We start from the raw sequence: 230,686 nt of genomic DNA, 5'->3' as shown, positions 1-230,686 counted from the left end.
TGACCAACGTGCTTGGTACATAACCAATCATGGCGGCAACTTTGCGAAGGCTAAGCTCGTGATGCGGGTGCTCACTTAAAAATAGCTTCACTTGCTCCAGTGTCATGCTTACCAACTCTTCACGAGTATGGTCATTTCTTCTTGCCATTAAGTTGTCTCTTTCGAATATAAAAATTTCACTCAGCTACATTTCATTGGTAAACCCTCACCTAGAAAACTGAACCATAGCTGTACAATATAGAACGATGTTCGATATTTTAATCCTTCCATACACCTTGGGTCAAGATGAATTGAGGCTCCATTTTTCATTACAAAACATGTTGTGAAGCCTCTCTCACTCTAGGCTGGCGGATTATTTAGCCTGTCAAATTAATGACGCTTACGCGCGATTTTTCTGACTGTTTTCAATCGATACTTGATCGTTCAACGTCCAAAAATCGACCAAAATCCCAATAAGGAAAAAACCAAAGGTACATAGGTATAAAATACCGGTGAGCCATTTGCCCATGTACATACGGTGCACACCTAAAAAGCCGAGGAATGTTAGCAATAACCAAGCAACATTGTAGTCCACTTCACCGGCTTGAAAGCGCATATCTGCTTCGCGATCCATTGATGGGATCAAAAATAAGTCAATTAACCAGCCAATGCCGAAAAGTCCAAGGGTTAAGAACCAAATCGTACCTGTTACAGGTTTACCGTAGTAGAAGCGGTGTGCGCCCGTAAAACCAAATATCCATAAAAGGTAACCAATAACTTTGCTATGTGTATCTTGCATCTTGTGTTCACCAAGTATGTGGTCGTTCATTATGACGACCCTTATACGTTAAGTATTAGCATTACCGTGAAAGTGAAGAAAGTCTAAATTGCTTAAAAAGTGTTGAAATAAGGGAAATAAACCAAATGGTAACATTTTGAGATACCTGTGTGATTGACATTCTAACGCTTACCGCTACGATGCTGGGAGCTTATTTTGGCAAAGGTATTTTTGATGAAACGCTTTTTCACGCTATTTGCTCTGATCGTGGCGGTAACATTTGTTGCACCTCATGCAGATGCAAAGAAATTTGGTGGCGGTAAATCTTTCGGTAAGAGCTTTAAAACAGCACCAGCGAAAAAACAACAGCCACAACAAACGGATTCGATTGGTAAACAAAATGCGAATCCAGCTGCTCAGTCTAGTAAAAAAGGCTTAATGGGTGGTTTATTGGGTGGTTTGCTTGCTGGTGGCTTATTGGCGGCATTCTTCGGTGGTGCTTTTGATGGTATCCAGTTTATGGATATCCTTATCATTGGATTGATTGCGTTTGTTATTTTCAAGCTATTCAAAACAATGCGTGGTACTAAATCGACGCCAATGGGCCACAGAGAGGCTTATGCCGGGAACTCCCCACAGCAGCCAAAAACTCAGCAACGTCAAGCAGCACAAGCGAACAACGCATCAAGTGCACAACCTAATCATGGTTATGCATCAACAGATAGCGATGTCCCATTCAATTTACCGCCAAACTTCAATATGAATGCGTTTTTAAGTGGTTCACGTGATCACTACCGCGTAATTCAAGGTGCGTGGAATCACAACGAGTTGGAAAAAATTCGTGAGTATGTTTCACCAGCATTATTTGCGGACCTTTCAGGCGAGCGTGCGAAGCTAGAAGGTGAACAACATACTGAGGTGATGTATGTTGATGCAGAGCTAGTACGTGCTGATTACGACGCAAATATGGCGCAGCTAAGTATTCAATTCTCTGGCCGTTATAAAGACAGTCATGAAGGGGTTGAAGAAGATATTACTGATGTATGGCATTTAGAGCGTGATTTAGTCACCCCAAATGCTCCATGGTTGATTGTGGGTATTCAAGCATAAACTGCTGAAAAAACATTCAATATTAAGACCGCTCTTTTAGAGCGGTTTTTTTCATTTTGCGATCTTTGAACTATGTCGCTTTATTCGCGATATAGAGTGGCAGAGATATGATCTCATCACCTATTTTTATTATGGCTAGCCGCTAGTATTAATGCAGCACTAAAAATAGAGAATGAGGTACCTATGCCATACAACAATGAACTTGTCGCTGAACTAAACCTATTAGTTAAATTCCCAATGCACAGTGATTTAGAAGGGATAAAAGTCCGTACAGATGCAGCGCCAGAGCTCGTTGATGCAGCGAAGCGTCTTTACGCGAAAGGTCTAGTAACCCAAGAAGATGGTGGCTACTTAACGTTCTCTGGCCATCAGGCTGTAGAACATGCTAAATCAGCATTACGCATTTTAACGGGAAAAGTGACACCTTAGCGGCAGCGACAGATCAGGTAAGCAGTATTACCCAGAGTAATAAGGTTAGCTTGAGTTGACGACGTAAACTTAGGTTAAGCTTTCTAACTCAGTAATATTATCCAATGCTTGCTGGTTTGTTTTACCACAAAGATCAGGACACGCTTTAAAGTGATGACACACTTTAGGGCGTTCTGGTTTCCCAAAGAGCTTACACAAATTCTCTTCATTCAGTTGGACACACCGAGTCCCTGCCGGTTTACCATTTGGCATGCCCGGAATTGGGGATGAAATGCTCGGGGCAATACAACATGCTCCACAACCTAAACGACATTCCATAACGCTTCCTATACTCTTACATGTGGTTCGTATGAGCACTATGCTCAAAGTGGACGCGAACGTTATCACTCTTGCTATAAACGGTCAAAAAAAGCCGTAAAGTTAGCATATAGATAAGAGTGATTATTATTACATGGCTAATTATTATCTTGCTGGTGGCTAATGCTTGCACTTTGTGCTTTGGCTCGTTATAACACCGCCTTCTTTGCTTGATCGAGTGAGGAGTAACAAGATAAAGGTGGTGAGTATGACGCAGTTTTGGCAGCAAAAAGATTTACGCGAAATGACAGACGAAGAGTGGGAATCGCTGTGCGACGGCTGCGGGAAATGCTGTTTACATAAGCTTATTGATGATGATACCGATGAGATTTATTACACCAACGTTGCTTGTAGCTTGCTCGACGATAAAACCTGCTCATGTAAAGACTACCCAAACCGTTTTGAGTCCGGTGAAGAATGCTTGAAGTTAACTCGTGATCGCATTGACGAATTCGTTTGGCTACCTGAAACCTGTGCTTACCGTATGTTGGCAGAAGGTAAGGACTTACCTGAATGGCACCCATTACTTACTGGCTCTAAAGATGCCATGCACAAAGCGAATGAATCTGTACGTGGTCAGGTTGTGTATGAGATTGACGTGATTGATTGGGAGGACCACATTCTGAATCACCCAAATCGATAGTCTCAGCCTTCTTGAGCATACTAAAAAACCAGCTTAATGCTGGTTTTTTTGATCTGCGTGTTGGCGTGATATTTATATAACCAATTTTGGTCTATAAATAATATAAGCAACGTCATCTTCATTACAGGCAGGTATGATTATGAACGAGACTGAAACAAGAACTGAATGTCGCCCGCAAAGTTTAAGCTCTCCTGGAACTGAGAGCCTAGATCATATCTTGTGGGACGATTACAGCTATCGCTACAATTGTGAACAAGCTTCTTTGCATCAAGCAAAATCACACCAAGATGCACATCATATTGATTGGTTAGACGATTAGTTTGGTTGCTTAAGCTGCTCGCTATCTTGTGCTCGCTGTAATACTTCAATAATCGGCGCAGCTTTCTTGTGGCTACGAATATCAACAAACAGCGCTTTGGCTTGTGGGTATTCGTGGCGTAGGTAGGCAAACCACTGCTTCACACGATTTGGGTAGTAGAGCCCTTTATCGCCTTTTATTTCATATTCAGAATATTTAAGTAGCAGAGTTAGAACCTCTGTCCATGTCATATGTCTGTCGTTGTGCTTTACTACATTGCAGAGGTTAGGTAGATTCAGTGCGCCACGGCATACCATTAATGCATCCGTTTGCGTTGTTGCCATACAGCGCTGACCATCTTGATAATTCCATACTTCACCATTAGCAATAATGGGCATCCGTAAACGTTGACGCAGCTGGCCAAGGTAGTCCCATTTAATGGTGTCAGCTTTATAACCATCAACTTTGGTACGAGCATGGATCGCAATCTCATCTGCGCCAGCTTGTTGTACTGCATCGGCAATCTCAAAACAATGGGTTGGGTCATCCCAGCCTAAGCGAACTTTGGCCGTTACGGGTTTAGTTGGGTGAACGGCATCGCGCACAGATTTAACGATTTGATATATTTGCTCAGGATCTTTCAGTAATACAGCACCGCCACGGCTCTTATTCACTGACTTAGCAGGACAACCGAAGTTAATATCCACGCCAGCAGAACCTAACTGGTGGGCTCTATAGGCGTTTTCTGCCATCCAGTGAGGGTCTTGGCCGAGCAGTTGAACACGAACAGGTGTACCAGCTTTCGTTTTGCCACCTTGTTGTAGCTCTGGACATAAGCGGTGGAAAACACTTTTGGGGAGTAACTGGTCAACAATGCGGACAAACTCTGTCACGCAGAGATCATAATCGTTGATATCGGTTAGCATCTCGCGCATCAAATGATCCAAGACGCCTTCCATCGGCCCTAATATTACTCGCATGACTGTTCTTTTATCCCACCTATTGAAGGAGCGTGATTGTAGTGTGGAATGCGAGTGATGTCATCTAAGCGAACAAATCTTTTCCTGCAATCACAGTCGATGCAGATTTATCCTCTGATGGATGCAGGGCGTGACTTAGCATTATTTTCGCAACGCGATCGGCCGGTATAGGGGTTAGGTTAGCGAAAGGACCGATGAGTAAAGGGTGTAAGGTCTCCAGTAGACCTTGAGTAATCGTTTCGTCTTTACGCGGTTTAGATCGCTCTCCCTTTAGTGGCCCAGGACGAACAAAAGTGCAGTGCTCAAATCCCATGCTATTAATGGCTTGTTCCATTTTCCCTTTACAGCGCAAGTAATGGGAGGGGGAGAATGGGTGAGCGAATAAGCTGGAAACAACGATGATACGGCTAACACCTAGCATTTTCATGGTTGCAGCAACGTCTTTAACAAGTTGGTAGTCAACGGCTTTTAATGCGGAATTAGAACCTGCTTGTTTGCGGGTTGTCCCTAAGCAAATAAAGCCGAGTTGCGGTGTCGGATCGGCTTCATTCCATTCGGTGACTCGTAACTCAGGATGAATAATTTGTTTTAACTTTTTGCTTCGAAAAGGCAGTTCTCGACGAGCAATAGAGTAAACGGTTGCAATATCATCATGGGCGAGGAGTTGATGGAGCAATTCATCACCCACTAAACCACTGGCGCCAGCAATGACTGCGTGCATATTTCCTTGCATTATCTGTATCCCTTGCCCTTGATGATCGTTACGACTACAGGGTAGTTTCGCCTCTAATTGTGTTGAGTTTCAACACTTTTACACAAAAAACTTTGATTTTATTGACCTATCTTAAAAGTTGTTTCGCCACTAGGTAACTGGCAGCCACGGGGGAGTGCTGTATAATCTTCGCCAAATAACAATTTGATAAATTGGATCAATCCATGATGACATTAATGACACTTCCTAATGATTGGGAAGGTATGCCAGCAGCGTTTATTGAAGGCGCGTTATTAGCGGCGAACGCAAACCCAAAGCCACTAGAGCCTGAAATTTGGTTGCCAGTGTTACTTGAAGACAACATGGAAGGATCCAATGTTGAGTTGTCTGATGAGCACAAATTAGCCGTCTTGAATCATTTTGAGCTGCAATATCGTCATATTAAAGCAGGTGAGTATGACTTACCTGCGGAAGTGAGTTGGACGGCAGAGCAAGGCATCAGCGAGAGCATGATGCATTTTGCGGAAGGTTTTTTGTCTGTGTGGCCGCACATTGAACCCGCATGGGCTGAGCAAACACTCTCTGACGGTACCATGAATATGCTGTCAGCTTTAATCACGACCTTGATGTTAGTGATGAATGAAGAAGAAACACTGGCGCAAATGCAAGCGGCAGGTATTGATAATATGCCTGCGCCTGCCTCTCTGTACCCGCAACTTGAAATCATGCTTACGGAAGTGGTTATGGCGGCTGATGAGCTGCAAATTGGTGCGGGCGCCGTTGCGGTTAACCCGTATAAAAACATTGGCCGTAACGACCCGTGTCCGTGTGAAAGTGGTAAGAAATTTAAGCAGTGTTGCGGTAAGTAATTTGTTATGAGTTACAAAGAGAAGCCAAGGATCACCGTGGTTGCGGGTGTTATAGAAAAAGATGGGCTGTATTTGCTAGCTCAACGTTTTGATAATGCCAGCCAAGGTGGTTTATGGGAGTTTCCTGGTGGCAAAGTAGAGCCTAATGAAACACCAGAACAAGCACTTGAGCGAGAGTTAGTCGAAGAGCTAGCAATTGAAACTCAAACAGGTGCGTGGTTGGCTGATAGCGTGTTTGACTATGGTGATAAAGTCATCGAGTTAAAGGGGTATATTAGCCATTGGCAATCTGGCATCTGCGAATTACATAGTCACCAAGCCATGGCATGGGTCACTAAGTCGCACATTAAAGATTACACCTTGTGCCCTGCGGATTATCCGATTGTTGATGCTTTGATTGCAAAAGGGTGATGACTTTAGTGATTAAAAAGGCGTTCGTAATGAACGCCTTTTTGCTTTTTTAATAGCGAATCACATAACCCAACTTTGTTATGCTTCTTTCTTTGCTTTGATCCCGACTAACTGCGCGATGACAATGATCGCCAGCGCGACTAAGTTTGCACCAAAAATGATGACCAACCACTGTGGCATGGTTTGCCCCATGAACATCCACACGACTTTTCCACAATCACCGTACGCTTCAAAGACACCAGGAAGCCATTGATTCAATGGTGCCCAGCTAGGGAACTGAACAAAGAGATCACAGGTGTTAAATGGCGAGGGGTTGAGTTGATAATCTACGTGCTTGATTGAAAGCATGAGACCTTCATAGGCGCTATATCCCCAACCAGCTAAGCCAAGCCAACGGATCACCGGGTTATGAGGGGCACTTAAGCCCACTAACGCGGCAATAGCGATACCAAACATGGCAACGCGTTCGTAGATACACATGACACATGGTGGTAATTTCATTCCGTGCTGGAAGAAAAGCGCACTAGCTTCAAAAAAGAGTATAAATGCCAGCAGTAACAGCCACGATGAGCGACGTTTAGAGAATGAATATAAAAATTGCATTGAATCGTCTCTTCAATTAGTTCATATGCCAGCGTGATTATGGCGTTGGCGTATATATCAGTTTGATGGATATAATATAACAAAGCCCTGACAAATCAGGGCTTTGTTGATAGTCAGACCATTAAATTGACTGAAAATTCAATTAATGTCCAGCGACGGGTGCAATAGTTGATACGGCTTCAGCTGTGTTGTGAACTAGCCAGCCCATGTCGTAGAACCATTCTGTCATCGGAACCAGCATAAATTCGATACCCGCTAAGCCAACCAGCGTTAATACGATAGTGTATGGCAGTGCCATGTACACCATACGGCCATAAGATAGGCGAATGAGTGGTGCAAGTGCCGATGTTAGTGCGAATAGGAATGCTGCTTGACCATTTGGTGTCGCAACAGAAGGTAGGTTAGTACCTGTATTAATCGCAACCGCTAACATATCGAATTGGTCACGTGAAATTACACCATGAACCAGCGCAGACTTCACTTCGTTGATGTAAACCGTACCGACGAATACATTATCAGAGACCATCGATAGCAGACCATTTGCGACATAGAACATGGTGAGCTGTGCGCTACCTTCAAGGCTCAGTACCCAAGTGATAATCGGTGTGAAGAGCTGTTGATCGATGATCACTGCAACGACAGAGAAGAACACGGCGAGTAGTGCTGTAAACGGTAGTGCTTCTTCAAATGCTTTGCCAAGGGCGTGTTCTTCAGTAATGCCTGTGAACGAGGTCGCGAAAATGATGACGGTCAAGCCAATTAAACCAACGGCCGCTAAGTGCATTGCTAGGCCAACAATTAGCCAAACAGCGATAAGCGCTTGGATAATCAGTTTTGCATAGTCTAGATTTGTACGGCTTTTACGTTCTTCATTATCAAAGTCTTTAAGGATTTTTCGAACATTTTCTGGCAAGGCTGCGCCGTATCCGCATAGGTGGAATTTCTCGACCAGTACACAAGTCATAATACCGCAGAAAAACACAGGAATAGTCACAGGTGACATGCGAAGAATAAATTCGCCAAACAACCAGCCTGCTTGGTCGGCAATGATCAAGTTTTGTGGCTCACCTACCATGGTCATTACGCCACCTAGTGCTGTACCCACACCAGCATGCATGAGCAAGCTGCGAAGGAATGCACGGTAGTTTTCTAAATCATCACGGCTTACTTCGCGGATGTTGCTATCCGTGGTGTGATCGTGCGCAGCATGAGGTTCTTGCCCTGACGCGACCTTGTGATAAATGCTATAGAAGCCCACAGTAACACTGATAACAACAGCAATAACGGTCAAGGCATCAAGGAAGGCCGATAGAAAAGCCGCCATGATACAAAAAGACAGAGAAAGCAGAATTTTTGAACGAATACCGATCAGTATTTTGGTGAAAATGAAAAGCAGCAATTGCTTCATGAAGTAGATACCTGCGACCATAAAGATCAGCAGTAATAACACTTCAATATTTGCTACAAGTTCATGCTTAACTTGTTCTGGGCTTGTCATGCCAATAGCGACAGCCTCAATAGCTAATAAGCCACCAGGCTGAAGGGGGTAACACTTTAACGCCATAGCCAGAGTGAAAATAAATTCAACAACCAGCAGCCAGCCAGCGGTAAAAGGGTCGATTACAAAAAATACGATTGGGTTGATAATCAGAAACGAAATGATCGCCACTTTGTACCAATCAGGTGCTTTGCCTAAAAAATTCTTTACGAAGGCGTTTCCCAGCGAAATAGCCATGTATCAAGTCTCTTGTTATAAATGCATACGAATAAAAAATACCCCAGAGGCGGAAGAACCACATAAGTGGCGCCTAAAAGGTATACATGAGCTGGCAGCTGTCATGCCTTTATAGTCAAGAGAGAAGGGTTAACCACAGAACTGTGATTAAATATTCTAATGAGACCCTCTAAGCTAAACATCATTACATATGGTGTTTAACTTAAAGCAGGCAGCAGCTTCCATTCAGCTCCCAGTTCATTGCGGTGCTAACTGTACAGTTTGATCTGGATCAGTCAAGTTGTGGCTGATGAACAATTTTATTTTACTTAAATTTCATTCCAAAACGGGAGTTCTGAAGCATCAGAACTTCGCCCATGCAATTTACATTTATTGCTTTCAATAAAACTTGCGTTGCGTCAAATTTTTGCTTGTGTGGAAAGTAAAATAAGATTGTGCTTTCTGGCAAATTTCGTCATATCCTTTTCTGGTGGTATGATGAGTTTATAAGTATAAGCAAGAAGCGATTGGAAAAAGAATTACATGGTTATAAAGGCTGATAGCCCAGCAACATTTGCTGAGAAATACATCATTGAAAGTATCTGGAATAATCACTTTCCTCAAGGTTCAATCCTGCCTGCTGAACGTGAACTTTCAGAACTTATCGGTGTAACACGCACCACGCTGCGCGAAGTTTTACAACGACTAGCACGCGATGGCTGGCTAACAATCCAACATGGTAAACCAACCCGTGTGAATAATTTCATGGATACCTCGGGTTTAAGTATTCTTGATACGCTAGTCACACTGGATGGCCAAGATGTGCAACGTGTCCTGACTGACTTGCTTTCTGCACGTACTGATATCAGTAGCGTTTTCATGCGCTATGCCGTGAAAGGCAACAGCGAAGAATCAAGTAAATTGATTGATTCAATCATTCGTTCGTGTGAATCACTGCTTGCTGCAGAGTCTTTTGCTGACTATATCGAAGATAACGAAGCAAAACTTGAGTTATTGAGTGAAGTAAAGAAAATCACAGACAAATATGGCAAAGATCAGCCAGAACTGTGTGAAGCAATTTGCCGTGCTCGTGCTTTTAATTACTATGATTACCGCCTATTCCAAGGTATGGCGTCTAAATCAGGTAATACGCTTTACGTGTTAACAATCAATGGCTTACGTAAGATTTACACGCGAGTTGGTGGTTACTACTTTATGAGCCAAGAAGCCTGTGAACTTGCCCTTGAGTTCTACCGTGATTTGAAGGCAATCTGTGATAACCATCAGCATGAATTAGTGGCTGAGAGAATCAAAAAATACGGTCGAGATAGCGGTGTGATTTGGTATAACAATCGCGAAGCGATTGGCCGTTACATGCATGAAGAAGAGCAGTAATAGCCATTGCTAAAAGATATTTTTAGTCGGTTTTAATGCTATCTAAAGCAAGAAAGCGTGATAAATCAGAGGTAATCTGACGTATCACGCTTTTATTTTATTGATCTGATTTTACCGCTCTTTCAACGATTAAATATCAGAACCAAATTGGGTATTACGTACAGGACATGTCCCTAAAATTTGGGTTCGTCCATCACTCAACTCTTCTTCTAGCGTAATATCAAACCCCCATAAGCGGTACATATGTTTTAATACTTCAGGGTGGCTGTCTGCTAATGGAATCCTGTTGTGTGGTATATAACGTAGTGTTAGTGAACGGTCACCTTTCAATGCGACATTCCAGACTTGAAGGTTAGGTTCATTATTGCTTAAGTTATATTGCGACGAGAGCTTCTCTCGGATCATCCGATAGCCTTCCTCGTTATGAATCGCGCTGACTTCCACATAGTTATGGCGATCATCGTCATTTACAGCAAAGAGCTTGAAGTCACGCATCACTTTTGGCGATAAAAACTGACTGATGAAGCTTTCATCTTTAAAGTTTTCCATCGCAAAGTGCAGCGTATCCAGCCAATCTTTACCAGCAATATCTGGGAACCAGTATTTATCTTCCTCGGTTGGGTTTTCACAGATCCGACGAATATCCTGGAACATCGCAAAACCTAAGGCGTATGGGTTGATACCACTGTAATAGGGACTGTTATATTCAGGCTGCGCAACCACATTGGTATGGCTATGCAAGAATTCCATAATAAAGCGATCTGTCACTAATCCCTCATCATAAAGATGATTCAAAATAGTGTAGTGCCAGAATGTTGCCCAGCCTTCGTTCATGACTTGTGTTTGTTTTTGTGGGTAGAAGTATTGGCTTACCTTACGCACAATTCGCACAATTTCACGCTGCCAAGGTTCGAGTAGTGGCGCGTGCTTCTCAATGAAATAAAGGATGTTTTCTTGCGGTTCAGCAGGAAAACGGTGCTCTTCCGATACATCCGATTTATCTTCTTGAACCGGAATGGTGCGCCATAGCGCGTTGACCTGTGTTTGCAGGTAATCTTCTCGCGCTTTTTGGCGCGCAGTTTCTTCAACCAAAGAAATTTTTTGGGGGCGTTTATAGCGATCGACCCCAAAATTCATCAAGGCATGGCAGGAGTCGAGCAAGCGTTCGACATCCTCAACCCCATACTTTTCTTCACAATCGGTAATGTACTTCCGCGCAAATAATAAGTAATCAATGATTGAGCTGGCGTCTGTCCATGTTTGAAATAAGTAATTCCCTTTAAAGAAAGAGTTATGACCATAGCAGGCATGCGCCATTACCAAGGCTTGCATGGTAATAGTGTTCTCTTCCATTAAATAAGAGATACAGGGATCAGAGTTAATCACGATCTCATACGCTAATCCCATTTGACCGTGTTTATAGCCACGTTCTGTTTCGATAAAGCGTTTGCCGAATGACCAGTGGTGGTAATTGATTGGCATCCCAATACTTGAATAGGCATCCATCATCTGCTCAGCAGTGATGATCTCAATTTGATTAGGATACGCATCAAGCCGATAGTGGTCAGCGACACGCTTTATCTCTTTATGATATTGGTCAAGCAGATCGAACGTCCAATCTGGTCCATCACTGAGTGGCTTTGTCTTTGTTGTTGTCACCATAACTCACTCCCCTAAGCGCGTTGACATCCTACTATTAGCTAACTTGCTTCTTAAATAGCTCCCTGAATACAGGGAATATGTCATCCACCGTCCGTATGTTCTGCATAGCAAAGTTATCATGGCTGCCTTGCAGTGTTTCGTATTCACGCCAGAGCGTTTGATGCGCACGGCGAGTGATTTCGATATAAGAGTAGTAGCGTGTTACTGGCAAAATACTCTCTTTCAATAATTGACGACAACCTGGCGAATCATCGGCCCAGTTATCACCATCCGAGGCTTGAGCGGCATAGATATTCCATTCGCCAGCAGGGTAGCGCTTCTTAATGATGTCATCCATCATACGTAAGGCGCTCGACACGATAGTGCCCCCAGTTTCTTGCGAGTAGAAGAACTCATGCTCATCTACTTCTTTCGCTTGTGTATGGTGGCGTATAAAAACCACATCTACATTTTTGTATGTTCGGTTTAAGAACAAATACAGCAAGATATAGAAGCGTTTAGCCATGTCTTTGGTTGCTTGATCCATTGATCCTGATACATCCATTAGACAGAACATAACCGCTTGGCTGGTAGGCAGTGGGCGACGTTCATAATTTTTGTATCGTAAATCAAAGGTATCAATAAAAGGCACACTGCCAATTTTTTCACGCAGCGCTTGGATTTCTTGTTTTACGCGTTCTTCTTCAAAAGGTTGAGCGGGTTCGGTAGATTTTAACTGCTCAAACTCAGCTTCGAGTTCACGTAAGTGACGGCGTTTCGCTGCTGTCATGGCTGTGCGTCGTGCCAACGAATTCTGTAGCGATTTTACAATCGCGATATTTGATGGCACACCCGATGATTTGTAGCCTGAACGGAATGTTTTCCATTCGACCACTTTGTTCATCTGGTTTTTTTCTAGGTTAGGTAGCTCCAAATCTTCAAACAGTAAGTCGAGGTATTCGTCTTTGGAAATTTGGAATACAAATTCATCTTGGCCTTCACCATCTTGGCTCGCTTGACCTTCGCCTGCGCCGCCTTGTCCCGCCCCTCCTTGGGGGCGTTCAATGCGGTCACCTGGAGAGAATTGGTCGTTGCCCGGATGGACAACTTCACGTTGTCCACCACGGCCTTGGTGAAAGCTTGGCTCTTTGATATCACGAGAGGGGATAGTAATATTTTCCCCGCTCTCAACATCAGTGATCGAGCGCTTATTTACCGCATCAGCAATCGATTCTTTAATCTGCTGTTTGTGGCGGCGTAAAAAGCGCTGGCGATTCACCGTGCTTTTATTCTTACCATTGAGCCTGCGATCTATAAAATGCGCCATAAGCTCCCCCTCATACTTCCATTCAACCGGCTACGATGATTTACGTACGCGTAAGTACCATTCAGATAGCAAACGCACTTGTTTACGGGTATAGCCTTTCTCCATCATACGAGCGACGAAATCATCGTGTTTTTTCTGCTCGTCGGTAGAGGTTTTCGCGTTGAATGAAATAACTGGGAGCAACTCTTCGGTATTGGAGAACATTTTCTTCTCAATAACGGTGCGAAGTTTTTCGTAGCTGGTCCAGTTAGGATTTTTACCTGCGTTACTTGCACGAGCACGAAGGACAAAATTGACGATTTCATTACGGAAATCTTTAGGGTTACTGATACCCGCTGGTTTTTCGATTTTCTCTAGCTCATTGTTAAGCGCTGAGCGGTCGAAGAGTTGGCCGGTTTCAGGATCACGGTATTCTTGGTCTTGAATCCAGAAATCAGCGTAGCTGACATAACGGTCAAAGATGTTCTGACCATACTCAGAGTAAGACTCTAGGTACGCGGTTTGAATTTCTTTACCAATGAATTCAACATACTTAGGAATCAAGTAGCCTTTCAAGAATTCAAGGTATTTCTCTGCCACTTCCTGTGGGAACTGCTCACGTTCGATTTGCTGTTCAAGCACGTAGAACAGGTGAACCGGGTTAGCTGCCACTTCGGAATGATCGAAGTTGAACACGCGAGATAGGATCTTAAAGGCGAAACGGGTTGATAGGCCGTTCATCCCTTCATCGACACCTGCGTAATCACGGTATTCTTGGTACGACTTGGCTTTAGGATCTGTATCTTTGAGGGTTTCACCATCGTAGACACGCATCTTCGAGAATAAACTTGAGTTTTCAGGCTCTTTCAGACGAGAGAGTACTGAGAATCGCGCAAGAATATCGAGCGTACTAGGTGAGCATGGTGCACTCGCTAGCTCACTGCTTTGCAGTAGTTTTTCGTAGATACGGGTTTCTTCCGAAATACGTAAACAATAAGGCACTTTCACGATGTAAACACGGTCAAGGAAGGCCTCGTTACTCTTATTATTACGGAAGGTTTGCCATTCTGACTCATTGGAGTGAGCAAGAATAATTCCCTCGTACGGTAAGGCTGATAACCCTTCAGTACCGTTGTAGTTGCCTTCCTGCGTCGCAGTTAGTAGAGGGTGAAGTACTTTTAGCGGTGCTTTGAACATCTCCACAAACTCCATTAAGCCTTGGTTGGCTTTACAGAGTGCCCCCGAATAGCTGTAAGCATCTGGGTCATCTTGTGAGAAGTGCTCAAGTTGGCGGATATCCACTTTACCGACAAGAGATGAAATATCTTGGTTATTTTCATCACCAGGTTCGGTTTTCGCGATACCGACTTGATCTAAGATAGATGGACGAACTTTGACCACTTTAAAACGAGTGATATCACCACCAAATTCATGCAGACGTTTTGCTGCCCATGGTGACATGATGGTATTGAGGTAGCGATCTGGAATGCCGTATTCTTTGTTAAGTAGATCGCCATCTTCATTTTTGTCGAATAGGCTAAATGGGTGATCATTAACAGGGCTTCGAACGCCATCGGCAGTTAGTACGTAAATTGGTACTTTTTGCATTAAGCTTTTTAGCTTTTCAGCTAGCGAAGATTTACCGCCCCCAACAGGGCCAAGTAAGTATAGGATTTGTTTACGTTCTTCTAAACCTTGTGCGGCATGTTTTAGGTAAGAAACGATTTGTTCAATGGCATCTTCCATGCCATAAAAATCTTCAAACGTTTTATAACGAGAGATCACGCGATTGGAGAATAGTCGGCTCAAGCGTGGATCTTGTGCGGTGTCGATCATTTCTGGCTCACCAATCGCCATAAGTAGGCGTTCGGCGGCATTTACATATGCGCTTCGGTCGTTTCGACAAATTTCAAGGAATTCCTGCAATGAAAGCTCTTCATCCTTGGACTCTTCATAGCGTTGACGATAATGGTCAAAAATACTCATGGTATGCCCCCTGAATCGTTCTCTTATCAATTAGAAAGGACGAAAACAAATAACTTTCACATCCCTCATATCTTTAAGACTAGACCTAACTGATCAAATTGCGTCACTGAGTTGTTGGTTTTTAAATAAATTTCCTAAGCTAGGTGACAATGAAAAAGTGTGTAAACTTTGTACACATTCTTACTATCCTCTTTAAAAATCGGTTTCGCAAGAAGGTTTAGATGGAAAATCTTTACATTTATTTAACGATTTTGTGATGTGAGGGCTTGATTTGATGCTTAGTCGTATAGTTTGAAATTACTTTCTTATGTGAGATCTATAACTGCAAATGAATGCATGCATGTGGTTTGGTAGGGAAAGCTTGACGTAGAGCGGTTTATTCCGCTTTTTTTAGTTGTGAAGCAATATTGAGACAACTATGACCTTGATGATAAAGCATTATCACGCTTTGCTTCTATTCATAGAATATTTCTCAGTTAAGATGCTTTTTTTGTGAGCTAAATCAACAACTCTGACTTAAGCTAGATAAGTGGTTTTATTTTGGGGAGCTGCATTTATGGGTATTTCACGCGTTGATACTGTTTCTATTCCAGTGTCAGATCAAGCGCAGGCATTGGTATTTTATCGGGACGCCTTGGGGTTTGAGTTGATTCGCGATCACAGCGCAAACGATGATAAACGCTGGGTTCAGCTAGCCCCAAAAGGGGCGGAAACGACCATTAGTTTAGTTAGACCATTTGCGGGAATGAAGGCCGGATCGGTTCAAGGCTTAGTGGTACAAACCGACGATATTACCTCAACCTATAATGAGTTGAGTGGCCGAGGGGTCGGTTTGTCGGAAATCGTGACTTTAATTAGTGGTCGTTTTGCGACTTTTGCTGACCCAGATGGTAACGGTTGGGTGCTGATTGAAGCAAATAGCACCATGCAGGCGTAATTACCCGTTTCATCAATTACTAATCAAGGAAACGGGCATCAGGTACGATTGCCACCATACTTCGGCATGGTGCTTTATCTTGATGTTATGCGTCAGTCAGGCGGATAACAGTCGTCAGCGTGTGTGACTCTTGAGGCGCTAAGGTTACCCCTTCGCCATGAATTGTTGACTCGACACACACCATAGTTTCAAAACTATTGTTTGCCATATCAGCCATGCTTTCGCACAGATCTTGCCAAGGATTCCAAATGACTGCCGCATTATGGCCTTGGTTTTCTACTAAGATTTGGCGCTGGCGAGGGGTGTCGTGGATTGCAATAGTCGCTTCAGGTGCAGTGTAAACACGGTCAACTTCTTGGGCGATTGTGAGTGTGTCATCTCCTTCTGCTTTAACCCCACCCAGTACACCATCGATGTAAGGCTGACCCATGCCAGTTAAGTGTGTTTGATGAATATCAGCAATATCAAAGTAAGTGTGAAGAGCACCGCCGAAAGACCAAGCATGTTCATCTGTATTGGTTGATGTTAGGTTCACTTTTAGCATTTCACCCAGTTCAAAGGTGATAGTTAAATCGAACTTATGTGGCCAGATAGCGTGAGTTGTTTCTGAGTCTTGTAGATTCAGTGCCAGGATAACGCCATTGTCGTTTTCGCGGTGTTCTTTGATTGACCATTGGCTATTTCGTGCAAAGCCATGCGATGGATTGCCCGCTTTACCAAACCATGGCCAGCAAACAGGAATACCGCCTCGGATTGCTTTTGCAGGATCGATAATTGCTTCTTCGCTTAACCAGATAACATCATCTTGGTTGGCAGGTTTGAACCAAATTAAGTGACCACCGTGCAGTGAGATCCCTGCTTCAGCAGTTTGGTGAAGCACTCGAATGATTTTTACGCCATTGTATTCACACACCGTAATAGCATCTGAAAGGGCATTGATAGTTGGGAGATTACGTAAATCCATGATCATTTCCTTACTAATAGCATCTGGTATCGCTGTTTAATGGAGTAGATATGTACAAAAAACGATATAAGATGTCACTTATTTTTCTTTAAAAATTATCAATAGAAATTAAAACTTATTTGTTAAATTTGTTACTCGATTTTATTTTTTATCAGAATTTTTGAATGGCGATACGTGCGAAATAGCCGTGAATGCAGGGATATGCTGGTAGTGAAGGGAAGAAGAGTAGCAGATCCAATATCATTTGGGTATGGCTAACATGCAGGTACAAAAAAGGCGACTCAAGAGCCGCCTTTTGTCATCGCTTACTAAGTATTAATTACTTAGAGATGTGAGCGATTAGGTCTAGAACTTTGTTTGAGTAACCGATTTCGTTATCGTACCAAGATACAACTTTAACGAATTTGTCAGTTAGCGCAACACCAGCTTTAGCATCGAATACTGAAGTTTGAACTTCACCGATGAAGTCTTGAGAAACAACAGCGTCTTCAGTGTAACCAAGAACACCTTTAAGCTCGCCTTCAGATGCTTCTTTCATAGCAGCACAGATTGCTTCGTAAGATGCAGCAGTTTTTAGGTTAACTGTAAGGTCAACAACAGAAACGTTTGCAGTTGGTACGCGGAAAGCCATACCAGTTAGAAGGCCGTTTAGTTCAGGAAGAACAACGCCTACAGCTTTAGCAGCACCAGTTGATGATGGGATGATGTTTTGAGAAGCACCACGACCACCACGCCAGTCTTTAGCAGAAGGACCATCTACAGTTTTTTGAGTCGCTGTAGTTGCGTGAACTGTAGTCATAAGACCAGATTCGATACCGAACTTGTCGTTAAGAACTTTAGCAACAGGTGCTAGACAGTTAGTAGTACAAGAAGCGTTAGAAACGATATCTTGACCAGCGTAAGTTGCATCGTTTACGCCCATAACGAACATTGGAGTTGCGTCTTTAGAAGGACCAGTAAGAACAACTTTCTTAGCACCAGCAGTGATGTGCTTACGTGCAGTTTCGTCAGTTAGGAAAAGACCAGTTGCTTCAGCTACAACGTCAACGTTGATTGCATCCCACTTAAGATCTTCTGGGTTGCGCTCAGCTGTAACACGTACAGTTTTACCGTTAACGATTAGGTTACCGCCTTCAACTTCAACAGTACCGTTGAAACGGCCGTGAGTTGAATCGTACTTCAGCATGTAAGCCATGTAATCAACGTCGATAAGGTCGTTGATACCAACAACTTCGATGTCGTTGCGCTCTTGCGCTGCACGGAAAACAAAACGACCGATACGGCCAAAACCATTAATACCTACTTTGATAGTCATTGTAGTTGCTCCACAACTTAATTTCTAATGAAAGATAACTGGTAGTAAAATTACAGAATACTGGGTGACGCTGCAAGCAAAAAAGGCGGTTAAATTGCTTGAGGTCAAAAAAAAGTTCGGAATTTTTTTACATTCCCTCTACATTGCCGACATTTCATACGAAACTTGTTCAATTAGCCACCATGGGCGTTGTTAACTTTTAATATTGAGCAAATCCATTTTGATGCTGACATTCAGATTGATTCGGTAACTAAACATCCATAGCGCAAAAAGTATGTGCCACATAAGTGATAATTGGCAACTTTTTGAGCAAAATCGAGTGAGCAGTTTTTGTTGTTGTGAGTTGAGTTGTGTGAGTCATAGACGTCTTGTTGATGAGAATGCGTCGTCCTCTAACCATGGGTAGCGAATTTATTGTGGCGTAGTATGATTAGAAAAGAGCCGTGAAAATGTTGCTCAGTGTTAAAAGGAAGGGACAGGAAAAACAATGACAAATAAAAACGATGCGTACTGGCGAGAGAAATTATCCCCTGAACAGTATCAAGTCTGTCGTGAACAAGGTACTGAGGCGCCTTTTAGTGGCACATTGCTGCATAATCGTGAAACGGGTGTTTACCATTGCACCTGCTGTGAATCGCCGTTATTCCAATCGGATAATAAATATGATTCAGGTTGTGGGTGGCCGAGCTTTGATGCGCCGATAGAAAAAAATGCGATTCGATATCTTGAAGATCATTCACATGGGATGAGTCGCACAGAAATTCGTTGTGCAGAATGTGATAGCCACTTGGGTCATGTATTCCCTGATGGCCCTCAAACTACGGGTGAGCGTTATTGTGTCAATTCAATCTCGCTACAATTTAAAGCGTGATATGACACTCACTATAGCCTGAAATATTATTACAAAACAAAGGCATCCAAGGATGCCTTTTTTGATCTGAGTCACTCATGCTTGAGTGCGGTTACGGCGTTTAGAGCTGAGAGCCGATTTGCATTGAGGCCTGATGGCTAACAGGTCTACTGACCAAGTGATGCAGTAAATCGACCTTGTTTGAGCGCTTTGATAATTGTTTCCGCTTGTTGCTCTATGTGTTCGCGTTTGTTGTCTGTCATTGGGTAAAAGCTTGCTAACTTCTCTTTGCTAGCAACGGGCATATCAAACTCTGCACCGACGATTGACCATAAATAAGCATGGGTATTATTTTTCTGCTGGTGATAAATGGTTGCTAAGGATTGGATTATCTCTGGTTTCACTGTATCCCCTTTTTCGTATAGGGATAAGGCGTGCAGTAAAATCGTTAAGGTTTTCGTTTGATCTTTACCACTGTAATACGTTGCTAATGCCAGTTGTAGATCTGGCGTTTCTAACGCTGGCTTCCCTTCAAGTTTTAAAAATTGGCGCATTGCACGTTTATCACCTTGTGACCATCGGTAATAAATGATCTCAGGGTCGATCGATTCAGCCAGCTCCTTATTTAGACGATCAATCGAGTCGTAACTGTGAATCAGTGCTTTCATCCGATTTGTTTTTCGTTCTTTTAATTCGGTTGGTTCAATACGTGCCGCATACTCTAAACACATTTGGTAGTTATGCGTGAACTTGAGTTCTTTAAATTTCTCGCTATCTATGGGGTTTTTTAGCACGTCATAACGTTTCCAAATTAAATTGGCACGCTGTAGGCGGCACTGTCCATCGTTAACATTCAAATTTGCGCAGATTTCAGGGTAGGACTCACACAAGCTATCGGTTGAGCGGTGGCGTTCAAAGCAGCCACTTAGGAGCAGTGCGCAACTCAACACAGTAAGCAGTTTAAATCTTGCTGTTACTTTTACTTTGAAGGTGGAATTCATCGTATTTGAATTGGTGTGTGCACGCATCTTGGGTGAAGCTCGTATCGTTAAATTCTATGAGGTTTCATTCTATATGAAAGTGGCTAAAAGGTGATGAAAACATAGCAAATTGTGAATGCTATTCAGGAAAGCCGTGATATTGACGGAATTTCGGTGAAATACTCACCGAGTGAATCGCTTGGTTGTGCTCTTTTGTGTTGTAAGAGTCAGCAACTCGCCATGGAAGCTGTGATCAGAAAAACACTTTTTATATTACAGCTTGACTGTTATGTACGACTCATTAAAGGTAATGCAACATGAGAGTAACTAAGTTGGCTGCTGCTGAAACTGTGCTGGATAACCCATAGTAGTAGCCTTGTAGATGTGGAGTGTTGGAATGGATCTTGAGAAGGTATTGCACGCGATGACCCCAGAGGTATATCAGCGGTTAATGACGGCGGTAGAAATTGGAAAGTGGCCTGATGGGACGGTGTTAACCCAAGAACAACGTGATGCCACTATGCAGGCTGTTATGCTATACCAATCGCGTCATAATCAAGATGCAGAGCATATGAGTGTTGAAGTGGGCGGTGAAATTAAGTTTAAGTCAAAAGCTGAACTCAAGCGTGATTTTGGCGCGAATGAAGAGGAAGCTCGCGCAATAGAGGATATCGCTCGCTTTAATCATAACGAGCTGTAATCACAAGGTGTGAGAAGATGGCGTTTTAAGTCATCATTCGGATCATCCGTTGATTTCGTTTGGGAATTAGATGCTTTTTAGCCTGATTGCTGCGCAATAGAAACCACGTAATTCATGATCTTCTTCACTTATCATATTGGCTACTATGGGCTCTTGCTCTATCGCCATGAGATAAGTGTGTAATTTAGGGTAATCTGACTCGACTCGTAGCCCTGCCATCCAACCATTACGCAAGATACTCCAGACACTGATCTCTGCCATTGAGAAGTGCTCACCAATAAACCCATCTTTAGGTATTTGTTCTTCGAGATATTGCAATGCAAGTGGTAGGTGGTGCTGGATGCATTGTTCAATGGCTTCTTCGTCGATGTCTTTATTGAGCATCTTGCCGCGCATTATTTTCTGATAAAAGAGTACACCACTGACCAGTGAGGTTAGCCGTGTATCAGCATATTCTTCTAGCCATCTAATTTTCGCTCGAACTTTAGCGTCTCCAGAGTAGAGAGGAGGAATGGGGTAGAGGTCATCAAGATAATGGGCGATCACAGTCGAATCCATAATACTTTGCCCATCGTGCTCAAGTACCGGTACTTTCCCCATGGGATGGCGTTTATGAGCGAGCTCTTTTTCTAAAAATGGGTTTAAAGGTTCAAGTTGGTAGCTAATGCCTTTGTAGGCGAGTGCGAGCATGATTTTTCTAACGAAAGGGGAAATTGATGCACCATGTAGAATCATAATAATCGTCCGACGTATCGAGATTAAAAGTATTACTTTAGTTGTGATTACGAGAAGTATTGCCGTGTTGATATTCTTGTGTGTTTTCAGTGCTAGTAAGTGTAGTTGAGATATGGCAAAGGGGGGGATAAACAAAGAGCCGCATACGCAGCTCTTAGAAGGGGGGTAACACGAGAAATTCGGTTAGTGAGTCAGTTCACCACGAAGGTTTTGCTGCATCATGCTACGCACGGTTTCGGTTGGTAAGTCCTTTGACAGTAGGTAGTGCAGTTTTGCCAATGCCGCTTCTGGTGTCATGTCATAGCCACTTAACACACCCGCATCTGCTAATGCACAGCCTGTTGCGTAACCACCCATGTTTACCTTGCCTGATAGACATTGTGTGAGGTTAATAACAATCACACCACGATCAGTGGCTTCTTTTAGCTGGGCTAAAAGGTCGGCATTTTGAGGGGCATTACCCACACCAAATGTTAGCAGGATCATTGCATTAACAGGCTGGCGAAGCGTGTTGCGAATGACTTCTGGTGAAATGCCTGGGTACATAGTAATCACGCCAATCGGTTGAGGTGTAATGTTATGTACGGTAAATGGCGCATCCGGTTTTTTATCAATCTCAACGTTGTTAAGTTGAATATTGATACCCGCTTCAAGCAATGGCGGTAGGTTTGGAGAAATAAAGGCACCAAAACCATCCGCGTGTGCTTTTGTACTACGGTTACCACGAATTAGCTGGTTGTTGAAAAACACAGTGACTTCATTGATAGGGTAGTTTGCAGCAACGTGCAAAGAGTTCAGCAGGTTGCTTTGACCATCTGAGCGGATCTCTGCAATTGGAATTTGCGAACCAGTCACGATCACGGGCTTATCTAGGTTATCAAACATAAACGACAAAGCTGACGCTGTGTACGCCATGGTATCCGTACCATGAAGAATGATGAAACCATCGTACTTGTCGTAGTTTGCTTTAATATCATCAGCAATGCGCTGCCAATCCGCTGGCGTCATATCCGAAGAATCGATCAGCGGATCGTATTCATGGATGGTAAATTTTGGCATTTCTGAACGATGGAATTCAGGCATGCTTGCTAATTGCTTCTCCATGAACCCTGCAACAGGGACGTAACCATGGTCTGACTTCTGCATGCCAATTGTGCCGCCAGTATAAGCAATGTAAATGTGTTTTCTTTCCATAATTCAGTACAGCTTTTTATCGGTTTGGTGGGCGCATTATACGGCTAACGCTCGGTAAAAAAAGCCCAGCAACGCTGGGCTGATCTCACTTTTCACTATTGGTGCAATTTAGGCAGAAAGCATATTGCCCTTTTGGATCATTAAAGTTATTTAATGTCGTTAGGTCTGTTACAACTTGGTGTGCTACAGGTTGTAATGCTGAAGGAACTTGTCCCCACAAGATATTATGTAAATGAACATTGATCTTAGCGGTAAAGTTCTGCAAGAAAAGTTCAGCTGGGGTCAGCTCTTCTGTTACCCATTGCAGTTCGTAGCTATCGAGCTTAGCTAAACTTGCTGCTTCGGCAATCGCATCATCGAAATCACCCAATTGATCAACCAGACCGAGTTCTAGTGCATCTTTACCTGTCCATACACGCCCTTGCGCAATATGATCGGCTTGCTCTAATGACATGTTGCGGTATTGGCTAACCAAACCAATAAAGCGCTGATAGCCATGTTCAACACCAAGCTGGAAGACTTGTGCCACACCTTCTGGTAATTCACGGGTTACACCTACACCAGCGAATGGTGTCGTACCTACACCATCGTTATAAACGCCCATTTTTTCCAGCCCTTTTTCAAAGGTGGTTAAAATCGCGAAAATACCAATAGAGCCAGTGATCGTTGTCGGCTGTGCAATAATTTTATCGGCACTGGATGAAATCCAGTAACCACCTGATGCCGCTAAGCTCGACATTGATACGATGACAGGCTTACCTGCTTGTTTTAGAGCATCAACTTGATTGCGGATGACTTCAGAGGCAAAGGCACTGCCGCCCGGGCTATCAACACGAAGGATCACTGCTTTTACATCGTCATTTAAACGCGCTTCACGTAGCATCGCAGCAGTACTATCGCCCGCGACTGTACCTTGTTGACGACCGTCACCATCGACAATGGCACCGCTTGCGACGACTACGGCAATTTTATTGCTGCTTGGAAGATCAGTCGGCACCACGGTTGGCATGTAATCGTAATAGCTGATGTGTTTAAAGCTGTCGTTGTCATCACTGCCAAAAGCATCGACTAAGTTCTGTAGAAGCTGAGGGCGGCTTACTAGCTCATCAACTAAGCCCATGTTTAATGTCAGTTTCGCGAAGTCACCATTAACGGCTTTTAATTGAGTAATAAAATCATCAAGTTTTGGTGATAGTGCTTTGGCATCAATCTGACGGTTAGTCGCAACATCTTGAGTATAAGCGCCCCACAATTGGTTTAACCAAGCGGTGTTGGCTTCACGTGCAGGATCCGACATGCTGTCGCGAGTGTAAGGTTCAACAAACGATTTATAGGTACCAACACGGAATACATGCGTATTTACGTCTAACTTGTCGAGTAGGCTTTTGTAGTACAGGGTGTAGCTGCCGTAGCCTGTTAACAACACACCGCCATCTGGTGACATGAAGACTTTGTCTGCGTAGCTGGCAAGGTAGTATTGGCTTTGATTGAAGTTATCACCAAATGCATAAACAGGTTTGCCAGCTTCTTTAAACTCGTTAATCGCTTTGGCGATGTAGCGCAGTTTAGTAAGGTTAGTTCCCGCCATGTCTTTCAGGTTTAGCACTAAGCCGGTGATGTTGTTATCAGTCGATGCATGTCGAATGGTATCAACAATATCAAATAAGACATTTTCTTGAACTTGCTGGCGACCAAGGGCATTGCTGGTCAGTTGATCAACAGGGCTAATAATACTGCGCTGTTCAACGATAGGACCAGCTAAGTCCAGTACAAGTGCTGATTTCGTTGCTTGTACGGGCTCTTCTGTTCCTTGGGTAAAGGCAAAAATGATGATGCCAATAAAAGCCAAGAAAAACAGATTAAGAACAAGCTGACGAGTGAAGCTGAGTAGTTTCCATAGAGCGCGGAAAATCTTTCCGATCCCTTTAAATAACATTTTCATGAAACGTCCTGATAATGATTCCTGCTCTTATCCTAACGCAGGAAAGCGCTATGTCACAATTTTTCACCAATATCCGTATGTTAGGTTAAGACCCACTTAGTGTTAATACGTTCGATTTTTCATTACTGATCATTCCTTCTGGTCACGATTCGTTATCAAAACCCTTGCACAGATCATGCTTTGTTGCGTTAATGTAAACGGATGTTTGAAATTTGTTGTTTGTTGACCATATACTGGTCTGACCATAATTAAAAAAGAATGGAAGCCATGAACGATAAATCTTACCCACATTTACTTGCGCCCTTGGATCTTGGTTTCACACAATTAAAAAATCGTGTGTTGATGGGATCAATGCATACAGGGCTTGAAGAATCTCGTGACGGTTTTAAAAAGCTGTCTGCATTTTATGCTGCCCGTGCCCGCGGTGGTGTGGGTTTGATTGTAACAGGTGGTTTCTCGCCTAATTTCCGAGGGCGACTGCATCCGCTAAGTGCTGAGTTTAGCTCTGCTCGTCAAGCAAGAGCACATCGTACTATTACAGATGCTGTACACGAAGAAGGTGGTAAAATTGCTTTACAGCTACTTCATGCTGGTCGTTATGCTTTGCACCCATTCGCGGTGAGTGCTTCTGCCATTCGCGCCCCTATCGCCAAATTTACCCCGAGCAAAATGAGCGTACGCCAAATTAATAAAACCATTGATGCTTTTGCTAAAAGTGCAGAACTAGCACGTGAAGCGGGCTACGACGGCGTAGAGCTAATGGGATCTGAGGGGTATTTGATTAATCAGTTTATCTGTCAGCGTTCGAATCACAGATATGACGAGTGGGGCGGTAGCTATGAAAACCGCATGCGTTTTCCTATTGAATTGGTTAAGGCCGTAAGAAAACGCACAGGGAATGATTTTATTATTATTTTCCGTTTGTCGATGCTTGATTTGGTCGAGCAGGGTAGTACTCATGAAGAAGTGGTGATGCTGGCAAAAGCGTTGGAATCGGCTGGTGTGACAATATTAAATACGGGTATAGGTTGGCATGAAGCGCGGGTTCCAACCATAGCAACGCAAGTGCCACGCGCGGCGTTTGCTTGGGTGACTGAAAAACTAAAAAGTGAAGTGAACATTCCTTTAGTGACTTGTAACCGTATTAATACCCCTGATGTCGCAGAAGGTATTTTAGCGGGTGGGCAAGCGGATATGGTATCGATGGCTCGGCCATTCTTAGCGGATGCTGAATTCGTCAATAAAGCCGAACAAGACAGAGCTGATGATATCAATACTTGTATTGGTTGTAACCAAGCCTGTTTGGATCATGTGTTTGTCGGTAAACGTGCCAGCTGCTTAGTTAATCCGCAAGCTTGTTACGAAACAGAACTGATATTAACGCCAGCGGTTAATCACCGAAAAGTGGCGGTTGTAGGGGCGGGTCCTGCGGGCCTTGCTTGTGCAAGTGCAGCCGCAGAACGCGGTTTTAGCGTTGATCTATTTGAAAAGAATGACTACATCGGCGGTCAGTTTAATTTGGCCATGCAAATTCCAGGTAAAGAAGAGTTTAAAGAAACCATTCGTTACTTTAGTCGCCGTTTAGAGCAAACCGGTGTGAATGTGAAGTTGGGCCATGCCGCTACTTTGGATGAGCTCAAAGGCTATGACGAAGTCATCGTGGCGACAGGTGTGCAGCCTCGGATACCACCTATCCCAGGTCTGAAAGAGAGCGATAAAACAATCGATTACCAAACCTTGATCCGTGACAAAGTGGAAGTCGGCCAGAAAGTTGCTGTGATTGGTGCAGGGGGGATCGGTGTGGATGTGTCCACTATGCTGACAGAGCCTGAGCATCAAGCCCTTGAAGATTGGTTACAAGATTGGGGGATTGATACTGATATTAGCCATGCGGGGGGGTTATACCCACATGAAGAGTACGTCAGTCAGCGTCAAGTATGGTTAATGCAACGTAAGCCAGGGCGTGTCGGTAAGGGACCGGGTAAAACGACAGGCTGGATCCATAAGAAAGTATTGGAAAAGCGTGGTGTTGAGTTACTTGGCGGTGTTAGCTACGACAAAGTTGATGAGCAAGGGCTGCATATTACTGTAGAGGGCCAAGCGCGAGTATTGCCAGTCGATCATATTATTGTTTGTGCTGGGCAAACATCCGTGAATGTTTTAACGGAACAGCTTGAAGCTGCGAATGTGAAAGTCAGTGTGATAGGTGGTGCTGATGTTGCGGGCGAAGTGGATGCTAAACGAGTGATCCGCCAAGGCGTAGAACTGGCGGCTAAGCTCTAATCGATTCGTGTAATTCAATGCGTTGGCTTGCTTCGTGTATGTGCTGAATAAAGCCGCTTAGGAAAAAGCACCGATACTTCTCGGTGCTTTATGGTTATGATATTGTTAATCAATAATTATTATCATTAAAGGTTGTTGTTATGGATGCGCTCACATTATTACTAAACCGTCGCTCGTTACCTAAGCTGATGGAGCCTGCGCCGCAAGGTGAAGTGCTCGACAATATTTTCCGTGCAGGCCTACGTGCGCCTGATCATGCTGGACTTACACCATGGCGTTTTATTGTGTCGAAAGGTGAGGGGTTAAATAAACTGGCTGACATTTTGGTGGAAGCGGCAAAAGCAGATGGTGCAGACGAAGCCACACTCGAAAAAGCCAGTAAAGCACCGTTTCGTGCCCCTATGGTGATCACTGTTGTCGCTAAAGTTACAGAGAATGACAAAGTCCCAGTGATTGAGCAGCATCTATCGGCGGGCTGTGCGACTCAAGCCATGCAAATGGCCGCAGTAGCACAGGGATTTTCTGGTTTTTGGCGTACAGGTAAATGGGCTTATCACCCCGTTGTTCGTGAATCATTGGGTGTACAAGGCGATGATATGATTGTAGGTTTTCTATACCTTGGTACATCGGGCTGTCGAGAAGCCAAAGTTCACGAGCGTGATCTGAGCCAATTTGTAGAGTATCTATAGCTGCTACTTGCTTTATCCGTCGAAGCGTTGACATTCACCGAAAAGAGAAAGGAAAGCTAAGGCTTTCCTTTACTGTTTTTTTATCCAGTATTTCTTGTTCTTGCCTTCCGCTTTGGTTAAAGTCTCCAGCTCATTGAAGTTTGCTGAATAATTGTTATGTCTCGTTTATTTATTGCTGAAAAACCTAGCCTTGGCCGTGCGATAGCAGCGGTACTCCCTCGTCCACATAAAAATAATAACGGCTATATTGAAACGGGTAATGGCGATATCGTCACTTGGTGTATTGGTCACTTGTTAGAGCAAGTTGAGCCTGATGCCTACGATGAGAAATACAAAAAGTGGAATATGGTCGATTTACCTATTTTGCCCGAGCAATGGCAATTAACCCCACGAAAGTCAGCCAAACAACAATTGAGTGTAGTGCGTAAACTCGCCAAACAAGCGACTGATATTGTCCACGCGGGTGACCCTGATAGAGAAGGGCAGCTGCTGGTGGACGAAGTGATAGATTACGTCAAAGTGTCAGCGACTAAAAAAGCCAAGATCCAGCGCTTATTAATTTCAGATCTTAACCCAAGTGCCGTTAAGCGCGCTTTGTCTGCGATGCGCAGTAATCGAGATTTTATTCCGCTATCAGTTTCAGCATTGGCCCGCTCTCGTGCTGACTGGCTGTATGGTATGAATATGACGCGAGCCTATACCTTGCTGGGTCAAAAGGGGGGATACAAAGGCGTATTGTCAGTTGGACGAGTACAGACGCCAGTGCTCGGCTTGGTGACACGCCGCGATGATGAGATTGCCAATTTTGTGCCTAAGCCCTTCTACGAAGTATTTGCCTTGATCCCTTATCAAGATAATGACATTCGAGCGCGTTGGAAGCCGAGTCCAGCTTGTGAGCCTCATCAAGATGAAGATGGCCGTATTCTTAACCGCAAGCTGTGTGAAAACGTCGTCGCGCGAATCAAAGGCCAACCAGCTGAAGTAACGGAATCAGAGCGCAAAGAAACACGTCAATCAGCCCCGTTGCCCTACTCTCTGTCTGCATTACAAATTGATGCTGCAAAACGTTTTAACATGAGTGCAGCCGATGTGCTGGCAACATGTCAGGCTTTGTATGAAAAACACAAAGTGATCACTTACCCGCGTTCAGATAGCCGCTACTTGCCTGTAGAGCACTTTAAGCAAGCGAATGATGTGTGTAAAGCCATTAAGACGACTAGCACAGAGTTAAGCCAAGCGTGTGAAGGGGCAAATACTAGCCTGAAATCAAAAGCCTGGAATGATAAAAAAGTGGATGCTCACCATGCCATTATTCCCACTCCCAAAGGTGTTAACCCTGCCTCTTTAAGTGGGGGGGAAGCGAAAATTTACCAATTAATCGCACGTCAGTATTTGATGCAGTTTTACCCTGCGGCTATCTATAGTGAAGCGAAGTTAGTCTTTACTATTACTGGTGGCACCTTCATTGCCAAAGGACGCCAGCTAATGAATGCGGGTTGGCGAGAGCTACTAGGCCGTGATGATAAAAATAAAGATGATGATCTTGCTGATAAAGTGCCTCCGTTAGAGAAAGGGACGGTGTTAACCTGTCGTGAAGGTGAAATTAAAGACAAAATGACAGAGCCGCCAAAAGCTTTTACTGAGGCCACCTTGCTACAAGCTATGACAGGGATTGGCCGCTTTGTGTCAGATGCATCATTGAAAAAAATTCTACGCGACACTGATGGTTTAGGCACAGAAGCTACGCGTGCAGGTATCATCGAAATTCTATTTAAGCGCCAGCTGTTGAAGCGTGAAGGGAAAAATATTCATGCAACGGATGCTGGCCGTGGTTTGATTTATGCGTTGCCAACAGAATCAACTTACCCAGATATGACGGCGCATTGGGAACATCAATTGCAAGATATGGCTGATAAGAAATGTGCTTATAAGCCTTTTATGGATGCCCTTCAACTGCAGGTCAGCACTTTGATGGATAAAGTGAAAACCAGTGATGTTCCGCCTAGTTTACGAGCGTTAAAATCGCCCGAGTTCAAAAAAGGTGGCACTAAAAAGCGTAAGTACACCAAGCGTAAAACCACTAAACGCTAGTCAATCTTGAGTGGAAAGAGCCTGTAGTTACTTTTCACTGGTATGGAAGTAATATCCATTTTTGCCGACGGCTTTCGCTTTGTAGAGCGCATCATCCGTTAGTTTGAACAAATCACTGGTAGAGTATTGCAGTGAAGGGATCATCGACGCCACACCAATACTGATGGTGACATGGTTCGCATCATTGGGTTGTTTGTGCTTCAACTTGAGCCTTCTTACGGCGTGAAGTGCTTGTTTGGCGGCGTAAACGGCCGCTTTATGGTTTTGTCCCGGTAAGAGCAAGACGAACTCCTCACCACCGTAACGAGCAAAGAGAGCACCAGCACGGCGCTCTATAGCGTTGAGTGCGTGAGCAATGACTTGTAGACACTGATCGCCAGCAGCGTGGCCATATTGGTCGTTGTAGGATTTGAAATTGTCGATATCGATAATTAATAGCGACAGGGGTAATTGGTGACGCTCGGCACGTCGCCATTCATCTTTAAATTGATTATCGAATGCACGCCGATTCGCAACCCCAGTGAGAGGATCGCATTTTGCCAGTTGCTCTAATTGTTGGTTTGCATTTTGTAGGGCTTGCGTACGCTCAGTGACTCTTTGCTCCAACTCTTTATTCAAGCGGATCAATTTTTCTTCTGCTTGGCGCCGAACGAGGTGCTGAGACACAATAAAACCAAACTGTTTCAGTAATTGTCGGTGATAGTCTTGCAATGGTCGCCCTGAGATCAAGTTGTCGCAAGCGATCCAGCCCACGGCCTTGTCTTCATCCCATAGTGCCACATAGGCATTCCATCCTGATCCCACAGGCTCTAAATCATGATAGAGCTCAGTGTTATTGTTGATCACTATATATTCTTGACCTTTTAACGCATGTGATGAAAACCAGTGATCAGGAATTGCTGATTCAAAATAGTGCTCATCGACTGTCGCACCGCTCATATCTGTGCCATAAGTCCCGTGCATTCGCAATTTTTCATCGAAAAGAAAGATGGCCATTCTGTCGATATCTAGCTGTTTTTTGGCTTCATCGACTGCAGTAAAAAGCATTTGATTGATGGAGTCAGTACGCCACAACATGAAGGAGATGTTGTGAAGTGCTTGTAATTGCTCAAGCAATGCCTGTTGATGGAATGACTTAATAGGGGGAAGCACTTCGCAACTCTCCTTGTTATTTTTACTTGTGTAATAAGGTATTGTTAGCGAAATATTGAGTCTAAAGGTGGGGGCAGTTCTCAAATATGGGTTACCTTAGTTGCATATAAGGTGAAGTGTGTAGACTGTCACATTTTTAAACCAATTGTTGGGCGTCTTACAAAGGCAAATGCGCTGGATTGACTCAAGTGCTAGGCGAGCACTTGAGACGAAGTGTGATTTGGCTTACCAAGGGATACTTGTGCCATCGAAGTTGTAGAATTGTCCACTTTGAGAAGGGGTGAGATTGTCTAATACTTTTTTCAAGCCTAGCGCTGAGGTTTGGGTGTCAATCAAGGCATTTGGTCCGCCCATCTCTGTTTGAACCCAACCCGGGTGAAGGGCAACAGACAAAATCCCCTGCGGTAATAAGTCATTGGATAGACTTTTGACGACAGAGTTGAGTGCAGCCTTAGATGAGCGATAAATGTAGCCTCCGCCGCTAGTATTCTCGGTCATGCTGCCAACTTTCGATGAAATAGAGGCAATGATCCCTTGTTGGGCCTGTTTTAGTTGAGGGTAAAATGCTTCTGCAATTTTTAAGGGGGCAATCGTATTGACCTCAAACACTTTGCGCCATTCATCGATATCGGTATGACCAAATCCATAGCCTTTAGGGCCATAATATCCCGCATTGTTAATGAGCAGATCTAGCGGCGTATCGGCTAATGTGTGGCTCAGTGCCATGATAGCTGCATGATCAGTGACATCTAACGGGTGGATCTGTAGCTGTTGAGGAGAGGTGTTTACAAGAGCCAAAAGTTCGTGTGCTTGCGATATGTCTCGACAGCATGCATCGACATGCCACCCATCATCCAGATAGTGCTTTACCAACGCCAGGCCTATGCCTCGGTTCGCCCCTGTGATCAGTAGCCTAGGTTGCATGATATTCCCCTGTTTATTTAATTTATCGCTCGTTTATTGAGTTAGCCTATTCGGTTAAGTCTATAAACTCAATATTGAGACACTGAGGTTGTGAGATGTTTCGCTAGGGTTAATTACAGAGTGAATGTTATTTGGGTGCTAGCGTATGACGTCGTTATGGGGCTCTGTAGTGCTGAAAATAAGCGTGGTGATAAAAATAGGGGCGGGGTTTAAAAGTGCGATGCTCAAGCGTGGAGTTTTACTCGTACTATTTATATTAATGGGTGGGTGTGAAAGCGCTCGCCATGACCAGTTAGCTGATTTGGGCTTTACTCGGCCTTATCTCGATGGGTATCAAGATGGTTGCCATAGCCGAAAAGAGCAGGCAGTGACTTATCATGATGGTTTTCGCCAAGACCCAGAGCGCATGCTAGGGGATCGAAAGTATGCAAATGGTTGGCAAGATGGGTATGAGCAATGCTATACCAATCACAGAGACTACCATTAGCGAAGCGTTGTAAAAAATATAAAGGTAAAAAAACAGCAGCTTCTCGGCTGCTGTTTTTTTCGATTTAATATGAACTACTTTTGAGGGTGATAGAAGCGTTTTAGCTCGTTCATTACCTGCATTAGCGTAGACAGTTTTGGTCGGCGTTCGTCTTTGACTCTATAGTCCTTATCGTAGACTTGATAGTTACCATAGCGGTCAACCACAGTCGTTGAATTCTTCTGAATAACGACAATATCTTTACTATCACCTGCAATTACCCAACGACGATCGGGATCGATATCGAATAAGTTGTGGCCACTGCTGTACTTGTCGCTGGTTGTGGAAACATTGAGTAGGGTTTCCATCAAAGTAGGGACAACATCTAAATGGCTGGTCATTGTTGCTACAACTTCAGGTTCACGTTCTGGCCAGTGTATGACTAAAGGCACTTTGAGTTGATACTGGCTGTAGTTACTGTTCGAACCCCAGCTGTTGGTACCCGTTTCATTAAACTCTGTACCGTGATTCGATGTAATAATGACAATCGTGTTATTTAGAGCTTGCTGCTGCTCTAATGTATCTAAAATCTGGCTGACTAAGCTATCAGCGTAGTAAGCGGCATTACGGTAGCTATTTTTAAGTAACACATCAGGATCTGTGATTTTAGTATTTTTCGCTGTCGTACTGAGCGATGGTGTAAAGGTTGGAGTGTAATCACCACCTTCTTCAAATTCTTGCACTGACAACAGCTCGATATAACTGAACCAAGGGCTGTCATCTTCCTGCGCTGTGCCTAACCATTGTTGCCAGTTACTAACAGCAAGTTGATCATTAGGAGCTACGTCATCGGTGGTGTGAGCTGCTAATTTTTGCTGTTCAAATAGCGTTTGATAATAAATAGGGGCTGTGAAGTTATCACTGCTAAATAAACCAAATTGATAGTTACGCTTATTCAGTGTTGAAACGAGCACAGGGTTCGTTGCTTCGGTACGAATGCTTTCAAGGTAACTACCGGGTAAACCATAAAACAAGCCAAAAACACCAACAGTATTGTCATTACTGGTACTGTAGTGATTGGTGAAATTCAGGTTCTGCTCGGCAAATTTTGTTAAATTCGGCATGGTGGTGCTTTCGATCATGTCGCTACGTAGGCCATCAACCATGACGATCAGTACATTTTGATTGGTCCCTTGATCTGAAAAGCTGAGTTTTTCAATTGGGTAGCGAATGAGTGGCGTTTCAGCATCACCTTTTTGTTCTTTGCGTTTAGCGTACTCATTACGATCGATAAGACCGTGCTTTTCCATGAAATTTTTTGCTGTCATTGGGTATGACAATGGAAAATTAGAGCGTTGCATTGTCACTGGGCGATACAAAAATGCATCAGCCCAGATATAGACTAAATGGCTGCCTAAGAAACATAAACCAAAGATCAGTGCGATAGGGCCACCCACATGTTTGCGGGTTAACTTTCGTAATTTACGCCATAACCATTCGGATAGAACTAGCTGCAACAAAAAGAGAATAGGCACGGCAATAAACAGGTATTGCCAGCGTGCATTCAGTTCACTTTTCTCACCACTAAGCAAAAGATCCCAAACTAATGGGCTTAAATGGAGATCCAGTGTGGTGTAGGCATAAGTGTCTAAAATTAATGTGGTTAAGCCTAAAGTGGCAATAAGCACTGCGAATAAACGCATTAACCGCTGAGAAGGGATCAGAAAACTAGCGGGAAAAATAATGAGTATATAAAACCCAAATACAAGGAAGCCAAAGTGGCCTACCCAGCTTAGCAATAGATACAGTTGACCTAATAGGGTTACTGGCCATTCTGAATGCACAATATATCGCGTGCCAAAAAGCATGGCAGCGATGATATTGAAAAAGCTAAACCAGTGCCCCCAGCTGATCAGCTGAGATACTTTGTCTTTGTAATTGTTTCCGCTAGCGACCATATCTGTTTTTTCTTCTCTGTCTCTCGGGCAAAGTGTCTCTGTTAGTCTTTGATTGTGGTCTGCAGTGCTTGGGCAAATTTCTCAGCAATGGCTTTACGTTGGCCCGCTGGAAGATCAGCATTGATGATGTTGGTAGCGATATTGCCTACAACCATCAGAGCAAGTTCTGCTGATGCATCGTGTTTTTCTAGTACGTCAAACATGTCACTGATGATTTGTTCAACTTTGTCGTTACTGTATTTTGATGTAATTGGCATAGGAAGTCTTGTTTAAAGTTTACTAAAGCGGCTTATAATAACCTACACTTTTGGTTAACTGAAAAACTTTTCAATTATGAGTCTGAACCTTTCGAACGTTATTCTGCACCAACTCACCAAGAATGATAAAGATGAATTTGAAGTTCATCTTAGAAAACAAACACTTGATCACAGTGAGTCGACCGAAAACCTTGTTGCCGAGCTGCATCGAGTATACAGCAGTAAAGGCGCAAAAGGATTCGCCCATTTCTCAGAAGAGAGCGAATTTAGTCATTGGTTGAAGCAATGTCGCGCAGGTGAGCTTGATTTCTTGTCATTTTCTGACCAATCAGCCAAACGCTTACAAGAAGAATTAGCAAAATATCCTTTTGCTGAAGCCGGTACCTTGGTACTTGCTGAGTATCAATCATTGGCAACGGATTACCTATTTATTGGTTTAATGCCGACTTGTCACAGTATGAAAGTGACTGAGCAGTTAGATATTAGTGCGACCGATTATTTAGATGTTGCCAAGATGGATATCGTTGCGCGTATTGATTTGTCTGCATGGGAAACGGATGCGGAATCTAAGCGTTACCTGACTTTCATTAAAGGTCGTGTTGGCCGTAAAATTGCTGATTTTTTCTTAGATTTCTTACAAGCAGAAGTGGGTTTAGACGTTAAAGTTCAAAACCAAGTCTTAATGCAAGCCGTAGAAGATTTTTGTGCAGATTCTCGCCTTGATAAAGAAGAAAAGCAGCAATATCGTAAGCAAGTGTACGATTACTGCAATGAGCAGCTTCAAGCGGGTGACGAAGTCACGGTTAAAGAGCTGGCCGGTGAGCTACCGCCTTCAGAAGATGGCACTGACTTTTATCAGTTTACCTCTCAACAAGGTTATGAGTTAGAGGAAAGTTTCCCTGCGGATCGTACTGCAATGCGTAAGTTGACTAAATTTGTTGGCTCTGGTGGTGGCGTGTCTATTAACTTTGACAGCATGCTACTGGGTGAGCGTATTTTTTATGATGCCGATACCGATACGTTAACCATTAAGGGGACACCACCGAATCTAAAGGATCAACTGCAGCGTCGTCTGAACTCAGATAACTAAAGTAGTGATATTAACCTAATATTCAATGTGATGAATAAGCGGCTGGAGTGATTGACTTCTGTCGCTTGATCTTATTTTGGCTCTAGTGCAGCGACGTTCTTCAAGTATTACATGGATGTTTGTTGGCTTAACTAGGCATCATTGTCTAATATTATGCTTGCAATATTAACTACTTGCGCTTTTAGGAGCAGACATGGATGACGACCACGACAATACTGCATTCTCATCATTAACCGTACCTCTGGCACAATTACTTTCTGCAAAAGTTGTTTGGCTCTTTCGTGCATTCTTTGCGATCAATTTGTTGATTAGTATTGCCTTTGCCTATTTATACGTACAGTCTAGTCGATTAGCGACACTTGAAACGGATGTTGAGCAACTGCAGGCGGAAGCATTACGTTTGCACAAACAAGCTGTTGTGAACAGATTTGAATCTATTGAAAACCCCAGCAAAATCTCAATTGTCTTTCGACAGCGGCTATTACAGCTGAGTAATCATGGCGTTAGTGGGGAGCTGCAAGTTGAGCTAAATAGATTGATGCTTCAAGGAAGCCAATATGCAGAGCAGCTAGATGTCGCTTTAATGAGCCATGATGCATTCAGCAATATAGCATCCACTCTGATCAACGCTCAGCAAGAAAATACCCACCCTAAGCTTGAAGTTTTATATCAGCAACTGACGCTAGATTTATTGAGCCTACTAAGCCAAGAAAAGATAAACGCAGACACCACGCTAGAGTCATTGAATCGATCGTTACTGACGATTGATACGCAACAACAGCAATTACGTCCTGAACTACAAGCGCAAGCACAATTTGTCATTAAGTCTATATTGCCAATGTTGTCGCGTTATGTGCAGTATTTACAGGCTGTCCAAAATATCCATTTAACACCGTTCGATGATACTTATAACAATGTATTGCTACATGTGAAAACGGTCAGGGGTCAGTACGAGAAAGGGCAACTAGTGCTCTTTTCGATTTTAGTTGTTCTGATTACATTAACGACCTTATTGCCTTCTTTTTTTCGTTACCTACCGCATAAGGTGGGAGCCATCAGCCCTTCTGAGCCATTAAAAGAATCCAACACCACGGATAATGAAATAACAAAGCCGACTCATCATTTGCAACAAGCCGAAGAGGCTTCGAATAGGGGCTCTGATCAGGCGACTCATACGACAACAACACGGCCGATTGGCAATATGAGCCATCAACAAGATGGCTCAAGCCTGCAAGAGCAAGACAAAACGCCAGTCGATTCGCAACCTAGTGCCACTCGCCCTACAGTGTCTAATCACGATGCAGCTTCTGTTGAGATAGCAGTTAACCCCTCTGCACCATCCCGCTTCACCTCATTAGAATTATTTGATTTTAAACACATTTTCCATTGCATGGATGAAGATCTTGATTCCGTTATCATGCTGCTGGAAATTTTTGTGCAAGAACATAGTCATGATGATGTGCTTTTTAAGAATGCGTTAGAACAAGGTCGAATTGAAGATGCCGCTCGTATTATTCATAGCTTGAAAGGGGTGGCGGGAAGTATTGGTTCTAATGCTTTGAAATCTATATCTGAACGCTTAGAGCTAGCAATTAAGCAAGAAGATATGATTGTTGAGAGTGACAGCCTTGAATTAGGCACTATTCTTAATGATGTGGTTAAAACAGTACAGGACTACCTAGGAACTCAGGGTGTGACGGTCGAAATAAAAAAGTATGAGGCTGGTACTAGCACGCAGGCTGAGGGTGGCGAAACGTTAATGCCTGATGATGCGATTAAAGAAGAGCTCCAATCAGCGCTACAACCTGAGTCAGTATTATCATCAGAGAGTGAGCAATCATCTAAAAGTTCGAATAGCCAAACGAACATACATGCGCTAATCGATATTAAATATATGATGACGAGCATGGACGATGATATTGAATCAGTAAAAATGCTGCTTGAGATTTTTGTCGAGGAGCACGCCAATGATGGAAAGAAACTCTTGCAGCAAGTACATGGTGCTGCGGAGATCTCGGAAGATGCTATTCGTATTGTTCATAGTATAAAAGGGGTGTCTTCCAGTTTAGGGGCGCATTCGTTGAAGATTTTAGCGGGTGATATTGAAGCCAAATTCAAACAAGGTCACCCCGTGAGTGATGCCGATTACCGTGCATTTGATCTGCGATTGACAGAGACTATTTCTGCTGCGACTTATTATTTAGAGGCAGAGAATTTAGCGGTTTACGAAGAGGGAGTTGCGTAAGAGTGTGGTTGCACCAATGAAGCCGAAAGTCATCGCTTGGTATCAGTCTATCAGTTTTAAGGGCCTCTCTTTGTTACTGGCGCTTTTGCTTATGGTTGTGCTGAGTATCGTTTATGTGATGGAAACTGTTGGCTTTCGGCTTTCGATTCAATCTGCGGAGCAAAGGGTTGCTGCGGAATCAGAAGCTGTCGGACAATCCATTGTGCAGCTTGGTGCGAAAATAGAGAGTGCAGCATTGAGTCTCTCTAATGCTGTCGAAACCGTTCAATCGCCTGATGTTCTTGATCTTTTCTTTCAAAACCTGCTGACGAGCCCTGCTATTGGTAAATTTATTGCTGGTGGCGGGATCTGGCCCGATGCTTATGACGGCGACAGTAAGCTACTTAACAGCTTATTTTATACCAAAAACAGTACAGGCTCAGTCGAGCGTATTGATAGTTATAACAGTCACCTTTCTGCACCGTATTATGCGGCCGAATGGTTTGCACCTGCACGTTGGCTGACAGCAGGTGATGCCTATTGGTCACAATCCTACACTGATCCATATACCGCAGAGCCCATGGTGACCTGCACCGTGCCTTATTTTTCTGATGGAAAATTTGCAGGGGTTGTGACACTCGATATTCGGGTGAAAGCGCTAAATACATACTTGATTGAGCAGGGGCAGCAGCATGGTGTTTACTTTTTTTTGTTGGATCGCTCTGGGCGTTTCTTAGCTTACCCTGAAGCTGACAAAGTCATGGATACCTCCACAGCGGTACCCAGCTATATATTAAGTCACGAATATTCTGAAAGCGAAGCCAGCTTTACCCCAATTGCGGTAGCGATTAATGACATTATGGCGAATCGCCGTCATCAATATCAAACCGATCAAAAGGTGGATGCTTTAGCGAAAAAAATCGTCGAAAACTCTTTAAGCATTTCGATAAGTTATGCAATTTCAGTTGCGGCAGAGTTACTTTACCCAGATGAAAATATGAGTCGAGCTCAACCTTTATTCAGCTTGAATGTTGATAGCGACCCTATACTGAATCAAGCGGCATTTATCTCAGCAATCCGCATTCCTCGAATGCAGTGGATGTTGTTGCAAGGTGTGCCTCAGCGTGACATGTATGCCCAAGCTATTCAGTTAGAAAGGCAGCTGCTGTTATTTATGTTGCCTGTTGTGGTGATATTTATCGCTGTCACATTTATCTTTTTCTATCGTCGTATTTTCAAGCCTCTCAAGTCGGTACGTGAAGCATTAACAGAGCAAAAAAATGATGAAGAATTTACGCCTTTGCCTGTTCATTCGCGAGATGAATTAGGGGCATTGGTTCACCGATTTAACCAGCGAAGTGAAAATCTGATAGCGGCAAAGCAGCAAGCGTTAAAAGCGGCAGAGGCGAAACAGCAGTTTTTAGCCAACATGAGCCATGAAATTCGTACCCCAATGAATGGCATTATTGGTGCGGCAGGTTTAATGCAGAGTGAATCCTTATCGGGGCAGCAACGAGAATATTTGTCGATCATCAGCCACTCAGCGAAAAGTTTGATGACCTTGATTAACGATATTTTGGACTTTAGTAAAATTGAATCGAGTAAGGTTGAACTTGAAGCTGTGCCGTTTAACCTTCATGAGTTAGCACAATATGCGCATGAACTCCTTCGTCCTACCATTGAAAAGCCGACTTTGGTGGATTATCGCTTGCATTATGATGATGCGATCCCTGCTGAGTTGCTAGGAGACCCGACTCGGATCCAGCAAGTGCTGATTAACTTACTGGGAAATGCGACTAAATTTACTGATCAGGGCTTTATACATGTAGACATAGCGTTAGCTCAGCGCGATAAGCATAGTGTAATAGTGGAAATAAAAGTATCTGACAGTGGTATTGGTATTCCCAGTGAAAAAATAAGCCATATTTTTGATAAATTTTCGCAAGCGGATGAAACTACGACCCGCCGCTTTGGTGGCTCAGGGTTAGGGTTAACGATCACTCGTCAGCTAATTGAATTAATGGACGGGCACATCCATGTGATGAGCCAAGAAGGGCAAGGGTCTGAATTTGTTGTTACGCTGCCATTCCCGCTGGTTAAACACAGCGAAACCTCGTCAATTTCACAACTCTCGACAGTGAGCCATTTACCATCTGAACAGCCTTTTATAGGGCAGCGTTGTTTATTGGTTGAAGATAACAAAGTGAATCGATTGATTGCGAGCCAGTTGCTAAGCCGTATGGGCTTTTCGATTGATATTGCGTGTGATGGTATTGAAGCGGTCGAAAAAGCGCAGTGTGAGTCGTTTGATGTGATTTATATGGATATGCAGATGCCTCGTTTAGATGGTGTGGGGGCGACAAAAGCGATCCGAAGTACCAAGGGGATCAATGTGGATACCGCGATCATTGCGATGACAGCGAACGTCATGGCGGCTGATGTCGCGCGGTGTCGAGAAGCAGGAATGCAAGGTCATATTGGCAAACCTATCTCTGAATCCGACCTTTATACTGTGACTATACAGGCGATAGAGGATAATAATGTGATCACTATGCAAAGTTGATCTTTATCAAATCTTCTTTGTGCGCGCGGTGGATAATAAGCCGCACTATGATAGTTCAAAACCAACATTCAGTTCGTTCGCAGCGTGAACTGGACACAGTGAAGGCGATGATTCGCTTGTATTGTAAAACGCTGCATCGTGGGGCAATTATGTGCCCTGAATGCGAAGGTCTTATCGCTTACGTTGAAAATCGAATGACAAGCTGTCGGTTAGGCAATGAAAAACCCACATGCCAAAGCTGTTCTGCCTCTTGTTATCCGCCCGCGAAACGCCTTCATTTGACACATGTTTTACGCTGGTCATTGCCTCGTTTTTTTTGGCGCCACCCGATGAAAGCATTCCATTTTAAAATGGATAGTTTACGGGCTGAGCATCGTCATACTGAGCAGGCGGCTACAGGGGCAAGTCATAAAGGGTAATTACACTATCTTATCTTTGAGAACCATCTATCGAAGCCTTGGCTTCAGGTAAACAAAAAGGCTGCCACGGCAGCCTTCTTTGTTTTTATTTTTTAACGTTTTTTGTGAGAGCGACAGGTTATAGGTTGAAACCTAATGTTGTTAACCAAGTGGCAATTCGATCGTCAGTTAATTCAGGTTGACGGTCTTCATCAAGTGCCAAGCCAACAAATTTACCACTCTCTTTTTCAGCGCGAGAATCATTAAACTCATAGCCGTCAGTTGACCAGGCTCCAACTAGCTCACCGCCAGCATCTACCACTAAATCAGCAAGATCGCCCATAGCATCTAGGAAGCTATCTGGGTAATCCACTTGATCGCCAAGGCCAAATAGTGCCACTTTTTTACCGCTTAAATCGGCATCTTCTAACTCTGGAACAAAGTAGTCCCAGTCAGGTTGCATCTCGCCATAGTTTGCTGTTGGCGTGCCTAAGATAAGTAGTTCATAGTCATCAAAGATCTCGCTAGTGCACCCTGCAATGTCTTGGGCTTTAAGGTTGAGCTTTTCTGCGATTTTTTGTGCTGCGGCTTCGGTATTTCCTGTGTCACTACCAAAGAAAATGGCAGTATTAAGTTGAGCTGTCATGGTGTCTCCTTTGCTGCCCGTAGGCAGCTTCTCTGTAATTTAGTGATAAAAATGTAAAGCGTGAGTGGCGTCAGTTACGCGTTTATTTCCACTCTAATAATTGGTTTAAGAGTTGATGCTTATGGCTAACTTGTTGACGTAAACGTTCAAGGTTCGCTGCATAGCGCTCTGGGTCTTTACGCTGAACCTGTGTAAAGCGTGCTTCTTTGCTAATAAGCTCTTCGACGTCTTTTTTCGGTGGCTTCGAGTCCAGTTGCAGTGCGGCGCGGCCTTTCTCGGTACGGCGAGGATCAAAGCGGAATAGTGGCCATAGGCCAGTTTCAACCAATAATTGCTGATGTTCGACACCTTCAGCCATATCAAAACCATGGGTAATACACGGTGAGTAGGCAATAACCAGTGAAGGACCAGGGTAAGCTTCGGCTTCCTGTAGAGCTTTAACGGCATGATTCATATTGGCACCAAGGGCGATTTTGGCGACATAGACATTGCCGTGCATCATGATATTAACGGCTAGATCTTTACCGTTGCTCGCTTTACCTTGAGTGGCAAACTTTGCTACGGCGCCTGTTGGGGTTGCTTTTGATTGCTGGCCGCCTGTGTTGGAGTAACCCTGGGTATCCATCACTAAGACATTAACGTTATCACTGCCAGACAGCACATGGTCGAGGCCACCAAAGTCGATGTCATATGCCCAGCCGTCACCACCGACAATCCAGTTACTTTTGGCGACTAAATCATCTGCGCTGTTGATGAGTGCTTGATGCGAGAAATCAAGTTGAGCTCGGAGTTTGTTGACGTTGTCGCGCTGACGGCACACGGCCGCTTCGCTACTGTCGAAAGCGTCATTGATGAGTTGTTCACGTAATTCGGTTGGGATCACATCGGCAACTTGTTCCAATAAATGCAATACACGATCGCGTTTACTGTTGAGTGCAAGACGCATACCCAAACCAAATTCAGCGTTGTCTTCAAATAGAGAGTTTGCCCACGCAGGACCACGGCCGTTTTTGTCTACCGCATACGGCGTTGTTGGTAAGTTACCACCGTAGATAGAAGAGCAGCCTGTTGCATTGGCGATTAACATACGATCACCAAATAGCTGAGTCAGCAGTTTGATATATGAGGTTTCACCACAGCCTGAACAGGCGCCAGAGAACTCAAACAAAGGTTGTAACAGTTGGCTGCTACGTGCATCGATGCGTTTAATATCGATGCGAGCAAGTTCAGGCAGTTCAGTGAAGAACTGGTAGTTTTCTGTTTGGCTTTCAATGTGTTCAACTTTTGGCTGCAAGTTGATGGCCTTAAGGCTTGGATCGTCTTTATCACTTGCAGGACAAGCCATGGTACAGAGATTACAACCAGTACAGTCTTGCGGTGAAACCTGCAGAGTGTATTGCTGCCCTTTGAAGTCACGTTGTTTGTATTCTGTGACTTTAAAGCCTTCAGGTGCATCGGTTAAGTCATCAGCGTTGACGGCTTTTGCTCTGATTGCGGCGTGTGGGCAGACCAAAGTACAGATATTACATTGGGTACAAAGGTCTTCTTCCCATACTGGGATTTCTTGCGCTATGTTACGTTTTTCCCATTGGCTGGTGGCGGTTGGCCATGTGCCATCAACAGGGAAAGCGCTGACTGGGAGTAAATCACCTTTGTCTGCCATCATCATGGCACTGACATGTTTGACGAGATCGGGGGCGCGCTCGCTAACAACCGCAGGGCGAGAGAAAGTGCTGGTGACTGTGCTTGGAATCGTCACTTGCTCAATACGGGCAACGGTGGCCGCCACGGCTTTTTGGTTCGCTTCGACAATGGCAGGGCCACGCTTGCTGTACGATTGTTCAATTGCTTGATTGAGTTTTCCGAGCGCTTGTTCGGTTGGCATCATCTCGCTTAATGCAAAGAAACCCGCTTGCATGATGGTATTAATGCGATTTTTTAACCCGAGCTCGCGCGCTAGCGAGACAGCATCAATCACATACAGAGATAGCTGTTTATCAATGATTTGCTGCTGTACTTCGCGGGGCAGGTATTGCCATACGTTTTCAGCCGAGTGAGGGCTGTTAAGCAGTAATGTTGCTTGCGGTGCTGCACGTTCGACCATTTCCAATTTATTGATGAATTGGAATTGGTGGCAGGCAATGAACTCTGCTTGCTCGATTAAATAGGGAGCTTCGACGGGATGTTGATCGATTCGTAAGTGCGAGACAGTCGTACCGCCTGATTTTTTCGAGTCGTAGACGAAGTAACCTTGGGCGTGTAAATCTGTATTTTCACCAATGATCTTGATGGTGTTTTTGTTGGCACTGACGGTGCCATCTGCGCCTAAACCATAAAATAGTGCACGAAGGCGAGAGCTTGGCTCGGCATCAATTTGCGTTTTAACAGGCAAAGAGAGGTGCGTGATGTCATCGGTAATACCAACAGTAAAATTATGATGTAAACGATCTTCTGCCATTGCAGTAAAGATCGCATTGGCATGGCTTGGGTTGAACTCTTTTGATGATAAGCCGTAACGTCCACCCATAATTCGAGGAAGTTGGCTAAGCGTCTGTGCCGCAACGGCTTGAGTGAGGCTTGCTACTACATCAAGGTAAAGCGGCTCGCCCATTGCACCTGGTTCTTTGGTGCGATCGAGCACCGCAATGTTTTTTACACTGGCAGGCAGCACTTGTAGGAAGTGCTTTAATGAAAATGGGCGGTACAGGTGAACGTTGAGCACGCCCACTTTTTGGCCTGCTTGTAATTGATGATCAACGGCTTGTTGAACAGTCGAGGTAGCAGAGCCCATCACAATGATGATGTTAGTGGCTTCTGGATGACCGTAGTAATCAAACAGTTTGTATTCACGGCCAGTGAGCTTGGCAAACTTCGCCATGTTATCTGCGACGGTATCTGGACACGCCGTATAGAATGAGTTGGCAGCTTCTCGAGACTGGAAGAAGGTATCAGGATTTTGTGCGGTACCACGGATACTCGGTGCATCAGGCGTAAGACCGCGCTGATGAAATGCATCAACCGCATCTTGATCGATCATCTCAGTGATGGTGTCATCGTTGATCATGGCGATCTTGTTGATCTCGTGAGAGGTACGGAAACCATCAAAAAAGTGCACGAAAGGAATACGGCTATCAAGCGTTGATGCTTGTGCGATCAGCGAGAAGTCATGGGCTTGCTGGACAGAGTTGGCTGCTAGCATGGCAAAACCAGTTTGGCGCACTGCCATCACATCGGAATGATCGCCAAAAATAGACAGAGCATGGGTGGCGAGAGTACGGGCAGCAACATGCATAACGAAGGGGGTTAATTCGCCAGCAATCTTGTACATGTTAGGGATTTTTAGAAGCAATCCCTGAGATGAAGTAAAGGTTGTGGCCAATGAGCCAGCCATTAATGCACCGTGAACAGCACCTGCTGCGCCGCCCTCAGATTGCATTTCAATCACTCGAGGAACTTGTCCCCAAAGGTTTTTCTTTGATTGGCTTTCCCATGTCTCACAAGCTTCAGACATCGGAGAAGAAGGAGTGATGGGGTAGATACCAATCACTTCATTACAACGGTAAGCGATGGATGCGGCGGCTTCATTACCGTCTAGTGTTTTATAGATATAGTTTTGTTCAGACATAACAAGCTCCAGCGAACGAGCACTGTAATAATTTCTTATTAATGAAGGAGTGAGCCGCTTCCTGAGTGGGTAGGGTGGAAGCGACTCATGAGGTCTATCCCGATACTGGCGTAGCACCAAGTAGCGTAGACGGGATAGAGGTAAAAGCGATTACGCTTCTACTACCTCAATTTTTGGTTGTGGATTTAGCATTTTTTCTAAATCGTCTTTAGCATCGCCTGTAAGCTGCAAGTTGAATTGCTGCTGTAGGAAAGCAAAGATATCTTCGTTTACAAATTCCGGAGGATTTGGACCTAGGTAGATGTTTTGGATACCTAGGTTGAATAGTGCTAATAGGATCAGAACGGCTTTTTGTTCCATCCAAGAAAGCACGATATTCACAGGTAGCTCGTTCACAGGCACACCCATAGCATCACTTAACGCCAGTGCAATCATTACTGCACCGTAGCTGTCGTTACACTGACCAAGGTCGAGGTAGCGAGGGATCTCAGTACCAGGGATGTTACCGAAGTCATGGTCATTAAAGCGGAATTTACCGCAAGAAGACGTCAAGATGATGCAATCATCTGGGATAGAAAGCGCAAGATCGCGGAAGTAATCGTTTGGTTTACCTGGCTTATCACAACCAGCCACTACGAAGAATTGCTTGATCTTACCTGCGTTAACCGCATCAAGAATTTGTGGAGCGAGGCCCAAAATTGTTTTGTAGTTATGACCCGTCATTAGGGTTTCTTCACTATCAAAACCTTCGATATCTGGCAGTGCAAGTGTTTGTTCGATAAGTGGTGCGAAGTCATCTTCAAGTTGACGGCAGTTATCAATACCGACAATGCCGTAGCTGTAGAGACGATCAGCGTAATCTGCACGGCCTGTTGGTGGCACGATACAGTTAGTGGTTACTATGATAGTACCATTCCATTCTTGGAACAGTTTTTTCTGATCGAACCAAGCTTTACCCACATTTCCTTTTAGGTGTGCGTATTTACGTAGTTCAGGGTAACCGTGTGCAGGTAACATCTCTGAGTGAGTGTAAATATTGATGCCTTTACCTTCGGTTGCAATCAATAGGCGTTCAAGTAGCTCAAGATCGTGACCTGTTACAAGAATACCTTTACCTTCAGCTTTATTCTGCGGTACGCATACAGGAGTAGGGATCCCTAAGCGACCGTGGTGAGCTTCACCCAGAATTGACATCATTTCGCTACCCGCACCACCGATTTTCATCAGTTGGGCGATATGTTGGTCGAAACTGAAGTTAACGTTAGTCAGGGTGAAGTACAGTGTTTCTGCAATAACATCATCAACTGATTTTGTTGCAGCACCAAGATCATCAGCGTGAGTTCGGTATGCTGATAGGCCTTTTAAGCCAAAAATCATAATATCTTGTAGGCGTGATAGATTTTCATCTTTACCACATGTGCCTTGTGTTTTACCTGTGCTACCACAGCCGCCACTTTGTGCCATAGAACACTGGTGACAGAACATTGCTAGGTTCGACATTGCTAGATCCCTTTTTAAGGTGTATTTGTTTTGCAACTTTATAAGGTAAGAATAACGAGTGGTGATTAATATCGTCATTGATCAGGATCATTAAGTTGCAAATATAATGCACGTTAATGCGGGAAATGTCTGATAGGATTCGATATCTAACCATAAGTGAGTAGAAGTCAGCTTCTAACATTATGCAACTATGTCTTTCTTGTTTCAGTTTATTCGTGATTAGGGTAATATTCTGCTCTCGAAAGTAATGCTAAGCAGTTATATGCTTGCTTACTGAGATACGGATAGAAAATAAAGGGCTGATCACAATGACTTACGCCAGGATGACACGAAGCATTCAACGAAAAGCGAATACCGAGTCGCGTCAGCACTTGTCAAAAGTGAAAGAGAAGTTTCTTCGACAGTTATGCGAAGAGAGAGGGTTGCTTCCCCGTGAAGAAGTAAAATACTCAGAAAAGGTCGAATTGGTTAACTAATATTCTGGCCTTTAATTGAAAGCTAAAGATAAAAAGGGCGCCTAGTATCAATACTAAGCGCTCTTTTTTGATCGTGTTAACTCGTGTAGTCGTTATTACGCCGCTAATTTTTCAAGTACACGGATAAGAAGCTTAATACGAGGTTCAATCGTGTTAAGTTCTAAGTACTCATCGGCACTGTGGAAGCCGGCGCCTGCAGGGCCAAGGCCATCCAGTGTTGGAATACCCAGAACCGCAGTGAGGTTGGCGTCAGAACCGCCGCCTACTTCTTGCCATTTAATATCGATACCTAGCTCTTCACCTGATTTTTCAACTAATGCCATCAGAGCTTCAGTTTTTTCAGATGGCACCATCGAAGGTTTATGTGCTTCACGTTCGACAGTAATGGTCACGCCATTAACGAAAGGTGTTTCTGTTAGTGCACGAATTTTCGCATCGGCTTCTGCGTATTCATCGTTGTCCCAGAAACGTACATCAACGACAGCTTCAGCTTGATCCGGCACTATGTTTGCGCCAGCGCCACCGTTCACGACACCCACGTTAAGTGTGGTACCTGTTTCAAAGTTAGTGAGCGCATTAATGGCTAGGATCCAGTTTGCCATTTCAGTGATTGCACTGCGGCCACTTTGTGGATCGTTACCTGCGTGAGCAGCTTTACCTGCAAAGCCTAAGCGGTAACGCGCCATGCCTTTACGGGCTTTTACGAGTGAACCATCAGCACGTGCAGCTTCTGCTACAAGAACATTTTTCGCATTAACCGCAACGCTTTTTAGCCATTCTTCAGAATGTAGCGAACCGATTTCTTCGTCTGGGTTCATGCAAATGCAAATAGACAGTTTATCTGTCACTGCCTTGTCGATGTTACGCAGCGCGTAAACAACGTTTAACAAGCCAGATTTCATGTCTGAAACGCCAGGGCCGTAAGCACGGTTTTCGTCGGTTGTCATTGGACGAGCGCCAACAGTACCAACAGGGAATACGGTATCCATGTGGCCAATCATCATCACATCAATTTGGTCTGTATCGGGTTTGTTACGAACTTCAAGGCCAGTGCCTGCGATACCGCAATCAACACGTTTTACGAACCAACCCATATCGAGGTATTTTTTTTCCATTTGGTTGGCAATAACTTCGATGCCTTCTTTGGTTAACGTACCGCAATCAACATCAATTAATGGACGTAGTTCTTCTAGGTAGTTCTCTAGCGAAAAATCTTGTAGGGAGATATTCATAATGACTCCAAAGCGTCCTTAGTTGAGATAAATAAGGGGAATAAAACGAATAGAATAAAAAAGGGCCTCGTAAGGCCCTAAAACGGTTTACACCAGAATGTTCATTACAAACATTGCAGCGAAAGCATTCAGTACAGACAAGGCAATCATCACTGGAATGTAGCGACCTTCAGTACCAATTGGACCCATGATGCGGCCCATGTACTGCACCTGAGAACCCATTAGGTAAATAGCAGGGGCAAGAATAGCGATGTGTTGACCGTTAAGAATACCTTGGTCAAATAGGGTGATAACCACACCAACTGCACCACCCATCGACATCCATGCACCGATAAGAACCGCTGCAGCTTCACCTGGTAGGCCAAAGATAGCCATAACAGGTGAGAACAATGAACCCATTAGATCCAGTGCACCTGTGATTTGTAATGCCTTGATGATAACAAAAGCCATCAATACGTTAGGAACGGTAGAGGTTGTTGCAATAACCCAGCCTTTCTTAGCACCTTCAACGAAGATGTCAGTCACCATTGGTTTTTTAGCGGCAGTCATTATGCTGTCTCCTCAGTCATTTCTGGTTTCTTGTCTGATTTGTCTTCTTTACCTTCTGTGATGTTTAGGTAAAGACGGAACATGTTTGCACCTACAAATTTGAAGATGAACATGATAGCGACAGCTAAGCCGATTGATGAAGTAACCGCAGGCGTACCATCCATGTTTGTTAGTGTGAATAGCACCGCGCCAGATGAGAAGAAGTTTACAATCGCAGCACCCGCTGAGAATTGGAACATAGTGAAAACATCGGTTTCGCGCTTGGTGAGGTGGCCTTCATCTTTTAATTGGCGGGTCATTGCTGCACCAGCATCGGTACTCTGAAGTGATGCGATAAGTGCAAGACCTGAGTTACCAGGAATGCCCATTAATGGACGAAGAAGTGGGGTTAACAGCTTACGAGCAGCATCCAGCGCACCGTAATGCTCAAGTACGTTAATCATACCTAGTGCAAACATTACTGTTGGGATCAGTGTTAACGCAAATAGGAAACCATCACGAGCACCGCTACCGCCTTTACCGCGCATAGAGGTTGCTGCTGTTTGGATACCATCAGCTGTTTCATTAACAGAATAAACAACGTTACCAAATGAACCGTTTAGCGTAGTGAAATCAAAAACACCATACCATTCATTTGACTGTAAAAGACCTGAAAAGAAGACAACAGCAAAGGCGAGGGCAATGTAACTGCCGATCGTGACTTTGCGGCCTTGTTCCGCTGGATTGCTCATAGTGTTACCTCATAGGAATCAACATCGCACTGCGATAAAACCACAAATACATTCATGACCTGTTAATAATGTGAAATAACACATTGGGGTCAAAATGGACGTGGGAAATAAAAAACAGGGGTATTTTCGCTAAATAGGGCGCTAAGTAATTGACCGGGGTCAAGTTGGCTACCGAAATGTAACACTATAGGATTAGTTGATTGTAAATGTGATCTTGATCGGCATTCATTATCTATTAATAAATTTTCATCAAGCTAAGAATTGACGATAAAAAATCCATTAAATCAGTAAGATAAATAAAACTAATGGTATTGATTAGTCTTGCTTATTTATGATTTTAAGCAAAAAAAAGAGCACCGAAGTGCTCTTTTTTGTTGAAAGAAATTGTAACTATTTATTACGCTGTTTGCGCTTTTAGCTCAGCTTCTTCTGCTTTTGCATCAATTTCAGCTTGTGACGTTGGTGGACAACGGTCAACGAACCAACCCATGTAAGAGGTTACAATCGTTACGATAATACATACGAAGCTTAACCACATGAATGGTGCGTAAGAGAAGGTTGCCACGCCAAGGATACTGGCCATGTAGATACCGTTATCACTCCACGGCACCATACCTGATGTTAACGTACCACCAAATTCGGCGTTACGAGATAGGTTCTTACGCTTGTAACCTAGACGATCGTAGTTCTTCGCACAGATCTTAGGGGTTAGGATTAGCGATACGTACATCGCAGAGCCAAATACGTTACCTAAGAATGCGGTTGCGATAGTCGATACAGATAGGCTACCTGCAGAATTCACGCGTTTTTCGAATAGTTTCGCGATAGTTTGTAGTACGCCTACTTTATCCAGTAAGCCACCGAAACCAAGACCAAATACGATAACCGCTACCGAACCTAGCATAGATGACATGCCGCCACGGTTTAGGATGGCATCGATGAAGTCAACACCAGAGCTGATTGAGAACGGAGCCCATGCTGTGTTGAAGGCAACAAGCGGGTCCATATCTTGAATCATAACCGCCCACACAATACCCAGTAGAGAGCCTAGTGAGATTACAGGGAAAGAAGGCATACGCATTGCTAGTAGGCCAAGGACGATAATCACAGGGATAAATGACATTGGCGTAATAACGAACTGCTGCTCCATTGCAAGAATAACAGAGTCAACCTGCGCCATATCAACATTGCCCGCGTAGTGCAGACCCGCACCTGTGAATAGGATACCTGTGATGATGTAGCTGATTAGCGCGATAGGTAGCATACCTTTGATGTGTTCCATCACTTCTACGTTAGACATAGAAGAGGCAAGGATCACTGAATCAGATAGTGGTGACAGTTTATCACCAAAGTAACAGCCCGAAAGAACCGCACCTGCTGTCATTGGCGCTGGAATACCCAAGCCTTGACCAATACCCATCATTGCAATACCAGCAGTACCTGCCGCACCCCAAGAGGTACCTGTTGCAAGCGCAGTTAGTGAACAGATGATCATGGTCGCTAAAAGGAAGATAGAAGGGTGAATAGCTTTAAGACCATAGTAGATAATGGTTGGAACAATACCGCCCGCAATCCATGTACCTACAAGAGCACCTACTGCCAGTAGGATGAGCACTGCACCTAAACCGTTAGCAATACCTTTTGTTGCCGCTTTTTCTAATGATTTGTAGTCGTGACCTAGTTTAATACCTAGAGCCATGATAACGAACCAACCAATGTAAAGTGCTAGTTGGATGGGTAAATCAAGTTTCGCGGTGAAAGAAAATGCCAGAGCAAGGAAAATGCCTAGAGCTAGGACTACCTGCATTAGCGAAGGTAGTCTTACATTCTGTTTGTCCATACTTCTTAACCTTGTGTATTCGAGCTGTGTAAGAGGGTAAACCCTAAAATTAGCTTCATCATGAAGTTAATAAATGTAATTGTGATGGTTAACGTGTTAGCACGTCAGCCTCGTTTTTAATCGGCGCTACTCTATCGGAATGGTTTTAGTATCGCGATAGATAATGTGCCTTTCTGTGACTCTTATCCTTCCTATCAATTAAGAATGATAAAAATGCCGCTTATATATTTAATTACTGTTAAATATTGGTTGCTTTGTTGTGCTTTGCTTGTTTTTTAACTGATGTAACATTGTTTGTTTAATCGCGATATATAGATTTAATAACTGTATCTGGCGAGATGCCTCGGAATATTAATCTCAAATATTGCGGTCGCGTAGGTTATCAGGGTGTGAGCGTTAATTCAAAAAAAGTAAATATCCATGATTTTTGCTGTTACCAGTTTTAGATGCATCTTGGTTGTTAAAATCATCGCAAAGTAAAAAGGTAGGTGGCAATTTAAACAGGAGTTGTTTGTTTAGTAGCCCAGTTTAACTGTTGCTTTAATCTAGGAGGAATTGTAAGAAGCCATGTCGACATCTTTCGTCTACTTTATTATTGCTATCACTTGCTCTTGTTTTGAATAACTGCGTTATGCATGTTTAATTACAAAATTTGCTTGTTTTTCGTGCCTTAAAACTCTATAGATGGGACTGCGAATGAATAACAGGGAGCGTAGTAAGTAATGATGAAAGTAGGATTAGTCGGTTGGCGTGGCATGGTGGGCTCTGTGCTCATGCAGCGAATGGTAGAAGAGCGAGATTTTGATCACATCGAGCCAACCTTTTACACAACCTCACAAGTAGGTATTCCTGCACCAAACTATGGGAAGGATGCAGGCTTACTGCAAGATGCGTTTGACATTGATAGCTTGAAACAGCTTGATGCTATCGTGACTTGTCAGGGGGGCAGCTACACCGAGAAAGTATACCCAGCATTACGCCAAGCTGGTTGGAAAGGGTATTGGATTGATGCGGCTTCTACATTGCGCATGAAAGACGATGCCATTATTACGCTAGATCCTGTTAACTTTGATCAGATTCAGCAGGGTATTCACTCCGGAACAAAAACTTTTGTTGGTGGTAACTGTACGGTTAGCTTGATGTTGATGGCCGTTGGTGGCTTATATAAAGCAGGCCTCGTTGAGTGGATGACGTCACAAACCTATCAAGCGGCTTCTGGTGCTGGCGCGAAGAATATGCGTGAGTTAATCAGTCAGATGGGTGTGATCAACGATACCGTGACGAGCGAGTTGGCTGATCCATCAACCTCTATTTTAGACATAGATCGTAAAGTGGCTGAAACGCTGCGATCTTCTAGCTTCCCTGCTCAAGAGTTTGGTGTGCCACTTGCGGGTTCATTGATCCCTTGGATTGATGTGAAGCGCGACAACGGTCAGTCAAAAGAAGAGTGGAAAGCTTCGGTTGAAACCAACAAGATTTTAGGGCTAGACGCCAAGCCTATCCCGATTGACGGGACATGTGTACGTATTGGTGCTATGCGTTGTCATAGCCAGGCATTAACCATCAAACTGAAGCAAGGTGTGCCGTTAGATGAAATCGAAGGCATGATCGCCTCACATAATGACTGGGTTAAAGTGATCCCTAATGATCGTGATGTGACAGTTCAAGAACTAAGCCCTGCGAAAGTAACAGGGACACTATCTGTGCCTGTTGGTCGTTTACGCAAATTAGCAATGGGTGATGACTACCTGAATGCCTTTACGGTTGGTGACCAGTTGTTATGGGGGGCGGCAGAGCCACTTCGTCGTACGCTTCGTATCATATTGTCTGAAAAAGCTTAGCGATGGCATGCTGACGATTGCTTAGTTAACGATGAGCGATCGTTATCGTGACGGTATTGAAAATAGCTAGATACAAATGGATACATACAAAAAGACCTCGCATGCGAGGTCTTTTTCATTGGGGGAAATATTTATCACCGAAGTGATAACTAGGGCTAAATTAAGCCGCTAGGTTTTTCGCTACGAATTCCCAGTTTACAAGTGCCCAGAAAGCAGCCATGTAATCAGGACGAACGTTACGGAAATCGATGTAGTAAGCGTGTTCCCACAGGTCAACAGTTAGAAGTGGTGTAACACCTTCTTCTGTTAGTGGTGTTGCAGCGTTAGACGTGTTTACGATGTCTAGAGAGCCGTCTGCTTTTTTCACTAACCAAGTCCAAGATGAACCGAAGTTGTTGATTGCAGAATCTGTGAATTTTGCTTTGAATTCTTCGAAAGAACCAAATGATTTAGCAATTGCGTCTGCAACGTCACCTGTTGGTTCACCGCCAGCGTTAGGGCTTAGACAGTGCCAGTAGAAAGTGTGGTTCCAGATTTGTGCAGCATTGTTGAATACGCCACCAGTAGAAGTCTTGATGATTTCTTCTAGTGATTTTTCAGCAAGCTCAGTACCTTCAACTAGACCATTTAGCTTAACCACGTAAGTGTTGTGGTGTTTGCCGTGGTGAAATTCTAGTGTTTCTTGAGAGATATGTGGTTCAAGTGCGTTGATAGCGTACGGTAGAGCTGGTAATTCAAATGCCATTGCTCGGATCTCCATTTTGGTATTTGAGAGGGCAAGCCCTCGACATTGCTTCCTGTAGTACCTCTTCATGGGAGTTACTACCAATTATTTTATTTTTTAAAACTGACACAGCTATTTTAGCAAGTTTTTACTTTATTAAAAGGGTTGGCCTTAAAAAATTAACCTTAAAATTTTTAGGCGTTTTTTTCCTACGCCTGAACGAGTAGAATGACGCGTTAAAAGATTTATTTGGTAGGCTTGTTTTATAACGGCAAAGCCCCCATCAAGTAGATATACTTAAAGATAAGCAATTGGTCGTAAGAGGAAGTTATGGAAACCATCGATAAAATTAAGCAGCAGATCTCTGAAAACGCAATCTTGTTGTACATGAAAGGCTCGCCAAAACTACCTAGCTGTGGTTTTTCTTCACAAGCCTCTCAAGCACTGATGGGTTGTGGCGAGAAGTTTGCTTACGTTGATATCCTACAAAACCCTGATATCCGTGCTGAGCTTCCTGCATACGCACAATGGCCAACTTTCCCACAACTATGGGTTGAAGGTGAGCTAATTGGTGGTTGTGACATCATCATCGAAATGTTCCAAAAAGGTGAGCTTCAGCCGCTTGTTAAAGAAGCTGCTGCTCGTCGTGACGGTGAAGCAGCAGAATAATTGCTGATATAACTGCACTAAGCATTTAGAAGCCCTGCATTTTTGCGGGGCTTTTTGTAGCTGTTTGCTTAATTGCGCTCGTGTGATCGATTTTGTTCTTCCCACTTCTGGCTAGCTAATAAATCGCTGGTCTCTACCTCTAGCTGCTTGATGAATTCATTAAGTTCTCTATCTATACTGGCTGTCTCATTTTGATTCAGGCCAAGTTCCTGCTGTGCAACGCACTGGTTAAACCTAGCTAACGCCAAGGTTTCAATATGCCCTAGAGGGACGGCTATCTCATCACAAGCGATCATTTTGGCTGAGCCTTTCATGCGGTGAGCGATTTCTGATGCTTGTTGGTAATAATCTTGGCTCAGGGCTTCTGTCAGCTGCGTCATATCTTTTAGATGGCTATCGATAAACTCAGCTATTAAGTTATCGACTGTGCTTTCATCGCCAAAGAGCGCTAATAGCAAGGGCTTATTAATTTGTACTTGTGGTGAAAGGCATGCCGTTTGGTTAGCTTGCTGAGCATTATTATTTATTGCGAGGCTTGGTCCTGTATTTGAGCTGTCACTTGAACGGTCACTAGAGTCTTGACGTGACTCGCTATTGGCTTGATGAAATGCACTATCAATTGTCCCGAATAAACTGGAAAAGTCATCGGTCATGTCTTGGCTGATAGTTTCGCTGAGATCTGCGCTGTCAGTTTCACTGTACTTGCCTTCGCGTGCTGCATCTTCAGCTTCAACAGTAGAATTTTCGATGTCAACTGTCTGATCAATGCTTGGTTCATTATAAGGGGGCAGCCATTTTTCTATGGTTATGCGTAGCTGCTCTATCGAAACTGGTTTAACAAGAAAGTCATTCATACCGTGTTCAAAACAATGGGCATCTTCGCCTTGCACCGCATTGGCGGTCAGTGCCACTATCGGCAGCTGCCATCTGTTTTTTGGATCGAAGTGCGCAAGCTTGTGTTTCTCGGCTTGCAAGAGCGCTTCATATTGAGCTGAAAAACTGCGGCCCATTTCAATCAGTTCACTTGGCGTTATAGCACTAGAAAAGCGCTCTTCACAGCGAGTTTCTTGCGAACGAATAGACGCAGCTAAGGTATAGCCATCCATTTCAGGCATGTGGCAATCGGTAAGTAGTAGTCCGTAGCGGTGAGTGTTTAGCGATTCAAGCGCCTGTACGCCATTTTCAACAATATCTGCCTGCACTCCTATGCGTTCAAGCTGTTTTCTGATCACTTGCTGATTGATCGGGTGATCTTCAGCGACCAAAATGAGACGACCTGCATCTTCTGCCTGTTCTCGACTTTCTGCGGGTAAATGATTCGAGTGATGATTGTCAGCCTGGGTAATGATTGGCTCGTGGCTCACAGGTTTAGTCAGTACATGGATAAGGTTATCAGGCAAAAGTGGGTTGACCGATAAGCACCATGACATACCAAGTGGTTCTGGCGATAACATGGGGTTTTGATTTATGACGATGATGTTGCTACTAACGGTGAGTTGCTGTACCCAAGCATCTGTGATGGCTAGCTGCTGCCAGAGTGACATGGCAATGATCACCTGTTGAGGTTGGTATGCTTCAATCTGGGATTGCAATAAATCGAGGTGCTCAGCTTTAATGAACTGAAGGGAGTAACCCAGATGTTTAAGATAACGGCACAGTTCTTCCTGCTGAATAAAGTAGCCCAGAATTAAGCAGTGATTACTCTTGCATGTTTGGGGTGGTCGTGTGGCATGACACCTAGCTATAGGGGGCAAGGCTAACGCCTTGGGCGTTTCCGGTTGTTGCTGGCTAAGTGGTATCTCAAAGGTGACGCTAAATTGGCTACCTTTTCCTTCTTCACTCTCTAGCTGTAGCGTTCCTTGCATCTGCTCGATCAGTTTTCGCGCGATAGCGAGGCCAAGCCCTGTACCGCCAAAGCGACGGCTGGTGGTACTGTCTGCCTGTTCAAAGGGTTGAAACAGTGCGTGTTGCTTGTCTTTGGGGATGCCAATACCCGTATCGCTGACGGTTAATTTTATCTGTTGGCTTGATGGTTGGCCCTCTGTATGCCCTTCTACTGGACTATCTAGTACATCAACCGATAACGAAACAACACCATGCTCGGTGAACTTAATCGCGTTGTTTAGAAAATTATTTAAAATTTGATGAATGCGAATATCATCTGCAAACAGCCACTGCGCAAGACGAGGATCTTGCCAATAATGGAACGCGAGTCCTTTTTGTTGTGCATGGATTGATTGCGGTTGCACAATGCGGGTCAGCACTTTTCCCAGTTCAATATCGGTCGGGTTTATGTCCAGTTTTCCTGCTTCAATTTTAGAATAATCTAATACATCGTTAACGATGTGAAGTAGATTTCGTGCTGATTGGTTTAAGCCGCCATGTAGGCTTTGCAGTTCATCGTTTAAGGTGTGTTCCTGCATCAGTTCCAATAAACCAAGAATACCACTAATAGGCGTACGCACTTCATGGCTAATGGTGGCAAGAAACTGTGACTTTGCCGCGGTAGCGATTTCGGCCTTATGGCGAGCATTTTCTAACGCAAGCTGCTGTTGTTTTAGCAGTGATATATCGGTAATCACTGTATTCCAATCATAACTATGTGCATCTCGCGCAGTAATTTGGCTTTTGAATTGGACCCATTTATTTTTGCCATCATCCCCCTTTATTTTCCGCTCACTTTCCCAGTGCCCCAGCTGTAAGGCTAACAGCATGCTGCTTTCAAGTTCGTCATAATCTAAGGCGATAATTTGTTCAAATAAACAATGCGGGTTTGCTTCGACGGTGGCGACATCAAAGCCAAACATATCTTGTACTCCTGCACTGACAAAGCTGTAGTGAAAATGCAAAGGACGATCGACGAGTGTTTGGACATGCTGGAGCACCACACCATCGATGTTATCTGCTAATTTGTGCAGATGTAATTCAGCGGCTTTGGCCCGTAATTCTGCTTGTTTTCGTTGTTGGATCTCCTCTGCCATTTTACGGTTCCAAAGGACGATGCAGGTGATCACTACAGTGATGAGCAGTGTGAGTAATCCTGCCCATTTCGCCACTTCACGCGGTGATAAGCCCTCTTGGTATTCGTATGTCAGCCATTTTTTTTCTAGACGGGATAACTCTGAAGCAGGAATTGCCCCGATAGCCTTATTGATGATGCTGAGTAGCATGGGGTGACGAAAATTGATCGCAAAACTGAGTGGTACTTGATTCTGTTCGCTGATTTTTCCACTGATCTTAAATTGCCCGACATAATCGGTATGCAGTAACTCTGATGCGAAGTGTAGTGAGGCGAGAGCGTTGTCGACCTCACTTTTTTGTAGTGCTTGGAAAGCGGATACATGGTTAATAAAGGGGACAGGTACACAGCTCAGGCATAGTGTGGGTAAAAGGGCCTCTCCACCTGAACCTGTAATTATGGCGACTCGCTCTGTGCTGCTTGGCATAAAATTAGTGAGCTGATCAGCACGACTCAAGATCACCCAAGGTTCATAGGTGTAAGGAAGGGAAAAATCCATGACTCGCAGCGTCTCTTTAGTTGGCGTGGTGGCGGCGAGCATCATTAACTCGCCGTCAGCGAACGCTTCTTGGGTCGAAGAAAATTCAGGTTGTGCTGTTGGTGTAAATTGTACGCTAAGCATGTTACCGAGTAAGTTGAGTACATCGGCGCTTAAACCGTCGTGTTGATTTTTCCTATTAATAAAATCGAAAGGTGCCCAACGGCGATGTACTCCAACGCTGATCTGCGGGTGTTGCTCTAACCAGTTTTGTTCATCTTGTGTGAGGCCAATTTGTCCGTAATTGACCATCATAGTGTGTTGAGAAGGGGTAAGCCATTGGTTATAAATTGCTTGTAGTGCGTTATCTTTTATATCTTCCAGTGCAAAGTTGATGCGAGTCAGTAGCTTATGCTTGCCTTTTTGAACCGCGATATGCAGATGATCAGCGGGAAGATCGGGCAGGACTGAAAGGGTGAGGTCATTGAAATTTTGATCGCGTAGCATGGTTGATAGGGCAAGAGCATCACCAATATAGCCATCAGAACGGTTCGCTCTGACGGCACTCAGTGCGTCTTGGCTGCTGTTTTCAGTCAGAATTTTGCTCTGTGGGAGTATGCTAGGTAAAAGCTCATTGAGTGCAAAACCTTTTTCAATCGCCAGTGTACTTCCGGTTAAATCTTGCAATGAGGAAATGGTTTTTTGCTGGGTGATCACTGCGCGACGGATAGAGAACATGGGGTCGCTGAATGCCATATAGTGTTGGCGTTCTAACGTGGCGGATACACCTATCAGCATGTCGAGTTCATTGGCTTTAAACGCACTGATGACATCGCTATAAGTGGGGTATAGGCGGATTTCAAATTCAAATTCAGCCTGTATGGCAATTAGCTCCAACATAGTAATCAACAAGCCTTCGGTAACAAGACCACCATTGCTTATTTCTCGTTGATAACTATATGGCACTAAATCATAAGCGGGCAAACCAACTCTGAGTACAGGGGGCTGATCTTTGAGTGCTAGGGTCGTGGTGGAATTGGCTAAGCTCATTGAGGGTAGTAATGTCATCAATAAGATGAGAGTAATGGCTCGGCTGTGTTGAATGAGCTTTCTACAAATAATGTAAAATTGTAGCCTGGAGTGCATGGCGACATCCTGTCTATTTTATGCTGTGTACTCTGTTAAGGTTCTGCGTTGGCTAACTCAATCTTTTCCGTCAGAGATTGATAATCGATTTTCTGTAATGCCTGCTGTTGTAATCGAGATAGCCCAGTATTTTGTTGGCAGAGAGAGGTATCGAGAGTCTGGCGTAACTGAGTAAGTCGCTCATTATCACCAACGGCTTGATAGCATAAGCAGAGTAATAAATATGCTTCAATATCAGATGGTTGATACTCGTCTTCTCGGATGCTTCCCAGCAGTGTACGTGCTGCCTCAATCTCATTGAGTTGCAGTAATTGCAGACAGCGACATAGCTTCAAAATGGACTTTGGTAGTGATGTTGGCTTCTCTGAGCGTGAAAGCCGTTGCCATGCGGATTCTGCTCGCCAGAGTGCTAATTTATCATTGGGTAAGCCAAAGAAATCAGCCCACAACGTAAGTGCACGTTTACCAGCACTATCCCAAATAGAGTGAGGGATTAGGCTGGCCAAACTGAGCATGTAAGGCTTGGCTAGATGCATGTCATGGTTAATTATGTGTAGCCATACCATTTTGAGCGTTAGGGCAATATTACTGGTATTTATCGTGAGCACTTGCTGAATGAGCGCTTGTGCATCTTCATATTTTTGCGCACAGAGGCAAATTTGAATTTTAAGTTGTAATAGTTTGATATTTCTAGGGTTAGTGTCCAGTAGTGTATCAACCTGAGCGAGTGCCTCTTGATAGTGTTGCTGAGCATGGCTGATCTCGACCAATTTTATCCGTGCAGGCAGATAGTCATGTAGTGTGAGTAGACCGTTCAGCATAGCGGTCGCTTCTGTGAACTGGGTGTTTTTTATCAATATGTTCGACATATAGATAATTGAGTCTTTGAGTGTCGCAGGATCCGGCGATTGAGCGAAGAGTGGTTTTACAGCATTTAAACCACTTTTTGTAAAAGCTTGCTCTAGCGTTGAAAAAAATTGTTGGCGAGTTAAGCCGTTAGTCACGCGTTTGATGATGTCATCTGCTCTGATGGGCTTAATTAAATAACCGTCAGGCTCAAACTGTGAGTAGCCAAAGAAGATATCTTGGCTGTCATTCCCTGTTACGACAAAGACTAAAGTCTGTAGCTTGATGAGTTCTTTTAGCCTTAAGTATTCCAGCAGTTGTAAGCCTGTGCTTCCAGCGCCTAGATGATGATCGATCAATAGAATATCGAAACGATGGCTACGACATGCTCTGATCGCGCCTTGCGCGTTGGCGGTGCTGACAATATTGTTGGTGGGAACGCCGAGTTTGATCAGCAAAGCACGAGTGGCGCTTTGAATCATATTACTGTCATCTATGATCAAGTATCTCGATTGGGCGAGCATATCCATATAGTAGCCTTATGACGAAGTCCTTTCGTTACCATTTATGTGTCATCAACGTGATGTTTCATAAAATTCAATGGCTTAATTTATTTAGTTAAGTCTAGCAGTTGATTTATTTATGAATAAAAAAATATGCATTAAATATAATAAGTTTGACTGATGTCTCTCATCGAAAGGCAGGAGCTGGGAGCCTAATAACGGATGTGGTAACTGATGTCGTAAAGTACAAAAAAGAAAAAGATCGCCGAAGCGATCTTTTATTTAAAGTAGGGGGAATTTAAGTATTGAACCTAAAGTACCATTGAAGCGATCCAGCCAAATGCAATCAAGGATAAGTTGTAGTGCAAGAAGGTTGGAACAACGGTTTCCCAAATATGTTCGTGCTGCCCATCTGCATTTAAGCCCGCTGTTGGACCTAATGTTGAGTCTGACGCAGGAGAGCCTGCATCACCCAACGCGGCAGCAGTACCGACTAACGCAATTGTTGCCATTGGTGAGAAACCAAAGGTTAAACACAGAGGGACATAAATGGTTGCTAGAATTGGAATGGTCGAGAACGATGAGCCAATACCCATAGTCACCAGTAAACCCACAACCAGCATGAGTAAGGCAGCAAGCGGTTTGTTATCACCAATAACATCAGCCAGAGATGCAACCAGTGTTTCAACGCCACCAGTTGCTTTCATCACAGCAGCAAAACCCGCAGCAGCAATCATGATGAAGCCGATCATTGCCATCATGTGAACGCCTTTTGTGAAAACATCGTGGGTTTCTTTCCACTTAATCACACCACCAAAGGTAAACATCATGAAGCCAACGAGACCGCCAATGATCATTGAACCGCTGAATAGCTGTGCGCCTAGCGCTGCAACAATAGCGGCAACAGCAATGTAGACATGCTGCATATTAATTTGTGCTTGCTCTGGTTCGTTCGCAAGGATTTTCTCTTCAGAATACTCGCGTGGTTTGCGGTAGCTGAAAAAGACAGCGGTGAGCAAGCCGAAGACCATACCTGCAGCAGGTAATAGCATAGCAACCGGCACTTGGCTTGCAACCACATCTAATCCGTTATCATGCAGGTTTTTCAGCAGGATGTTATTCAGGAATATGCCACCAAAACCCACAGGTAGTACCATGTAAGGCGTTACTAGACCAAACGTGAGTACACAAGCAATGAGACGGCGGTCTAATTTGAGTTTTGCGAATACATGCAAAAGCGGTGGAATAACAATAGGGATAAACGCAATATGCACTGGAATAGCATTCTGAGAAGAGACGGCTAATAGCAGTAAAATGGTGAGAACGCTGTATTTCACGCCAGTTGCTGCAGCGGCGTTATGATGGCCACTGATACGTTTAATGACTTTTTGTGCAAGTACGTCAGTAATGCCTGAACGTGAAATTGCGACAGCAAAGGTACCTAGCATAGCGTAACTTAATGCAGTAGTAGCACCACCGCCTAAGCCGCCTTCAAAAGCTGCGACAGTGTCTGCGAGAGGCATCCCGCCCACAAGGCCACCTAAAATGGCACTAAAGGTCAGTGCTACGACAACGTTGACTCGCATTAGCGCGAGAATCAACATTACGCACACTGAAATTATTACTGGGTTCATAAAAACTAAAGTCCGTCAGTTTGTTTGTTATTTAGTATGAATGTTGTTTTCTTAGGGCTGTTTTGCTCAGATTATTCAGTTTGCTGAAATTTTTGCACATGTCGAGTCTTTATTCATGTTTGTAGCGAATTAATCCGAAACGTATGCTTATTGTGTCGCATGTCTTAGTCTTGTCATGATCTCCTGTCTATACTGGTTGCCAGCTGCATTGTCAGAATAATACTGGTAATTGGCAGCACTTATTTACTACATCACATGGAGTTACTTATGAGTGTTTTAGTTGGACGTTTAGCGCCTGATTTTACTGCTGCTGCGGTGCTGGGTAATGGTGAGATTGTTGATCAATTTAATTTAAAACAGCATATTCAAGGGAAAGCGGCTGTTATCTTTTTCTATCCACTGGACTTCACTTTTGTGTGCCCGTCTGAGCTGATAGCTTTTGATAAGCGTTTTGCGGATTTCCAAGCAAAAGGCGTTGAAGTGATAGGTGTGTCGATCGATTCTCAGTTCTCACACAATGCGTGGCGTAACACAGCTGTAGAAGATGGTGGTATTGGTCAGGTGCAATACCCGCTGATTGCTGATACCAAACATGAAATTTGTCAGGCATATGATGTAGAGCACCCAGAAGCAGGTGTCGCATTCCGCGGCTCGTTCCTGATTGATAAAGAAGGCCTAGTGCGTCACCAAGTCGTGAATGACTTACCGCTTGGCCGTAATATCGATGAAATGTTACGTATGGTCGATGCCTTACAATTCCACGAAGAGCATGGCGAAGTGTGCCCAGCCCAATGGGAAAAAGGCAAAGACGGTATGGATGCTTCACCAGAAGGCGTGGCGAAGTACTTATCGGCACATACTGACGATTTGTAATACCATGCGATAAATCGCGTTATGTAAAAGAAAGGCGAGCCATTGGCTCGCCTTTGTTGTTTTAGCTCTATCAACTACGGTGTAGTGAACAATACTGTGTCATCAGTGACAGTAGCTTTACCTGTCGTAATGAATGACGCTGTTTGTTTTTGCATTTCTGCTGTTACTGCTACAGAACCACCGGCAGGTGTGAGTAATGAACTATGTGTACCTGCATTGAACAGGGTCGCAGCACGAGGGCTAGTTGAAGTTTGGCCTGCTGTGCTTAGTTGTTCAAACCCTGCGATAAGTGGCATTGTGCCACCGAATGGTGAGTAAGGTTTGCTTGATGCTAGTGATAAGGCATTTGGGATCACTTCGTCATCTTTCACAACATTAATCAAGACAGGAATAGAAGTATCGATATTACCAATATGGTTAATTGGATCGACACTGTCTAATACTGTCTGAGCGGCATACGCAAACTGAGTGAACAAACCATCAATTTCCGCTTTTTTAGCGGCTGAGAGTGAGTCATAAAAGTCACTCACACACTTAGCTGACGTACTTGATCCACATTTCGCCTCTTTGTAGGTTTTGTAATCAGGAATGGTTGTTAACACTCCGTCTTTCACTGTGCCACCAAATGCCGTTGAGTTAAGCAGTAGGTAAGGGATACCTGCGCCTGGGTTAGCATATTGAGCGCGAGAGATCTTAAACATTCCATCTTCAACGGCAGGGTCCGGACTTAGTTTTCGGTTAGTTACTGCGGTAAAGTCGATCCCTGTGATAGCGCCTAGCGAGTGTCCCAGGAAGCCGACACCTGACGTTCCGAAAGTGAGCTTGTCGAATGGGGCAGGAACAGGATTCCCTGCTAATTTCGTTGCAATCACGGAACCTAGTGCAGCTCGTAAACTTATTTGATCTGCCACGGATTGACGTAAATTATCTCGGCCAACAGGTAAGTAGCTTAGGTTCATGTATACGTCAGCATTTGCGCCATCAGTCACCGTGCCGTCAGATAGGTTTCGCGAACCGTGCAGCGGTAAGTCGATCGCCATTAATGCTGTACATTGAGTTGTGCTTAAAGTTGGAGCCAGTCCGTAAATATTTTCTTTTACAGAAGTAATACCGTGCTGGTAGATAGTTACTGGAACATTAGTGTCGTCTGCACACACCCCAGCTTTTGGTAGAATTAATAAATAATCAATCGTTTGTACTGATTTTAATTGAGGGATAGGGCTGTAACGTGTGATCTCACGATTAGCATCTAGTTGTTTACCGCCAACTTCGATTTTTTCACCCATAAGTTTTGTCATTAGGGTGACTTGGGTTGTTAAGTCACCTTCAGCCGCTTTTTTCAGATCGTCTTCAGTGATCTTCAAATCTGCCATTTTAGCAGCAACCGCAGCTTTCTCTGCATCACTGCCTGATGCTAAAGTCGACTTCAGTATTGCAAGGCTTGGCATGGCACTTTGCCATGGCGTAGATTGCCACTTTTTACCGTTGACTTCAGTTTCGAGGAAGTATGGAACATTTAACTTTCCTTGATAAGCAGTAAAGCCAAGTGTGTTAAGTGGGGCTGGCAGAGCAGAGGTGATGTTTTGAGTTGCAGTAAAATCAAATTTTAATAGGGAGTTGAGTTTTTCCTCTGAAATATTATTCGGATTTGCGGTTCCTTTCCAAACGGTACTTGCTGGTTGTTGGGCTTTGAATGCACTTAAAGTTGATGCAATAGCGGCTTTAGTTGCGAACATCACATCACCCGCAGAAGCGGTTGAGAACCAGCTAGAATAGATGATGCTATCAGCTGATGTGCCTGTTGCTGCCATCAAACCTTCAGTGAGATGAATGATCTTCTGCGCGTCTTTTAGCTTTTCAACGGGCTCTGACTTTTTGGTTTTTAATGACGCATAAGAACCTGAAAGGCCCACTTTATTGCCTTTAACGTCTTTCAAGTCATCAGTTAATGCAAACATGTAGTGGCTTGAAGCATCCAGCGGTTTAATTGGCTGGGCGATAACTGATTTCCCTTGTACAAAGACAAGATAATCGGCAGTAAGATCTGGTGCTGCTGGGTTGAATGTAGCCTTCAGTACGACAGGTTGTTGTGCTGCTGGATCGGTTGTTGTTGGATCGGACACTTTGATTAACTTAAAGGCCGTTGTAATAGAAGTAGGATCTAGGTCGTTTCCTTCAAATGAGAGCATGATTGGTTGGGTGGTGCTCCAGCCGTCAGTGCTGTTCATTGCAACAACTGGATCGGCAATGGACTTATTATCAGTAGGTAAGCCAAGGGTACCGTCACTGGAGTCCATAAGCAGGAAGCTCGGACGAGGCATATCAGCTTTTGCACCTTGCAACTGGAATTTCACCTTAGTCGGTGCTTTTAGACTTTGTTGAATGCCTTGCTCGTAAGAAATCGTGCTATCGCCTTCAACCGATGATTCATTACCACAGCCAGTTAAGCCAAGGGTAGAAGCGATCATCAGCGCTAATAATTGTTTTTTCATGTGTTGCTCCATAGGGCATGTTTTAGGTGAGTGGCTTATTGCCAAAACACACCCTTAGAATGAATAGTTCACTTGTGCTGCACCTACTACGGCGCCGCCAGTTGAAGTAAAGGTCAGCTCACCTGCGCTACTTTCTTCAGTAAATGTGGTTTCTGTTGCGTGAATGTATGTCACGCCCACATCAACGCTAAGCTGTGAACTATATGCCCATGTCGCACCAGCGGAGTACCAGTAACGATCGGAGTCTGGAATACTTAATGTTGGCTTACCTGCTTGTTCATCAAACGCGAAACCAGTGCGTACTGTCCATTCTGGGTTGATGCGGTAAGTACCACCAATCGCCCAGCGGAAATTGTCTTCGTATTGCTCATCTTTCATGAAACACACGCCAGACATGCCGTTGTAGTTACATTTGTCGTTGGTGGCTTTGAGCTCTTCGAATTTACTCCACTGCGTCCATTGCACACTGTAGTGAACTGCAAACTCTTTAGTGAGAGAGTGATAGCCAGAGAATTCCGCAATAGCGGGAAGCACAACAGGAAGGTTACCAACAGCGGTTGAACCTTTTTGCTTTGGTTCAATGATGGTGCCTTCGTAATCGGTGAAGTCACCTTCAAAATCAAGATTAACCTGTGAGCGGTAGCTTACGCCAAAGCGATGGTCTTCATTGACTTCGTAAAGTGCGCCGACGTTCCAACTCCAATCCCATGTGTCACCTTCCATGCTGATCAGCTTGTCTTCTGGTGAGCCACTAAATAGAGGAGCCAAACGGCCTAAATGGCGATTTAATTCAGCATCGGCATACACCAAGCTCACACCGCCACCAATACTGAACTGGTCATTAATGCGGTAAGCAATACTTGGGTTTAAATTGATAGTGATTAATGAGGTTTTACCGGCGAGATCACCGCTAGCAAAATCGGTTGGGTAATCTGTGGTGACGCCATAGTTAGTGAATAGCGCTAAGCCAAAAGCGAATTTGTCATTGATAGGCTGTACGTAATAACCCGCAGGCACAAAACTTAAAGGTGCTACATCTTTGGCTGTTTGGTTTGCGGCATGATCTTTCACATCGATACTCGGATCGACAATACTGCCTGCTGCTGAAATTTGTGCGGAATCAAACATCGTCATAGCTGCAGGGTTGCGTGCGATAACAGATGCGTTATCAGCAATGGCGGCTTCACCAGCGAAAGCGCGGCCTAATCCTGATGCAGAGTGTTCTGATACTTGGAAACCCGCACTGTGTGCGTGGAGTGAGGTTAATGCGATGGTTACTGCTATCGCTGTGCGATTTATTTTAATGGACATTTATGCTGCCTCTCTATAATGCTTCTTGTTCTTCATTCCATGAAAGAAAAAATGAACGCTATGCGTTCAATAGCAGTATAAATATGCTCAACCAGTTTGTTAACCCCTTGTTATGTTTTGAGTTCTTACTATTTGTTAAATATATGAGCAATGTTCAGTTATTATGTTTAAAACTGACGTTTAAATCGACGGTTTGCGTTTAGATGGCATAGAAAAGCCCAGAGTTTCTGGGCTTTGGTAGGAGGTCTGATGAGGGCTTGTTGTTTTAATTATTGGGCGTTTTCTGACTCATCTGTTTGAGGGGCAACTAAAGGCCAGCCGCCTAATCTTTTCCATTTGTTAACAATCTCACAAAATAACTCTGCGGTTCGTTCTGTATCGTACAGTGCAGAGTGCGCTTCTTTGTTATCAAAAGGAATGCCCGCTGTCTCACAGGCTTTTGCTAATACAGTTTGACCAAAGGTTAAACCACTCAACGCGGCCGTATCAAATGTTGCAAAAGGGTGGAAGGGGTTACGCTTTAACTTAGCTCGCTCAGAAGCTTGCATCATGAAGCTATGATCAAAGTTAGCATTATGAGCAACCATGATAGCGCGCGAGCAACCTGCCGCTTTTAGTTCTTTGCGAATTTGCTTATAAATGGTTTTAAGCGCGGTTTCTTCTGAAACAGCACCACGTAGTGGGCTAAATGGGTCACGGATACCGTTGAAATCAAGGGCGGCCTGATGGATCACTGCACCTTCGAACGGCGTAACATGGAAGTGGACTGTAGTTGCTGGTTTTAACCAACCGTCCTCATCCATCTCTAATGTCACTGCACAAACTTCTAGCAAAGCATCGGTTTTAGCATCGAAGCCTGCTGTTTCAACATCAATAACAACAGGGAAGTAGCCGCGAAAGCGACTTTTCAGTGTGTTTAGTTCGTTATCTTGGCTCATAGCACTATAGTCGCAAAAAATTCAGCGGGCATTATGTCAGATTCAGCACTTGTCTTGCAGTGTCCTAAAGATTTTTTTTCTCGATTCGATACAATAGGGGAGCGCGCATAAATAAGTGGAAGGGTATGACGATTTTTTCGAAAACAGTGTTAACAGCATCGGTATTGGTGGCTTGTGCTTTAAGCGCTAATGTCAGTGCGGCCAAACAGTATGTTGCTACCCCTGCTAGCTCAGAGTGGAAGGTTGCGGTTGATACACCATTAGAGTGTCGACTCATCCACCAAATCCCCAATTATGGTGAAGCGCAGTTTACCTCGAGAGCAGGGAAAAAGATTAATCTCGACTTTGAGTTGAAGATGCGGCGCCCTATGGGGGAGACTCGCAGCGTGAATTTGGTATCAATGCCACCGCGTTGGATGCCAGGCGATGCCGCAGAGCCGATGACGCGTATTCAATTCTTTAAACAGTTTGATGGCTATGTGGGTGGGCAAAGTGCCTGGGCAATGCTGACTGAGCTGGAAAGCGGTCGCTACCCGACTTTCAGTTACCAAGACTGGCAGCATAATAATAAGTTAATTGAGGTTGGGCTTTCTGCGGTTTCTTTCCAATCGCCTTATCAGCAGTTTAGCTCGTGTATCGGTAATTTGTTGCCCTACAGTTTTGATGATATTGCCTTCACCGTACTGCATTACGATCGCGACAGTGATGAACTGAATAAAGCATCGCAAAAACGCTTATCTCAAATTACAGACTTTGTGCGTTATAGCGATGACATTGACCTTATATTGATTGCGACCTACACAGATTCGATTGGTGGCAAGAATGTGAATCAAAACTTGTCAGAACGACGAGCGAAGAAGTTGGAAGAGTACTTTATGACCTTGGGGCTGCCAAAAGATAGAATCCAAGTCGAAGCCTTTGGTAAGCGCCGCCCGATTGCAGATAATGAGTCGCCAATCGGTCGTAATAAAAACCGACGTGTGGTGATTTCATTGGGGCGCAGTTTGATTTAGTGAGAAAGTTTGAGCGACTGAATTTCATTACACTAATGACTTGGTTATTCACTGGTTCGTGAACGAGGTCGAAATCATAAAGAAAAACGCGCTGCCTAGCCTCAGCGCGTTTTTTATTAGTTGTGGTGTCAATTAAAAAGCGTAGTTGAACTAATGCAGCTTAAAACGAGCAATGAGTTCACACTGACTGCTAACAGTAATATTCTCGACCTGCTGTGCCACGATTGGATTGGGGTGACGCTTTAAAAATTCGATTAAGGCCGATTTACAACAACCGATTGATTCGACGAACGTATCACATTCTTTGCGTGGGCATTGTGGAATAAGCGCCATCACTTGCTCTGATGCAAGCTGCAAATATTTCAGTTCATACTCACTATCACCTGCGTTGCGCCAAAAAGCCGCGAGGTTATGGCATGAAACAACCTTAATGGTCAGTAGCTCTTCAAACTCATCACGGGTACCTTGTAATGGTTCAAGTTGCTGCGCTGCTGCCAGTGCAAGTTGATAGTGAATAATGGACATCATTGGCTTCTGCTCTCGTTCAGATTCGTTTGCCAATAAGGTATGAGTTTCCCAGCGTGATACGTCCATGATTGTCCCTTTATTATGCTGAGTGCAAAGCATCAAGGTAGTGTTGTTGTACTTGATCCCAGTCCACCACATGCCACCAAGCATCGATATATTCTGGGCGTTTATTTTGATAACTGATGTAGTACGCATGTTCCCATACATCGAGCGCTAACACAGGAATGCCTTGTACACTTTCTACATCCATCAGTGGATTATCTTGATTGCTGGTGGTCGATATTTCTAGTCGGCCTTCAACGACGGATAACCAGATAAAACCAGAACCAAAATGATTGGCTGCAGCGGTAGAAAAGGCTGCTTTGAAATCGTTAAAGCTGCCAAAGTGGCAGTTAATCGCTTCAGCTAATAAGCCTGAAGGCATTCCGCCACCTTGTGGTGACATGCATGCCCAATACAAGTTGTGGTTGTAATAGCCACCGCCGTGGTTTCGAACAGCTGGTGAGTGTAGCGATACTTTGGCAAAGATCTCGGGTAATGATTGTGTTTCAAGTTCAGTGCCGCTTATTGCAGCCATAAACTTGTCAAAATAGGTGCGATGATGACGCGCGTGGTGAATTTCCATTGTGCGCGCATCGATGTACGGTTCTAGTGCGTCATAGGCATAAGGAAGTGCCGGAAAAGTGAATGACATATCGTATCTCTCTTGGTTTTTTATTATCGTATTGATAATCATTATCAATATCAACCATGGATTTTGTACGATAATTAATTTGCTTAGTGGTTCACACTTCAATGAAAAAAGCCAAAGCGAGGCTTTGGCTTATGAGGATAGGGATTATAAAGGGGGCACGCTAGGTTAATCGCGCTGAATAAGCTCGATTTGATAACCATCAGGATCACGCACAAAAGCGATGTGAGTCGAACCGCCTTTTACAGGACCTGGCTCACGAGTCACGTTTCCACCTGCGGCTTTTATCGCATCACAAGTGGCGTAAACATCAGACACACCGATAGCAATATGGCCAAATGCAGAACCCATGTCGTACTCAGTGGTATCCCAGTTATAGGTTAGCTCGATAACTGCACCTTGAGATTCATCCCCATAGCCAACAAAAGCGAGGGTATATTTATAGGCCTCGTTTTCACGCTTGCGCAGTAAATCCATGCCCATAACATCGGTGTAAAAAGCGATAGAGCGATCTAAATCCCCTACGCGCAGCATGGTATGTAAAATACGTCCGTTTGCCATGTTTACTTCTCCTTACTCGTCAGGATAAATCTTTTCTTTGTACTCGCATAGATCTTCGATGATGCAGCTGCCACAGCGTGGTTTGCGGGCAACGCAGGTGTAGCGTCCATGTAAGATCAGCCAGTGGTGGACATCGACTTTGAATTCTTTAGGTACAACTTTTAGTAATTTTTCTTCTACTTGGTCGACGTTTTTCCCCATGGCGAACTTGGTACGGTTCGATACACGATAAATATGGGTATCAACAGCGATGGTTGGCCAACCAAAGGCGGTGTTTAAAACCACATTAGCAGTCTTACGACCAACACCTGGTAGGGCTTCAAGTGCTTCGCGATTTTCAGGAATTTCGCCGCCGTGTTTTTCTAGCAAGATGCGGCAGGTTTTGATGACGTTTTCAGCTTTAGAGTTAAATAAGCCGATCGTTTTGATGTATTCCTTCACACCGTCGACACCTAAATCCAAAATAGCTTGGGGCGTGTTGGCGATAGGGTAGAGCTTGTCGGTGGCTTTGTTGACGCTGACGTCCGTTGCTTGTGCTGACAGTAAAACGGCGATCAGTAGTTCAAACGGTGAGCTCCATTTTAGCTCGGTTTCTGGGTGAGGATTTTCGGCACGAAGTCGCTCAAGGATCTGAACGCGTTTTTCATTATTCATAGTATCGTTGCTTCCAAGCTGATTAAGCCTTGCGGTGTATCAGTAGGGAGGATAGGTGGTTGAGTCACCTATCAACACCGCAAAGCCTGTGATTATTTATATTTGTTTTGTCTGTTTACTTGTCGGTATAGTGCAGTGCTTGAGTTAGTTTGGAGAAGTTACTCGCACACGTTCAATTGTTGGTTTAGGTTTTGCTGTTGCATGTTTTTGTTCACGCTTTTTATCAATAACGTTTTTCAGCGCAATCATAAAGCCAACCCCAATAAAGGCACCCGGTGGTAACATTGCGAGCAGGAAACTGCTGTCGAAGTGAAAAACCTCAATACGCAAGATTGATGCCCAATCACCCAGCAGGCGATCTGCGCCATCAAACAGCGTGCCATTACCTAAGATCTCACGCATTGCACCTAACACGACGAGTGCAGCTGTCATGCCTAATCCCATCCATAAACCATCTAAGGTTGCAGGAATCGGGTCATTTTTAGAGGCAAAAGACTCAGCGCGACCAATGATGATGCAGTTGGTAACTATCAGTGGAATGAAAATACCGAGTGATTGATATAAACCATAGGTGAATGCATTCATTAATAGCTGAACACAAGTCACGAGTGATGCAATGATCATGACGAAAACAGGGATTCGCACTTCAGATGGTACCCACTGACGAACCAGTGAAACAATCAGGTTTGAGCCAACCAGCACCATAGTGGTCGCTATGCCAAGGCCGAGGGCGTTAGTCACTGTTGCCGAAACTGCCAGCAGTGGACATAAACCGAGAAGTTGAACGATGGCTGGGTTGTTATTCCACAGACCGTTTTTCATCAATTCTTTATTTGTCGTACTCATAATTATGATTCACCCTGACAGTTCAGTGGTTGATTCAACAATGCTTGCTGGTGGCGAGTATAGTAAAGCGAGACATTCTTCACAGCTTTTACTACAGCACGGGGTGTGATCGTTGCACCGGTGAATTGGTCGAATTCACCGCCATCTTTACGTACCGCCCATGCAGGATCATTTTCGCCCGCAAGTTTTTTGCCAGTGAAAGATTCAATCCAGTGACTAATACGCATCTCTATCTTATCGCCAAGCCCTGGGGTTTCTTGGTGGCTCAGAATACGTACACCTGTTACGACACCCGTAGGATCTAGGCCCACAATCAGTTTGATAGCACCGTTATACCCATCAGGTGCAATTGCCTCGATAGCCACGCCACTTGGTTCCCCACCTTTGCTTGCTAAATAAGCTGGCATGGGCGCTTGAGTACCTAGGTACTGCTCATTGGTGATCAAGGTACAGCTTTTATAAAGTTCATTATCATGACTTTCTGCTGGGATGACCTGATTCAATACTTTCAACAGCTCTTTTTGCTGTTGTTCTAATATGCGGTCTTGCGTCAATAGGTTCGTGACAGCGACCAAGGCAGTTGCTAGCAACGCAAAGATTGCCAGCACACCACCATTTTTTTTCATAGCATGGATCATGGTGGTTCCTTATTTATGACCAAATGTACGAGGTCGGGTGTAGTAGTCAATCAGTGGTACACACATATTGGCTAGTAATACACTGAATGCGATGCCATCAGGGAAACCGCCCCAAGTACGAATGAGATACACCAAAATACCGATGAGTGCACCAAACACAAGGCGACCTTTTGGGGTAGTAGCTGCTGATACTGGGTCGGTGGCAATGAAAAATGCGCCAAGCATGGTTGCCCCTGAAAATAAGTGGATCAGCGGAGAAGCTGTGCCATCAGGGTTAAATAGAAAACCTAAGCTACTGATAACAAATAGGGCTCCTAGCATTCCTACAGGGATATGCCATTGGATTACACGCATTTTTAGCATGACTAAGCCGCCTATCAGGAAACCAAGGTTGATCCATTCCCAACCAATACCCGCAATGGTGCCGAATATAGGTTTGGCTAGTGTTTCTGTGGTGGTTAGCCCAGTAGTTAGCGATGTTTTCAGCGTATCAAGCGGGGTTGCCATGGTAACACCATCAACCGACGCACGTAGTTGATGAGCGCTAAAACCATCTTGAGTGAACCCTGTGAAAATAGTAAGCACACTATCGATGAACGACACAGGCTCGGCCGCTAAAGATTGTGGTGGTAACCAGGTTGTCATTTGCACTGGGAATGAAATCAGCAGCACGACATAAGCCACCATGGCGGGATTGAACAGATTTTGTCCCAAGCCACCATAGAGGTGTTTAGCGATGACAATGGCGAAAACTACACCAATGACAGTGATCCACCAAGGTGCTAGTGGTGGAATCGAGATACCAATTAACACACCAGTGAGTAGCGCACTGTTATCTCTCAAATACGGCAATACAGGGCGTTGACGTAATTTAAGAATGATTGCTTCTGCGCTGACGGCCACTGTCGACGCTAACAGGATATTTATTAATGTACCCCAGCCAAAGAAATACCATTGAGCTGCAACACCAAACGCACAGCATAGAATGACGGTGCGCATTAAGTCGCGCGTACTACGGCGACTGTGTGCATGGGGGGAACTGGCAATATTGAACGCCACGGCTTAGTTATCCTCGTTATTCTGTTGAGTTGCTTTTTCAGCTTGTTCTTTTGCTTGCTGCGCAGCCTTACGTGCTTTTGCTCGGGCTACAGCAGCAGCAACAGCGGCTTTTTTCGGATCGACTTCAGCTTGCTGAGCTTCTACTGTTTCAGTCTGGCTTTCAGGTAGAGACTCAGCGTTATCAGCCTGTTCTTTTGCTTGTTGCGCGGCTTTTCGTGCTTTAGCGCGGGCTACGGCAGCAGCGACAGCGGCTTTTTTCGGATCGACTTCAGCTTGCTGAGCTTCTACTGTTTCAGTCTGGCTTTCAGGTAGAGACTCAGCGTTATCAGCCTGTTCTTTTGCTTGTTGCGCGGCTTTGCGTGCTTTAGCACGGGCTACGGCAGCAGCGACAGCGGCTTTTTTCGGATCGGCCTCGGCTTGCTGACTTTCTACAGGTTCAGTCTGAAATTCGTTCTGTTGGGCAGCTTTGCGTGCTTTGGCACGGGCTACGGCAGCAGCAACAGCGGCTTTTTTCGGATCGGCCTCGGCTTGCTGATTTTCTGCTGGTTCAGTCTGAGGTTCGTTCTGTTGGGCAGCCTTGCGTGCTTTGGCACGGGCTACGGCAGCAGCGACAGCGGCTTTTTTCGGATCGACTTCAGCTTGCTGATTTTCTGCTGGTTCAGTCTGAGGTTCGTTCTGTTGGGCAGCTTTGCGTGCTTTGGCACGGGCTACGGCAGCAGCAACAGCTGCTTTTTTCGGATCGGCCTCGGCTTGCTGACTTTCTACAGGTTCAGTCTGAGATTCGTTCTGTTGGGCAGCTTTGCGTGCTTTGGCACGGGCTACGGCAGCAGCAACAGCTGCTTTTTTCGGATCGGCCTCAGCTTGCTGACTTTCTACAGGTTCAGTCTGAGATTTGTTCTGTTGGGCAGCCTTGCGTGCTTTGGCACGGGCTACGGCAGCAGCAACAGCAGCTTTTTTCGGATCGGCTTCGGCTTGCTGACTTTCTACAGGTTCAGTCTGAGGTTTGTTCTGTTGGGCAGCCTTGCGTGCTTTGGCACGAGCAATTGCAGCGGCGACGGCATCTTTCTTAGAATCGCCTGATACTTGCGCTTCTGGCGGTGTTTCAGTTGAGCCCCCGTTTTGTTCAGCTTGTAGCGCAGCTTTTCGTTCACGAGCTTGGCGCTTACGTTCTTCACGCAATTTGGCCATTTCTGTGTTGTCAGGTACATCATTACCTGCTTGCTGAGCTGCAGCTTGTTTTGCTTTAGCGCGTGCAATGGCAGCGGCGACTGCTGGTTTTTTCTTATCAGTAGTTGCTGTAGCCGATTCTGCTTGCTTGGCTTTTACGCGTGCAATGGCGGCAGCGACGGCATCATCACCGCCACTTGAAGACATTTCTTTACGACGATCATCAGCCGCTTTTTTAAAGCGATTTTCTCGTTCTGCTTTATCACGTTCCATACGTGCTGTTTTTGCTTCAAAGCGTAAACGAGCGCGCTCGGCATTGGCGGCATCTTGCTGACGTTCGGTAATTTCAGCTTTTGCCTGACGGTAGTATTGCACCAAAGGTATTTCACTTGGGCAGACATAAGCACAGGCGCCACATTCGATACAATCGAATAAGTTGTATTCTTCGCACTTGTCATAATCTTGATCTTTGGCGTACCACTGAAGTTGCTGTGGCAGTAAAGAAGAAGGACAAGCTTCAGCACATGCACTACAACGAATACAGGCCATTTCGTGCGTATTTAAAGGCAGCTCTTTGCGCTTTGGTGCCAGTACGCAGTTGGTCATTTTGGTGATAGGTACATTCGAATGAGGCAGAGTAAAGCCCATCAATGAACCGCCAATGATCACGCGAGGGTATTTCTTATCAGGTTGGTAGCTAAAACTGTCTAATAAGTAAGAAATAGGTGTGCCTAAGCGAGCAAAGACATTACCGCGTTGCTTGAATGCTTCACCAGTTAAGGTTACAACACGTTCAATTAATGGCTCACCATTGATGATTGCGCGTTTTACCGCAAACGCTGTTCCCACGTTTTGTACGATAACCCCGACGGAAGTCGAACGTGCTTGGCTTGGTACTTCGCGGCCTGTTAGTACTTTTACGAGTTGTTTTGAGCTACCAGACGGATATTTGGTCGGAATAACACGAATCAGGATCTGATCATCTTCTGAAACATGCTGTTCTAAAATACGAATTGCATCGGGCTTGTTATCTTCAATCCCAATGATAGTTAACTTGGGTTTGACGATATGCTGAAGAATGCGAATGCCTTCGATAACTTCTTCAGCGTAATCTTGCATCAGACGGTCATCGGCTGTGATGTAAGGTTCACATTCGGCCGCGTTGATGATTAAAATATCAACGTTACCAATACCACCCTGGAGCTTACGGCTGGTTGGGAAACCTGCACCACCAAGGCCGGCAATACCGCTCAGGCGAATTTGCTCGATGAGATCGGAAGGCGCTTTTGTTGTGTAATCAGCAATAGAGGTTTGCTCGCCCCATAGATCGTCACCATCACTGTCGATAACGATACATAAGTCGGATAAACCCGATGGGTGAGCGATGGTACGTTCTTCAATCGCAGTAATAGTGCCAGATGTTGGTGCGTGAACAGGTACGCACATCGCAATGTCACCTTTAGTTAAAGGCTGGCCTTTTAGTACGCGATCGCCAACAGCAACAATGATGTCGCCTTTTGCACCGATATGTTGTTTTAACGGCAGGACCAATTGTTGTGGTACACCTGCGTGTTGAATTGGCGCATTGCTTGAAATGGTTTTATTTTCTGGTGGATGAATACCACCATGAAAGTCCCATAGCTGGCCTTGTTTGATTTGTTCGATAATTGACAGCATGGTTACTCTACCTTGTCGCTCGGTTCTGCAGGAAGGTTAACAACAGGTATCTGATTGAGATTCCACTTCCAGCTTTCTGGCGTCGTTTCGACTGGGATCATTTCGATACAGTCGGTAGGACAAGGTGCAACACACAAGTCACAGCCAGTACATTCGTCTTTAATAACAGTGTGTAATGCTTTAGTGCCGCCTACGATGGCGTCGACAGGACAGGCTTGGATACACTTGGTGCAGCCAATACACATATCTTCGTGAATAAAGGCAACTTTCTTGATTGACAGTTCTTCATCATGGGCGGCATCTGGTACGTCCACCCCCATAAGATCGGCCAGTTTTTCTATGGTTGCTTGACCGCCTGGGGGACATTTGTTGATGTCATCACCATTTGCGATTGCCTCTGCATAAGGTCGACAACCAGGGTAGCCACATTGGCCACATTGTGTTTGCGGTAAGATCGCATCGACTTGCTCAACAATGGGATCAGCCTCGACTTTGAATCGAATAGAGGCAAAACCCAAAATCAAACCAAAAATAGCGGCAAGTACGGCGATTGCAATTACTGCAATTAAAATTCCGCTCATATTACAGTTTCACCAATCCAGTAAAGCCCATGAAAGCTAACGACATTAATCCAGCTGTGATCATTGCAATAGATGCACCTTTAAATGGCTCTGGTACATCGGCAGCGGCAATTCGTTCACGCATTGACGCGAATAGAATCAGCACTAACGAGAAACCAACAGCAGCACCAAAACCGTAAATAACAGATTCGGTGAAATTGTGACGTTCATTGATGTTCAGTAGGGCAACACCTAATACGGCACAGTTAGTGGTGATCAGTGGCAAGAAAATACCTAATAAACGGTATAGGGTAGGGCTGGTTTTGTGTACGACCATTTCTGTGAATTGCACTACAACGGCAATCACAAGGATAAAACTAAGCGTACGCAAGTATTGAATGCCAAGGGGAACCAAGATGTAGGTTTCAACCAAATACGCACACACAGACGCGAGCGTTAGCACGAAGGTCGTGGCTAAGCCCATACCAATGGCAGTTTCTAGTTTTTTAGATACACCCATGAAAGGGCATAAGCCTAAAAATTTGACCAGCACGAAGTTGTTAACCAGTACTGTGCCGACAAGTAATAGCAGGTATTCAGTCATACCATCTTAATTATTTTTTGAAAGAGATCTGCATATTATCTGACTTTGAGCAAGCGATAACAACACCTCTCTTGCAGGGTTTTTCAAGAGTGCTGATTCTTTAAGCATTAAACGCCCGCCATGTATTGATAAATGAATAGCTTGTTATGATTCTTTTACGTGGAAAGTCAGTAGATGGCGCATTTATTCACATCTGTTAGCAGAGCATATTTCTGGCTATCTTCATCATGTTGCGCACTTGTATATGTGAGATGTTGTCTAATGTAACTTGGCTGTATTTAAAATTTTGCTTTACGAGTGAAAATTAGTGATACATATAGCAATAAGCGGTTAGTGGTAGTGGTTGGTGTTGTTTATGTGCCATAGGTCAAAATTTTACAGTGCATTGTTAGGCAGTATTGCCGAGCAATTAACTGGAGAGTTTTAATTTTATGGAATATTTATTCACCCTTGCTATCGTCGGCCTTGTGGCGTATTCGATGCTTAAAAAGTTTAACCCACAAGCAACGCTGATCACGGCAGGCTTATTACTATTAGCTTTTGCACAAATTATGGATATATCGCCTGTGCTGGCTGATGGTAAAACGCAAGGTGCCTTGTTTTTCGATCTTTGGCAGCGCTTTACAGAAATTACCAATAGCCGTTTAGGTAAAGTTGGTTTAACACTGGTATCTATTGCGGGTGTGTCAACATATTTGAACCATATCGGGGCATCTCAAGCCTTGGTTAAGTCAACTTCGCGCCCAGTGATGGCAGTGAAAAGCCCGTATGTACTGCTTGCGTTAGTACTGGTTTTTGTTTCCATCATGTATGTGTTCATTACTGGTGCGACATCGTTATCACTACTATTAATGGGTACTTTATACCCAGTACTGCGTAACGCCGGTGTGAGTGCGAAAACTGCGGTAGCAACCATTGTTATTCCGACTGCATGGGAATATGGCCCAGGTCAGATTAATGCGGTTATCGGCGCCAACGCCATTAATGTTGAAATTATGGATTTTGTGGTTAATCACCAAACCATTTTCCAACTACTGCTGCTTATTTCTATTCCATTGGTTAATATTGCGTGGCAGCGTTACTGTGATAGACGTGAAGGGTACGATCCTGCACAAGATCGTGGAAAATACCTCGAAACATTAGAAAAGCAACACGACGATAACGATGAAGTACCGGGCTTTTACGCGCTACTTCCAGTTTTGCCTTTTGTGTTTTTGTTCGGCTTTTCAAGCATGGTGATGGAATCTATTACCATGACGATCCCTATTGCAATGATGTCGACCATCACGATTTGTATCGTTATTGAAGCCGTTCGTTTCCGTTCTATTCATCGTGCATTCAACAACTTTGAAGCATGGTTGAAAGGTACAGGGATGATCTTTGCTAGCGTGTTAACGTTAATGATTGCAGCTGAATTCTTCTCTGCAGGTTTAAAAAACATTGGCGCGATCACTGCACTTATCGATACCGCAAAATCATTTGATTTAGGTCCAAGCGGTATTGTTATCGTATTCTCTGGTTTTATTTTGTTAACTGCATTTATTACAGGGTCAGGTAATGCGCCAGTAATGGCTTTCATTCCGATTGTGCCGCAAATTGCAACTAACTTTGGTGTGAATCCACTATTACCATTAGTGCCAATTCTATTTGCTGCAGGCATTGGACGTACTATGTCTCCTGTAGCGGGCGTCATCATCACGGTTTCTGGTATGGCAAACATTACCCCGATAGATGTTATTAAACGCACGTCAGTACCAATGATCAGCAGTATGCTGGTGGTATTAGTGCTGGCGGTAATCAAGTACTCGTAAGGAAAAGAAGATGGATATTTTGATGTTAAGTAATGGCAAGATTGCCGGCAACGACCACGTAATGGGCTTTGCGGCAGATGCGATTATTGAACAAGTAAAACGTACAGGTGCAAAAAACTGGGTGTTGATCCCTTACGCGGTAATTCGTTCGAGCCATGATGATCGTGTTGCTATGGTGCAGCAAACATTCGACGCGTTAGGCTTAGATTGTGTTGTGACAGGTCTTCATCAAGCAAAAGATCCTGTTGCGACATTAAAAGCAGCAGACGGTATTTTGGTCAGTGGTGGTAACACTTGGGTACTCAACAAAACATTGCATGACTTAGGTTTAGTCGGCCCTATTCGCAAAGCGGTATTAGACCAAGGTATCCCATACATTGGTTGGAGTGCGGGGACAAACATTACATGCCCAACGATTCGTACGACTAACGATATGCCAATTATTACAGGTGCTATCTTACCATCACTTAACCTGGTGCCATTCCAAATTAACCCGCACTACTTGGAAGCGAAGGTGGAAGGTCATAATGGCGAAACGCGTGATGAGCGTATTCAAGAGTTCCTTGAAATCAACCAGCATGAGCCTGTGATTGGCATTCCGGAAGGGACATGGCTGCACTTGCGTGATGGTGAATTAAGCTACCACAGCGCGAATGGTAAAGATTTGAAGCTATTTAGCTACGGTAATGAGCCTGTTTATTACACGGAAGGTCAAGACATTCAGTTCTTAATGGACCATAGCTGTTAATCACATAAGTTAAGCTGTTCAAGGCAGGCTTTTGAGCCTGCCTTTTTTATACCTGAAAGAAAATAATGACGTGTAACGGAATAAGAGGTGCTCACCAACAATGAAGAAAGGTTCAGATGAATTTGTGTATTGAATTGATAAAAAAATCGAATGGTTAAAAGTTAAAAAAATCACATATACAGGCTTAATTTCATAAGGAGACTTAAAAAGAACGATTTTAGGGCTTATTAAGTGATGAAGTGGTTCATAAAAACAAACTGTGATCTTGGTATTTATCATCATTATTATTTAAATTCATCATGTTATGTACAAAAACTAATGTTTCAATACTGTTAATTAGAATAAATGAATCATTTGATTGGATTAAATATTCAATGAGCCAAAAAACACACTTAACATGATCAAAATAGTCAGTATTGTGCCACTTAACCATTGAAAATGGCCCTTACATTTACCTTGTGGCACGTGACTGGTGCACTCTTGGCGTTTTCTTCCAAAAAGATTTATAAATTCAGCACTAAATACAGTTTTTAATTTGAACTTTAGTGCCATATTTTGGTTAAAAGCTGTTCCAATACGCAAATAAACTGCCTTGTTTTATTTATCTGGTTTATCTAACCATTATCATTAATTTATCTGGTTTTTATCACTGCTTGATGCAGTTATGGAAGGGCGCGTGTCAGTTAAAAATTCATTCAATATCCGAAATGCAGCAGCCGATACATTCGCAATGGTTATCTTTAGCTTTATCGCTGGTATGTTAATTGAAGTGTTTATTTCTGGTATGACGCTAGAGCAGTCGCTGGCATCGCGAACTTTGTCGATACCGATTAACATTGCGATTGCATGGCCATACGGTGTATTTCGTGATGCCATGTTGCGTGCAGGCAAACGTCTATCAGCTTCAGGCTGGATGCGCAGCGTCGCTGATATGTTGGCGTATGTACTGTTCCAATCACCAGTCTATGCGATGATTCTGGTTGTTGTTGGTGCAGACGCAGATCAAATCATGAAAGCGGTTGCAAGTAATGCGGTTGTTTCTGGTGCGCTTGGTGTGGTTTACGGTCACTTTTTAGATGCTTGCCGCAAAATGTTTAAAGTACCGGGTTACTACCAGGCGCAGTAATAAGATGTGTTTTACATGAGTAGATCTTAACTGATTAAAGTGTGAGATATGTGTCAGATATAAAAAAGGTGCCATGCGGCACCTTTTTTGATTCTGTTGATCACTATTTATTGCTGCGTTTATGCCTTGGTGAAGCGTCTACGCGCAAAAGGGTGTGACTTTTGATTTTTGATAGCGATTTCCAATTGTGGATGCGCAATATCAATGTTGTGCTGAATGAATTTACGCTTGATACGGCAGTGTAAATCATGGGTTAAACTTAGTCGGTGACCTGTTTCAGCAGCATAAGCACGTACTTCGAAGTTCTGACAATCGGCAGATAGACCCAGGAAGAAGACTTCTGGTGCAGGGTTATCTATCACCAGTTCACACTCGTGGGCGGCATCAAACAATAATTGTGTGACTAATTCACTGTCGGCCATGTATTTCACATTGATAGTGAGGGTGACACGTGTAATGGCATCAGACAGTGACCAGTTAACGAATTGCTCGGTGACAAATGCTTTGTTCGGTACAATTACTTCTTTACGATCCCAATCGACAATGGTGGTTGCACGGGTTTGGATTTTGGCAATAACGCCAGTAAGGTCGCGAATTGTGACTGTGTCTCCAATTCGGATTGGGCGTTCAAACAAGATGATGATACCCGAAATAAAGTTGGCAAAAATCTCCTGCAAACCAAACCCAAGTCCGACACCTAGTGCCGCGACAAGCCATTGCATTTTAGACCAATCGAAACCGATTAAACCTGATCCCACAATAATACCAACAAAAATAGTGATATAGCGGGTTAGTGACGTTAACGCATAACCTGTCCCTGGGCTTAGTTCGATATGTTGTAAGATCAACAGCTCCATCGCCGCAGGCAAATCTCGCGCAAATACAGCGGTTAAGCCAAAGGCTAATAAGGCGAGGAAGGCACTCTTAACGGTTATTGCGCTCAGTTCATCAATACCATTGATGGTATTGGTTACATCCCACAGGGTGACATCTTCCAGTAGCGTTGTTGCTTGGTAGAGGTCAGCCCAGAGAACGGCAAGTAGTGATAAATAAATAAGAAATAGCAGTGATCGTAATAAACGCAATGATTGCGCACTGATTTTATCGAGATCGATCTCTGGCTCTTCAATTTCAATTTGCATTTCACTGCTGGTATGAAACTCTTCGCGTTCTTCATTCATCTCGGCTAAACGCTGTGCCAAGATCTCTTGGCGCTTGGTTTTCGCACGTTCAAATGCCAATCGGCGTTTTTGAATCAACATCAAGCGCTTGGTCAGGAAGTAAACCAGTAGGGTGACAACACCTAAGAATGCTGACACTTCTAGCTTCTCCATCACAGATTGTGCGGAACTTAAATACCCCAGTAGCGCGGTATAATTGAGCCCTTGAGGGATGAGAATAAAGGTGCCAAATATTAAATGATGACGTAGGTGGGCTTTCCCTTCAGGGACCTCTCCATAAGTCATCGGCATTTTGTCTCGCCATAATTTGTAGAGAAAGTAGCTGACAGCGACATTACTGATAATAAAGGCGAGACGGCCTATGGTCGCTCGAACATCAACGTCACTATAAAGCAGTGTGAACTCTTGGATCACCATCATTGGGAAGTAGACCCACATGAAGGTGCGGTAATGGCTGAAGGCATCTTTAACGACTTTCTCATTCCAACCGAAGTGGCTGATGAACAAGCCGTTATCGCGGACTAACTCACGAATAAAGCAGTATACAACCAAGGACAATGGCAGGGAGAGAGCTTGCCCGAGGTGATGGAAAAAAGGATATTGCCATGCTTCTGTTAGCAAGTTGCCAAGTAAAAATACACACAAAGGAATAGGTAGCGCAAGTGCAAGCGCAATCATGACATTGATGTAACTAAAGCGGAATTTATCGAGGGTGACTTTACCGATTTGTTTCTCGATACGCTCTAATCGAATCTTCCAGCGCTTACGGCTCCAGCGACTTAATGCAATTAATAGCCCAATCAGTACCGAGGTGACAATAAAGCTAGAAAGGGTAAGGGCTGCAGGTAGTTTAACTATGTTGACCCACTGAAACGGTGAAAAGAACCAACGGGTTTTTTCAACAGTATCAACAATTAAGTTCCAGCTGAGGCTATTGGTATCGGGTGCCCAGAATAGCTCCTTTTGTGATTCTGAGGCGAGTTCAGTTAGTGCATTGTTAAGCTTGTCATAGGCGACTTTTAGCGTTGCTTCTTGGTAGATAACTTTATCTGAGCTATTAACGACTTGTTTGAGCAAATCGATATTAGCCTCGATCAATTCTTTTTCCGTGCGCTGCTGATCTGGGGTTAAGTTTTTAGACGCGGGTTGCTTTGCCTGATTAGTGAGGCGATCAAGTTGCTGTTGGTACTCATATTTTTTAATTTGATGCTGCGCAATTTGCTGATCGAGAACTTCTATCGGTGGATTATCAGGTAGGTCTTTAATTCGGGTACGTAATGTTTCACTAAATGCAGGGCTTAGACGTAGCCATTCAGATACACGTTCAAGCTCCTCGGCGGCACGGTTGACCTGAGCGATATGTGAGGTGGTTTGTTGCTGCAGCTGTTGAACTTGTTCTGTCTTCGTTGTCATTGCTGTAAGGGCGTTTGACAGCTGTTTGTTGGTGAGTACTAACCGACGGATTTCGGTTGGTTGGTTCATCAATTCGCTTTGTAGTTCATCACTTTGTTCAGCGGCTTCATCAACAGATGCTCGTTCAACGCGGTTAAGCGTATTCTGAAGGTTGTTGCGATACGCTTGACTTGCTTCTATATCTAAATTGATGCGTTGGATAGCCAGTTTTGCTAATTGACGACGATTCCCCGCACTGAGTTGCTCAGCTTCAAGCATGTAAACTTGGCTGATATAGTATTGGTGCGCGATATCGAGTACGAGTAATTTGTCTTCATTATTACTGGTGTTGGTTTCGATTCGAATTTTGTTTTCTGTAGCTTTAATTTTTGCGCGTAATTGTTCCGTTTGAATCGAAAAGAGATCAATGCCTTGTTCGATGTCGGAGAATATATTTTTTTGTGTTTTACGATTTTGTTCGAACTGCTGTAGCTTTTGATCTTGAGTCGCCATTTCTAGCGTTAATTGATCGGCGTTCCAGTCGGTAAAGTCTGGAAATTCAGTCACTGAAAACGCACTGATTTCTTGCTTTAAATCTTCCGCTAGCTGGGGGTAATCAGCCATTAATTGCTGATAGTCTTTTGTTTGTCGGTTGAAGTCTTTGATTTGTTCGAGTTGGCGTTGCGCTTTTTGGAAAGTGTCTAGCGTTTTCAGAGTGTCAGGGGTCTTGGGCTCTTGCTCAAGAAGCTCAATTTTTTGACTCAAGGTTTCTTGAGTATTAGTGAGATCATCGGCATGGCAAGGGAATACTGAGAAACAAAGCAGCATCGTTGAAATCAGCAGATGCTTGAAAATCGCCATACATTTTCCTTTTGGAGCGCAGACTTTTGTGTGAGCGCAAGTTTGTGTAAATAGAGTAGTTTTGGCTAATTCTAAAGTGTAGCAATGAATAAATACAAGTAGCTGCCGTAAGATACAACGATTTGACCTATTACTCACCAAACAGTGATTATCTTCACAAAAACACTTGACCCTATACCCTCAACTGATTACATTAGCCGCCGTCGTTACGCAGAGCGTCAGCGACAATGTGGTGAGGTGTCCGAGTGGCTGAAGGAGCACGCCTGGAAAGTGTGTATACGGCAACGTATCGAGGGTTCGAATCCCTCCCTCACCGCCATCATCTTTTTAGATGATTACAATTAGGAGAGATGGCTGAGTGGTTGAAAGCACCGGTCTTGAAAACCGGCATACGTTTGTAGCGTATCTAGGGTTCAAATCCCTATCTCTCCGCCACATTTAAGAAAGGCGCTGATTTATCAGCGCCTTTTTTGCATTTGGCTATAGTGGAATTGGATTTGAATCAAATCCGCGCACCCAGAACGCTCCGTCACATTCAAAAGAGCCAGCTTAATTGCTGGCTTTTTTACGTTTGAGCTAACGTGAAAAGGATTTGTACCAAATCCGCCATACTCACAGCGTTCCGCCACATTTAGAAAAAGCCCAGCAGAAATGAAGTGACCCCATTAAGTTGGGCTTTTTTGTATGCGTTGAAAGTGAATAAAGGAATTTGCGGTAAATTATTTCAAGCCAGCTGCTATAACTTCATTTTGGTTCTAAACAGTTTAAGGTTACTTCGACTGACAGGAATATCAGCGTGGCTGTGTTGTACATTGACGACATAAGTGCTGTTCATTCCAGGGGTGATCTGAGTGATTTTACTGAGGTTGATGCAATAGGAACGATGAGACCGAAAAAAAGTGTCTTCAGGTAATCGTAACACCAACTCACTGATAGTGTAGGGGGCGATATACTGGCTATCTTGCGTATATACTTCGGTGATCTTCTCTTTTGCGACAGCATAATGAATATCTTTGATATCAACGATGCAAATGCGGTTCTGTTGTTGAAGCGGTAGTGTTGTTGTTGGTATATCGGCTGGTATGGAAAAAGGTTGGCTGCTCGCGACTGATTGCAGTTCGAGCTTTTCCAGAACGCGCTGTACACGTTCTACATTGAGCGGTTTCAGCAAATAGTCGACGGCTTCAATATCAAAGGCATCTAAAGCGTGCTCTTTATACGCAGTGGTGAATACCACCTTGGGCGCCTTCTGCGTGTTGTGCAGGTTTTTAGCTAACATCATGCCATCAATCGAGGGGACATTAATGTCCAAGAACAGTACGTCAATGGTATGCCCTTGAAGGTATTTAAAGGCCTGAAGACCATCGTCAAATACCGCAATGACGTCGATATTACTGTATTGAGAAATAAGGTACTTCAGCTCTTCTTGTGCTAAATACTCATCCTCAACAATGACCGCTTTCAACATATACTGCCTCTGTTTGACGATCCATAACCTTAAAAGAGACTTCAACGCCATCTTTTAAGTTGTGGATTTGTAGCCCTTGACCATAAATGAGTTTAACGCGCTGGTGCACATTGATTAAACCGATTTTGTTCTTTTCCATTGCGCCACTATGAAGTTTATCAATAACAGTTTGTGGGATCCCTGCGCCTGTATCCTTAACGCTGATCAAAACATGATCGCTTTGCTGTTTTACTTTGATGAAGACATGTCCAGGGCGACTGAAAGGTTGAATACCATGCTGGATAGCATTTTCAACCAAAGGTTGGATGAGTAAGCAAGGGATCTGAATATGGACAGGATCAATATCAAAATCAACGGTGAGCTTGTTGCCAAAACGTGCTAATTCAATTGCCGTATAATCTCGCACTTGCTGCAGTTCTGAGTGCACATCAATAAAATCTTCGTCTCGCTCCAAGTTATAGCGAAGGAAATCGGCTAAGTTAGCGATCAATGAGCGTGCTTTATCTGGCTGAATTCGAATCAGGGTTGAGATGGCATTCAGAGCATTGAATAAGAAGTGTGGATTAATCTTACTCTGTAATGCCGAGAATTCTGCTTTCTGCAGCATTGTTTTGGTTTGCTCTGCACTTGAAGCTTCAATTTGAGTAGAAATTAGTACAGATAATCCCTGCGCCATTTCGATAAGCGGTTGCGAGATTTGATTCTTCTTCCGAAAGCAGATTTTCAACGTGCCTGTAATATGGTCACTTTCTTGAAGTGGGATAATCAATGCCGAGCGGTAATCCTCATACTCGTAGTTATTCGCTACCACAGACGTCTTCTGGGCTAATACTTTTTGTACCAGTGGGCCACAAGCGGTTTGGTGGTCGTTATAGTGGCCAAGTGTCACGCCATTGGCATAGGCCGAGATGAATTCACGGTCAGTGATGAAGACGGCATCTGCTTGGGTTTCACGGCGAATAATGTCACATATCTGTGCCAAGCTATCTGAGTGGTTTTGTTTGAATAAAGGCAGTGTTTGGTTAGCAATATCTAGCGATCGTTTTGCTTGTTGGGCCGCAAAACGGTCTCGCTCGTTATGAACATCTTGGATTCGCTTAATGATCAAACCGATGCTTGCGGAGCCGAGCACCATAGGTAATCCAATGTTTTGGACAATACTGGCTGCGAGGGCTTTGTCATCGGCTAGCAAGTATATCAGCGCCATTGTCAGCACTTCACAAAACATCCCAGCCGCAATACCCCAGCAGATATAATGTTTTTTGTTACCAAAACGGTATATCAGAGTGCCACAGACGCCAGCGAAGGTACTGGTAATTAAACAAGGAATAGATGTTGGACCATCTATATCGATTAAAAAGCGGTGAATACCTGAAATTATCCCCGCAGGTAGGCCGACCCAAGGGCCAAAAATGATACCGCCAGAGATAATGGAGATAATACGTACATTAACCAGTGAGCCTTCTACATTTACTCCGGTATAAGTGCTGAAAATCGCGAAAAAGATGAAAAGGATCGAGACAAAAATGAGTTCAGTTGGTTTTCGCTCTGATTCATCTTTGTGCATGATATCTTTAAATACACGCGCTTGTGTGAGCAAGAATAGCGCAGACAACATGAATGCTGCGCGCTCTAACACGTTGAATAACATCTGTAAATGTTCAAGGAACAAGTTAGAACTCCTTTAACGAAAAAAGCCCTTATCGTGAACATAAGGGCTTAATAACGCACTTAACAGCCAGTGTTAACACATCACAGGCTGAAGAGGTTGCGTCTTTTGAGGTAATTTAACGGTGAGCGAGAACACGATAGAAATAACAACCAGTGCCAGCATCACAGAGAAGGTTGCAGTAAAGCCACCGAACAGTGCAGCAATCACGGAACCCACAAAGCTACCAATACCAAAACCTAAATAAATGAAACCGTAATTTTTAGTTAGGTTGTTTAAGCCAAAAAAGTCACTAACCAAAGATGGGTAAACGGTAATAGTGCCACCAAAGCTAAAGGCAATACAGGCAATTGCTAAGTAAAAGCTGTACTGCTCAAGTGCAACTACGCGTAAGCACACAACACCAATTAAGCAAATGAACAGTGCAATGCTGATAACACGAATACGCGCTATTTTATCTGACAATACGCCCAGTACCAAACGACCCGATAGATTACAAACAGCGATAATAGCGACAGAGGTTGCAGCGGCTGCTGAATTAAGGTGAACAAAGTTTTCACCAATGTCTTTTGCTACACCAATAACGTAAAGCCCAGACATACAAACTGTTAAGAAGATAAGAGATAGGATCCAGAATTGTGGTGTTCTAAATGCCTCTGCAAGCGTAAAGTCTTCTGAGAGTGGTGCCGCAGTATGTGATTGTGTGTTAGCTTTATTCGATTCACTTTGGTTTGCTTCTTTATGACTCTCTTTGTTATGGATCGGCGCGTCACGCATCATCATCCCACCAATCACCACACAGCACATCGCAATGATGCCCCAGACGCTAAATGTCATTTCGACACCAGAATGGGTTAGGAAGTACATGTTAATGTATTTAAAACCTAGGCTGCCTAAGCCATAAGCGCCGATTGCACATGCTGAAGCTACACCTTTTCGCTCTGGGAAAAACTTCACACAGTTTGATAGCGTCATCAAATAACCTGTACCATCAGCAAACCCGACTAAGAATCCCGCGACAACATAGAGCACCAGAAGATTAGGTGCGTAAGAGGTAATAATCAGGCTCAGCCCTAGCATAATACCTGCACTGATTGTTACTTTACGAACACCGAAACGCTCTTGAAGTTTACCTGAAAGCGAAGATGCCACGGCTAAAGAAAGGCTTAAAATACCAAATGAGAAAGCCACTTGGCTGACGGGGGTATCTAGCTTACTCGCAAGAGGCGCATTAAATAGGCTCCATGTATAGACTGAGCCCAGTGCAAATTGGGTAAGAATAGTACCCAACAGTGTCCACAGACGGTTAGGCTGCGTGGTTGATGATTGCATGCCGCATTCTCCAAAAATCATTCATAGTCAAAATCGCTTTGGCCCTAGTAATACGCTTAACGGTTAACGACGCCAATAGCTGGTGAAAACTATAAAATGAGCTGCAATTTATGAGCATGAACGGCATTATTTCGGCATGAGCAGCAGCGGTTAGAGTCAATAAATGAGAGAGGAGCAGTAAAAATAAGCAGTACTAAACGCACGTGCTCTTTATCCTCTAGTATTTGTTATGAGATAGCCCTTCCACATCTAGCACATCCTTTTTGCCTAATTATCAAGGCTGATATTTCATAGTTATAGTCAGTTAAAAAGCAAATAAATAAAGGCGAGGGTGTCAGTGCGGGTACCATAAAGTCCTGTTTATACAGTTGGTCTTCGTTTTACTTTCAACTCTAGCTATTTGCTTAGTGTGTATGCTGTGTCTAGTACTGGTTACATGCGACTTACTGGCTTCTTTTATAATAATGAATATGGAAGCTATTACATGAACAGTCAGTTTTCTTTTTCTGTTGGCGTTGTGACTGCCGCGATTGCGGTTATTCCTTCGTTAGCACAAGCACATGGTTACGCGACATACCCCAAAGCGCGTCAGGTTATTTGTAGTGAACAAGGCGGCCATTGGGGATCGCAAGATGGTTCAACGATTGCGAATGAAGCCTGTCGGGCTGCATTTCAAGAATCAGGTACATACCCTTTTGTACAAATTAATGAATTTGCCACTTTAGTATCTGATTACAACAATATGAATGCAGTGAAAGCAGCTGTTAAAGATGGTTTGATCTGCTCTGGCGGTGACGTTAAAAAAAGTGGCATGAGTGTTCCTTCACTGCAATGGCAACGCACACCGATGAAAGCAGGGGAAACATTTACCCTCAAATACTTGGCGACAGCGCCACATAACCCAAGTCATTGGCAAATATATCTGACTAATGCGAATTACAACGCAGCACATAGCCGTGTTGCATGGCGTGATTTAGATCTTATCCAAGAGTTTGGCAATATCGCGAAAGTGAACATTGATGGAACGAATTACTATCAAATGCAAGTTACTTTACCGACAGATCGCGTAGGAGATGCAACCTTAGTTACTCGTTGGCAGCGTGATGATCCTGCAGGTGAAGGCTTTTATAACTGTAGTGATATTAAGTTTGATGGTGATGCACCAGCGCCAACTTGGTCTAGTAAAGGTACGTACGTAAAACCAGGCGTTGTTGCAAATGATGGTGACTCTGTTTGGTTCCGTATTTTCTCAGAACAAGGTAACGAATTGGTATTTGAGAAATTACCGATTACAGCAGCGAATGCCGATTTGAACGTTTGGTCATACGAACTTGCTCAGCAGATCAATGCGAAATATCCAACCATTGCTCAGGTTGGGATTAAAAATGCCAATGATGAGATCGTTTATGAATCTTCAGATTTACACTTAAACCAAGTGTATGTGGCCAACGGAAATTATAACTACGCGTTAGACGTACGTGAGGGGGGGATTTTACCGCCACCATCCATTACTGTTGAAGGTTTGTCTACCGAATATCAGCTGGATGCAAATAGCAGTGGGGATATTTCTGCTGTGGTACGTTCGGAAGGTGATTACAGCGTTTCAATGCAGCTGCTGAACCAAAGTAACCAAGAGATTGGAAAAGCAGACGGGGTGCTTAGTGCCCAAGCATCAAGCTTGAACCTGACTATTCCTATTACAATAGCCGGGACTTTCCAGCTAAAAATTACAGCAACGGACGCTAAAGGTGCCGTTCAGACTGTTGAAGAACGTACCGTGATGGTTAAACCCGCATCAACAGGTGGTGACTACGACTATGAGTATCCGTCGAATATTGGGAGTTACGATGCTGGAACCAAGGTACTCGCTAAAGATGGCAATATTTATGAATGTAAGCCATTCCCTGCAAGTGGCTGGTGCCGTATTTATTCAGCATCGGCTAATCATTATGAGCCTGGTGTTGGTACACATTGGAGCGATGCGTGGATTAAGCGCTGATCTTTAAATCATTTCCGGTTCTCATTAACCCCTGTGGATAGCAATATCCATGGGGGTTTCTTTTTATTCGTACTGATGACTATTGGTAGTTGAATATTCTGTACGCCTTGGTTTTAACTGAAAACGTTAACGTCAATATTATCGATAAATTATAAAGAATAACTACGAAGCTATTCTTATGCTTGATTCTTACATCTAATTTTATTGGCTAGTTTGATGTGTCGTTATTGTTGTTTTTGTAAGTTAAAGAAATTCACAAAATACAGCTTTTTGGTTTCTTGTGTTTTATTTTGATGTTTGTGCGATATTTTGTTTGTTTTTTTTGTCTTTTATTGATGTTTTTGGCTGTATTTCCCCGTTTGGTGTGGTTCTCATTTGTGTCTTTTTGGGTTTTTATTTCCCTAAAGGTTTGACGTCAATTTTCTGGCGTGTAAGATGGCGACAAAATTATGACGCATAAGAAGTTGGTTTCTTACACCGTTGTGATTTGTATGTTTATTTGGCAGCTCTGCAGTTTATTCATCTAAATATCGCTGATGATTTTGAGAAAGCCACTAATCACGCATCCTTTAAAATATAGGAAAAAGTAATGTCTCAACTAAAACGTAACGTCATCGCAGCATCGCTTGCTGCGGCTGGTATGTTCGCTGTTGCTGCGCCTTCAATGGCTGCGAAATCTGCACCGCAAGAAATCAAAGTTAAAGCAACTGTTGGTTCTTACATGGACTGGAAACGTGTAGATGGCGTTGCATGGACAGAATCAATGCAACTTACGCACGTTGCAAAAATGACTACTGGTCAACCAAATGGTCACTTCCAAGACTTTGAAGTAGATACTATCGTTAAGCCAGCGTCGGCTGGTAAGAAAGTATCTTTCACTCTTAAAGATGAGTTAACTCTTGTTAACAACGGTCAGGAAATCAAAGATTTCACAATTTCTGTTGGCGGTGTTCCTCTAGTTAAAAATTCTGCAAAAGTAATCGTTGCTGAAAATGAATCTGGCGTTGTTGGCGTAGGTAAAACGTTAAAAGTTACTCAGACGGCAAGCACCATCCCAGCCCTTAAAAAAGGCAAATATGTCGGTTACGCATCAATTGTTCTGGAAGGTGAAGCATAATGAAAAAGACTACTTTAGCTCTAGCAGCACTAATCGCGCTTACTTCTGGCGCGGCAATGGCAAATGTTAAAAAAGATTACCAGCTTAATTTCTTCGCTCAAATCGAAGATGGTTTTTCTTTCGAACGTCTTGATGGCAAATCATGGTCAGAAGCTATCGATATCAAGCACAGCGCACTTCGTGATGAGTTTGAGTCAACGACAGTTAAAACAATGGTGTCTTTATCTAGCACTCACACTCAGAAAGCCTTAGAAGCGAAGCTATCAAAGCCTTTCCCTGTACTTTCTAAAAAAGGTGATTACACGCAAGCTGTTGCGCTTAACATCCACCTTGGCGGCCAAGATCTTACTTTAGGCGGCAAGAAAATTGTTAAAGCCCTATCGACTGAGCGCAATGCGTTAGACCTTGTGATTGAGCCTGCAAACAAAAAGAATCTTGCTTCTGGTGATTACGAAGGAACATTCGCTATTGAGTTTGAATACGGCGTTTAATCGTATCTAACCACAAATAACAATCAGGGATAGGTTAGTAAGGCACGGATGCCTTGAGATAAAACAATGAAAAAACTAGCCCCGACATTACTTGCGTTAGCAATTTCTCACCAAGCATCAGCAACCGTACAGCCAATAAATCTTGTTGAATATATAAACCCTGATCAAGATTTTATAGTAACAGAAGTTTTCAATGGTCACGATAAAACGGCTTTTGTGCGCGTTGAAGCTGAGGAAGTTATCGACTTCACTGGTGAGAATATTGATCGTCGAAAAATCAATGAGGTTGATGGCGATAATATTGCGATTGTTCCACCTAAATTTATAACCCCTGCTGACAGCTCATCGAGCGTCAAACTTTATTTCACTGACGGTCGTGAGAAAGATCGCCTGTATCGAGTGAAATATGTTCCTGTTCGCGGTAAAGAACGCGCGGAATTCGCGGGCTCTGATGAGCACAAAGAAGAAACGGCTGCAGCTATTGGTATTGACTTAGTTTTCTCTCAGGGCGTTCTAGTGCCTAAGAAAAAACCGTCTTACTCATACACCATCAACAACAATAATGGCGAGATCATTGCGGCTAATACTGGTGACAGTTATTTCCGTCTTCGCAACATGAATAAATGCACATCTAAGGGAAAATGCGTATCCCTTGGCGATATAACTGTGTTCGCTAACAGTGAAAAAGAGATTGTCGAATTAGATAAGAATGAATACTTAGAAGCTGAAATCGATGTAGGCGGCGACGTTACAGAAATCAATGCGAAATACAGCGATAAAGTGATTGCCAAAAAATAAGAATAAATAAGGTGTAATGTGAAGTATCCGACAGCTATCAAGCCTACAGTGCTAGGCTCTATCCTGCTTATAGTTCCAATGACGGGCAACGCCACCAGCGTTGAAGGCATTAACCTTGCCAAGGATATTAAAACCGCTGTCGTGAGAGACAATCAACTTGCCAACGTTGATCAAATAGCTCGTGTTGATGACCAATCGTTAGTGAATAGAAAATTAGCCAAAAACAAGCTGGCTAAAGCTGTAACCGATGAAATTGCGAAAAACAGTAAAACAGCTCGACGGAATGAGCTTTTTGTATCCCTTTATGGTGAAGACTTTGCCGAGGAATTAGATCTTATTCCTGATGAGTTCCTGCAAATTGTCCACAACCAAACCTACTCAGTGCAAATCATACTTGGCGGTGAGGATATTGGTTCGGCGGTCTTAAGTGTTACCCCTGCTGAATCAAAGCTATCGACTGTACGCCTTAACAAAAAGCACAAAGACTACATCTTAGATGATTTTGATGATGGCAAATTAGTATCGCTACTTGAATCACCCAATCTTTTTGGTGGTATCAACTGCGGTGAGTTTGATGACATTACGTGTAAAACCGATGATGTCATTATCAAAGCTATTTTTGATAAAGATACGCTTAACCTTTACCTCTACATGACATCAGACCTCCTTAGGCAAGAAGGTGTGAGTCTTGTTAACTCTTACTATCTTCCACCCCCGACGTTTGATGCAACCACGGGCGTGCTGGGCTACCAGTTAAACACGTCAATGTCTGATTACTCAGATAACTACAATTTACGTTTAAAGGGCGTTATCAGTAAGGGCGAGCACAACATTATAGGTAATACTCGTTTTGCTTCTGAAAACAGCGAGCTAGATGATCTTTATTACCGCTATGACATGAGCGGTACCAGCTTTAACGCTGGCCTGATTAGTACCGAGAAACTTGGTAACAATGCGGGCTTTAGTCAGTCGCTACTCGATCAACGTCAAGACCTTATCGGGGTTGAATACGGCTCATCTAACCGAACGCTGCGCAAGAATGAGGGTGAAAGCCTGATTCCTGTAGAGGTGATCATGGCGCGTGCTGGTCGTGTTGAAATATTTAAAGATGGCAACCTTATTGAGACACAATATCTTGATGCTGGTATCGCTCCTGTTAATACGAGCTCGTTCCCTAACGGTAACTACATGGTGGAGTTGCGCATCTATGATGGCGACCGATTTGTAAGATCTGAAAACAAGCAAGTGATTAAAGAGCGTGTTGACTACACACAAAAATACTCACTTTTTGCTGGTTACAAGTTTGATCGCAATGACCTCGACTACGATGAGATTGAAGACGCTATACCAATGGTTGGCGGTTTTTATCAATTCCCTGTCGGAGCAGCTGCCGCGCTTATTGGCTCTACTAAAATTGACAGCAATAAAACGCAAATCGGCCTTGATTTTAAACAATCACTAAGCTGGTTTAATTACTCGGTTAAAGGTGCTGCAAATACCTATGGCGATAATGCGTTATCGGGTTATCTGAATAAGTCGTGGGAGACATACAGTGCTAACTTGAATTACCGTCGCTCATCGTTCTCGGAGCGCTCTAAAAAGGAGCGCAAGCAGCGGGATCAAGATGTTGTTTCATTGTCTTTATCTAAAAACTTTTACCATGGTAAAGCCGTGGGCTATTTGAACTTACACAGTAACTACAATATCCGTGATGATAAGTTCGACAACTCGCGCCTGTCTTACAATACGACTGTCGATTTTTGGGAAGTGAACCTTAAAAACGTGCGTCTTGAGGCGGGCTTTAACTATGGCGTTTACGCGCAAAATAAGCACCGTGATTTTGAAAGATCGCTCGATTTCCGCTTAACAATCCCATTTGGCCTGAATAAGTCCACCAGCGTTGAATTCAATGCGGCCTATAACGGTCAGAATGGCTATAACGGTGATGTAGACTTACGCAAGACCTACCGTGACAGCGTGATGCAGTACGCGTCACTGAGCGCCCGAGTGGATGACTACTCATCACAAGGTATTGCCCGTGCTGGCTTCAATGGTTCGTATGCTCGCGGTGATGTTGGTGCAACGGTTAGCTCTAATTCTACATCAGGTTACTCGAATATCTCGGGCTCTATTGGTGCCACTTCTCAAGGCGTTGGCTTTAGCAGTGATAGCACTAGCGAGGCGGGTGTTTTGGTTAACGTAAATCCTGAGGCTGTAGGAAAAATTGACTTAATCACTAAGTCAAAGCGCGTACCTATTGTAACTACACCGCAATTTGTCTCACTTGATGACATGAATGAGCATCAAGTTGGTTTTGATATTTCACAATCGTCTAAATCTGCAGACAGCTACAACGTTACCCGTAAAAACCATCGTTTTGTCGCTTATGCGGGCAACGTGATGGACTTGCAAGGTGAATTCCATAAAACCGCGGCTGTATTCGGTCAGGTTTATGGCTGCGATAAGAATGTGCTTAAGTACACCAAGATCATGTCGAAAGAAAAAACGGTGTTCTCTGATGAAAGCGGTCAATTCAGCATTGAGCCTTTTGACATTGAAACGACGCTTATTGTTGAGCATGAAAGTGGCTCTCAAGAAGTGATTCAAATTGGTGAACTAAACAAGCCAGTTAATTTTGTTGGTAAAAAGTATCTACAGGATTGCTCTATTCCTGAGGTGTTATTAGCCACCAGCGAAGTCGTCGAAGAAGTGGAAGAAATCGTATTGCCTGAATCGGAAGTGATCATTGTGCTTGATACATACAAAGTACAAAAAGGTGACTCGCTATATCGCATATATGACCGCTACAGCGACCAAACCACGCTATCACGCATGGAGTTCATGGCTGAGCTATACAAACTTAATACGCCGTCAATGGTTAACGGTAACGTGCGAGCGCTGCGTGTAGGCTCTCACATCCAGATCCCGACCAAAGTGACGGATAAGATTGCCGATGTAGACCTAGATAAGATCATCGACCCGAGCAATAAGCACAACGCTTATGAAATCGAATTACACAATAAAATTAACTCATAGGTGCGCAAGCAGATGAAAACTAAATTAACATTACTAGCGTGCCTATTAGCAGCGCCATTAGCGCAGGCTGAAATCGCAATCGTCGGTTACGACAAAACAGTGGGCAATTATGCTTACTTTTCTAATGACCCTTTATTTAGCACGCGAGGCGATAACGCTTATGCTTTCGTTAACTATTTCAATGAGGGGTGGACGGTATTAAAAGACGGTACTAAGAGAAAAACAGCGGCCTATGTTATGGCTGCTGGCAATACTCAATGGACAACCGTAAATCAGGGAGGGTTCACTTTTCAATACCGTTTGGCGTATATGGGCGTGAAGCTATCAGATAAAAAAGAAGATAAATATATTCAAGGTAAATTATATTCTACTGGTTGCGCAGCTCGCACAAAGGATGGTGTCGAGGAGGGGGATGCTGGCTGGGTATTCGGTCGTGCAAACTCTAACAACCAAAAGCATCAATTCCATAGATACGAATCAATAGCAAAGAATAATAACAGTAATTATTATATTGCTTGTAACCCTGCCTATGCGAGCCAACGAGAGGGCGACAAATCAGCCAACATAATTAACAGCGCTATAGCCTTCGAATTGCGTTTTGATCGTCGTTTAGCAGCAAAATTGCCACCATCTATAACGATTCCAGCATCAAGCCATCGCGTTCAGCGCTACGCTACGGAGACTGATACAGCAATGCTTGCTGGGCGTGATGTTACTTTCGAGATAGACAAAAATCGATACCCGTTAGTTTTTGAGGTTGCCAGAACACCTCAAAGCGATATCGAAATTAAGTACAACAAGATCAAGCACGCGGGCAAAACAATTACCGAAGAAACAAAATTTAAGATTGATATGATGATTGGTGGATGGTGGGAAGGTCATGTTGCTATCACGCCAACATGCAGAGGCGATAAGCACTTATGTGATTCTATTTCTAATGTCGCCATTCAGAGCTTAGCGGCTCACTGGAATACTGTTTTTCATGATACGAAGATAGGAAAAACGGTAAAACTTTTAAACCAATCACCATCAGTCCAAGTGAACGGTCAGGACTGGAAGATTAAAGTTGATTTCTCGAATTTAGATCGGATCCCTCATAACGTGAGTAAGCGTTCGGCGCAAATTCACTACAATATTGAGGCTTCTATCTAATGAAAAAGATAATTTCAGGCTGTTTGCTATCAATGTCTTTTGGCTCAATGGCGACTATCCAAACCACGTCTACGTACACAAACATAAACTTCTATCCTGAGAGCTACGTTAGTGTCGATATAAAAAGCAGTCGTGAGTATATGACGGTTGAAGATAACGACAAAAAGGTACAGCAATGGGTCTCGGTTCCAATGTCGTTGGACTGGCAAACGACGAATGGAGTTCGAATTGTAGGATCGTGCTCATCAAATCCTATTGGTCTTTGTAAAGACCATGGATACATGGTTTTTCCTGCTTTAACTTCAATGCAAAAAGATATGCCTCTTTATCTTAAGAATTCAGAAAAAGAATTAATACTGGACGATCCAAGGCTGCGCAATCTGGATGTCAGCCATACCTTGCACATTGGCGTCGATGACTCTGTTAATTTCCTTAAGAATTATGGGCATCGTGATGAGAGCGTTTTCTTATACAAAATTACAATCGAGGCTAGGCCATAATGAAATTGCTAAAGGTAATTATCTCAGCTGCCATAATGCTTTTTGCAAGCGGGGCACAGGCAACCAGTGATTCTGACAGCGTGGAGCTGGTTATAGGTAAGGGCAATGGCTTCTATGTTGGCAATTTCCCTTCCGAAGTTCACATGAAAATTGACCCCTTTACAAACAAGCATGGCAGAAAAGATATCTACATTCCCATCCGATGGAATGTTAAGAAAAATGTAAAACTTACGGCTAAGATGACGTGCCGAAAAAATGACGAAGCTCTATGCAAAAAGCTGTTTGTTATTTTCTCTCACCCTAATGAGTTGCAGTGGTTTTACTCTTGGTTAACCATTGATAAAACCGAAGATGAGGTCTTTAAAGTTTTAGATGAACCCTTAGCGAAAAAAGTAGATAACCCAAAATGGTTGATAAAATTAGGGGCATGGGGTTCGCTTCATTACCCAATGGAAGCACGCACTCATAAAGCCGACCTGAGAATAAAAATTGAGGTTGATGTGTAATGCGTAAATTAATAATTGGTACTGTATTAGCTGCTTTTTTATCGCCTTCTGCAATAGCAACTCAAGCTGAAAGAAAAACAACGCTAGTGATCGATGTAGCAGGCTCTATTTATGTAAGAAAGCCAAGCCTTAGTGTTGTTTTTGAAAAGTACAAGCCAACGTTAATGAAAGCGGATATGAGTTGGGAGATTTACTGGACATTAAACCACCCTTTGAATATTGATTATACGTGCTGGAACCATGATCCAAATGTCGATATGTGCTCCCGCATTAAAATGGAAATTGATAGCTTAGACAGCTCAAAAAAACTTGAACTATCGACGGCTAATCCATCGATCACTATTTCAGAAAGGACTAGATTCTATGGTAAGAAGTGGAATAACACCGCTTACTTAGACTTAAATGGTCTTGATGGTGGAGAGGTTAGAGCCACTGGACGGCTAGTGTTATCAGCCAAAATATAGAACGAGAAAAGCCACCTCTGGTGGTTTTTTTATGTGTATATTTTGGTCTATTGTTTCACCATGGAATGTTACTGTTTTTGCTGGTGGATTATAAATGTCTGATTTGTATGTGTTTATAGTGACGCCGGTCATGTTCTTCGTCTATTTTGGATAATTCATATTAATAGTTTGCTTAAGATCAATTTCTTATTGATAGGTGAGGTGTTACATAAGGGCAGAAAGCAAGAGTGGGATACTTTTTACATCTAGTCGTCTATCTGATGATCGGCGTTTAGCGTAAAAAGTATTAGTAATTATGGAGAATTATAATGAGTAGTGCATTTTTTATCCCAGCTGTAAACTTGATGGGCGCAGGTTGTTTAACTCAGGCTGCTGACACCGTTCAGGCACATGGCTTTAAAAAAGCGCTTATCGTAACAGATAAAGTTCTTAACCAAATTGGTGTCGTTAAGCAAGTTGCTGATCTATTGGCTGCGCGTGATGTTGAATCAGTTGTTTTTGATGGCACACAGCCAAATCCAACGATTGGTAATGTTGAAGCGGGCCTTAAATTACTTAAAGACAATGGGTGTGACTTCGTTATTTCATTAGGTGGTGGTTCACCGCATGATTGTGCTAAAGGTATTGCGCTTGTTGCATCTAATGGTGGCAAAATTGGCGATTACGAAGGTGTTGATCAGTCAGCGAAACCTCAGCTTCCACTAGTTGCTATTAACACGACAGCAGGTACTGCATCTGAAATGACGCGTTTCTGCATCATTACTGATGAAGAGCGTCACATTAAAATGGCAATTGTTGATAAAAATACAACGCCATTGCTATCTGTGAACGATCCTGAGTTAATGCTTGCGAAACCAGCATCACTAACCGCAGCAACGGGTATGGATGCACTTACTCACGCAATTGAAGCGTATGTTTCAACGGCGGCAACGCCAATCACTGATGCGGTAGCAATTAAAGCTATTGAACTGATTCAAGCGCATCTTCGCACTGCCGTTAATGAAGGTCAGAACATCGAAGCGCGTGAGCAAATGGCATACGCACAGTTCATGGCGGGTATGGCATTTAACAATGCATCACTTGGTTACGTACATGCAATGGCGCACCAACTAGGTGGCTTCTACGATCTTCCACATGGTGTATGTAATGCAGTGCTTCTACCACACGTTCAACGTTACAACGCGAAAGTGTGCCCAGAGCGTCTTTGTGATGTGGCAAAAGCTATGGGTGTTAATGTTGAAGGCATGACAGCAGAACAAGGTGCAGATGCAGCACTAGAAGCGATTCAAGCACTTTCTAAAGATGTAGGTATCCCTGCTGGCTTAACAGAACTTGGTGCTAAAGCAGAAGATATTTCAATTCTTGCGGATAACGCACTAAAAGATGCTTGTGGCTTTACTAACCCTAAACAAGCAACACATGAAGAAATCTCAGCAATTTTCACCGCTGCACTTTAATCTTCATTAAAAATTAGCTTTTAACAAAACGGCAGGTAGTGATACCTGCCGTTTTTTATTATTTGTTTTTAATCTTCTCTTCACTTTCCTGGTTGCCCTTTATACCTCTTCTTCTCACGATTGATTTCCTACGACAGTAATATTTGCTAGTACCTGCCTATGAATATTGTTCGATTTAAGAGCAGTTAGAGGGTGGGGCTGGCATTTACCAGCTGAGTGCCTATAAAAAACAGTGTCTAAGATAGTGATTTGATTTATAGGAAATAATAACTGTTGGTTATATTTTTTACTGATTTCTAGGCCTATGATTGGATGAATTTATAGATTGGTATGTATTGGGTGTCATGATAACTAGACTCTCACTTTTTGTCGCTCAAGCATTTAATAGCTGCATTTTTTAGCCAAAATACCGTCTAACACACTGTTTAACATGTGATATTCATATAGGGGATATAGTATCCATCACATTTTTACCTCTAGCCCCATGGATTAGGCACAGTTTTCTAGATATTTGCGTCAAATTATTGTCATATCGATTTGATCAATGTAAGATTCCTGACAAATAAGTAACCTAAAGCTTAGCTGCTTGATGAATAGCGATAAGAAAAACTATAAAGACTATGAAAACATCAAAGATAACCAGTCAAAAAGGCGTATTTGCAATTGAGTTTGCATTGGGTTTTGTTGTTCTATTTATGTTCACCATGCTTATTTTTGAAACGTGTCGTGTGACTTATATTGCAGCCGTTTTGGATTATGCAACGGCTGAAGCAGCAAGAGATGCAAGGGTTCAACTAAAGGAAAATGAAGAGTATAAAAAATACGAATTTACTGATTGTGATACTCTGAGCAATAGTTCTGAAAAAGACCACTGTCTTCGTGTTAAACAAATAGGTAAAGATCAATTTTCTCAATGGTATTACAAATTTATAAGTACCAATGCTGGTGTTCTGTGGGATGTATTCACGAGTGCGAGTGATTATTCAATTCACGTTGATGCATATCTAAGCCCAGTCGATTTTGCTTCGAATAAGAAAACAACTGATTGGAATAAAGCGACGTTAGCTGAATATACGGTGACATACATATATCGGCCGTTAATACTGCAGGCATCATTTGCTGAAATGCCTATAACAAGAAAACTGATAGCAATCCAAGATACGGCATTGTTTAGAGAAAAACTAAAAGGCTAGCTATGGGCTTCAAATCTCGTCAAAAAGGAACGTTTAGCATTGAGCTTTCATTTGTTTTGCTAGCTATGGCTGTTCTCTTGTTTTTTATATTTGATCTTGGTTTTCAAGTTATTCAGAAAAGTCAATTAAATAGAACATCATATTCATTGGTTTCTATTTTAAAAGAAAGGAAAGCTTTTTATAGTCCAAATCCAAGGGATACAAATTGGACTATAAACCAATCACAAGCGAATCAAATGTTACAAATGGCTAAAAAGCTTCAAGGAAACAATGCAGATATTAGAGTAAGCATTGGTCATAAAAGTGGCAGTCAATCTGAAATCATCCTTAGTGCCGGTGATAATTCGTTAAATTGTGATAGTAGAGCAATACCAAACACTATGACTCAGGGAAGCAAGCGTGATTTAAATGTATATCGTGTGACCGTTTGTAAAAAAGTGCCAGCTTTTTATGAAGTTGCGTTCTTATCTAATAAAACAAATAAAAATAGGGTTTTAAGTTCAACCTCAGTATTTGTAGGAAGATAATAAAATGGATAAGAGAAAGCAAAAAGGTTCAGCGGTTGTTTATTTTGTGTTTATTGCTGGTGCGATTCTGGGGGCCGGGGCATTAGCAATAGAAGGTAGTCGCTATATTACGGAAAAAGCGCATTTAGGTGATACCATGGAAGCTGCATCAGTTGCGGTTTCTGAAAGTGATGATATTCGTGATGAAAACAGCTTTAATGAATCTCAAGCAAAAGAAATAGCATCTGCTTGGGTTGACTACTTGATGCCTGACAATAAGAAAAAAGAGTTTACAGTATCTCGTACAAAAGAAGAGTATAAAAAAGAAGTATCTGGTCAGCAAGTTGTGAGAACCGTTCATCATTATAATTTAGCAAGCACAACGACACATGACTCATGGATGTCGATGTATGGTTTACCATCATTTGAAAAGCAGCAGAGAATATTTAATAAGGCCACTGCTGCTCGAGTAAGAACCGACTTTGAACCTGTGGATGTGGTTTTTGTTTCTGATTTTTCAGGCTCTATGTCAGATTATAAGCGAGTCGATAACCTAAAGTATGCGATAAAAGAAGTAACTAAAACTATTTTTGATGGAACGCAAGAGTTAAAGAAAAAGCACCCAGGCGAAAATATTAATGATTCAAGCTTTGGTTTTGTACCATTTTCAAAAAGGGTGGTATTCAAGAAAGGAAGTAGTTATTTCTGCTCTTCTCTTTTATTGCCTCCCAAAAATTCAAATTATAATCGCCCTCGCTTTGAGCAGGACTTTTCATATGTTGCAGGACTAAGTAGAAAGAACAGAACTAAATGGTATAACCAGCCAGATCGATTATATTCATCAGATGAGATAAATGTGATGGAGAAATATATATCATGGGCAAAAAATAATAGTTACTATAGGATTACAAACCTTGACTATAACACGACTAATAACGGTGGCTATTTCAACCATATAGATTATCAAAGAACGGCATCAGAGATTCAGCTAGATTCAGGCAAGCTAAAATTTATGACACCGATGAAAATGGGGCAAAATAATCTTCGTACAGATTGGCTTTGCTCTGTTAAATCAAGAAACCCTGCACATCATGTTATTGATCGCGTGACTATGTCAAAGCAAAAAGATATTGATGGCTTTAATGATGCGATTAAACCGATGAGAGTTGGTGGTGGTACTGATATGTATCAAGCGCTGTTAGCAGCCCCAAGCCAGTTTTATAATGCTATCAATAAAAATAGATTTATTTTTGTTCTATCAGATGGTGATGAAAATAATGATAGTTTTAAAAAACTAGTCAATGAAGGCCTTTGCACCAATATTAGAAATAAAATGAAAATTAATAAAAATGGTGAGTCAATAAACTTTGAGATGTTTGTGATTGGTCTTAAATTTACACCGCATGGTAATTCTTATAATACATGTTTTGGCAAGCATATTTATACAGTAAACGATCTCAGTAAATTAAAAGATGTCATAATGGAGCTATTAAGTAGTACAACATCATATAATATTGAACGATAGAGTGCTTGCTGATTAAAGTATTGATTTTAAATGATTAAATTTATGTGTTGTTTGTTTAAGTACTTGCATATCATTATAAATTCATTATCATAAACAGTAGCTGTACGCTGTTTTTTATCAAGTGCAGACAATAAAAATGGAGTGGAAAATGAAGAAGTTAATGACAGATTTTTGGAAAAATGAAGAAGGTATTACTGCGATTGAATACGCAATGCTAGGTGTTGCAATGGCAGTTGGCCTAACTGCTATCATGGGTAGTTCAGCTGATGGTGCAGAAAAAGGTTTTCTTGGTTCATTAAAAAGTGCATTCACATCAATTGCTGGTAAAATCAGTGGCGCTGGTAGCTAATAACGGTGATGTTATTATTGCTTTCAATATTGGCCGCAATTGCGGTCAATATTATTATTTCTGATGTGAAAGAGCGTAAAATTAGTAATGCTTGGGTGTTACTTAATTTTTCTGTTTGTTTAGCATTAGCTTTGCTATTGGATATATTCCCAATATGGCAAGGTTTGCTTGTTTCTTTAGTTACATTTGTTATCGGTTTAGGTTTATTTAGATTTAAAATTTTTGGTGCCGGTGATATTAAGTTATTGATGGGGTACTCACTTTGCTTCAGTTTTCCTCTGGCGTTAACAAATTTAATTGAGTTTTTATTAGTTGGTGGTGTCGTTGTCGTTATACAACTTGGGTGGGCATATATCACGGCAGGGTATGATGAACTCAAAGATCGCGGTGTGCCATATGGAATTGCAATAGCCAGTGTAAGTGTCTTTAATATTGGCTGCTTAGTATTTGGGAAGGCTGGTTTATGAAACAACGAATAACATACTTATTTGCTTTACTGGCATTAGGTGTGGGTTTATACGGGGTATTTACAGAACTTTTTAAACCTGAAACTCCTGTTGTTGTACAACAACAAGGGGCTATAGCTAAAAAAGTAAAAGTTTGGTTGGCGACATCAGAAATTGCTAAAGGACAGAATTTTTCAACGAATTTTTTAACGTCGGAACAACGTTTGGAAGAGGATGCTGACTTTGCCTTGTTGAATTTACCCTATAATCAAGGTGCAGTTTTTCGCCACAATATTAAATCTGGGCAGATGCTAACACAAGAAGATCTGATTACCCCCGATAACCCTGAATATATTGATACTATTATTAATGCTGGCATGACGCCTTTTCCACTGGCAGTAGAGCAGCGACATATTATTGCTGCAGGTGTTCAAGCGGGTGACTATATTGATATCCTAGCATTAACTTCATTGCAGCAAAATATGTCGTCAAGTGATCGTGTTGAATCACCTCGGGCAGTAAATATCGATGTTAAGCCATTACTTAATCGTGTCCGTGTACTTGCGGTTCAAGGTAAAACCTATGATGGTCAAGAGTTGGTGAATTATGGTGCTGATGATGCAAGTACATTTGTTACATTAGTATTAGAAATTCCTCATCGTTTTATCAGCAAGATGACTTTAGCTCGCCGACTTTCGGCATTAGAAATCTATAAATCAAAATCAAATTCACAGATCCCTAATGCACAAACTAAAGATATCCTACCGGGTTACCAAGGTATTGTTGAAATGAGAGGTGCTCGACGTGGTTAAATTAAGAATTTTCATGAACACTTTAATGCGTATAGCCTGCTTGTTACTCGTTTCCTTATCATTCTCAATATCAGCGGCAAGTATAACCGTGGCTTTAGGTGATGCGACTAGCGTGACGACAAAGCAAGAGATAGGGACTATTTTTATTGCATCGCCAGAGACCGCTGATTATCAAATCCTTGATGCCAATAAATTTATCGTTTTTGGTCGAGAGCGCGGTGACACTAGAATTATGGTGTTCGATAAAAAAAATAATAAAATTTATGATCGAAAAGTTAATGTTGTTCGTGATGTGAGCTTAGTGAACCGTCAGCTAAAAATGCATTACCCAGATCTTAACGTTAAGGTTGAGGCTATTGATGAGCAGGTACTCGTTCGCGGTGAAATAATCAACCAAACGCAACACCAAGAAGTCATTAAACTGATTGGTGAGCTGTTGAAGCTGGAAGAAGATGTCACTGTTGGTAATGATATCTCAAGTGGTGATGGCGATAAAGACGGTGAGGTTAAAGCTTATTTCAATAAGCGTGTTGAGTATAAAGGCCTTGTCGATAAATTGAAAATTGCCACGGCTGATCAAATTAACGTTAAGTTATCTATTGCAGAAGTAAGCCGCCAGCTAAATGAAGAGCTTGGTTTTAAATGGAGCGACATGCTGGGTGACCAAGGTAAGTTTTTATTTAAAGATTTCAAGTTTGGCGAATTACAAACCATTTTAACTGCAATAAACGATGAGTCTGTTGGTCAGATGTTGGCTGAACCCAACCTTTCTGTTATTTCTGGCGAGTCAGCAAGCTTTCTAGTTGGTGGTGAGTTGCCTATCGTTACGACTAGTAATAATGGTACGACAGTCGCTTATAAAAGTTACGGTATCAAGTTGGCTTTTGCGGCGAAAACCTTAGAAAGTGGTCGTATCCGCTTAAAATTAAGCCCTGAAGTTAGTAGCTTAGATAAGGCATACCAAATTCATGGTGATTCTTTTCCTGCGCTTCGAACCCGTAAAGCTGAAACAACCATAGAGATCAAAGACGGTGAAAGTTTTGTTCTTGCTGGCCTATTAAGCTCTGATGACGTTGAGGGTATTTCAAAGCTGCCAGGAGCCGGTGATATTCCTATTATTGGCAGTCTATTTCGGAATACGACGACTGAGCGAACTAAGCGGGAATTAATTATTGTTGCGACAGTTAACCGTGTGAAAGCGCAGCATCAGTCTGAGATTCAAATGCCATATATGCAACGTACCAGTACGCTTAATCGCTTATTAGGACTGACGACTAAACCTAAGCATGGTGTGACGTATGAATTGCTATCAAATGGTGGATTTGAAAAATGATAATAAAACAAATGTCTAACTCAATTTTCATTATTGTAGCCGTAATATCTTCATTTTTGTTGGCAGGTTGCAGTCAAGGTTCTTCGGTTGAAGGTTCTGAAGCAGTATTGGTGCCAATGACGGCGCAGTTGCAACTAGCGGTAAAAACGAAGAAAAAAACAGATCAAGAAAAAGTCTATTTGCGTGCCCATGATTTTATTGTGCAACAGTTTGAGCAGCATGCGGAAAAACTTATTATCACGGCACATACCAAGGCCGGTCAGCGTATCCAAAGTCAGCTAAAACGTAATTTGGGTAAATACCAGCAATGGATTGATTATAAATTTGAGAATAAACCGCGTTCTAATGAGGATCTGGTCATTATTGCAAAGAGAACAGAGGTTGTGATTCCATCGTGTGAAGCTTTGGGACAATATAATGTTTGGGATCAACAAGATGGCTGTTTTACTGAGCGAGCGCGCAATAAACAGTTAGCGACCCCATCAACTTTGATGCCCGTTGCATCGGAAATGACTATTGATCAGCGAGAAAGCCAATAATGTTAGATCTTACTGAAGCGCTTAAATCGACCCAGACGACGGAAGAATCGTTAGGGTTATGCAGTGTTCTGTTTTATCAATCAGAACACTGTCGCGATCTTGTCAAAGAGGTGTTCAGTTTTGACTCCTTGGGGGAGCCAGAGTTACGCCAGATGAAAGTGGCAAGTTGGAATGAATTCTTTGCTGTTAATCAGCTTATGGTTGATATGGTTCTTATTGAACTCACAGACTGTGATGATGTGGTCGCTCGTATGGCAGAGCTAGCGCCGCAAATCCCCAATACGGCTTCAGTGATTGTTATTGGCAAAGAAGATGCTATTTCGACAATTCGTTCGTTGAAAGAGATGGGTTTTTACTATGTTTTTTGGCCTGTCGTAAAAAGCGAGTTGAGTGATTTTATGCGTCATGTGGTACGAAACCACCATGGCGGTAAAGGGCTAGGTAAAGAGCGTAAAGCTAAGCGTATTGCTGTCGTTGGCTCAAAAGGTGGCGTTGGTACATCATTATTGAGTTGTGAATTAGCACGCTTCTTACGCAAAGAAACGCAAAGTCGTGTGATGCTGGTTGATCATAACTATACCGATAGTAATTTAGATGTGCTGTTGGGTATGGAAGATTACCCCAAAATTGATATGAGTAAATCATCGGTTCAGCTGACACAATTAGATGAAGATTCTGCGCAATCCTTATTATTGAAAGTAAATGATGGTCTATCGGTGCTTGCAATAGATGGTGAGAAAACCCCTGTTCAAGATTGCTTGAAAGAGAGTGATGCGGTGACGTCTTTGCTATTACGGCGCTTTAATTTAATTGTGGAAGATTTTTCGTCTTCAGTCCCTTTTCCACTAGACCATAAGTTCTTTTGTGAAAGCTTTGATACGGTTGTCGTTGTTGCTGATCCAACTGTATCTTCTGTTCGATCAGCAAAACGTATCTTGCATAATTTAGATGTTGCTGCACGCATGTCACTTCGGACTCCGCGTAGTTTGCTGGTGTTGAATCAACATCGAACATTCCGTGACGGTGTGCTTTATAAAAATGAAATAGAGAAAGAATTAGCACGCCCAGTTGATGTTGAAATTGCACACGATCGGACTATTCCCGCGACGCTATTATCAGGTAAACGCTTCATCGATCTGAAAGGGAATTTTTCGAATAAGTTGTTAAGTCTTTCTGGTTTAGTATTAGGGCGTTCAATCGAAATTAAGCGTAACCCACTAAAACAATTATTGTCGCCATTAAAAACAGCGATGACAAAAAAGTAGCTTTTAAACGTAGATTCAATTAATCACGCCATTGTATAGATTGAGATAAAAATGAGTGCTGCAAAGTCACTATACCTAGATATTCGTAATCGTATTTTCGAAGCGTTAGATACGAGCGCTGTTGAGAGCGCATCAAAAGAACAACTACGCGCGCAGTTAACAAATGGCGTTGATATGCTAGTTGAACAGATGGAGCAACCGGTTCCGGCTATTCTTCGTCGCCAGTACGTTACGAATTTAATTGATGAACTGACAGGACTAGGTCCTCTTCAACCTTTGATGGATGATGAAGATATTACCGATATCATGGTTAATGGTCCTGATAATATTTTCATTGAACGCCATGGTATCGTTGAGCAGACAGATATCAGTTTTGTTGATGACAAGCAGTTACGTCAAGTTGCTCAACGTATAGTATCGCGTGTAGGCCGTCGTATTGATGAATCCACGCCCATGGCAGATGCTCGCTTACCTGATGGCAGCCGTGTTAATGCTGTCATCAGCCCGATCAGTATTGATGGTACTGCAATTTCAATTCGTAAATTCAAAAAGCAAAGCATAGGTTTACCTGAACTGGTTGAGTTTGGTGCTATGAGCCCGCAGATGGCGAAAGTACTGATGATAGCAGCGCGGTGCCGTTGTAACATTTTGATCTCTGGCGGTACAGGTTCGGGTAAAACGACCTTGCTCAATGGGTTATCGCAATATATTTCAGAAAAAGAACGTATATTGACTATCGAGGATGCCGCAGAACTTCGCTTGCAGCAGCCGCATGTTCTGCGTTTGGAAACTCGCGTTTCTGGAACCGAAGGGACGGGGGCTATATCTCAGCGAGATTTGGTTATCAATGCCCTTCGTATGCGTCCTGATCGTATTATTATTGGTGAGTGTCGTGGCCCTGAGGCGTTCGAAATGCTTCAAGCGATGAATACGGGGCATGATGGCTCTATGTCGACACTCCATGCTAACACTCCTCGTGATGCACTTGCCCGTGTTGAAAGTATGATCATGATGGCCAATTTAAACCTACCACTTGAAGCCATTCGCCGAACAATCGTAAGTGCAGTAAACATCGTTATCCAAGCAAATCGATTACATGATGGTAGCCGTAAGGTAACGGCTATTTCTGAAGTGGTGGGCTTAGAAGGCGAGAATGTTGTAATGGAAGATATTTTCCGTTTTGAAGCTGATGATCATCAAGGTGAGGGCGAGAAAATCTCCGGTCGCTTTGTTACTCCAGGTTTAATGCAGCGCTCTGAGTTAGCCAAAAAATCGAAGTTTTTTGGTTTGTACAATGAGTTAATGGCAGCCTTCCGATAAGGGAAGAGGAAGGAAGAAGAGGGATATAATGACGTTGTATTTTTCTCTGTTGCTAATAGGTGCCGCAGCACTACTTTATAGCAATAGTATTACGATGAAAAAGCAAAAAATATCAGCAATAAAAAAAGATCAGCAAACAAAAGCTGAAGATGAAATTAACTTGATGAACTTGGCATCGCTGAAAGGTGAAAGTTTAAAAGATCGCATTCTCATTCGTTTAAATGGCGTATTTTCACAGTTGGGGAAAAGAGGCCTTATTCAAGCCGCCGTTGGTATCGCGATTATCAGTTTTATCATGAGCTATGTTGTCGGTGCTTATTTGGCATTAGGTTTTGCTTCTGGTCTCGCTGCGCTGACAGTCACACCATTTGTTGCAACTTTTATTTTATTTCGTTTTTTGTTAGCTCGCCGTAAAAAACTTTTTGAAGCGTCTTTTCCTGATGCGATAAACCTGATGACTAGTGCAATTAGTTCGGGTGAGAGTGTCATGCAGGCGATTCAGTTTGTCGGCAACAAACTAGATAGCATCGTGGGACAAGAGTTTAAATGGGTCGGTCAGCGTTTACAAATTGGTGAGTCACCAGATGATGTCTTTCGCCGTTCGTGTCAGAACTGTCCGTATAAAAGTTATCGTTTTTTTATAATCACGCTTCGTGCCAATATGATACGTGGTGGTCAATTAAAAGAAGTGATGACACGCTTAAACCGTGTACTGTTTGATGCAAGGTCTGTTGAGAAGAAAACGAATGCGATGACTTCGGAAGCGAGGATTTCAGCAAAAATTGTTGGTGCAATACCTTTTGCTTTCCTTTTGATTATGAAATTTATGCAACCTGATAATTTTGATTTTGTTATTCAAGATCCTGATGGTAGATATATATTGTATTATATGCTTGCAAGCGAAGTAGTTGGTATGTCAATTATCTACGTTCTGATGCGAGGTATTAAGTAGTGTCTTCAATGCTAATATCCTTAATTATGTTACTTATAGGCGTCGGAGCTTTTAGTTGGCTTCAGTCAAGTCATAAGGCAAAGCAACGAAAACGTATGCATCACTTACTACAGAGTGAAGAAACAGAATCAGATGCACGTAAAAACTTCCGCAAAGCGATGAATAAAATCAGTGCGGAGAATAAAAAAGAGTTTGAAAGTAAGCTCGAGCAGGCTGGTGTATATAATAAAGGCTTAGCGATATATTATTTGCCCGCAAAATTTAGCGTTATTGGTATTACGACTGTTATATGTGGATTTCAAGTTTTAGCCGGAAATTGGCAGTTAAATGATGCAATTTTGCCATTTTTAGGCGTTATGATTGCTGTGATTATTGTTCCTGATTTTGTTCTTGCGGCAAAAAAGAAAACGGTAGAGCGTAATGTTAGCCGTGAATTGCCGTATTTGATTGATTTAATGGCTGTTTGTGTTCAAACGGGGATGACGCTGGAATCGGCACTCGCGTATTTAGCCGATGAAATGCAAGGCTTTGATAAGCACCTTGCTTATCACATCCATAAAACGGCAGAGCGTGCTCGTTTAACTGGGTTAGAAACGGCATTGACTGAATTTGCTGTTCGAATTAATACTCAAGAAGTACGTAGTTTTACTTTTACTTTATTACAAAGTTTGCAGCATGGTAGTTCGATTTATCAGGTATTAATTACTCTATCGAAAGATATTCGTGAAGTTCAAATGCTTGAGACGGAAGAGAAAATTGGTCAGTTATCTGCAAAAATGAGTATACCGTTAATTTTATTTATTATGATTCCCATTGTTATTTTGATTATTGCTCCAGGTGTGATGAGAGTTGCGCAATCTGGGGGGATAGGTTAATGAAAATTATTATTAGCTTTTTTGTCTTATTGTTACTTGTGGGATGCTCTGGTTCACCCAAGCCAAAAGTGTCTGATGAAGAGCGCATGGAGATCACTAAAAACTATGACGGTCTGCAAGATAATTATCGCGCTAGATTAAAGAAAAACCCTAAAGATTATATTGCAGCGGTGAAGTTGTCGGGTGCTTATTTTAAAGATGGTGATATTGAAGCGGCCAGTTATTACATAGAGCAAGTGCCAGATGATGAATGCAGTAAAATAGATACGTGTTGGTTAACAAGGGCTGATATTGCTTATCATAATAAAGAATACAGTCAGGCGAAATATTATATTGATTATAGTTTGGCTGTTGGTAAGGATGTGTTTGCGGTTAAAAACCTTTACGGCATCATGCTGGCACGTCAGGGTAAATTTGATGAAGCGCGTAAATACTTTTTTGAAGCCCGTGTTGGGTTTAAAAGTGAAGATGCCATTCGTAATAACCTGGCTATGACGGAAATGATGGAGGGCAAGTATGATAAAGCTGCAGAGCGTTTGACGCCCCTCTATCAAAAGAATCGTTATGACACGAAAATTAAAGCCAATTTAATTGTTAGTTTAATGCTTTCAAAGCAATATTCAGCAGTTAAAAATCTGCTATTGCAGGAAATGAGTGAAGAAGAAGCAACCGAGATGTTTATGCAGTTGCGTGAAGATTTGGCTAAACCAACCACTGATACTTTACCGACTTTACATGTTGAATCCGGTAAGACTGTGACACCACAAGTTCCATCTTTAGTACCAACGAATAAGACAGTGCAGCAAGGTGCTGATCACAATGAGGATGTTTAACCATGATGAAACGCTTACTGCCATTATTACTCGTGACAGCGACAAGTGCTTATGCAGATGAAACGTTACTGCAGCACTTATGCGAAACAACGGCTTTTAATCAAGAGTTAACCATTACTCAACATCAGCCTATTATTATTGCGCACAATCGCAATGGACAAATGCTCACAGGTAAACCGGTTGATTTAAATTTGTCGGCTTATGCTGAGTTATTAGCGGACACAACAGATATAAGTCGTGATTGCTTAGCATACCTTGAGCAGAATGACGTTGTTAAAATTGTTGATAATGACGTTTCACCGAAATATCAGAATGGTAAAACTATTGCACGTGTATTCTTTACTTTTGATCGCTCAACATTGAGTCAAACATCGGTGCGCATCCTAGAAAAGATTGCGAGTCAGTTAAAACACAGTAATACCATGATTCAGCTTGAAGGCCATACGGATGCTAAGGGGAGTGCTGAATATAATTTAGCATTAGGTTTACGCCGTAGTGAATCAGTTGAAGCTTTCTTAAAATCTCGCGGTATGTCTAGCGAGAAAATGAAAGCGACCACAAAAGGTGAGTCTGCGCCTGTTGCGGATAATGGTACGGCGACAGGTCGTGAGCTTAATCGCCGTGTTGAGATCAAAGTGTAATAGTCATTTTATAAGCTATTAGTGAGATTAAAAATCCCAGTACAAGTGATGACTTGGCTGGGATTTTTTGTGCGACATAACTTAAAGCAGTGGGCTGAACATATAGAAAAACTGCTCAGCCAGCTTATGTTGGACTGAGCGTTTTTCCCACTCTCGCCAATCAACTAATGTGGAATCTTTTATGTATTCCTGCTGTAACCAGCTTAGCTGCTGAGTAAATTCAGCACTGTCTACGGCTAGGGTAACTTCAAAATTTAGCCATAAGCTACGCATATCTAAGTTTACTGTGCCGATTAAGCAATGATTATCATCGATAACCACTGACTTGGTATGTAGTAATCCACCATGGAAACGATAGATCTTCACACCAGCACTGAGCAATTCAGCGAAAAATGAGCGGCTTGCCCACTCAACCATGGTTGAATCATTTTTATCAGGAATGATAAGGCTAACATCAATACCGCGAAGTGCTGCACCGCGCAGGGCATGAAGTAAGTTTTCACTTGGTACAAAGTAGGGCGTGGTGATCACAACACTTTCTTGGGCTTGGTAAATACTGAGTAATAGTACTTGATGGATAATTTCATCGGGCATACCTGGCCCTGAGGGGATCACTTGCACTGTATCGGAATGGTCGTTTGGCTGTTTGATATTGCAACTCGGCAGCGGAGGTAAGTCTCGCGTGCCTGTTTCCACTTCCCAGTCCCATGCCTGAATACTATTTAATACAGTCACCGTTGGTCCGGTTAGGCGTACCATCACATCAACCCATTCACCCACTCCAGCATCCGTTTTGAAAAATTTCGGATCAACTAAGTTCATCGAGCCCGTATAGGCAATTTCGTTATCGATCACGACAATTTTACGGTGCTGGCGCAAGTCTAAACGGCGTAGGAACATCCTAAAGGGGGTCACAGCGAGTGCTTCGGTCACTTCAATACCCGCATGGCGCATTAGCCGAGGCCAGTGAGAGCGGAAAAAGCGCATGCTTCCTGCTGAATCTAATAGCAGCTTAATCCGTACCCCTCTTTTTGCTGCATCGATAAGCGCAACACCGACTTCATCCGCGAGGCCTCCTGGGTGCCAGATATAGAATTCAAGATGAATAGAGAGCTGTGCTTGTTGAATATCTTCGATAATGGAGCGGAGTATAGTTTGTGGTGAGTCTTGTAACGATAAGCTATTACCGACCAAGCTTGGTATGCCTAATCGATTTTCGCATAAGTCGCAAATAGGACGTGCGTATTGGCTCATGAGCTGAGGCTGGTGCTCAGGGCAATCATTTAATCGTTGGAACCAGTCAGCATAAGGGCTGAACATGTCCAGTGCGCGTTTGGCCCGTTTCTTCCCTAGATTTAGCTCACCAAACAAGAGATAGGCGATGATCCCACCAACTGGAATGATGTAGATAATCATCAGCCAAGCAAGCGACACACCGACAACGCGACGTTTAAAAACAACACGGATCGTAATACCGGCGATGAGTAGCCAATATAGAAAAACGCTTACCCAAGCTAAAATTTGATAAAACTGTTCCATTCTACAGACTTATAATTGTAAAACTCTGAGTGCATTTTGCATCGTTTTGTCACGAAAACATAGTCTTAAGTCGCCAAAGTCAGCACTTGATGCAGATTGAAAACCAAAGAGGAGTGCGATAAGTGAGTAGAACGAAATCTTATACAGAAACGAATACTTATGATCGCAAGGCGATAGTGGACGATAAATTGGCGATTTATGTAGCTTTGGGGAATATATGCAGAGGTAAGTTTCAAAATGTTGAAAAGTGCGCTTCACATTGTACTCGATAACTGTTTTACTAACTAGTAACACAGCAGTAATGTATTTACTCACTTTGTAAACTATGTTTTACACAGCATTATTCTAATTAGAAACTAACACGACAGGGAAAGTGTATGGCAAGTCAATCACGAGCGCAGTTTAGCTCCAGAATTGGTTTTATTTTAGCGGCAGCAGGTTCTGCTGTTGGATTGGGGAACATCTGGGGGTTTCCAACACAAGCCGCTAGCAATGGTGGTGCAGTATTTCTGATTGTTTATCTACTGATGGTGTTTGCGTTGGCATATCCATTGTTGGTTGCTGAATTGACCATAGGTCGTTATGGCAGTGCAAACCCAATCAAATCTTTGCGATCTATCTGGCCGCAACAAAAGAAAGCTGCGACAGGTCTGGGTGTAGCAGGCATGATTGCGGTTTCTATGATCCTCAGTTTTTATGCCATTGTCGCAGGATGGTTGTTAGGCTCTCTGATAGGTCCGATTCTTAACTCTCTGGGTATGATTGCTGCAGCGCAATGGCTAGAGTCTTTCAGTACTGCCCGAAACCTTATTTTAATGATTATCTTTATGGTGTTAACCATCATGGTGGTACGTAACGGTGTGGCTGAAGGGATCGAACGTTGGTCAACGCGTTTGATGCCAGTGTTGCTAGTGCTATTTCTATTTATGGTGGCTTACATTCTTACTCAAGATGGTGCAATCAACGGGCTTAAAATGTACCTGATCCCTGACTTTTCACACTTTAGCGCTGATTTGGTGGTAAGTGCGATGGGGCAGGCATTCTTCTCTCTATCTTTGGGTGTTTGCTCAATGATGGTATACGGTTCTTACATTAAAAAAGATGTCAATTTACCCAAAGTTGCAGCCCAAGTGGCTTTACTTGATACCTCTGTGGCTTTCATTGCGGGTTTGTTGATTTTGCCTGCTATGTTTGTTGCGGCAAACAACGGCGTTGAAATTTATAATGAAGCGGGTGCTTTACTGTCATCAGATACCCTAGTATTTAGTGTTTTACCTGCCATGTTTGAGACCATGGGCGCAGCAGGGCTCTTGGTTGGTATTCTCTTTTTTATCTTAATGGTTATCGCAGCACTTACTTCCTCAATCTCCATGCTTGAGGTACCTGTTGCTTGTGCGACGGAAGAATTACAGCAAGATCGTAAAGTCGCTGTGTGGTGGATAGGCGGCATTATTACGATTTTCTCTGGCATAATTGTATTTAACTTTGGTGATATGTTTGGCTTGGTGATCTCACTGACCACTGAATATGCTCAGCCTATTCTCGGCATGGTGTTTGCCCTGCTTGTCGGTTGGGTGTGGAAACGCGACCAAGCATTGCAAGAGATTAAGCAAGGCTACCCAGAATTAGAACAAGGACTATTCTGGAAAATATGGCCATGGTATGTACGCGTAGTGTGCCCGTTGCTGATGCTGTTTGTATTCTTTGCTTAGACTGCGGAATCGATAGAAAGAAGAAAACCACTCAATTGAGTGGTTTTCTTTTTATATAAAGGTATGGATAGCAGCCTGCACTTTAGCGTGACTTGGGTATATACTCCGTTTTCTATTTTGTGCATGTGTGTTCATGCCATTTAATACGATGTTTACGAAAGGTCGCAGTATGTTCACTCTGGTTCACCAACACCCTGATTTTTTGATCATTAACAAGCACCCAGAAGTGAGTGTACATAAAGATGATAATGATCAGCCGTTGTTAGCGGCGGTGGCTGAGCTAACGGGTGATAAGCAACTTTATTTAATTCATCGTCTCGATAAGATGACATCAGGTCTATTGTTATTAGGGCGAAATAAAGCTGCCGCTGCTTTGTTATCGGCGAACTTTGCTAACCGTACGGTTGAGAAATTTTATATCGCCATCAGCACTAAAAAGCCGAAGAAAAAGCAGGGCGTTGTTGTTGGCGACATGAGCCGCTCTCGCCGAAGTAGCTGGAAGCTTGAAAGCAGTAAAGAGAACCCTGCCGTTACCCAGTTTTTTTCTGCTGCAGCAGGTAATGGTCGCCGCTTCTTTTTGTGCAAGCCCTATACAGGTAAAACCCACCAGATCCGTGTCGCGTTACGTAGTGTCGGTGCGGGCATTACAGGGGATACGATTTATGGCTGTGAAGAAGCGGATCGAGGTTACCTTCATGCTTATTCGCTGGCTTTCCCGTATCAAGGTGATACGCTGAGATTTACGTGCCCACCGGTTCAGGGTGATCTTTGGCACAGTGATGAGGTGAAAGCCGCGTTAGTGGAATGGCAATCACCTTGGACGTTAGATTGGCCTGTATTACCTGCTAGCTTACAAAAAGCCTGTCAGCGATAGTATTGTTTAGTGGTTACTTTAGGGTTGCATTGACAGCGTGAGCTATCGCTTATTTTTTCAATAAACTCTCAACAGTTTTAGTTAAAACTAAAAATAACTTAGTCTAACTGCTGCTAACTTGTTCAAACGCAAATGCGAACGTTGCAAGAGTTCCTTATAATATCGGTCTAGGAAATGACCTAGACCGAGGATTAGAATGCGCCTGACCCGCTCCGTTTCGCTACGTATGCGAATCAAGAAAAAGAAAAATAAAACCCGATTTTGGGATTTAGCCTCGCTCCGTCGTAACCGCCATACAATGAAAACCCGCCTTAAACGCCATCGTCAAGTTCGTATCACCGCCGAATATGTAGTACTGGCCAGCTCCCGTATCGAAGAAGAACAACAAAAGCTAGTGGCTTGAACCCGCTTAGGTGATTAGAATAGCGCCTTTATCTGAACAATCGACTGGCAAGATGGATATAAACGCACTTACTCAATTAGAACAACACCTCCTTAATGCATTATCGACACCACCATCTGAAGTGCGTCGTTTGTTTCATGGCCGTGGTCGCTGCTGGCAGGGATTAGAGCAAATCACGGTTGATTGGTTACAAGACCAAGTGCTGGTTTCATTATTTAAAGAACCGTCGCCTGAATTCTTAGCAGCCTTACATGCACTGCTACAGCGATTACTCACGACGCCACAATGGCAGCAGTGTGGCGCGACATCATTACTGCTTCAGCACCGTGATCGCGATGGCTCACCTACCGAAGTGATTTGGGGGGAATTGCGCGAATACCAAGATGTGATTGAAAATGGTCTGACATACAAGCTGGACTTAGGTCGAAAGCAAAACAACGGCCTGTTTTTAGATATGCGCTACGGTCGTAAGTGGGTGCTAGAACAAGCAGCAGGTAAGCGAGTGCTTAACTTGTTTGCTTATACTTGTGGTTTCTCGATTGCTGCGATCGCTGGTGGTGCCGAGCATGTTGTGAACCTCGACATGGCAAAAGCGGCATTGAGCCGAGGCCGTGATAATCACCACTTAAACAAACACGATTTATCGAAAGTGAGCTTCTTAGGCCACGAGTTGTTTAAATCTTGGGGTAAGGTGCGCAAGATGGGGGCGTATGATTTGATTATTATCGATCCGCCTTCATTCCAAAAGGGCAGTTTTGCTCTCACGAAAGATTACGCAAAAATATTACGTCGTTTGCCTGAGTTGCTGGCAGAGAATGGCCAAGTGCTAGCATGTGTGAACGATCCTTCTATTGACTCTCAATTCTTGATCCATGGTATGGCGCAAGAAGCCCCTGATCTTCAATTTATTGAGCGATTAGAAAACCCGCCTGAATTTAAAGATATCGATCCTGAAGGTGGGTTAAAAGCCTTGGTTTTTCGTCGATAGCAACACTTAAGAGATAACGGCACGTAATCTCAGGTTATGAAATAAAACGGCCGCGAATGGTGACATTCGCGGCCGTTTTCTATTTGTTTGTTCGGCAGTCTATGGCTGCGCTAATTGTTTACAGTAATCACTATAAACTGATTGCTCTACCATAGTGCGCCCACGCATATCCATGATTTTAATATTGTAGCTGACGCCCGCATCAAAAAGTGGTGTCAGTTCATTGCTACTACAATAGTTTGCTGCCGCCGCTTTGATGGTTTGCGACGGTGCCATTTTGCCACCACCACCATAAAGCACTGTGATAACCACTGTCTTATTGTGTGCTTGCGCTTTCATGATCTTATATTCATCGATCTTGTCATAAGGCGCTTTAGCGTTAATGGTTGCCGCTCGGCTTTTGGCTAATGCTATCGCTGTATCATCTTCATTAGAGGCACAGCCGCTCAAGGCGATAAATGCAGCGAGACCTAATATTTTCTTCAGCATAATTAAGGCTTTCTTACTGTTAGTGACTTAACTAAGTTAGCGCGTCAACTCAGTATTAAATTAAAGGCGTGAGAGACTAAAATACTTTCTTGAAAGGTTTAACTATCACGTTTTGGTAAACACCCGCTTCGATGTATGGATCAGCATCTGCCCATAACTTTGCGTCTTCTAATGAGTTGAACTCAGCGATCACTGTTGATCCTGTGAAGCCTGCTTCGCCTGGGTTTTCGCTGTCGATAGCAGGGTTAGGACCTGCAACCAGTAATCTACCTTGTTCTTGTAGATCTGTTAGGCGCGCAAGGTGTTTTTCACGAACGCTTAAACGACGCTCTAGGCTGTTTTCAACATCTTGAGAGAAGATTACATACCACATGTTAGGTTCCTTTTTTGTGGGGGCCGATCATTTATCTTTCGATTGTATCTTTGCAGGGCAAGGTCATCAATCTTTCATGGGAGAGAATAGCTTGCATAATAAAAAAAGCCTCACTGAGGTTGCGAGGCTATTTTTATTAGGCTTTTTTAACAGGGCGAGGTCGCCCTTCGCTGTTGATGGCAACATAGTTAAATGTTGCTTCACAGACTTGGTAGCGGTCGCCAACTGACTCATGGGCGACTGGTTTAACCCAGACTTCAAGGCCGACGCTCATTGATGTATTACCAATGCGCTTACACTCACCATAACAGCAAACAACATCACCAACACTAACTGGTGCTTTAAATGCGATGCTCTCGACGGAAACCGTGACAACACGACCGCCTGAAATTTCTTTTGCCAAAATAGCACCAGCTAAATCGAGCTGAGACATGATCCAGCCACCAAAAATGTCGCCATTGGCGTTGGTGTCAGCTGGCATTGCAAGAGTGCGGAGAAGGAGTTGTCCGCGGGGGATGTTGTTTTCTGTGCTCATTGTTGATTCCGAGTTACTGCTTGTCTGAACTATTTTCTTTTGGCATATGGCGATAAATATACCCACCAGTGGCAAGGGTAAAGAGTAACGTCAAGACAAGCAAGCCGAATACTTTAAAGTTTACCCAAACATCGAGTGGTAGCCTGAACGCAACGTAAATATTCACTAGCGCACAGACTGAAAAGAAGCCAACCCAAGCGAGGTTAATTTTATTCCAAACAGTATCGGGCAAGGTCAGTTCTTTGCCCAACATACTTTTAATAGCGGGTTTTCCCATCAGTTGGCTAATGGCTAAGCCCAGCGCGAAGAGAGCATACACGATGGTGACTTTCCACTTGATAAAGTTTTCATCGTGCAAGAATAGGGTCAAACTACCGAATACCGCCACCATCGCAAAGGTGATTAGCTGCATTTTTTCAACTTTTTTGTATAAGAACCACGTCAGTGCAATTTGAATGGCTGTGGCGATGATCAGTGCACCAGTTGCGACAAAAATGTCATGGGTTTTGTACAAAATAAAAAAGACAATAAGCGGGATAAAATCGAGTAATTGTTTCATGTGGCTGTGAGCCTTACTGACAAATATGTCTGGGTAGTATACCTAAACGTGACCTAAAAGGCAGGGTATAGTACATAGGGAAAGGCGGAGGTTGTTATAGGTGCTTAGTCATGGAGCGCTAAAGATAAAAACGGTAGCGTAGTGCTACCGTCTTATACTAACTGGCTGTCGTGTAATGATTACAGCTTGAAGCGAGTTGTCAGGATGATCTGATCGCCGTAAAGACCGTTGAATTTACCTTCAGCACCGATAGAGAAAAGCTCGGTTGCGTGGAAACGGCCAGTGATTGAACCGATAACTTTGTCATCATCGCTAATGGTTGTATGGCCGATTTTACCGCCAACTTCAAATTGTGGACCAAGCCATTGACGAACACCTAAGTTCACTTCAACGCCCATTTTACCACCTGAGCTGTTGTAACGGTCATTTTTAACGTTAAGTGCTTTGATTTCGCCTGTAATATCTGCCCAGTTGTTCACTGGTGCGTGGAAGCCTACACCAACATTTGCATCCCAATCGCCTTTGAAGCGTGTATCAACGCTACCTGTAATGTGCGCATTAGGGTGAATAGACATGCTGAAGCCACCACCGTAAGTCAATGGGTCAATACCAATACGCGCTTCTGCGTAATCGTAGCTGAAATTACTCATAGTATTGGTTGCTGGTGTTTCAGCATGTGCTGCAGTCATTGTTGCTAGAACAATACCTGTCGCAATAAGTGTTTTGCGCATGAAAAGATTCCAAAGGCTATAAAATAGAATTCCCAGTATTCTAAAGTACAAGTAATACCAATAATAGGTTTTGCACTGACTTGTTCATCAAAATGATAATTTGGTGGTTAAATAACCACCAAATCAAGTCGATTGATGTGAGCTACGCCACACTCTGTCGCTATTTATCTTCCAAGTATTATGCGGCTTATTCCCTATGATTTATTGGCGCAGCAGCTTTAGCTATTGGTAATGAGCTCGTTCCCTGATTCTTCGCCCTTGGCAAAATGCTGGATGCTACGCAGGCTAGTATCGGCAATATTGCCTAATGCTTCATCAGTCAAGAACGCTTGGTGGCCAGTAAAGAGCACGTTATGGCAAGAAGATAAACGGCGGAATACATCGTCTTTAATGACATCGTTAGATTTATCTTGGAAAAACAAATCTTGTTCATTTTCATAAACATCAATACCTAACGAACCAATACGACTGCTTTTAAGAGCTTCTATTGCGTCTTTCGAGTTGAGTAGACCACCACGGCTGGTGTTGATGATCATGACACCATCTTGCATTTTTTCAAAAGCTTGCGCATTCAGCATGTGGTAGTTGTCATCAGTCATAGGGCAATGCAGGGTGATCACATGCGCGTGGCGATAAATGTCATCAAGGCTTGTATAGGTTGCACCAAGTTCAATGGCCGCTGGGTTTTCAAACGGGTCATAGGCCAAAATATTCATGCCTAAGCCTTTTAAAATGCGCATAGTAGCAATACCTATGCGGCCTGTACCTATTACGCCAACGGTTTTACCATTGAAGTTAAACCCAGTGAGCCCTTCTAAGGAGAAGTTTGCGTCACGGGTACGCTGATAAGCTCGGTGAATGCGGCGGTTTAGGCTAAGCATTAAGCCGATGGTATGTTCAGCAATGGCTTCTGGTGAGTATGCAGGCACTCTCACTACTTGGATATTGAGTGCTTTTGCCGCATTGAGATCTACTTTGTCAAAACCTGCACAGCGCATAGCGATCAGGCGAACACCTGCTTTAGCCAATTGTGCGAGAACAGGCTGTGACAAGTCGTCATTGACAAAAGCGCATACCGCGTCAAATCCTTGAGCGATACGGGCCGTTTGCTCGGTTAAGCGAAACTCAAAAAAAGAAAGATCAAGCTGATAATTTTGGTTGATCAACTCAAAAGACTTCTGGTCGTATTTTTTTGTGCTAAAGACTGCAACTTTCATAGCGTCACCTTGATCGGAGAACTTAGATTTTGTGATAAAGATAACATTTCTTAGTTCTAGCGCAAGGTTTGTATGATAATTATCCGTCTGATAATGACAAGCGGCGATCACTCATTGCTTGCATAATAGGAGCGGCATTTAAAATACGCGCCCATGGCATTAATTCTTTTTCATTATCAATCATATAGGTTGTTAGCTGCTCTATGACTACATCTTTCAAATTCTCGCCATCCCAAGGTTTTGCTACATAATAATCTAAGCTTGCATTGTTCACCGCTTGCACTGTTTCTTCCAATCCTGCTTGGCCCGTCAGGAGTACCTTTCTTGCTGCTTTCGTTTCATCTTGTTGCTTTAATTCAATTAAAAAGTGAATTCCTGTTTCCCCTGGCATGATGTGGTCGCATAAAATCAGCGCAAGAGGGATATGATCAGCAATAGCATCAGCCAATACTTCTTTGGCTTCATCAACAGATTCTGCCGCCTCAAGGACAAAGTGTTCGCTTAACGGTTCAAGATCATGCAAAACGCTATCGAGCACTTCACGCTCATCATCAACACATAAAATCATATATTTGTTCATAAGACTTCCTTATGTAATTGGCTGGTTTGAATCTCGGTATGGTTGGAGTGCACAGGTAAGGTCACTATCATTCTGGTAAAGCGTTCTAGCTCTGATTCAATACGAATCTCGCCATTGTGTTGATGAATGATTTGCTGGCATACCGATAAACCAATGCCAAGGCCAAAATTACCTTCACGCTTCGTTGTGTAATTAAGCTCAAAGACCTTCTCTTGTTGTTCGAGTGGAATGCCTTTGCCGTTATCTTCAACAATAATATCAATGCTTTGTTGGTGGGTGTTGGGTGTAAATTGGGTCGTAATATGGATCTCGCCAGGTTCAGTTACGGCATCTAGCGCGTTGGCGACCAAATTCGTCCACACTTGCTGCAATGCGATTGGTTGGCAGCGAATATGGGGAAGTTCAGCATACTCTTTGGTGACATGGTGACGCTTTAGACGGTTTTCGAAGATGACCAAAGTATCTTCTAGTCCTTCATGCAGGTCGACATCATGAGTGGTTTCATCATCTTGACGAGCATAGCTTTTTAGGCTTTTTACTAAGTCTGCAATGCGGTGAGCACAAACATTGATGGAACGCAGAAAGTTCCCCATCTGGTAGTAGTGCTCCCATTCATCAACGACTGTTTTGAGCTGATTTTTCTGCGGGAGTAGCCAGCGTTCAATGCTATCGGCATCATCTAGGCCCATCAAAACGGCCTTACGAGCTGTTTGTCGATCGCCAAGAGTGGTTTCGAGTTGCTTTGCTCGTTGCCGTGTTTCGGATGTGGAGAGTGGGCGTGACTGCATTGCACGTTGTAAAATCACATTACCTAGCGTTTGGTTATCATGGGTGAGTTGTGATTCAGTCAGCTTACAGATGGTTTCTTTTAAGGTGTCGCTGCCGCGTAAAATGGCAGAAACGGGATTATTGAGTTCATGCGCAACGCCTGCGACTAACTGGCCGAGCATGGCCATTTTTTCTTTGTCGATGAGCTCTTGGTAGGCTTCATCGAGTGATTTCAGGGTTTGCTGTAACCGCATTTCGGTTTTGATGCTACCTTGTAAGCGGCGGTTGAAGTTGCGAAGTAGAAGGTTGGTGAAAAGAGGGAGCAACTCACTTTGGGAATTCATAACCTTGGTAAACAGTTGCCGATCTAGTTTAATGACATCGGTTTGGCACAGCGTAATCCCAGTTGAAAAAGAGGCTTCACCCGTTACGAAAGACATACCACCAATGAGATTGCCAGAGCCGACCCTAACCACTTCGTGTTTAAAGCTGTCCTCATCTTTTTTATATAACGCTACCTCCCCTCGGGTGATGAACCATAAGAAATTATTGGCTTCACCTTCGTGGGTCAGTACATGGCCTTCACTGTATGTGCGACACGCTTTATGTTCATCATTCCCTTGGAAGAAACTGTGTAAGGCATCGGTGACTTGGCTTGCCAGTGTTGCATCATCAAGGTGATCACCGTGGCGAATAAAACCAGATCGAAAGCTCGACATTTGTCGGTCGATATGGGCTTTTAGAATTCGGCGGTGGTCGAGTAGCTGACTGTACTTGAGCCAATCTTCGTCAGGGTGCTTGATGACATAGGTTGTGAGTTCTTTAGTAAGTACACGGTGTAACTCATCACGTTGCCAGGGCTTAGTTAAGCAGTAGTTGAGGCGTCCTTCGTTAACCGCCTGCATGATGACATCAATTTGTGGTTTGTCATTGAGCAACACAGTACGAGCACGTTTGGTAACGGGGTGATTATCTAATTGCACTAAGAAATCAACGCCCTTGTCTACCCCTAGATCATTATCACAAATGACCATCGCAGCTTGCTGACCTTGTTGCTCGATAAAAGCGAGCATGTCATTCGCCTCTTCGATGCTGTCTGCACCAATAATATCGAAGAGATCGCTGAAAGGACTGAGGTCTTGCCGCAGTCTTTCGACAATATCTGGCTCATCATCAAGACACAAAATGACAAAGCTATTCACGATGGGATCCTTGTAAAGTGCATTCTATTGTTAGTGTATGTTAAATGAACAATAGGGTCTGAGAGGCTGACAACAATTTGAACGTATTACTTGTTGATCCATAGAGGATTCATAGAGGTATGCATCACTTTGTAATACACTAGCCTTAGTTTATTTTTATGATCAGGGATTTTTATGACGCTCAAGAAAATTGGGGCAATTGGTGGTGCTATTGCGGTGGTGGTATGTTGGCCGATTGCAGTGGGTCAGGTTGGTGAACGTATTTATTTAGATACTGTTGGCAAGTATGAGAACCCTTACGTCAAAATTAGCAACGAGAGTTATGATCGTGGCTATTTAGGCTCTGAAGCGGTATCGCGCATTGAAGTAAAAGATGAATTTAAGCCGCTGTTTGAAGAAGAAGGCCTGCCATCAGTTTGGCATGTTTCGCACAAGATAAAACATGGCTTCCTTGGTATGACGTCAGAAAGCCAATTTGAGCTGGATGAAGGGCTACAAAAAGTGGCCGCGCAAGCTTGGGGTGACGGTGTTGCGCCAATTACATTCCAAACAGAGACATCACTAACACGCCGCACTGAGTTTAAAGTGGTGGTTAATCCCGTTGCTTATAAAGATGAATTTGGTTCCTCTGTGTCGAGTGAACCCTTCATTCTTGATGGTGTTGTTGATGCGAAAGGTGCTGGCGAGTTCCATTATCACCTACCACAATTCTCGGTGACAACAACTGCCAATGAAACCATGGCATTGAGTAACTTCTCTGGCGGTGGCAAAGGTGTGATGGATGGGCAATTTTGGTTGGGCAGTCAAAATGCACAGCTAGGATCAGTTCAATTCATCGACAGTAATAGCGATAAGGCGGTGAGCCTAACCAATATGTCAGTTGCGATGAGCAATGTGCTGACACAGCCTAGCAAAGATGCCACAGATGAAAATGCACGTCTGACCAATGAGAACAAAGTCACAATAGATAAAATAGTTTCTATTGATGGTAAAGATTACAACAACTTCAATTTTGATTTGTCTTTCATCGGACTCGATTACCCTGCTATTACACGTCTAGGTGACATGAGTGATGATATTAATGAGCAGATGACGCCAGAGCAGCAGAAAGAAGCGCTATTAGCGTTAGATTTGTTGGTGGCAAAAGGCCTGACACTGGCGATGGATGATTTGAGTCTAACGACGCCAATGGGGGATATTCGTAGCCAGATCCGCTTCGTTGTGTCACCGGGTTTAGCGCGTGCATCGCAAAATGTTGATAAGATAGCAGAGAAGCTGACGGGCAATATCGCACTTGAATTACCCAAAGATCTTGTTGATATGGATCCTGCTTTGTTAGAGCGAGCAACCATGATGGAACAAGCTGAAATTGTAGAGCGCTTAGAAGATAAGTATGTTTTAAACATGCAGGTTGAAGGTGACAAAGTGATTCTAGCCAATGGTGATCAACTGCCACTCGGCATGTTATTTATGTTGTTTATGTGAGCCAATTACGAGTGTTTAATAGCTGTCAGTTGTTTTAAATAGCTACCTTAAAACACAGAAAATATTCACAAGAACGCGTTATCTCGTTAGAGGTAGCGCGTTTTTTTATCATGATTTTTAGCCTGATAGTTTTTATCTATTGATGAAATACGTTATTTGTATTTAGTAATTTCAGATAAATAGACGACACTTAACACATAAAGGTTAGACAGATATGTTCTGTGACATGCTTGGATAACCCATCATATGCAAGACAGCGACTCGTTGATTCTTTGCATTAATTTTCTGCTCACACTTCTCTGCACACAATAAGATTTAGGGGGATGCATGGAATCGTTAAAAGTTAAAGACTATATGAATATGCGCCCGGTGACTTTTGATCCAAGTCAGTCGCTGTCTGCGGCACTTGATAAGTTATTAACGGCAAAACAAATTGGTGGTCCCGTTGTTGATGCTAACCGTCAGGTTGTTGGTTTCTTATCAGAGCAAGATATGATTCAGAAACTGATCAAGGTCGGCTACCACTGCCAAGATACACACACCGTGGGTGAGTGTATGCGAGAAGATGTATTAACTGTTTCACCCGATAGTTCTATTATCGAACTCGCGGATACCATGTCAGGGCAAAAACCAAAAATCTACCCTGTGGTTGAAAATGGTCAACTCGTGGGGGTGATCACTCGACGTGATGTGCTAACCGCTATCAGTAATCAAATTGGCGCATGCTTCCAGCATCCAGTATGATTTCGCTCAATAATTAAAAAGAATGAAAAAGGCGCACTATGCGCCTTTTTTGTCGTTAGTGTGTTTTCTCTTTTTGAGAAAAGGAAGTCATACCAATCGAGATTGGTATCAACAAAGGTAACCAAATGAGCGACCAGCAAGCAAAATTTGTCACGGGTTCACCCATGCGACACATCGCGGTGATGTCAGGAACCGGTGCGATAGGATTAATGGCACTGTTTTTAGTCGATCTGGTCGATATGCTATTTATTAGTATGTTGGGTGAAATTGAGCTTGCGGCGGCGATTGGTTTTGCGGGAACCTTAGTCTTCTTTTCTACCTCAGCGTCGATTGGTACATCGATTGCGATGGGCGCGCTAGTCTCCCGTGCGTTGGGGGCCAAGCAGCGTGATAAAGCACGTGATCTGACAATCAATGTCATGATGTTTGCGTTTATCATCAGCTGTGTCTTAGTCACTTTGATGTTATGGCAACTCCCTCAGCTACTTGAGATGATCGGTGCTAAGGGGAAAGTGGCTGAAGCTGCGACATCGTATTTAGTTATCTTGTTGCCTAGTGCACCTATGATCGCCATTTCGATGGCGGCAGGTGCTGCTTTACGTGGAGTGGGTGATGCACGTCGCTCTATGATTGCGACTTTGATTGGTGGCGGGGTGAATGCGGTACTCGACCCGATTTTTATTTTTGGCTTATCGATGGGCATAGAAGGCGCCGCCATTGCATCTGTGTTTGCGCGATTAGCAGTGCTTATTTTCTCGCTTCATGCCGTTATTTACAGACATGACTTGGTTGCTAGGCCTAACTTATCATCATTTAAAGCCTCTTTAGCTGGCGTTTCTGCCATCGCCTTTCCGGCCATTTTAACCAATACTGCTACGCCGATAGGCAATGCTTTTGTCACGAGCCATATCGCCCAATTTGGTGAGAGTTTTGTTGCTGGCTATGCGGTTATTGGGCGAATTATGCCCGTCAGTTTTGCCTTGGTCTTTTCATTATCAGGTGCTGTTGGCCCAATTATAGGGCAGAACTTTGGTGCCGAGCGTTGGGATCGAATAACACGCACATTAAAAGATGCTTTGTTGTTCACTTCGGTGTACTGCGTCATGGTGTCTGTCGTACTCTGGCTAGGCCAAGATGTATTGATCAGTATCTTTAGTCTTAAAGGGGATGCAGCTTACATGATTGGCATCTTCTGTACCTTCGTTGCGGTAACGTTTATTTTTAACGGTGCACTGTTTGTCGCTAATGCGGCGTTTAATAACCTTAACCGCCCAACATGGTCGACGGCCTTGAACATGGGGAAAGCTACATTAGGGACTATCCCTTTTGTATATATTGGCGGTGAAATCGCAGGTGCAGGCGGAGTATTGATAGGACAAGCGGTAGGCTCGGTATTGTTTGGTGTGCTGGGCTTCGCTTTAGTGATTCGTCAGGTGAAAACAATGGCGCGCGAGCATGAGCAGAAACAGCAAGAAGTTGAAGTACTTGAGCCTAGTGTGCCTATTACACCATTTTGTTCTTCTCGTACTTATATGGGGCAAGAAAATGTACTGGAAGAATCAATGGTGAATGAGCAAGAACAACCTGTGAAGTAACCGTATGCTCTTTATTTAATGCCTTTCTATGATCAGAAAGGCATTACTCTTCTTTATGCTTTCCTTTTTTAGCTCCACTATCTTTTTACTACTTAATTTCGTCACTCTGTCACATTCGTTTGCGGCAGTTATTGTCATATCTGTTTTCTCAAAGTTTGACCGATGTCACCGTCAGACTATGGAATGAGTTTAATGACACTCTTTGATTGATTTGTGTGACAAATTCGCGCAATAAAGGTGATGTAAGTCACGTTAATCCTGATTATGTGATCTTGGTTGCTGTTTTTGTTTGTTTTTATCAATTTGAGCTTATTCTTCAGCGAGTTAGCGTGTGCTTGTCGACTGAAAAAATTGTTTTGTTTCACTCTTTTATTGATCTAATCCGGTGAAAATACAGCGGTAACCACGCAATATAGCTCTTACTACTAAAGTATTAAGTTGCTTGGTTTGGTCGTTAGCAAACTGAGTAACAGACGAACGTCTTCATTGCGCTATCAACACGTTCGACAACAAGATTCAAATTAGTGTTTAAGGGAATATTCAAGCATGCGTCAATATCTTCGGTACATCATTCCGATCCTGATCCCTGTGATCATTTTAATGTTACCTGCGTCGGCGTTTCCTGTTGAAGGAATGACGGTGATTCAGCAGCGTGTTATCGCTATTTTCTTGTTGGCGGCATTATGTTGGGTCATGGAGCCGATCCCAATTTATGCCACATCTGTTGTCATTATCGTACTTGAACTTTTATTACTGTCAGACAAAGGTTTATACCTATTTCGTTTGGACCATGGGCAAGACCATTTTGGTGAATTGCTTTCCTATAGCGATATTATGGCGACCTTTGCTAGCCCTATTATTATGCTATTTCTTGGAGGCTTCTTTCTTGCGATGGCGGCGACCAAATATCGACTTGATGTCAACTTAGCGCGTGTTTTACTCCAGCCTTTTGGCCATCAACCTAAATATGTGATGTTTGGTCTGATGGTGATCACTGCGGTGTTTTCGATGTTTATGTCAAACACGGCAACCACGGCGATGATGCTATCAATATTAGCCCCTGTTATTGCGCTATTTGGTGATCGTGACCCAGGTAAAATTGCTTTTGCACTTTGTATTCCTGTTGCAGCGAATATTGGTGGTATCGGCACCCCGATTGGTACCCCTCCCAATGCCATTGCCCTTAAATATCTCACAGGTGAAAACTTAATTACCTTTGGTGAGTGGATGATGTTTGGTGTGCCTTTTGTGGCTGTATTGCTGATGTTTGCATGGGTCTTGATCAATAAATTGTACCCAGCAAAGCAAGAGAAAATTGAATTGACCATTAAAGGTAAATTCCTGAAAACACCTAAAGCGATAACGGTTTATGTCACTTTTGCACTGACAATTATCTTGTGGTTGATGGGGTCTACCCATGGAATGAACTCGTACACGGTGGCATTAATTCCAGTCGCTGTTTTTTCGTTAACGGGCATTATCAACAAAGAAGACTTAAAGAAAATCTCATGGGATGTACTGTGGTTAGTTTCTGGTGGTATCGCGTTGGGTTTGGCGCTGGATCAAACAGGCTTGGCTCGTTTGTTGGTACACAGTATTCCGTTTGATGATTACTCACCGTACGTTGTGCTTGTTGGCGCGGCAGCTTTGTGTTTAACCATGGCAAACTTTATGTCTCATACCGCAACGGCAAACTTGTTAATGCCAATTATGGCAGCGCTAGGAACATCGATGGCGAGCTTGGTTCCTCTTGGTGGTGAGATTACCTTAATCTTGATTGTAACCTTTGCGGCATCGCTGGGTATGTCTTTACCTATCAGTACGCCACCGAATGCTTTGGCACATGCAACGGGTCATGTGGAAAGTAATCAAATGGCGCGTGTTGGGGTGATTATTGGTGTTGTTGGTGTGGTGATGAGTTTTGTGATGGTGTGGCTATTACATCTTGTGAACTTCATTTAAAGAGCTTTGTGACTATCACAGTTTGGCACAGAGAAATGCGCCAAACTGGTAGTTATAGCGCCAGCCGTGATATTTGGAGATAACGTTTTTTTATGACAATAACAATGTCAGATATGAACAATAGCACCCCAACAACCCACAAAGCGGCCGCAAAAGGGATACATCGTCCTGCGGCCTTACAGCGTATTATTGATGTGTATTTTCAGGAAACAAGTCGAACCAAAACGGTGAAAGCGGGCACGCAAGTCCTTAAACAAGACGGCTTCAACGATCGCCTTTATTGGGTAAAAACGGGTGAGCTGTCTGGGTATTTGAATGCAGAAAAAAATGAACTGACCGCCAAAGTTTTTAGTGTCGAGCCGGGAATGTTTTTTGGTGTTCATAGCTTTTTTGCTCAAACACAGCAAGCTTCTACTACGGTCATTGCCGAGAAAGACAGTGTACTGGCGTGGATCGATCTGGCGACACCAGCGGTTGATGTTGAAACATTTGGCTCGCTGACCGAACAGTTTATGCCAGTCATGGTACATGAGTTAGCGCAGCGACAAATGTTAACTGGGTTACAGGCGATTGAAAAAGAAAAAGCGCTACAAAAATTGTATGCCGCTGAGCAAATGACAACGCTGGGCCAGCTTGCGGCGGGTATTGCTCACGAATTGAATAATGCGGTTGGTGTATTAAGTAGTAAGACCGAAATTGTTCAAGGTGCGATTTGTCAGTTCTTGGAAGAAAATAAGCCGAATGCCTCACCATTCATTGATTTAGGTATTTGCGAAGGACAATCCAGCACTTCAGCCCAAGTCCGACAACGCGCCAAAGATCTCGTGTCTCAGTATCCTTTACTTAGCCGAGAGCAAGCGCGCCAACTTGCTCGTGCATTACCACAAGGTGAAGTACCCGAATATTGGTTCGATGATATTGATGAAGCCTTGCAGTACTGGGATGTGGGGCGAGATCTACACGATATGCGCCTTGCAGCCAAGCACGCCGCAAATATTGTGCGTTCGGTGAAGCAGCTAGGTGGCAGCGATCAGGATTACCAATCTGATGTCGATGTGAATGACACCATTCATAAATCATTGGCTTTGCTGCAAAGTAACCTACGGCGCGTTAACGTTATTTTACGTCCTGCGGTATTACCGACAATAACAGCCAGCTCCACTGAACTGGTACAGGTGTGGGTCAATATAATTAAAAACGCCTGTGATGCGATGGAGCAAACGGACGAACCAAAAATCGAGATTATTACCCGCTACTCCAAGAATCGCCTGATGATCACTATCAGCAATAATGGCCCGATGATTGATGAAGTCACACGCCGGAAAATATTCCAACCTAATTTCACGACCAAAAAAGGCGGGTTGTCGTTTGGCTTGGGATTAGGACTGTCGATTGTTCAGCGTATCGTCCATAGCTATGGCGGAACGATTGCACTGAGAAGCGATGAAGATAAAACCAAATTTAGAATCAAACTGCCAATAGTTTAGCAATTTGTAAGGAACGGTTATGGAAAAGTTGAATATCATCTGCGTAGATGATCAAAGGGAAGTATTAAGCGCCGTACTCAAAGATCTCGCGCCACTTAATGATTACTTTCATGTAGAAGATTGTGAATCGGCAGATGAAGCGTTAGAGCTGATGGATGAGTTAGATGCCGAGGGTGAATTTATCGCACTGGTGATTTCAGATCATGTTATGCCAGGTAAAACAGGTGTCGAACTGCTTACCGAGATCTCACAAGACGCTCGCTTTTATGCGACGAAAAAGGTGCTGCTAACGGGGCAGGCAACGCATCAAGATACCATTGCCGCCATTAACCGCGCTCGTATCGAAAGTTACTTTGAAAAACCGTGGAAGGCGGATGTACTGCTAACAACAGCGCGTTCACTGATCACTGAGTATGTCTTTGATATGGGGCTAGACTATCAGCAATGGACTGATATTTTAGATAATACTGTCGTCTTCAGGCGGTTACGCTAATCTGAGTGGATAACACTCAGTGAAATGTTTACGCCTAAAATGAAAGAAAGCCTGTTCATAGCAGTGAACAGGCTTTGAAGAATATCTTCTAAGAAAAAGCAGTGGCACTATATATGACCTGCTAATGTGCGAAATGTTCCCACTATTTCCACAAATAATTGAATACTTTTCCCCTGCCGAATTTTTTGCAACCCCCCTTCTTGCTTCATCAAGCATCCTCTGTTCAATAAACGTGATTATTCAGATGGGTTATTAAAATGTGACAGGTATACGCATAAAGTATCATTAGATCTGTGATCATAATAATCAACATGAAGTGTTTAATACTTGTTAAAAAACATGATGAGATGTAAAGTTCAAACATGTGTTTAATACAGGTGAATGAAAATGGCAGTGAAAGGAGAAACAAAAGGGCGAATTCTGGATGCCGCTGAACTGCTTTTTGCGGAGCATGGTTTTAATGAAACCTCGTTACGTACTATCACCAGTAAGGCTGGCGTTAACCTCGCTTCGGTAAATTATCACTATGGCGATAAGAAAACCCTAATACGTGCAGTGCTAGGCCGTTATCTAGAACAGTTTGTCCCTGTGTTGATAGAAGAGCTTGAATCGCTTCTATCGCATGATGAAATTACCATGGAAGATGTATTTCATTGTATCAAGCGGCCATTAGTGCAGCTTGATGATTTTCGCCCCTATGGTGCGAGTAACTTTATGTCCTTGATTGGTAGAGGTTATACCGATGTTCAAGGGCACCTTCGCTGGTTCATTGTTACGCAATATTCAGATGTTTTGAACCTATTTACTAATGCTGTGTGCCGTGCAAATCCATCTTTAGATCCTGAAACCCTTTTCTGGCGCTTGCATTTCACCCTTGGCGCGTCTGTTTTCACTATGGCGTCAAGCACGGCATTGCGTCAAATCGCAGAGAATGACTTCTCTCGCAAAGTGACTACCGCAGATCTTATTGATCGCTTGGTGCCATATTTGGCAGCAGGCGTCGCAGCACCAATCGAACAAAGTTTGTCGCTGGTTAGTGATGAACAAACTGGAACTCTGTAATGCCTACGTAGATATAAAAACAAATAGTCGATCATCGATAAATGAGACAAAAGGACCTGAAAAATGAGCACTTTAACAAATTTGCGTCAACGCTATCTCAGTGAGCCCGCTTTTAAGATGTTTAAGAAAGTGCTGCCTCCACTATCGGATACCGAGCGAGAAGCGATGGAAGCGGGTAGTGTTTGGTGGGATGGTGAGCTCTTTGGTGGTTCCCCTGAGTGGAATACGCTACTGAATTACCCTAAACCTCAGCTCACGGATGAAGAGCAAACATTTATCGACACCAAGCTTGAAACCTTGTTGGCGATGTTAGATGACTACAAAATTGTGCAAGAAGACCGAGACTTGCCGCCAGAGGTATGGGAATACCTGCGCAAAGAGAAATTTTTATCACTTATTATTGGTAAAGAATATGGCGGGATGGACTTCTCGGCGCTGGCGAACTCAACCATAGTTACTCGTATAGCCACACGCAGTTTAAGTGCTGCGGTATGTGTCATGGTGCCTAATTCATTAGGCCCGGGTGAACTATTGACGCACTATGGTACTCAGGAACAAAAAGATTATTGGTTACCGCGTTTAGCTAATGGTGAGGATATCCCATGTTTTGCCTTAACTGGTCCAGAAGCAGGATCGGATGCCGGCGGGATCCCCGATCAGGGAACGGTTTGTTATGGTGAGTTCGACGGCGAGCAAGTGTTAGGGATCCAATTAAATTGGGATAAGCGTTATATCACACTGGCGCCTGTTTCAACGGTACTTGGTCTTGCGTTTAAGCTACAAGATCCTGAAGGCTTGTTAGGCGATAAGCCGGATCTTGGCATTACTTGTGCGTTGATCCCAACCGATCATCCTGGGGTAGAAGTGGGTATGCGCCATGACCCACTCAATATGGCATTCATGAATGGGCCGACACGCGGCAATGACGTGTTCATTCCAATGGAGTGGATTATCGGTGGTCAAGACTTTGCTGGTCGTGGCTGGCGTATGCTGGTGGAATGTTTGTCAGCAGGTCGCGGTATTTCACTGCCTGCATTGGGCGCTGCAGTCGGCCATATGACAGCACGTACCACAGGGGCGTATGCTTATGTTCGTAAGCAGTTTGGTATGTCGATTGGTAACTTTGAAGGTGTGGCTCAGGCAATGGGGCGTATCGGTGGTTTCACTTACATGCTTGAAGCATCACGTACCTTGACAACGACCTCGCTCGACCAAGGTGAAAAGCCTGGGATTGTGACGGCCATTGCGAAATACCACATGACGGAAATGGCTCGTACTATCTTAAATGATTCGATGGATATCCATGCTGGGCGTGCTATCCAGATGGGGCCGAAGAACTACCTTGGTCACCATTACTTTGGTATGCCGGTGGCGATCACCGTTGAAGGGGCCAATATTCTTACGCGTAACTTGATGATCTTTGGCCAGGGGGCAACCCGTTGTCATCCTTTCGTCTTAAGTGAAATGGAAGCGGCTGCGAATCCAGATGCTGACCAAGGTGCGAAAGAATTTGATGCTTTGTTGGGTAAACACATCAGCTTTGCGATTGGTAATGTCTCTAAGTCACTATTAAACGCATTCACTGGTTCACGTTTTAATCGATCACCTGTAAGTGGTGAAACTGCGGAATATTATCGTCACCTTTCACGTATGAGCCGTGCATTGGCTGTTGCAGCAGACTTCTCAATGCTCAGTCTTGGTGGCGAGCTAAAACGTCGTGAACTTGTATCGGCGCGTTTGGGCGATGTATTGAGCCATCTGTACTTGGCGTCAGCAACCCTTAAGCGTTTTGAAGATGAAGGCCGTCAGCAAACCGACTTGCCTATGGTGCATTACGCCCTTCAGCATTGTTTACATAAATGTGGTGTTGCGTTCGATGAAGTTATGAACAACTTCCCGCGTAAAGGTGTAGGGCGTCTATTACGTACCTTGTTGTTCCCGCTCGGTATTCGCTATCAAGCACCAAAAGATGAAGTCACTGTTGAGATTGCACAACTACTCATGACCCCAGGGGCCCATCGTGACCGTTTAACCAAACTTTGTTATGTTGGAGAGAAGGACGGTGACCCGATTGCGATCATGGAGCGTGCTTTTATCGCGTTGCAAGATGTGAAAGACATCGACCGTAAATTGATTAAAGCCATCAAGGCGGGTGAAATTCCTCGTAAAGCGACCCTCGCGGAAAAGCTGGAACTTGCACTGGCCTCTGGCTTGATTACGGACCACGAAGTCGAGAAAATGAATCATGCTGATGCGCTTCGTCGCCGTGCTATTTCGGTGGATGATTTTGCCTCTGACGAGTTTACCCGCATTGCATTAGAATCAGGTAAAGCCGCGTAAACGCAATTGTGATAGCACACTGAAAAAAAGCCACGACCTCGTGGCTTTTTTATTGTTATCTAGTGTGCTTTTATAAGTTGTGATGCATACAATTTAGCGGTTATGCAAATTTTAAGCGAGGAACGTAAATTCGAAATTAAATCTCACCCTTTCATACAAAATATAAATGTGAAAGATTGAAACATACAGTGCTATCAATTAATAACAATGTGATTATCTGGTAATAACATTAAATAATCGTCACATGTGTGTAGTTAACGATTATTAATTTCCATTTGGTATAAGTGAGTCAATATCAGCTCATATTAATTTATATGACAAAAGTGTTTTGTTCGTACTATAGCGATATGCTAGCTTTTTTATAAAGAAAATTTCTGCTTTTATTTTATATGCCTCTTTACTGAGGATTTAACTTATCGCAGGTTTTTTATATCTCCTTTTGAAATAAAAAATACAAATATTTATTCATTAGGGCTATTTATAAAAATAAAAAGTAGCAAAGGGATTTATATGCAGTTCTCTAGTATTAAGCAACACATAATGTTGTTTGGTGGTGCGAGCTTACTTACCGTTACATTAGCTATGGTGGGCTATAGCCATTTTAGTGGTAACAGCCTGCTTCATGAATTAGATGAGTTAATATTAACAGATGCTGAAAGTGTTCTGATTGAACAGCTTAGTCTTTCTGCTGAGGTTGAAGCGCAAAAAATAAATATTATTTTTAATGAAGCAATTTATATATCGACTAATTATGCTCAGTCATTCAGTGGTGAAGATCCTGAGATGACAAGAGAGGGATTAATTAATCTTCTCGGTAATACAATTAATAATACTGAAAATATCATTGGTATTTATTCTGCATGGGAGTTCGATAAATTTAATGGACAAGCCCGAGATTATATCAATGACAAATATTCCCAACCAAATGGTTCTTTTAGTCCGTACTATAACCGTTCGCCATCTGGCGAGATTGTATTAGAGGCATCTTACCCTTATTACAATCATAACTTAAATGCGACAGGCGTACGTGATTCTGAGTGGTATCTATGTCCAATGGAAAAGAAAAGGGCATGTGTTATTGATCCTGCAAGTTACACCATTCAAGGTGTATCGACATTAATGAGTTCATTTGTTGCGCCTATTTTGCGGAATGGGGAATACCTTGGCATGTTCGGGGTTGATTACTCGCTCGCATTTCTACAATCATTAGCAAAGTCGACATCGTCTAATTTATTAGATGGACAGTCGCGAGTCGTTATTTTAAGTGCGGCAGGCATGATTAGCGCGGACAGTGCAGAGCCATCTAATATAGGCAAAAAGCTGTCATCAACACCATTGGAAAATTTGTTGATGTCGCGACAAGTTGGCGAAACCATAGTGAAGGGTAACGACTTGATCGCAACAGCGGGTTTTGAAACTAGCGGTACGCAAACCCAGTGGGAAGTTGTTGTTATCGTGCCGGAGGATATCGCACTTGCGAATGCTCAAGCCATTGTGGATACAGTCATCTCACGCTTCTCTGATAATTTAACAGGCCAAGTGATCGTTGGTTCAATTGCAGGCTTATTTGGGCTTATATTGATGTGGTTTGTATCACTCTCTATTGTTGCGCCGATTAGTGTTTTGGTTACAAGAGTTAAAGCGTTGACGCAATCAGGTGGCGATCTGACACAATTTATTGATATCGATCGTAAAGATGAAACGGGTCAACTCGCGACACATTTAAATACCTTTATTGGTGATGTACGCGGTATTGTCAGTGATATTGCAGGGTCCGTTGAGTCATTAACGGAAAGTGTGTCTGCGACAGCGGCCGTTGCCTCGCAGGGCCAAACAAATATTTTGGCGCAGCGACAAGAGATAGAGCAAGTTGTAACGGCAACGAATGAAATGTCTTCGACCGCGCACAGTGTGTCTGATAATGCGCAAGAAACTGCCGATGCAGTATCTTTGACGCAAGGTTCGGTTAATCAAGGGCAAGAAGTTGTTGAGGCAAACGCCAATGGCCTAAGAGACCTAGCGCAAAACGTTGTTGAAGCAACTAAAGTGATTGAGCAACTTGAAGTCCAAAGTAACGACATTGGTAGCATCTTAGATGTTATACGTAATATCTCTGAACAGACGAATTTACTGGCATTGAATGCTGCTATTGAAGCGGCTCGTGCTGGTGGACAAGGGCGTGGCTTTGCGGTTGTTGCTGATGAAGTACGAAATCTTGCGACAAAAACATCGGACTCAACAGATGAAATTCAGTTGATGATTGATGGTTTACGCAGTAGCAGTAAGCAGGCGGTTGCGACCATGCAGAAAAACCGCGAGTTAAGTAGCGCCTGTATGTCTCATGCGGAAGAGGCTGTTAAGGCCTTGAACGAAGTCAGCGTCCAAAGTGGCAAGATCCAAGATATGGCACACCAAATTGCGAGCGCTGCCGAAGAGCAAGCCGCGGTGACAGAAGAAGTTAACCGCAGTATCGTTGCGATTAATGATGCCGCTGAAGAAATTGGCCAAGGCTCTCAACTGTCACAGGATGAGTGCGAGAAAGTGTCAGGCTATACATCTGATGTGCGCGCAAAAATTAATCATTTTAAATACTAGCCACGTATGAATCAGGCTTTAGTCTTGCTTGATGTTATTTTACTCGTGCAAATATCATCGGAGTGACGTGGTTGTAAATTCGCCAATCATGATCAAACTTCCGTGAAATAGAGAGGTTAGCGGCAGTGTTAGAGGCTTATTGCATCAATAACACCTCCAACCACTGCCGTTTTTAACTATTTATCGCATAAATCTAATGCGAAAAACTCAGTAACCTTTTATCCTTACTGGCAATTATGTAAGGGAAGTTGAAGATGATCATCAAACCTAGAATTCGTGGATTTATTTGTACAACAACGCACCCAGTGGGTTGTGAAGAAAACGTCAAAGAACAAATTGCTTACACTAAAGCACAAGGTCCAATTGCCAATGCACCTAAGCGTGTACTTGTAGTTGGCTCATCAAGTGGTTACGGCCTATCATCACGTATTGCTGCGGCATTCGGTGGTGGCGCATCGACTATTGGTGTGTTCTTTGAAAAAGCAGGTACAGAGAAAAAGCCGGGTACAGCAGGTTGGTACAACTCAGCAGCATTCGACAAGCTAGCGAAAGAAGAAGGTCTTTACTCTAAGAGCTTGAATGGCGACGCTTTCTCTCATGAAGCAAAACAAAAAACCATTGATTTGATTAAAGAAGATCTTGGTCAAATTGATATGGTGGTTTACTCACTTGCATCACCAGTGCGTAAAATGCCAGAAACGGGTGAAGTGATTCGCTCTACGTTGAAGCCAATGGGCGAAACGTACACAGCGACAGCCGTTGATACCAATAAAGATGTATTGATTGAAGCAAGCATTGAGCCTGCAACGGAGCAAGAAGTTGCTGATACCGTTACTGTAATGGGTGGCGAAGATTGGGAACTTTGGATCAACGCGCTTTCTGAAGCTGGCGTGCTAGCAGACGGTTGTAAAACGGTTGCTTACAGCTATATCGGTACTGAAATCACCTGGCCGATTTACTGGCACGGTGCGTTGGGTCAAGCGAAAATGGATCTTGATCGTGCAGCAAAAGCGCTGGACGAGAAACTGTCTGCAAACGGTGGTTCTGCAAACGTCGCTGTACTAAAGAGTGTGGTAACGCAAGCAAGTTCTGCGATTCCTGTAATGCCACTGTACATTGCAATGGTATTCAAGAAAATGCGTGAAGAAGGCGTACACGAAGGCTGTATGGAGCAGATTCACCGTATGTTTACGCAGCGTCTCTATAAAGCAGACGGTACAGCGCCAGAAGTGGATGCTGAAAACCGCCTTCGTTTAGATGACTGGGAGCTACGTGAAGATATTCAAAAACACTGCCGTGATCTATGGTCGACAGTAACGAACGAAAACCTATTCGACGTTGCTGATTACCAAGAGTACAAAGATGAATTCTTGAAGCTATTTGGCTTTGGCATTGAATCTATTGATTACGAAGCCGATGTAGCAACACTTGTTGAGTTTGATGTTCAAGACATCTAATACTCTTTAGAGTTGATAAGAAAAAACCGCCACAAGATTACATTGAAGTGGCGGTTTTTTTGTACCTGCAATTCGCTAAATATGCTTGCTCAGTTTCCCAACTAACACCTAATTAGTGTTTAGGTAAGCGAATGATGAACGCTGCACCTTCAAGCTTAGAGGTCTGCACATGGATGCGACCTTGATAACTGTCGACTAACTCATGACACACAGATAAACCAATCCCTTGGCCGGGATTGAGCTGATCTGCTCGCACTCCTCGTTGGAAGATAGCCTCTCGCATTTTATCGTTTACACCTGGGCCATCGTCTTCAATGATGATGATGTAGTGATCAGCATGCTCTTTGACGCTTATCTGTACTGTACTGATACAGAAGCGGTAGGCATTTTCAAGCAAGTTGCCGAGTAACTCCATCAAGTCATTACGGTTGATGGGCAGCTTTAGATTTGGATTAAATTTATAGACAAGGTTAACGTCTTTATCACCGTAAACCTTGCTGAGTAAACGCTGAAAGCTGTCAATGGTGGGCTTTAACTCCGTCATGGCTTTCTGTAAGCCTTGTTGTCCCATCATGGCTCGTTTTAGCTGATACTGAACCAATTCATCCATTTGACTGATCTGTTCCATTACACGTTGATTGAGCATGTTACGGGTCAGTTCTTTGTCATCAAGTAAAGCATTGGTTGCGGCTAAGCGCGTTTTTAGACTATGCGCCAAGTCATCCATTGCATGACGGTAGCGACCTTTTTGATCTTCAGTAATGCGAATTAATCGGTTGAGCGCCGATGTAACCTCTTGTAGCTCCATTGGGTAATCTTGATCCAATGCCTCACGCTTTGATTCAGTCATTTGATCTAACTGATTAGCAAGTTTACGTAACGGTTGGAAGCTCCAATGGAAAGCGGCAATCAAAAAGGCAACGGCGATTAGTACAAATAAGCCGAGGTAAAAAGTGGTGCGCTTATGGAGTTGCGATAAAGCTGATGCATAATCATCTCCGGATCGGAGAACAACAAGACGGAATGTATTGCCATCTTCTTTATGCTCAGTACCAAAGTTCGAGACAATGAAGTTAACCCCTTCGCTATTTTGGATCAGGTTTGGGGCAAAGAGCTCATCGGGCACATCTTCACAGATATTGTTGAGCTTGGCATCTTTGGCATCGTCAGACAGCCAAACAGTCTCCGACTTTTGATTACACACCACAGACATATAGTCTGTTTTTGATGGATCAATAGATCGAATCCATTTATCGACATCTTTAATTAACCCTGCTCGATTAAGTTGCGCGACTACCATCGGCATCTGGGTGGCGAGATCAGAGGAATAAGCGGCAATATAACTTTGGGTATAAAGTTGGTTAATTACCCCTGCGAGTGCAGAGGTAATAAGTACGATAATCGCCACCGAGGTAACGAGTACCCGACGGCGTAAGCGTGGTTGAATAATATTACTCATTGAGCATGCAGCTCGAAAATATACCCTTGGCCACGAATGGTTGATATAGGGTTATCCTGACCCGCTTTGACGATCTTCTTACGCAGGCGGCTGATCATGACTTCAATCGTGTTTGGGTCACCTTCTTGGTCTTCGTAAAGCACATCTAATAAGCGTTGTTTAGAGACCACTTGACGGCTATGGCGCATTAAGTATTCAAGTAAATCATATTCAAATGCTGTTAGTTCAAGTGGATTCTCTGTAATGAACACTTGTTTAGCGAGCAGATCCACGCGAATTTGCCCCGCTGACATTTCGGGCTTAACAAAACCTGCACTACGACGAACCAGTGCACTCAAACGAGCCACCATTTCTTCTTTTTGGAATGGCTTCACCAAATAATCGTCCGCACCAGCTTCAAGGCCTGTGACTTTATCTTGCCAATTTGAACGTGCCGTTAAGATCAATATTGGTAGGCGTAAGCCTTGTTTACGCATGTCTTTAATTAGACTGATACCGTCACGGTCAGGTAAACCAATATCGACAATGGCGATGTCGTTAGGGTAATTTTTTGCAAAGAATAAGCCCTCTTCAGCAGTATCGGCACACTGAACTTGATTACCTAATTCGGTAAGCTGGGATTTTAGGTGATGACTGAGGATGGAATCATCTTCGACGATAAGAATTCGCATAATGTGAGTACCCAGATATAAAAATATTTCATTGAATATACTGAATAGATGAGAACCTTGCGAATATCAAGATGGTAAATCTGTGACTAATTCAAGGTTTTCTGATTCAGCGCCCGAACATAGTGTCTAAATTGTCACTGGTGACGTGTTTTAATGAGCGAAAAGCCTATATTTTGAAGAGGCTAGGCTATCACGTACAGCGCTTGTGTTCGTAGCAGTAGAGTGTAACGAATTTGACTGAATAGAGGCTGACATTTCGTTGACTCATTATTTTGATAAATATAAAGCTTATAACGATCTAAATAAATGAGCGCTACAAATAAAAAAGCAGCTCTTATTCTGAAGAGCTGCTTTTAATGAGTCAAAATACCGTGTTGTTAATTCAGGATCATGATCAAGGTACCTGCAATCGTCAGTAAGACGTTGGCAATAGCATACGTACCCGCATAACCTAATGCTGGAATGGTACTGCGAGCATGTTCGTTAATCATGTCCATCGCAGGGGCACAGGTACGGGCACCTATAATCGCACCAAATAGTAGGGCACGGTTCATTTTAAGCACGTACGCACCGAACAGGTAAGCCACTACGACAGGGATCACACTGACCATAATACTGGTTGCGAATACCGCAAAGCCGACTTCAGACAGTGAGTCAAACAAGTTGGAACCTGCGCTCAAGCCAATACCCGCCATGAAGACCATTAAACCTAAGTCTTTGGTCATATTGAGCGCCCCTTGTGGCACATAACCAAAAGTAGGGTGGTTAGCACGTAGGAAACCTAGCGTAATACCTGCAATCAACAAACCTGCGGCGCTACCTAAACCAAAGGCAATATGGCCAAAGGTCATGGTAATACTACCGATCAGCATGCCGATGATGAAGAAACAACAGAAAGCCAATAGGTCGGCGATTTGGCTGTGAATTGAAATGAAGCCGATGCGCTCAGCTAAACCTAATACACGGCTTTTCTCGCCACTGACCTGCAAGATGTCACCTTTATCGAGCAAGATGTTGTGATCCATCGGCATTTCGATTTGGGCACGTACTACACGGTTTAAGAAACAGCCGTATTCCGACAAGTTTAAATCAGACAAACGCTTACCAGCAATATTGTCGTTTTTCACCACGATCTCTTCTTCCACGATACGTAAATCGAGAAGGTCACGGTCGAAAACTTCTTTACCGTTGCGGAAACTTGGATCCAATCGTGCGTGGCTATCTGGGTAACCTACTAATGCAATTTCATCGCCTTCTTGTAAAATCGCATCACCATCAGGGTTTGCTAAAATACCATTACGACGTACACGCTCGATATAACAGCCTGTCTGACGGTAAATGCCTAACTCTCGAAGGTTTTTACCATCAATCCAGTTAATGAGCTCTGGACCAACTCGGTAAGCACGAATAATAGGTAAATAGACTTTACGTTGACCTACTTCACCTATGCCTCGCTCTTTAGCGATTTGTTGTGACGATTCAGCTAGATTTTGCTTTTGCAATTTCGGCATCAGTTTTGCCAGCATAATTAAGCTAACAAGACCAACAAGGTATGACATTGCATAGCCAACGCTTAAGCTATCAACCATTTGCTGGATTGCAGTACTATCTGTGATACCTGCCAAGCCGCCATTCAGTGCATCTTTTGCACCTACCAAAACAGGCGTTGCCGTCAACGACCCTGCCATCAAACCTGTCGCCAAGCCAATATCGAGGTTGAGCTGTTCAGCCATTGTCATTGTGATGGCGATTGACGTGAGTAATACGACGAGAGCGAGTAGAAGGTAGTGTTTTCCGTCTCTGAAGAAGATACCGAAAAAGTTGGGGCCTGCTTCAATACCCACGCAGAAAATAAAGAGCATAAAGCCAATATTGAGCGCTTCTGTATTAAAGGTAAAACCAGCATTACCGAGGAGAAGGGCGGCGAGTAGAACGCCAATAGAATTGCCTAATTGCAAATTAGCGAATCGGATCTTTCCGACACTTAAGCCAACAGCAAGAACGACAAAGAGCAACAAAATATCATTTTGGTGAAGCAAAGCTGCAACGTCGATATTCACAACAAATTTTCCGGAACAATGGGCACGCGATGAGTGTGTGAAGTCTAGCTGATTTTATGGACAGGTTATAGATTTTTAGTGAAATATTTTTTTCCAAAAACACATTGTGTTTAATGCAAAAAAGTGCTTTAAAAACAGGTGGAAACAGGACGTAATACGGTGCTAAGTTTAAAGCATGATAAATTATTCAGCGGAACAGTCATCTTATGCTGCTTATCCTTTGAATTTACAGTTATTAGACAGCAAAAAGCCAGTCATAGACTGGCTTTAATATCGCGTAATGTTCGGCATTATATCTTTACTAGAGTACCGAGTTACGGAGCGAGGTTACGCAGCTTGGATTATTGGAAAAGATCCAAGTTTTCTTTTGCGTATGCTTCAAATTCAGTACAGCCGCCGATGTGCTCTTGATCAACAAAGATTTGTGGCACAGTTTCTACTGGTTTACCCACTGTTTTTTCTAGATCTGCTTTGCTGATACCTTCAGCGTGGATATCAACGTAGCGGTAGTTAAAGTCTTCACGGCTTTCTTTTAAGTTTTCTGCTAGGTCTTTAGCACGAACACAGAATGGGCAACCTGGGCGACCAAAAATAACAACGAACATACACTCTCTCCTTAAATCAATTGTGCTTACTATATCGTGGCTCACGACATTGAGGAAGTGGGATTTATCGCTTGATGTGATAGATAAAACCGATTGATGGAAAATTTTTCGAGAAAGCACAACTTTTGTTCACCGCAAAAAGATAAAACCGAGCATAAGCTCGGTTTTATCTTTAATCTGGCGTTATATTGAACTTAAAAGTCGAAGCGGATACCGGCCTGAAGCTCATCGTTATTTGCTGATTTATCAGTGTTCTTATCTAGCTGATTAAACTTATAGCCTGCGTAAGTGCGAAGGCTGCTGTTAATTTTGTAGATACCTTCAATGGCAATGTAATCTTGATTGTCTGTTTTCTTACCATCGACCTTAGCTTGCTGTTTGTTGTACACGCCTTGGAAAATGAATTGATTCAGTTGATAGGCTGCAGCCAATTCGTAACCTGTTAGGTCGGTTTTGGTTGAGCCTGTTTCCGATTTACCGCCAGCATAAAGACCAGATACCATGAAGTTTTCTAGGCTGTAGCGTGCGACTAAGTTGTATTGGTTAACATCGGTGTCTGCACTTTCTTTGCCCCCAACATAACCTGCACCAAAGTCTAAGCCAAAAGGCAGCTCGTAAACGGCAGAAAGGCCGTATGAACGCGTATCTTTCTTATCGTTTTCATTAACAATGTAGTTAGCTGTCACTGTTAATGCATCAAAGTTACCTGAATAAACGAAGTTGTTTTGCTTTTTGTCACCGTTACCCGAAATAAGATCAGCGGCATCACCGCCAAAGGTAGCCAAAATATCAGTGAAGTCTGTCAGGATAACTTGCGCAGAGTCTTGCTGTCCGTACGAGAAAGCACCAAAGTTAGTGTCTAAGCCTGCGAAAAGGTAGCGAGTATCAATGGCTTGTCCTTTACCATCTTTTACTTCTAGCTCGTAAGTACCAAATGCCGTCAGGCTATCAGTAATGTCTGACTTGCCTTTTAGGTTGATACGAGCACGCGATTTATCTTTGAACGTATCATTGCCGTTTTCCTTACCGGCACTGTCATATTTATGGTTATCAGATACGTTAAAGCGCGCTTCAGCACGGCCGCCAATTTTGAGTGAGTTTGTATCATCTTGATAAACCGTTGCTGCGTTTGCAATGCCTGACGTGAGTGTTGCCAGAACTGCCGATGCCAATACTGTTTTTTTCATTTTATTTCCCCTAGAAATGTTTTGTTAGGCTTCATACCTTGTTTGATGGGGCTAGGTTAGTGGCGGTAAGTGACGGATAAATGAAAAAAACAAGGCATTTGTATGACAGAGGCAATGCTAGTGCTGTCTCAATTGTGACAGTTCGCTAGTTATTTACAGTACGTAAGATGAACACTAGATAAAGTTGCTTTACATCAACATTACCAAACGTAAACCAATGCAACTTAAGTGGCTGAATGTGGAAAATAATAAGAGAGAAAATCTATCCGTATAACGCAATAAGGCGGTTATACGAATGGATTTTCAAATTGGGTAGTAGGGGTAGCTATGTTTCAATTTATGACGTCGACACGGATCGTTTTTGGTGAAGGTGCGCTGAATAACTCGCTGAGCGCATTTAATCAATTTGGCTACAGCGTGTTATTAGTGACAGGTAAAGACGCGGTCCGCTCTGAGCCCATCATTAATTATATAAAGCAGCAAAATATGCGCTATCAGCAAGTCGCTGTTCATGGCGAACCCTTGATTGCCATGATTGAAGAAATGGCTGCGATGGGGCGTAAGTTTCGCCCAGATATGGTCGTTGCAATAGGCGGAGGAAGTGTTTTAGATTCAGGCAAAGCACTTGCAGCCCTAATTCCCAACCAGGGGAGCGTTTATGACTACGTTGAAGTCGTTGGGCGTAATGTGCCGCTTCAAGCTAAACCTTTGCCTTTCATTGCGATTCCAACCACGGCGGGCACGGGCTCTGAAGTCAGTAAAAATGCTGTGCTTCGATCTGCTCAAGAAAATGTCAAAGTGAGTCTACGCAGCCCAGATATGCTGCCTGATATGGCTATTGTAGATCCCACATTGACTTACGGCATGGATCCTGTCAGTTCAGCGTGTTGTGGTATGGATGCTTTTACCCACTTGATGGAAGCTTATGTTTGTGGGGATCCAAATCCGCTCACCGATATGATTTGTGAAGAAGGACTACGACGATTAGCTGGCGCGATTATCCCTGCGTGTGAAGATGATGATCCAAGAGCACGTTCAGACATGGCTTTTGCCGCCATGTTAGGGGGAATGGCACTAGCGAATGCGAAGCTAGGCGCAGCCCATGGTTTAGCATCAGCTTTGGGTGGGCGGCTACAGGCGCCACATGGGTTGATTACTGCGCATTTATCGCCTTATGTTATGCAAGAAAACGTCCTTGCGGCACGCGAGGCTGGCCGTGCCGATGTGCTAAATCGCTATCGTCAGTTGGCTTGCTTGCTGACTGGGCGCATGAATGCAGAAATAGGGGACGGGATAACGTGGACGAAACGGACTTTACGTCGTTTGAATTTACCTGCGGTGAGTGAGTATGGCTTTTGTGACACCATGTTTAGTGAAGTGGCGGAAGATGCCATGTTATCGAATGCGATAAAAGGAAATCCATTACCGCTCAACAAAGACCGCCTTTTGGGCATTTTAGAGCAAATTTGCGACTGTTGTGGTACAACAATAGGTCAAACCCCGATAGAAAATGAGTAACAAGGATGAATCACACTATCGAGACGTTGTTAGCGCATCGCTCTATTCGCAAATTCTCACCTCAACCGATTGAAGCACAAGTACTTGCCACCATTCTAGATTGTGGCATTGCTGCTTCTTCGTCGAGTTTCATCCAATGCACGAGTGTCATACGGGTGACCATGCCTGAATCTCGTGCTCAACTTGCGGCTTTCGCTGGCAATCAACCTTATGTTGAGACTGCTGCAGAGTTCTTAGTATTTTGTATCGATTTTCATCGGCATCAACAAATTCACCCTGAAGCTCAATTAGGTTTTACTGAGCAAACGCTCATCGGCGCCGTTGATTCTGCGCTTATGGCACAAAATTGTTTAGTCGCGGCGGAATCTTTGGGGCTTGGTGGGGTCTACATTGGAGGTATTCGTAATAATCCTGAGCACGTTTCGCAATTATTACAGTTACCTGAGCATGTGATTCCATTGTTTGGTTTATGTTTAGGGCATCCAGCGCAAAACCCTGAATCTAAACCTCGATTACCACAATCTATGATAGTGCATCAGGAGCAGTATCAAGCGTCGTTAGATACTCAAGCATTGGCGGATTACGATAGGAGAGTCAGTGAGTATTACCGTAATAGAACGGGTGGAAACAAAGAGACGACCTGGTCTCAGCAGATAACTGAGACGCTCACTAAAGAAGCGAGGCCTTTTATGCACCGCTTTATTACAAATAAAGGCTTTAGTACCCGATGAGGGTCGGTTACTATTACTTAAGTACAAAAAAATAAGCAAATAAACTACGATTTTGTCTGAAATTACGATTATTTCATAAAAACAACAGAGTAAAGCGCTTAAAAATAATAATTATTACGGATTACACTATGAACCCATTTCGTAAAGTGGCCATGTTAGCGGTATGTGCTGCTTTATTGAGTGCTTGTCAGAGCACCAGCGAGCCTCAATCAGCGACGGTTGAGATTAACGCTGAAAATGCTTATCAAAATAGCCTACAGCGCCATAATTCTTGGCAAAAAAAGCTACAAGGCATCGATTTTTTAGAAATTTATTCGCCTGAGAAGTTTGCTTTAATGCAATCGAGCTGGGCTAAAGCTGATAGCATTTATAAAGAACTTGTTAATAATCCAGATCTTGCCTTAAAGAGTTATTCACTGTTTTCTTCTTCGACCTATTTGGATCGTTTTAACGATGAAATCACCGTTGTTGAAACGCAAATGAAGGCATTAGAGCGCTTGAAAGAAGAAGCGGACGAGGTACTTGCTCCTGCAATGGCGCAAATGCAGTATTTAGATAGTCTAGATGCAAAAAAATATTACCGTTCTGAATATACTCGGATTGGTCGTTTGTATGCACGCTTGTTTAACTACATAGATCGTGAAGATGTGAGTCAAGCGCGTACCAAGCAAGATGAGTATTTGGAACGTGCGCATAGCTTAGAAGTGAAAACGGTAAAGAAGATTTATATCGCACCGTTAGAAGCACAGCTTGATCAGCATCGTCGTAATGATGTGCGCTATTACGCGCCTTTGAGTTATAACCGCGTCGAGATCAGGATCGAATCAGGTAAAGCGACCATAGATGCAACGCCTCGTGATTTTGCTGCGATTGAGGTAGCGGTCAAAGACATTGAATTTGAATTAGCTCATGCCGCTCATATCGCATTGGAAGTTAGCACCATGCGTGATCTCAGCAAAGATCAGCATGAAAACTTCATTCTAGAAATGGAAAATAAACTGCTGAGAATATCGAAGGCATTGAATGACCAAGATTTACGTGATCAACCTATTCGTACACAAGCGACGTTAATCACGAATAATGTAAAATCGGCACGTCTACAGTATGTGGCTAAAACATCATTGAAAACCAATGAAGTGAGCCAGCGTGCGGCAGCATTAGAAGCTTTGGTGAATCAACAGCAAGCTGAGATTTTGGCATTGAAATTACAGCTTGAACAGAAAGCCACGCCATCATTAGCTGTACCTGATTCATTTGATGAGGAGTCAACTGCGCCTGATCAAGAGCCAGTAACGGCTGCTGTCGATCTTGATGACGAGCATGTAGATGAAGCTGAATTGCCCATTGACGGTGAGACACCTGACTCGGACGTTCAGTAAAGCTGGTGCTTTAACTTGAGTGAGTTTGTTCATAACAAAAAAGAGGTTGCTCAGTGCAACCTCTTTTTTATTGGTGTTTTTTAGCTATATCGCATTAAGCAATATTGTGAGCCCAACCACCTGCACCTTTTAGCCACTGGTGTAAGTGTTGCTCTAGTTCACCGAGTTGGTCTGGGCCGATAATAGCCAAACCTAGGTCTTGGGCACGCACTAAGTCGTGATGGCGAAGTGGACGGAAGCTTACCAGCATTGCACGTGCTTGCAGACCACCGAGTAAGTCACGTAACGATTCTAGCTTGTATAGCGTATCGTCACCGTCATCACGCATACCTTTGGTTTTACACTCAATAATATGCAGTTTATTATTGACCACAGTTGCTACGTCTAACTCATTTCTAACTTCACGCTCACCAATTTTACGGTAAACCTGCACACCAACAGAATGGTCTTGAATCGTAGGCAAGTCGCTTTGAATCGCACGAACCGTACTGTGAACCAGATTTTCTAACCATTCACCATTAGCAAAGCGGCGGGCTTCTTCATGTTTAAATGTCAAAGAGCCATCTTTGTAGGTTGCTAATCCTGTTTCTTCCAGATCAGCCAATAGCATGCCAAGTTCACGGTAACCTTGTTGTTTTTCACTGAGCGTTACAGTGAGGCACTGTTCTTTTCGGCACGTAGTCGCAAGGTAATTAAGAGTCGCTAAACCTGGGCCTAACTCGAGTGCTGAACTTGCCCAGCGTTGACCTAGCTCGCGTAGCTGATCGCTAAGTGCTTCTGGAACCAATTGTTCTGGCAGTTCACAGCGTGCACCGAAAATAGTGAGGTAGTCAGTGAGTTGGATGCGGTCTTCAACTTGTTGTTGTTCACGATCAGAGGGGTAAAGCCAGCACATTTCATCACTAAAAGGTTCGATGACATAAATGGGCCAATGAAAAGTGCGGAATACTTCATAAGCAGACAGCAAGCGATGACGTAAACCACAGCTGGCGTTAAACCATACTTCAGATTGTGATTGCTTTAGCTTTTCAGCGAGTTCATTAAGACACTGGCGAATACAAGTAATATTGATGGAATCAGGAATAACGAAGAATTCTGCATCAATGTTTCTTGGCGTTAAAATGGAAGACAGGCGATCGTATTGTTCGCGTTGCGCTTCTGTACCAATAAAAATCATTTTATTGGCGGGTACACCATGGTCTAGTAACGGGGTTATCAACCGAACGGGGTCTTGGTCGATAATGCCAACGTGAGTAATCATAAGTTCCTACCTTTAAAGTGTCTCACTGATCGCTGTGGCTTATACAGTCACCAGTGGCACGAGGTGATTTTAGTTCTAATATTGTGACCGTGTGGCAGCAGTAAATAGGAGATAGCCAACCAAAGCGCTTTGAAAACACCACACGGTATAGGGCTGATTTAAATCATGCTTGCTTAAAAAAACATCTTAAAAGCAATAATGTATTTAATATCGCTGAGTAAGATATGGTGTTTCATTAATCAAAATTCAAGCAATTGCTGTGTAAATTAAGCAATTTAATTCTGCCTTTTACTTAGACCTGAGTGTAAATCCAAAGTTTCAATGGCATGTCCTCATAATGTAAATTTATCTATTTGTTACGATCTTCGCGCTATTCCTCGTTCTTTTCACTGAATTCAATAAAAGCGGCTGAAATGGGTTGAAAAAAAAAGTGTGGCAACGACAATGTAGCGATACGCTCAAACCTGAATATACCTATGACTAAAAAACTCACCATTCTTGATATTGCGAAACTCGCGGGGGTCGGTAAATCGACGGTTTCTCGTGTGCTGACTAATGATCCTAAAGTGAAAGAAAGTACCCGTATTAACGTTGAGAAAGTGATCCGAGAGTCTGGTTTTGTGCCCTCTAAATCTGCTCAGGCAATGCGCGGTGGTAGTGCAAAAGTGGTGGGTATTATTTTATCGCGATTAGACTCGCCATCGGAAAATAAAGCAGTGAGCGGGATTTTAGACGTTATCTATGCTGCTGGTTATGATGCTGTCATCATGGAGAGCCAGTTTTGCGTTCAGAAAACCAATGAACACCTTGATGTATTAAAAAAGCGTAATGTCGATGGGGTGATAGTATTTGGTTTTACAGGTTTTGATGTTCAAGCGATTGAAACATGGCAACATAGAGCCGTTGTTATTGCAGTTGATACCGATGCGGTTTCGTCCGTTGGTTATGACAATGTGGGTGTGATCGAGTTGGCAATGGCGAAACTCCAGCAACTTGGTAAGCAACATATAGGTTTTGTTGGTGTCGATCCCAGTGATAAAACCACGGGTTTAATGCGCTTAAATGCTTATATTAACTACTGTAAAGCGAGTCAGCTAACCCCTAATTATTGTCATGGACAGCTAAGCCATGAAAGTGCCTATCAACTTACCGATTCGATTCTTACCGATGACACCGATGCTATTGTTTGTGCCAGTGATACGTTAGCGCTTGGGGTTGCGAAGCGCTTGCAGGAATGCAACCGTAGCGATGTTATAGTGTCGGGAGTTGGCACGAACGAATTACTGTCCTTTATTTTTCCCAATACCTTCTCAATTGATCCTGGCTATTTCAATGCGGGTAAGTCATCTGCTAACTTGTTGATTAAGCAACTTTTAGGCGAGCATGCTATTACCCATCTGACACAAGAAGCGCATTTGTAACGCCTATCTGCCATTTATCACCCATAGTTATTCTGTGCTCGTATTGTGAGCTTTCTCATGCTTTGGGAATGTTCCCATTTTAATTTTAGGTCAGGTTTGCCATTATTGTTGCAAGTTGATTTGGGAATGTTCCCACTTATGTTGACAGACATGATGTAGCAGTTCAAATCAAAGCATAACAATAATAGTCGTAGTGAAACTCTAGGCTTAATACGGGTAACTGATGCCCCACATAATGAACGGATATCGATATGAGTAAGATAGACAGGCAGCATATTGAGCAACTCATCAAACATATTGGCGGAAGCGAAAATATCGCGGGTGTTAGCCATTGCTTAACGCGCTTGCGCTTTGTATTGCAAGATAATGATAAAGCAGATGTGAAAGCCATTGAAAGCATTCCTATGGTGAAAGGTTGCTTTACTAACGCAGGTCAATTTCAAGTTGTGATTGGTACTGAGGTTGACGCCGTTTATAAACAATTAAACGAAATGATAGGCCAAGCGGGCGTGAGTAAAGACGAAGCCAAAGTCGCAGCCCGTCAGAACATGAGTTTGCTAGAGCGTAGCATTTCTCACTTAGCGGAGATTTTTGTACCATTACTGCCTGCGATTATTACGGGTGGTTTGATCCTTGGATTCCGCAATGTCATCGGCGATATTAAAATGTTCGATGGCCAAACCTTAACTGAGATCAGTCAGTTTTGGGCGACAGTACACTCATTCTTATGGCTAATTGGTGAAGCCATCTTCTTCTTCCTGCCTGTCGGCGTTTGTTGGTCTACCGTGAAAAAACTCGGAGGTACGCCAATTCTCGGGATAGTGCTGGGGGTGACGCTGGTGTCACCTCAGTTGATGAATGCCTATTTGATCGGTAAAGAAGTGCCCGAGGTATGGGACTTTGGTTTGTTTGTTATCGAAAAAGTCGGCTACCAAGCACAGGTTATTCCAGCCATGCTAGCGGGTATAGCGCTTGCACTGATTGAGACCAACCTTAAGCGTATTATTCCTTCTTATTTGTACTTAGTGATAGTGCCGTTTGTCTCTATCATTACTGCTGTGATTTTAGCGCATGCCTTTATTGGTCCATTTGGTCGCATGCTCGGTGATGCGGTAGGTGTTGCGGCTAAAGCAGCGATGACAGGTGATTTTGCGGTCATTGGCTCAATGATTTTTGGCTTCTTATATGCACCGCTAGTGATTACGGGCATTCACCACACCACCAATGCTGTGGATCTGCAATTAATGCAAGACATGGGGGGGACACCAATTTGGCCGCTTATCGCCTTGTCTAATATCGCTCAAGCTTCTGCGGTTGTCGGTATTATTTGGATTAGTAAAAAGCACAACGAACGTGAAATTTCAGTACCCGCTGCTATTTCTGCCTATCTCGGTGTGACTGAACCTGCCATGTACGGTATTAACCTGAAATACAAATTCCCAATGTTGAGCGCCATGATTGGTTCAGCATTAGCGGCAGCAATTTGTGGTAGTGCGGGAGTGATGGCAAATGGTATTGGCGTAGGTGGCCTTCCGGGGATTCTTTCTATCCAACCGCAATACTGGATGACATTCGCTATCGCCATGCTCGTTGCGACAGTCGTACCTATTGTCCTTACGCTGGTGTTATATAAACGCGCACAAGCTAAAGGGGAAATCGAGTCTTCACCTCAACCCGCTTAACGATAACAGCAATTCAGTACGAATAAACAAGATTCCACATTAAGCTGCACCTTTTTTAATAAAAGTATCGATGAAAGGTGCAGCCCTTAGCAATATGACGATTTACGTGAGCAAGTAATCATGATGACAGAGCAATATGAATGGTGGCGTACCGCAACTATTTATCAAATTTACCCAAAGAGTTTTTGTGATAGTGGTGCTAAGGGTACTGGCGATATCAACGGGATTATTTCTAAACTTGATTACATAAAAACACTCGGTGTTGATGCAATTTGGTTAACACCTGTGTATGAATCACCAATGGTTGATAACGGTTATGATATTGCCGATTATTACCGAATTAACCCAGACTTTGGCACCATGGCTAACTTTAATGAGTTGCTAAGCCAAGCGCATCAGCGTGGTATCCGTATTATCATGGATATTGTGGTTAACCATACGTCGACTGAACATGCATGGTTCAAATCAGCATTGGGTGATAAGACGAGTCCATACCGTGATTATTATATCTGGCGCGATCCTGTTGAGGGTGCAGAGCCGACGAACTGGCAATCAAAGTTTGGTGGTAATGCATGGGCACTCGATGAGCAAACTGGTCAATACTATTTGCACCTGTTTGCGAAAGAACAAGCCGATTTGAATTGGGAAAACCCAAAAGTTCGCCAAGAAGTGAAAGACGTGATCAGTTTTTGGGCTGAAAAAGGCGTCGATGGTTTCCGCTTAGATGTGATCAACCTGATTTCTAAGCAGCAAGATTTTGTGAATGATGATATAGGTGATGGGCGACGCTTCTATACCGATGGCCCACGTGTGCACGAATACCTGCAAGAAATCAGTAAAGCGGTGTTTCAGAAATACGGCTCAGTGACTGTGGGTGAAATGTCTTCGACTACGTTAGAGCATTGCCAACAATACTCTGCACGCAATGGTAAAGAGCTGTCGATGGTGTTTAATTTCCACCACCTAAAAGCGGATTATCAAAACGGTGAAAAATGGACGAAAGCGCCATTTGATTTCTTACAGTTAAAATCGATTTTTAATCATTGGCAGCAAGGTTTGCATGCTAATGGCTGGGGCGCATTGTTTTGGTGTAACCATGATCAGCCACGTGTTGTGAGCCGCTTGGGTAATGATGAGGAATACCGCGAACTGTCTGCCAAGATGTTAGCCACCTCGATTCACATGATGCAAGGCACACCGTATGTCTATCAAGGAGAAGAAATTGGGATGACCAATCCTAAGTATGCTTCGATTGATCAGTACCGTGATGTTGAAAGTACCAATATGTATAACATCATGGTGAATGAACAAGGTGTCAGTGAAGCGGATATGTTGGCTATTTTGGCGCAAAAATCCCGTGATAACTCACGTACCCCGATGCAATGGGATGCCAGTGCGCACGCAGGTTTTACCCAAGGTACGCCTTGGCTTGAGGTTGCCAGTAATTATCCACACTTGAACGCAGAACAAGCAGTCGCAGAATCTGATTCTGTTTTTCATTATTACCGTAAGTTGATCGCATTGCGTAAAGAACTTGATGTGATCACGACGGGTGACTATACCGATTTGATGCCTGAGCATGCGCAGCTGTTTTGTTATAAACGCCAGTCAGCGAGTCAAACCTTGGTGTGTATTAATAACTACTATGGTGAATCGGTAGAGTGCGAAATACCGCCTGAGATTAAGGTAGCGGAAGGGACGTATATCTTAGGTAACTACACAGATTTAGCTGAAGCTGAATGTGCTCAGAAGCCAGAACAAAAGCTAGTACTTCGCCCTTATGAGTGCCGTGTTGTTTGTATTGATCACTCAAAGTAACTGGTTTTCCGTAGACTCCCCCTAGCTTGACCCTTGGTTTGCACACCCGAACCAACAGGCTGAGTAGATGTAAAAAAGGCTTCCAATTGGAAGCCTTTCGTTTATCTTTTGTTTGTTACAGCGTAGGCGTCGGCACTTGTGAGGCCAAAAGCCAAATAGCCAAGATGAAAAAGATAAGCCCCATAAACTTGTGCTGGTTAGTGCGGAACTTTTCATTCTTCAATAATGTTTTACCTAGGCTACCCACTGTGGTGACTAAGAATAAGTTAAACAGTAAGCCCAATACGTTTAGGAGCAAGCCTAGCACCAACATTTGCTCGCCTGACGTTGCTGTTGATTGGGGCGATACAAATTGAGGTAAAAATAGCACAAAGAAAATAAGCGCTTTAGGGTTCAGTAAATTACTGATCACGGCACGACGATATAAGGTTTTGGCTATACCAGATTGAGCTTCTAATTCAGGTGCATCTGATGGGGTTGTGCGCATGCAATCCCAGCCCATCTTTAATAAATAAGCACCGCCCATCACACGAAGGACTTCAAGCGCAATCGGGTTCATCGCAATCAGTGCTGATACGCCCATTGCCGCCAATAGCGTGAGTAACACCCCTGAGGTTGCATTACCTAAGCTGGCAAATACACCTACTTTTCGACCGTAGCTCAGACTAGAGCTCGCAATGAGTAACATATCTGGGCCAGGGATCAGCAATAAAGCGACCACCGCAGTTAAATAAACAGGCAGTATAGAAAAATCAATCATGGTGTTGGTACGTTACTGTTATATGGATTCAGAAGGAAGGGCTGGATTTTATACTATTTGGTAGATAATTAAAGCCGCGAGGGGATCAAAAATCAGATGTTATTCCTATATCTATTGTTATAAGCAGTAGATAACAAATGTCATTTTAGTTACGAATATGTAGCCAACTAAAGCTGGGGGCGTGAGTAGATTTGTTTTGTTCGATTTTGGTGCAGCTGATTCTTATTTATGATTCTCATATCTGTTTTAAGATAAATTCAAATACTCGTACATACTTAGTAGTTATAGACCGAAGGTTTAAGTCTATTTTATGAATCGGTATGCTGCGAGGACGAGGCGATGCATCAAGTTGAGGTGGGGCAAGCTGCTGTTGTTGAAAGTGTCGAAGGAACGGCATTTTTACTTACAGCGAACGATCAAGCCATACTGATTGAAGCGGGCATGGTGTTAAAAGTGGGGCAGGTCATAGTGACAGATGACGGTGCTCAAGTCTTGGTGTTTATCAATGGTGATTTGGTGACTGTTGATGCCAATTGTGCAGCGTGCTTATCTCCTACTTCAACAGCCGACACCTCAACCAACTCTTTGATTCAACAGAATACCCAGGCGGTTTCCCAATCGTCATCGCTAGCGCTTACCTCTCCAGATGACGCACAAGGTGTTGATATTGCAGCGATCCAAGCCGCTATTTTAGCTGGGCAAGATCCTACTACGATTTTAGATGCACCTGCCGCAGGTAATGATGATGGTTCGGCCAATGATGGGTTTGTTGCCATTGATTATAACTACCTTTCAACCTTGGCCATGGCGGGTTACGACACCGCTTTTCAGCGCTTTCCGAACCAAGATGACGATGATGAAAAGCCGTTTATTTTAGCTGCTGGTGGTCAATCGGTTTCTATTGTTCTGACGGAAGGGGATTTACAGCCTTTAACTTATCCCGTCGATGCGCAGCAGAGTGTTCTTATTCAATCTGGCTCTTTGCCCTTGGAACCAAGCAGTGTGGTATTTGAAGCCGCGTCAGTAGCTCAAATTATTAGTGCATTATCTCAAACGGTCACTGCGAACGGTCAAAGTGTCAGCTTTGTTTACAATCTTGCTGATAATGAAATTGTAGGCACCAGCAGTGAAGGCGTGGTGGTGATTTTTGGCTTAAACGCCCAAACCTTAGGGACTGATTTAGTGGTTTCCTTAACGGTTGAGCAGCGTTTACCCATCGATCATATAGTGGCGAATAATGGGTTAGTTTCAGTCGATGGTGAGCAACTGAATGTGACATTTTCTGTTCAAGCTTTTGATGGTGGTGGCAATGCAATGCTAGCGCCTGTCACTATGAATGCGGTGTTGAATGATGGTGAGTTCCCTGCGTTAGCCACAGACCCTGGGGTTGAATTACAAGAGCAAAATGATCCGCAAACAATCAATGGTCAGGTCCCCCTTGATGTCGGGAGTGACTTTATTGAAAGGGTCGATTTTGCAGCAGATCAGCCGCCCCTAGTTGGGTTAACCAGTAATGGTTTTGCCACTCAATTCTCAGTGGTTGGCGATACTATTTTAGTGACACGCGCCGACGATCCTAATATTGAGGTTTTACAAATTGTCATCACCACGACAGGGGCTTATAGCGTGACCTTGTCGCAACCGTTTGACCAAGACCCTATCACAGATGTAACGGTATTAGCCCTTGGTGTAACGGTGACGGATAAAGATGGTGATACCAGTAATGTTGAGAACGTGAATATTAAAATTCTCGATGGTGCTGATCCTGATGGCGGGAATAAAGGACGGATCCAAGTCGTTGAGGGTGATCTTGATAGTACGGTGACGGTAGAACAATACCCTGTTTCAAACAGTGACAGTTTTGTGATTAAAGCGGGGGTTGATCGCATGGTGCCCGAGTCACTGATTTTGGACCCTGCGTTTGAACAAACACTGATACAAGAACTCAATTCACTGACGAGCAGCCGACAAGCCATCACCTTTACGACAAGCCAAGCGGCGACAGGGGAAATAACGCTGACGGGGCGATTAGCCTCAGGCGAAGAAGTGCTGAGCGTGGTTATGACTCCCATCCAAGATGGTCAGAATATTCTGATATCCAATACGATGATCCAACGGTTGCCATTGGATCACCTGAGCCAGTCGCAGACATTACTCACAGTTACCGACCAACAACTTGAATTTAAAATACCGCTTCAAGCGCAAAACAGTGATGGTGATTTTTTAGGGCAGCCGGCAGTATTGACCGTTGCCTCAACGGATGGCGAAGCTCCTGCTTTTGTTGAAGATCAAGGCAGTGTAATCACTGAAGTCGGAACGATTGATGATGGTCAAATTGAGATAAATCTGGGCAGTGATGTGATGCAGTCGGTCTCATTTTTATCATCCCAACCGAGTGTTGAAAACCTCACAAGCCATGGTTTTGCGACTGATTTTAGCGTCAGCGCGAATGTGTTGACGGTATTTTTGGCGTCAGATCCAAGCCAAACTGTGTTGACTGTGACATTAGCAACCGATGGCAGTTACACCTTGGTGCAAAGCCAAGCGCTAGACCAAATTAATGCTGAAGATACCACTGAACTTGTGCTAGGGGTGACTGGACAAGATAGCGATAACGATGTCACGGCGCCAAATGGTGAGTTGATAATTACCATTAACGACGGCCTTGATCCCAGCGGTGCTTTTACCACCCAAGATAGCGCAGATTTACGAGAAGGTAGTTTATCCATTCCCACTGGACAAGCGGGTGGTTATCCCGCCACTGATACTGCAAGTTTTACTTTTGCAGCAGGCGTAGATCGTTTAGACCCAAGCAGTATTACGATAGATCCTACGCAACTGGCAGCCTTAATTGCAGAACTAACCGCAGATGTTTTATCTGCAGGGCAAGCGCTGAGCTACAGTTTTGACGCTACAACCAATACCTTAATTGGGGAGTTAGCTGGACAAACGCTGCTTGTGATTACCTTTAGTGCGGTTAATGTAACTGGTGTCAGTGCGGGCGTGAATGCTGGTGCTGAGGATGTCAGAGTTAGCCTGACAATGACGCAAAATGCACCGCTGGACCATAACATTAATGGGAATAGCCAAGGTTTGGTTCAAGTGACTGGTGAACAAATAACAATAAACTTACCGCTTCAAATACAAGATACCGATGGGGATGATTTAACCACCACCGCCTTAGTTGAATTGGTGCTGCGTGATGGCGATAACCCTGTTATTAATTCTCCAGCGCCTGCTGCAGTGTTGGAAAGTGATATTGATGGGAATGCGGATAATCACCAAGGTTCGACCCCGTCGGGAGTCGGTAATATTGATGCTTCACTTTTTACCGTAACTACGGGCAGTGATGAAGTGGTGACCTTCGTTATCAACACAGCCTCTTTTAATCAGCGAAATCCCACCCTGACCAGTGACGGTGCTTTGATTGAGCTGCAAGATGCGGGTAGCGGCGTATATCAAGGTGTCGTGGCTGGTGCTGGGCAAGGTGGTGCGGATAAAGTTGTCTTTGAGTATGTTTTGCAACCCACAGGAAGCTATACATTTACCTTATTGGGCGCATTGGATCATAGCGTGCAAGGTGCCGATACCTTAGTTGTCCTCTTGCCTATTCAAGCGCAAGACCAAGATGGTGATTTGAGTGACATTGTAAATCTTTCTGTCGTGGTAACCGATGATGTCGCCAATGGTCGTGATATTAGCTTTTCGGTGACAGAAGGTGGTGGCGTAACTAATCGTGTTAATTTGTTACCTGCTGCCCGTGAAGGGGCTGATGACGCAAGCGTTACGTCTGTTTTTGATCAAGGCCAAGAAATTGTCCTTACCGGGACAGGCTTTAATAGCATCCCGATTCATGATGATCGTGGGGTATTGTTGGGCCAGCTTCGCATTCGCGGAAATGGTCGGGTTGAATTTATTGTTGAACCCAATATTGACCATGATAGCGCGACGTTAACACATCAAATCCCTTACAAAGTGACGGACGGTGATGGGGATATTGCATTAAGCACCATTACCTTAAATATTGCAGATCAGTCACCCATTGTGATTATTGAAATCACCCCACTACAAACGTTCGAAGATGTCGGTCGTGTGCCTGACCCCGATGAAAGTATTATCGATCCACCCACCGGTCAGCCTGTATTTATGCAAGTGAGTGTGGGGGATGCGGATCGTGGTGAGCGCATTGGTGAAGTGTTAATTCAGGTTCCTACCACTGAAAATGGTGATTTCTATCATGATGGCGTGAAGCTAGATAAAACGCCAGATGGCCAGTTTTATATTGTACCCGTGGCCGCATTTACCACGAGTGATGGCATAGTTTATGACATGAACAATGTCAGCTTTCTACCAACGGCTGACTTCTCGACCATTAATGGTGATTTAAATTTTGCGGTTCAAGTGACAGTCGATACTGACGATGTGCCGCATCCTCCGATTCCTGCGACCTTTACTGTTTCTGTGTTAGGTATAGCGGATATTCCAACGTGGGATTTTGATCAAACCGAGCTCCACTACACAGGGCGTGAGGATGAGGCCAATATCGCGCTGCAATTAACGGCGGATTTGAATGATACCGATGGCTCAGAAACGCTCTTTTATATCGTAGAAATTCAGCCCGATGCGAACGGTGTTATCAATGGCACCTTAGTGGGGAGCGGGCTCGTCAGTACGGGGCCAAATCAGTGGCGAATTGCCGCCGCGAATATTGATTCGGTGCAGGTTAATCCAAATGATAATTACAGTGGTGATATTCGACTAACTGCGATCGCACAAAGTGAAGAGCTTGCTGTGTTCGATGTACAAAATGCGGATTCAGTGGCGATTGAAATAGTCGTGAATGTATTACCTGTCGCGGACAGCGCAGTGCTTAAAGTGACACGAATAGAATCCAACGAAGATGTTCGTATAGCTTTGGGTAATTTCATCACCTTGTCAGACACAGATGACACCGATGGTTCAGAAACGCGATTTATTCTGGTATCGGGTTTACCTGTTGCCAGTAAGGTGTTTATTGACGATGTAGAACAAGCTCCAAATGCCGACGGTAAATATGAAGTCCCGATTGATCAGCTAAGCTTACTGACTTTTCAACCGACACCAGAAAGTAACCTTAATTTTGAATTGACCATTGAGGGTAAAGTTGTTGATACCGCGGTGATTACGGATGTTGCGGGTGATCCCCAAACTGTTCAGGATGTGTTTATCACCCCAGCTAAGCAACTCGAAGTGGCGTTAACAGGCGTTGCCGATGTACCTGATTTTGTTGTGGCTGATGACCCTGATGGTAGCCTCGACCCGGGTGACTGGCAGAAGTTACCCACAGAGCTAGGGGTCGAAACCCTAATTTTAGAAGATGGCACCGCGACACTGAATTTCGATATTGTTTCGGGTGAAGACGCGTTAAAACAACCGAGTGATAATTCGGAAACCTTAACCTTAGTTATTTCGAATATTCCAGCAGGCGTGCAGATTTTTGATGCCACGGGTAATCCTCAGACACTGACCTTTGTCGGTAATGATGCTAGCGGTAACCCTATGTATGAGGTGAATTTATCATCACTGCAAAGTATCAGTGTTGTTCCACCATTGCACAGCACGACAGATATCGAACTCAAAGCGACCTTGGTGACAACAGAAGATGATGGCGATCAGTTAACCTCTGAAGGTGTTATTAAAATCAATATCGCGCCAGTGATAGATGCCGTGGATTTTACCAAAACCACCTCAAACGGTGCATTAGAAGATACCACCATCAATATTGATTGGCAGCCAGCAGCTGACGAAGGCTTTATTGATAATCAGGAACAGATTGTTGGTTTTAGTATTGATGCCATCCCGAGTGATTACAGCTTGTTGATTGATGGCGTGGTGTTAACACCACAAGCGGGTGGGGCGATAGTGCTGACAGCGGCTCAAATCAGTGCCTTGCAAGCGGGTAGTCAATTACAGCTGCAAGCGCCACAAGATTCAGATCGTGATTTAACCCTCACCACACGTTTAACCATAGAGCAAACCGATCCTGATGGTGAGCCGACAGCCACCAAAGAGATCATCGGCAGTTTAGTGGTCGATATTCGTGCGGTTGTTGAGCCTGATGGTGTTTTGCAAGTTGAAGATAGTACAGGTGCGGCGGTCAGTAATTTGCAAAGCAGCACGCAAGGTGTCATTGATTTAAGTAACGGTGCGAACTCGCAAGGTCAGCTCAACTTTGTTGAAGATGATGCGCCGACACCGCAAGATTCAAGTGATGAAATTGTGCGTAAAGTGGTGATCAGCTTCCCCACAACGGACAGCAATGGCGATCCCTTACCTGAAGGTTTTGTGGTGGTAGGTGGCTTTCATGATGGGGAAGGAAATTGGGTTGTGCCAGAAAGCCAACTCAATAACATTCAGATTGTTGCCCCGAGTGGTTACACAGGCACATTTGATTTAACCATTAGTGCGCAAGTGCAAGACCAAGGGGACAGTAATGCTGCAACAGGCATTCCAGAAGGTGATATCAGCTCACGGGTCCGCTTTGATGATGTACTTACTTTAGATTTCTCACCAAATACCTCGGTTAATACTAATCAAGCGGGCACAATAGTGATTAACAATGCCGTGATCACAGGGGATGAAGATCGCACCGTTAATCTGGGTGTTCAGCTTGGCAATATTGTGTCGGTTGCCGTTGATGGTAATCAAACAAATGATGTTTTTTCATTGGTTATTCAAGCCAGTGATCTCCCAAGTGGTGTCACTATTGGTGGCACTGAATTTGATTTTGTTAATGGTGAGTACGTTATTCAGGTGCCGGTTGATCCAACAACAGGCGACGTTATATTAACGAGCGTGACATTGAATTTGGCAGAGGATTTTGCCGGTGACTTTGATTTCCCTGTACGCTTGGTGACTACCGATATCACTAGCGGAGACGTGAATACTGAGAATCTGACGTTGCAGGTACGTGTTGCCCCCATTGTTGACGTGCCGAATGAAGGTAACCCTGAACTTAATATTAATGTGGTGCAAACAGCAGGGCTAGATGCAGATAAACAACCGATTAGTAAGACGGGAAATCCTGAAGCTATCTTAACGGATGGCGCTTATGAAGATGGCATTATCACGTTAGCATTAGCGGCTACCTTGGCCGATATAAGCACCAGCTTAGATGAAGGCTTGGAAAGTGTTGATCAAGCGACACTGTCGGTCGATGCCGCCCTTGGGGCTTTTTTGGTGACTAACCCTGATGGCAGTGTTACCCCAACACAATCGATAACTGTCGGTAGCAGTGAGTTGAATGCCATTCAGTTCCAACCTTTTGAAGACTACAGTGGTCCTGTCAGTGTCGCTGTGGATGCTGTCGTTATTGATAATGTGACTTATGACTTAACGGCGCCAGCAACAGCCGCTGATTCGGGGAATGTCATAACCAATATTCAGTTTGATGTGATCCCTGTGAATGATGACGTTCAATTCAGTGGTACAGACCAAGTCATTGTCGGTGAAGAAGAACAAGCTGGCGGTATATCCTTGGGCGCAGTGGCGTTTCAACTTGATGATATTGATGGCTCCGAGTCTATGGTGTCTGTGCTTCTAACCAATGTACCTGATGGCTTCTTGATTGGCTCTCCAGCCCGTAATTTAGGCGGGGGGGAATGGAAAGTAACGGTTCCCGCGAACAGTACTAGCTTTGATTTATCTGGGGTTAACCTGATCCCGCCGAAAGATTTTAGTGGTGATGTGGAATTGGGGATCACGGTTTTTACCAAAGAAGACTTATTAAGTGAGGTTGCCGAGAAAAGCACAACCGTGAATGTGACAGTGACGCCAATTGGGGATCGGGTCGATAGCGACATCACCACTACTTATCAAGGAACTGAGAGCGCCAGCATAACCCTTGAGCTCAATGTAGAAGCGCGAGACAAGCAAGACAGTGTCAATCCGCCCGTCAGTAATATCACAGAGAACCCTCCTGAGTCACTCTTGGTGACCATATCGAATGTACCTGATTCCAGTACCTTTGAAGTACCGACCAACGGAACAGCAGTCAACCTTGGCGGTGGTGTGTGGCAGTTTGAAATTGCGTCGACCCAGCTCAACAGTTTGGTGTTTAACCCAGTGAATGCCAACGGAGAAATAGTACTGGCGGTTAATATTCGCGGCGTTGATAACGGCGTTGCAGCGGAAGATAGCTTGGCAACCAATCAAACTCTAACCCTGAATGTGACGGCTGAAAATGATGCGCCTATTAATGTTGTACCCACAGGACCATTGTCGGCGGATGAAGATCTTCCTCTGACTATCTCAAACATTGTTATCACCGACGTGGACGCACGTGAGAATAATGGTGACATAACCGTGGCATTGAATGTGAACAGTGGCTTGCTCACCTTACTTGATACCACTGACATTATTGTCACAGGGCAGGGAACAGGGTCACTTCAGATTACAGGGCAAATTGATGCCATTAATACTGCGCTAGCTGTGGGCTTAAGCTATCAAGGTAATCCAGATTTTCATGGTAATGACACGCTGACAGTATTCACCAACGATAATGGTAATACAGGTATACCTGGGCCGCTGACAGATACCAAAACGGTTGATATTACTGTTCAGCCTAAACCCGATATTCCGACACTGACATTAAATCGTCCACAAACGGCAACGATAACTGCAGCGACAGCTACCTTGATCCCGCTGCTTGGCTTAATGGCTGCCGTGGCCAATCCTGCTCCTGATGAGCTCACTATCGTGGTGAGTGGCTTAAATGGTGGTGTGCTGGTGAATAGCAGTGGCACACCTCTCGGTACATCTATTGATGCGAACAGTACACGATTAACACCAGCGGAGCTGACAGACTTGCATATCAGCGGCCTCAGCGCAGGGTCGACAGCACTGTCAGTACAAGCACAATCAACTGTTGCTGGAGAGACTGAAGTTTCTGCGAATACGATAGATATCAATATTACAGTGGAAGCCAGTGATGATTTAGCAGTAGGGGCGACAGCGTCATCTGACGGAAATTTGGTGATCGGCGGTGACGAACCTGAAACGCTAACGGGAGGCAGTGGTAGCGATATTTTAGAGGCTACTGGTGGTAACGATATCCTGATTGGTGGTTTGGGTGATGATATTTTAACGGGCGGCAGTGGTGATGATTTATTCTTGTGGCGTAGTGAGGATATTGCCGCGCATACCGACGAGATCACCGACTTTGAATTAAATAGCGATCAGCTTGATATCTCTCAGATCTTGGATGATCAAAATAGCGATGGTTTAGGGTTAGATGATCTACTGGCGAGTATTACTGCAAGCGGTGATAACAGCGCGCTCAGTCTGGATGTCAATACCAGTGGTGGCGGAACGCAGGTGATTAACTTGTCGAGTGTTGGTCTATCAGACTTAGGGCTAGCAAGCGGAGCGACAAGTGAAGACATCATTACTCAGCTATTTAATCAACAAGCATTTAAACTGGATTAACCTCTATTTGAATGAGTGACGAGTGATTGGTCTTCTTGTTCAGCCAGTTAGCAAAATATCTCGTGTTAGTTTTTTGTCAATAACATGCGTAGAGGCGTACTAATCTTAATGAGTACGTTAACATGAATATCCATGGTGAATATTTGAGCATTTATAGGGTAACTCAATGAATCTTGAGCAATTGAGTGCATTTGTAGCTGCAGCTAACACGGGATCATTTAGTGCTGCTGGGCGACTTGTTAAAAAAACACCGGCTGCGATTAGTCAGCTTATTGCGAATTTAGAGATTGATTTTAATTTGTCACTTTTTGATCGTTCAGGGCGTTATCCGACGCTAACAGATGAAGGTGTAACCTTATATGACTATGCGAAACGTATTGTCGAACTCAGTGATGATATGGAACGAAAAGTAGCAAGCTTTCATAAACAAGTTGAAGATCAAGTCACTATTGGTATTGAGGGGTGTATTAGTCACTTTGTTATTCCTGAGCTATTGAGTCGATTTGCTCAGCATTTCCCTGACGTTAGGCTTAAAGTCGTTAATATGGATTCTAGCTTATTGCGCCGATCTGTCACTGATGGCTCATTGGATCTTGGGATTGGTTTTTGGGATACCAAAGACAACGTGGACTATCACAGCTATACGCTTAAATCCGTATCGACAGTTGTGGTTGTTTCACCTAAGCACCCATTTGCAGGAAAGAAAGTTGGGTATGATGATTTGTGTTATCAGCGCCAACTGCTATTACCCGTAAACAAATCTTTTGATTCTGCGATTATTAGCGTGAATCGCTGGGAGTTCGATAATATCGTCGATCTCATCGCTGGTGTTACTGCTGGGATGGGCTGGTCAGCACTGCCATTAATCTGCGTTGAAAATCAAATAGACAAAGGGGATCTCATTCAGCTAAATGATGTTGATTTTGGCTTGAGCTCAGAGGCCGTTTATATTGAATTGATGAGCTCGAAACTTGTTCCTGCTGGTCCTGCGATTAGTTGGCTTAAAAAAGCAATCAGTGAATTAGACATTGAAACTAATGTGTATTGAGCGAAAGCATCATTCGTTTTAGATGTGTGATTATTCCGATAAGTAAAAGCCAGTATTTCTATACTGGCTTTTACTTATACATTTAGTGTCCCGTCCTGAAATGTGTTTACACATTGAGGACTAATGATGACCATTCCAAATAAACACTACGTTAAGCGCACTCAGCGTGATTACACACTAGGCTTTAAATTACAGGTTGTAGACGCCATCGAAAAAGGCGACATGACCTATAAACAAGCCCAATCAATTTACGGCATACAAGGTCGTTCGACCGTTCTTACTTGGTTAAGAAAGCATGGAAAATTGGATTGGACTACCAGTTCAAGGAAGAACACGATGCCAAAATCACCAAGAGCAAATGAAACGCCGGCCCAGAAAATAAAACGACTTGAACAAGAGCTCGAAGATGAACGCCTTAGATGTCTTCTTCTCAACAGAGTTGTCGATATTCTTGACGCTGAGCATGGGATGTCGCTAAGAAAAAAGTATATAGCGAAGGAGCAAGAAGCCTTCAAAAAGAGAGGAAAGTAAGCTTAAGTAAAGCTTGCTCATTGCTCGATATATCTCGTCAATGTGTCTATCAGAGAGAAAAGCGTGAGGCAACTCGTCAGGCTGAGCTTGCTCCTGTGAGAGGAATGGTACTTGAACTAAGACGCTTCATGCCTCGACTAGGAACTCGTAAGCTCTATTTCTTACTGAAACCTAAGCTGATAGCCAAGGGAATAAAACTTGGTCGTGATGCTTTGTTTAATTACCTCAGGGAAGAACGCTTACTCGTTAAGCCGAAACGGAGTTACACCAAAACAACGAACAGCAGGCACTGGATGAAAAAACATCCGAACTTGCTAAAAGAAGTCGTTCCGTCAAAACCAGAAGAGGTTCTGGTGAGCGACATCACTTATGTTCAGTCGAGCGAGGGCGTTCACTACTTATCATTAGTTACCGATGCCTTCAGTCGTAAAATTATGGGGTATGAAGTCAGTAATGAAATGAAAGCGAGTGATGTTGTGAAGGCTTTAGATATGACGCTAAAGACTCGATGTTATCGTCATGCGACAATCCATCATTCAGATAGAGGACTTCAGTATTGCTCTAGCCTTTATCAAGAGAAGCTTAAAAAGCATGGCATAATACCATCAATGACGGATGGATATGACTGTTACCAAAACGCGTTAGCTGAGCGGGTCAATGGTATCCTCAAGCAAGAGTTTTTGCTTACTCAGTGCAAAGGTCTTAACGAGTTAAAAACGCTTGTTGAAGAGTCTATATATACGTATAACGAAATGAGGCCGCATCTTAGCCTTGGCATGGATACGCCAAATAAAATGCATGAAAAAAGCCAGCAACTTGCGTTACTGGCTTACTAAAATCGTCAACGTATTTTAGGACGAGACATAGAAATAGCGCTTTATTTTGACTCTGGTATTTTATCGTTTTCTTTTACTGGCTTAGTGGTACGTGCTGCAAGTTTATTTGCTAGCGAGTGTAACTCAGGCAGCATGCGATGAATTAAGTGTAGCTGCTGTAATACCATGCGAGCGGAAGTGCAGTCTTCATCACGCCACTGTGCTAAGCGCTGCTCTAACTCGTTATCGCCATCTGGTGCTTGTGCGCAAACATTACCTGACAGCTGCGTCGACAAACAGTCTAGCTGTGAGTGAATATAGCGATGCGCTTCTGCCACCAACTGGTGGGTGTATTCTTCATCCAAGCGGGTACGGTGTGCGCCTAATGCTGAGATGTAGCTAAGCATGGCATGGTTTAAAGTTAAAAAACGGAAACACTCATCGGTTGCCATTCGGTAGCGTCCCGGCTCTGCTAACATGTTACTGATTGCTGTACTTAACTGTGCATCAGTATTGTGGGCATCACGGCGTGAAATTCGGTACTGCAAACTGTCTTTTTTGCCAATGCGATACTGACCTATGATTTGACCTAAATAATCTCGGTTAGCTGTGATTGCAGATGCCATCACGTTATGAAGGCGATTTGCCTGCCAGTCGGGCAGGATATAGCTGACGGCTAATACCGCTAATAGACAGCCTAATAAGGTATCGCCTAAGCGGGGTAGAATAACCGCAAATCCTTCGCCCAACTGGTTGAAACAAAAGAGTACTAACAGTGTTATAAAAGTTGTTGCTAACCCGTAACGCACTGTGCGGAAAGCAAAGAAAAGCACCCCAGCCAAAACCATGAGTACCAACTGCCCTTCTTGACCAGGGAAGAGGTAGAGTAGCGGAATACCAATCAGTAAGCCTGCGAGTGTGCCAGCAACACGTTGCACCAGTTTTTGGCGGGTTGCGCTGTAATTGGGTTGGCAGACAAACAAAGTGGTTAGCAAAATCCAGTAACCACGTTCAAGGTCTAAAAATTGAATACAACCATAACCTACCACTAACGCAATCGCCATCCGCAGTGCATGACGAAATAAGATTGAATCTGGCGTAAATTGGCCGATGAAACGTTGCCACAACTCTTTCATGCTGCGCGCTTCGGTATCGGCTAACTCAATATCATCACCTGTCTGAGCTACATCAGGGTTACTGACATTTGATAACTGACGTTCAACGGTTGCGAGATTATTAAACAAGTATTCCAGCTGACTAACAAAGATTCGCCACTCTGGCTTATTTTGTGCTTTGAGGTAATTCAGTGATTCTTGTAGTTCATCCAAAGCGCGTACGCTTTCCGCACCGTGGCGGTATTGTTTGCCCATGGATAAGGCTTGCGATATTTCACGACAGGCATTGGCTTGCGAGGTCAGCAGGCGTTGGAAGCGAAACAGTACATCACTACGGTGGAAGGCAGCCGCAAGATCTTGGTAACGATAGTGAGATGAGCTCGCGCGCTCGTGAATGTCTTGCGCCAGAAAGTAGATTTTTAAAAACTTATCGCCAGTTTGGTTAGGTTGGCCACGACGTGCACGATGTAGCAAGGTGCTTTTCGCATTATTCAGTGCGGTGACTACACGGGCATTTTTACTCGCAGCTTCAAGGCGTAGTGGCTGTGGCACCATATCTAAAACAGGTTCAAATAGTTTACTTTTACTGTCTAAGTAGTGGGCAAACTCATTAAATACCCCAGCTAAACTTTGCTGCACCGGTTGGTTTGGCCACAGTAACTGCCATGTTAGCGATAACATGCCATACCAACTCGCCCCAGCAAGTAGCAAGGCTGGTTGATACCAAAGGTTAGGGCTGTTTTCTGCACCTAGCATGGTATATACCGCCAAGAGTAGCGAAGCAAAGGCAATGCTGGCGTAACGGGCTCCCATTGCCCCGAGCATGATGAAACCAAAGGTTGATACGAATAAACCTATCGCAAACAGCCAAGGGGTATCGAACAGTAATTCTATAGATAGCGAAGCGACCAAGAAGCAAAATAGTGTCATGCTTTGTGCTTTCATCCGTCCCCGAAGGTTATCATCGGTTTCGGCTAGTGCCGATGCAATTATACCAAGCACTAAGGGAGTAACCGCCGTGGTGGCTTCCCAGTACCAACAAGGCAATGCCACGCCAACGAGAGCAATAAATACGCGAATGCTGTAGTTGATACGGTCGTTAGCCCAATAGCGGCCTAATGTTAGTTTGAAGCGGCTGTTCTGCATGGTTTTGATGAGTTCTTATTCGTAATGAAGACAGGTTACACAACAATTCATCGCACAACTAAACTTGAAAGCGATGGAGAGGGCAAATATATCAAATATAGGGGCTTTTTGCTTTTCTTCAGCATAAAAACCGCATAGAAAAGGCAAGTATTTGGCAGATGATATGAGGTATTTAGTCAATTTTAGGTCAGAAGGCTATGGTGAAGTCTGAGTTCTTGGTAATCTCTAGTTCCGTTTTATACCCAGCAGCTAGTATTAAATACTGGATGTGAAATATCACGCAGTGCGTGTAATGACTCAGTGTTTCAGAGGACAGGATGAGATTAAGTGCCAACTGGTTTGCCCAATGGTTAGTACAAGGCGACTTTTACAGTATCGAATTGCAAGAAAATAGCCTGATTCTTGATAGCCAAACTGAAACAGAAGTGCTTCCTTTTGACGAGTGGGATGGTGCCATTACTGTTCACCGTGGTGTGATGTGGGGGTCATTAGAATTAACGTCGGCTGATCAACAATACTGCTGGACAGTACATGGTCTACCGTGGCGCCATTGTAAGGTGTTCGCTAATTATCTGCTTAATGCTTATCGTCAATGGGCGCATAATCGTGTTGATAAGCTCGATGCTGCTATTCCTAAAATGATGGAGCAGATCCACTCTTTTACCGAACAAAAAGGGTATCTACGTCGCTCTGCGCATGTCGCTTTGCATCAATCGTTAAATGAGCAGTTAGTCGAGACAGAATTAACTGCAGAATTGGCGACGGCATTTCGTCCGCACGCACTCGAAACCATTGCACCTTGGTTGAGTGATAACCAAGAATGGGTTGTGCAAACCAACAGTGAGTGGCTTGAGTCGGAATCAGAAAAGTGGGCGTCGTGGTTTGATCAATTTGAATCTTCTCCCCTGAACCCATCACAACGTGAAGCGGTGTTAATCAACCAAGATCATAATCTTGTCCTTGCGGGAGCAGGAACCGGAAAAACCAGTGTGCTGGTGGCGCGTGCAGGTTATCTCATTGCCGACCAGCAAGCACATCCTGAAGATATTTTGATGTTGGCGTTTGGGCGTAAAGCAGCGGAAGAAATGCGTGAACGCTTGAGCACCAAAGTGAATAATGCCATCAAAGTGGCGACATTCCACAGCTTGGGTACACAAATTATTCAAGCCGCGGAAGGTGAACGTCCTAATGTTTCGCCATTGGCGCTAGATGATAAAGCATGTGCAGCATGGATTGGCTCAATGCTAAAAGAGCAGTGGCAAAATGCGGCATCAAGCAAGCGTTGGCAAAAGCACCTGACCCAATGGCGGATCCCTGGTTTCAAATCAGATAACTCTATGGAACAACAAGCGAGTAATGAACAGTTAATTGCTTGGGTATGGCGTCATATCGAGTTATTAGGTCAACGTGGTGGCGTGAAAAAAGCCGAGTTGGTAGAAGCCATAGAACAAAGCGATAAAACCGCTTCGCATGCAAGAATGAAGTCAGAACTTGCGTTGTTGTGGCCATGTTTTCGTGCTTATGAGCAGCATTTAAAGACCAATAAAGAAATTGATTTTAATACCATGATCCAGCAAGCGACCGAATACGTCAAAGACGGTAAGTTCGTGCCGCACTGGAAATTCATTATGGTGGATGAATACCAAGATATTTCACCGCATCGCTTAGCATTAATTGAAGCCTTGTGTAAAAGCGAAACGGAAGGTGCTAGTAAAGCAACCTTGTTTGCAGTGGGGGATGATTGGCAAGCCATTTACCGTTTCGCAGGGGCTGATGTGAACTTAACAACAGGCTTTGAAGAGCGCTTTGGTGACTGCCATATTACCCAGTTAGAAACCACTTATCGATTTAACAACATGATAGGTGAGGTGGCGAATACCTTTATTCAGCAAAACCCTGAACAGGTTGCAAAGTCGCTGACGAGCTTTAAGAAACAGAAACGTAAAGCGGTCACCTTGCTTTGCCAAGATTTACTTGAACAAGAGTTGGTGCAACTTGCCAGTCAGCATGAAAAACCAACCTCGGTATTACTCTTGGCTCGTAATAATAATCAACGACCGCAGGGATTGAAGAACTGGCAAGAAAAATGGCCACAGTTGAATCTTCAATTTATGACCTGCCATGCCAGTAAAGGGCGTGAAGCGGATTATGTGTTCATTCTTGATGTAAATAAAGGCATCTTCCCTGCGCCCGATCGTGAAACTGGGCTAGCGGCATGTTTACAAGCACGTACAGAAGCCTTTAGTGATGCAGAAGAGCGCCGTTTGTTTTATGTTGCGTTAACGCGTGCGAAAAAACATGTATGGGTGTGCGCTGATCAAGATAAGGTCTCGCCATTTGTGCAAGAACTGATTGATGATAGCTATTCGGTGCTTAATAAAATTAGACGAGCTAGGAAAACGAACTAGCAGATAAGCGAGCACGAGAAATACAGACAAGATAAAAGCCTTCTCATTGTTTTTACAAGAGAAGGCTTTTTTGTTTTAGCCTACACGTTCTGCAAGGTACGCAGCATAGTCAGGAATTTCAATTTCGACTTCACGATCTAACAGGGGTGATGTGATCAAGAAGTTTGCACTTGCACGGTTGGTTGCAACAGGAACATTCCATACACCAGCAATACGCAATAGTGCTTTCACATCTGGGTCATGCGGTACGGCATTGAGTGGATCCCAGAAGAAAATCATTAAATCAATTTGTCCTTCTGAAATCATGGCACCAAGTTGTTGATCGCCCCCCATCGGGCCACTGATCATACATTTGATGTCTAGCCCGATTTCATTCGCGATCATGTGACCTGTAGTGCCAGTCGCATACAAAGTATGTTCACTGAGTTTGTCTTTGTGCTCGGTAGCCCAACGTAATAAATGTTTTTTATAGTTATCGTGAGCAACCAAAGCAATGTTCTTGCGACGTTGCATTGTACGGGTTGTTATTTGCATAAATGCACCCTAGTTCCTTATTTTGCGGCATCGTTTCACTTTTTATTGTTGTGCGTGAAGCGTAAACGATTACCTGTCTAGCCATGTGTTGATATATCTAATGATAGAACGGGCTATTAATAACAGAGCGTCATCTATTCATACAAGACAAATTCACAAGAATCATGAACTTGTAATACATTTTTGTCGGTTAGGATGAGGTTGAATGAAACTACCGCTTAATATGGTGATCTGACACATGAAAAGCGGGGCGAAATTCCGCAGGCGAAAGCGAATCAGTGATCGTATCTTCTGGCAGGTGATCTGGCGTTAATGCTTCGATTTTAGGTGCCAAATCGATATCACTTGGCTTATTTTCTAAATATCGGACAGCTTGGTCGATCGACAACCTTGCTTGCTGTGCCATTTTATCTGTTGGTGAAAATAGAATTTTCCCGCGTCGTAAACCTCGGTATACCCCATGACTGAGGTAAGTCGATACAATCTTAATATCGTCGGATTTATGATTGGTGCGCAATTCACTGATGGCCACTTCCGCAGCGACAGCACCGCCAACGATATAGTCAATGTCAGTATGGTTATCAAAAAGTTGCTGAATGAGGTCGCGTTGCAGCTCTTTGCTGTTATCAGCCCATAGGGTCGTGATTACTTCGATATCTGAACCATGGACAGCATCATTGAAGCCCGTAGATACTGGTTTAGTTCCGCCTCTTAATTTTGGCCCTGGTAACCAAGCCACTTTCACCTTACCACTGCCTTTTGGGTGGCGTTTAGCAAGGAAATCACCCGCTTGTTTCCCCATGTAATACCAATCAACCCCGACACGTGCTTTGACTGTTTTACGGATCGTTGGATCGGTGAAATCAACATCATTAGTCATTGCGAAGACTGGGATACCACCGGTTAGGTTCGCAAGAATACCGTTGTAAGCATCGCGGTCTACCGTTCCTAAAATGATGGCGTCAGCGCCCCAGTCTTTACAGGCTGTAAGTTGGCTTTTTTGTTTTTGTAATTGCGGATAGCCACCCGCTTCAAAAACATTCAGCTCGATACCAAGCTGCTTGGCTTGCTGCACCATGCCATAGTTAATAGAAAGCCAGTAAGAATCTTTAAGGTGCGGGTAGACGGCACAAATTTTCCACGGCTTTGCAGCTTTAGTTAGCGGTTGATAGTCGATTGCCACCTCAATCGCATCAGGTGAGAAAGGGGGGGTATGGCTTAGCACTTCACGCGCATAAACGGTTTTTATCCCCATAGAGAAGGAAATAAACAGAAACAATAGGGATATTAACGGTATTTTTCGCATGGTAGATAGCATCTAGGCCTAAATCACTGGCAAAATAGTATATCTCTATTCTATGGCGTCAGCGCCATAATTGCACATTGAAAGATAAGTGGTTAGTCATATGGCGTTCACTCGAAACGGTATTGGTCAAAAACTCCTCTGGGCCTTCTCTGCAATGGCAGGTTTAATGATCATTGCTGTATTAATTGGTGTCGCGGGGTTCTCGTTTGTCGCCAAAACAGAACGGGCAGTGATTAACTCTGCTGTACCTGCACTGGTGGAAGCACGCCAGCTTTCCGATCTTAGTACCCGTATTATCTTTTCTGCTCAGGTTTTGGCACAGGCCAAGGATGAAGACGATCGGGTAAGACAAGGCCGTGCGTTAACGGTGCATATGGAAACATTGAAGCAAAGCCTCAGTGCCTTAGAGCGTTTTTCTTTTGAGCCCGAATTGATGACGCGCTTGGATGACAACATCAAGAAGATTGTCGAGAATCTTGCCATGCTAGGGTTGTTAGTTGGTCGACAAATTGAGTTACAAGATCGAGTGAATGAGCTGAACGACAAGATGAGTTCAGCGACCACACAAATTGATGTGTTGTCGCAGTCGCAAGTGTCTAATGCCAACACCATTGCGGTCGCAAACGTATCCCGCATTTATGACTTGATTGCGAAAGACAAAATAGATGATGTTTATCAAGCACTTGATAGCTTAGTTGAAGTCGATATGGATCTAACTGAGCGCCTTTTTGAGCTACGATTTTTATCCTTGCAAGTGATCAATATGCTGGATGATTCCATGCGATTGCATGATCCTGAACGTTTAGACTTGCAGCAAAAGCGATTTACTCATGCCGCGAATGTTATTCAAAATCGCGTAAAATCCGTTGAAGATCCAAGTCGCTCAGCACAGTTAACAAAACTTGCTGCCACGTTAGATGAAGGCGAGCAGCTGTTTAGTAACTTACATTTATTACTGAAAGCCAAGCAAGATGTCGAGCGCATGGCTCAGCAAAACTTAGCGCTATTTCAGCAAGTAAATAATACCGTTGACGATATCATAGCAACGGCTAACCATAATACAGTGCAAGCGGTCACGACAGTTGATAAGACATTGACAGCGGCTCGCAATAGCTTAATTGGTATATCCGCAATTGGTATGCTAGCGCTTGTATTGATTATGTGGCGGTTTGTGTATGCCAAGGTTATTCGTCGTATGAACAATTACAGCCAAGCTCTGCTGTCGTTAGCACGTGGTGACTTAGACATTAAGCTAACGGTAAAAGGCGATGATGAGCTAGCTGAAATGGGGCGGGCCATTATGGTCGCACGTGACACCGCCTATGAGCGCCATCGTCTTGCGCAGGTGGAATCTAAAATTCGTTTTGAACTGCAGCAACATAAAACCAGCCTTGAGCGCTTAGTTGCTCAACGGACAGGTGAATTAGAAAAGACGAATACCAAACTTAATCAAGAAGTCGTTAACCATGCTAAAGCGCGAGTAGAAGCGGAAAAAGCCAACCGTGCGAAATCCGCTTTTCTTGCCACCATGAGCCATGAAATCCGCACACCAATGAATGGTGTACTCGGGACTGCATCACTATTGGCAGATACAGGGCTTGATGAAAAACAAGCTAAATACCTATCAGTGATTAACCGCAGTGGTGAGAACCTGCTGGATATCCTTAACGACGTGCTGGATTACTCTAAGATTGAAGCTGGGCATTTAGATATCCGCCCGACACAGTTTTCCCTATGTGAGTTGTTATCGGATGTAAACAACCTACTCGAACACCGTGCGCGTACCAAAAAAATCCGGTTAGTGACACATGTTGATAACTACATGAATGATCACTGGGAGGGGGATGTTACGCGTATTCGTCAAGTGCTGGTCAACCTTGTAGGTAACGCCATTAAATTTACCCACAAAGGGCAAGTAAGCATCAATGTGGGCATGCATCCTGACATGCCTGATGAAGTGATGTTCCAAGTGCAAGATTCTGGTGTCGGTATTGCAGAGCAAGAATTGGAGGGCTTATTTACGGCTTTCCATCAGGCCGAAGATGGCCGCAAAACAGTGGGAGGCACAGGGCTAGGTTTAGCGATAAGCAAGCGAATTGTTGAAGCTATGGATGGAGAAATTGGCGCTGAGTCCACGCCATCTGTTGGGAGTTGTTTTTGGTTTTCTATCCCACTTGAGGAGGGTGAGGTGGCATGCTGTGACCTTCCCCAGCGTGAAGAAATACAGCCTGCTCACATCTTGTTAGTCGAAGATAACCCTGTGAATAGTATGGTGGCTGAAGGCTTCTTAACCCGATTAGGCCACAGTGTGGTGACTGCGATCGATGGGAAACAAGCTGAATCTATTTATCGCCAGCAAGCCTTTGATTTGGTGTTCTTAGACATTAATTTACCTGATACAGATGGCGTCACGCTATTGGCGCGTTTGCGCCATATTGAAGCTGAAAAATTGAAAGTCTCGTCTTTAACGACGTCAAAGTTGGCGACTCCTATGGTTGCGTTTTCTGCCCATGTATTCCGAGAAGAGGTTGAAGGGTATTTAGCGGCAGGTTTTGCTGGTTTCTTACCAAAACCTATTGTTGAAAAAGAACTATGGGGTGTTTTGCATCAGGTGCTACCTGCATCACAGCGTGTGACGATAGCAAGTCATCATGTAGAAAAAGGGCAACAAACATTACTAAATACAGTGGGTGAATCTCAGCAGGCACTTGTAGCTTCAGAATCTGAGCCGTCGACGGTCAGTGATGTAGCAATGCAGGCAGATACGCACACAGAAGCAAACACAGATAAAAATGATACAGAGAGAACAATGTCAGACCAAAACGATATGGCAGAAGATCATGCCGCGATTGCAGAGGCTCAGTGGCTAGACAGTAAAGTGCTAGGCAGCGACCTGAAAGTCTTGGGTGAAGTGCAAGTCAAGCGCCTTATCCAACTCTTTACTGAATCATCAAGCGAAACCCATGGCAAATTAGAAGAAGCATTTAAAGCGGGTGATTGCGCACAAGTCACCAGTTTAGCGCATAACTTAAAAGGTGCCGCAGGCACTATGGGGCTCATGCGTTTGTATAAACATTGCCTGTATTTTGAAAAAGCAGGTAAATCAGGCGCATTATCTCAGCTGTCATTGGATGAACTAGCCGAGACATTCATAGGCTCAATTAAGGCATTGAAAACGACATTCTCCCCCGATGATAATTAATTATGGTGGTCAAGAGAACCAGCAGTAAAGGTTGGTAGCATATACAACGCGTGAGAAACAATTAACATCGGTGGTTTACTGCTGCACCATGATGATTAACAACCAAGGGCTGGATCGTATAAAGCGATCCAGCCCTTGTTTTTATTATTCTGTTGAGTGAATTATTAATGGCGTGATCTGTTGAACAAAAAACAAGCGTATAGATGGATACACTGCTTTTGAAATAAATAACCATATAAACACTATAAATAATCATTTATTTCATGTAAGTTGAATAAAAATTCAATCCAGCATTATCCATCATGGAGAGATACGATGAAAAAAATGTCTGTAACCTTACTGTCGGCGGCAATCTTATCTGCGGTTAGTCTGAGCGCTAATGCCTGTACTGGGCTTATTGTAGGCAAAGGCGCGTCGGTTGACGGCAGCATCATGATTGCGCGTAACGAAGATTTTGGTATCAACAACTGGAACAAGCACTTAACGCACCGTTCAGCACAAAAAAATGAAGCGGGAGAGTGGACGTTAGGCAATGGTCTTGTTGTGCCTATGCCAAAGCAGTTCTATGCCTATTCAGCGATCCCTGATTGGGATGCTCATACTGTCGATAGCCAAGGTAAGTATTACGAAGAGCGTGGCATTAATGAATTTAATGTTGCGGTTTCTGCTACAACCAGTGCAGAAGTGAATGATAACGCAAAAAAAGCAGATCCTTTAGTTAAAAACGGCATCATTGAAGCCGTGATCCCTACACTGATTTTGCCACAGGTAAAAACAGCGAAAGCAGGGGTTGAGTTACTGGGTCAATACATTGAGCAGTACGGTGCCGGTGAAGGTAACAGCCTGTATATTGCAGATGTAAATGAAGCCTGGCTTGTTGAGATTGGCTCTGGTCACCACTGGATTGCTGTCAAAGTGCCAGATGACAGCTATGCCATGATAGCCAACGGCCTACGTGTTCACGGCGTTGACTTGAACAGTAAAGATGTTCTGCATTCAAAAGATTTAATGAAGTTTGTTAAGCAAAACAAACTACTGGAAAACCCGAATGCTAAATCGTTTAACTTTGCGAAAGCGTTCGGTGTGATTGGTGATGTGTATAACATTGACCGCGAATGGCTTGGCCAAGAAATGCTATCTGCTTCGAAACAACAAGCGACTCGCCAAGCGCAGTATCCACTGTTCTTAAAACCCGATCAGAAGATTTCAGTTGAAGACGTTGCAAATGTTTTAAGTGCAACATACGAAGGGACGCAGCTCGAAGCAAACGGTGAACGTCCTATGCGTGTTGAGCGCCAGCTTGAATCACATATCATTCAATTGCGCCCTAATATGCCAACCGAGCTGCAAGGCTTGATCTGGCAAAGCTTTGGGGTGTTGTCTGAGTCGGTGCTTGTGCCGTTATACACCAGTCTGGAAGAGTACCCAGTTGCTTATCAAACAGGGACAGATACTTATTCCGATCAATCGGCATACTGGCAATTCCGTAGCTTAACGGCACTGGCAACCGCGAACCAAGAGAAATACTTGCCAATGCTTAAAGCGACATGGGGTAAAGAAGAAACCAAGCTTTATAAGCAAGTAAGCAGCTTAGATATGACGTTAAAATCCTTGTATAAGTCTGATAAGCAAGCTGCGCTTAACATGGCATCAGATTACTCTTATGGTCAGCTACAGCGCACCTTGTCGATGGCGACTGAAATCCGCTACAAAATGATGACTGATCTGACGAAAAGCACTGAGAAAAAATACACTGATGAAGAGTTCAAAAAAATCATGAGCTTGTAATCTCGTCATAAAGTATTTTTGATTAAATCTATGGTAGGCCTCTAACGTATTTAGAGGCCTTTTTTGATCTTGCTTAAGACAGAATGCAATCGTCCTATGCTTGGAAGCAACAAATCTGTTGGATTTATGGGTAAATGACACACAAATGATAGGGTTATTTATGTGAGCCAAATAATAATTTATAATACGTTAAATCAATTACTTGGCTGAACGGACTTTCATGCTCGATATTGTTCAATTGCGTGCAGAGATATCATCAACAATGTCGCTAGATATTGCCTACTTCAGGGCACATAAAGGACAAAAAGTCGGTATTCTTGGCCCAAATGGGTGCGGAAAATCAAGCCTTCTAAAGGCTATGCTAGGGTTTATTCCAGTCCAAAACTATCGTTATGTGATTGATGGAAAAGACGCTCTGTATATGCCGCGGCAAGCATTGGCTAATTACCTCGCCTTAGTCCCGCAACATACTCCTGAACTTGCTTTTTCTGCTCGTTATTTTATCGAGTTAGCCTGCTCGAATCCGAGTCAACAGGCGGTTGACGGTATATTGCAACAACTCGGTATTATGCATTTAGCTGAGAGCCCGTTGAATCAGCTTTCAGGCGGTGAAAGGCAGCAAGTTTATTTAGCGCGGGCGCTTGCTCAGCAACCTCAAATTTTATTGCTTGATGAGCCAACCAATCATTTAGATGTGGCCAATCAAGTCAGCATGCTGGATACCATAGAAACCCTTCCTCATACCTGTGTGTTGGTATTACACGATATTAATTTAGCAGCACGATATTGCGATTATGTCTACATGATGAAGCAAGGGCAGATTGTGTGCCACGGAAGACCAAATGCCATCATGACGAGTGAAAATATTCAAACTGTCTTTGGATTAACCATGATTACAGATCGCCATCCAATGGCTGATTGCCCTCGATTTACTTATCAATTCTGAGTTTATTATGAAAAAAAACATCTTACTTCTAGCGGCGTCATTATGCTTTGGCTCAACAGTGGTATGTGCTCACACTAAGCAAGGTATAACAATTGATGTTTGTGGGGAACCTAAGGTGTTCCCTGCCAACCCTCAACAAGTTGTCGTGCATGATATTAATATGACAGAGATGATGTTGGCGCTTGGGCTCGATGATCGTATTAAAGCGATCAGTGGTATTAGCGGCTGGTATAAAAGCTCTGAACATGCGCAAGCTTTGCTGAAGCAGTATCCTGAAATTGCACCGAAAAACCCCACACTTGAGAATATTTTAATAGAAAGCCCTGATATGTTTTTTGCCGGCTGGAATTACGGTATGCGAATGGGAGGGGAAGTGTCACCTCAGTCTTTAGCACGCTTTAATATACCAACTTATATTTTGAGTGAATCTTGTATCCATCAATATAAAGCCAATAACACACCGAGCCAATCAGCAAGTATTTCATTGTTATATAAGGATATTTCAAATCTAGGTAAGATCTTCCAAGTGGAAGATAAGGCGAATGAAGTCATTCTTGGCTGGAAGAATACATTACAGCGCATAGCGAAAGAACAGCAAGATAAGCACACGAAACCATTGAATGTATTTTTGTATGATTCTGGTGACGATAAGCCAATCACGGCAGGTAAGTACGGCATGCCGACTGCACTAATTGCCGCCGCTGGTGGTAAGAATATTGCTGATGATATCGAAACTAGCTGGGGGGCGATGTCATGGGAAGTGGTAGCAGATCGTAACCCTCAGTTAATTATTATGGTGGATTATAATCAGCAAACCTTGCAAGAGGTAGTCGCGAAGCTAAAAGCTATTCCAGCTGTGGCAAATACGGATGCCGTCAAAAATAATCAGATCATTAAGTTAGGTTATGAAGCGTTAACACCTGGCCCTGCAAATATTCATGCCATTGAGAAAATAGCCGCTCAGATCAGCGCGATGAATCAGAATTAATCGTATTTCTTATGACTCTTCAATACTGTTTTCTCGCGATGTTTTTGGTTGTTTCAGCCTTTATTTGCGCATTACTTGGGGCTGTACCGACAAAAGCGAACGATATTGTCTTTGCCGTTACTGGCTTGTTAAGCAGTGAGCCACTCAGTGGGATCGCACTGATTGTTGCAGAGCTACGTTTTCCGCGTTTGATATTGGCGATGCTTACAGGAGGAGGCTTAGCAATATGTGGGCTCGTGCTGCAGAAATTGACACGTAACCCATTGGCTGATCCTTTCTTGTTTGGCTTATCTGCTGGTGCATCAAGCGGTGCAGTGGCGTGTATTGTGTTAAATATCACGGTCATAGGGGTCTTTAGCTTACCGGCTTTTGCGTTCTGTGGTGCCATGCTTGCCCAGTGCATGCTTCATACGTTAACCCGACAGAATCAATGGCACCCAGAGCGTGTGGTATTGGCGGGCTTAATCGTAAATAGTTTATTTTCTGCGATAACGGGCTTTTTGATTTTTTCGGGTGATCAACGTACAGCGCAATCAGTGTTATTTTGGTTAATGGGCGGTCTAGGTCTCGCGAAATGGTCGGTCATTCCTATTATTACCCTTGTGGTCGTCATTTGTTATTCATTCATCCATTCGCAGCAAAGGAATATCGATAGGCTAACGACAGGTGATGAGTTGGCTGCTTCTATGGGCGTGAATGTTGAGCAGACTCGAAAAGGTATGTTTTTGGTCGTGGGCTTGCTAACGGCAACCTTAGTCGCCTGGACTGGCACAATAGGTTTCGTAGGTTTGATTATTCCTAATGTTGTCAATCGACTAGGTATATATCGTATCCAGCATCAATTGCCCATTTGCTTTTTATGTGGTGCTATTTTTCTGGTGTGGGCAGATGCAGGCGCTAGAGTATTATTACAGCCGCAAGAATTACCTATTAGTATGATAACCTCGGCAGTCGGTGCTTTTGTCTGCTTAATCTTGATCGTTCGCCGCAAGTTATAATGTATCGTTATTACAATGCAAGCGGCTTATGGTAGTCTGCCGTTATCGTTCTTCACCACAAATGGTAATCTCGAAAACGCATGAAACGTACATTAACAACGGCTGTAATTAGTGCTCTATTATTGAGTGCTTGTGCAACCCAACAAAATTCGACTGATGATATGAAAACGTCACATATTGCGAAAGTTCAGTCAGAAATGAAAGCCTACCCAGAGGCGGGTGAAGGCATGACGCGCCACACTTTTATTTTAGAACCGCTAGATAATGAAAATGAACGTCTAGTGGAGATAGTGATCAGCAAAACACTGAAGCTAGATTGTAATCACTACATGCTGGCTGACGCTTTAGTGAAAAAAGATGTTGAAGGGTGGGGTTACCCTTACTACCGTTATGATGCCAACATTGAATATATGGTTGGCACATTAATGGCATGCCCTGAAGAGCAGGCAAACCAAGTGAAAACGGTACGTGCGCCACGTAGTGAGCTTTATCGCTACAACAGTAAATTACCTATTGTCGTTTATGCACCTGAAAACTTAGATGTGTCTTACCGTGTATGGCAACCTGAAGTGAAAGCCTCAGTTGACGAGTAATGCGCTTACAGGTTACGACTCTTGATATAAAATGATGTTTAGCCATTTGCCTTAATGCTAGCGTTATAATACAAAAGTCCCGCCTTCGGATTATAAAAGGCGGGGCTTGTCATTTCGATAAGCGATTAGCTACCAATAACGCCACCGTCTTTCTTGGTGATCATTACAAGTGCAGAGCGTGGCGTGCTGTTACCACCATCTGGCCAGTGCGATGGCTCAAGCTCTTCACCTGGGTGTTGAACACCAATAAACATGGTTTTGTAGTCTGGGCTGAAGGTTAAGCCTGTAATTTCACAAGCGATTGGGCCCGTTAAGAAACGGCGTATTTCACCTGTTTTAGGGTCACCACATAGCATGGAGTTGTTACCCATACCTGCATAGTCGCCTTTATTTGAATATTTGCCGTCAGTTTGAATCCACATACGGCCATCGGCATCGAAACCTAAACCATCAGGGCTGTTAAACATGTTGTCATTATTGATGTTATCACTGCCTGCGTACAAAGTGCCTTTGTGTACTTCAGGGTTACCAGCCATGACATACAGATCCCAGGCGAAAGTAGGGTGAGCATGGTCATCATTCACTTGACGCCAGCGTAGGATCTGACCGTAATTATTCGCTTCGCGTGGGTTAGGGCCACCAACAGGTTGACCTTCTTTTACACCACGGTTTTTGTTGTTGGTTAGCGTACAGAACACATAGTCTTGATTTGGGTGTACCGCAATCCACTCAGGGCGATCCATGGTAGTTGCACCAACTTGGGTAGCGGCTAGGCGCGTGTACATGTGAATGTATTCTTGGTTCGGGAAGCCATTTTCTTTTGTTAGGCCATTCTTACCATGGGTTAATTCCATCCATTGGCCTGTACCGCCAATTTTCCCGTCGTCTGCGCTAAACTTAGCAACGTAGACTGTGCCTTCTTCAAGAAGTTTACGGTTCGCGGCATCATTACCTTTCACGTATTTGTTTTTAGAGACAAAGCGGTAAAGGTGTTCGCCACGCTCATCATCACCCATGTAAGCAACAATGTGGCCGTCTTTATTAATCACAACAGCGACATTCTCGTGTTTGAAGCGTCCCATCGCAGTACGTTTCATTGGCGTTGAGCTTGGGTCCATTGGGTCGATTTCAACAATCCAACCGTGACGGTTTGCTTCATTAGGGTTTTTAGCCACGTCAAAGCGTTCATCGTGCAGTGACCAGCCGTAACCTGAATCTTCTTTGCCTAAGCCGTAACGCTTTTGCTCTTTGGTAATCTTGATATCGCTCTTAGTACCAAAATAGCCATTGAAGTTTTCTTCACAGGTTAAGTAAGTGCCCCAAGGGGTAAAACCATTCGCACAATTACCAAATGTGCCCAATGCTTTTTTACCGGCTTTATCCGCGGATGTTTGCATATCTGGTTGGCCTGCCGCTGGACCTGTGATGCTCATTTCGGTATTGGCTGTAATGCGGCGGTTGTACTTTGAATCAACGACCAGTTCCCAGTTATTGTTTGTTGTGCGTTTAATTTCAAAAATTGAAATACCGTGCGCAGCTTGGGATTTTTTCACATCATCAGCGGTCATTTTTTTGCCTTGATGTGGGAAGAGGTATTCGTTATTGCAGTATTCATTGTTAACCGCTAGTACGCCACGGTCGTCAGATAATGGGAAAAAAGTCATACCATCGTTATTATCACCAAATTGTACTTCTTGGTGCGACGAGGGTGCATTGCCTGTTGGGTCAAACTTAGGGGAAGTTGGGAAAAGGCCATCACCCCAACGGATCAGCACTTGTGCATTGTAACCTTCTGGAACCACTATGGTGTCATCGGTACTGACTGGTACAGCAGAGAAGCCCATTAGCTTACTATTCGCTTTTGTTGAACTCGCTAAAGCTGAAACTGGCATACCAGCCATGAATGCACCAGCGGTCATCACTGAAGCAGCCCCAAGAAATTTACGTCGAGATAGGCTGGCATCGATCATTTTTGTTAGCTGAGATGTCTCGCTACGTGGGTCAATATCGTCTTCGCGGCGTTCAAAAGGGCTCATTCGGGTTGTCATTGACTTTCTCCAGTGTCATATGCGTATTGTTATGTCGCACATTTGACACTGATTTCATGTCAAATAATTTACTGATTTATGACATTATGGTGAAAGCCGCTATTTACTACTAATTGCCAATAAGAGCCTGTAGATGCAGGCTCTTATTGGCTGATGCTGAAAGATTGTGACTATTGCTGTTTCACTTTAGCCATTTCACCTTCTAAATCGTTGAGCAGAGCAATCACAGTATCTGCTGCCGTTTCCATGCTCGCCATAAACGCCATACCTTCACTGTCGTTCCCTTCTGCAAAGGCTTTTAATGCTTTTCTGCCGTAAGTGTGTACCTCGGCATGGGGTTTTTCTAATAATTGGTATGAACGGCAGCTTGTGAAGAGTTGTTTGCCTGCCCCTTGATAGTACCAACTCCCTAAGCGGCATTGATGATGATCGACAACATCAGTATTAGCAAATTCACGGTTATGGATGCGTTGATAAATATTAATCTTCCAAACAACATGGTCAATTTGCACTAGGCGTAAAAAAATCGAGGAGTAACTTTCATCCACCAGTCGATGAAGTTCGTCTGACTTTTCAATCAATAAAGTCACAATGTTGACCAGCTCTTCAATCTCATTATGGAGCTGAGAGCACTGGGTTTCGATGAACTCAGCACTTTGGCTGCAAGACTGAGTATTATTGCTAATCTCACCGACAACGTTTTGAATTTGGCTAGCAGCTTCGCTTGCGTTTTGCGCTAACTTTCTGACTTCATCTGCTACTACAGCAAAACCACGACCATGTTCACCTGCTCGTGCCGCTTCGATGGCGGCATTGAGTGCCAATAGGTTGGTTTGTTCAGATACATTGTTAATAGTAACAATAAACTTACCTATGTCCTCTGAGTTGCCTTTTAGGGCTTCAAGTGAATCGCCGCTCATATTAATCTGCGTAATAAGCTGATTTAAGGTTTCGCGAAACACATTGAGAATAGCAATGCCGTCTCGGTTTTCGGTGACATGTTGTTCTAAGTAAAGTTTAAGATTTTCAGCGGCATTGGCGATGTTGCCGCGAATATGTTCTAACGGAGAGACTGAATGTAGTAGTTGATTGGTGAACTCTCGTTGCATTACCACTGATTCTTGCTGAGCACTTAGCGTATTTTGTTGGTTGATCAGTTCTTTCTCTAACTCATCATTAGTACGTTGTTGCTCTGCGAGTTTAGATTCAAGCGCAGTAAGCTGTGTATCGGTTTCATCGTTCTTTTTAAAGCAAGCAAAGTTAAACATAAATTATCTACTGTCGTGCACGTTTTATTAATGACGCTTTTGTGCTTTGTTTGTTATTTAATAAAAAGTTACAGCCTTGTTTTCTATTGTTTAATCAATAGTTTTTAATGGGGAAGGCTCTAACAGCATCATTATGGGTTATATTGAATCATTTTATTAAAAACAGTGTAAAAAAGCGAGTGGTGTAATCTATTCGGTATTTTATAAGATATGAAGAAAAGTGCTGAGCCAATGAGGATGTGTAGTTGAGCCTTGGTGGCGTAAGTGCTCGTTATAAATGTCGACCTTGATGCTTTTATTGTTTTATATCTAACCTTAAAGGTTTGGGGCGAGTAGGTAAAAAGGCAAAGTAGAGTTGGTATGTTGCTTGGTATTATCAAGAGTACAAAGAAGAGGCAAATGGCGCTTTGTTACGGAGATGTAAGCGCCATACGGTATATGGGCGATGTTAACCGTGGTATTAATCTTCAATGAGATCGATACCACCTGATAGCTGATGGCTTTTAACCAATGCTTGCCGTGCAACTTCCATTTCTGACTGATGAGTCGTGGTTTCATTGTGTGCGCAAGCTTCAATATCATCGTGGAACTGGGTAAAAATAGGCATGGTTCGTATTCTCTTCTTGTGTCATTTATTCGTTGTTATGTCGTTATTTTGCGATGGGTTGGTGGAAAAACCATCAGCCTCATAAAAGAATTTTTAGGAGGAGCTAAAGGGCGTAGCTCACAAAACGCTGCTATCAAAAGCGATGAGAAGCGAAAAATAAGCGCGAAGATTACACAATAGCGTGATTTGCGTCTACATTTTCAGCCGTATCTAGGGGGAGGAGAGTGAATAGTAGTGGTAGAAGCGTGCGTATTGATGTTATTCGCACGCTTTATTGATCACGGATTATCACGATAGATCTAATTTGATCCTAAGCCATCTTTCCGACAGCAAGAACTTTTGCCGTGTATTTAGCGATATTGCCTGACTGAATACTTAGCTCAATTGGCATTACATGTCATTTTTTATCCATTGTAGTATGAAGGTGGCAATCTCCTCGGGCTTATTCAGGTTGAGTTGAGGGAGGCTATTGCGAGTTGGTTTTATCACTGTGTCGCTAGCAATGGCAATAATGTGTTTATCTTGAGAATGTAGAAAAGGTTTCCCATAACTTGGACGGTGGATTTCAATTTTAGGTATGGGTTGATCACGAAAGCCTTCGACGAGGACTAGGTCGAGTTTTGAATGATCAAGCTGTGCTAAACACTGGTCTAATTCAGGCTCACAACGGTCTTCTTCTGGATACTCGAAATACAGCATATGGCGCTTTTGAGTTGCGAGTAAAGTTTGTTGGCACCCCGCATGACGGAGTCGATAACTGTCTTTTCCTGGTTTGTCGGGTTCGATATCGTGGTGGCTATGCTTAAGTAGCCCGATACGTAGGTCTTTTGCACGTAATAAAGGGATTAGTTTTTCAAGTAATGTTGTTTTACCAGAGCCACTGTAGCCGGCAAAACCAAGAGTCGGAGTCATAGGAAATCATTCTGTATTTTTAAATCTGCTTGAGTGTAATCTAGTGGGCGTCTCTCTTTCTATGACCCGCTACAGTTTTTGTCTTAAGATCGAGTTTTACTGAATAAATTGTCATAGCCATTAAGATCAATACTACATTTAGAATAGAGCTAGCGGGGATTCTCTCATTGAATCTAATGCCAATAGCGACTGGGTAACAGGATGGAAAGGTGTAGTACCAGATACCCGATTCAACCAAAATGTTGTGGTATGTCGAGATAACGGATGTTTCGCGTATAACAGCACAACCATCTCATACAGCAGGGAGCGTGTAATGTGGGCAACATTAGATTTTGAAGCCTCAGGCTTATCTGATCAATCCTATCCAATTGAAGTCGGTTACTCTTTGCCAGACGGCTCTGGAGAAAGCCTGTTGATCAACCCATTGTCATCAAGCGATGTTTGGCACTATTGGGACGATTATGCTGAAAGCCATATCCACCATCTTTCCCGCCGTGAAATAGAGATAAAAGGTGAGCAAGTGGTGGAAGTTTGCCAGCATCTGAATAAAGTCTTAGGGAAATTTGAGTTTGTATTTTGCGATAGCCAGTGGGATTTATTTTGGCTTGGTCGCTTATATCATGCCGCTCATATGCGCCCATCGTTTACGTTAACCGAAGTGGGGCATTGGCTATTGCACGAAAACGGCATTGAGCGAGCGAGTTTTCAATTAGCACTTGAAGCCCAAGGGCCAACTAAACACCGTGCGATGGATGATGCCCATCAAATTCGCTTAGCAATCTCACAATTGGTTGATTAAGTGTCCCCCATGAGTGACATTCTGCTTTATTCGTAATTGCATTATAAAAATCAGCAAGATGGGCGCTATAATGCGCTTATCTTCATTGCTGGAACCTTCATTTTGTCTTCTTCTTTACGTGTCGCTTTATTTAATGCTGCCATGTCTCACTCTACGGCTGGGCAAATTTTGGCGCAAACAGCCAGCCCTGTTACAGAGCGATTTAAAAAAATTGCGGCGATTATCCAGCATGTACGCCCAGATATTCTGTTACTTTGCGAATTTGACCATCATGGTGACGGCGGTGATGATGGCGCATTAGATAATTTTTGTCGACATTACCTAGCTGTCGCTCAACAAAGCAATTTGGATGAACAAACCCTGCCAATCGATTATCCATATCGCTACTTACCACCGAGTAATACTGGCTTATTGAGCGAGGTTGATTTTAATGGTGATAACCAATGTACCTTGCCTGAAGATGGCTATGGGTTTGGTGATCATCATGGCCATTATGGTTTTGTTATTTTATCGCGTTATCCTATTGATGAGAGTCAGTTACGTAGCTGGCAGCACTTCTTATGGCGTGATATGCCAGGTAACCAAATGCCAGCGGCCTATTACAGTGCCGAAGCGCAAAAGGTCTTTCGTTTATCATCTAAAAATCATATCTCCCTACCTGTAGTTGTCGGTGATCGCACGTTGCAATTACTGTGTTGTCATCCTACTCCGCCTGTTTTTGACGGTGAAGAAAAGCGTAACTTACGCCGTAATCATGATGAGCTTCGTTTGCTGGTTGATATTATCGATAATGCTGATTACCTCTATGATGATAAAGGTGTTCAAACGGGATTAGCGTCAACTGATTCGTTTATCGTGATGGGGGATTTAAATGCAGATCCTGTCGATGGTGATGGCAGCAAAAGCGCAATAAAACAGTTACTTCATCATGCTCGAGTCAATCGTTCTGTCAGTTGTGGTAAGAAAACACCGAAAAGTGTGGGAGGCCGATTTGCTCGAATTTGGCAACCACGTAATGGCCGGGCATCAGAATGGACTCATTTATCAGGCTTACGCTTAGATTATGTATTGCCTTCACATGACCTTAGGGTCTTAAAGAGCGGTGTATTCTGGCCAGATCGAAAAGATCCTATGCGTCCACTCGTGGTTGATGAAAAAGGGCGAGAGCGGGCACAAGCTGGGTCGGATCACCGTATGGTGTGGGTTGATATTAGGATATAGGATCAGTTATTTAGCTTGTGAATTAATACTGGTAAATCGATTAATGATTTACATAGATTTGACGAATTAAAGTATTATCACTGATAGCTTAGCAATATAACGCTGTGATTAGCGCATTGCTTACTATGAGGGATACATATGAAATTCAGAATAAGCCGGTTAGCGTCTATTTTTGCTTTGGCCTCGGCGCTTGTTATTTCACCAAGTTATGCAGGAAAGCAGACTGAGCAGCATAATGAAGCCAGTAGTACATCATCTGCCTTAATCGCTCAAACTACACCTTCACATAATGATGAACAACTGGCTGTGACGGGAAGTTTTGCACAGTCAGCGCAGTTGATCAGAAATACGTATGAACCTCAGCTCTATACATTACCAGCCTTTAAAATGGGTCACTATGGTTTGCGTATGTACCGCCAAACACTCGATCCCAAATATCAATCTGCGATATGGGCAGATATGGCGAGAGTAGCCAGTAAACTTAATACTGTCGCTTATGAGCTAAATACACCTGAACAGATCGCAACGTATTCGCAAAAACGTCTTGCTGAATACATTGGCGATAAAGATGAGCGTAGTCAGCGTCGTTATGCTGCAACCAAGAAAATGCCTGAATATATTTATCTTGGTGTTGGTTTACTAGGGTCTATGGCACGTGCTAACGAATATGGTTTACAGCACAAAGATGACCAAAAACTGCGAGAAATTATTCGTCGCTATGATTTCAAAAAATACGCCACAGATACCGAGATGATCCACGCGTGGGCAGCTCAGCTTGCTAACCAAGTTTATTGGTTGCGCCAATTAGGTGAGCAAGATGTGGTTGATGATTTTATTGTGGCATTCAAACAAGCCTACCCAGATAGCTTAGACAGTACACTGACCGATCAGCAGTACATGAATAAAATCTACGGCATGACTCATATTATTTTTGCTGCCAGCGAATATTACCAGCATCCAATTAAAGAAAGTGATTTCCAATGGATTTACGACTATTACCGTAAAAATGTCGATACTATTTTAAAGCGCTCTAAAGAAGATGTATTAGCCGAAGTCGGCATTAACTTCTTATTGGCAGGTCAAGACGATGATCCTGTGGTGCTCGCAATGCGCAAGGCCATTCAATCTTCCATTAATAAAGAAAAAGGTATGGTGCCATCGGTTGATGGTGATTTTGGATTAGTGCACGGTGAACACCGTAACGTACTAGCCATTATGTTATTGGATTGGCAGAAGCCGCACGTTGCGCCAACGGTAAAAAATCAACCGAAGATATTCAGCCCTGTGCCCTATGGGTTGGTAGTTAAATAATCTAACTTAACCTGTTTAATCACCCTCACTCAGAAGCCCTGGTAATGATTTTTCCGGGGTTTTTATTTGTCTTGGCTATATTTGTTTATTGGTAAATCTTTTTGGTTTTGGTCTTCTCTCTTGTGTTAGTTGTTGATTTAAAATGATTTTTAATTTAACCGTTGATTTTTTATAAATAGATCTCCGAGCAAGGGTTGATGTTGAACTTTTTTGTGGTTAATATTCGCGTCGTCAAGGTTGGTTTGATGGTAAACCAATTTGTTAATATTAATCTTGCAGGAAATCGCAAAATGAAAAAATCTATTATCGCCCTATCATTGGCATCATTATTTACAGCTGGCTCTGCACTTGCGGCTATTAACCCTAATGGTGATTTCGATTACAGCCTTACCTATGATGAAGTGAAAAGCTCAGGCTTTGATATTAAGCGTGATGGAAAAGGTGGTCACGTTCTAGTTAATAGTGAAAACAAAGTAGTTGCGAAAGTAGATACACACGGTCACAAAGGTGATTTTACTGTTACGTCTAAAGCTTCGGTTGTTAAATATGACGCTCGCACTGGTAAGGGGACAATCGAAAATAAATCAAGTGGAGACGTTGAAACATTCAAATTTGTTGAAAAGCACAACATCCCAGATCTTCCAGATGTTGACAATCAAGACCGTAACAACGATCAAAATAATCATTATGTTGAACGTGCAAACTCTGTGGCTCAAGAAATTGCTAAACAAGTTAAAGCTGGAAAAACAGTGAAAGTTGGCGATGTTGAATTTAATCGAGCTAATATCAAAGAAATTTCCGAAATTTACAATGATATGACTCCTGAGCAAAAGAAAGCAGCTTTTGAATATGCTATAAATAACAAAGTTGACGTTAAGGAAGATGACTTTAACCCGCGTCCAGATGATAACGTTACCCCTGATGTTCGTGAAGACATTGAGCGTACTAAAGCTAAAATGGATGCCGCTGCGAAAGTTGTAGAGAAAGAATACGCTCGCACAACTGCAAAAATCGAAGACAACACTAAGCGCATTGATGGTCTAGAGAAAAACTTCTCTGACATGGCTGCTCGTCAAGATCGTATGGAAGACCGTATGAATAAGAACGAAGGCAAAATGTCTAACGGTGTTGCTGGTGTTGCTGCAATGGCGAACATCCCTACAGTTGCTGGTAAGTTTACAGTAGGTGCTGGCATGGGTCACTTTAATGGCTCTACAGCTATCGCTATCGGTGCGTCTAACAGCTTTGATAATGGTATTTCTGTTAAAGGCTCAATGGCTTACGCACAAGGCAAATTTAGCCAGAAAGATATGGTTGTAGGTGCAGGTGTTGGTTACAGCTTCTAATCTAGCCTAAGCTTTCCGTTTTGCTGGTTTCGGATAATAAAAATCAGCACAGTTTTAAAAATGAAGACTTCGTGAAGTGTTCATTTTTAAACCCTGCAAGGTTTGCCCGTTTTCTCTGGCTACGGGAAAAAGAGGCCAGTCATGACAATAGTAATACACCTTAAATCAATGTGATTAAACATATTGATTTAAGTTGTTCGCTGAATATCAACTGCTACCACCGCCCTGTAAAATTACAGCGGCGGTTTTTTTTGCTTAAATAAAAAGGGAATACGTAGATTCCCTTTAATATATATTCGGTGCTCTACTCAGTAATACTTTCCTTTAATACTGGTGACATCAAAGGTTTTGACAGTCATAGTTTTTGACCAGTAATCAGCACTCCAGCCCGCTTTCAGTTTTAATTGCTTAATAAAATTGGTCGGTGATTTTAGTTTTTTCCACACTTGCGGTAGGAAAAGGGCTTGCTGGTGGTTATCCGCTAAAATAAGGCCGAGTTTATTTTGTGCTAAGAAATCGACGAGTGCTTGTTCTGAGTCAATGTCGATAATTTCAGGCGTTGAAAGCACAGAAATTTCGATGGTTAATTGACTAAGTTGCTCTTCAGTTAGAGGCATGAAGCGACGATCTTGGTACGCACTTGCTCGTGCTTTGTTATGCACTTCTAGTACTAAAGGCGAATGCGCGGCAGTTGAGCCTAAACAGCCTTGTAATTGACCATTGACTTCAAGTGTGACAAAACACGCCGCTGGTGCGAGTAATTTTCGTCCGTATAAACTGTATTCGGGTGATTTAGGTAACCCTGATGAAAAGTGACCACGAATCGCTTCGCGAGCAATGTCTAACAGTTGGGTTAATTCCCCTTTATTCAGTGTTTGATATGAGGTAGCTGACATATCCAACGACTTTCTCCTTATCTCCAGCAGTATCGCCAGAGTTGTTTAATGCTAATCGTGTGAGCTGGTATCCTCGCTGTTTAGCCAATAATAATAATGTGTTAATCCCTGTTGAACCGCACGCTTGCTCGGGTGTCAATGTCGGCTCAAAGTGCTCGATAAGATGGCAAGTATTACGATCTATACGCTGCGCTTTGTGGTACGGGTGAAAGTGGCTTAAATCACTGCTGACAACTAATAAGGTGTCATTGGATTGCCATAAGGGATCAATTAATTTGGCTAATTTAGCAGGTGATACATTACTCGTTAATATAGGTAATAGGCTGAAATTACTCAGTACTGTTTGAAGAAAGGGTAGTTGTACTTCTAGGCTATGCTCTAACGCATGGGCTTGCTCTGAGAGTTCAAAATCTTCTATCTCACTTAGGGTAGCAATTGTTTGTGTATTTAATGTGACATTGCCAAGTGGGGTAGAAAACTGCTCTGCTGTCGGTAAAGCACAGCCTTGGAAAAAATACCTGTGGCTTGGCCCAATCAAAATGACATGCTTAATGGTATCTGCAACATCAAGCAATGCTTGATAGGCTTTTGCCGCCACACGCCCAGAAAAAATATAACCCGCATGAGGAACAATCAGTGCACGTATTGCATTTGCCGTTGGTAAGTGAGGATCAACGGCGTGATCTGACGGTATAGCGGCTAAAGGTGTTGTTTCTATGGGTTGTACTGGCGATAACCAAGCTTCCAGCTGCGTTTTTAGCTGGGCAGGAGATTTCTGATAAAACCGCCCTGCAACAGCGGGGTGGCGAATATTCATAAGCATGTTTCCTTCAAAGAGCTATAGTAAGTATAGGTACAAAAACTCCTTATAAGCCAACAAGATGTGTTTATTGTGATGAGTAATCCTACTATACCTACGCCTCCTCAGTTTGTTCGCACCCAATATTGGCATCAATTGAATGATGGCCGTGTTCAATGTGATTTGTGTCCGCGGTTTTGTCAGCTACGTGAAGGTAAGCGCGGCGCTTGTTTTGTGCGTGCTGCCTATCACGGCCAAATTGTACTAACCAGCTATGGGCGTTCGAGTGGGTTCTGTATTGATCCGATTGAAAAGAAGCCGCTAAATCATTTCCATCCTGGTAGTTCGGTGCTGTCATTTGGCACCGCAGGCTGCAACTTGGGGTGTAAGTTCTGTCAAAACTGGAGTATCAGTAAATCTCGTCAAGTCGATACATTAGGTTCGCAAGCCATGCCTGAGCAGATAGCGCAGGCTGCAAAGCAACATCAATGCGAGAGTATCGCCTTTACGTACAACGACCCTGTGATATTTCTTGAATATGCCCGTGATACTGCGATGGCTTGTCGTGAGCTGGGGATTAATAGCGTGGCTGTGAGCGCTGGTTATGTTAATCCTTTGCCGCGTAAAGCTTTCTTTGAGTACATGGATGCAGCGAATATTGACTTAAAAGCCTTTACTGAACGTTTTTATCGCAAGGTATGTTTAGGGCAGTTAGCGCCTGTACTCGATACATTATTATACCTTAAGAATGAGACTAAGGTTTGGTTTGAAATTACCACCTTGTTGATACCCAATGAAAATGACAGCGTAGCGGAAATAGAAGCGATGTCGCGATGGGTTTACGATAATTTAGGGGCAAATATACCTATTCACTTCAGCGCTTTTCATCCTGACTTTAAAATGACTGACAAGCCACGCACACCACCTGAAACCTTATTAAGAGCCAGAGAAATAGCAATAAAACAGGGGTTGCATTATGTTTATGTCGGTAACGTGCATGATGTAAAAGGTGCCAGTACCTATTGCCCTCATTGTCACCAGCGGGTGATTGAAAGAGATTGGTATCAGTTAGGTGATTATCAGCTTTCAGCGGACGGAAAGTGCTTACATTGTGGTGGTGATATTGATGGACGTTTTACGTCGAGCAAAAAGCGCTTTGGTCGTCAGAGAATACCGATTAGAATTGGCGAATAATCTTGTTCTAGTCGGAGACATACATGTCAGCCTTAACGTCACGTTTATTTTCAGTGCGTAATGTTTTACTCATCTTGTGCTTTGCTTTATCTTACGTAGCTTATCAATATGTAAGTCAGCCTCAACAGAAGACTGTTACCACAGCAGAGCGTAATACTATGTCAGAATCAACACCATCAATGACTATTGAACAACTATCTGGTTTTACCAATCTTGTAATTACTCAACCACGCTGCCCGTTTTGTGTAAAAGCAAAGGACCTTCTTGATGATCGTGGTACCGAGTACACAACATTGGTACTTGGTCAGGATCTTGAGAAGCCTGAAATGATCGCGTTTATCGAGCAAGTAGCAAATACAACGGTTCGTACTGTGCCTCAAATTATCCTAGATGGTAAATATATTGGTGGTCATGATGACCTTGTTGCTTTCTTGGCACGCCAAGATGATGCAGCAGAAGCTGATATGAGTGACTTTGAGCTGTAAGGCTTAGTCAGCGAAAGGCTCCTTATCGGGGCCTTTTTTGTATTGGTAGAAATATATAGATTCAAAAAGCACATAAGCATCGAAGACAAAGGAAAAACACATGGCAGCTAATACGCAGGATCAGTCGGTTAAAGTACAGCAGGTGTCGGTAGGTAAAATAAATACCACCTTTGGTTTCGAGTCTGCGTTGGATAAACAGCAAGCGATAGAGCGCCTATTTCTGTCTGAAACAGGTTTGCAGGGGGATGAATGTGGTGATCCTAAGCATCATGGCGGTACTGAACGTGCGCTTCACCAATATCCAGCGGAGCATTATGCATACTGGCAGACACAATACCCTGAACGTGATTGGCAAGCGCCGGGTATGGGGGAGAACATCAGTACTTTAGGCATGATGGAAGATAACGTTCATATTGGTGATCGTTACCAGTGGGGCGAGGCGATTATTGAAGTGAGTCAGCCACGGTCACCATGCTATAAGCTCAATATCCGTTGGAATGCAGAGGGTATGTCTGATCAAATGCAGCAGCTCAGTTACTGTGGTTGGTTGTATCGTGTGATAAAAACGGGTCACGTTAGTGTCGAGGATAATTTGGTACTGCTAGCGCGTGATGATACAGCATTAACTGTAAAGCAAGTTGCCGATTACTTTTTCAATGATCCTTTGAACCGTGATGGTTTAGCGAAAATTATCGCCAGTGAAAAACTGACGCAAAAATGGCGTGATACCGCAGAGAAACGTCTTGCGACGGGTGAGGTCGAGGTGTGGGATTATCGCTTATTGGGTAAATTACGTGGGTAATTAAATTGGCGTAGTAATTCCAGCGTAGACATAGCCATGCCGAATGACGATGTCAATTCTCAAGTTCAGCAGTAGATGATCAATATCACAAAGGTAGCCTTCAGTGCTGCCTTTATTTTTATCAATTGATCCACATTCGCATAGCTCTAATGTGCCTGTGATATATCTTATTTATAATATTGAAAGTAGGTGATACATGTTGGGACAAGGAAGTGGCGTCGAGGTTTGGGGAACGATTTGTATCGTCATGATGATCGTTGTAAGTACGCTAGTTTGGTGGCATACCCGTACTCAGCCATCGGGTTCGCGTACTGTGCCAATACTTTTGAGTTTATCCCTCGCTGTTATCTCTATGGGAGCTTATGCCTTTTTAGGTGCGCCTAGTTTTAATGATAAAGCGAATAGCCTTGAGCAGCCAGCCAATGAATTTGCGGGTTTATCTGCTGATGAGGTGAATCAACAGCGCATTGAAGCTATACAAGCCAAAATTATAGAAGATAAACAAGATGGTGAGTTATGGTACGCATTAGGCAATGCGTATATGTATGTTAATGCGTTCGAAGAAGCGACCATCGCTTTTGATTATGCAAGGCGATTGAGTGTTGATCCTCAAGCGAATATTTACTCGGCTTTGGCAACGGCGCTATATTATAAAAATGGGCAGCGCTTAACACCCGAAATCCAAAACTTATTAGATCGTGCTCTGATACTAGATACTGATAACTTTCCCGCGCTGACCCTATTAGGCTCGGAGTATTTTATGTCTGCTCGTTATCAGAAAGCGATAGATACTTGGGTACAAATTCTTGATAGCGAACACCCTGATGCAGACCGAGTCGCATTAATTACCGCGATCAATCGAGCGAAGAAAATGATGTAAGGTTATTTAGTTATTTATCTAACTTTAGAATTGTACTTCAACCAAAACGCCTGTTAATAACAGGCGTTTTTGTATGAAGCGTGATGACTTTTACTGATTTAAACGGTGTGACTTACGAACTCTATGATACTGAAAGCGCAAAGTAGCAAAGACGATAAGTAAGAGAAGCGGAAAGATTAACTCAGGCTCTGGTATGGGTAGTCGGGCCGTGGTGACAACCACATTATCGAGTAAGTTGCCTAATGTCCCGCTATTTAGGGCAGTAAACGTTAGGGTGGTCGAGGTGTCTAATGCGGTGAACTCTGTTGCAAAATCATTCCAGTTAAACCGAATGTTATTAGACAAAACCTGCGAAAAATCCCCTGCGCTGACTTCAAATTGTTCATTGCGATTATTGCGTCGTGCTGAGTAATCGAACGATAAATTGTAGATACCACCAGTGACAGTATCGAAGGTTTGGTAAATGGAAAACTGGCCTTGGTTTGGATGGGCATTCAGCTCTGCGTATTGCTCACCTTCTGACGCTTCAAAACCAAATAAGGAATCCCATATCTCTACGTTAGATCCTTGCCATGCAAGGTTCGGTGTACCTTGAGTAAAAAAGCGCCAGCTATTATTTGGTACATCTATGTCTTCAAAGCCACCATTCGTAATAAGGTTGGCATGACTGGTTAATGCAAAGGTAATGATGAAAAAAGAAAGGCTAATACGAAGTAATCTGAATAGCGCCATAGTGTTCTCTCCCTGAAATAAGAAAACAACCAAGTTTACAGCGAGTGGTTGCTGTGCAATTTGTTTAATTGTTGTATAGAGAGTGGAAAAGTACAAGTTATTGCTAATAAGCGAGAGATATAAAAAATCGGCACGCTAAAGTGCCGATTTTTAATAATTGCAGTTGGTCTAGCGTTACTAAATTAGTACTTAGCTTCGCGTGCTTCTGCTTGTTTGTCCCATTCAGGTACAACTGTTTTTAAGAATGACGCTTTTTCTGCATTCATACCATCCATATCCATACCAAGTGCTTGCTGGGCTTTCTCTTTAGTAGAGATATCAGGGATTTGAATTTCTTCAGTAATTCCTTTTGTTGCCAGTAAGCGTACAACCTTAGTACGGGCATCGGTCGCACGATCAATTGCAGTACCTAGAATACGTAGGGCAACTTCTGGAGCATGCATGTGTACGCCGTGTGAAGCAATTGCGTAATCCCAACGCCATTGCGCATGGCGAATATCACGAAGAATTGGTGCCATTTCTTGCTCTGTTGCACCTGCATCCCATGCCGCTTTTGCTTCAAAGTGTGCCGCAACAATTTGTTTCTCAGCGGTTAGTTTTAGCTCAAGGACACTTGCTTTACGTGTAGAGACAATACCTTGTAGTGCTTCCTTGGTTTGAGTATGACATTGTGCACAAGTGTCTTCAAAGCGGTCGAATGGGTTGCCGATTTTATGATCGGTATATACTTTTCCATCTTCGTTTTGTACTTTTGGCATATGACAGTCCACACACGCGACATTGTTCTTGCCGTGAATACCTTCACGCCATGTCTCGTAACCTGGGTGTTGTGCTTTCAACATTGGGGCTTTAGAAACGCCATGCGTCCAGTCTTTGAAGTCGATTTCGTCGTAGTAGATTTCCATCTCATCAACAGAGGTGCCTTTGTCCCAAGGGAATTTCACACTTTTGTTAGGACCTGTGAAGTAGTACTCTACATGACACTGACCACAAGTTTGGGCTTGTTGATCAAAGCGAGATTGATCTTCAAACTTCATGCCGATGGTTTCCATAGCACGTTCTGCATAAGGGCGAGAAAGTTTAAGAGCAGGTTTGCCTTGTGCGAAGTCTTCACTGTTAGTGTCATGGCAATCAGAACAACCGATTGAATTGTTGATTTCACTGCCTAATCGAGCCCATTTACCCGCAAAGTAACCATCTTCGCCACGGTCATCGATCACACGAGCCACATCAGGGCTTTTACAGCTCCAACACGCCATAGGCATAGGGCCTGAGTTTTCGTCTTTTGGTCCGCCTGTACGTAGGGTTTCACGAACATCAGTTACAGCATAATAGTGGCCACGTGCTTTGTTGTAGTCTTTCGCAAAGCCATAGCCCGCCCAAAGAACAACCATATTAGGATCTTCTTTTAGGGCATCAGTGATTTCTTCACTGTTTTTTGTTGCTTCCCAGCTTTTATACTGATCAGCATGAGCGTCTGCAAAAACTTGATTTCGCGGTTCTATTTGTTGTTTTTGTTCGGTTTCAGTGGAAGCCAGCGCACTCCCTGTAAAGCAAAACGCTGACAATATGGCTGCCGTAACGGCACTATTTAGCGTCCATTTTTTACTCACGGTTATTACTCCAGATTTTATTGTAAAAAGAGCCAAGCGTTGTGAATGCGGCTAATATGCAAATAAAGTTGGAGTTCCAAAATAAATAATAACAAAAAATGTAAGGTTGTTATTAAAAGTTAATGGCGACTTGTTTTGGATCAATAATGCTATTTCATCATTGTGAGTTTGCCAGTAAATACCCACTTATAACCCCAAAGGGGTATTTACATGCTATCTGATACTTAAGTGTTAGGTTTTTTAGATATTCCTTTCTAATTCATGCAATTAGACTATTTTTAGATTTGATCTCAATCATTAAAAGTTCATTTTCAATGCTACTTAATGGTTATTTAAAAGAGAGATCAAGTTTTTAATTCTTGTCATATAGTTTAATGGCACTGTTAAGCGTTGTGGCTAATGTTTGTTGTAAATGAGAATGGATTCCAATTGGATCTTGATGGGTGCGTTTATTCATATCTAATCGTATTTATCAGTCAATTTAATAATAAGTAACTGTAAGCACCGATTGTTTGTAAGCAGCAAACAAAAATGGAATAAAAAAGGTGAACAATGGGCATTTATAAAATGGCCGTCAGTACACTCACAACGTTATTGGTTGTGATTGGTATTGCTGGCTTCTCCCTCAATGTTGCCGCCGACTCAGAAAAACAAGATGCCACAGCAGCTAACGTTCCTCATCTTGCTTCTGATTCCGCGAAACAGCATGTCGTAACATTCATAAGGGATCGCGATTACGCTTGTACGCAGTGTCATAAAGACACTAAAGATGCATTGCTTGGTGCTCATGCCGATGCAATCCATGCGCAAACAGGTCGTGAAGTAGGTTGTGTAGACTGTCACAGTAATGTGGGTGAAAACCACCGTGATGGGGCAACGCAAGTTACTAAATTCGCGCCATCTCAATCTGTCGCTGGTACACAAAAAATTGCAGCAGATCCGCTCTGGATCAAAAAGCAAAATGAAACCTGTACCAATTGTCATGAGCCAGACGATCTTCGTGAAGCCAATTGGACGCATGATGTACATGCGCTCGATCTGTCTTGTGCGTCTTGCCATAACATCCACCCAACGATTGATCCAATGAAAGGCATCACTCAATCTTCCAAGATTAAGATGTGTGTTGACTGTCATGCCGATCAAACGAAAGCCAAAGCAACCAAATAGGAGAATACTATGACGTGTACAAGACGTAATTTCCTGGCTGGTGCAGGTGCTGTCATCTTTACGACGGGTGTAGCAGGGCAAGCTGTACTCAGTCGCAAAACACTCGCGGCAACCATGGAAGATGGTGATAAACGCTATGGTATGGTGCATGATGAGACGCTTTGTATAGGTTGTACAGCCTGTACGGAAGCGTGTCGTGAGGTTAATAAAGTGCCTGAAGGCGTGACGCGCTTGAAAATTGTGCGAAGCGAACCACAGGGCGAGTACCCCAATATTGATTACACCTTTACTCGTGTCTCATGCCAACACTGTGAAAATGCACCTTGTGTGTATGTTTGTCCAACAGGTGCAGCGTTTAAAGATCCAGAAACAGGCATTGTTGATGTGGATGCGTTTAAGTGTGTAGGTTGTGGTTATTGCCTTGCAGCTTGTCCGTATCAAGTTCGATTCTTCAACCCTGAGACGAAATCAGCTGATAAGTGTGATTTTTGTCGTAAAACTAATCTTGCCGAAGGTAAACAACCCGCTTGTGTCGAGTCTTGCCCTACCAAGGCGCTGACATTTGGTGACTTAAACGATCCACAAAGTGATGTTTCTAAATTAATCACGCAAAAAACTGTCTACCGCGACAAAGTAGAACTCGGTACAAAACCGCAGTTGTATAAAGTGCCGCATCAAAAAGGGGAGATAAAAGGATGAGTACAGCCTTTGCAGAAGCCTTCTATTTTGATTCGTTAGTATGGGATTGGATTATTGCTATTTATCTGTTTTTAGCAGGTATGTCAGCGGGTGCAGTCATGATCTCGATTTACCTAAAACGTAAGGTAATTCAAGGTCATCCATCGACGAATGGCATTATTAAAGCAACCGCAATTTTAGCGCCATTTGGCATTATTGTGGGTTTGTTGATCTTAGTCTTCCACTTAACCAAACCTTGGTCATTTTGGAAAATCATGATCTTCTATAATCCAACATCGGTCATGTCGATGGGGGTAATTCTATTCCAAGTTTATATGGTGGTCTTGTTCGCGTGGATTGCGACAATTTATAAAGATGAACTGTTAAACTTGCTGAATGGACGTTTGCCTATCGTCGGTAAAGTCATGCAGTACGTCACTCGCTATGAAAATGCGATTGAATTATTCCTAGGCTTCTTAGCTGTGATGCTTGCAGCTTATACCGGCTTTTTATTGTCAGCACTCAAAACTTTCCCATTACTTAATAATCCGGTGTTACCGATTCTATTCTTGTTCTCAAGCCTATCATCTGGCGCAGCGGCGTGTTTGATGTTCGGGGTTGTTTTCTTTAAAGAGTCAGTGACTAGCCCAAGCGTTAAATGGGTACATAAATTTGAACGCCCTGTAGTTGTGTTTGAATTGTTTGTTCTGTTTGCATTTTTCAGCGGCCTTTACTTCGGTGGTGGTCAGAAAGAGGCGGCAGCCATTGCAGCGATTGGGGGCGGTTTTTGGGCATCATGGTTCTGGTATGGTGTCATTGGTGCGGGAATGTTATTGCCACTTGGCTTGAACGCAGTAAGTCCTTCGGGTGTAAAACATAATAAAGCCTTTATTATGTTAGTGACTACCTTGAGTTTACTTGGTGTGTTAATGCTACGTACCTTTGTGCTTTACGCAGGGCAAATGACCATTGTTTAGCGTTTGTTGCTAGAGATGGTATGAGTAAGATCAAAACGGCAGTGCTAATAGCGATTGATATTGGGATCAAGACTGTTAGTGCTGCTGTTTGTTTAAGTAAAAAAACGGACACTTTATGCTGGCTGAAATTGGACACTTTGCATTAATTCTTGGTTTTTCTTTTGCGTTATTGGCAGCCTTGATGCCTTTTGTTGCCGCGAAAATGAAAGCGTCATACCTTACTCGCTATGTGTGGCCATTAAGTTATGGCGCTTTTGGCTCGATTCTCACGTCGATTGTTCTACTTGCGGTTGGCTTTGCCATCGATGATTTCTCAGTTGCGTATATCGCGCATCACTCGAACACACAGCTCCCTATTTTCTTTAAAGTCGCAGCGGTATGGGGCGGCCATGAAGGATCTTTTCTTTTCTGGGTATTCTCACTCAGTGGCTGGGCTGCGTTAGTGGCGGCTTGCTACCGTAATAAGCCAGAGCAACATGTTTTTATCTCGCGAGTACTCGCTATTCTTGCTGCATTGGTGGCAACGTTAACGTTATTTACTTTACTTACTTCGAACCCTTTTGAACGGCTTTTTCCTGTGCCATTGGAAGGGCGAGATTTAAATCCTATGTTGCAAGATGTTGGGTTAATTTTCCATCCGCCGATGTTGTATTTGGGGTATGTCGGGTTTGCTGTCAGTTTTGCTTTTGCGGTTGCTGCTCTCACATTCGAAAAGCCGCAATGGCAATGGGCGCAACTGAGCCGTAGTTGGACATTATCGGCTTGGGTCTTTTTAACAGGTGGTATCGCATTGGGCTCCTGGTGGGCTTATTATGAACTTGGCTGGGGTGGCTGGTGGTTTTGGGATCCTGTTGAAAATGCCTCTTTACTTCCTTGGCTAACAGGCACTGCATTGTTGCACTCTTTGATTGTGACTGCTCAGCGCCGTTCATTAGTGGGTTGGAGTTTATTACTCGCTATCTTCACCTTTTCATTAAGCTTGCTGGGTACTTTTATAGTGCGTTCAGGTGTGCTGACATCTGTTCATGCATTTGCCGTGGACCCTACGCGTGGGTTAGTGCTTTTGGCTATCCTCGCCGTGATGTTAATTTCGGCACTGACTTTGTACGCCCTGCGTTGTGAGCGTTATCTTCAAGCGATGAATTTTGAGCTGTTATCCCGTGAAGCTGCTTTTTTGGTTGGTAACAGCTTATTAGCGGTCGCTACATTAACTGTCTTACTCGGGACTTTTTACCCGATGATCTTTCAAGCCTTTGGCTTAGGCAGTATCTCAGTAGGAGCCCCGTATTTTAATAGCATGTTTGTACCATTGAGCTTAGTGACTTTTTTTGTCATGGGGCTAGGCGTATTAGTGCGCTTACGTGCCAGTGCCGAAGATTTCTTGATCACCCGTTTATTAGCACCTTTATCAGCTTCTATTATTGGTGGTGTTGTACTTTCAGTGCTATTTGAACGTGGTGTGAACCTCGTTGTTTGTGGTGCGTTAATTTGTGCGTTATGGATCATTCTGACGGCTCTACAATCTTTGATTTTACTGCCGTCTTATCAAAAAAATGCGGTAAATAAACAGGTTGAAAAGACGATTGCCGAAAAGAGCCTTGATGGTTTACCTCGCCCTCGTTTACGTCAGTTGGCGATGCTTATTGCACATGTTGGTGTTGCGGTGACAGTGATTGGCGCCACGTTAGTCAGTAACTACTCCCATGAAGTCAGTAATAAAATGGGACCGGGTGATACCGTGATACTGGAGGATTTTCAGTTTGATTATATTGAAACTGAGTTATTGATAGGTGCTAACTATACCGCTGAGCAAGCCAATATACAGATCACTAAGCTGGGGCATTTTTCGAAAGAACAAGTGATGGGGCTTATCCAACCACAGCGCCGCCATTATACGGTACGCACTATGAATATGAGTGAGCCGGGTATTCGTTGGTGGTGGGATGGTGATATTTATATCACGTTAGGCGAAAAGCTTAATGCAACGGACTATGCAGTGCGGATCCAATACAAACCTTTCGTACGTTGGTTATGGGTTGGGGCTATGTTAATGATGCTAGGCGGTGCACTTTCTGTGTTTGCTCGCTTAACGGTTCGCTATAAACAGGAAACGGAACGCCTTAAGACTGAATTGGGATCTGTGCCGAGTGCTGTTGAAGTCGCGCAGCAACCTGAAAATCAAATTATTTGGAAGCAAAGTAAGTGAAGATTGTTCGTTTTTTACCGCTATTAGGGGTCGTGATCGCGAGTATTATTTTGGTCTATGCATTGGAAAAGCCGACAAGCGTTGAAATTTCACCCTTGGCTGGCCAATCTGTCCCTGCTTTTTCACTGATTAATTTGCTGGAGAGAGAGTCGAGTGAGGGGGGCTTTTCTGTACCTACAGTCGATGAATCTTTGTTACAAGGTAAAGTGCAGTTACTGAATGTATGGGCGTCGTGGTGTGGAGTGTGTAAAAAAGAGCATGATTTCTTACTTGCATTGCAACAAGACGGCGTGCCTATTGTTGGTTTGAATTACCGTGATAAGCGATCGTCTGCTGTAGCGACATTAAGGGAAGAGGGGAACCCGTACCGTGCTGTTATTTATGATCCCCTCGGTGAATTAGCATTGGACTTAGGCGTATACGGTACACCTGAAACTATGCTGATTGATCCTGAAGGGATCATCCGCCAACGCTACGTAGGCGCTTTAGATGAAGCCATATGGCAACAGCAGTTTGTGCCTGTTCTTGAGGCCATTGAGGCTGAATTGTTAGGAAAAAATGCGCAACAGCAAGGTTAAAACGATGGTGAAATATACTATGTATGCATTAAAACTGGGTCAGGTTGTTTTCCTTGTGTGTCTAGCCCTCATGTTGCCTTCCAGCTTTGCTGAACCACAAGTGTTTGTCGCGGCAGATACACATTTGGTTGAAAGTGTAGAAACATTTTCGTTTCGCTCTAGTCATGAACAAAAACGAGCGATGGAGCTGGCGAAAACCCTCCGTTGTCCCCAATGTCAAAATCAGAACTTAATTGAATCAAATTCGCCGGTGGCAAAAGATCTGCGCTTAAAGGTTTATCAAATGGTTAATGAAGGGAAAACCAATCAAGAAGTGATTGATTTTATGACTAGCCGTTTTGGTGATTTTGTTTTATATAAACCTAAATTTGCTCCAAATACGTATGTGTTGTGGTTAGGCCCTTTATTGCTTATTTTGCTCTTTGGGTTGGGGATTTATCGTAGTTTTTCCCGTCAGGCAAAGCATGGAGCCAGTCGCGAGGTTGAGCGCTAGGCTGAATCGTTAATTGCTTGCTCATCGCTCCTTGGGCATAGTCACTTGGTTATAAGACCGGTCGTAAAAGTTTGATCAAAGCAAGCCCGCATGATGAACGTCATCATGCGGGCTTTTGGCATTAAGGTATATTGTTATGGTTTGTGAGTTTGGCGAACTTGTTTAATAAGCCGCATTGAGCAGGGTTTCAACCGGATAAGCGGATGAGACAACCAACTCATCTTGAATTTGCTGTGCGGCGTGCAGAAGCGCTTTAGCTTGTTTTACTTCTTGTGGTGATAAGGGGTGCTTAGCACTGATGTGCTCGACAAGCATTAAGCCAAGTTCAGATACTTGCTGAACATGTAGAGCAACCGGTTTTACTTCTGTCAGTAAGTAGTTGCTATCAATAATTGGCATTACCTTCGCTGTATTATCGACCCACAATTGCAGCCTTGCAGTTAGCTGATTTTTTGCTTCGCTGTCGTTGGGGTTTGCAGTAAATGCTTGAGCCAGTTTACCTAACTCGCGGATTTCCATGCTCTCAGGTGGTAGGGCATCTGCAAAGCGGTTTAATGGATCAAAGCGGTCATAATTTTCATACGTCGATTTTTCATGGTGACGGTGGTAGTACTGCGCTTGTTCTACGGCCTGAGCTAATATCTGCAGAGGGCGAATTTCGTGACCATTGGCGAGACGTTTCATGCCCACCAGGGCGTTCCACTCTTGCTGTAAACCAACAGAAATCGTCGACCATTCATTCATAGAGTGTAAGCGCTCATACATGCTGTCTTCATCTGTGATGCTTTCTGGCGACCATAAACGTTCTGCGATAGCGTACGAGCGAGGCCACATTCGTAAATCAAGCGTATCGTGCTTTACATTTTCAGCCCATAGGGTGACTTCCCCTCCAAGGATCAAGTGTTCTTGTTCAGGTTGCAGTGCGACAGGGTGAGAGTTACTAGGTACTTCTGTCCCTTGCATATCAGACCCTGCGATTTGTTTGCCCGTCATAACGTAAGGGGCATTACCGACAATCATTTCGCCAGTCAGTTTACCGTCAACCAATGCCACACGAGGCATTGTTTTGCCCATCCAAGAGTCCATCCAGAATGATGTTACTCCCTTCGTTGTTTCAATATCAAAGACAGCACGACGTGAGCGGCCTTTATAGTCGATGAAACCACGCTGGCTACCATCTTTTGCTGTGATAATGGTGAAGCTTCCAGCAACGGCACTACCTCGTTTTCGTGGGGCTTCAAACTGCCAAGTTTGCCAGGTTTCATCACTATGGATCTGATCATCGACTTGTAATGGTTTCGGCATAGGGTCATTGCGATAGTGCATGCTGGTGGCCTGGGCTTGGTCGATGTAAAAACCCGTTGATAGAATACCTTGGTAGCCATCGTTCGCCGATTCACCTAATGAATCCTGACCCTGCCATGATTGGATCACGATGCTTTTCGGTAAGTTCGGGTGGTAAGTTTCATCCCAACCGATCATTTTACGATTATGTTTGCGTAGGATCTCTTCGACTTCTTGGTTGAAGAAAGCGTGCAGTTCTTTGTCGTCTTTCAAGCCTTTTTCTTTCATAAAGGTTTGAACATGCTCACTTTCATTCCATTGTTTCGGATCGACTTCATCCCCACCAATGTGAATATAAGCATCTGGGAACAGAGTTGTTACTTCACCTATGATGCTATCAATGAAGGCGTAAACCTCTGGTTTTGTCGGATCAAGTAAAGGTTCATGCACCCCCCACTTACGCTCTATTTTGTAGTCTTTATTCACCGTCATTAATTCAGGGTAAGCGGCAGCTATTGAAGATGCATGACCGGGTAAATCTACTTCAGGAATAACACGAATACCTAGGTTAGTGGCGTATTGCACCACTTCTTTTATTTCAGCTTGGGTGTAGTACAGGCCATCAGAACCCTTTTGGTGAAGCTTCGGATAAGTTGTCGATTCTAAACGCCAGCCTTGGTCATCGGTTAGGTGCCAGTGGAAGGTATTGAATTTAGCAGAGGCAATACCATCAATTTGGCGCTTAACATCGTCCAATGGCATGAAGTGACGAGAAGTATCCAGCAGTGCGCCACGCCATGAGAAGCGAGGCTCATCTTCAATCACAACGGCAGGGACTTGTGCACCTTGAGGTGTGTTTTCAATCAATTGAAGGAAGGTTTCTATCCCGTGGAGGGCGCCATAGGGGGTGTTAGCGGTTAATACGGCTTGCTTATTGGTGATGGTTAGTTGGTAGCTCTCATCTTCTTTTGCTTGCTGCACTTTCGTTGGTGCTGCATGTTTCACGTCAATCACTAACTGCGGTGTTTTGCTTGCGGCTTGAATAGGCGTGGTTAGAAAGAAACCTGTTTGGCGTTCAATACGGGCATTTAAACGATCAATGGCATTATTAAGGCGCTGAGATTTAAAGCCGATTAACTTAGCTGAAAAATCACGGTCGAGAATCAAGCCTTGGCTGTTATTCAATTCAACATGCTTGGGGTAGGGCATTAATTGAAGGTCGGTATTAGGTTTATCGGCCATAGCAGGGAAAGCGCTCAAAATAAGAGAAAGAGATAATGCTAAAGGTTTTAACTTCATTTATTAGCCTCGATAAATAATCGTAGATGAAACAGCCACTGGAACATAGAGGTCGTATTTACTATTTGGAAAAACACGCTGCCTAAATGTTGTAAATTGCCGATTATATTAAGACTGAACTTGTTGGTTATCAAACCATGGTTAATTCGAAAGTAACATGTTTATATTTCTTTTTAATCAATGATTTGCCTTTTTTTGTTTTATGTTCTTAATAAAAGTAACAATGAAACTTTCATGACTTGTGATCGCCTTCAATGATTATTTTTCGATGAAAACAAATGGCAGAGATATTTGGATTTATTTGTGAGAATAAAACGTTTGTTAGTAAAGTAATTGTGATCATTATCCCGAATTAGTTAAATCATGTACTTGAATTCAGTGTGGATATTATTCTCGCCAAATAAAGTGTGATGTTAGTGATGTTTTCGATATTAAATTACGAATAAACCATGCTTAATCAATGAGCATGGTTTATTCAAATAAGGCGAGTATCTTATTTCAAAATTCTGTTTGCTAATACGTATTTGATTGTCGTTGATTAGAAACAGGTTTCAATAAAACGTTCAACGACATGGTCCTCATCGGCTACGCAAATATATTTCCATTTGTCGAAAGTTAAACATGGGTGAGAGGTTGAAAAGCCGATAATATCGCCAACTTGTAAGTCACAGCCCTCTTCGACTGCCATAAACATGTGCTGATCCATCACAGCGGTAGCGGTTAACCCTTCAATAGCGCGCTTTTCACCATTGCGGTAGACATGTTCAACACTGGGTAAGCCAGCATCAAAAGCCACATCACGTTTACCTAAACCAATAACCGCTTTGTTTGGTTCTGGGCGAGAAAGCACGTATGCCCAGACTTCTAGTGCAGATTGCAAATCACCGCCTAATTCACAGGCATAGCCTTGATTGGTCTGCGCTCGTTTCATGACGTTACTTTGTGCATCTTGGTAGATGCCAGTGTCATGGATGAGGTAGCAGCCAGGGCGAATAATAGGTGTAAGGTGTTGGCATGCCGCAAAACTTTCAGCCACCACGTCATACCATGCAGACCCTGCACCTGTAACAATTGGCGTTCCTTCAATCAATGCTTTTTCTTTTAATGTTTCGGTTAATTTGACTGTGGTCGCTAAAAAATCACGGATATCTTGCTCTGCACTCTCACCATGAATAACGCCTTCATACACCTCAATACCTGCGAGTTTAAGTGCAGGGCACTGTGCAATAAATTCAGCGAGTGCATGTACTTCTGTTTCCGTGCGACAACCACAACGGCCACCTTCAATCCCAAATTCAATCAATACATGCAAAGTTTGGTTGTGCGAAGCGAAAAAGTCATTGAGCTGTTGGGCATTAGCCGTTGAATCAACACAGCTGTAAATCGTGACATCGTAAGTAGCTAATAAGTTTGCCACCATTGCCATGTTGGCTTTACCCACTAATTGGTTGGCAATCATGATGTTGCGTGCGCCAGCTTCTACAGCCACTTCGGCATGTGGTGCGCTTGCAATAGTGATCCCCCATGCGCCAGCATCAAGTTGTTGCTCGAAAAGTGCTGGTGACATAGTTGTTTTGCCATGAGGTGATAATTTCACATTGTGGTGGTTGGCAAAGTGCTGCATCCACTGCTGGTTATTGTCGATAGCACTCTGCTTTATCACGGCAGCAGGTAGGCTGATTTCTTCGTTAGTTAGTTGGTATTTCCCATCACTTTTTTCATTTACCCAGACACCTTTAGTACCTTTGGGAAATTTTTTGTGATGCTTGTCTTGGTATTTACTAACATGTTTTTTATTTGTAGTAGTCATTTATTATTCTCCTAACATGGCTTTAAAGTCTTGCTGTTAGCGGGTTTTAATGCGGTGATGATATTTGTGATGTTAGAAACTATCAAACATTGGATCAATTTTTGTGCTGTTTCTCACTGTTTGATTGGTGAGTGAACAATATGATTTGTGGTGTCGAGAGGAAGGTGAAAGCCGTGACCATCGAAGTCGATATAGTGTCGAGAATGACAGAGTGTTTCCCGTTATTACGTGAAGCCGAGAAGAAAGTAGCCAAGCTAGTAATGGACGATTTAGCGTCAGCAGCTAATGCCAGTATTACTCAACTTGCTGAAGAAGCGGGTGTCAGCGAAGCAACCATAACGCGTTTTGCTAAAGCTGTTGGTTGTAAGAATGTACGTGACTTGAAAATGAAACTTGCGCAGTCATTGGCCATTGGCCAGCGCTTTATTCATGAAAGTCCTGAGCAATCGGGTATCCAAGGGGTTTATGAGTCCATTAAAAATGTGATCAACATAAATCGTAAGGTGGTGAATGAACAAGACATTGCTAAATCTGTCGAGATTCTACAAAACGCACGTCAGATACTAGCACTTGGGATGGGTGGTGGTTCCACCATGTTATCGCAAGAATTACAGTTTCGGTTATTTCGATTGGGTTACCCCATTACGGCTTATAACGACGGGTTATTAGCGAGAATGGTGGCAGCAACAGCAGATAGCAATGATGTGATGGTAGTGATATCTGCAACGGGGTATACCCCAGAAGTGATTGAGCCTGCAACGATTGCTAAGCAATACGGACTAAAGGTGATAGCCATTACAGCGGCTGAATCACCGTTAGCAGAAATCAGTGATGTCGTGTTGCCTGTGGTAACGCAAGAGACTGATTTTATTTATAAACCTTCAGCTTCACGTTACGCCATGATGGCGTTAATTGATGTGTTGTCGACGGAGTTAGCCTTGAGCCACAAGCGTCGTTCGCGTGATCGACTACGTCGCTTGAAATTGGCATTAGATAGCCACCGCGGTGGGGTTGATCGCCAACCTTTAGGCGATTGAGCACAGTTTGAGACGGTCGAACTGTGTGGATTCAAATGGATACCTGAGTGAATAGCTGAGGTGTCATGATTTAAGGAAGAAGCATGCAGTTCGATATCGTATTTCGTAATGTGCAGGTGGTTGATGGGACCGCTGCACAGGCTTACAACGCAGATGTTGCGATTAAAGATCAACGTATAGCGGCAATTGGTGATCTGGCAGGTTGCGAGACTGCAAAGATCATTGATGGTGAAGGGCGTGTACTTGCGCCAGGATTCATTGACGTGCATACGCACGATGATACTAACGTTATTCGTTACCCTGAGTGTTTACCTAAGATCAGCCAAGGCGTGACCACTGTGATTGTGGGCAATTGCGGTATTAGTGCATCTCCTGCGGTATTGGCTGGCGATCCACCTGATCCAATGAACTTGCTGGGTCAGCAGAACGATTTTAAATACCCATCATTTCAATCCTATGCTGATGCAGTACAAGCGGCACAACCCGCAGTGAATGTTGCTGCCTTAGTTGGCCATACCACATTGCGTAATAACGTAATGGATGAATTGCAACGCCCTGCGACCCCGTCTGAAATTACTCAAATGCAAACCACACTGCGAGACGCTATGGCGCAAGGCGCGTTGGGTTTAAGTTCTGGTCTTGCGTATGCCTCGGCCAAATCTGCGCCAACCGAAGAAGTGATGGCATTAGCTGAAGAGCTCGCCGCTTTTGAGGGTATTTATACCACCCATATGCGTACCGAATTTGAGCAAATACTAGAAGCCATGGATGAAGCATTCCGCACAGGCAAACACGGTAAGGTGCCTGTTGTTATTTCACACCTTAAATGTGCTGGCGCGGGTAACTGGGGGCGCACAGTCGAAGTGCTAGATGCCATGGAAAAAACGGCAGTGCATCAAGATGTCGCTTGTGATTGTTACCCGTATTCAGCCAGTTCATCCACGCTCGATCTCAAGCAGGTCAGTGATGATATTGATATTTTCATCACTTGGTCAGAAACATTGCCTCAGCACGCGGGCAAGTTATTAGCCGAGATTGCGACTGAAATGGCGTTGCCATTATTAGATGCAGCTAAAGCACTGCAACCCGCTGGCGCTGTTTACCACTGCATGGATGAAGCGGACGTCGAGCGAGTGCTGAAATACCGCTTAACCATGGTGGGATCTGATGGCTTGCCCAATGATCCGCATCCACATCCTCGCCTGTGGGGTACTTTTCCTAAAGTGTTGGGCTATTACAGCCGCGAGCGAAAGCTGTTTGATTTGCCAACAGCCGTTCACAAAATGACGGGGATGTCTGCTCAGCGCTATTGCTTAACCGATCGCGGCGTTATCCGCGAAGGTGCGTATGCCGATTTAGTGCTGTTTGATGCGAACAAAATTCAAGATTCAGCGACATTCGATAATCCAATTCAAGCCGCAAAGGGCATTGAGGTTGTGATGGTGAATGGCGCAGTCAGTTACCAAAACGGTCAGGTGGGTAGCCACCGACATGGCCGATTCCTTTATCGTCATCAGCGCTAATGCGAGTTGCTGGGGCATCACTATTTTAACACTGAAAGTTGTAAATACATTGGAGAATAATATGACTATTACACGTTACGGCATCGAGGGTGGTACAGGTACAGGTGGTCAACATTTACCGTTTGCACGTGCAACGCAAGCGGGTGGCTTCCTTTATGTATCGGGCCAAACGCCAATGGTCGATGGAGAAGTTGTTGAAGGTGGCGTTGTTGAGCAATCTCGACTTGCGATCCAAAACTGCGTGAACATTATGGAAGAAGCGGGATATGGCCTAGAAGATGTGGTACATGTGAAGGTTGTACTGACAGATGCACGTTATTTCCAGTCGTTCAATAAAGTCTTTAAAGAGTTTTTTGGTGAACACCCACCTGCACGTATTTGCATGGTATGTGACTTAGTGGTTGATGTGAAAGTTGAAGTTGACGTGACATGTTATCGCGAAGATCGTCGCTAAGCATCAGTCATAGTTATACGTGAATATTGGGTACGGCTAATAATCGTAACTTTCACGAATAACAAGTAAAAGAAAAGGGCTGGCGAAGCACCAGCCCAATTAAAAATACTGATAAATCAGTATCTCATGGGGTAGTTGCAGCTATCCCCAAGCATTTTAGCAATGACGGATTATAAGAGGTGTAAGATGAACAGTACACTTTTTCTCACAGGTTTCGGCGTATATGTAGTCTTTTTAATCTGGTTAGGTTGGTTTGTTTCTCGCAACCAAAAATCAGGTGAAGATTTCTTACTGGGCGGACGTGGGCTACCACTATTTTTAGTTTTAGGAACAACTGTAGCGACTATGGTCGGTACAGGATCAAGCATGGGCGCGGTTGGCTTTGGTTATGCTAACGGCTGGGCGGGGGCTTTATATGGTATTGGCGGTGCGCTAGGTATTTTGTTGTTGGCGAAGTGGTTTGCGCCAGTGCGTATGCTTAACTTTATGACCATGAGTGAAGAACTTGCTTACTATGTTGGTGCTAATAAAGTGGTCAAAAATGTCGTCGGCATTTTGATCTTTATTGCCTCAATTGGCTGGTTGGGTGCACACATTCTCGGTGGTGGTATGTACCTAGCTTGGATTGCTGATCTCGATATGAATACAGCAAAAATTGTTATTGCCGCGGCCTTTACTATTTATGTTGTGATTGGTGGTTATACCGCTGTTGTTTGGACCGATACTATCCAAGCCATCATTTTATTTGCTGGTTTTATCTTGATGGCTGTTCTTTCTGTTGAGCACATCGGCGGCCTTGATAATTTATATGCAGCCATGGACCCCGCGACCACTAGTTTCCTTGCGATAGAAAAACTAGGCATTATCCCTGCGGTATCGCTTGCGATGGTGGTTGGGGTTGGGGTACTTGCAACCCCATCTTTCCGTCAGCGTATTTACTCAGGTAAAGATGTTTCAACGATTCGTCGCTCGTTTGTTATGTCTGGTGTGTTATACCTGTTCTTCTCTATCATTCCTGCGGTGATTGGTATGGCGGCACATGCAATTAACCCTGAGTTAAACAATGCTAACTTTGCTTTCCCGTATGTTGCAGCAACGGTATTGCCAGTGGGTATTGGACTTGTGGTGTTGATTGCAGGTTTATCAGCCACCATGTCGAGTGCTAGCTCAGATGCTATCGCTGGTGTCTCTATCCTTTTGCGTGACATATACATCATGTTCACAGGTAAAGTTCCGTCTAAAGAGAAGATGGTGAGCTACTCTCGCTTTGCACTCGTGATTGTCATCGGCTGTGCTCTATTATTCGCGCTAACCTCGAACGATATTATTAGCTACATCACTAAAATGATTTCAACTGTGATGTCTGGGATGTTTGTTTGCGGCATGCTAGGACGTTTCTGGAATCGTTATAACTGGCAGGGGGCATTAGCAACCTTAGCGGGTGCTTCTATTGCTTCATTTGCTGTGATGTTTAATGCGGACTGGTCTGCATTCTGGGGGAACCCATGTATCCCTTCTGTACTTACAGCGCTAGTAGCAGGTGTTGCGGTTAGCTTGGTCACGCCAGCAAATACAGTGACGAAAGAAGAAGCGAAAGCGATTCTTGATGCAGAGCGAAATGCGATGGAGCAATCTGAAACGCCGGCGACTGTTGGGAAACCAGCATTAGCGGAATAATATGCTAAAGCGGCAAGCGAATACGTCGTTTGCCGCTGCGGAAAATTAACGTCTAACGACTACCCTTTTATTATTACGACAATCAAGCACAAAGGTGACAGTGTGAAAATTGCATTTTTTGGCGAGTGTATGGTGGAACTGAGTGGCCAACCATTGCAGCGCACCTTTGGTGGCGACACCTTGAATACGGCGCTTTATTTGGCTCGCTTAGGCAAAAAACGTGATATTAATGTGAGTTACGCAACGGCCTTAGGTGTTGATAATATCTCACAAGACATGTTGACCTCTTGGCAAGCGGAAAACATTAATACGGATTTAGTTCGCACGCTTGAAGATAAACTCCCTGGTTTATATTTGGTTGAAACAGAGCCATGCGGTGAGCGTCATTTTCACTATTGGCGCAACGACAGCGCGGCTAAATTCTATTTTTCAGAACAGGCGTGTTCACCGCTTGAAGTTGCAATTGAGAGCAAGCAAGTTGACGCGCTTTATATCAGTGGTATCAGCTTAGCGATTCTTTCTGAAGAAGCGAAAACCGTGCTGGTTACGCTACTAGATAAACATAAGCGTAATGGCGGTAAAGTCTTATTTGATAATAACTTCCGTCCACAATTATGGACAGAGAAACAAGCACAATATTGGTATGCTCAAATCCTCCCCTTCGTCGATATTGCCTTGATCACAGAAGATGATGATCAACGTATATGGGGAGAGAGTGATATCGTAACCCGTTGTCAGGAGTACGGTTGCCAAGAAGTAGTGATTAAGCGCGGTGCAGAACCTTGTATGGTAGTAACTCAATTACAAACCGATGCCGCGGAAACATCCTATATTGCAGCCAACCAAGTAGATAAAGTGATTGATACTTGCGCTGCGGGCGATTCATTTGCAGCAGGGTACTTAGCCGCACGTTTAAGTGGTGAGTCTGCTGTATCATCAGCAGAGCTTGGGCATCAACTTGCATCTGTTGTTATTCAGTACCCTGGCGCCATTATTCCTCTTGAAGCTATGAAAGAAATTATTTAAGGAAGATAGATACATGTCTCAAGCTCTTATTGAACAATTAAAAGCCTTCAAAGTTATTCCGGTTATTCAAATTAACCATGTTGAGCAAGCAGTACCTCTAGCAAAAGTATTAGTTGAAAATGGTTTACCTGTTGCGGAAGTGACATTCCGTACTGATGCCGCAGCCGATGCCATCCGCGCGATGCGTGAGGCTTACCCACAAATGTGTATTGGTGCTGGTACTGTGCTAAATGCTGCACAAGTTGATAAAGCCAAAGATGCAGGTGCTGAATTTATTGTGGCGCCTGGATTGAATCCAAATACTGTTCGCTATTGCCAACAGCAAGGCATCCCATTTGTGCCTGGTATTAATAACCCAAGCCAAATTGAACAAGCGCTGGAGCTGGGTTTAACCTTCTTGAAGTTCTTCCCTGCTGAAGCGTCGGGCGGTATCAATATGGTGAAATCATTGTTAGCACCTTATGTTGATGTTTCTATCATGCCTACAGGTGGTATAGGTAAAGCTAACATTCGTGATTACTTAGCGGTTGATCGTGTGCTGTGCTGTGGTGGCACCTGGATGGTTGCTCCTAAACTAATTGAAGCAGGTGATTGGGATGAAATTGGTCGCTTGGTGCGTGAAGCGGTTGCATTAGTACAGGACTAATTTGAGACTAAGCGCTTACGTTTTCCGATAGATTTCGCGCCACTGACCTTGGTTACCGTTACACAGCAGGGAATCAAGGTTAGTGGCTTTTTATTAGTTAAAAAGTACAAGCATCAACATGGCCGAAAGCATCAAACTCAACATATAGGTTATTATCTAATGGTTTCGACTTATCGAAATAGGCCATGCAGCTATCGCTTTCCATAATGGTTTTGTTCGCGTTACCTGCACTAATAATGACATCAATACCTTTTACTGCTTTGTTGATGGCTTTAGCATATCTTTCATCATATTGATTGAGCAATACGACCTTGTTGATCGAGTGGGTGTATAGCTGATCGACTGAATGACCAAGTAAAGCAAGATCCTCCGCTAAAGGTGCATTACCTGTCTGTGCGCTCTTTTTAATGAGTGCAAGGTAAGCCACTTTTTCATTCCCTATAGATTGAATAAAGGCTTCTGACCGTAGTTTTTCGTTATTGTAGGCGTAAACATGCGCCCCATATTGCTTTAAGCCAAAGCTGACGTTACTGGCAATAATGGACTGTTGAGGTTTTAGGCTATGGCTGACCGAATGAATATTTTCTTCGTTTAAGACTAAGGCTGTCACGTATGAGAAAGCCGGAGTGAGCAAGGGTTTGTCAGAGCGTTGGTCAGAGTAAAAGCCAATATGATTTGCATTTCTAACCTGCGCTTGATCATAGGCCTGTTGTAGATGGCGTTGTAACCAGCGTTCTGTTTCTGGTTGTTGATATCGGTCTCCGATCAGCATTGTATCTGGGGCTTGTGTAATGAAACTAATTGCCACATCAACCGATTGATGTGGAGCAGGGGAACACGCAGATAACAATAGAGTAAAAATGCTGACAAGTATGATTCGAGTACGTGACATGTTCAAACTGAATAAAATGTGATCTATGTCGCTATTTTCCTGTATCTTGTGGCGTAATTCAAGTTTGCCGTAGCCCTTGTTATGCATTTGAATGAATCCATTTTATTGTATTTGAGAGCTTTCGTTGCTTTTGAATAGCGCCTAGTGACCGAAAATGGCTTTTTATTCGATAAATTGTACATATATCAGACGACTAGATTTTTTTTATAGATTTTCTGTTGACTCAAACGCAGCAATCCGTAGAATGCATCCCATACCGCAACGGAGAGTCAATCTTTAAGCGGTAAATCGAAAGAAGGCATGGCGCGTTGGCAGAGTGGCTATGCAGCGGATTGCAAATCCGTGGACCTCGGTTCGACTCCGGGACGCGCCTCCATTCGATGACTCTGCGACACTAGCTCAGCTGGTAGAGCGCAACCTTGCCAAGGTTGAGGTCACGAGTTCGAACCTCGTGTGTCGCTCCAAAATTTGCGATATTGATAGTTCTTAGCTGAAAGTCAGTATCAAGATGGTGTTTAACTTTTCAGTTAGCGCATCGCAATAAAGAATTGCGTGCCCTGGTGGTGGAATTGGTAGACACAAGGGATTTAAAATCCCTCGACGTTCGCGTTGTGCCGGTTCAAGTCCGGCCCGGGGCACCATCTATTAAAGTCTGCATTTATGCAGCAACGCGACACTAGCTCAGCTGGTAGAGCGCAACCTTGCCAAGGTTGAGGTCACGAGTTCGAACCTCGTGTGTCGCTCCAAATAAGAAGCCCCGTCAGAAATGACGGGGCTTTTTACTGTCTGCGATTTATGGCGATATCGTTATTTTCATGCGGTACTCAGCCTATTCATACCCACTCCATTCTTTGGCGTTTTCATTAATCGCTGAACACCCTTATAAGTTTCTTATGACTGTAAGTGCGACTTACAGAACCTCATTGGTTGTAACGCATTAAATTCTTTACCTTTACAGCATCTAAACAAAGGTAAGGTTTATTCAACATGAAAACAAAAATCGCAGCACTTTTAGTTACAGCATTATTCAGTACGTCGTCATGGGCCGTGTGCAGTGGTGGGAATGTGATTACCGATGCTGTAGAGGGGGCGGTTGTCGGTGGCGTGGTGGGTGCAATTGCTGGTGATGCCGGGGCTGGCGCGGCGGCAGGTAGCGCACTGGGTGTGGTTGATGGTGCTTTTGCTGAAGCCGAATGTGATGATGCAATAACAGATGCTGTTATTGATGAAGTCGAGTACCAAGATGATATGGATTATATTGAAGCCGATATCATACTTAGCGAATAATATTTAAGTGACTACCTATAATTAACAAGCTCTTGTTTTAAGTACCTTTACCAAGGACTGGTGAAGGCCGTAGCTCGCTTTTTCAGCCTCATCAAATTGGTCACGTTAAGTCTCTCATCTTCAGATTGTTATTCTTGTAACTCTTTTCTGCTTATCATTTAATGTAAACAATTAGTTAACATGTTATGAGGCGTGTCATGAAGCTTAACTGCGATATGGGAGAAAGTTTTGGCCCTTGGTTAATGGGGCGTGACGATGCTGTCATGCCATGGATCAATATGGCGAATATTGCTTGTGGCTTTCATGCCTCCGATCCTGATGTTATGGCTAAAACAGTTGCAAGCGCTTGCCAGCATAATGTCGAGATTGGTGCTCACCCAGGTTACAACGATAAAGAAGGGTTTGGTCGGCGTAGCATTCCTCATAGTGCAGAATCGATAACACAGCTGGTGGCGTATCAAGCTGGTGCATTAAACGCCATTTGCCAATTACACGGTCAACAAATTAGTTATGTAAAGCCACACGGTGCACTATATAACGATATGATGGCTGATGAATCTGTTTTTATCGCGATAGCAAAAGCGATTTCAGGCATGAACTCTGTATTTATTCCACCGATTAAACTTATGGTGTTATCACGACCAGACAACCACCGCTATCAGCGTATTGCTGAGCAATATAGGGTTGAGCTGCTATTTGAAGCTTTTTCAGATCGTGCCTACACGCCAGATGGTTTTCTTGTTCCACGTTCGCAGCCAGAGGCGGTTCATCACAGTAGCAATCGTATCGTGCAGCAAGCGAAGGAATTTACTCAAGGCTATGTCACTACTTCTGACGGTTCGAAACTGAAGCTTAGAGCTGACTCGCTTTGTGTACATGGTGATAACGACGCATCAATCGCCTTAATCCAGACATTGCATGAGGTATTGAAAGCATGATACGGATTGAACGCACCGCTGAAACAGCCTTAATGGTGTATTTAGGTGACAAGATTGATGTTGAGTTAACCGCTGATATTGCGCGTTATGTACATAAAATTAAGCAAGTACTCCCGTCTGCATTCGTTGAGATCACGCCGTCATATTGTTCACTTTTATTACAACTACATCCGGCATACTGTACCGAGTTTGAACTAGCTCGAATTATTACTCAGTTACAGCAGATCTACAAAGAGTGTGGCTTTGAAGCTGATGTAAGTGCACGAGCAAGTCTATCGGCACATAATCACATTAAGTCAGGGAAACAAGTCGTGTTGCCTGTGTATTACAATGTGAGCGTAGGGCCTGATTTGGACACGGTCGCTAAGCATGCTCAGGTGAGCATTGATGAAGTGATCCGTTTACATAGCCAGCAACGCTATACGGTTTGTGCTATTGGATTTGCCCCCGGTTTCGCGTTTTTAGCTTCTGTTGATGCGCGTATCGCGACACCAAGGTTAGTAACCCCTCGGCATCGTGTTCCTGCGGGCAGCTTAGGGATTGCAAATGAGCAAACGGCTATTTACCCCGCAGACTCGCCCGGTGGTTGGCAGATCATTGGAAACTGCCCACAACCTTTGTTTGATCCGAATGCAGAACCTATGTCGCCTTTTGAAATCGGTGATGAAGTGCAGTTTGAGTCGATAGATCGTGCGACATATCTCGAATTAGGAGGAGTGTTATGGCAACAGTAACTGTACTTAATGCTGGCATGTATACCTTGATTCAAGACTGCGGGCGGTTTGGCGTGTCAGATGTCGGGTTAAGCCAAGGTGGCGCGGCGGATCTGCATAGCTATTGTTGGGCAAATTATCTGTTAGCGAATGAGGTTAATGCACCTCAACTGGAAATCATTTTTGGTCAACTGAGTCTGACAACAGATGCCGATATTTGTTGTGTATTAACTGGGGCTGATTGTCGTGCGGTTATTAGCTGCAATTCAGAACCAGATAAAACCGTAGCGTCTTGGCAGACCTTTGTTTTACAGCAAGGTGAAACGCTCCGTTTAGGGTACCCTCGCACGGGTTTACGAACATATCTCGCCGTAAAAGGTGGGTTCAAGGTATTGCCAGTGCAGGGCAGCGTTTCTACTGTGGTGCGCAATCAACTTGGCGGGTTATTGCAGCAGACTGAACAAGCACTTAAGCAAGGTTTACCTATTGCGGCAGGTGATCAATTAGCGGTTGCTGAGCATGCGCCACAAGAGGGAGTAGACAAGCCATTTTCACCGTTAGCGGCACCGAGTCGTTGTATTCCTGACTACAGCCAAGAGACTGTTTTACGGGTGATTGAATCGTACCAAGTGGGCACTTTTTCATCGGCATTTAAAACTGACTTTTTCAATAATGATTACACTGTCAGTCCTAATAGTGATCGTATGGGGTGCCGCTTCGATGGCAATCCTATCGTCGAGCAAGTAGAGAGTATTATCTCGGAAGGGATCGCTTATGGCGCAATACAAATTCCGCCAGATGGCTTACCCATAGTGATGATGAACGACAGGCAGACACTCGGAGGTTATCCGAAAATAGGTTGTGTAGCACGTGTAGATATGGCTAAACTGGCTCAATCACCACCGGGAAAAAAGGTGATGTTTCAGCGGGGGGATGTCAACTTGTTAACCCAAGAATGGCAACAGTTTTCGCGCTTTTTTGGTCTGTCTTTTTAGGAGTAGTAATGTATATCTTTGGCTATGGTAGCTTGATCAATGATCATTCCCGTTCACGTACAGGGCAAACAGGCCGCGCAATACCAGCAATGGTGAATGGCTTACAGCGTCACTGGAGCAAAGTGGATGGTAGCTACAAAATTTCGCCATTGATTGTTGTTCCTGAGGCGGGCCAGTGTAATGGCGTGATTGTTGAAGTAGACAGATCTGCGTTAGCGGAATTTGATAAACGAGAACATGGTTATCACCGAATGAGGATTGATAGCCAAGATGTTGCGTTACAAAACAGTGATCAACCTTTGTCTGGCGATGTGTGGGTTTACGTAAAAGACGAGCCGTTAGCACCCTGTGCAATTCAACCTATCATGCAGACCTATGTAGATACCGTTTTAGCGGGATGCTTGTCGATCTCTGATGCTTTTGCTGAGTACTTTGTTTCTTCAACCCAAGGTTGGCATCATGCATTTGAAAATGATCGTCATCAGCCTAAATATGGCAATATGGCTGGGATTGTTGATTCGCACTTACCAATCATTGATCAACTTATTCGCTCGGTACGTCAGTAATCAATATGGCAAAACCTAATAAGAAAGGCCCAACCAAAACCGTTGATGTGTACTGTGGCAATTGTAAAACACAATTATTTAAATATCGTAAGGGCGGCAAGGGAGCATTAGTGAAATGCTTTAAAGAGCGCATAACGACAGACTTCACGACAAAAGCATGCCATTGCCCAGAGTGCGATACTGAGTTTGCGCGCGATACCTTAGTAAGGGGCACGCCTGCTTTTAAAATGATTGGTGGCAAAGTGTTTGCTAAATAGCGGCTTTGTAGCAAGAACCGGTTGTATCATCTGAACATATAGAGAGCCAGTACACAGTGACTGGCTCTTTTTAATATTGACTATCTACAGTTGTTAATTTTTGGCTGACAGTGTCGGTGGGCACTCTTTTTTCATGCTGAGTATTTCCGCTTCGAGATTTAAGATATTGCGTTTGTACTTGGCTTTTACCAATTGATAGTCGAGGCTTGGTGCAAACCACATATCTATTTGTCTATCATCGACTTCGGCTTGCCTTACCTTTATTGTTTCGACTTCTCCATAACGTGTAGCTAGCTTTTCTGTGCCTAATACTTCGAAGAAGTAATGACTCACTTTGCTGGTACTCTGCATTTTAAAATCAAATTTAGTCTTGCCTTGGATTAGCAATAAACGCAATTGCGCCCCCAGCGTATCGCCATCGAGTAGCGGGAACTCAGGATCATCGTACTCTGTCGTTTCCCCGTTTTTTGTGATGGTGGATTGCTGGCCGTTTGCGCTAAAAATGCCAGTGGCTTTGCGTGAAAGAAGCCCTGAAATATTTTGTTCAAAAGATTTAGTAATGAAGGATTGATGGGCCTCGGACCAAGTCATTTCACTCTGGTTCTTATATTTGCTTGATGTTACTAAAACGTCTGCGTTGCCGTAAGCATAGACCTTGGCTTGATTACCTCGCCAGTGGACATGGCGAGACAGTGTGCCGACTTTAAGCCCACTAAAGTACAGTTGGTAAGTGAGTGTTTTATTACACTGATGAAACTCAGGCAATGGCATTGCTTGCGCTGAATAAAAAGGAGTAATGATCAAAATAAATACGATAAAAAAACGCAAAAAAACCGTCCTAAAACTTGGGTATCTAACAGTAACGTTAGCAATCTGTGAAATAGCTTTCCACTCGAAATCAGAGATTCTGAGCCACTATAGTATGACGTGGCAGTAAGGTGACGCGATACATAAAAAAATAATAAAAAAAATCCAACTAGGTTTGGGTTTATTTTTCTTTATTTTTCAATCAACTAAATATCGCCAAATAATCGATAAACCTTGAGATATTTGCCTTTTTACCTAAGGTGTTGTTTTCGTGACTCTTATCGTTAGCAAGTGTAAATGACAATATGATGATGCTTATTTGACGATTCAAAGTCGGGCTTCTATTTTTATTTGGGTTTATCAAAAGAGGTGAGAGTAATGAAGAAAATGAATTCCGCTTATCGACTTCAAGTGATTAAGGAAGTGGCGATTAGAAAGCAGTTAACGTCGAATAATGATCCGATGGCAAATCATATTTCTCATCTACTCGAAACTCGGGCGCATCGTGAAAACATAGTCGAGCAACAGCAGACTTATTCGAATAGTCATTTTGATGAGCATGTGGGGGGCTGGGTCAGCAATTTGTGGGATACAAAGTAGTAGCGTTGACGCTCAAAGCTAGTTCAAATATTGGCTTTGAGCGGTGATCATTTGAATATTATAAGGGAGTGCTGGAACATCTCGTTTGACTAAGGTACATTGCTGCGTCAATAGAATTCAGGTCGACGAATGAACTACGTAGAATTAGATAGTTATACCCGTAAGTGGATCTTCACGCACGCCTCTATGCCTGTGCCTGAAGGGGATCTCGCGTTAATCCGTCCTTTTACCCAAGCACGATCTTCAGATATTTGGCGTGATCATATTAGTCGCCAAAGCCCTGATGCCGATCATTTCGAAAAGGATGATTGGGCAGCGAATGAAGCCATGTGGTCAGAACCTGTTGAATGGCAAGACGCATGGGATAGCGACGAGCCTGAGTTGCCGCAAGAGATCTTGGATTTCATTGATTGGGAAGATAACACCACCGTCTTTTTCTGTTACGAGAAGTATAACTTGATTGAAACCAAGTGGGGTGTTTTCAAGCGTAACTGGAAAAACTTCTTATTCTTTGATGATGGCCCTATGCTTATTGGCCGTAAGAAAACACAGACTATTTGGTTCCAATCAAATGGCTCTTGTACGTTAGGTCATCGTGAAAAGTAATTAGCAGCATACATTCGTAGAAGCATGCATGAATAACAGCCTCGCTCTAGCGGGGCTGTTTTGTTTTTATTGTCGATACTGTAGCGAGTGGGTTAAAGATAACAACTTTTCCTTTCCCTGTTCTTTTCGCTTCATACATAGCTTTATCTGCACGCCTCAAAATATCATCCACGTTTTGATACTCCCCTGGATGGACGTAATAACAGCCAATACTTGCACCAACTTCAATGATATTTTCATCAAGACTAATAGGCTGATGGAGTTTATGCAAAATACGTTCACTCGTTTGTTCAACCTTACTCGCATCAACAACGTGATTGATAACGGTAATAAATTCGTCACCAGAAAGGCGGCCAACCATATCGGTTTGGCGAATGGTTCGGGACATTCGAGCGGCGACTATCTTTAAAACACTATCACCAACATCATGACCGTAATTGTCATTTATCGTTTTGAAGCCATCAAGGTCGATAAATAATACGGCAAAAATGTCTTTGCTTTGTTGCTGATGAGTTAGCAGCGTTTGTATCTGAGTGTGTAATTTACTGCGGTTCGGTAAATTGGTAAGGGAATCGTGGGTTGCTAAGCGTTCAAGACGCTCATTTTCTTTAATTGAGCGCAGATCTGACGCGACAATTGCCACCTGACTTTCGCCGCTTTGCGGATCAGTTAGTCGGTGAACGCGTAATAATAATGGGATAGTAGAGCCGTCACGACGTAATTGATGGTATTCACCTTGCCATAAATTACGTTCATTCAGATGATTGCGGATATGGTTTTCGATTAAGCGGTATGACGCCATATCCAGTAGGCTATGGAAGTGTTTACCTATGACTTCATTAGGCTCAAACCCAATCAAGTTTTCAAACGCAGGGTTGACCATTTCTATAATGCCGCTCTGGCTAAGCACTATGATTGCGTCTTGGCTACTGTCAAAGACGTTTGCAGCGAGGCGTTGTTGTTTCTGAGCAAGGTGTTGCTTCGTAATATCTTCAATTGCAAATAAGAACTTCTTTTGGTGGTAAAGCGGACGGCTCACAATTTGTAGGGTACGCTCAGTTTGTGTTTGCGGGCTATGGCACTTAACCACATAGTGGTTGAAATGCTGTTTATTCGACAGTACAGAGGTTAACTGGTGTTTAAAGCGTTCTGGCTGTTGTGGTCTCAGTAATTGAATGAAGTTTTGCTTAACAGCGCTGCGTTGAGGTACGCCAAGGACATCAAAACAAGCGTCGTTTGCCAGTGTGATCGTGGCACTTTCATCTATGACAAGTAACGCGTGCTGTACGGTTGCGACAACTTCTTCAGCAAAGACTTTTTCTTGACTAAACTGCTGTAAGGTCGTTCGGATCTTTACATCTCGCTCTTGTAGTTTTACCTGCATGTCGTTAAAGCAATTTGCTAGTTCACCTAGTTCATCGTTCGTGGTTACTTTGGGGGTAAACTGATGTTTTTTATCATCGTTAACAATTGAGCGCATGGCTTTGTTAAGCTCTGCAATCGGCTTGGTTACCCATGCTTGCAGGCGGTTGACTATGTAGCCACATACGACGAGATACAAAAGGAAAAGGAATAAACTGTATTGTAATTGAGTGATTTGCAGTTGGTGTAGTTGTTCTAAAGATACAGCTATAAAAAGGCTTGCTTCGCTTTTGTCTGCATAGGCGATAGGGACGTCGAGATATAGCATAGAGTTGCCAAAATGGAAGCCTTGCTGCTTAGTGATAATGCGCTGCTGCTCTGTAGGGGCAACGTAATCAACATTTTGGCTACTATATTGTGCCAGTAGCTTGCCATCATTTAATTCGACTAAAGCGATTGAATGCTCAGCCTTGAATGATGACAGTATTTCTTGTGCTGCAATTCTGTCATCAAAAAGAATTGCAGCCGTTAGATTCATTCCCACACCTTGAGCCAGGATTTCTATGCGGCTAACGAGGCTGGCTCGTTCTTTTTTAATGAATGTTTGGTAAGTAATAACCTGAAAACTTAAAAAAACCAACAAGATGAAACCCATGATAGGGAGCGACATCCTTTGCCCCAGTGAAAGGCTATTGATCCAGCGACGCATAGCGACCTCGTGGAATTAATGCTTTCTCTTTTGATGGGGGGCCTTTATCTGACGTTACGGCCAGGCTATTTTCGATAATGGCAATGCGCAATAATTGCGAACTGATTGCCATATTTGCCTGCTTGATGATATCAAGCGCTATGATGGGTCTAATACGCTTTTTATCTGTTCGTAGCTCTATCATGCCACCGTAATCAATAAAGTCAGGGTAGCTGCTGATGGTCAGCACACCTGATAGCTGAGGTATATCGTGGCTGATAGGAAACTGTGATGGACTAATATAGACCAGTTCGCAATGACCCGCTTGAGACAGGTTATCTATGTAGTGGAACACCAACCGTTTATTGGCGCTCAGATCGTTTAATACCAGCTGGTGTAGTGTTTGGCTGATGTTATCGGCGCCATAAGCACAGTACTGGATTTGGTGATCAGGTGCTTGTGGCCAGCGAATAAAACTCGCAAAGCGATAGATGTAAACGGCTTTAATTTGGTAGTCATCATAGGCGCTACTTTGATCGGCTCGGCTCTCGCCATTGACAAGCAAGCTGGATATAAAAAATAGCATCGTATGCACTGGGTGTTTAAACGCTTGAGAAATAAAACGATACAGTGCGTGATGAGAATGCCACATAATCAAATCAAAAGTCCCATGAGCTGCGTAAGTATGCGGTTTCCTCTATCTGAGCTTTGTTGGGGGCATCAGAGTAGGGGGCTTTACTTAAGGCATCAATAATCAATTCAACTTTCGGCCATGTTGGCTTTGCTTGCCAGGCCAATCTAACATCAACCGTTGTCACCTCGGGTGCGGAGAAGGGTTTAGAACCATCACCGTATATAATGTCGGAATTTACACTTGATTTATGTTTAAACCATACATCGAATTGCCACCCAGCATTAATACTCCATAAGGAGTGAATCGAAACATAATGTGAAGGTTGATGATTGTAAGTTACTTTTGCACCACTGGTGGCTTCATCACTACATAGTTCGTTGCCACTACAATAAGCCTTGGTATTAATAAAACTATAGCTGGTGTTTAAGGTGTAGTTAGCAGTAGGCTGCCAGCGAACGGCAGCTTCAAATCCGTAGCTGTTTGCATTTAATCGATCACCGAACTCTGTTTGGTGAACGAAAAGGTTGTTTGGCATTGTTGTACCATCATTGCATTTACCATACGCACAAACCCAAGGGTTTTGGTCTGTTTCTAGCATTCTTAAGTGCTGATAATTACTAAAAAAAACAGTGCTGTCGATATTTAATTCTGAAGTTAATGCAATACGGTGGCCTGCATCGACGGTAACCACAGATTCATTCTTCATATTTGGATTACCCATGGTGAAGAAAATACCGTCGTAATAACGGTAAGTACCTGAATTATCATGATCAGGGGCAATCACTTTACCTAAGGCATAGCCATCGGTGAGGGATTCAACGCTGGCTGGGGTGACTACAGCACGGCCGATACCAGCCCAAAATTGCTGCTGTGGTGAGTACTGGTACATAATCCGAGCTTGAGGTTGAATTTCAGTCGAATGATTTAGACTAAAGTGCTCAACTTTGACCCCTAAAGTTGTTGTGACATTATCACTGATTTGGCTTTCGAGTTGACCAAATAGGTTATAAATAGCATCAGTATTGACGGGGTCGTTACTGTATCGTCCGATAGGCTCTAAGGTTGCGTAATAATCTTCAGTGTAAGGGGCTACATCGCGGTGTATAAAACGAATGCCGCCTCCTGTCGTTAATTCATGCGACGTTGTTAGACGTTTACGCACTAATCCATCAATATTGACGGTTGAGAACTCGCCTGTGGAAGAGGGTTCTACTTTAGAGTTACTGTCAGCCCATGCATGCAGTTCATAATCAGTCTTATCATTGCTCTGTACCCAATCGAGGCTAAGGTAAGCGCCGCGAGAATAATCGGCTAGCTGAGTTGGGGTGACTTTGGGTGGTATTGATGCCAAGTCATAGTTTTCCCAGTAATGCTCAGAAACATTATGATAGCCACCAAATTGGACTGTTACGGCGTTATTATCTTGTTGGTAGTCAGAACGAAAGCCACCACGGTAGGTTTGCCACGGATCATCATTGTCATAGTAATAGTCAGATTTTACCCCCTTAACAAAAATACGCGCTGTGGTATTTTCACTCATTGAAAAGCCATGTCGGTAGCTGACTTCTTGATAGCTATGCTCGCCTGTGGCTATTTCGAGATGCTGCCCCAAAGTTTCTTTGCTGCTTTTAGTGATGATATTGATCACGCCATTAGCGGCATTACCGCCCCACATGGTTCCAGCAGTACCACGCAGTATTTCGATTCGGTCTATATCTGACATCACCATATCGACCGTATGCCAGAAAGTCCCTGACATTAATGGGCTAAAAACACTACGCCCATCAACCATAACAAGCGCTTTGTTAAACAGTACTTCGTTGAGCCCGCGTATAGAAACTTGCCAGTTATACTCACTGATCTTGTTGACCGTCACGCCGGGGGCAAGCGCAAGTGCATCGGCTACAGAGCGTGCTCCACTACGTATAATTTGTTCACTAGAAATGACATAAATAGCGGCAGGTACTTCAGCAATATTTTGGCTCTTTTTTGCTGCTGAAGTGACGGTTGATTCGATATTTGGCAATTCATCAAGGCTTAATGATATAAGCGTATTGAGATCTGACGGCTGTTTATCCGAATGTGCGAAAGCCATGCTTGGAGATAAAACAAGTAGGGAGAATAGGAAAGATAAACGTGCCGTAATAACCACAGAATAACACTGCCAAATAAGTTATTGATTGACGCAATTTTATCATAGATATATTTCATAAAAGAAAGGCTCAATACTGAAATTTTCATCTTTCTTCATTTGCCA

The 230,686-nt window shown here is 43.5% G+C and carries 188 protein-coding genes, 6 tRNA genes and 1 pseudogene (1 of these 195 running past the window's edge); 113 read left to right on the top strand and 82 right to left on the bottom strand.

Translation table 11 applies throughout. The features are described from left to right. Together OCU77_RS12290 and OCU77_RS12285 are read right to left on the bottom strand one after the other, a co-directional pair. A protein-coding gene (locus OCU77_RS12290; RefSeq protein WP_048899117.1) for a TetR/AcrR family transcriptional regulator crosses the window boundary here: on the bottom strand, positions 1 to 148 show its start. The gene continues 449 nt to the left of window position 1, outside the view; the window shows 148 of its 597 coding nt (coding positions 1-148); its start codon is at positions 146 to 148; its stop codon lies off the left edge, out of view. Positions 149 to 379: 231 nt separating this feature from the next. Then, positions 380 to 778, bottom strand: coding sequence for an NINE protein (locus tag OCU77_RS12285; protein ID WP_048899174.1), 399 nt, complete (start codon positions 776 to 778; stop codon positions 380 to 382). Positions 779 to 991: 213 nt separating this feature from the next. Here OCU77_RS12285 and OCU77_RS12280 point away from each other — a divergent pair, with 213 nt between their 5' ends. Together OCU77_RS12280 and OCU77_RS12275 are read left to right on the top strand one after the other, a co-directional pair. Further along, positions 992 to 1,867 carry a Tim44 domain-containing protein gene (locus OCU77_RS12280; protein WP_048899118.1) on the top strand — a complete coding sequence of 292 codons (876 nt, stop codon included), beginning with the start codon at positions 992 to 994 and terminating at the stop codon, positions 1,865 to 1,867. 183 nt (positions 1,868 to 2,050) lie between these two features. Beyond that, positions 2,051 to 2,296: a TIGR02647 family protein gene (locus OCU77_RS12275; RefSeq protein ID WP_048899119.1), complete on the top strand. Its 246-nt coding sequence runs from the start codon at positions 2,051 to 2,053 to the stop codon at positions 2,294 to 2,296. A gap of 69 nt (positions 2,297 to 2,365) precedes the next feature. On the opposite strand, the gene OCU77_RS12270 is transcribed toward OCU77_RS12275, so the two are convergent. Then, positions 2,366 to 2,614 carry a YkgJ family cysteine cluster protein gene (locus tag OCU77_RS12270; RefSeq protein WP_048899120.1) on the bottom strand — a complete coding sequence of 83 codons (249 nt, stop codon included), beginning with the start codon at positions 2,612 to 2,614 and terminating at the stop codon, positions 2,366 to 2,368. Between the two features lie 247 nt (positions 2,615 to 2,861). Between OCU77_RS12270 and OCU77_RS12265 the strand changes: the two genes are divergently transcribed. Continuing rightward, a complete protein-coding gene (locus OCU77_RS12265) occupies positions 2,862 to 3,296 on the top strand; it encodes a YcgN family cysteine cluster protein (protein WP_048899121.1) in 435 nt (144 codons plus the stop codon). A 139-nt stretch (positions 3,297 to 3,435) separates the two neighbouring features. Continuing rightward, positions 3,436 to 3,615 carry a hypothetical protein gene (locus OCU77_RS12260; RefSeq protein WP_048899122.1) on the top strand — a complete coding sequence of 60 codons (180 nt, stop codon included), beginning with the start codon at positions 3,436 to 3,438 and terminating at the stop codon, positions 3,613 to 3,615. Here OCU77_RS12260 and dusC read toward each other — a convergent pair. Together dusC and OCU77_RS12250 are read right to left on the bottom strand one after the other, a co-directional pair. Next, complete coding sequence (gene dusC / locus OCU77_RS12255) at positions 3,612 to 4,574, bottom strand: tRNA dihydrouridine(16) synthase DusC (RefSeq protein WP_048899123.1); 963 nt, start codon at positions 4,572 to 4,574, stop codon at positions 3,612 to 3,614. The two genes, OCU77_RS12260 and dusC, sit on opposite strands and share 4 nt — an antisense overlap. Positions 4,575 to 4,638: 64 nt before the next feature. After that, positions 4,639 to 5,307, bottom strand: coding sequence for an NAD(P)H-binding protein (locus OCU77_RS12250; RefSeq protein WP_048899124.1), 669 nt, complete (start codon positions 5,305 to 5,307; stop codon positions 4,639 to 4,641). 203 nt (positions 5,308 to 5,510) lie between these two features. Between OCU77_RS12250 and OCU77_RS12245 the strand changes: the two genes are divergently transcribed. Both OCU77_RS12245 and OCU77_RS12240 read left to right on the top strand, forming a co-directional pair. Then, positions 5,511 to 6,155, top strand: a complete 645-nt coding sequence (locus OCU77_RS12245; RefSeq protein WP_048899125.1) for a YecA family protein — start codon at positions 5,511 to 5,513, stop codon at positions 6,153 to 6,155. Positions 6,156 to 6,161: 6 nt separating this feature from the next. Next, the gene (locus tag OCU77_RS12240) at positions 6,162 to 6,566 is read left to right on the top strand and encodes a (deoxy)nucleoside triphosphate pyrophosphohydrolase (RefSeq protein WP_048899126.1); all 405 of its coding nucleotides are present in this window, start codon (positions 6,162 to 6,164) and stop codon (positions 6,564 to 6,566) included. 78 nt (positions 6,567 to 6,644) lie between these two features. Here OCU77_RS12240 and dsbB read toward each other — a convergent pair whose 3' ends face one another. Further along, the gene (gene dsbB / locus OCU77_RS12235; protein ID WP_107302902.1) at positions 6,645 to 7,169 is read right to left on the bottom strand and encodes a disulfide bond formation protein DsbB; all 525 of its coding nucleotides are present in this window, start codon (positions 7,167 to 7,169) and stop codon (positions 6,645 to 6,647) included. Between the two features lie 142 nt (positions 7,170 to 7,311). Further along, positions 7,312 to 8,904, bottom strand: a complete 1,593-nt coding sequence (nhaB, locus tag OCU77_RS12230) for a Na(+)/H(+) antiporter NhaB (RefSeq protein ID WP_107302901.1) — start codon at positions 8,902 to 8,904, stop codon at positions 7,312 to 7,314. A gap of 522 nt (positions 8,905 to 9,426) precedes the next feature. Here nhaB and fadR point away from each other — a divergent pair. Next, positions 9,427 to 10,278: a fatty acid metabolism transcriptional regulator FadR gene (gene fadR, locus OCU77_RS12225; RefSeq protein WP_107302900.1), complete on the top strand. Its 852-nt coding sequence runs from the start codon at positions 9,427 to 9,429 to the stop codon at positions 10,276 to 10,278. Between the two features lie 129 nt (positions 10,279 to 10,407). On the opposite strand, the gene OCU77_RS12220 is transcribed toward fadR, so the two are convergent. From OCU77_RS12220 to OCU77_RS12210, 3 genes are read right to left on the bottom strand one after another with little or no spacing between them, the layout of a single operon-like run. After that, positions 10,408 to 11,940, bottom strand: a complete 1,533-nt coding sequence (locus tag OCU77_RS12220) for a SpoVR family protein (protein WP_048899128.1) — start codon at positions 11,938 to 11,940, stop codon at positions 10,408 to 10,410. A gap of 34 nt (positions 11,941 to 11,974) precedes the next feature. Further along, the gene (locus tag OCU77_RS12215; protein WP_048899129.1) at positions 11,975 to 13,246 is read right to left on the bottom strand and encodes a YeaH/YhbH family protein; all 1,272 of its coding nucleotides are present in this window, start codon (positions 13,244 to 13,246) and stop codon (positions 11,975 to 11,977) included. A gap of 30 nt (positions 13,247 to 13,276) precedes the next feature. Then, complete coding sequence (locus tag OCU77_RS12210; RefSeq protein WP_048899130.1) at positions 13,277 to 15,211, bottom strand: PrkA family serine protein kinase; 1,935 nt, start codon at positions 15,209 to 15,211, stop codon at positions 13,277 to 13,279. A 556-nt stretch (positions 15,212 to 15,767) separates the two neighbouring features. Between OCU77_RS12210 and OCU77_RS12205 the strand changes: the two genes are divergently transcribed. After that, the gene (locus OCU77_RS12205) at positions 15,768 to 16,148 is read left to right on the top strand and encodes a VOC family protein (RefSeq protein WP_048899131.1); all 381 of its coding nucleotides are present in this window, start codon (positions 15,768 to 15,770) and stop codon (positions 16,146 to 16,148) included. Positions 16,149 to 16,233: 85 nt separating this feature from the next. On the opposite strand, the gene OCU77_RS12200 is transcribed toward OCU77_RS12205, so the two are convergent. After that, complete coding sequence (locus OCU77_RS12200) at positions 16,234 to 17,112, bottom strand: D-hexose-6-phosphate mutarotase (protein ID WP_048899132.1); 879 nt, start codon at positions 17,110 to 17,112, stop codon at positions 16,234 to 16,236. A gap of 319 nt (positions 17,113 to 17,431) precedes the next feature. Next, the gene (gene gap / locus OCU77_RS12195) at positions 17,432 to 18,427 is read right to left on the bottom strand and encodes a type I glyceraldehyde-3-phosphate dehydrogenase (RefSeq protein ID WP_048899133.1); all 996 of its coding nucleotides are present in this window, start codon (positions 18,425 to 18,427) and stop codon (positions 17,432 to 17,434) included. 487 nt (positions 18,428 to 18,914) lie between these two features. Here gap and msrB point away from each other — a divergent pair, with 487 nt between their 5' ends. Beyond that, positions 18,915 to 19,298 carry a peptide-methionine (R)-S-oxide reductase MsrB gene (msrB, locus tag OCU77_RS12190; protein ID WP_048899134.1) on the top strand — a complete coding sequence of 128 codons (384 nt, stop codon included), beginning with the start codon at positions 18,915 to 18,917 and terminating at the stop codon, positions 19,296 to 19,298. A 146-nt stretch (positions 19,299 to 19,444) separates the two neighbouring features. Here the strand turns inward: msrB and OCU77_RS12185 are convergent, their stop codons facing one another. Further along, complete coding sequence (locus tag OCU77_RS12185; RefSeq protein WP_239685983.1) at positions 19,445 to 20,305, bottom strand: DUF2989 domain-containing protein; 861 nt, start codon at positions 20,303 to 20,305, stop codon at positions 19,445 to 19,447. A 349-nt stretch (positions 20,306 to 20,654) separates the two neighbouring features. Between OCU77_RS12185 and OCU77_RS12180 the strand changes: the two genes are divergently transcribed. After that, positions 20,655 to 20,957, top strand: coding sequence for a YeaC family protein (locus OCU77_RS12180; protein ID WP_048899135.1), 303 nt, complete (start codon positions 20,655 to 20,657; stop codon positions 20,955 to 20,957). 66 nt (positions 20,958 to 21,023) lie between these two features. Here OCU77_RS12180 and OCU77_RS12175 read toward each other — a convergent pair whose 3' ends face one another. The 3 genes from OCU77_RS12175 to sppA all read right to left on the bottom strand — a co-directional run bounded on the left by OCU77_RS12175 (position 21,024) and on the right by sppA (position 24,828). Continuing rightward, positions 21,024 to 21,692, bottom strand: coding sequence for a glutathione S-transferase family protein (locus OCU77_RS12175; protein ID WP_107302899.1), 669 nt, complete (start codon positions 21,690 to 21,692; stop codon positions 21,024 to 21,026). A gap of 183 nt (positions 21,693 to 21,875) precedes the next feature. Further along, entirely contained in the window at positions 21,876 to 22,886 is a 1,011-nt protein-coding gene (gene ansA, locus OCU77_RS12170) for an asparaginase (protein WP_107302898.1), read from the bottom strand. An 85-nt stretch (positions 22,887 to 22,971) separates the two neighbouring features. Beyond that, positions 22,972 to 24,828, bottom strand: coding sequence for a signal peptide peptidase SppA (sppA, locus tag OCU77_RS12165; RefSeq protein WP_048899136.1), 1,857 nt, complete (start codon positions 24,826 to 24,828; stop codon positions 22,972 to 22,974). A gap of 267 nt (positions 24,829 to 25,095) precedes the next feature. Here sppA and OCU77_RS12160 point away from each other — a divergent pair, with 267 nt between their 5' ends. From OCU77_RS12160 to OCU77_RS12150, 3 genes are all read left to right on the top strand, one after another. Continuing rightward, complete coding sequence (locus OCU77_RS12160) at positions 25,096 to 27,111, top strand: NADPH-dependent 2,4-dienoyl-CoA reductase (RefSeq protein ID WP_048899137.1); 2,016 nt, start codon at positions 25,096 to 25,098, stop codon at positions 27,109 to 27,111. Between the two features lie 140 nt (positions 27,112 to 27,251). Beyond that, positions 27,252 to 27,800, top strand: a complete 549-nt coding sequence (locus OCU77_RS12155; protein ID WP_048899138.1) for an NAD(P)H nitroreductase — start codon at positions 27,252 to 27,254, stop codon at positions 27,798 to 27,800. Between the two features lie 156 nt (positions 27,801 to 27,956). Beyond that, entirely contained in the window at positions 27,957 to 29,891 is a 1,935-nt protein-coding gene (locus tag OCU77_RS12150; RefSeq protein ID WP_107302897.1) for a DNA topoisomerase III, read from the top strand. Positions 29,892 to 29,918: 27 nt separating this feature from the next. On the opposite strand, the gene OCU77_RS12145 is transcribed toward OCU77_RS12150, so the two are convergent. After that, complete coding sequence (locus tag OCU77_RS12145) at positions 29,919 to 31,043, bottom strand: GGDEF domain-containing protein (protein ID WP_053111820.1); 1,125 nt, start codon at positions 31,041 to 31,043, stop codon at positions 29,919 to 29,921. A 225-nt stretch (positions 31,044 to 31,268) separates the two neighbouring features. Then, positions 31,269 to 31,967, bottom strand: coding sequence for an SDR family oxidoreductase (locus tag OCU77_RS12140; RefSeq protein WP_048899139.1), 699 nt, complete (start codon positions 31,965 to 31,967; stop codon positions 31,269 to 31,271). 145 nt (positions 31,968 to 32,112) lie between these two features. On the opposite strand from OCU77_RS12140, the gene OCU77_RS12135 reads away from it, so the two are divergent. Next, positions 32,113 to 32,454 carry a hypothetical protein gene (locus tag OCU77_RS12135; protein ID WP_239685985.1) on the top strand — a complete coding sequence of 114 codons (342 nt, stop codon included), beginning with the start codon at positions 32,113 to 32,115 and terminating at the stop codon, positions 32,452 to 32,454. A 74-nt stretch (positions 32,455 to 32,528) separates the two neighbouring features. Here OCU77_RS12135 and OCU77_RS12130 read toward each other — a convergent pair whose 3' ends face one another. Then, positions 32,529 to 34,391, bottom strand: a complete 1,863-nt coding sequence (locus OCU77_RS12130; protein ID WP_048899140.1) for a DUF3413 domain-containing protein — start codon at positions 34,389 to 34,391, stop codon at positions 32,529 to 32,531. A gap of 41 nt (positions 34,392 to 34,432) precedes the next feature. Further along, a complete protein-coding gene (locus OCU77_RS12125) occupies positions 34,433 to 34,648 on the bottom strand; it encodes a YejL family protein (RefSeq protein WP_048899141.1) in 216 nt (71 codons plus the stop codon). 76 nt (positions 34,649 to 34,724) lie between these two features. On the opposite strand from OCU77_RS12125, the gene yejK reads away from it, so the two are divergent. The 4 genes from yejK (at position 34,725) to OCU77_RS12105 (ending at position 40,944) form a co-directional block, all read left to right on the top strand. After that, a complete protein-coding gene (yejK, locus tag OCU77_RS12120) occupies positions 34,725 to 35,738 on the top strand; it encodes a nucleoid-associated protein YejK (RefSeq protein ID WP_048899142.1) in 1,014 nt (337 codons plus the stop codon). 193 nt (positions 35,739 to 35,931) lie between these two features. Beyond that, the gene (locus OCU77_RS12115; RefSeq protein ID WP_048899143.1) at positions 35,932 to 37,983 is read left to right on the top strand and encodes an Hpt domain-containing protein; all 2,052 of its coding nucleotides are present in this window, start codon (positions 35,932 to 35,934) and stop codon (positions 37,981 to 37,983) included. A 16-nt stretch (positions 37,984 to 37,999) separates the two neighbouring features. After that, positions 38,000 to 40,525, top strand: coding sequence for a hybrid sensor histidine kinase/response regulator (locus OCU77_RS12110; protein WP_107302896.1), 2,526 nt, complete (start codon positions 38,000 to 38,002; stop codon positions 40,523 to 40,525). Between the two features lie 47 nt (positions 40,526 to 40,572). Continuing rightward, positions 40,573 to 40,944, top strand: a complete 372-nt coding sequence (locus OCU77_RS12105) for a nitrous oxide-stimulated promoter family protein (RefSeq protein ID WP_048899145.1) — start codon at positions 40,573 to 40,575, stop codon at positions 40,942 to 40,944. Positions 40,945 to 41,062: 118 nt separating this feature from the next. Here OCU77_RS12105 and fldA read toward each other — a convergent pair whose 3' ends face one another. The 7 genes from fldA to nhaC form a co-directional block, all read right to left on the bottom strand. Then, entirely contained in the window at positions 41,063 to 41,569 is a 507-nt protein-coding gene (fldA, locus tag OCU77_RS12100) for a flavodoxin FldA (RefSeq protein WP_048899146.1), read from the bottom strand. Between the two features lie 82 nt (positions 41,570 to 41,651). Further along, on the bottom strand, positions 41,652 to 45,194 hold the full coding sequence (gene nifJ / locus OCU77_RS12095; protein WP_048899147.1) for a pyruvate:ferredoxin (flavodoxin) oxidoreductase: 3,543 nt from the start codon (positions 45,192 to 45,194) through the stop codon (positions 41,652 to 41,654). A gap of 150 nt (positions 45,195 to 45,344) precedes the next feature. Further along, positions 45,345 to 46,694, bottom strand: coding sequence for a hydroxylamine reductase (gene hcp, locus OCU77_RS12090; protein ID WP_048899148.1), 1,350 nt, complete (start codon positions 46,692 to 46,694; stop codon positions 45,345 to 45,347). A gap of 571 nt (positions 46,695 to 47,265) precedes the next feature. Continuing rightward, the gene (locus OCU77_RS12085) at positions 47,266 to 48,402 is read right to left on the bottom strand and encodes a M20 family metallopeptidase (protein WP_048899149.1); all 1,137 of its coding nucleotides are present in this window, start codon (positions 48,400 to 48,402) and stop codon (positions 47,266 to 47,268) included. An 87-nt stretch (positions 48,403 to 48,489) separates the two neighbouring features. After that, positions 48,490 to 48,951: a YjiG family protein gene (locus OCU77_RS12080; protein WP_048899150.1), complete on the bottom strand. Its 462-nt coding sequence runs from the start codon at positions 48,949 to 48,951 to the stop codon at positions 48,490 to 48,492. Beyond that, on the bottom strand, positions 48,951 to 49,682 hold the full coding sequence (locus tag OCU77_RS12075; RefSeq protein ID WP_048899151.1) for a nucleoside recognition domain-containing protein: 732 nt from the start codon (positions 49,680 to 49,682) through the stop codon (positions 48,951 to 48,953). Before OCU77_RS12075 ends, OCU77_RS12080 begins: the two co-directional genes overlap by 1 nt. 397 nt (positions 49,683 to 50,079) lie before the next feature. After that, positions 50,080 to 51,522 carry a Na+/H+ antiporter NhaC gene (gene nhaC / locus OCU77_RS12070; protein WP_048899152.1) on the bottom strand — a complete coding sequence of 481 codons (1,443 nt, stop codon included), beginning with the start codon at positions 51,520 to 51,522 and terminating at the stop codon, positions 50,080 to 50,082. 725 nt (positions 51,523 to 52,247) lie between these two features. Between nhaC and asd the strand changes: the two genes are divergently transcribed. Further along, positions 52,248 to 53,363, top strand: a complete 1,116-nt coding sequence (asd, locus tag OCU77_RS12065; protein ID WP_107302922.1) for an aspartate-semialdehyde dehydrogenase — start codon at positions 52,248 to 52,250, stop codon at positions 53,361 to 53,363. A 160-nt stretch (positions 53,364 to 53,523) separates the two neighbouring features. Here the strand turns inward: asd and sodB are convergent, their stop codons facing one another. Continuing rightward, positions 53,524 to 54,108, bottom strand: coding sequence for a superoxide dismutase [Fe] (gene sodB / locus OCU77_RS12060; protein ID WP_048899153.1), 585 nt, complete (start codon positions 54,106 to 54,108; stop codon positions 53,524 to 53,526). Positions 54,109 to 54,417: 309 nt separating this feature from the next. Between sodB and OCU77_RS12055 the strand changes: the two genes are divergently transcribed. Beyond that, entirely contained in the window at positions 54,418 to 54,756 is a 339-nt protein-coding gene (locus tag OCU77_RS12055; RefSeq protein WP_048899154.1) for a Grx4 family monothiol glutaredoxin, read from the top strand. 68 nt (positions 54,757 to 54,824) lie between these two features. On the opposite strand, the gene OCU77_RS12050 is transcribed toward OCU77_RS12055, so the two are convergent. The 3 genes from OCU77_RS12050 to OCU77_RS12040 all read right to left on the bottom strand — a co-directional run bounded on the left by OCU77_RS12050 (position 54,825) and on the right by OCU77_RS12040 (position 62,382). Next, positions 54,825 to 59,399 carry a transporter substrate-binding domain-containing protein gene (locus tag OCU77_RS12050; RefSeq protein WP_107302895.1) on the bottom strand — a complete coding sequence of 1,525 codons (4,575 nt, stop codon included), beginning with the start codon at positions 59,397 to 59,399 and terminating at the stop codon, positions 54,825 to 54,827. Positions 59,400 to 59,434: 35 nt separating this feature from the next. Further along, on the bottom strand, positions 59,435 to 60,775 hold the full coding sequence (locus OCU77_RS12045) for a response regulator (protein ID WP_048899155.1): 1,341 nt from the start codon (positions 60,773 to 60,775) through the stop codon (positions 59,435 to 59,437). Positions 60,776 to 61,059: 284 nt separating this feature from the next. Then, positions 61,060 to 62,382 (bottom strand): Na+/H+ antiporter family protein, encoded by a 1,323-nt coding sequence (locus OCU77_RS12040; RefSeq protein WP_048899156.1) that lies wholly within the window; start codon positions 62,380 to 62,382, stop codon positions 61,060 to 61,062. Between the two features lie 267 nt (positions 62,383 to 62,649). Between OCU77_RS12040 and OCU77_RS12035 the strand changes: the two genes are divergently transcribed. After that, positions 62,650 to 63,255, top strand: coding sequence for a peroxiredoxin C (locus tag OCU77_RS12035; RefSeq protein ID WP_048899157.1), 606 nt, complete (start codon positions 62,650 to 62,652; stop codon positions 63,253 to 63,255). Between the two features lie 74 nt (positions 63,256 to 63,329). Here OCU77_RS12035 and OCU77_RS12030 read toward each other — a convergent pair whose 3' ends face one another. The 3 genes from OCU77_RS12030 to rnt all read right to left on the bottom strand — a co-directional run bounded on the left by OCU77_RS12030 (position 63,330) and on the right by rnt (position 67,996). After that, positions 63,330 to 65,747, bottom strand: a complete 2,418-nt coding sequence (locus OCU77_RS12030) for a VolA/Pla-1 family phospholipase (RefSeq protein ID WP_048899158.1) — start codon at positions 65,745 to 65,747, stop codon at positions 63,330 to 63,332. A gap of 54 nt (positions 65,748 to 65,801) precedes the next feature. After that, positions 65,802 to 67,058 carry an outer membrane protein transport protein gene (locus tag OCU77_RS12025; RefSeq protein ID WP_107302894.1) on the bottom strand — a complete coding sequence of 419 codons (1,257 nt, stop codon included), beginning with the start codon at positions 67,056 to 67,058 and terminating at the stop codon, positions 65,802 to 65,804. Between the two features lie 269 nt (positions 67,059 to 67,327). Continuing rightward, a complete protein-coding gene (gene rnt / locus OCU77_RS12020; protein ID WP_048899159.1) occupies positions 67,328 to 67,996 on the bottom strand; it encodes a ribonuclease T in 669 nt (222 codons plus the stop codon). A gap of 125 nt (positions 67,997 to 68,121) precedes the next feature. Between rnt and motY the strand changes: the two genes are divergently transcribed. Next, on the top strand, positions 68,122 to 69,009 hold the full coding sequence (gene motY / locus OCU77_RS12015; RefSeq protein WP_048899160.1) for a flagellar protein MotY: 888 nt from the start codon (positions 68,122 to 68,124) through the stop codon (positions 69,007 to 69,009). Between the two features lie 150 nt (positions 69,010 to 69,159). Here motY and OCU77_RS12010 read toward each other — a convergent pair whose 3' ends face one another. The 10 genes from OCU77_RS12010 to rsxA form a co-directional block, all read right to left on the bottom strand. Further along, a complete protein-coding gene (locus OCU77_RS12010) occupies positions 69,160 to 69,603 on the bottom strand; it encodes a DUF2753 family protein (RefSeq protein WP_048899161.1) in 444 nt (147 codons plus the stop codon). Between the two features lie 13 nt (positions 69,604 to 69,616). Then, complete coding sequence (locus tag OCU77_RS12005) at positions 69,617 to 70,231, bottom strand: superoxide dismutase (RefSeq protein ID WP_048899162.1); 615 nt, start codon at positions 70,229 to 70,231, stop codon at positions 69,617 to 69,619. 165 nt (positions 70,232 to 70,396) lie between these two features. Continuing rightward, a complete protein-coding gene (gene gloA, locus OCU77_RS12000; RefSeq protein WP_048899164.1) occupies positions 70,397 to 70,789 on the bottom strand; it encodes a lactoylglutathione lyase in 393 nt (130 codons plus the stop codon). A gap of 12 nt (positions 70,790 to 70,801) precedes the next feature. Beyond that, positions 70,802 to 71,443, bottom strand: coding sequence for an endonuclease III (nth, locus tag OCU77_RS11995; RefSeq protein ID WP_048899165.1), 642 nt, complete (start codon positions 71,441 to 71,443; stop codon positions 70,802 to 70,804). A gap of 144 nt (positions 71,444 to 71,587) precedes the next feature. After that, complete coding sequence (locus tag OCU77_RS11990; RefSeq protein WP_048899166.1) at positions 71,588 to 72,289, bottom strand: electron transport complex subunit E; 702 nt, start codon at positions 72,287 to 72,289, stop codon at positions 71,588 to 71,590. A gap of 2 nt (positions 72,290 to 72,291) precedes the next feature. After that, positions 72,292 to 72,927: an electron transport complex subunit RsxG gene (rsxG, locus tag OCU77_RS11985; RefSeq protein WP_048899167.1), complete on the bottom strand. Its 636-nt coding sequence runs from the start codon at positions 72,925 to 72,927 to the stop codon at positions 72,292 to 72,294. 9 nt (positions 72,928 to 72,936) lie between these two features. Next, the gene (gene rsxD, locus OCU77_RS11980) at positions 72,937 to 73,986 is read right to left on the bottom strand and encodes an electron transport complex subunit RsxD (protein ID WP_048899168.1); all 1,050 of its coding nucleotides are present in this window, start codon (positions 73,984 to 73,986) and stop codon (positions 72,937 to 72,939) included. A gap of 3 nt (positions 73,987 to 73,989) precedes the next feature. Beyond that, the gene (gene rsxC / locus OCU77_RS11975) at positions 73,990 to 76,830 is read right to left on the bottom strand and encodes an electron transport complex subunit RsxC (RefSeq protein ID WP_107302893.1); all 2,841 of its coding nucleotides are present in this window, start codon (positions 76,828 to 76,830) and stop codon (positions 73,990 to 73,992) included. 2 nt (positions 76,831 to 76,832) lie between these two features. Further along, a complete protein-coding gene (gene rsxB / locus OCU77_RS11970; protein ID WP_094956426.1) occupies positions 76,833 to 77,411 on the bottom strand; it encodes an electron transport complex subunit RsxB in 579 nt (192 codons plus the stop codon). A 1-nt stretch (position 77,412) separates the two neighbouring features. Beyond that, positions 77,413 to 77,994: an electron transport complex subunit RsxA gene (gene rsxA, locus OCU77_RS11965; protein WP_048901065.1), complete on the bottom strand. Its 582-nt coding sequence runs from the start codon at positions 77,992 to 77,994 to the stop codon at positions 77,413 to 77,415. A gap of 431 nt (positions 77,995 to 78,425) precedes the next feature. On the opposite strand from rsxA, the gene dcuC reads away from it, so the two are divergent. The 3 genes from dcuC (at position 78,426) to OCU77_RS11950 (ending at position 81,679) form a co-directional block, all read left to right on the top strand. Further along, complete coding sequence (gene dcuC / locus OCU77_RS11960; protein WP_048901066.1) at positions 78,426 to 79,805, top strand: C4-dicarboxylate transporter DcuC; 1,380 nt, start codon at positions 78,426 to 78,428, stop codon at positions 79,803 to 79,805. A 10-nt stretch (positions 79,806 to 79,815) separates the two neighbouring features. Next, entirely contained in the window at positions 79,816 to 80,553 is a 738-nt protein-coding gene (gene pepE, locus OCU77_RS11955; RefSeq protein ID WP_048901067.1) for a dipeptidase PepE, read from the top strand. A gap of 676 nt (positions 80,554 to 81,229) precedes the next feature. Continuing rightward, on the top strand, positions 81,230 to 81,679 hold the full coding sequence (locus OCU77_RS11950) for an L-alanine exporter AlaE (RefSeq protein WP_160314744.1): 450 nt from the start codon (positions 81,230 to 81,232) through the stop codon (positions 81,677 to 81,679). A 119-nt stretch (positions 81,680 to 81,798) separates the two neighbouring features. On the opposite strand, the gene mscM is transcribed toward OCU77_RS11950, so the two are convergent. Then, positions 81,799 to 85,113 (bottom strand): miniconductance mechanosensitive channel MscM, encoded by a 3,315-nt coding sequence (gene mscM, locus OCU77_RS11945; protein WP_107302892.1) that lies wholly within the window; start codon positions 85,111 to 85,113, stop codon positions 81,799 to 81,801. Between the two features lie 231 nt (positions 85,114 to 85,344). Between mscM and OCU77_RS11940 the strand changes: the two genes are divergently transcribed. Together OCU77_RS11940 and OCU77_RS11935 are read left to right on the top strand one after the other, a co-directional pair. Continuing rightward, positions 85,345 to 85,432: transfer RNA gene (locus tag OCU77_RS11940), tRNA-Ser, on the top strand. A 25-nt stretch (positions 85,433 to 85,457) separates the two neighbouring features. After that, a tRNA-Ser gene (locus tag OCU77_RS11935) sits at positions 85,458 to 85,548 on the top strand. Between the two features lie 301 nt (positions 85,549 to 85,849). On the opposite strand, the gene OCU77_RS11930 is transcribed toward OCU77_RS11935, so the two are convergent. From OCU77_RS11930 to OCU77_RS11920, 3 genes are all read right to left on the bottom strand, one after another. Beyond that, on the bottom strand, positions 85,850 to 86,581 hold the full coding sequence (locus OCU77_RS11930) for a LytR/AlgR family response regulator transcription factor (protein WP_048900244.1): 732 nt from the start codon (positions 86,579 to 86,581) through the stop codon (positions 85,850 to 85,852). Beyond that, positions 86,559 to 88,253: a LytS/YhcK type 5TM receptor domain-containing protein gene (locus OCU77_RS11925; RefSeq protein WP_315972511.1), complete on the bottom strand. Its 1,695-nt coding sequence runs from the start codon at positions 88,251 to 88,253 to the stop codon at positions 86,559 to 86,561. The genes OCU77_RS11930 and OCU77_RS11925 overlap by 23 nt, the downstream gene beginning before the upstream one ends. A gap of 72 nt (positions 88,254 to 88,325) precedes the next feature. Then, on the bottom strand, positions 88,326 to 89,582 hold the full coding sequence (locus OCU77_RS11920; protein ID WP_107302891.1) for an L-lactate MFS transporter: 1,257 nt from the start codon (positions 89,580 to 89,582) through the stop codon (positions 88,326 to 88,328). Between the two features lie 484 nt (positions 89,583 to 90,066). Between OCU77_RS11920 and OCU77_RS11915 the strand changes: the two genes are divergently transcribed. From OCU77_RS11915 to OCU77_RS11800, 24 genes are all read left to right on the top strand, one after another. Next, entirely contained in the window at positions 90,067 to 91,581 is a 1,515-nt protein-coding gene (locus OCU77_RS11915) for a lytic polysaccharide monooxygenase (RefSeq protein WP_053111888.1), read from the top strand. A 589-nt stretch (positions 91,582 to 92,170) separates the two neighbouring features. Further along, positions 92,171 to 92,698, top strand: coding sequence for a CS1 type fimbrial major subunit (locus tag OCU77_RS11910; RefSeq protein ID WP_048900242.1), 528 nt, complete (start codon positions 92,171 to 92,173; stop codon positions 92,696 to 92,698). Continuing rightward, a complete protein-coding gene (locus OCU77_RS11905) occupies positions 92,698 to 93,189 on the top strand; it encodes a CS1 type fimbrial major subunit (RefSeq protein ID WP_048900241.1) in 492 nt (163 codons plus the stop codon). Before OCU77_RS11910 ends, OCU77_RS11905 begins: the two co-directional genes overlap by 1 nt. Positions 93,190 to 93,255: 66 nt before the next feature. Then, positions 93,256 to 93,987, top strand: a complete 732-nt coding sequence (locus OCU77_RS11900; protein WP_048900240.1) for a hypothetical protein — start codon at positions 93,256 to 93,258, stop codon at positions 93,985 to 93,987. 18 nt (positions 93,988 to 94,005) lie between these two features. Continuing rightward, positions 94,006 to 97,023 (top strand): TcfC E-set like domain-containing protein, encoded by a 3,018-nt coding sequence (locus OCU77_RS11895; protein WP_048900239.1) that lies wholly within the window; start codon positions 94,006 to 94,008, stop codon positions 97,021 to 97,023. A 12-nt stretch (positions 97,024 to 97,035) separates the two neighbouring features. Then, entirely contained in the window at positions 97,036 to 98,175 is a 1,140-nt protein-coding gene (locus OCU77_RS11890; RefSeq protein WP_048900238.1) for a hypothetical protein, read from the top strand. Further along, the gene (locus OCU77_RS11885; protein ID WP_048900237.1) at positions 98,175 to 98,675 is read left to right on the top strand and encodes a hypothetical protein; all 501 of its coding nucleotides are present in this window, start codon (positions 98,175 to 98,177) and stop codon (positions 98,673 to 98,675) included. Before OCU77_RS11890 ends, OCU77_RS11885 begins: the two co-directional genes overlap by 1 nt. Further along, the gene (locus OCU77_RS11880) at positions 98,675 to 99,181 is read left to right on the top strand and encodes a hypothetical protein (protein WP_048900236.1); all 507 of its coding nucleotides are present in this window, start codon (positions 98,675 to 98,677) and stop codon (positions 99,179 to 99,181) included. Before OCU77_RS11885 ends, OCU77_RS11880 begins: the two co-directional genes overlap by 1 nt. Continuing rightward, positions 99,181 to 99,645, top strand: coding sequence for a hypothetical protein (locus tag OCU77_RS11875; protein WP_048900235.1), 465 nt, complete (start codon positions 99,181 to 99,183; stop codon positions 99,643 to 99,645). The genes OCU77_RS11880 and OCU77_RS11875 overlap by 1 nt, the downstream gene beginning before the upstream one ends. Positions 99,646 to 99,953: 308 nt before the next feature. Further along, positions 99,954 to 101,102, top strand: a complete 1,149-nt coding sequence (yiaY, locus tag OCU77_RS11870; RefSeq protein WP_048900234.1) for an L-threonine dehydrogenase — start codon at positions 99,954 to 99,956, stop codon at positions 101,100 to 101,102. Between the two features lie 620 nt (positions 101,103 to 101,722). Beyond that, positions 101,723 to 102,295 (top strand): TadE/TadG family type IV pilus assembly protein, encoded by a 573-nt coding sequence (locus OCU77_RS11865; RefSeq protein ID WP_048900233.1) that lies wholly within the window; start codon positions 101,723 to 101,725, stop codon positions 102,293 to 102,295. A gap of 2 nt (positions 102,296 to 102,297) precedes the next feature. Then, positions 102,298 to 102,822: a tight adherence pilus pseudopilin TadF gene (gene tadF, locus OCU77_RS11860; RefSeq protein WP_048900232.1), complete on the top strand. Its 525-nt coding sequence runs from the start codon at positions 102,298 to 102,300 to the stop codon at positions 102,820 to 102,822. 4 nt (positions 102,823 to 102,826) lie between these two features. After that, positions 102,827 to 104,326 carry a pilus assembly protein gene (locus OCU77_RS11855; RefSeq protein WP_048900231.1) on the top strand — a complete coding sequence of 500 codons (1,500 nt, stop codon included), beginning with the start codon at positions 102,827 to 102,829 and terminating at the stop codon, positions 104,324 to 104,326. 148 nt (positions 104,327 to 104,474) lie between these two features. Continuing rightward, entirely contained in the window at positions 104,475 to 104,675 is a 201-nt protein-coding gene (locus tag OCU77_RS11850) for a Flp family type IVb pilin (RefSeq protein WP_239686048.1), read from the top strand. Positions 104,676 to 104,683: 8 nt separating this feature from the next. Next, positions 104,684 to 105,142, top strand: coding sequence for a prepilin peptidase (locus OCU77_RS11845; RefSeq protein ID WP_048900229.1), 459 nt, complete (start codon positions 104,684 to 104,686; stop codon positions 105,140 to 105,142). Next, complete coding sequence (gene cpaB, locus OCU77_RS11840; protein WP_048900228.1) at positions 105,139 to 105,933, top strand: Flp pilus assembly protein CpaB; 795 nt, start codon at positions 105,139 to 105,141, stop codon at positions 105,931 to 105,933. Before OCU77_RS11845 ends, cpaB begins: the two co-directional genes overlap by 4 nt. Positions 105,934 to 105,946: 13 nt before the next feature. After that, the gene (locus OCU77_RS11835; protein ID WP_048900227.1) at positions 105,947 to 107,266 is read left to right on the top strand and encodes a type II and III secretion system protein family protein; all 1,320 of its coding nucleotides are present in this window, start codon (positions 105,947 to 105,949) and stop codon (positions 107,264 to 107,266) included. Further along, positions 107,263 to 107,805: a hypothetical protein gene (locus OCU77_RS11830; RefSeq protein WP_048900226.1), complete on the top strand. Its 543-nt coding sequence runs from the start codon at positions 107,263 to 107,265 to the stop codon at positions 107,803 to 107,805. Before OCU77_RS11835 ends, OCU77_RS11830 begins: the two co-directional genes overlap by 4 nt. Beyond that, the gene (locus tag OCU77_RS11825; RefSeq protein WP_048900225.1) at positions 107,805 to 109,070 is read left to right on the top strand and encodes an AAA family ATPase; all 1,266 of its coding nucleotides are present in this window, start codon (positions 107,805 to 107,807) and stop codon (positions 109,068 to 109,070) included. Before OCU77_RS11830 ends, OCU77_RS11825 begins: the two co-directional genes overlap by 1 nt. A gap of 51 nt (positions 109,071 to 109,121) precedes the next feature. Then, complete coding sequence (locus OCU77_RS11820) at positions 109,122 to 110,390, top strand: CpaF family protein (protein ID WP_048900224.1); 1,269 nt, start codon at positions 109,122 to 109,124, stop codon at positions 110,388 to 110,390. Between the two features lie 28 nt (positions 110,391 to 110,418). Continuing rightward, positions 110,419 to 111,342 carry a type II secretion system F family protein gene (locus OCU77_RS11815; RefSeq protein WP_244915181.1) on the top strand — a complete coding sequence of 308 codons (924 nt, stop codon included), beginning with the start codon at positions 110,419 to 110,421 and terminating at the stop codon, positions 111,340 to 111,342. 8 nt (positions 111,343 to 111,350) lie between these two features. Next, positions 111,351 to 112,217 carry a type II secretion system F family protein gene (locus tag OCU77_RS11810; protein WP_107302920.1) on the top strand — a complete coding sequence of 289 codons (867 nt, stop codon included), beginning with the start codon at positions 111,351 to 111,353 and terminating at the stop codon, positions 112,215 to 112,217. Continuing rightward, entirely contained in the window at positions 112,217 to 113,050 is an 834-nt protein-coding gene (locus OCU77_RS11805) for a tetratricopeptide repeat protein (protein ID WP_048900221.1), read from the top strand. The genes OCU77_RS11810 and OCU77_RS11805 overlap by 1 nt, the downstream gene beginning before the upstream one ends. A gap of 2 nt (positions 113,051 to 113,052) precedes the next feature. Beyond that, positions 113,053 to 113,691 carry an OmpA family protein gene (locus OCU77_RS11800; RefSeq protein WP_048900220.1) on the top strand — a complete coding sequence of 213 codons (639 nt, stop codon included), beginning with the start codon at positions 113,053 to 113,055 and terminating at the stop codon, positions 113,689 to 113,691. An 81-nt stretch (positions 113,692 to 113,772) separates the two neighbouring features. Here OCU77_RS11800 and cls read toward each other — a convergent pair whose 3' ends face one another. Then, positions 113,773 to 115,230, bottom strand: a complete 1,458-nt coding sequence (gene cls, locus OCU77_RS11795) for a cardiolipin synthase (protein WP_107302890.1) — start codon at positions 115,228 to 115,230, stop codon at positions 113,773 to 113,775. 377 nt (positions 115,231 to 115,607) lie between these two features. Here cls and OCU77_RS11790 point away from each other — a divergent pair, with 377 nt between their 5' ends. From OCU77_RS11790 to OCU77_RS11775, 4 genes are all read left to right on the top strand, one after another. Beyond that, positions 115,608 to 116,942: a sodium-dependent transporter gene (locus OCU77_RS11790; RefSeq protein WP_048900219.1), complete on the top strand. Its 1,335-nt coding sequence runs from the start codon at positions 115,608 to 115,610 to the stop codon at positions 116,940 to 116,942. Between the two features lie 169 nt (positions 116,943 to 117,111). After that, complete coding sequence (locus tag OCU77_RS11785) at positions 117,112 to 117,816, top strand: TIGR01621 family pseudouridine synthase (protein ID WP_048900246.1); 705 nt, start codon at positions 117,112 to 117,114, stop codon at positions 117,814 to 117,816. Positions 117,817 to 118,012: 196 nt separating this feature from the next. Then, positions 118,013 to 118,219: a hypothetical protein gene (locus OCU77_RS11780; protein ID WP_048900218.1), complete on the top strand. Its 207-nt coding sequence runs from the start codon at positions 118,013 to 118,015 to the stop codon at positions 118,217 to 118,219. 52 nt (positions 118,220 to 118,271) lie between these two features. Continuing rightward, positions 118,272 to 119,207 (top strand): class I SAM-dependent methyltransferase, encoded by a 936-nt coding sequence (locus OCU77_RS11775; protein ID WP_048900217.1) that lies wholly within the window; start codon positions 118,272 to 118,274, stop codon positions 119,205 to 119,207. 99 nt (positions 119,208 to 119,306) lie between these two features. On the opposite strand, the gene gspS2 is transcribed toward OCU77_RS11775, so the two are convergent. The 8 genes from gspS2 to OCU77_RS11735 form a co-directional block, all read right to left on the bottom strand. After that, a complete protein-coding gene (gspS2, locus tag OCU77_RS11770; protein ID WP_048900216.1) occupies positions 119,307 to 119,696 on the bottom strand; it encodes a type II secretion system pilot lipoprotein GspS-beta in 390 nt (129 codons plus the stop codon). 76 nt (positions 119,697 to 119,772) lie between these two features. Next, positions 119,773 to 120,069: a YciI family protein gene (locus tag OCU77_RS11765; protein ID WP_048900215.1), complete on the bottom strand. Its 297-nt coding sequence runs from the start codon at positions 120,067 to 120,069 to the stop codon at positions 119,773 to 119,775. Positions 120,070 to 120,205: 136 nt separating this feature from the next. Then, the gene (yciA, locus tag OCU77_RS11760; protein ID WP_048900214.1) at positions 120,206 to 120,604 is read right to left on the bottom strand and encodes an acyl-CoA thioester hydrolase YciA; all 399 of its coding nucleotides are present in this window, start codon (positions 120,602 to 120,604) and stop codon (positions 120,206 to 120,208) included. A 13-nt stretch (positions 120,605 to 120,617) separates the two neighbouring features. Further along, positions 120,618 to 121,163: a septation protein A gene (locus tag OCU77_RS11755; RefSeq protein ID WP_048900213.1), complete on the bottom strand. Its 546-nt coding sequence runs from the start codon at positions 121,161 to 121,163 to the stop codon at positions 120,618 to 120,620. A 179-nt stretch (positions 121,164 to 121,342) separates the two neighbouring features. Continuing rightward, positions 121,343 to 121,894, bottom strand: a complete 552-nt coding sequence (locus OCU77_RS11750) for a hypothetical protein (RefSeq protein WP_048900212.1) — start codon at positions 121,892 to 121,894, stop codon at positions 121,343 to 121,345. 218 nt (positions 121,895 to 122,112) lie between these two features. Beyond that, a complete protein-coding gene (locus OCU77_RS11745; RefSeq protein WP_107302889.1) occupies positions 122,113 to 123,111 on the bottom strand; it encodes a 2-hydroxyacid dehydrogenase in 999 nt (332 codons plus the stop codon). Positions 123,112 to 123,190: 79 nt separating this feature from the next. Beyond that, complete coding sequence (locus tag OCU77_RS11740; RefSeq protein WP_048900211.1) at positions 123,191 to 123,691, bottom strand: response regulator; 501 nt, start codon at positions 123,689 to 123,691, stop codon at positions 123,191 to 123,193. Further along, the gene (locus tag OCU77_RS11735) at positions 123,688 to 125,661 is read right to left on the bottom strand and encodes an ATP-binding protein (RefSeq protein WP_048900210.1); all 1,974 of its coding nucleotides are present in this window, start codon (positions 125,659 to 125,661) and stop codon (positions 123,688 to 123,690) included. The genes OCU77_RS11740 and OCU77_RS11735 overlap by 4 nt, the downstream gene beginning before the upstream one ends. Positions 125,662 to 125,835: 174 nt before the next feature. Here OCU77_RS11735 and OCU77_RS11730 point away from each other — a divergent pair, with 174 nt between their 5' ends. From OCU77_RS11730 to fabV, 10 genes are all read left to right on the top strand, one after another. Then, positions 125,836 to 127,146, top strand: a complete 1,311-nt coding sequence (locus OCU77_RS11730) for a DUF945 family protein (RefSeq protein ID WP_048900209.1) — start codon at positions 125,836 to 125,838, stop codon at positions 127,144 to 127,146. Positions 127,147 to 127,473: 327 nt separating this feature from the next. Next, positions 127,474 to 127,890 (top strand): CBS domain-containing protein, encoded by a 417-nt coding sequence (locus OCU77_RS11725; protein WP_048900208.1) that lies wholly within the window; start codon positions 127,474 to 127,476, stop codon positions 127,888 to 127,890. Positions 127,891 to 128,015: 125 nt separating this feature from the next. Further along, entirely contained in the window at positions 128,016 to 129,485 is a 1,470-nt protein-coding gene (locus tag OCU77_RS11720) for an MATE family efflux transporter (protein WP_048900207.1), read from the top strand. A 546-nt stretch (positions 129,486 to 130,031) separates the two neighbouring features. Beyond that, positions 130,032 to 131,447 (top strand): SLC13 family permease, encoded by a 1,416-nt coding sequence (locus tag OCU77_RS11715; protein WP_107302888.1) that lies wholly within the window; start codon positions 130,032 to 130,034, stop codon positions 131,445 to 131,447. Positions 131,448 to 131,605: 158 nt separating this feature from the next. Then, positions 131,606 to 132,934, top strand: coding sequence for an ATP-binding protein (locus tag OCU77_RS11710; protein WP_048900245.1), 1,329 nt, complete (start codon positions 131,606 to 131,608; stop codon positions 132,932 to 132,934). Positions 132,935 to 132,953: 19 nt separating this feature from the next. Next, a complete protein-coding gene (locus tag OCU77_RS11705; RefSeq protein ID WP_048900206.1) occupies positions 132,954 to 133,427 on the top strand; it encodes a response regulator in 474 nt (157 codons plus the stop codon). Positions 133,428 to 133,814: 387 nt separating this feature from the next. Beyond that, the gene (locus OCU77_RS11700) at positions 133,815 to 134,489 is read left to right on the top strand and encodes a TetR/AcrR family transcriptional regulator (protein ID WP_048900205.1); all 675 of its coding nucleotides are present in this window, start codon (positions 133,815 to 133,817) and stop codon (positions 134,487 to 134,489) included. Positions 134,490 to 134,552: 63 nt separating this feature from the next. Beyond that, positions 134,553 to 136,829, top strand: coding sequence for an acyl-CoA dehydrogenase (locus OCU77_RS11695; protein ID WP_107302887.1), 2,277 nt, complete (start codon positions 134,553 to 134,555; stop codon positions 136,827 to 136,829). Between the two features lie 510 nt (positions 136,830 to 137,339). Then, positions 137,340 to 139,424, top strand: a complete 2,085-nt coding sequence (locus tag OCU77_RS11690; RefSeq protein WP_048900204.1) for a methyl-accepting chemotaxis protein — start codon at positions 137,340 to 137,342, stop codon at positions 139,422 to 139,424. Between the two features lie 254 nt (positions 139,425 to 139,678). After that, on the top strand, positions 139,679 to 140,881 hold the full coding sequence (gene fabV, locus OCU77_RS11685; RefSeq protein ID WP_048900203.1) for an enoyl-ACP reductase FabV: 1,203 nt from the start codon (positions 139,679 to 139,681) through the stop codon (positions 140,879 to 140,881). 112 nt (positions 140,882 to 140,993) lie between these two features. On the opposite strand, the gene OCU77_RS11680 is transcribed toward fabV, so the two are convergent. The 5 genes from OCU77_RS11680 to OCU77_RS11660 form a co-directional block, all read right to left on the bottom strand. Beyond that, positions 140,994 to 142,340, bottom strand: a complete 1,347-nt coding sequence (locus OCU77_RS11680; RefSeq protein WP_107302886.1) for an ATP-binding protein — start codon at positions 142,338 to 142,340, stop codon at positions 140,994 to 140,996. Then, the gene (locus OCU77_RS11675) at positions 142,337 to 143,011 is read right to left on the bottom strand and encodes a response regulator (RefSeq protein ID WP_048900201.1); all 675 of its coding nucleotides are present in this window, start codon (positions 143,009 to 143,011) and stop codon (positions 142,337 to 142,339) included. Before OCU77_RS11675 ends, OCU77_RS11680 begins: the two co-directional genes overlap by 4 nt. 377 nt (positions 143,012 to 143,388) lie before the next feature. Then, complete coding sequence (locus OCU77_RS11670) at positions 143,389 to 145,071, bottom strand: aspartate:alanine antiporter (RefSeq protein ID WP_048900200.1); 1,683 nt, start codon at positions 145,069 to 145,071, stop codon at positions 143,389 to 143,391. Between the two features lie 341 nt (positions 145,072 to 145,412). Continuing rightward, on the bottom strand, positions 145,413 to 145,676 hold the full coding sequence (locus OCU77_RS11665) for a GrxA family glutaredoxin (RefSeq protein WP_048900199.1): 264 nt from the start codon (positions 145,674 to 145,676) through the stop codon (positions 145,413 to 145,415). Between the two features lie 194 nt (positions 145,677 to 145,870). Next, positions 145,871 to 146,863 carry a porin gene (locus OCU77_RS11660; RefSeq protein WP_048900198.1) on the bottom strand — a complete coding sequence of 331 codons (993 nt, stop codon included), beginning with the start codon at positions 146,861 to 146,863 and terminating at the stop codon, positions 145,871 to 145,873. A 327-nt stretch (positions 146,864 to 147,190) separates the two neighbouring features. Between OCU77_RS11660 and OCU77_RS11655 the strand changes: the two genes are divergently transcribed. The 3 genes from OCU77_RS11655 (at position 147,191) to OCU77_RS11645 (ending at position 150,491) form a co-directional block, all read left to right on the top strand. Then, positions 147,191 to 148,381, top strand: coding sequence for an iron-containing alcohol dehydrogenase (locus tag OCU77_RS11655; RefSeq protein WP_048900197.1), 1,191 nt, complete (start codon positions 147,191 to 147,193; stop codon positions 148,379 to 148,381). 5 nt (positions 148,382 to 148,386) lie between these two features. After that, a complete protein-coding gene (nfsA, locus tag OCU77_RS11650; RefSeq protein ID WP_048900196.1) occupies positions 148,387 to 149,112 on the top strand; it encodes an oxygen-insensitive NADPH nitroreductase in 726 nt (241 codons plus the stop codon). A gap of 128 nt (positions 149,113 to 149,240) precedes the next feature. Next, positions 149,241 to 150,491, top strand: a complete 1,251-nt coding sequence (locus tag OCU77_RS11645) for a hypothetical protein (RefSeq protein WP_048900195.1) — start codon at positions 149,241 to 149,243, stop codon at positions 150,489 to 150,491. Positions 150,492 to 150,585: 94 nt separating this feature from the next. Here OCU77_RS11645 and OCU77_RS11640 read toward each other — a convergent pair whose 3' ends face one another. Beyond that, positions 150,586 to 151,752 carry a Card1-like endonuclease domain-containing protein gene (locus tag OCU77_RS11640; RefSeq protein ID WP_048900194.1) on the bottom strand — a complete coding sequence of 389 codons (1,167 nt, stop codon included), beginning with the start codon at positions 151,750 to 151,752 and terminating at the stop codon, positions 150,586 to 150,588. Positions 151,753 to 152,228: 476 nt separating this feature from the next. Here OCU77_RS11640 and treR point away from each other — a divergent pair, with 476 nt between their 5' ends. The 3 genes from treR to treC all read left to right on the top strand — a co-directional run bounded on the left by treR (position 152,229) and on the right by treC (position 156,673). Beyond that, positions 152,229 to 153,173, top strand: a complete 945-nt coding sequence (gene treR / locus OCU77_RS11635) for a trehalose operon repressor TreR (protein ID WP_048900193.1) — start codon at positions 152,229 to 152,231, stop codon at positions 153,171 to 153,173. A gap of 251 nt (positions 153,174 to 153,424) precedes the next feature. Continuing rightward, positions 153,425 to 154,855 (top strand): PTS trehalose transporter subunit IIBC, encoded by a 1,431-nt coding sequence (gene treB, locus OCU77_RS11630; RefSeq protein ID WP_048900192.1) that lies wholly within the window; start codon positions 153,425 to 153,427, stop codon positions 154,853 to 154,855. Between the two features lie 120 nt (positions 154,856 to 154,975). Then, on the top strand, positions 154,976 to 156,673 hold the full coding sequence (treC, locus tag OCU77_RS11625) for an alpha,alpha-phosphotrehalase (protein ID WP_107302885.1): 1,698 nt from the start codon (positions 154,976 to 154,978) through the stop codon (positions 156,671 to 156,673). Between the two features lie 115 nt (positions 156,674 to 156,788). On the opposite strand, the gene OCU77_RS11620 is transcribed toward treC, so the two are convergent. Next, positions 156,789 to 157,433, bottom strand: a complete 645-nt coding sequence (locus OCU77_RS11620; RefSeq protein WP_048900190.1) for a LysE family translocator — start codon at positions 157,431 to 157,433, stop codon at positions 156,789 to 156,791. A gap of 339 nt (positions 157,434 to 157,772) precedes the next feature. On the opposite strand from OCU77_RS11620, the gene OCU77_RS11615 reads away from it, so the two are divergent. The 3 genes from OCU77_RS11615 to OCU77_RS11605 all read left to right on the top strand — a co-directional run bounded on the left by OCU77_RS11615 (position 157,773) and on the right by OCU77_RS11605 (position 169,313). Further along, the gene (locus OCU77_RS11615) at positions 157,773 to 166,898 is read left to right on the top strand and encodes a retention module-containing protein (protein ID WP_048900189.1); all 9,126 of its coding nucleotides are present in this window, start codon (positions 157,773 to 157,775) and stop codon (positions 166,896 to 166,898) included. Positions 166,899 to 167,064: 166 nt separating this feature from the next. Beyond that, the gene (locus tag OCU77_RS11610) at positions 167,065 to 167,946 is read left to right on the top strand and encodes a LysR family transcriptional regulator (RefSeq protein WP_048900188.1); all 882 of its coding nucleotides are present in this window, start codon (positions 167,065 to 167,067) and stop codon (positions 167,944 to 167,946) included. A gap of 126 nt (positions 167,947 to 168,072) precedes the next feature. Continuing rightward, positions 168,073 to 169,313, top strand: a protein-coding gene (locus tag OCU77_RS11605) for an IS3 family transposase (RefSeq protein ID WP_390624770.1) whose coding sequence is annotated in 2 segments (ribosomal slippage) — positions 168,073 to 168,445 and positions 168,445 to 169,313 — 1,242 coding nt in all. Because the reading frame shifts where the segments join, the coding sequence is not laid out codon by codon here. 41 nt (positions 169,314 to 169,354) lie between these two features. Here OCU77_RS11605 and yccS read toward each other — a convergent pair. Further along, positions 169,355 to 171,553: a YccS family putative transporter gene (gene yccS / locus OCU77_RS11600; protein ID WP_048900745.1), complete on the bottom strand. Its 2,199-nt coding sequence runs from the start codon at positions 171,551 to 171,553 to the stop codon at positions 169,355 to 169,357. Positions 171,554 to 171,870: 317 nt separating this feature from the next. On the opposite strand from yccS, the gene helD reads away from it, so the two are divergent. Further along, complete coding sequence (helD, locus tag OCU77_RS11595) at positions 171,871 to 173,961, top strand: DNA helicase IV (RefSeq protein WP_048900746.1); 2,091 nt, start codon at positions 171,871 to 171,873, stop codon at positions 173,959 to 173,961. A 75-nt stretch (positions 173,962 to 174,036) separates the two neighbouring features. Here helD and OCU77_RS11590 read toward each other — a convergent pair whose 3' ends face one another. Together OCU77_RS11590 and torT are read right to left on the bottom strand one after the other, a co-directional pair. Further along, entirely contained in the window at positions 174,037 to 174,495 is a 459-nt protein-coding gene (locus OCU77_RS11590) for a methylglyoxal synthase (RefSeq protein WP_048900747.1), read from the bottom strand. 211 nt (positions 174,496 to 174,706) lie between these two features. Further along, a complete protein-coding gene (gene torT, locus OCU77_RS11585; protein ID WP_239686080.1) occupies positions 174,707 to 175,801 on the bottom strand; it encodes a TMAO reductase system periplasmic protein TorT in 1,095 nt (364 codons plus the stop codon). A 100-nt stretch (positions 175,802 to 175,901) separates the two neighbouring features. Between torT and torS the strand changes: the two genes are divergently transcribed. From torS to OCU77_RS11555, 6 genes are all read left to right on the top strand, one after another. Then, positions 175,902 to 179,003, top strand: a complete 3,102-nt coding sequence (torS, locus tag OCU77_RS11580) for a TMAO reductase system sensor histidine kinase/response regulator TorS (protein WP_048900748.1) — start codon at positions 175,902 to 175,904, stop codon at positions 179,001 to 179,003. Positions 179,004 to 179,318: 315 nt separating this feature from the next. Then, on the top strand, positions 179,319 to 180,791 hold the full coding sequence (locus OCU77_RS11575) for a C69 family dipeptidase (protein WP_107302529.1): 1,473 nt from the start codon (positions 179,319 to 179,321) through the stop codon (positions 180,789 to 180,791). A 220-nt stretch (positions 180,792 to 181,011) separates the two neighbouring features. Further along, on the top strand, positions 181,012 to 181,737 hold the full coding sequence (locus OCU77_RS11570; RefSeq protein WP_048900749.1) for an ABC transporter ATP-binding protein: 726 nt from the start codon (positions 181,012 to 181,014) through the stop codon (positions 181,735 to 181,737). 7 nt (positions 181,738 to 181,744) lie between these two features. Next, complete coding sequence (locus OCU77_RS11565) at positions 181,745 to 182,725, top strand: ABC transporter substrate-binding protein (protein WP_053111900.1); 981 nt, start codon at positions 181,745 to 181,747, stop codon at positions 182,723 to 182,725. A gap of 11 nt (positions 182,726 to 182,736) precedes the next feature. Then, the gene (locus tag OCU77_RS11560; protein WP_084711898.1) at positions 182,737 to 183,723 is read left to right on the top strand and encodes a FecCD family ABC transporter permease; all 987 of its coding nucleotides are present in this window, start codon (positions 182,737 to 182,739) and stop codon (positions 183,721 to 183,723) included. An 80-nt stretch (positions 183,724 to 183,803) separates the two neighbouring features. Next, entirely contained in the window at positions 183,804 to 184,316 is a 513-nt protein-coding gene (locus OCU77_RS11555) for an ecotin family protein (protein WP_048900751.1), read from the top strand. Positions 184,317 to 184,441: 125 nt separating this feature from the next. Here OCU77_RS11555 and OCU77_RS11550 read toward each other — a convergent pair whose 3' ends face one another. From OCU77_RS11550 to mobB, 4 genes are all read right to left on the bottom strand, one after another. Further along, positions 184,442 to 186,352, bottom strand: a complete 1,911-nt coding sequence (locus OCU77_RS11550; RefSeq protein ID WP_048900777.1) for a PhoX family protein — start codon at positions 186,350 to 186,352, stop codon at positions 184,442 to 184,444. A gap of 182 nt (positions 186,353 to 186,534) precedes the next feature. Further along, entirely contained in the window at positions 186,535 to 187,632 is a 1,098-nt protein-coding gene (locus tag OCU77_RS25215) for a methyl-accepting chemotaxis protein (protein WP_048900752.1), read from the bottom strand. Positions 187,633 to 188,092: 460 nt separating this feature from the next. Continuing rightward, the gene (locus OCU77_RS11535; protein WP_160314739.1) at positions 188,093 to 188,239 is read right to left on the bottom strand and encodes a hypothetical protein; all 147 of its coding nucleotides are present in this window, start codon (positions 188,237 to 188,239) and stop codon (positions 188,093 to 188,095) included. A 390-nt stretch (positions 188,240 to 188,629) separates the two neighbouring features. After that, positions 188,630 to 189,151, bottom strand: a complete 522-nt coding sequence (gene mobB, locus OCU77_RS11530; protein WP_048900753.1) for a molybdopterin-guanine dinucleotide biosynthesis protein B — start codon at positions 189,149 to 189,151, stop codon at positions 188,630 to 188,632. 313 nt (positions 189,152 to 189,464) lie between these two features. Here mobB and OCU77_RS11525 point away from each other — a divergent pair, with 313 nt between their 5' ends. The 4 genes from OCU77_RS11525 to OCU77_RS11510 all read left to right on the top strand — a co-directional run bounded on the left by OCU77_RS11525 (position 189,465) and on the right by OCU77_RS11510 (position 193,828). Further along, positions 189,465 to 189,950 carry a hypothetical protein gene (locus tag OCU77_RS11525; protein ID WP_048900754.1) on the top strand — a complete coding sequence of 162 codons (486 nt, stop codon included), beginning with the start codon at positions 189,465 to 189,467 and terminating at the stop codon, positions 189,948 to 189,950. 141 nt (positions 189,951 to 190,091) lie between these two features. Next, a complete protein-coding gene (locus OCU77_RS11520) occupies positions 190,092 to 191,171 on the top strand; it encodes an endonuclease/exonuclease/phosphatase family protein (protein ID WP_048900778.1) in 1,080 nt (359 codons plus the stop codon). Positions 191,172 to 191,309: 138 nt separating this feature from the next. Continuing rightward, a complete protein-coding gene (locus OCU77_RS11515; protein WP_084711899.1) occupies positions 191,310 to 192,482 on the top strand; it encodes a DUF3541 domain-containing protein in 1,173 nt (390 codons plus the stop codon). Between the two features lie 290 nt (positions 192,483 to 192,772). Then, positions 192,773 to 193,828 carry a YadA C-terminal domain-containing protein gene (locus OCU77_RS11510; RefSeq protein ID WP_160314740.1) on the top strand — a complete coding sequence of 352 codons (1,056 nt, stop codon included), beginning with the start codon at positions 192,773 to 192,775 and terminating at the stop codon, positions 193,826 to 193,828. Positions 193,829 to 194,136: 308 nt separating this feature from the next. Here OCU77_RS11510 and amrA read toward each other — a convergent pair whose 3' ends face one another. After that, positions 194,137 to 194,724 (bottom strand): AmmeMemoRadiSam system protein A, encoded by a 588-nt coding sequence (gene amrA / locus OCU77_RS11505; RefSeq protein WP_048900756.1) that lies wholly within the window; start codon positions 194,722 to 194,724, stop codon positions 194,137 to 194,139. Further along, positions 194,693 to 195,541 (bottom strand): AmmeMemoRadiSam system protein B, encoded by an 849-nt coding sequence (amrB, locus tag OCU77_RS11500; RefSeq protein ID WP_048900757.1) that lies wholly within the window; start codon positions 195,539 to 195,541, stop codon positions 194,693 to 194,695. Before amrB ends, amrA begins: the two co-directional genes overlap by 32 nt. Positions 195,542 to 195,619: 78 nt before the next feature. Between amrB and amrS the strand changes: the two genes are divergently transcribed. The 4 genes from amrS (at position 195,620) to OCU77_RS11480 (ending at position 198,884) form a co-directional block, all read left to right on the top strand. Beyond that, complete coding sequence (gene amrS, locus OCU77_RS11495) at positions 195,620 to 196,717, top strand: AmmeMemoRadiSam system radical SAM enzyme (RefSeq protein WP_048900780.1); 1,098 nt, start codon at positions 195,620 to 195,622, stop codon at positions 196,715 to 196,717. A 158-nt stretch (positions 196,718 to 196,875) separates the two neighbouring features. After that, positions 196,876 to 197,202 carry a glutaredoxin domain-containing protein gene (locus OCU77_RS11490; protein ID WP_048900781.1) on the top strand — a complete coding sequence of 109 codons (327 nt, stop codon included), beginning with the start codon at positions 196,876 to 196,878 and terminating at the stop codon, positions 197,200 to 197,202. A gap of 100 nt (positions 197,203 to 197,302) precedes the next feature. Next, complete coding sequence (locus OCU77_RS11485; RefSeq protein WP_048900758.1) at positions 197,303 to 198,004, top strand: MOSC domain-containing protein; 702 nt, start codon at positions 197,303 to 197,305, stop codon at positions 198,002 to 198,004. A gap of 196 nt (positions 198,005 to 198,200) precedes the next feature. Beyond that, complete coding sequence (locus tag OCU77_RS11480) at positions 198,201 to 198,884, top strand: TPR domain-containing protein (RefSeq protein ID WP_048900759.1); 684 nt, start codon at positions 198,201 to 198,203, stop codon at positions 198,882 to 198,884. 90 nt (positions 198,885 to 198,974) lie between these two features. On the opposite strand, the gene OCU77_RS11475 is transcribed toward OCU77_RS11480, so the two are convergent. Further along, positions 198,975 to 199,616, bottom strand: coding sequence for a DUF642 domain-containing protein (locus OCU77_RS11475; RefSeq protein ID WP_048900760.1), 642 nt, complete (start codon positions 199,614 to 199,616; stop codon positions 198,975 to 198,977). A 182-nt stretch (positions 199,617 to 199,798) separates the two neighbouring features. Then, a pseudogene (gene nrfA / locus OCU77_RS11470) lies at positions 199,799 to 201,097 on the bottom strand (ammonia-forming nitrite reductase cytochrome c552 subunit); the annotation flags it as partial. A 684-nt stretch (positions 201,098 to 201,781) separates the two neighbouring features. On the opposite strand from nrfA, the gene nrfB reads away from it, so the two are divergent. From nrfB to nrfF, 6 genes are all read left to right on the top strand, one after another. After that, the gene (gene nrfB / locus OCU77_RS11465; RefSeq protein ID WP_048900762.1) at positions 201,782 to 202,396 is read left to right on the top strand and encodes a cytochrome c nitrite reductase pentaheme subunit; all 615 of its coding nucleotides are present in this window, start codon (positions 201,782 to 201,784) and stop codon (positions 202,394 to 202,396) included. A 9-nt stretch (positions 202,397 to 202,405) separates the two neighbouring features. Next, on the top strand, positions 202,406 to 203,095 hold the full coding sequence (gene nrfC, locus OCU77_RS11460) for a cytochrome c nitrite reductase Fe-S protein (protein WP_048900763.1): 690 nt from the start codon (positions 202,406 to 202,408) through the stop codon (positions 203,093 to 203,095). After that, positions 203,092 to 204,051, top strand: coding sequence for a cytochrome c nitrite reductase subunit NrfD (gene nrfD / locus OCU77_RS11455; protein ID WP_048900764.1), 960 nt, complete (start codon positions 203,092 to 203,094; stop codon positions 204,049 to 204,051). Before nrfC ends, nrfD begins: the two co-directional genes overlap by 4 nt. A gap of 115 nt (positions 204,052 to 204,166) precedes the next feature. Then, positions 204,167 to 206,257 (top strand): heme lyase CcmF/NrfE family subunit, encoded by a 2,091-nt coding sequence (locus OCU77_RS11450; protein WP_084711901.1) that lies wholly within the window; start codon positions 204,167 to 204,169, stop codon positions 206,255 to 206,257. Beyond that, a complete protein-coding gene (locus tag OCU77_RS11445; RefSeq protein WP_048900765.1) occupies positions 206,254 to 206,835 on the top strand; it encodes a DsbE family thiol:disulfide interchange protein in 582 nt (193 codons plus the stop codon). The genes OCU77_RS11450 and OCU77_RS11445 overlap by 4 nt, the downstream gene beginning before the upstream one ends. Positions 206,836 to 206,839: 4 nt before the next feature. Further along, entirely contained in the window at positions 206,840 to 207,328 is a 489-nt protein-coding gene (gene nrfF / locus OCU77_RS11440; RefSeq protein ID WP_048900783.1) for a heme lyase NrfEFG subunit NrfF, read from the top strand. 162 nt (positions 207,329 to 207,490) lie between these two features. Here the strand turns inward: nrfF and OCU77_RS11435 are convergent, their stop codons facing one another. Beyond that, positions 207,491 to 209,911 (bottom strand): beta-N-acetylhexosaminidase, encoded by a 2,421-nt coding sequence (locus OCU77_RS11435; protein ID WP_048900766.1) that lies wholly within the window; start codon positions 209,909 to 209,911, stop codon positions 207,491 to 207,493. Positions 209,912 to 210,449: 538 nt separating this feature from the next. Further along, positions 210,450 to 211,721 carry an amino acid deaminase gene (locus OCU77_RS11430; RefSeq protein ID WP_048900767.1) on the bottom strand — a complete coding sequence of 424 codons (1,272 nt, stop codon included), beginning with the start codon at positions 211,719 to 211,721 and terminating at the stop codon, positions 210,450 to 210,452. Between the two features lie 173 nt (positions 211,722 to 211,894). Here OCU77_RS11430 and OCU77_RS11425 point away from each other — a divergent pair, with 173 nt between their 5' ends. From OCU77_RS11425 to OCU77_RS11400, 6 genes are all read left to right on the top strand, one after another. Beyond that, entirely contained in the window at positions 211,895 to 212,758 is an 864-nt protein-coding gene (locus tag OCU77_RS11425; protein WP_048900768.1) for a MurR/RpiR family transcriptional regulator, read from the top strand. Positions 212,759 to 212,841: 83 nt separating this feature from the next. After that, positions 212,842 to 214,281, top strand: coding sequence for an N-acyl-D-amino-acid deacylase family protein (locus tag OCU77_RS11420; RefSeq protein ID WP_048900769.1), 1,440 nt, complete (start codon positions 212,842 to 212,844; stop codon positions 214,279 to 214,281). Between the two features lie 61 nt (positions 214,282 to 214,342). Continuing rightward, positions 214,343 to 214,735 carry a RidA family protein gene (locus OCU77_RS11415; RefSeq protein WP_048900770.1) on the top strand — a complete coding sequence of 131 codons (393 nt, stop codon included), beginning with the start codon at positions 214,343 to 214,345 and terminating at the stop codon, positions 214,733 to 214,735. 186 nt (positions 214,736 to 214,921) lie between these two features. Continuing rightward, positions 214,922 to 216,412 (top strand): sodium:solute symporter family protein, encoded by a 1,491-nt coding sequence (locus tag OCU77_RS11410; RefSeq protein WP_048900771.1) that lies wholly within the window; start codon positions 214,922 to 214,924, stop codon positions 216,410 to 216,412. Positions 216,413 to 216,541: 129 nt separating this feature from the next. Continuing rightward, the gene (locus OCU77_RS11405) at positions 216,542 to 217,438 is read left to right on the top strand and encodes a sugar kinase (RefSeq protein WP_239686083.1); all 897 of its coding nucleotides are present in this window, start codon (positions 216,542 to 216,544) and stop codon (positions 217,436 to 217,438) included. Positions 217,439 to 217,451: 13 nt separating this feature from the next. Then, the gene (locus OCU77_RS11400; protein ID WP_048900773.1) at positions 217,452 to 218,084 is read left to right on the top strand and encodes a bifunctional 4-hydroxy-2-oxoglutarate aldolase/2-dehydro-3-deoxy-phosphogluconate aldolase; all 633 of its coding nucleotides are present in this window, start codon (positions 217,452 to 217,454) and stop codon (positions 218,082 to 218,084) included. 97 nt (positions 218,085 to 218,181) lie between these two features. Here the strand turns inward: OCU77_RS11400 and OCU77_RS11395 are convergent, their stop codons facing one another. Continuing rightward, positions 218,182 to 219,063, bottom strand: a complete 882-nt coding sequence (locus tag OCU77_RS11395) for a hypothetical protein (protein WP_048900774.1) — start codon at positions 219,061 to 219,063, stop codon at positions 218,182 to 218,184. Positions 219,064 to 219,278: 215 nt separating this feature from the next. Here OCU77_RS11395 and OCU77_RS11390 point away from each other — a divergent pair. The 10 genes from OCU77_RS11390 (at position 219,279) to OCU77_RS11345 (ending at position 223,732) form a co-directional block, all read left to right on the top strand. Further along, positions 219,279 to 219,352, top strand: a tRNA-Cys gene (locus tag OCU77_RS11390). A 12-nt stretch (positions 219,353 to 219,364) separates the two neighbouring features. Then, positions 219,365 to 219,440 (top strand) — tRNA-Gly (locus OCU77_RS11385). 90 nt (positions 219,441 to 219,530) lie between these two features. Next, a tRNA-Leu gene (locus OCU77_RS11380) sits at positions 219,531 to 219,617 on the top strand. 29 nt (positions 219,618 to 219,646) lie between these two features. After that, a tRNA-Gly gene (locus OCU77_RS11375) sits at positions 219,647 to 219,722 on the top strand. 241 nt (positions 219,723 to 219,963) lie between these two features. After that, positions 219,964 to 220,263, top strand: coding sequence for a hypothetical protein (locus OCU77_RS11370; RefSeq protein WP_048899501.1), 300 nt, complete (start codon positions 219,964 to 219,966; stop codon positions 220,261 to 220,263). Positions 220,264 to 220,460: 197 nt separating this feature from the next. After that, entirely contained in the window at positions 220,461 to 221,201 is a 741-nt protein-coding gene (locus OCU77_RS11365; RefSeq protein ID WP_048899502.1) for a 5-oxoprolinase subunit PxpA, read from the top strand. Beyond that, the gene (gene pxpB / locus OCU77_RS11360; protein ID WP_048899503.1) at positions 221,198 to 221,935 is read left to right on the top strand and encodes a 5-oxoprolinase subunit PxpB; all 738 of its coding nucleotides are present in this window, start codon (positions 221,198 to 221,200) and stop codon (positions 221,933 to 221,935) included. Before OCU77_RS11365 ends, pxpB begins: the two co-directional genes overlap by 4 nt. Then, entirely contained in the window at positions 221,923 to 222,909 is a 987-nt protein-coding gene (locus OCU77_RS11355; protein WP_107302527.1) for a 5-oxoprolinase subunit C family protein, read from the top strand. The genes pxpB and OCU77_RS11355 overlap by 13 nt, the downstream gene beginning before the upstream one ends. 8 nt (positions 222,910 to 222,917) lie before the next feature. After that, on the top strand, positions 222,918 to 223,475 hold the full coding sequence (locus OCU77_RS11350) for a gamma-glutamylcyclotransferase family protein (RefSeq protein WP_048899504.1): 558 nt from the start codon (positions 222,918 to 222,920) through the stop codon (positions 223,473 to 223,475). A 5-nt stretch (positions 223,476 to 223,480) separates the two neighbouring features. Continuing rightward, positions 223,481 to 223,732: a hypothetical protein gene (locus OCU77_RS11345; protein WP_048899505.1), complete on the top strand. Its 252-nt coding sequence runs from the start codon at positions 223,481 to 223,483 to the stop codon at positions 223,730 to 223,732. Positions 223,733 to 223,825: 93 nt separating this feature from the next. Here OCU77_RS11345 and OCU77_RS11340 read toward each other — a convergent pair whose 3' ends face one another. Beyond that, complete coding sequence (locus OCU77_RS11340; RefSeq protein WP_048899506.1) at positions 223,826 to 224,560, bottom strand: DUF3108 domain-containing protein; 735 nt, start codon at positions 224,558 to 224,560, stop codon at positions 223,826 to 223,828. Between the two features lie 357 nt (positions 224,561 to 224,917). Between OCU77_RS11340 and OCU77_RS11335 the strand changes: the two genes are divergently transcribed. Beyond that, positions 224,918 to 225,139, top strand: coding sequence for a hypothetical protein (locus OCU77_RS11335; protein ID WP_048899507.1), 222 nt, complete (start codon positions 224,918 to 224,920; stop codon positions 225,137 to 225,139). A gap of 129 nt (positions 225,140 to 225,268) precedes the next feature. Beyond that, positions 225,269 to 225,745 (top strand): DUF2947 domain-containing protein, encoded by a 477-nt coding sequence (locus OCU77_RS11330; protein WP_048899508.1) that lies wholly within the window; start codon positions 225,269 to 225,271, stop codon positions 225,743 to 225,745. Positions 225,746 to 225,791: 46 nt separating this feature from the next. Here OCU77_RS11330 and OCU77_RS11325 read toward each other — a convergent pair whose 3' ends face one another. The 3 genes from OCU77_RS11325 to OCU77_RS11315 are packed head-to-tail and all read right to left on the bottom strand — an operon-like array spanning position 225,792 to position 230,581. Beyond that, positions 225,792 to 227,816 carry a diguanylate cyclase domain-containing protein gene (locus OCU77_RS11325; RefSeq protein WP_084711818.1) on the bottom strand — a complete coding sequence of 675 codons (2,025 nt, stop codon included), beginning with the start codon at positions 227,814 to 227,816 and terminating at the stop codon, positions 225,792 to 225,794. Further along, a complete protein-coding gene (locus tag OCU77_RS11320) occupies positions 227,797 to 228,447 on the bottom strand; it encodes a YfiR family protein (protein WP_048899510.1) in 651 nt (216 codons plus the stop codon). The genes OCU77_RS11325 and OCU77_RS11320 overlap by 20 nt, the downstream gene beginning before the upstream one ends. 7 nt (positions 228,448 to 228,454) lie before the next feature. Further along, complete coding sequence (locus OCU77_RS11315; RefSeq protein WP_239686013.1) at positions 228,455 to 230,581, bottom strand: TonB-dependent receptor plug domain-containing protein; 2,127 nt, start codon at positions 230,579 to 230,581, stop codon at positions 228,455 to 228,457. Positions 230,582 to 230,686: the final 105 nt, after the last annotated feature.

Source organism: Photobacterium swingsii (assembly GCF_024346715.1).
Lineage (GTDB): Bacteria > Pseudomonadota > Gammaproteobacteria > Enterobacterales > Vibrionaceae > Photobacterium > Photobacterium swingsii.
The sequence above is the reverse complement of the archived record's forward strand: the minus strand, read 5'-3'. Positions and strand labels throughout refer to the sequence as shown.

Coding starts and splice junctions, on each gene's coding strand:
- OCU77_RS12285 (WP_048899174.1), bottom strand. CDS start 778: ATGCAAGATACACATAGCAAAGTTATTGGTTACCTTTTATGGATATTT.
- OCU77_RS12280 (WP_048899118.1), top strand. CDS start 992: ATGAAACGCTTTTTCACGCTATTTGCTCTGATCGTGGCGGTAACATTT.
- OCU77_RS12275 (WP_048899119.1), top strand. CDS start 2,051: ATGCCATACAACAATGAACTTGTCGCTGAACTAAACCTATTAGTTAAA.
- OCU77_RS12270 (WP_048899120.1), bottom strand. CDS start 2,614: ATGGAATGTCGTTTAGGTTGTGGAGCATGTTGTATTGCCCCGAGCATT.
- OCU77_RS12265 (WP_048899121.1), top strand. CDS start 2,862: ATGACGCAGTTTTGGCAGCAAAAAGATTTACGCGAAATGACAGACGAA.
- OCU77_RS12260 (WP_048899122.1), top strand. CDS start 3,436: ATGAACGAGACTGAAACAAGAACTGAATGTCGCCCGCAAAGTTTAAGC.
- dusC (WP_048899123.1), bottom strand. CDS start 4,574: ATGCGAGTAATATTAGGGCCGATGGAAGGCGTCTTGGATCATTTGATG.
- OCU77_RS12250 (WP_048899124.1), bottom strand. CDS start 5,307: ATGCAAGGAAATATGCACGCAGTCATTGCTGGCGCCAGTGGTTTAGTG.
- OCU77_RS12245 (WP_048899125.1), top strand. CDS start 5,511: ATGATGACATTAATGACACTTCCTAATGATTGGGAAGGTATGCCAGCA.
- OCU77_RS12240 (WP_048899126.1), top strand. CDS start 6,162: ATGAGTTACAAAGAGAAGCCAAGGATCACCGTGGTTGCGGGTGTTATA.
- dsbB (WP_107302902.1), bottom strand. CDS start 7,169: ATGCAATTTTTATATTCATTCTCTAAACGTCGCTCATCGTGGCTGTTA.
- nhaB (WP_107302901.1), bottom strand. CDS start 8,904: ATGGCTATTTCGCTGGGAAACGCCTTCGTAAAGAATTTTTTAGGCAAA.
- fadR (WP_107302900.1), top strand. CDS start 9,427: ATGGTTATAAAGGCTGATAGCCCAGCAACATTTGCTGAGAAATACATC.
- OCU77_RS12220 (WP_048899128.1), bottom strand. CDS start 11,940: ATGGTGACAACAACAAAGACAAAGCCACTCAGTGATGGACCAGATTGG.
- OCU77_RS12215 (WP_048899129.1), bottom strand. CDS start 13,246: ATGGCGCATTTTATAGATCGCAGGCTCAATGGTAAGAATAAAAGCACG.
- OCU77_RS12210 (WP_048899130.1), bottom strand. CDS start 15,211: ATGAGTATTTTTGACCATTATCGTCAACGCTATGAAGAGTCCAAGGAT.
- OCU77_RS12205 (WP_048899131.1), top strand. CDS start 15,768: ATGGGTATTTCACGCGTTGATACTGTTTCTATTCCAGTGTCAGATCAA.
- OCU77_RS12200 (WP_048899132.1), bottom strand. CDS start 17,112: ATGGATTTACGTAATCTCCCAACTATCAATGCCCTTTCAGATGCTATT.
- gap (WP_048899133.1), bottom strand. CDS start 18,427: ATGACTATCAAAGTAGGTATTAATGGTTTTGGCCGTATCGGTCGTTTT.
- msrB (WP_048899134.1), top strand. CDS start 18,915: ATGACAAATAAAAACGATGCGTACTGGCGAGAGAAATTATCCCCTGAA.
- OCU77_RS12185 (WP_239685983.1), bottom strand. CDS start 20,305: ATGCGTGCACACACCAATTCAAATACGATGAATTCCACCTTCAAAGTA.
- OCU77_RS12180 (WP_048899135.1), top strand. CDS start 20,655: ATGGATCTTGAGAAGGTATTGCACGCGATGACCCCAGAGGTATATCAG.
- OCU77_RS12175 (WP_107302899.1), bottom strand. CDS start 21,692: ATGATTCTACATGGTGCATCAATTTCCCCTTTCGTTAGAAAAATCATG.
- ansA (WP_107302898.1), bottom strand. CDS start 22,886: ATGGAAAGAAAACACATTTACATTGCTTATACTGGCGGCACAATTGGC.
- sppA (WP_048899136.1), bottom strand. CDS start 24,828: ATGAAAATGTTATTTAAAGGGATCGGAAAGATTTTCCGCGCTCTATGG.
- OCU77_RS12160 (WP_048899137.1), top strand. CDS start 25,096: ATGAACGATAAATCTTACCCACATTTACTTGCGCCCTTGGATCTTGGT.
- OCU77_RS12155 (WP_048899138.1), top strand. CDS start 27,252: ATGGATGCGCTCACATTATTACTAAACCGTCGCTCGTTACCTAAGCTG.
- OCU77_RS12150 (WP_107302897.1), top strand. CDS start 27,957: ATGTCTCGTTTATTTATTGCTGAAAAACCTAGCCTTGGCCGTGCGATA.
- OCU77_RS12140 (WP_048899139.1), bottom strand. CDS start 31,967: ATGCAACCTAGGCTACTGATCACAGGGGCGAACCGAGGCATAGGCCTG.
- OCU77_RS12135 (WP_239685985.1), top strand. CDS start 32,113: ATGACGTCGTTATGGGGCTCTGTAGTGCTGAAAATAAGCGTGGTGATA.
- OCU77_RS12130 (WP_048899140.1), bottom strand. CDS start 34,391: ATGGTCGCTAGCGGAAACAATTACAAAGACAAAGTATCTCAGCTGATC.
- OCU77_RS12125 (WP_048899141.1), bottom strand. CDS start 34,648: ATGCCAATTACATCAAAATACAGTAACGACAAAGTTGAACAAATCATC.
- yejK (WP_048899142.1), top strand. CDS start 34,725: ATGAGTCTGAACCTTTCGAACGTTATTCTGCACCAACTCACCAAGAAT.
- OCU77_RS12115 (WP_048899143.1), top strand. CDS start 35,932: ATGGATGACGACCACGACAATACTGCATTCTCATCATTAACCGTACCT.
- OCU77_RS12110 (WP_107302896.1), top strand. CDS start 38,000: ATGAAGCCGAAAGTCATCGCTTGGTATCAGTCTATCAGTTTTAAGGGC.
- OCU77_RS12105 (WP_048899145.1), top strand. CDS start 40,573: ATGATAGTTCAAAACCAACATTCAGTTCGTTCGCAGCGTGAACTGGAC.
- fldA (WP_048899146.1), bottom strand. CDS start 41,569: ATGACAGCTCAACTTAATACTGCCATTTTCTTTGGTAGTGACACAGGA.
- nifJ (WP_048899147.1), bottom strand. CDS start 45,194: ATGTCTGAACAAAACTATATCTATAAAACACTAGACGGTAATGAAGCC.
- hcp (WP_048899148.1), bottom strand. CDS start 46,694: ATGTCGAACCTAGCAATGTTCTGTCACCAGTGTTCTATGGCACAAAGT.
- OCU77_RS12085 (WP_048899149.1), bottom strand. CDS start 48,402: ATGAATATCTCCCTACAAGATTTTTCGCTAGAGAACTACCTAGAAGAA.
- OCU77_RS12080 (WP_048899150.1), bottom strand. CDS start 48,951: ATGACTGCCGCTAAAAAACCAATGGTGACTGACATCTTCGTTGAAGGT.
- OCU77_RS12075 (WP_048899151.1), bottom strand. CDS start 49,682: ATGAGCAATCCAGCGGAACAAGGCCGCAAAGTCACGATCGGCAGTTAC.
- nhaC (WP_048899152.1), bottom strand. CDS start 51,522: ATGGACAAACAGAATGTAAGACTACCTTCGCTAATGCAGGTAGTCCTA.
- asd (WP_107302922.1), top strand. CDS start 52,248: ATGAAAGTAGGATTAGTCGGTTGGCGTGGCATGGTGGGCTCTGTGCTC.
- sodB (WP_048899153.1), bottom strand. CDS start 54,108: ATGGCATTTGAATTACCAGCTCTACCGTACGCTATCAACGCACTTGAA.
- OCU77_RS12055 (WP_048899154.1), top strand. CDS start 54,418: ATGGAAACCATCGATAAAATTAAGCAGCAGATCTCTGAAAACGCAATC.
- OCU77_RS12050 (WP_107302895.1), bottom strand. CDS start 59,399: ATGCACTCCAGGCTACAATTTTACATTATTTGTAGAAAGCTCATTCAA.
- OCU77_RS12045 (WP_048899155.1), bottom strand. CDS start 60,775: ATGGATATGCTCGCCCAATCGAGATACTTGATCATAGATGACAGTAAT.
- OCU77_RS12040 (WP_048899156.1), bottom strand. CDS start 62,382: ATGAACCCAGTAATAATTTCAGTGTGCGTAATGTTGATTCTCGCGCTA.
- OCU77_RS12035 (WP_048899157.1), top strand. CDS start 62,650: ATGAGTGTTTTAGTTGGACGTTTAGCGCCTGATTTTACTGCTGCTGCG.
- OCU77_RS12030 (WP_048899158.1), bottom strand. CDS start 65,747: ATGAAAAAACAATTATTAGCGCTGATGATCGCTTCTACCCTTGGCTTA.
- OCU77_RS12025 (WP_107302894.1), bottom strand. CDS start 67,058: ATGTCCATTAAAATAAATCGCACAGCGATAGCAGTAACCATCGCATTA.
- rnt (WP_048899159.1), bottom strand. CDS start 67,996: ATGAGCCAAGATAACGAACTAAACACACTGAAAAGTCGCTTTCGCGGC.
- motY (WP_048899160.1), top strand. CDS start 68,122: ATGACGATTTTTTCGAAAACAGTGTTAACAGCATCGGTATTGGTGGCT.
- OCU77_RS12010 (WP_048899161.1), bottom strand. CDS start 69,603: ATGGACGTATCACGCTGGGAAACTCATACCTTATTGGCAAACGAATCT.
- OCU77_RS12005 (WP_048899162.1), bottom strand. CDS start 70,231: ATGTCATTCACTTTTCCGGCACTTCCTTATGCCTATGACGCACTAGAA.
- gloA (WP_048899164.1), bottom strand. CDS start 70,789: ATGGCAAACGGACGTATTTTACATACCATGCTGCGCGTAGGGGATTTA.
- nth (WP_048899165.1), bottom strand. CDS start 71,443: ATGAATAATGAAAAACGCGTTCAGATCCTTGAGCGACTTCGTGCCGAA.
- OCU77_RS11990 (WP_048899166.1), bottom strand. CDS start 72,289: ATGAGTACGACAAATAAAGAATTGATGAAAAACGGTCTGTGGAATAAC.
- rsxG (WP_048899167.1), bottom strand. CDS start 72,927: ATGATCCATGCTATGAAAAAAAATGGTGGTGTGCTGGCAATCTTTGCG.
- rsxC (WP_107302893.1), bottom strand. CDS start 76,830: ATGCTGTCAATTATCGAACAAATCAAACAAGGCCAGCTATGGGACTTT.
- rsxB (WP_094956426.1), bottom strand. CDS start 77,411: ATGAGCGGAATTTTAATTGCAGTAATTGCAATCGCCGTACTTGCCGCT.
- rsxA (WP_048901065.1), bottom strand. CDS start 77,994: ATGACTGAATACCTGCTATTACTTGTCGGCACAGTACTGGTTAACAAC.
- dcuC (WP_048901066.1), top strand. CDS start 78,426: ATGGAATATTTATTCACCCTTGCTATCGTCGGCCTTGTGGCGTATTCG.
- pepE (WP_048901067.1), top strand. CDS start 79,816: ATGGATATTTTGATGTTAAGTAATGGCAAGATTGCCGGCAACGACCAC.
- mscM (WP_107302892.1), bottom strand. CDS start 85,113: ATGGCGATTTTCAAGCATCTGCTGATTTCAACGATGCTGCTTTGTTTC.
- OCU77_RS11930 (WP_048900244.1), bottom strand. CDS start 86,581: ATGTTGAAAGCGGTCATTGTTGAGGATGAGTATTTAGCACAAGAAGAG.
- OCU77_RS11920 (WP_107302891.1), bottom strand. CDS start 89,582: ATGCAATCATCAACCACGCAGCCTAACCGTCTGTGGACACTGTTGGGT.
- OCU77_RS11915 (WP_053111888.1), top strand. CDS start 90,067: ATGAACAGTCAGTTTTCTTTTTCTGTTGGCGTTGTGACTGCCGCGATT.
- OCU77_RS11910 (WP_048900242.1), top strand. CDS start 92,171: ATGTCTCAACTAAAACGTAACGTCATCGCAGCATCGCTTGCTGCGGCT.
- OCU77_RS11905 (WP_048900241.1), top strand. CDS start 92,698: ATGAAAAAGACTACTTTAGCTCTAGCAGCACTAATCGCGCTTACTTCT.
- OCU77_RS11900 (WP_048900240.1), top strand. CDS start 93,256: ATGAAAAAACTAGCCCCGACATTACTTGCGTTAGCAATTTCTCACCAA.
- OCU77_RS11890 (WP_048900238.1), top strand. CDS start 97,036: ATGAAAACTAAATTAACATTACTAGCGTGCCTATTAGCAGCGCCATTA.
- OCU77_RS11885 (WP_048900237.1), top strand. CDS start 98,175: ATGAAAAAGATAATTTCAGGCTGTTTGCTATCAATGTCTTTTGGCTCA.
- OCU77_RS11880 (WP_048900236.1), top strand. CDS start 98,675: ATGAAATTGCTAAAGGTAATTATCTCAGCTGCCATAATGCTTTTTGCA.
- OCU77_RS11875 (WP_048900235.1), top strand. CDS start 99,181: ATGCGTAAATTAATAATTGGTACTGTATTAGCTGCTTTTTTATCGCCT.
- yiaY (WP_048900234.1), top strand. CDS start 99,954: ATGAGTAGTGCATTTTTTATCCCAGCTGTAAACTTGATGGGCGCAGGT.
- OCU77_RS11865 (WP_048900233.1), top strand. CDS start 101,723: ATGAAAACATCAAAGATAACCAGTCAAAAAGGCGTATTTGCAATTGAG.
- tadF (WP_048900232.1), top strand. CDS start 102,298: ATGGGCTTCAAATCTCGTCAAAAAGGAACGTTTAGCATTGAGCTTTCA.
- OCU77_RS11855 (WP_048900231.1), top strand. CDS start 102,827: ATGGATAAGAGAAAGCAAAAAGGTTCAGCGGTTGTTTATTTTGTGTTT.
- OCU77_RS11850 (WP_239686048.1), top strand. CDS start 104,475: ATGAAGAAGTTAATGACAGATTTTTGGAAAAATGAAGAAGGTATTACT.
- OCU77_RS11845 (WP_048900229.1), top strand. CDS start 104,684: ATGTTATTATTGCTTTCAATATTGGCCGCAATTGCGGTCAATATTATT.
- cpaB (WP_048900228.1), top strand. CDS start 105,139: ATGAAACAACGAATAACATACTTATTTGCTTTACTGGCATTAGGTGTG.
- OCU77_RS11835 (WP_048900227.1), top strand. CDS start 105,947: ATGAACACTTTAATGCGTATAGCCTGCTTGTTACTCGTTTCCTTATCA.
- OCU77_RS11830 (WP_048900226.1), top strand. CDS start 107,263: ATGATAATAAAACAAATGTCTAACTCAATTTTCATTATTGTAGCCGTA.
- OCU77_RS11825 (WP_048900225.1), top strand. CDS start 107,805: ATGTTAGATCTTACTGAAGCGCTTAAATCGACCCAGACGACGGAAGAA.
- OCU77_RS11820 (WP_048900224.1), top strand. CDS start 109,122: ATGAGTGCTGCAAAGTCACTATACCTAGATATTCGTAATCGTATTTTC.
- OCU77_RS11815 (WP_244915181.1), top strand. CDS start 110,419: ATGACGTTGTATTTTTCTCTGTTGCTAATAGGTGCCGCAGCACTACTT.
- OCU77_RS11810 (WP_107302920.1), top strand. CDS start 111,351: ATGCTAATATCCTTAATTATGTTACTTATAGGCGTCGGAGCTTTTAGT.
- OCU77_RS11805 (WP_048900221.1), top strand. CDS start 112,217: ATGAAAATTATTATTAGCTTTTTTGTCTTATTGTTACTTGTGGGATGC.
- OCU77_RS11800 (WP_048900220.1), top strand. CDS start 113,053: ATGATGAAACGCTTACTGCCATTATTACTCGTGACAGCGACAAGTGCT.
- cls (WP_107302890.1), bottom strand. CDS start 115,230: ATGGAACAGTTTTATCAAATTTTAGCTTGGGTAAGCGTTTTTCTATAT.
- OCU77_RS11790 (WP_048900219.1), top strand. CDS start 115,608: ATGGCAAGTCAATCACGAGCGCAGTTTAGCTCCAGAATTGGTTTTATT.
- OCU77_RS11785 (WP_048900246.1), top strand. CDS start 117,112: ATGTTCACTCTGGTTCACCAACACCCTGATTTTTTGATCATTAACAAG.
- OCU77_RS11780 (WP_048900218.1), top strand. CDS start 118,013: ATGCGCCTGACCCGCTCCGTTTCGCTACGTATGCGAATCAAGAAAAAG.
- OCU77_RS11775 (WP_048900217.1), top strand. CDS start 118,272: ATGGATATAAACGCACTTACTCAATTAGAACAACACCTCCTTAATGCA.
- gspS2 (WP_048900216.1), bottom strand. CDS start 119,696: ATGCTGAAGAAAATATTAGGTCTCGCTGCATTTATCGCCTTGAGCGGC.
- OCU77_RS11765 (WP_048900215.1), bottom strand. CDS start 120,069: ATGTGGTATGTAATCTTCTCTCAAGATGTTGAAAACAGCCTAGAGCGT.
- yciA (WP_048900214.1), bottom strand. CDS start 120,604: ATGAGCACAGAAAACAACATCCCCCGCGGACAACTCCTTCTCCGCACT.
- OCU77_RS11755 (WP_048900213.1), bottom strand. CDS start 121,163: ATGAAACAATTACTCGATTTTATCCCGCTTATTGTCTTTTTTATTTTG.
- OCU77_RS11750 (WP_048900212.1), bottom strand. CDS start 121,894: ATGCGCAAAACACTTATTGCGACAGGTATTGTTCTAGCAACAATGACT.
- OCU77_RS11745 (WP_107302889.1), bottom strand. CDS start 123,111: ATGAAAGTTGCAGTCTTTAGCACAAAAAAATACGACCAGAAGTCTTTT.
- OCU77_RS11740 (WP_048900211.1), bottom strand. CDS start 123,691: ATGAACAAATATATGATTTTATGTGTTGATGATGAGCGTGAAGTGCTC.
- OCU77_RS11730 (WP_048900209.1), top strand. CDS start 125,836: ATGACGCTCAAGAAAATTGGGGCAATTGGTGGTGCTATTGCGGTGGTG.
- OCU77_RS11725 (WP_048900208.1), top strand. CDS start 127,474: ATGGAATCGTTAAAAGTTAAAGACTATATGAATATGCGCCCGGTGACT.
- OCU77_RS11720 (WP_048900207.1), top strand. CDS start 128,016: ATGAGCGACCAGCAAGCAAAATTTGTCACGGGTTCACCCATGCGACAC.
- OCU77_RS11715 (WP_107302888.1), top strand. CDS start 130,032: ATGCGTCAATATCTTCGGTACATCATTCCGATCCTGATCCCTGTGATC.
- OCU77_RS11705 (WP_048900206.1), top strand. CDS start 132,954: ATGGAAAAGTTGAATATCATCTGCGTAGATGATCAAAGGGAAGTATTA.
- OCU77_RS11700 (WP_048900205.1), top strand. CDS start 133,815: ATGGCAGTGAAAGGAGAAACAAAAGGGCGAATTCTGGATGCCGCTGAA.
- OCU77_RS11695 (WP_107302887.1), top strand. CDS start 134,553: ATGAGCACTTTAACAAATTTGCGTCAACGCTATCTCAGTGAGCCCGCT.
- OCU77_RS11690 (WP_048900204.1), top strand. CDS start 137,340: ATGCAGTTCTCTAGTATTAAGCAACACATAATGTTGTTTGGTGGTGCG.
- fabV (WP_048900203.1), top strand. CDS start 139,679: ATGATCATCAAACCTAGAATTCGTGGATTTATTTGTACAACAACGCAC.
- OCU77_RS11680 (WP_107302886.1), bottom strand. CDS start 142,340: ATGAGTAATATTATTCAACCACGCTTACGCCGTCGGGTACTCGTTACC.
- OCU77_RS11675 (WP_048900201.1), bottom strand. CDS start 143,011: ATGCGAATTCTTATCGTCGAAGATGATTCCATCCTCAGTCATCACCTA.
- OCU77_RS11665 (WP_048900199.1), bottom strand. CDS start 145,676: ATGTTCGTTGTTATTTTTGGTCGCCCAGGTTGCCCATTCTGTGTTCGT.
- OCU77_RS11660 (WP_048900198.1), bottom strand. CDS start 146,863: ATGAAAAAAACAGTATTGGCATCGGCAGTTCTGGCAACACTCACGTCA.
- OCU77_RS11655 (WP_048900197.1), top strand. CDS start 147,191: ATGTTTCAATTTATGACGTCGACACGGATCGTTTTTGGTGAAGGTGCG.
- nfsA (WP_048900196.1), top strand. CDS start 148,387: ATGAATCACACTATCGAGACGTTGTTAGCGCATCGCTCTATTCGCAAA.
- OCU77_RS11645 (WP_048900195.1), top strand. CDS start 149,241: ATGAACCCATTTCGTAAAGTGGCCATGTTAGCGGTATGTGCTGCTTTA.
- OCU77_RS11640 (WP_048900194.1), bottom strand. CDS start 151,752: ATGATTACTCACGTTGGCATTATCGACCAAGACCCCGTTCGGTTGATA.
- treR (WP_048900193.1), top strand. CDS start 152,229: ATGACTAAAAAACTCACCATTCTTGATATTGCGAAACTCGCGGGGGTC.
- treB (WP_048900192.1), top strand. CDS start 153,425: ATGAGTAAGATAGACAGGCAGCATATTGAGCAACTCATCAAACATATT.
- treC (WP_107302885.1), top strand. CDS start 154,976: ATGATGACAGAGCAATATGAATGGTGGCGTACCGCAACTATTTATCAA.
- OCU77_RS11620 (WP_048900190.1), bottom strand. CDS start 157,433: ATGATTGATTTTTCTATACTGCCTGTTTATTTAACTGCGGTGGTCGCT.
- OCU77_RS11615 (WP_048900189.1), top strand. CDS start 157,773: ATGCATCAAGTTGAGGTGGGGCAAGCTGCTGTTGTTGAAAGTGTCGAA.
- OCU77_RS11610 (WP_048900188.1), top strand. CDS start 167,065: ATGAATCTTGAGCAATTGAGTGCATTTGTAGCTGCAGCTAACACGGGA.
- yccS (WP_048900745.1), bottom strand. CDS start 171,553: ATGCAGAACAGCCGCTTCAAACTAACATTAGGCCGCTATTGGGCTAAC.
- helD (WP_048900746.1), top strand. CDS start 171,871: ATGAGATTAAGTGCCAACTGGTTTGCCCAATGGTTAGTACAAGGCGAC.
- OCU77_RS11590 (WP_048900747.1), bottom strand. CDS start 174,495: ATGCAAATAACAACCCGTACAATGCAACGTCGCAAGAACATTGCTTTG.
- torT (WP_239686080.1), bottom strand. CDS start 175,801: ATGCGAAAAATACCGTTAATATCCCTATTGTTTCTGTTTATTTCCTTC.
- torS (WP_048900748.1), top strand. CDS start 175,902: ATGGCGTTCACTCGAAACGGTATTGGTCAAAAACTCCTCTGGGCCTTC.
- OCU77_RS11575 (WP_107302529.1), top strand. CDS start 179,319: ATGAAAAAAATGTCTGTAACCTTACTGTCGGCGGCAATCTTATCTGCG.
- OCU77_RS11570 (WP_048900749.1), top strand. CDS start 181,012: ATGCTCGATATTGTTCAATTGCGTGCAGAGATATCATCAACAATGTCG.
- OCU77_RS11565 (WP_053111900.1), top strand. CDS start 181,745: ATGAAAAAAAACATCTTACTTCTAGCGGCGTCATTATGCTTTGGCTCA.
- OCU77_RS11560 (WP_084711898.1), top strand. CDS start 182,737: ATGACTCTTCAATACTGTTTTCTCGCGATGTTTTTGGTTGTTTCAGCC.
- OCU77_RS11555 (WP_048900751.1), top strand. CDS start 183,804: ATGAAACGTACATTAACAACGGCTGTAATTAGTGCTCTATTATTGAGT.
- OCU77_RS11550 (WP_048900777.1), bottom strand. CDS start 186,352: ATGAGCCCTTTTGAACGCCGCGAAGACGATATTGACCCACGTAGCGAG.
- OCU77_RS25215 (WP_048900752.1), bottom strand. CDS start 187,632: ATGTTTAACTTTGCTTGCTTTAAAAAGAACGATGAAACCGATACACAG.
- OCU77_RS11535 (WP_160314739.1), bottom strand. CDS start 188,239: ATGCCTATTTTTACCCAGTTCCACGATGATATTGAAGCTTGCGCACAC.
- mobB (WP_048900753.1), bottom strand. CDS start 189,151: ATGACTCCGACTCTTGGTTTTGCCGGCTACAGTGGCTCTGGTAAAACA.
- OCU77_RS11525 (WP_048900754.1), top strand. CDS start 189,465: ATGTGGGCAACATTAGATTTTGAAGCCTCAGGCTTATCTGATCAATCC.
- OCU77_RS11520 (WP_048900778.1), top strand. CDS start 190,092: ATGTCTCACTCTACGGCTGGGCAAATTTTGGCGCAAACAGCCAGCCCT.
- OCU77_RS11515 (WP_084711899.1), top strand. CDS start 191,310: ATGAAATTCAGAATAAGCCGGTTAGCGTCTATTTTTGCTTTGGCCTCG.
- OCU77_RS11510 (WP_160314740.1), top strand. CDS start 192,773: ATGAAAAAATCTATTATCGCCCTATCATTGGCATCATTATTTACAGCT.
- amrA (WP_048900756.1), bottom strand. CDS start 194,724: ATGTCAGCTACCTCATATCAAACACTGAATAAAGGGGAATTAACCCAA.
- amrB (WP_048900757.1), bottom strand. CDS start 195,541: ATGAATATTCGCCACCCCGCTGTTGCAGGGCGGTTTTATCAGAAATCT.
- amrS (WP_048900780.1), top strand. CDS start 195,620: ATGAGTAATCCTACTATACCTACGCCTCCTCAGTTTGTTCGCACCCAA.
- OCU77_RS11490 (WP_048900781.1), top strand. CDS start 196,876: ATGTCAGAATCAACACCATCAATGACTATTGAACAACTATCTGGTTTT.
- OCU77_RS11485 (WP_048900758.1), top strand. CDS start 197,303: ATGGCAGCTAATACGCAGGATCAGTCGGTTAAAGTACAGCAGGTGTCG.
- OCU77_RS11480 (WP_048900759.1), top strand. CDS start 198,201: ATGTTGGGACAAGGAAGTGGCGTCGAGGTTTGGGGAACGATTTGTATC.
- OCU77_RS11475 (WP_048900760.1), bottom strand. CDS start 199,616: ATGGCGCTATTCAGATTACTTCGTATTAGCCTTTCTTTTTTCATCATT.
- nrfB (WP_048900762.1), top strand. CDS start 201,782: ATGGGCATTTATAAAATGGCCGTCAGTACACTCACAACGTTATTGGTT.
- nrfC (WP_048900763.1), top strand. CDS start 202,406: ATGACGTGTACAAGACGTAATTTCCTGGCTGGTGCAGGTGCTGTCATC.
- nrfD (WP_048900764.1), top strand. CDS start 203,092: ATGAGTACAGCCTTTGCAGAAGCCTTCTATTTTGATTCGTTAGTATGG.
- OCU77_RS11450 (WP_084711901.1), top strand. CDS start 204,167: ATGCTGGCTGAAATTGGACACTTTGCATTAATTCTTGGTTTTTCTTTT.
- nrfF (WP_048900783.1), top strand. CDS start 206,840: ATGGTGAAATATACTATGTATGCATTAAAACTGGGTCAGGTTGTTTTC.
- OCU77_RS11435 (WP_048900766.1), bottom strand. CDS start 209,911: ATGAAGTTAAAACCTTTAGCATTATCTCTTTCTCTTATTTTGAGCGCT.
- OCU77_RS11430 (WP_048900767.1), bottom strand. CDS start 211,721: ATGACTACTACAAATAAAAAACATGTTAGTAAATACCAAGACAAGCAT.
- OCU77_RS11420 (WP_048900769.1), top strand. CDS start 212,842: ATGCAGTTCGATATCGTATTTCGTAATGTGCAGGTGGTTGATGGGACC.
- OCU77_RS11415 (WP_048900770.1), top strand. CDS start 214,343: ATGACTATTACACGTTACGGCATCGAGGGTGGTACAGGTACAGGTGGT.
- OCU77_RS11410 (WP_048900771.1), top strand. CDS start 214,922: ATGAACAGTACACTTTTTCTCACAGGTTTCGGCGTATATGTAGTCTTT.
- OCU77_RS11405 (WP_239686083.1), top strand. CDS start 216,542: ATGGTGGAACTGAGTGGCCAACCATTGCAGCGCACCTTTGGTGGCGAC.
- OCU77_RS11400 (WP_048900773.1), top strand. CDS start 217,452: ATGTCTCAAGCTCTTATTGAACAATTAAAAGCCTTCAAAGTTATTCCG.
- OCU77_RS11395 (WP_048900774.1), bottom strand. CDS start 219,063: ATGCATAACAAGGGCTACGGCAAACTTGAATTACGCCACAAGATACAG.
- OCU77_RS11370 (WP_048899501.1), top strand. CDS start 219,964: ATGAAAACAAAAATCGCAGCACTTTTAGTTACAGCATTATTCAGTACG.
- OCU77_RS11365 (WP_048899502.1), top strand. CDS start 220,461: ATGAAGCTTAACTGCGATATGGGAGAAAGTTTTGGCCCTTGGTTAATG.
- pxpB (WP_048899503.1), top strand. CDS start 221,198: ATGATACGGATTGAACGCACCGCTGAAACAGCCTTAATGGTGTATTTA.
- OCU77_RS11355 (WP_107302527.1), top strand. CDS start 221,923: ATGGCAACAGTAACTGTACTTAATGCTGGCATGTATACCTTGATTCAA.
- OCU77_RS11350 (WP_048899504.1), top strand. CDS start 222,918: ATGTATATCTTTGGCTATGGTAGCTTGATCAATGATCATTCCCGTTCA.
- OCU77_RS11345 (WP_048899505.1), top strand. CDS start 223,481: ATGGCAAAACCTAATAAGAAAGGCCCAACCAAAACCGTTGATGTGTAC.
- OCU77_RS11335 (WP_048899507.1), top strand. CDS start 224,918: ATGAAGAAAATGAATTCCGCTTATCGACTTCAAGTGATTAAGGAAGTG.
- OCU77_RS11330 (WP_048899508.1), top strand. CDS start 225,269: ATGAACTACGTAGAATTAGATAGTTATACCCGTAAGTGGATCTTCACG.
- OCU77_RS11325 (WP_084711818.1), bottom strand. CDS start 227,816: ATGCGTCGCTGGATCAATAGCCTTTCACTGGGGCAAAGGATGTCGCTC.
- OCU77_RS11320 (WP_048899510.1), bottom strand. CDS start 228,447: ATGTGGCATTCTCATCACGCACTGTATCGTTTTATTTCTCAAGCGTTT.